Source organism: Salipiger bermudensis HTCC2601, assembly GCF_000153725.1.
Taxonomy (GTDB): Bacteria; Pseudomonadota; Alphaproteobacteria; order Rhodobacterales; family Rhodobacteraceae; genus Salipiger; species Salipiger bermudensis.
On the sequence record NZ_DS022277.1, the window covers coordinates 208,330 to 439,015 of the forward strand.

The 230,686-nt window shown below is 67.3% G+C and carries 179 protein-coding genes and 3 pseudogenes (2 of these 182 running past the window's edge); 75 read left to right on the forward strand and 107 right to left on the reverse strand.

Annotated features, from left to right (window positions below; translation table 11 throughout):
- Positions 1-1,863, reverse strand: partial view of an acetate--CoA ligase family protein gene (locus R2601_RS20205; RefSeq protein WP_007801781.1) — the 5' portion only. The gene continues 243 nt to the left of window position 1, outside the view; 1,863 of the gene's 2,106 nt are visible here — the first part of the coding sequence; the start codon lies at positions 1,861-1,863; the stop codon falls past the left edge of the window.
- 526 nt (positions 1,864-2,389) lie between these two features.
- Between R2601_RS20205 and R2601_RS20210 the strand changes: the two genes are divergently transcribed.
- The 3 genes from R2601_RS20210 to R2601_RS20220 all read left to right on the forward strand — a co-directional run bounded on the left by R2601_RS20210 (position 2,390) and on the right by R2601_RS20220 (position 5,186).
- The gene (locus R2601_RS20210; protein WP_007801783.1) at positions 2,390-3,235 is read left to right on the forward strand and encodes an ABC transporter ATP-binding protein; all 846 of its coding nucleotides are present in this window, start codon (positions 2,390-2,392) and stop codon (positions 3,233-3,235) included.
- Positions 3,232-4,080, forward strand: a complete 849-nt coding sequence (locus tag R2601_RS20215) for an ABC transporter permease (protein ID WP_007801785.1) — start codon at positions 3,232-3,234, stop codon at positions 4,078-4,080. Before R2601_RS20210 ends, R2601_RS20215 begins: the two co-directional genes overlap by 4 nt.
- A gap of 68 nt (positions 4,081-4,148) precedes the next feature.
- Positions 4,149-5,186, forward strand: coding sequence for an ABC transporter substrate-binding protein (locus R2601_RS20220; protein WP_007801787.1), 1,038 nt, complete (start codon positions 4,149-4,151; stop codon positions 5,184-5,186).
- Positions 5,187-5,267: 81 nt separating this feature from the next.
- Here R2601_RS20220 and R2601_RS20225 read toward each other — a convergent pair whose 3' ends face one another.
- On the reverse strand, positions 5,268-5,870 hold the full coding sequence (locus R2601_RS20225) for a flavin reductase family protein (RefSeq protein WP_007801789.1): 603 nt from the start codon (positions 5,868-5,870) through the stop codon (positions 5,268-5,270).
- 359 nt (positions 5,871-6,229) lie between these two features.
- Here R2601_RS20225 and R2601_RS20230 point away from each other — a divergent pair, with 359 nt between their 5' ends.
- Positions 6,230-7,012 (forward strand): GntR family transcriptional regulator, encoded by a 783-nt coding sequence (locus R2601_RS20230; protein ID WP_007801792.1) that lies wholly within the window; start codon positions 6,230-6,232, stop codon positions 7,010-7,012.
- 236 nt (positions 7,013-7,248) lie between these two features.
- On the opposite strand, the gene pdxA is transcribed toward R2601_RS20230, so the two are convergent.
- From pdxA to R2601_RS20260, 6 genes are all read right to left on the reverse strand, one after another.
- Complete coding sequence (gene pdxA, locus R2601_RS20235; RefSeq protein WP_007801794.1) at positions 7,249-8,238, reverse strand: 4-hydroxythreonine-4-phosphate dehydrogenase PdxA; 990 nt, start codon at positions 8,236-8,238, stop codon at positions 7,249-7,251.
- A gap of 31 nt (positions 8,239-8,269) precedes the next feature.
- On the reverse strand, positions 8,270-9,250 hold the full coding sequence (locus tag R2601_RS20240; protein ID WP_007801795.1) for a phosphoglycerate dehydrogenase: 981 nt from the start codon (positions 9,248-9,250) through the stop codon (positions 8,270-8,272).
- Positions 9,250-10,137, reverse strand: coding sequence for a dihydrodipicolinate synthase family protein (locus R2601_RS20245; RefSeq protein ID WP_007801797.1), 888 nt, complete (start codon positions 10,135-10,137; stop codon positions 9,250-9,252). Before R2601_RS20245 ends, R2601_RS20240 begins: the two co-directional genes overlap by 1 nt.
- Before the next feature lie 15 nt (positions 10,138-10,152).
- On the reverse strand, positions 10,153-11,637 hold the full coding sequence (locus R2601_RS20250) for a tripartite tricarboxylate transporter permease (RefSeq protein WP_007801799.1): 1,485 nt from the start codon (positions 11,635-11,637) through the stop codon (positions 10,153-10,155).
- Between the two features lie 109 nt (positions 11,638-11,746).
- Entirely contained in the window at positions 11,747-12,706 is a 960-nt protein-coding gene (locus tag R2601_RS20255; RefSeq protein WP_007801800.1) for a Bug family tripartite tricarboxylate transporter substrate binding protein, read from the reverse strand.
- Between the two features lie 38 nt (positions 12,707-12,744).
- Entirely contained in the window at positions 12,745-13,200 is a 456-nt protein-coding gene (locus R2601_RS20260; RefSeq protein WP_007801802.1) for a tripartite tricarboxylate transporter TctB family protein, read from the reverse strand.
- 387 nt (positions 13,201-13,587) lie between these two features.
- Between R2601_RS20260 and R2601_RS20265 the strand changes: the two genes are divergently transcribed.
- From R2601_RS20265 to R2601_RS20275, 3 genes are read left to right on the forward strand one after another with little or no spacing between them, the layout of a single operon-like run.
- Positions 13,588-14,706, forward strand: coding sequence for an iron-containing alcohol dehydrogenase (locus R2601_RS20265; RefSeq protein WP_007801804.1), 1,119 nt, complete (start codon positions 13,588-13,590; stop codon positions 14,704-14,706).
- 5 nt (positions 14,707-14,711) lie between these two features.
- On the forward strand, positions 14,712-15,734 hold the full coding sequence (locus tag R2601_RS20270) for a four-carbon acid sugar kinase family protein (protein ID WP_007801806.1): 1,023 nt from the start codon (positions 14,712-14,714) through the stop codon (positions 15,732-15,734).
- 58 nt (positions 15,735-15,792) lie between these two features.
- The gene (locus R2601_RS20275; RefSeq protein ID WP_007801808.1) at positions 15,793-16,503 is read left to right on the forward strand and encodes a FadR/GntR family transcriptional regulator; all 711 of its coding nucleotides are present in this window, start codon (positions 15,793-15,795) and stop codon (positions 16,501-16,503) included.
- Positions 16,504-16,668: 165 nt separating this feature from the next.
- Here the strand turns inward: R2601_RS20275 and R2601_RS20280 are convergent, their stop codons facing one another.
- Both R2601_RS20280 and R2601_RS20285 read right to left on the reverse strand, forming a co-directional pair.
- On the reverse strand, positions 16,669-17,286 hold the full coding sequence (locus R2601_RS20280) for a ferric reductase-like transmembrane domain-containing protein (protein ID WP_040545593.1): 618 nt from the start codon (positions 17,284-17,286) through the stop codon (positions 16,669-16,671).
- A gap of 13 nt (positions 17,287-17,299) precedes the next feature.
- A complete protein-coding gene (locus R2601_RS20285) occupies positions 17,300-17,785 on the reverse strand; it encodes a peptidase associated/transthyretin-like domain-containing protein (protein ID WP_007801812.1) in 486 nt (161 codons plus the stop codon).
- 470 nt (positions 17,786-18,255) lie between these two features.
- On the opposite strand from R2601_RS20285, the gene yghX reads away from it, so the two are divergent.
- Positions 18,256-19,149: a YghX family hydrolase gene (yghX, locus tag R2601_RS20290; RefSeq protein WP_007801813.1), complete on the forward strand. Its 894-nt coding sequence runs from the start codon at positions 18,256-18,258 to the stop codon at positions 19,147-19,149.
- Positions 19,150-19,421: 272 nt separating this feature from the next.
- Here the strand turns inward: yghX and R2601_RS20295 are convergent, their stop codons facing one another.
- The 14 genes from R2601_RS20295 to R2601_RS20360 form a co-directional block, all read right to left on the reverse strand.
- Positions 19,422-20,429 (reverse strand): zinc-dependent alcohol dehydrogenase family protein, encoded by a 1,008-nt coding sequence (locus tag R2601_RS20295; protein ID WP_007801814.1) that lies wholly within the window; start codon positions 20,427-20,429, stop codon positions 19,422-19,424.
- 121 nt (positions 20,430-20,550) lie between these two features.
- Positions 20,551-21,285, reverse strand: coding sequence for a class II aldolase/adducin family protein (locus R2601_RS20300; protein WP_007801815.1), 735 nt, complete (start codon positions 21,283-21,285; stop codon positions 20,551-20,553).
- Positions 21,286-21,300: 15 nt separating this feature from the next.
- Positions 21,301-22,722 carry a carnitine 3-dehydrogenase gene (locus R2601_RS20305; protein ID WP_007801816.1) on the reverse strand — a complete coding sequence of 474 codons (1,422 nt, stop codon included), beginning with the start codon at positions 22,720-22,722 and terminating at the stop codon, positions 21,301-21,303.
- Positions 22,719-23,639, reverse strand: coding sequence for a 3-dehydrocarnitine:acetyl-CoA trimethylamine transferase BcoG (gene bcoG / locus R2601_RS20310; protein ID WP_007801818.1), 921 nt, complete (start codon positions 23,637-23,639; stop codon positions 22,719-22,721). The genes R2601_RS20305 and bcoG overlap by 4 nt, the downstream gene beginning before the upstream one ends.
- A gap of 9 nt (positions 23,640-23,648) precedes the next feature.
- Positions 23,649-24,431, reverse strand: coding sequence for a carnitinyl-CoA dehydratase (locus tag R2601_RS20315; protein WP_007801823.1), 783 nt, complete (start codon positions 24,429-24,431; stop codon positions 23,649-23,651).
- Positions 24,428-26,473 carry an acetate--CoA ligase family protein gene (locus tag R2601_RS20320; RefSeq protein ID WP_007801824.1) on the reverse strand — a complete coding sequence of 682 codons (2,046 nt, stop codon included), beginning with the start codon at positions 26,471-26,473 and terminating at the stop codon, positions 24,428-24,430. The genes R2601_RS20315 and R2601_RS20320 overlap by 4 nt, the downstream gene beginning before the upstream one ends.
- A 3-nt stretch (positions 26,474-26,476) precedes the next feature.
- Positions 26,477-27,637, reverse strand: coding sequence for an acyl-CoA dehydrogenase family protein (locus tag R2601_RS20325; protein ID WP_007801827.1), 1,161 nt, complete (start codon positions 27,635-27,637; stop codon positions 26,477-26,479).
- Positions 27,638-27,714: 77 nt separating this feature from the next.
- On the reverse strand, positions 27,715-28,533 hold the full coding sequence (locus R2601_RS20330) for an ABC transporter permease (RefSeq protein WP_007801829.1): 819 nt from the start codon (positions 28,531-28,533) through the stop codon (positions 27,715-27,717).
- Positions 28,530-29,339, reverse strand: coding sequence for an ABC transporter permease (locus tag R2601_RS20335; RefSeq protein ID WP_007801831.1), 810 nt, complete (start codon positions 29,337-29,339; stop codon positions 28,530-28,532). Before R2601_RS20335 ends, R2601_RS20330 begins: the two co-directional genes overlap by 4 nt.
- Positions 29,340-29,395: 56 nt before the next feature.
- The gene (locus tag R2601_RS20340) at positions 29,396-30,508 is read right to left on the reverse strand and encodes an ABC transporter substrate-binding protein (RefSeq protein WP_007801833.1); all 1,113 of its coding nucleotides are present in this window, start codon (positions 30,506-30,508) and stop codon (positions 29,396-29,398) included.
- A 91-nt stretch (positions 30,509-30,599) separates the two neighbouring features.
- Positions 30,600-31,634, reverse strand: coding sequence for an ABC transporter ATP-binding protein (locus R2601_RS20345; RefSeq protein WP_254656088.1), 1,035 nt, complete (start codon positions 31,632-31,634; stop codon positions 30,600-30,602).
- Positions 31,635-31,736: 102 nt separating this feature from the next.
- The gene (locus R2601_RS20350) at positions 31,737-32,780 is read right to left on the reverse strand and encodes a LysR substrate-binding domain-containing protein (protein ID WP_254656089.1); all 1,044 of its coding nucleotides are present in this window, start codon (positions 32,778-32,780) and stop codon (positions 31,737-31,739) included.
- Positions 32,707-33,438: a class II aldolase/adducin family protein gene (locus R2601_RS20355; protein WP_007801840.1), complete on the reverse strand. Its 732-nt coding sequence runs from the start codon at positions 33,436-33,438 to the stop codon at positions 32,707-32,709. Before R2601_RS20355 ends, R2601_RS20350 begins: the two co-directional genes overlap by 74 nt.
- Positions 33,435-34,553, reverse strand: a complete 1,119-nt coding sequence (locus R2601_RS20360; protein ID WP_254656090.1) for a TauD/TfdA family dioxygenase — start codon at positions 34,551-34,553, stop codon at positions 33,435-33,437. The genes R2601_RS20355 and R2601_RS20360 overlap by 4 nt, the downstream gene beginning before the upstream one ends.
- Before the next feature lie 139 nt (positions 34,554-34,692).
- Between R2601_RS20360 and R2601_RS20365 the strand changes: the two genes are divergently transcribed.
- On the forward strand, positions 34,693-35,586 hold the full coding sequence (locus R2601_RS20365) for a LysR substrate-binding domain-containing protein (RefSeq protein WP_007801843.1): 894 nt from the start codon (positions 34,693-34,695) through the stop codon (positions 35,584-35,586).
- Positions 35,587-35,644: 58 nt separating this feature from the next.
- A pseudogene (locus tag R2601_RS26175) lies at positions 35,645-35,794 on the forward strand (SDR family oxidoreductase); the annotation flags it as partial.
- Between the two features lie 31 nt (positions 35,795-35,825).
- On the opposite strand, the gene R2601_RS20370 reads toward R2601_RS26175, so the two are convergent.
- A complete protein-coding gene (locus R2601_RS20370; protein WP_007801847.1) occupies positions 35,826-36,164 on the reverse strand; it encodes an ArsR/SmtB family transcription factor in 339 nt (112 codons plus the stop codon).
- Between the two features lie 113 nt (positions 36,165-36,277).
- Between R2601_RS20370 and arsB the strand changes: the two genes are divergently transcribed.
- Entirely contained in the window at positions 36,278-37,324 is a 1,047-nt protein-coding gene (gene arsB, locus R2601_RS20375; protein WP_007801849.1) for an ACR3 family arsenite efflux transporter, read from the forward strand.
- Positions 37,325-37,361: 37 nt separating this feature from the next.
- The gene (gene arsH, locus R2601_RS20380) at positions 37,362-38,075 is read left to right on the forward strand and encodes an arsenical resistance protein ArsH (protein WP_007801851.1); all 714 of its coding nucleotides are present in this window, start codon (positions 37,362-37,364) and stop codon (positions 38,073-38,075) included.
- Positions 38,076-38,133: 58 nt separating this feature from the next.
- Here the strand turns inward: arsH and R2601_RS20385 are convergent, their stop codons facing one another.
- The 8 genes from R2601_RS20385 to R2601_RS20420 form a co-directional block, all read right to left on the reverse strand.
- A complete protein-coding gene (locus tag R2601_RS20385) occupies positions 38,134-39,312 on the reverse strand; it encodes a class II aldolase/adducin family protein (protein WP_007801853.1) in 1,179 nt (392 codons plus the stop codon).
- A complete protein-coding gene (lsrF, locus tag R2601_RS20390; RefSeq protein ID WP_007801854.1) occupies positions 39,309-40,199 on the reverse strand; it encodes a 3-hydroxy-5-phosphonooxypentane-2,4-dione thiolase in 891 nt (296 codons plus the stop codon). The genes R2601_RS20385 and lsrF overlap by 4 nt, the downstream gene beginning before the upstream one ends.
- The gene (locus tag R2601_RS20395) at positions 40,192-41,730 is read right to left on the reverse strand and encodes an FGGY-family carbohydrate kinase (RefSeq protein ID WP_007801855.1); all 1,539 of its coding nucleotides are present in this window, start codon (positions 41,728-41,730) and stop codon (positions 40,192-40,194) included. The genes lsrF and R2601_RS20395 overlap by 8 nt, the downstream gene beginning before the upstream one ends.
- A complete protein-coding gene (locus R2601_RS20400) occupies positions 41,727-43,445 on the reverse strand; it encodes a glycerol-3-phosphate dehydrogenase/oxidase (protein WP_217626396.1) in 1,719 nt (572 codons plus the stop codon). The genes R2601_RS20395 and R2601_RS20400 overlap by 4 nt, the downstream gene beginning before the upstream one ends.
- A complete protein-coding gene (locus tag R2601_RS20405) occupies positions 43,442-44,413 on the reverse strand; it encodes a sugar-binding transcriptional regulator (protein WP_007801857.1) in 972 nt (323 codons plus the stop codon). Before R2601_RS20405 ends, R2601_RS20400 begins: the two co-directional genes overlap by 4 nt.
- 2 nt (positions 44,414-44,415) lie before the next feature.
- Positions 44,416-45,417 carry an ABC transporter permease gene (locus R2601_RS20410; RefSeq protein ID WP_007801858.1) on the reverse strand — a complete coding sequence of 334 codons (1,002 nt, stop codon included), beginning with the start codon at positions 45,415-45,417 and terminating at the stop codon, positions 44,416-44,418.
- Complete coding sequence (locus R2601_RS20415; RefSeq protein WP_007801860.1) at positions 45,414-46,910, reverse strand: sugar ABC transporter ATP-binding protein; 1,497 nt, start codon at positions 46,908-46,910, stop codon at positions 45,414-45,416. Before R2601_RS20415 ends, R2601_RS20410 begins: the two co-directional genes overlap by 4 nt.
- A gap of 103 nt (positions 46,911-47,013) precedes the next feature.
- Positions 47,014-48,057, reverse strand: coding sequence for a substrate-binding domain-containing protein (locus tag R2601_RS20420; RefSeq protein WP_007801862.1), 1,044 nt, complete (start codon positions 48,055-48,057; stop codon positions 47,014-47,016).
- A 500-nt stretch (positions 48,058-48,557) separates the two neighbouring features.
- Between R2601_RS20420 and R2601_RS20425 the strand changes: the two genes are divergently transcribed.
- The 4 genes from R2601_RS20425 (at position 48,558) to R2601_RS20440 (ending at position 55,334) form a co-directional block, all read left to right on the forward strand.
- Positions 48,558-49,688 (forward strand): efflux RND transporter periplasmic adaptor subunit, encoded by a 1,131-nt coding sequence (locus R2601_RS20425; protein ID WP_007801863.1) that lies wholly within the window; start codon positions 48,558-48,560, stop codon positions 49,686-49,688.
- Positions 49,689-49,692: 4 nt separating this feature from the next.
- Entirely contained in the window at positions 49,693-52,854 is a 3,162-nt protein-coding gene (locus tag R2601_RS20430) for an efflux RND transporter permease subunit (RefSeq protein ID WP_007801864.1), read from the forward strand.
- Positions 52,855-52,994: 140 nt separating this feature from the next.
- Positions 52,995-53,963, forward strand: coding sequence for an MYG1 family protein (locus R2601_RS20435; RefSeq protein ID WP_007801865.1), 969 nt, complete (start codon positions 52,995-52,997; stop codon positions 53,961-53,963).
- Between the two features lie 210 nt (positions 53,964-54,173).
- The gene (locus R2601_RS20440) at positions 54,174-55,334 is read left to right on the forward strand and encodes a YbfB/YjiJ family MFS transporter (RefSeq protein ID WP_007801866.1); all 1,161 of its coding nucleotides are present in this window, start codon (positions 54,174-54,176) and stop codon (positions 55,332-55,334) included.
- Between the two features lie 42 nt (positions 55,335-55,376).
- Here R2601_RS20440 and R2601_RS20445 read toward each other — a convergent pair whose 3' ends face one another.
- Positions 55,377-56,189: an efflux RND transporter periplasmic adaptor subunit gene (locus R2601_RS20445; RefSeq protein WP_110740106.1), complete on the reverse strand. Its 813-nt coding sequence runs from the start codon at positions 56,187-56,189 to the stop codon at positions 55,377-55,379.
- Positions 56,190-56,269: 80 nt separating this feature from the next.
- Between R2601_RS20445 and R2601_RS25645 the strand changes: the two genes are divergently transcribed.
- The 16 genes and pseudogenes from R2601_RS25645 to R2601_RS20520 all read left to right on the forward strand — a co-directional run bounded on the left by R2601_RS25645 (position 56,270) and on the right by R2601_RS20520 (position 101,322).
- The gene (locus R2601_RS25645) at positions 56,270-57,265 is read left to right on the forward strand and encodes a methyltransferase (RefSeq protein WP_195903875.1); all 996 of its coding nucleotides are present in this window, start codon (positions 56,270-56,272) and stop codon (positions 57,263-57,265) included.
- A pseudogene (locus R2601_RS27730) lies at positions 57,262-57,354 on the forward strand (AAA family ATPase); the annotation flags it as partial. The gene R2601_RS25645 and the pseudogene R2601_RS27730, both read left to right, overlap by 4 nt.
- A 50-nt stretch (positions 57,355-57,404) precedes the next feature.
- The gene (locus R2601_RS27455; protein WP_007801870.1) at positions 57,405-57,833 is read left to right on the forward strand and encodes a nucleoside/nucleotide kinase family protein; all 429 of its coding nucleotides are present in this window, start codon (positions 57,405-57,407) and stop codon (positions 57,831-57,833) included.
- A 168-nt stretch (positions 57,834-58,001) separates the two neighbouring features.
- The gene (locus tag R2601_RS20460) at positions 58,002-88,124 is read left to right on the forward strand and encodes a hypothetical protein (RefSeq protein WP_144266937.1); all 30,123 of its coding nucleotides are present in this window, start codon (positions 58,002-58,004) and stop codon (positions 88,122-88,124) included.
- 79 nt (positions 88,125-88,203) lie between these two features.
- Positions 88,204-88,521, forward strand: a complete 318-nt coding sequence (locus R2601_RS26400; protein WP_254656091.1) for a DUF3467 domain-containing protein — start codon at positions 88,204-88,206, stop codon at positions 88,519-88,521.
- Positions 88,521-90,407: a GAF domain-containing protein gene (locus R2601_RS20470; RefSeq protein WP_040545599.1), complete on the forward strand. Its 1,887-nt coding sequence runs from the start codon at positions 88,521-88,523 to the stop codon at positions 90,405-90,407. Before R2601_RS26400 ends, R2601_RS20470 begins: the two co-directional genes overlap by 1 nt.
- A gap of 6 nt (positions 90,408-90,413) precedes the next feature.
- On the forward strand, positions 90,414-92,555 hold the full coding sequence (locus R2601_RS20475) for a PqqD family peptide modification chaperone (RefSeq protein ID WP_040545601.1): 2,142 nt from the start codon (positions 90,414-90,416) through the stop codon (positions 92,553-92,555).
- A complete protein-coding gene (locus R2601_RS20480; RefSeq protein ID WP_007801891.1) occupies positions 92,548-94,563 on the forward strand; it encodes a preprotein translocase subunit SecA in 2,016 nt (671 codons plus the stop codon). Before R2601_RS20475 ends, R2601_RS20480 begins: the two co-directional genes overlap by 8 nt.
- Positions 94,560-95,306 (forward strand): hypothetical protein, encoded by a 747-nt coding sequence (locus R2601_RS20485; RefSeq protein WP_040545603.1) that lies wholly within the window; start codon positions 94,560-94,562, stop codon positions 95,304-95,306. Before R2601_RS20480 ends, R2601_RS20485 begins: the two co-directional genes overlap by 4 nt.
- Positions 95,306-96,181 (forward strand): hypothetical protein, encoded by an 876-nt coding sequence (locus R2601_RS20490; protein ID WP_050768467.1) that lies wholly within the window; start codon positions 95,306-95,308, stop codon positions 96,179-96,181. The genes R2601_RS20485 and R2601_RS20490 overlap by 1 nt, the downstream gene beginning before the upstream one ends.
- Entirely contained in the window at positions 96,168-97,187 is a 1,020-nt protein-coding gene (locus R2601_RS20495; RefSeq protein WP_083793984.1) for a radical SAM protein, read from the forward strand. Before R2601_RS20490 ends, R2601_RS20495 begins: the two co-directional genes overlap by 14 nt.
- A gap of 89 nt (positions 97,188-97,276) precedes the next feature.
- Positions 97,277-98,047: a SapC family protein gene (locus R2601_RS20500; RefSeq protein WP_040545605.1), complete on the forward strand. Its 771-nt coding sequence runs from the start codon at positions 97,277-97,279 to the stop codon at positions 98,045-98,047.
- Positions 98,047-99,525 (forward strand): tryptophan halogenase family protein, encoded by a 1,479-nt coding sequence (locus R2601_RS20505; protein WP_040545607.1) that lies wholly within the window; start codon positions 98,047-98,049, stop codon positions 99,523-99,525. Before R2601_RS20500 ends, R2601_RS20505 begins: the two co-directional genes overlap by 1 nt.
- 93 nt (positions 99,526-99,618) lie before the next feature.
- Complete coding sequence (locus R2601_RS20510) at positions 99,619-99,924, forward strand: hypothetical protein (protein ID WP_040545777.1); 306 nt, start codon at positions 99,619-99,621, stop codon at positions 99,922-99,924.
- Positions 99,925-100,009: 85 nt separating this feature from the next.
- The gene (locus R2601_RS20515) at positions 100,010-100,456 is read left to right on the forward strand and encodes a DoxX family protein (protein ID WP_040545609.1); all 447 of its coding nucleotides are present in this window, start codon (positions 100,010-100,012) and stop codon (positions 100,454-100,456) included.
- The gene (locus R2601_RS20520) at positions 100,456-101,322 is read left to right on the forward strand and encodes a VOC family protein (protein WP_040545611.1); all 867 of its coding nucleotides are present in this window, start codon (positions 100,456-100,458) and stop codon (positions 101,320-101,322) included. Before R2601_RS20515 ends, R2601_RS20520 begins: the two co-directional genes overlap by 1 nt.
- A gap of 71 nt (positions 101,323-101,393) precedes the next feature.
- Here the strand turns inward: R2601_RS20520 and phnE are convergent, their stop codons facing one another.
- Genes phnE through R2601_RS20535 form a run of 3 tightly spaced genes read right to left on the reverse strand, consistent with a single transcriptional unit; the run spans position 101,394 to position 103,901 of the window.
- Positions 101,394-102,197, reverse strand: coding sequence for a phosphonate ABC transporter, permease protein PhnE (gene phnE, locus R2601_RS20525; protein WP_040545613.1), 804 nt, complete (start codon positions 102,195-102,197; stop codon positions 101,394-101,396).
- Positions 102,190-102,984 (reverse strand): phosphonate ABC transporter ATP-binding protein, encoded by a 795-nt coding sequence (locus R2601_RS20530; protein WP_040545614.1) that lies wholly within the window; start codon positions 102,982-102,984, stop codon positions 102,190-102,192. The genes phnE and R2601_RS20530 overlap by 8 nt, the downstream gene beginning before the upstream one ends.
- Positions 102,985-103,040: 56 nt before the next feature.
- Positions 103,041-103,901 (reverse strand): PhnD/SsuA/transferrin family substrate-binding protein, encoded by an 861-nt coding sequence (locus tag R2601_RS20535; protein ID WP_040545616.1) that lies wholly within the window; start codon positions 103,899-103,901, stop codon positions 103,041-103,043.
- A 106-nt stretch (positions 103,902-104,007) separates the two neighbouring features.
- Between R2601_RS20535 and R2601_RS20540 the strand changes: the two genes are divergently transcribed.
- Together R2601_RS20540 and phnF are read left to right on the forward strand one after the other, a co-directional pair.
- Entirely contained in the window at positions 104,008-105,132 is a 1,125-nt protein-coding gene (locus R2601_RS20540; protein ID WP_040545618.1) for an alpha-D-ribose 1-methylphosphonate 5-triphosphate diphosphatase, read from the forward strand.
- Positions 105,125-105,919, forward strand: coding sequence for a phosphonate metabolism transcriptional regulator PhnF (gene phnF / locus R2601_RS20545; protein WP_040545620.1), 795 nt, complete (start codon positions 105,125-105,127; stop codon positions 105,917-105,919). Before R2601_RS20540 ends, phnF begins: the two co-directional genes overlap by 8 nt.
- Before the next feature lie 77 nt (positions 105,920-105,996).
- Here phnF and R2601_RS20550 read toward each other — a convergent pair whose 3' ends face one another.
- From R2601_RS20550 to R2601_RS20565, 4 genes are all read right to left on the reverse strand, one after another.
- Positions 105,997-106,773 (reverse strand): MetQ/NlpA family ABC transporter substrate-binding protein, encoded by a 777-nt coding sequence (locus tag R2601_RS20550; protein WP_007801950.1) that lies wholly within the window; start codon positions 106,771-106,773, stop codon positions 105,997-105,999.
- A 46-nt stretch (positions 106,774-106,819) separates the two neighbouring features.
- Positions 106,820-107,494 (reverse strand): methionine ABC transporter permease, encoded by a 675-nt coding sequence (locus tag R2601_RS20555; RefSeq protein WP_007801955.1) that lies wholly within the window; start codon positions 107,492-107,494, stop codon positions 106,820-106,822.
- A complete protein-coding gene (locus tag R2601_RS20560) occupies positions 107,484-108,545 on the reverse strand; it encodes a methionine ABC transporter ATP-binding protein (RefSeq protein ID WP_007801957.1) in 1,062 nt (353 codons plus the stop codon). Before R2601_RS20560 ends, R2601_RS20555 begins: the two co-directional genes overlap by 11 nt.
- Positions 108,546-108,703: 158 nt before the next feature.
- Entirely contained in the window at positions 108,704-109,432 is a 729-nt protein-coding gene (locus R2601_RS20565) for a FadR/GntR family transcriptional regulator (protein WP_050768469.1), read from the reverse strand.
- Between the two features lie 226 nt (positions 109,433-109,658).
- Between R2601_RS20565 and R2601_RS20570 the strand changes: the two genes are divergently transcribed.
- Complete coding sequence (locus R2601_RS20570; RefSeq protein WP_007801965.1) at positions 109,659-110,807, forward strand: mandelate racemase family protein; 1,149 nt, start codon at positions 109,659-109,661, stop codon at positions 110,805-110,807.
- A gap of 42 nt (positions 110,808-110,849) precedes the next feature.
- Positions 110,850-112,442 (forward strand): ABC transporter substrate-binding protein, encoded by a 1,593-nt coding sequence (locus tag R2601_RS20575; protein ID WP_040545626.1) that lies wholly within the window; start codon positions 110,850-110,852, stop codon positions 112,440-112,442.
- A 92-nt stretch (positions 112,443-112,534) separates the two neighbouring features.
- On the opposite strand, the gene R2601_RS25650 is transcribed toward R2601_RS20575, so the two are convergent.
- From R2601_RS25650 to R2601_RS20600, 5 genes are read right to left on the reverse strand one after another with little or no spacing between them, the layout of a single operon-like run.
- Positions 112,535-113,542, reverse strand: coding sequence for a dienelactone hydrolase family protein (locus R2601_RS25650; protein WP_050768470.1), 1,008 nt, complete (start codon positions 113,540-113,542; stop codon positions 112,535-112,537).
- On the reverse strand, positions 113,526-114,272 hold the full coding sequence (locus R2601_RS20585; protein WP_040545628.1) for an ABC transporter ATP-binding protein: 747 nt from the start codon (positions 114,270-114,272) through the stop codon (positions 113,526-113,528). The genes R2601_RS25650 and R2601_RS20585 overlap by 17 nt, the downstream gene beginning before the upstream one ends.
- Positions 114,269-115,111 carry an ABC transporter ATP-binding protein gene (locus R2601_RS20590; RefSeq protein ID WP_040545629.1) on the reverse strand — a complete coding sequence of 281 codons (843 nt, stop codon included), beginning with the start codon at positions 115,109-115,111 and terminating at the stop codon, positions 114,269-114,271. The genes R2601_RS20585 and R2601_RS20590 overlap by 4 nt, the downstream gene beginning before the upstream one ends.
- 3 nt (positions 115,112-115,114) lie before the next feature.
- Positions 115,115-116,017, reverse strand: a complete 903-nt coding sequence (locus R2601_RS20595) for an ABC transporter permease (protein WP_007801981.1) — start codon at positions 116,015-116,017, stop codon at positions 115,115-115,117.
- Positions 116,014-117,036: an ABC transporter permease gene (locus tag R2601_RS20600; protein WP_040545630.1), complete on the reverse strand. Its 1,023-nt coding sequence runs from the start codon at positions 117,034-117,036 to the stop codon at positions 116,014-116,016. Before R2601_RS20600 ends, R2601_RS20595 begins: the two co-directional genes overlap by 4 nt.
- A gap of 220 nt (positions 117,037-117,256) precedes the next feature.
- On the opposite strand from R2601_RS20600, the gene R2601_RS20605 reads away from it, so the two are divergent.
- Positions 117,257-118,009 carry a FadR/GntR family transcriptional regulator gene (locus R2601_RS20605; RefSeq protein ID WP_254656092.1) on the forward strand — a complete coding sequence of 251 codons (753 nt, stop codon included), beginning with the start codon at positions 117,257-117,259 and terminating at the stop codon, positions 118,007-118,009.
- A 72-nt stretch (positions 118,010-118,081) separates the two neighbouring features.
- Positions 118,082-118,402: a cupin domain-containing protein gene (locus tag R2601_RS20610; RefSeq protein ID WP_040545632.1), complete on the forward strand. Its 321-nt coding sequence runs from the start codon at positions 118,082-118,084 to the stop codon at positions 118,400-118,402.
- On the opposite strand, the gene R2601_RS20615 is transcribed toward R2601_RS20610, so the two are convergent.
- A complete protein-coding gene (locus tag R2601_RS20615; protein WP_040545782.1) occupies positions 118,374-119,294 on the reverse strand; it encodes a helix-turn-helix transcriptional regulator in 921 nt (306 codons plus the stop codon). The genes R2601_RS20610 and R2601_RS20615 overlap by 29 nt on opposite strands.
- Positions 119,295-119,497: 203 nt before the next feature.
- Between R2601_RS20615 and R2601_RS20620 the strand changes: the two genes are divergently transcribed.
- From R2601_RS20620 to R2601_RS20645, 6 genes are all read left to right on the forward strand, one after another.
- Positions 119,498-120,379 (forward strand): carbohydrate ABC transporter permease, encoded by an 882-nt coding sequence (locus tag R2601_RS20620; protein WP_007802000.1) that lies wholly within the window; start codon positions 119,498-119,500, stop codon positions 120,377-120,379.
- Positions 120,380-120,383: 4 nt separating this feature from the next.
- Positions 120,384-121,307, forward strand: a complete 924-nt coding sequence (locus R2601_RS20625; protein WP_007802005.1) for a carbohydrate ABC transporter permease — start codon at positions 120,384-120,386, stop codon at positions 121,305-121,307.
- Positions 121,307-122,419 carry an ABC transporter ATP-binding protein gene (locus tag R2601_RS20630; RefSeq protein ID WP_007802013.1) on the forward strand — a complete coding sequence of 371 codons (1,113 nt, stop codon included), beginning with the start codon at positions 121,307-121,309 and terminating at the stop codon, positions 122,417-122,419. Before R2601_RS20625 ends, R2601_RS20630 begins: the two co-directional genes overlap by 1 nt.
- A 21-nt stretch (positions 122,420-122,440) precedes the next feature.
- Positions 122,441-123,697: an ABC transporter substrate-binding protein gene (locus tag R2601_RS20635; RefSeq protein WP_040545634.1), complete on the forward strand. Its 1,257-nt coding sequence runs from the start codon at positions 122,441-122,443 to the stop codon at positions 123,695-123,697.
- A gap of 62 nt (positions 123,698-123,759) precedes the next feature.
- Entirely contained in the window at positions 123,760-125,328 is a 1,569-nt protein-coding gene (gene pglA / locus R2601_RS20640; protein WP_083793986.1) for a polygalacturonase PglA, read from the forward strand.
- Positions 125,325-126,404: a glycoside hydrolase family 88/105 protein gene (locus R2601_RS20645; protein ID WP_040545636.1), complete on the forward strand. Its 1,080-nt coding sequence runs from the start codon at positions 125,325-125,327 to the stop codon at positions 126,402-126,404. The genes pglA and R2601_RS20645 overlap by 4 nt, the downstream gene beginning before the upstream one ends.
- A gap of 21 nt (positions 126,405-126,425) precedes the next feature.
- On the opposite strand, the gene R2601_RS20650 is transcribed toward R2601_RS20645, so the two are convergent.
- From R2601_RS20650 to kduI, 10 genes are all read right to left on the reverse strand, one after another.
- A complete protein-coding gene (locus R2601_RS20650; protein ID WP_040545638.1) occupies positions 126,426-127,286 on the reverse strand; it encodes an amidohydrolase family protein in 861 nt (286 codons plus the stop codon).
- Complete coding sequence (locus tag R2601_RS20655; RefSeq protein ID WP_007802040.1) at positions 127,283-128,419, reverse strand: mandelate racemase/muconate lactonizing enzyme family protein; 1,137 nt, start codon at positions 128,417-128,419, stop codon at positions 127,283-127,285. The genes R2601_RS20650 and R2601_RS20655 overlap by 4 nt, the downstream gene beginning before the upstream one ends.
- Entirely contained in the window at positions 128,416-129,318 is a 903-nt protein-coding gene (gene kdgD, locus R2601_RS20660) for a 5-dehydro-4-deoxyglucarate dehydratase (RefSeq protein ID WP_040545640.1), read from the reverse strand. The genes R2601_RS20655 and kdgD overlap by 4 nt, the downstream gene beginning before the upstream one ends.
- A 139-nt stretch (positions 129,319-129,457) precedes the next feature.
- Entirely contained in the window at positions 129,458-130,981 is a 1,524-nt protein-coding gene (locus R2601_RS20665; RefSeq protein WP_040545642.1) for an aldehyde dehydrogenase (NADP(+)), read from the reverse strand.
- Position 130,982: 1 nt separating this feature from the next.
- Positions 130,983-131,792 carry an NAD-dependent epimerase/dehydratase family protein gene (locus tag R2601_RS20670; protein WP_217626397.1) on the reverse strand — a complete coding sequence of 270 codons (810 nt, stop codon included), beginning with the start codon at positions 131,790-131,792 and terminating at the stop codon, positions 130,983-130,985.
- A gap of 5 nt (positions 131,793-131,797) precedes the next feature.
- Positions 131,798-133,075 carry a TRAP transporter large permease gene (locus R2601_RS20675; protein ID WP_007802055.1) on the reverse strand — a complete coding sequence of 426 codons (1,278 nt, stop codon included), beginning with the start codon at positions 133,073-133,075 and terminating at the stop codon, positions 131,798-131,800.
- 18 nt (positions 133,076-133,093) lie between these two features.
- Positions 133,094-133,600 carry a TRAP transporter small permease gene (locus R2601_RS20680; RefSeq protein ID WP_040545644.1) on the reverse strand — a complete coding sequence of 169 codons (507 nt, stop codon included), beginning with the start codon at positions 133,598-133,600 and terminating at the stop codon, positions 133,094-133,096.
- An 88-nt stretch (positions 133,601-133,688) separates the two neighbouring features.
- On the reverse strand, positions 133,689-134,657 hold the full coding sequence (locus R2601_RS20685) for a TRAP transporter substrate-binding protein (protein WP_007802060.1): 969 nt from the start codon (positions 134,655-134,657) through the stop codon (positions 133,689-133,691).
- Between the two features lie 244 nt (positions 134,658-134,901).
- Positions 134,902-135,645, reverse strand: coding sequence for a 2-dehydro-3-deoxy-D-gluconate 5-dehydrogenase KduD (gene kduD, locus R2601_RS20690; RefSeq protein ID WP_007802068.1), 744 nt, complete (start codon positions 135,643-135,645; stop codon positions 134,902-134,904).
- Positions 135,645-136,469 (reverse strand): 5-dehydro-4-deoxy-D-glucuronate isomerase, encoded by an 825-nt coding sequence (gene kduI / locus R2601_RS20695; RefSeq protein ID WP_040545646.1) that lies wholly within the window; start codon positions 136,467-136,469, stop codon positions 135,645-135,647. The genes kduD and kduI overlap by 1 nt, the downstream gene beginning before the upstream one ends.
- A gap of 522 nt (positions 136,470-136,991) precedes the next feature.
- Here kduI and R2601_RS20700 point away from each other — a divergent pair.
- Positions 136,992-138,578 carry a GAF domain-containing sensor histidine kinase gene (locus tag R2601_RS20700; protein WP_040545648.1) on the forward strand — a complete coding sequence of 529 codons (1,587 nt, stop codon included), beginning with the start codon at positions 136,992-136,994 and terminating at the stop codon, positions 138,576-138,578.
- 87 nt (positions 138,579-138,665) lie between these two features.
- Here R2601_RS20700 and R2601_RS20705 read toward each other — a convergent pair whose 3' ends face one another.
- The gene (locus tag R2601_RS20705) at positions 138,666-139,682 is read right to left on the reverse strand and encodes an amidohydrolase family protein (protein WP_007802079.1); all 1,017 of its coding nucleotides are present in this window, start codon (positions 139,680-139,682) and stop codon (positions 138,666-138,668) included.
- A 25-nt stretch (positions 139,683-139,707) separates the two neighbouring features.
- Positions 139,708-140,106, reverse strand: a complete 399-nt coding sequence (locus tag R2601_RS20710; RefSeq protein WP_040545651.1) for a (R)-mandelonitrile lyase — start codon at positions 140,104-140,106, stop codon at positions 139,708-139,710.
- A gap of 314 nt (positions 140,107-140,420) precedes the next feature.
- On the opposite strand from R2601_RS20710, the gene R2601_RS20715 reads away from it, so the two are divergent.
- Positions 140,421-141,008: a nuclear transport factor 2 family protein gene (locus R2601_RS20715; RefSeq protein ID WP_083793987.1), complete on the forward strand. Its 588-nt coding sequence runs from the start codon at positions 140,421-140,423 to the stop codon at positions 141,006-141,008.
- An 87-nt stretch (positions 141,009-141,095) separates the two neighbouring features.
- Here R2601_RS20715 and R2601_RS20720 read toward each other — a convergent pair whose 3' ends face one another.
- The 3 genes from R2601_RS20720 to R2601_RS20730 form a co-directional block, all read right to left on the reverse strand.
- Positions 141,096-142,382 carry a TRAP transporter large permease gene (locus tag R2601_RS20720; RefSeq protein ID WP_040545653.1) on the reverse strand — a complete coding sequence of 429 codons (1,287 nt, stop codon included), beginning with the start codon at positions 142,380-142,382 and terminating at the stop codon, positions 141,096-141,098.
- Positions 142,379-142,894 (reverse strand): TRAP transporter small permease, encoded by a 516-nt coding sequence (locus R2601_RS20725; RefSeq protein ID WP_040545655.1) that lies wholly within the window; start codon positions 142,892-142,894, stop codon positions 142,379-142,381. The genes R2601_RS20720 and R2601_RS20725 overlap by 4 nt, the downstream gene beginning before the upstream one ends.
- A 131-nt stretch (positions 142,895-143,025) precedes the next feature.
- Complete coding sequence (locus R2601_RS20730; RefSeq protein ID WP_040545657.1) at positions 143,026-144,054, reverse strand: TRAP transporter substrate-binding protein; 1,029 nt, start codon at positions 144,052-144,054, stop codon at positions 143,026-143,028.
- 530 nt (positions 144,055-144,584) lie between these two features.
- Between R2601_RS20730 and R2601_RS20735 the strand changes: the two genes are divergently transcribed.
- The 4 genes from R2601_RS20735 to R2601_RS20750 all read left to right on the forward strand — a co-directional run bounded on the left by R2601_RS20735 (position 144,585) and on the right by R2601_RS20750 (position 148,790).
- Positions 144,585-145,622, forward strand: a complete 1,038-nt coding sequence (locus R2601_RS20735) for a LysR family transcriptional regulator (RefSeq protein WP_007802107.1) — start codon at positions 144,585-144,587, stop codon at positions 145,620-145,622.
- Positions 145,623-145,853: 231 nt separating this feature from the next.
- A complete protein-coding gene (locus R2601_RS20740) occupies positions 145,854-146,612 on the forward strand; it encodes an SDR family oxidoreductase (protein ID WP_040545659.1) in 759 nt (252 codons plus the stop codon).
- A complete protein-coding gene (locus R2601_RS20745; RefSeq protein WP_040545660.1) occupies positions 146,609-147,364 on the forward strand; it encodes an SDR family NAD(P)-dependent oxidoreductase in 756 nt (251 codons plus the stop codon). The genes R2601_RS20740 and R2601_RS20745 overlap by 4 nt, the downstream gene beginning before the upstream one ends.
- Before the next feature lie 22 nt (positions 147,365-147,386).
- Positions 147,387-148,790: a hypothetical protein gene (locus R2601_RS20750; protein WP_040545661.1), complete on the forward strand. Its 1,404-nt coding sequence runs from the start codon at positions 147,387-147,389 to the stop codon at positions 148,788-148,790.
- Positions 148,791-148,868: 78 nt separating this feature from the next.
- On the opposite strand, the gene R2601_RS20755 is transcribed toward R2601_RS20750, so the two are convergent.
- The 5 genes from R2601_RS20755 to R2601_RS20775 form a co-directional block, all read right to left on the reverse strand.
- Positions 148,869-149,816, reverse strand: a complete 948-nt coding sequence (locus R2601_RS20755; protein WP_050768471.1) for an NADP-dependent oxidoreductase — start codon at positions 149,814-149,816, stop codon at positions 148,869-148,871.
- A 126-nt stretch (positions 149,817-149,942) separates the two neighbouring features.
- Complete coding sequence (locus tag R2601_RS20760; RefSeq protein ID WP_007802132.1) at positions 149,943-150,671, reverse strand: SDR family NAD(P)-dependent oxidoreductase; 729 nt, start codon at positions 150,669-150,671, stop codon at positions 149,943-149,945.
- Between the two features lie 40 nt (positions 150,672-150,711).
- Positions 150,712-151,509, reverse strand: a complete 798-nt coding sequence (locus R2601_RS20765) for an SDR family NAD(P)-dependent oxidoreductase (RefSeq protein WP_040545662.1) — start codon at positions 151,507-151,509, stop codon at positions 150,712-150,714.
- Between the two features lie 38 nt (positions 151,510-151,547).
- Positions 151,548-152,714, reverse strand: a complete 1,167-nt coding sequence (locus R2601_RS20770) for an NADH:flavin oxidoreductase/NADH oxidase (RefSeq protein ID WP_050768472.1) — start codon at positions 152,712-152,714, stop codon at positions 151,548-151,550.
- Positions 152,715-152,785: 71 nt separating this feature from the next.
- Complete coding sequence (locus R2601_RS20775; protein WP_040545663.1) at positions 152,786-154,204, reverse strand: MmgE/PrpD family protein; 1,419 nt, start codon at positions 154,202-154,204, stop codon at positions 152,786-152,788.
- Positions 154,205-154,662: 458 nt separating this feature from the next.
- Between R2601_RS20775 and R2601_RS20780 the strand changes: the two genes are divergently transcribed.
- On the forward strand, positions 154,663-155,799 hold the full coding sequence (locus R2601_RS20780) for a C4-dicarboxylate TRAP transporter substrate-binding protein (RefSeq protein WP_040545664.1): 1,137 nt from the start codon (positions 154,663-154,665) through the stop codon (positions 155,797-155,799).
- A 97-nt stretch (positions 155,800-155,896) separates the two neighbouring features.
- Positions 155,897-156,664, forward strand: a complete 768-nt coding sequence (locus R2601_RS20785) for an SDR family NAD(P)-dependent oxidoreductase (protein WP_007802156.1) — start codon at positions 155,897-155,899, stop codon at positions 156,662-156,664.
- A 74-nt stretch (positions 156,665-156,738) separates the two neighbouring features.
- On the opposite strand, the gene R2601_RS20790 is transcribed toward R2601_RS20785, so the two are convergent.
- The 14 genes from R2601_RS20790 to R2601_RS20855 all read right to left on the reverse strand — a co-directional run bounded on the left by R2601_RS20790 (position 156,739) and on the right by R2601_RS20855 (position 170,267).
- Positions 156,739-157,548 (reverse strand): shikimate dehydrogenase family protein, encoded by an 810-nt coding sequence (locus R2601_RS20790; protein WP_040545665.1) that lies wholly within the window; start codon positions 157,546-157,548, stop codon positions 156,739-156,741.
- Between the two features lie 93 nt (positions 157,549-157,641).
- The gene (locus tag R2601_RS25655; RefSeq protein ID WP_050768473.1) at positions 157,642-158,463 is read right to left on the reverse strand and encodes a thioesterase family protein; all 822 of its coding nucleotides are present in this window, start codon (positions 158,461-158,463) and stop codon (positions 157,642-157,644) included.
- A gap of 68 nt (positions 158,464-158,531) precedes the next feature.
- On the reverse strand, positions 158,532-159,182 hold the full coding sequence (locus tag R2601_RS20800) for a TetR/AcrR family transcriptional regulator (protein WP_040545666.1): 651 nt from the start codon (positions 159,180-159,182) through the stop codon (positions 158,532-158,534).
- Positions 159,183-159,282: 100 nt separating this feature from the next.
- Complete coding sequence (locus R2601_RS20805; protein WP_040545667.1) at positions 159,283-160,308, reverse strand: phosphotransferase family protein; 1,026 nt, start codon at positions 160,306-160,308, stop codon at positions 159,283-159,285.
- Positions 160,305-161,513 carry an acyl-CoA dehydrogenase family protein gene (locus R2601_RS20810; protein ID WP_040545669.1) on the reverse strand — a complete coding sequence of 403 codons (1,209 nt, stop codon included), beginning with the start codon at positions 161,511-161,513 and terminating at the stop codon, positions 160,305-160,307. Before R2601_RS20810 ends, R2601_RS20805 begins: the two co-directional genes overlap by 4 nt.
- Before the next feature lie 11 nt (positions 161,514-161,524).
- Positions 161,525-162,259, reverse strand: coding sequence for an SDR family NAD(P)-dependent oxidoreductase (locus R2601_RS20815; RefSeq protein ID WP_007802178.1), 735 nt, complete (start codon positions 162,257-162,259; stop codon positions 161,525-161,527).
- A gap of 23 nt (positions 162,260-162,282) precedes the next feature.
- Positions 162,283-163,470 carry an acyl-CoA dehydrogenase family protein gene (locus R2601_RS20820; RefSeq protein WP_007802182.1) on the reverse strand — a complete coding sequence of 396 codons (1,188 nt, stop codon included), beginning with the start codon at positions 163,468-163,470 and terminating at the stop codon, positions 162,283-162,285.
- Between the two features lie 48 nt (positions 163,471-163,518).
- Positions 163,519-164,460: a hydroxymethylglutaryl-CoA lyase gene (locus R2601_RS20825; RefSeq protein ID WP_040545671.1), complete on the reverse strand. Its 942-nt coding sequence runs from the start codon at positions 164,458-164,460 to the stop codon at positions 163,519-163,521.
- A 10-nt stretch (positions 164,461-164,470) separates the two neighbouring features.
- Positions 164,471-165,253 (reverse strand): enoyl-CoA hydratase/isomerase family protein, encoded by a 783-nt coding sequence (locus tag R2601_RS20830; RefSeq protein ID WP_040545672.1) that lies wholly within the window; start codon positions 165,251-165,253, stop codon positions 164,471-164,473.
- Complete coding sequence (gene kce, locus R2601_RS20835; RefSeq protein WP_040545673.1) at positions 165,240-166,187, reverse strand: 3,5-dioxohexanoate:acetyl-CoA acetone transferase; 948 nt, start codon at positions 166,185-166,187, stop codon at positions 165,240-165,242. The genes R2601_RS20830 and kce overlap by 14 nt, the downstream gene beginning before the upstream one ends.
- 34 nt (positions 166,188-166,221) lie before the next feature.
- Positions 166,222-167,475: an acetyl-CoA hydrolase/transferase family protein gene (locus tag R2601_RS26180; RefSeq protein ID WP_083793990.1), complete on the reverse strand. Its 1,254-nt coding sequence runs from the start codon at positions 167,473-167,475 to the stop codon at positions 166,222-166,224.
- Positions 167,476-167,497: 22 nt separating this feature from the next.
- Positions 167,498-168,688 carry a CaiB/BaiF CoA transferase family protein gene (locus R2601_RS20845; RefSeq protein WP_007802193.1) on the reverse strand — a complete coding sequence of 397 codons (1,191 nt, stop codon included), beginning with the start codon at positions 168,686-168,688 and terminating at the stop codon, positions 167,498-167,500.
- The gene (locus R2601_RS20850) at positions 168,685-169,098 is read right to left on the reverse strand and encodes a Zn-ribbon domain-containing OB-fold protein (protein WP_007802197.1); all 414 of its coding nucleotides are present in this window, start codon (positions 169,096-169,098) and stop codon (positions 168,685-168,687) included. The genes R2601_RS20845 and R2601_RS20850 overlap by 4 nt, the downstream gene beginning before the upstream one ends.
- Entirely contained in the window at positions 169,095-170,267 is a 1,173-nt protein-coding gene (locus tag R2601_RS20855; RefSeq protein WP_040545674.1) for a thiolase C-terminal domain-containing protein, read from the reverse strand. Before R2601_RS20855 ends, R2601_RS20850 begins: the two co-directional genes overlap by 4 nt.
- A 250-nt stretch (positions 170,268-170,517) precedes the next feature.
- On the opposite strand from R2601_RS20855, the gene R2601_RS20860 reads away from it, so the two are divergent.
- Together R2601_RS20860 and R2601_RS20865 are read left to right on the forward strand one after the other, a co-directional pair.
- On the forward strand, positions 170,518-171,591 hold the full coding sequence (locus R2601_RS20860; protein ID WP_040545676.1) for a zinc-dependent alcohol dehydrogenase family protein: 1,074 nt from the start codon (positions 170,518-170,520) through the stop codon (positions 171,589-171,591).
- Positions 171,592-171,915: 324 nt separating this feature from the next.
- Complete coding sequence (locus R2601_RS20865; protein WP_040545678.1) at positions 171,916-174,207, forward strand: xanthine dehydrogenase family protein molybdopterin-binding subunit; 2,292 nt, start codon at positions 171,916-171,918, stop codon at positions 174,205-174,207.
- 115 nt (positions 174,208-174,322) lie between these two features.
- Here R2601_RS20865 and R2601_RS20870 read toward each other — a convergent pair whose 3' ends face one another.
- The 5 genes from R2601_RS20870 to R2601_RS20890 all read right to left on the reverse strand — a co-directional run bounded on the left by R2601_RS20870 (position 174,323) and on the right by R2601_RS20890 (position 178,537).
- Positions 174,323-175,141 carry an N-acyl homoserine lactonase family protein gene (locus R2601_RS20870; protein ID WP_217626398.1) on the reverse strand — a complete coding sequence of 273 codons (819 nt, stop codon included), beginning with the start codon at positions 175,139-175,141 and terminating at the stop codon, positions 174,323-174,325.
- Between the two features lie 8 nt (positions 175,142-175,149).
- Positions 175,150-175,629: a (2Fe-2S)-binding protein gene (locus R2601_RS20875; protein WP_007802241.1), complete on the reverse strand. Its 480-nt coding sequence runs from the start codon at positions 175,627-175,629 to the stop codon at positions 175,150-175,152.
- A 16-nt stretch (positions 175,630-175,645) separates the two neighbouring features.
- Entirely contained in the window at positions 175,646-176,503 is an 858-nt protein-coding gene (locus R2601_RS20880) for an FAD binding domain-containing protein (protein ID WP_040545680.1), read from the reverse strand.
- A 211-nt stretch (positions 176,504-176,714) separates the two neighbouring features.
- Entirely contained in the window at positions 176,715-177,989 is a 1,275-nt protein-coding gene (locus R2601_RS20885; RefSeq protein ID WP_040545682.1) for a TRAP transporter large permease, read from the reverse strand.
- The gene (locus R2601_RS20890; protein WP_040545683.1) at positions 177,986-178,537 is read right to left on the reverse strand and encodes a TRAP transporter small permease; all 552 of its coding nucleotides are present in this window, start codon (positions 178,535-178,537) and stop codon (positions 177,986-177,988) included. The genes R2601_RS20885 and R2601_RS20890 overlap by 4 nt, the downstream gene beginning before the upstream one ends.
- A gap of 428 nt (positions 178,538-178,965) precedes the next feature.
- Here R2601_RS20890 and R2601_RS20895 point away from each other — a divergent pair, with 428 nt between their 5' ends.
- Both R2601_RS20895 and R2601_RS20900 read left to right on the forward strand, forming a co-directional pair.
- Positions 178,966-179,973 carry a TRAP transporter substrate-binding protein gene (locus R2601_RS20895; protein ID WP_007802259.1) on the forward strand — a complete coding sequence of 336 codons (1,008 nt, stop codon included), beginning with the start codon at positions 178,966-178,968 and terminating at the stop codon, positions 179,971-179,973.
- Between the two features lie 226 nt (positions 179,974-180,199).
- Positions 180,200-180,694, forward strand: coding sequence for a MaoC family dehydratase (locus tag R2601_RS20900; RefSeq protein ID WP_040545685.1), 495 nt, complete (start codon positions 180,200-180,202; stop codon positions 180,692-180,694).
- A 45-nt stretch (positions 180,695-180,739) separates the two neighbouring features.
- Here the strand turns inward: R2601_RS20900 and R2601_RS20905 are convergent, their stop codons facing one another.
- Complete coding sequence (locus tag R2601_RS20905) at positions 180,740-181,369, reverse strand: nuclear transport factor 2 family protein (protein WP_040545686.1); 630 nt, start codon at positions 181,367-181,369, stop codon at positions 180,740-180,742.
- A 249-nt stretch (positions 181,370-181,618) separates the two neighbouring features.
- Here R2601_RS20905 and R2601_RS20910 point away from each other — a divergent pair, with 249 nt between their 5' ends.
- A complete protein-coding gene (locus R2601_RS20910) occupies positions 181,619-182,278 on the forward strand; it encodes an NADPH-dependent F420 reductase (protein ID WP_007802275.1) in 660 nt (219 codons plus the stop codon).
- Positions 182,279-182,303: 25 nt separating this feature from the next.
- Here the strand turns inward: R2601_RS20910 and R2601_RS25660 are convergent, their stop codons facing one another.
- The 3 genes from R2601_RS25660 to R2601_RS20925 all read right to left on the reverse strand — a co-directional run bounded on the left by R2601_RS25660 (position 182,304) and on the right by R2601_RS20925 (position 184,713).
- Positions 182,304-182,768 (reverse strand): nuclear transport factor 2 family protein, encoded by a 465-nt coding sequence (locus R2601_RS25660; RefSeq protein WP_050768474.1) that lies wholly within the window; start codon positions 182,766-182,768, stop codon positions 182,304-182,306.
- Positions 182,769-182,866: 98 nt separating this feature from the next.
- Entirely contained in the window at positions 182,867-184,174 is a 1,308-nt protein-coding gene (locus R2601_RS20920; protein WP_040545687.1) for a TRAP transporter large permease, read from the reverse strand.
- 2 nt (positions 184,175-184,176) lie between these two features.
- Entirely contained in the window at positions 184,177-184,713 is a 537-nt protein-coding gene (locus tag R2601_RS20925; protein ID WP_050768475.1) for a TRAP transporter small permease subunit, read from the reverse strand.
- 286 nt (positions 184,714-184,999) lie between these two features.
- Between R2601_RS20925 and R2601_RS20930 the strand changes: the two genes are divergently transcribed.
- The gene (locus R2601_RS20930) at positions 185,000-186,136 is read left to right on the forward strand and encodes a C4-dicarboxylate TRAP transporter substrate-binding protein (RefSeq protein ID WP_040545689.1); all 1,137 of its coding nucleotides are present in this window, start codon (positions 185,000-185,002) and stop codon (positions 186,134-186,136) included.
- Between the two features lie 147 nt (positions 186,137-186,283).
- Positions 186,284-187,102, forward strand: a complete 819-nt coding sequence (locus tag R2601_RS20935) for a hypothetical protein (RefSeq protein ID WP_007802308.1) — start codon at positions 186,284-186,286, stop codon at positions 187,100-187,102.
- Positions 187,103-187,111: 9 nt separating this feature from the next.
- Here R2601_RS20935 and R2601_RS20940 read toward each other — a convergent pair whose 3' ends face one another.
- Positions 187,112-188,065: a DMT family transporter gene (locus R2601_RS20940; RefSeq protein ID WP_040545690.1), complete on the reverse strand. Its 954-nt coding sequence runs from the start codon at positions 188,063-188,065 to the stop codon at positions 187,112-187,114.
- 277 nt (positions 188,066-188,342) lie between these two features.
- Between R2601_RS20940 and R2601_RS20945 the strand changes: the two genes are divergently transcribed.
- The gene (locus tag R2601_RS20945) at positions 188,343-189,530 is read left to right on the forward strand and encodes a CaiB/BaiF CoA transferase family protein (RefSeq protein ID WP_040545691.1); all 1,188 of its coding nucleotides are present in this window, start codon (positions 188,343-188,345) and stop codon (positions 189,528-189,530) included.
- 77 nt (positions 189,531-189,607) lie between these two features.
- Here R2601_RS20945 and R2601_RS20950 read toward each other — a convergent pair whose 3' ends face one another.
- The 5 genes from R2601_RS20950 to R2601_RS20970 all read right to left on the reverse strand — a co-directional run bounded on the left by R2601_RS20950 (position 189,608) and on the right by R2601_RS20970 (position 195,742).
- Positions 189,608-190,411, reverse strand: coding sequence for an enoyl-CoA hydratase/isomerase family protein (locus tag R2601_RS20950; protein WP_007802333.1), 804 nt, complete (start codon positions 190,409-190,411; stop codon positions 189,608-189,610).
- 11 nt (positions 190,412-190,422) lie between these two features.
- Positions 190,423-191,634 (reverse strand): acetyl-CoA C-acetyltransferase, encoded by a 1,212-nt coding sequence (locus R2601_RS20955; RefSeq protein WP_040545693.1) that lies wholly within the window; start codon positions 191,632-191,634, stop codon positions 190,423-190,425.
- Between the two features lie 64 nt (positions 191,635-191,698).
- Positions 191,699-192,859, reverse strand: coding sequence for an acyl-CoA dehydrogenase family protein (locus R2601_RS20960; RefSeq protein ID WP_007802343.1), 1,161 nt, complete (start codon positions 192,857-192,859; stop codon positions 191,699-191,701).
- Between the two features lie 14 nt (positions 192,860-192,873).
- Positions 192,874-194,844, reverse strand: coding sequence for an AMP-binding protein (locus R2601_RS20965; protein ID WP_007802344.1), 1,971 nt, complete (start codon positions 194,842-194,844; stop codon positions 192,874-192,876).
- 4 nt (positions 194,845-194,848) lie between these two features.
- The gene (locus R2601_RS20970; protein WP_007802346.1) at positions 194,849-195,742 is read right to left on the reverse strand and encodes an HpcH/HpaI aldolase/citrate lyase family protein; all 894 of its coding nucleotides are present in this window, start codon (positions 195,740-195,742) and stop codon (positions 194,849-194,851) included.
- A 265-nt stretch (positions 195,743-196,007) separates the two neighbouring features.
- Between R2601_RS20970 and R2601_RS20975 the strand changes: the two genes are divergently transcribed.
- Together R2601_RS20975 and R2601_RS20980 are read left to right on the forward strand one after the other, a co-directional pair.
- A complete protein-coding gene (locus R2601_RS20975; RefSeq protein WP_007802348.1) occupies positions 196,008-196,808 on the forward strand; it encodes an SDR family NAD(P)-dependent oxidoreductase in 801 nt (266 codons plus the stop codon).
- Between the two features lie 10 nt (positions 196,809-196,818).
- Positions 196,819-198,060 carry an MFS transporter gene (locus tag R2601_RS20980; RefSeq protein ID WP_007802350.1) on the forward strand — a complete coding sequence of 414 codons (1,242 nt, stop codon included), beginning with the start codon at positions 196,819-196,821 and terminating at the stop codon, positions 198,058-198,060.
- Positions 198,061-198,113: 53 nt separating this feature from the next.
- Here the strand turns inward: R2601_RS20980 and R2601_RS20985 are convergent, their stop codons facing one another.
- Positions 198,114-199,583, reverse strand: a complete 1,470-nt coding sequence (locus R2601_RS20985) for an aldehyde dehydrogenase (RefSeq protein ID WP_007802358.1) — start codon at positions 199,581-199,583, stop codon at positions 198,114-198,116.
- Between the two features lie 273 nt (positions 199,584-199,856).
- Here R2601_RS20985 and R2601_RS20990 point away from each other — a divergent pair, with 273 nt between their 5' ends.
- Together R2601_RS20990 and R2601_RS20995 are read left to right on the forward strand one after the other, a co-directional pair.
- Entirely contained in the window at positions 199,857-200,762 is a 906-nt protein-coding gene (locus R2601_RS20990; protein ID WP_040545694.1) for an SDR family NAD(P)-dependent oxidoreductase, read from the forward strand.
- Between the two features lie 31 nt (positions 200,763-200,793).
- Positions 200,794-201,300 (forward strand): nuclear transport factor 2 family protein, encoded by a 507-nt coding sequence (locus R2601_RS20995; RefSeq protein WP_007802364.1) that lies wholly within the window; start codon positions 200,794-200,796, stop codon positions 201,298-201,300.
- Between the two features lie 21 nt (positions 201,301-201,321).
- On the opposite strand, the gene R2601_RS21000 is transcribed toward R2601_RS20995, so the two are convergent.
- From R2601_RS21000 to R2601_RS21015, 4 genes are all read right to left on the reverse strand, one after another.
- Positions 201,322-202,023: a GntR family transcriptional regulator gene (locus tag R2601_RS21000; RefSeq protein WP_040545695.1), complete on the reverse strand. Its 702-nt coding sequence runs from the start codon at positions 202,021-202,023 to the stop codon at positions 201,322-201,324.
- Between the two features lie 115 nt (positions 202,024-202,138).
- A complete protein-coding gene (locus R2601_RS21005) occupies positions 202,139-202,927 on the reverse strand; it encodes an SDR family oxidoreductase (RefSeq protein WP_007802369.1) in 789 nt (262 codons plus the stop codon).
- Positions 202,928-202,964: 37 nt separating this feature from the next.
- Positions 202,965-204,179: a CaiB/BaiF CoA transferase family protein gene (locus R2601_RS21010; protein WP_040545696.1), complete on the reverse strand. Its 1,215-nt coding sequence runs from the start codon at positions 204,177-204,179 to the stop codon at positions 202,965-202,967.
- Positions 204,180-204,474: 295 nt separating this feature from the next.
- Positions 204,475-205,623 (reverse strand): CaiB/BaiF CoA transferase family protein, encoded by a 1,149-nt coding sequence (locus R2601_RS21015; RefSeq protein ID WP_040545697.1) that lies wholly within the window; start codon positions 205,621-205,623, stop codon positions 204,475-204,477.
- A gap of 211 nt (positions 205,624-205,834) precedes the next feature.
- On the opposite strand from R2601_RS21015, the gene R2601_RS21020 reads away from it, so the two are divergent.
- Positions 205,835-206,590 (forward strand): electron transfer flavoprotein subunit beta/FixA family protein, encoded by a 756-nt coding sequence (locus R2601_RS21020; protein WP_040545698.1) that lies wholly within the window; start codon positions 205,835-205,837, stop codon positions 206,588-206,590.
- Positions 206,590-207,511, forward strand: a pseudogene (locus R2601_RS21025) (electron transfer flavoprotein subunit alpha/FixB family protein). The gene R2601_RS21020 and the pseudogene R2601_RS21025 overlap by 1 nt, the downstream one beginning before the upstream one ends.
- A 134-nt stretch (positions 207,512-207,645) precedes the next feature.
- Here the strand turns inward: R2601_RS21025 and R2601_RS21030 are convergent.
- Positions 207,646-208,905: a cytochrome P450 gene (locus R2601_RS21030; protein ID WP_040545700.1), complete on the reverse strand. Its 1,260-nt coding sequence runs from the start codon at positions 208,903-208,905 to the stop codon at positions 207,646-207,648.
- 257 nt (positions 208,906-209,162) lie between these two features.
- Here R2601_RS21030 and R2601_RS21035 point away from each other — a divergent pair, with 257 nt between their 5' ends.
- Both R2601_RS21035 and R2601_RS27605 read left to right on the forward strand, forming a co-directional pair.
- Complete coding sequence (locus tag R2601_RS21035) at positions 209,163-209,477, forward strand: carboxymuconolactone decarboxylase family protein (protein WP_007802399.1); 315 nt, start codon at positions 209,163-209,165, stop codon at positions 209,475-209,477.
- A gap of 122 nt (positions 209,478-209,599) precedes the next feature.
- On the forward strand, positions 209,600-209,722 hold the full coding sequence (locus R2601_RS27605) for a hypothetical protein (RefSeq protein ID WP_302621479.1): 123 nt from the start codon (positions 209,600-209,602) through the stop codon (positions 209,720-209,722).
- 138 nt (positions 209,723-209,860) lie between these two features.
- Here R2601_RS27605 and R2601_RS21040 read toward each other — a convergent pair whose 3' ends face one another.
- Both R2601_RS21040 and R2601_RS21045 read right to left on the reverse strand, forming a co-directional pair.
- Positions 209,861-211,252 (reverse strand): MmgE/PrpD family protein, encoded by a 1,392-nt coding sequence (locus tag R2601_RS21040; RefSeq protein ID WP_040545701.1) that lies wholly within the window; start codon positions 211,250-211,252, stop codon positions 209,861-209,863.
- A 174-nt stretch (positions 211,253-211,426) separates the two neighbouring features.
- Positions 211,427-212,518 carry a 3-hydroxyacyl-CoA dehydrogenase family protein gene (locus R2601_RS21045; RefSeq protein WP_050768476.1) on the reverse strand — a complete coding sequence of 364 codons (1,092 nt, stop codon included), beginning with the start codon at positions 212,516-212,518 and terminating at the stop codon, positions 211,427-211,429.
- A 293-nt stretch (positions 212,519-212,811) separates the two neighbouring features.
- On the opposite strand from R2601_RS21045, the gene R2601_RS21050 reads away from it, so the two are divergent.
- Both R2601_RS21050 and bktB read left to right on the forward strand, forming a co-directional pair.
- A complete protein-coding gene (locus tag R2601_RS21050) occupies positions 212,812-213,555 on the forward strand; it encodes a GntR family transcriptional regulator (protein WP_007802432.1) in 744 nt (247 codons plus the stop codon).
- A gap of 227 nt (positions 213,556-213,782) precedes the next feature.
- On the forward strand, positions 213,783-214,967 hold the full coding sequence (gene bktB / locus R2601_RS21055) for a beta-ketothiolase BktB (RefSeq protein WP_040545702.1): 1,185 nt from the start codon (positions 213,783-213,785) through the stop codon (positions 214,965-214,967).
- A gap of 85 nt (positions 214,968-215,052) precedes the next feature.
- Here the strand turns inward: bktB and R2601_RS25665 are convergent, their stop codons facing one another.
- On the reverse strand, positions 215,053-215,799 hold the full coding sequence (locus tag R2601_RS25665; RefSeq protein ID WP_050768477.1) for a helix-turn-helix transcriptional regulator: 747 nt from the start codon (positions 215,797-215,799) through the stop codon (positions 215,053-215,055).
- A 422-nt stretch (positions 215,800-216,221) separates the two neighbouring features.
- On the opposite strand from R2601_RS25665, the gene R2601_RS27095 reads away from it, so the two are divergent.
- The gene (locus R2601_RS27095) at positions 216,222-216,482 is read left to right on the forward strand and encodes a hypothetical protein (protein WP_007802450.1); all 261 of its coding nucleotides are present in this window, start codon (positions 216,222-216,224) and stop codon (positions 216,480-216,482) included.
- Positions 216,483-216,613: 131 nt separating this feature from the next.
- Here the strand turns inward: R2601_RS27095 and R2601_RS21070 are convergent, their stop codons facing one another.
- On the reverse strand, positions 216,614-217,801 hold the full coding sequence (locus R2601_RS21070; RefSeq protein ID WP_007802452.1) for an aromatic amino acid transaminase: 1,188 nt from the start codon (positions 217,799-217,801) through the stop codon (positions 216,614-216,616).
- Positions 217,802-217,915: 114 nt separating this feature from the next.
- Positions 217,916-218,953 carry a zinc-dependent alcohol dehydrogenase family protein gene (locus R2601_RS21075; RefSeq protein ID WP_007802454.1) on the reverse strand — a complete coding sequence of 346 codons (1,038 nt, stop codon included), beginning with the start codon at positions 218,951-218,953 and terminating at the stop codon, positions 217,916-217,918.
- 140 nt (positions 218,954-219,093) lie between these two features.
- Here R2601_RS21075 and R2601_RS21080 point away from each other — a divergent pair, with 140 nt between their 5' ends.
- The 4 genes from R2601_RS21080 to R2601_RS26405 form a co-directional block, all read left to right on the forward strand.
- Positions 219,094-219,567 carry an Lrp/AsnC family transcriptional regulator gene (locus R2601_RS21080; RefSeq protein ID WP_040545705.1) on the forward strand — a complete coding sequence of 158 codons (474 nt, stop codon included), beginning with the start codon at positions 219,094-219,096 and terminating at the stop codon, positions 219,565-219,567.
- 100 nt (positions 219,568-219,667) lie between these two features.
- Positions 219,668-220,150, forward strand: coding sequence for a PaaI family thioesterase (locus R2601_RS21085; RefSeq protein WP_040545706.1), 483 nt, complete (start codon positions 219,668-219,670; stop codon positions 220,148-220,150).
- A 356-nt stretch (positions 220,151-220,506) separates the two neighbouring features.
- On the forward strand, positions 220,507-222,471 hold the full coding sequence (locus tag R2601_RS25670) for an acyltransferase family protein (protein WP_083793991.1): 1,965 nt from the start codon (positions 220,507-220,509) through the stop codon (positions 222,469-222,471).
- Positions 222,472-222,863: 392 nt separating this feature from the next.
- Positions 222,864-230,686, forward strand: the 5' portion of a protein-coding gene (locus tag R2601_RS26405) for an Ig-like domain-containing protein (protein ID WP_007802483.1). It continues 2,407 nt past the right edge of the window; only the first 7,823 of its 10,230 coding nucleotides appear in the window; its start codon is at positions 222,864-222,866; its stop codon lies beyond the right edge, outside the window.

Below are 230,686 nucleotides of genomic sequence, written 5' to 3' on the forward strand. Positions count from 1 at the left end.
GAGCAGGCGATGCGCCACATCCTCCAGCAGCTCGGCCATGATCCCGCCCAAGCCGACGGTCAGCACCATGCCGAAGACCGGGTCACGTGACAGGCCGAGGATCATCTCGACCCCGGGGGCCGCCATTTCCTCGATCAGGAAGCCCCGCAGCTCGAGGTCCGGAGCCACCTCGCGGATCCGCGCGCCCATCTCTTCGGCGGCGGCGCTGGCCGTGGCGCCGTTCAGGTTCAGCTGCACACCGCCGAGTTCGGTCTTGTGACCGATCTCGGCCGACAGGATCTTGACCACGACCGCCCCGCCGAGACGGTCGGCCAGCGGTCCAGCGTCGGCTGCGGTTTCGGCCACCATCCCGCGCGGCACGTCGAAGCCGTTGGCGGCGAGGAAGGCCTTCGCGTCCGCCTCGTCCGGCTGGCCGGGCAACGTGTCCAGCCCCTGAACCGGCGGCACCGGGGCGACCACCGGCCGGGCCGCCTGTGCGAGCTCCGCGTAGCGCGCGGCGGCATCGATGACCTGCATGGCGGGGGCAATGTCGCGGAAGACCGGCAGGCCCATGCGGACCAGCTCGGCATGGGTCAAGGTGTCGTCGTCGGTGCAGTTGCCGCTCCAGATCACCGCGCAGGGCTTGGGGCTTGCCAGAAGCGCCTGCGCCGTACCCCGGATAAGCTCGGCAGAATGCAGGGTCAGGACCGGTAGGATCACGTCCACGGCCGGGTCCTGTGCGATTGTCTCCAGCACCCCGGCAAAGATCTCGGGCGAGCCGATCGCTGCCGAGGTGACGTCGGCGGGGTTCGAGGCCTGCCCGTAATTCGGGATCAGCTCGGCCATCCGGGTCTTGGTCGCGCTGCCGAAGTCGGGAAAGGCAAGGCCATGCATCGGACCCTGGTCGGCAAGGTGCACGAGGTTCCCCCCCGAGATCGACACCGCCGCCAGTCCGCGCCCACCCAGTCTCCGGCCTGTGCGCAGCATCATCGCCACGTCGATCATCTCGTGACAATCGTCGACGCGCAGGATGCCGAGCTGGCGCAGGACGTCATCGGCCACGCTGTCGCTGCTGGCCAGCGCCCCGGTATGCGACACCGCCGCCTGCATGCCCTCTTCCGAGCGCCCGAGCTTCATCATCACGATGGGCTTGTCCGCGGCGCGCGCCCGGTCGGAGAGCGCGCGCAGCTTGCCGCCGTCACGGATGGTTTCGGCCAGCATCAGGATGACACGGGTCTCGGGGTCGTCGACCATGAAGGCCGCGTAGTCGAGGATGTCGAGATCCGCGTCGTTGCCGCAGGACACCTGGTAGCTGATCCCCAGCCCGGCCTGCTGGGCGCGGTACATCACATTGACCTGGGCCAGCCCGCCGGAATGACCGAGGACCGCGACATCGCCTTTGGGCGCGCGCGGACCGTTGATTGTCGCGGTAGAGGTCAGGGCAAAACCGTCGACATAGTTGATCAGGCCGTTGCAATTGGGCCCCATCAGGCGAATGCCGTGTTCCCGTGCCAGGGCGACGATCTCTGCCTGGAAGGCGGCGCCGTCGGCGCTGCCGCCCTCGGAGAAGCCGGAGCTGAAGATCGTGACATGGCGCACGCCACGATCTCCGCACTGTTTCAGGACGCCGGGTATGGCCTTGCCAGGCACGACGATGCCGACGTGGTCGGGCGCCTCCGGAAGGCTGGCGATGTCAGGGTAGCAGGGCATGCCCAGGATGGTGTCGGCCTTTGGATTGACCGGGTAGATCCGCCCCTCATAGCCGAAATCGACAAGCTGCTTCAGACAGCGGCCGCCGAATTTCCTCAGGTCCGCGCTGGCGCCGACGAGGGCCGCCGATTTGGGCGAAAAGAACGGTTTCAGGTCGGGAAAGCTGGCCGGCATGGTGTCTCACTGTGCTGGAAAGGGGCACTCCAAACCTCACAATTGCATTATACAAAGATCAAATGATTGTTGTCAGCCTTGCCCAATTTTCTCGTTTTTGGGGTCGATTTCCGTTGTTCGGCCAAAAGTTTAGTCGCCGGGACGTTGCTCGGCTGCACAGCCGGATGGTCAAGGCATGCCGATGCCGAGAGCCAGTGTCCTTCGCTATACCGCGTTGAAGGCAGCCAATCTCCCATCGGATTCATGGTCCCGCGGCCACACGACCTTCAGATGCAAAGAAAGGCAGCACTTTGCCAGCGCATCGACCCGGCATGAGGCGCACTCCCCCAAAATGTGCGTTTTTTGTTGTTATTTAATTATGCCTTTATAACAAATGGAATCGACGAGAGGCGCCCACGACCGGACATGCCTCTTTCGTACGTGAATTCTGACTGACTGAAGCCGGGCGCCCCGCGCATCGACCTCGACCCGCGGGAGAGGCCGGACGATGCGTTGCGCCCTGCGCCGATCAAGGAGCCACATCATCATGAGCATTGCAGCGGATCCGACCGCCGCCGACCGGTCCGCGCCTTCGGGCCAGCCGGCCCCGGCGCGTGAAGGCGCCATCGAAATAGATGGCATCACCAAGGTCTATGACACCAAGGGTCAGCGCACGCTGGCCGTCGAAGACGTGAGCCTAGAAATCGAGCCGGGAGAGTTCGTCGTGCTGATCGGCCGGTCCGGCTGCGGCAAGAGCACCCTGCTCCGCACGCTGGCGGGCCTGCAGGCGCCGACCGACGGTGCGATCCGCATCAGCGGCCAATCGCTCTATTCCCCGGAGGGCAAGGCCGTGCCCGAAGTCATCGGCGACCTCGGGTTCGTGTTCCAGGATGCCAACCTACTGCCGTGGCGCTCGGTATGGAAGAACATCGCCTTGCCGCTGGAGGTGCAGCGCATGTCCCGTCCCGACCGGCGCCGCCGCGCCGAGGAGCTGGGAGAGCTTTCGGGGCTCAGCGAATTCCTCGATCACCTGCCCCGGCAGTTGTCGGGCGGGATGCGCCAGCGGGTCGCGATCATGCGGGCGCTGGCGCCCGAGCCGTCGATCCTGTTGATGGATGAACCGTTCAGCGCGCTGGATGCGATCACGCGGGACGAGTTGAACATGGCCCTGCAGCTGATCTGGCTCGAGTTTCGCAAGACCGTGGTGCTGGTCACGCACTCGATCACCGAGGCGGCCTTCCTTGCCGACAAGATCGTCCTGCTGTCGCCGCATCCGGGACGGCTGCAGAAGGTCATCAAGGTCGACTTCCCGCGTCCCCGCCCGCTGGAACTGACCAAGGACGACGCCTTCCAGTCGCTCGTCGCCGAACTTCGGACGGAGCTGGGGGAATGACGATGACCAACCGCGACGACGCAAGCCCCGTCCGCAGCATGGCTCCCGCAGAGGGTGGGCGGTCCCTTCGAGAGCTGCTCGACACTTACCTGACCTGGATAACCACGCCACTGCTGCTGCTGGCCTTCATCGCGCTGTGGAAGCTTTATGTCGTGGTGCTCGACATCAGCCCCTTCATGCTGCCCCCGCCAGAGGCGGTGGCGCTGGCGCTGGTCGAGCTGCTCCAGGAGCCGTTCTTCTGGAATTTCTTCCGCATCACCGTGACCGAGATCCTGGTGGGGTTCGGCCTCGCCGTCGTGGTGGGGGCGGGGCTGGGCATCCTGCTCGGACGCTCGAAGTTGTTCGAGCGCATCGCCTCGCCCTTCATCGTCGCTTCGCAGGTGACACCCAAGGTGGCGCTGATGCCGCTGTTCCTTCTGTGGATGGGCTTCGGCATGCAATCCAAGATCGCCATGGTGGTGCTGCTGTCCTTCTTCCCGGTGATGAAGGCCACGATCCTCGGCGTCCGGTCGATCGGAAGCGAACAGCGCGACCTGTTCACGGTGATCCGCGCACCGGTCTGGAAGCGTTTGCTGTCGCTCGATGTACCAGCGGTGCTTCCCTACCTGCTGACCGGCATCGAGACGGCCAGCGTGCTTGCCGTGACCGGCGCCATCGTCGGCGAGTACCTCGGCGGCAACGAGGGCCTTGGCGCGATGGTGGTCATGACGCTGAACGCCATGCGCGTCGACCAGATGTTCGCCACGATCGTCGCCCTCGCGATCTTCGGCTTCCTTTTCTACGCGGTGATCGCCTCGATCCGGAAGATCGCCGTGCCCTGGCACGATTCAGCACAGAACGACTGAACCGGGCCCGCCCCCGGGATCCGATCCCCGGACACCCGTGCAAATCCACAACAGGAGAGCTTGACGACATGACCATCGACAGAAGAACCTTCCTTACCGGCGCCTCGGGCGCGACCGTTACCGCCACGCTGGGCGCTGCCAGCGTGACCTTCGGCCTGGGATCACCCGCCGCCGCGCAGGGTATGGCGCAGACCTACATGGCCCCCTCGCGCCTGACGCTGTTCCAGGGCTTCATCCTTGCCGCCGAAGCGCGCGGGTATTTCACCGACGAGGGGCTGGATATCACCGTGCAACCCGGCACCGGCACCGCCATCGCCGTGCAACAGGTGACCGCTGGTGCCACCGCCTTCGGCCTCGCCGGCCCCTCGACCACCTGCCCGCCAATCGCCAACCAGGGCGCGCCGCTGGTGTCGATCGGCCAGATCGGCTATCGGAACTTCTGGGAAATTGCCTCGCTCCCCGACAAGCCGCTGACCCATCCCTCCGAATTCCAGGGCAAGACGATCGGCATCGCCTCCGTTGGCGGCGCCATCGACAAGCACCTCGACCTGATGTCGATGGCCGAAGGGCTCGATCCGAGCAACGTCAACAAGGTCGTCACCGGGCTCGGCCCCAGCGGCTATGCCTTTCTCGAGCGGGGCGAGGTCGACGGCTTCTTCGTGTTCTACGAATCCAAGACCGCATTGCTGGAGCAGGGGGTCGAGCTGCACTACATCGCCGCCGACGATTTCGCCCCCCTGCCCTCTGACGCGCTGATCACTTCGACCGACTTTGCCGAGGACCCCGCGAATGAAGAGGTCATCGTCAAGTTCCTGCGCGCCTGCCGGCGAGGTGTCGAAGCGATGCAGGATCCGGCGAACTACGAGGACATCATCGGATACCTCGCAACCTATAATCCAATCGAGGGCGCTGAGGTCGAGAAGGGCAAGAAGATCCTCGATGCGCTGAAATTCTACATGACACCGCCCGAGGGCGTGGCGCAGATGGCCTTCAGCGAGGCGGACTGGGCCAGGGCGATCGAGTTGCTCGAGGTGTCCGGCGCCATCGAGACACCCGGCACCCCGCCGGAGCGGTTCTATACCAACCGCTTCATCTCGCAGGTCTGACCCCTGCGCGCTATAAAGCAACGACGCCTGCCGCCCCGCCCGGGCGGCGGGCCCCTGCTTAGGTCCGTGCGTGCGGAGCGATCAGCCGGGCTGTTTCATCTGGAACGTGTCGGTCAGGCGCGCGTAATGCCCCTGACCGGAGATGCGCCCGATGGCGCCCAGCCGGTCACCGTCGCAGCACAGATCCGGTCCGAGCAGCCCGTCATGGGCATGCACCTGAAGGACCTCGGCGACCACCGCGACGTGGGGGCGCGTGCCGATATCGAGGAATTGCGCCACCCGGCATTCCAGTTGCACCGGGAATTCGGCCAGCCGCGGCGGCGCCACCGCAACCGAGGGCTTCAGGGCGAAGCCCTGTTCGGCCACTTCGCTCTGCTCGCGGGGCAGCGACGCGGCGCAGGCGTTCATCCGGGCCGCCAGCGCCTCGGGGACGATATGCACCACGCATTCGGGCAGATCACGCAGGTTGCAGATGGTATCCTTCTCGCCACCGTCGCGCGGCCCGGCCGAGAAGATCAGCGTTGGCGGTGCGACGCCGAGCATGGTGAAGAAGCTGAAGGGCGCGGCATTCCAGCCCGCCGGGCCTTGCGTGACCACGAGGGCAATCGGCCGCGGCACGACGATACTGGACAGCAGTCGGTATTGCTCGGCGGCGGACAGGGATGTCGGATCTAGGTCGGTCATAGTCTCTTGCACTGCAGCGAGCGCCGCGGAGATCTGGGAGGGGAGGCCGGAAAGGGCATGGATTCAATGGGAAAAGTAGAGGCGGAAAAATGTATTGTATACCCGACACGAAGCGATCGAAGCGGCTTTCGGGCGGCCCTGCATTCTCTTTATGCAGGAATGGCATGGCAAATGGCCGGAATTGTTGCCCTGCTGGTCAAGTTCGGCACGGGAATGGCCAATCGGGCAGGCCGAGTATTTACGCGATAATGGACGCCTAGCGTTTTTCGCCCTAATACGAATAGGCAGCCTTTTTTCGGGCTGCGACTCCCGGCCTCGCCGGGCCATGTTTCACCAGAATTTTCCTGCCAGGAGATCCCGTGCGCAACCGCATCATGCTGGACCAAGAAGAGGTGACGCCGAAACACCATCAGGCCTATCTGCTCCTGCGCCAGCGGATCGAGGATGGTGTTTACCCGGTCGACAAGCCCATGCCGTCAGAGCCCGAACTGACCGCGATGTTCGGTGTTTCGCGCATCACCATTCGCCGCGCGCTGGAACGGCTACAGTCCGAGGGGCTGATTTCGCGGGCGCGGGGGCGAGGGACATTCCCGCTGGAACTGCCGCGCAAGACGACGAGCGTCGGGGCCGAGATCAGCGGAAACTTCGACAACCTCGTCGCCATGGGGCTGAAATCCCGTGCCCGGCTGATCGAGTTCGCCTATGTCACGCCACCCGAGGACATCCGCACCGCCCTCGACCTGACGCCGGACGCCAAGGTGCAGCGCGCCGTTCGGGTGCGGTCGGCGGACGACAAGCCGTTTTCGCACCTGACAACCTACGTGCCCCGCGAAATCGGGCAGAACTTCTCTTCGGCCGACCTCGAAGCGCGGCCGTTGCTACTGCTGCTCGAAGCCCAGGGCCACCGGATCCACTCCGCGACGCAGGCGCTCTCGGCGCGGCTGGCCGACCATCAGGTCGCACAGGTGCTCGAAGTCAGTCCCGGCTCGGCACTGCTGTGCATCCGCCGCCTGGTACGCGACGCGACGGGCAAGCCGGTCGAATACCTCGAGGGGCTGTATCGTCCCGACATGTATGAGTATTCCCAAAACCTCCTACGCGACGAAAACCTCGACGGTGTCGCCTGGACACCCCGCGACTGACCAAGGCACCCGGCCCATCCTCGCCCGGAAAAACGCCGATATCGCCCCGACCCCCGCGCCTGGCTCTCTCGGGGTCGGGATGCCGCAGAGGGTCGAGATCACGCGCGCGGTCGGCGGGGACGGTCGCATTCTCGTACTCGACGAGCCTGCTTCTGTAACTGCCTCCCTGAAAAGACGAGGCCTCCGCGCCCGGGAGGACGGCGAGGAGGCCAGTTCGCCAATCGCGGTGCCTCTGTTCAGGCTGCGGCGGCCCGCTTTGCGGTCGCCAGCTTGCCGGCATAGTCCAGCGCCGCCAGCATGTTGACGTGGTTCGCCTTGCCGGTGCCGGCGATGTCGAAGGCGGTGCCGTGATCGACCGAGCAGCGGTCGATTGGCAGGCCCAGCGACACATTCACCGCGGTGTCGAAGGCGATGAGCTTGATCGGAATATGGCCCTGATCGTGATACTGCGCGATCACAAGGTCGAAGGCGCCGGTGTTGGCTCTGTGGTAGACGGTGTCGGCCGAGATCGGCCCGGTCACGTCAATGCCCTCGGCCTTGGCCATCTCGACCCCGGGGGAGATCTGCCGATCGTCCTCGCGACCGAACAGCCCACCCTCGCCGCAATGCGGATTGATCCCGGCCACGGCGATGCGCGGACGCTCGAGGCCCATGCGCCGAAGATGATTTTGGCCGGTGCGGATGGTCTCGAGCACGCGCTCGGGGGTGGCGCGGTCGATGGCGTCCTTGAGCGAGACATGGGTCGAGACATGCAGCACGTTGAGGGTCGGAGAGGCCAGCAGCATCCAAGACGACTTGCAGCCGGTCAGATGCGCCAGCATCCCGGTGTGGCCGTCATAGTGATGCCCCGCGGCGTTCAGCGCCGCCTTGTTGATCGGCGCGGTGACGATGCACGAGGCCGCGCCGGCGCTGGTCAGGTCGACGGCCTTCTTGATGTAGCGGAAGCAGGCCTCGCCACAGGCATCTGACAACACGCCGAATTCTCCCGGGAGGCCCTCGGTCGGCACGTCGATGACTTGCAGCGCGGCGGCGTCGCCGGCGCCCTGTTCGCGCAGCGCGAGGTCGAGGTCGCAAGCCTTCACGGCGCGCGCCATGGTGTCGGCATCACCGATCACCGCGTAGCGGGCGCGCTCTTCGGGCGACAGCGAGGCCATCGCCTTGACGGTGACTTCGGCGCCTACGCCGGACGGGTCGCCCATGGTGATGACGATGGGTTGCTCTGACATCTTGGTCTCTCCAGATTTGCGTGCCGCGCCCTCAGCGGGCGGCGAGCGCGTCTGCGTTCAACATGCGCGGCGGGGTCTCTCCCGCCAGCACAGCGTCGAGGCTTTCGATCACCATCAGCCCGACATTCTCGAGCGCTTCGCGGGTGTCGGCCCCGGAATGCGGCGTGAAGACCGCGTTCGGGTGGCTAAACACCGGGTGCGAGGTGTCGGGCGGCTCGGAGACATAGGCGTCGATGGCCACGCCGCCGAGCTGGCCGCTTTCCAGCGCCTTGGCCACCGCGTCGAGATCGACAACCTCGCCCCGCGCCAGGTTGATGAGCTTCGCACCGGGCTTGATCTGAGCGAGGGTCGCCTCGTTGATCAGCGCGGCATTATCCGCCCCGCCGAAGACGTGCAGCGAAATGTAGTCGGACTGCGCCAGCAACTCCTCGAGTGGCAGGAAGCTTATGCCGTGCTCGGCGGCGAAGGCTTCATCGGGATATTTGTCGGTGGCCACCACCTGCATCCCCAGCCCCCGCGCCAGCTTTGCCAGCCGCTTGCCGATATTCCCGAGCCCCACGATGCCCAGCGTCTTGCCGCCAAGCTGGGTGCCGATGCGGCGGTCCCAGCCGCCGGCGGTCACCGATGCGTGGCCCTGCGGGATCCAGCGCGCCATCGAGAACATCAGCCCGACGGCCAGCTCGGCGACCGCGTCGGCATTGGCCGCGGGTGTGTTGCAGACCGGCAGCCCGGCCTCGGTGCAGGCGGGGATGTCGATATTGTCGACGCCGACACCGTGCTTGATCACGGCACGCAGCTTGCCGCCCTGCGTGAGCGTCTCGGGTGTCACCGGAACGAGGCCGACGACCAGCGCATCGGCGCGGCCGATATGCTCGGACACCCCGCCGTCCGGTTTCGACGTATCTGTACAGGAGATGAACTCCCAGCCACGTTCGCGGATCAGCTCCGGGACGCGGCCATGCTTGCCGAACCCCGGAGAGGTGGTGACGATCACCGGTTTACGATCGGGCATCAGATCAGCTCGTATGTCTTGAGGATGGCCTCGATCTGCTTGTCCTGCTCGGGATCAGGCAGCAGCGCGGGCTGCCGCGACGCGCCGACCGAATTGTCCATGACCCAGAGCGCGCGCTTCACCAGCGCAGGCGGATATCCCAGCTTGTAGAGATCGGTGCGGAACGCGCCGTAGGTTTCCTGCGCCTTGGCCGCGCCCTCTTCGTCGCCGGCGTTGAAGCACGAGACGATCTTGGCCAGCACCTCGGGCATCACGTTGCCGAGGCCCGAGATCGCGCCCTTGGCCCCGTTCTGGAAGGCCCAGTGCACGAGGTGGTCGGGACCGGAATAGACGTCGAAGCCGTCTTCGTCGCGGCCCACGGCCATGTATTGCTCGAGCGTCTCCTGCGCGCCGCCGGAATCCTTGATGCCGGCGATGTTGGGGTGCTTTGCCAGCGCCCGCGCGGTCTCGGGCTCGATGTGGTTCTGGGTGCGGGCCGGGATGTCATAAAGATAGACGGGCGTCTTCACAGCGTCGGCCACGGTGGTGAAGTGGCGCACCAGCCCGTCCTGGGTGCAGGCGATGAAGAACGGCGTGATCACCGCGATCCCGTCGACGCCGATGCGGTCGAATTCCTTCGCCAGCGCCACGGTCTCGAAGGTGGCGGGCATGCCGGCGTTGACGATGACCTTGGCCTGTCCGTCCACCTCGGCCACGACCTCCTCGGTCAGCCTTACCTTTTCATCAAAGGTCAGCGCCGAGAAATCGCCGTTGGTGCCGGCGCACATGATGTTGTTGCCGGCGGCGACCTGTCGGCGCACCTGCGCGCGGGTGGCCTCGTAGTTGATCGTCTCATCGTCGTTGAAACAGGTGACGAGGGCGACAAAGGCCTCTTTCTGCGAGCTCATGCGAGGACTCCTTGGTCAGATGTTTTGCGCGGCGCGGCGGCGCTGGATCGCGCGGGAGAGGAAGGGCCAGCCGGCAGAGAGCACGGTCAGCGCGAGGAACAGCAGCGTGATCGGCGTCGAGATGAAGGCGAGCACGTTGTCATCGTTCTGCAGCAGACCGCGGCGAAGGTTGGATTCGAGCAGCGGGCCGAGGATCAGCGCGATGCAGAGCGCCGCCTGGCTGAAGCCGAACTTCTGCATCCCCCAGCCCAGCACGCCGAAGCCCACCATGGTGTAGAGATCGACCGGGTTCAGGTTGATCGAGAACGAGCCGATGAAGCAGAAGACGACGATCGACATGGCCAGAAGGCGGCGCGGGATCATCAGGATGCGGCTGAACAGCGGGATCAGAGCCATGCCGAAGATGAACATGAAGATCGTCGCGATGAAGGTGCCGCCGAACATGCCCACGACCACGTCGGGGTTGGTCTGGAACAGCATCGGTCCCGGCGCGAGGCCCTGGATCAGCAGACCGCCCATCAGCACCGCGGTCACCACGTCACCGGGGATGCCGAGCGCCAGCAGCGGGATCAGGGCCGAGGCGCAGACCGCATTGTTGGCGGATTCTGTGGCGGCGATGCCGGGCGCGTAGCCGGTGCCGAATTTCTCCGGGGTCTTCGAGGCACGGCGGGTCTCGTTGTATGAGATCCACGACGCGGTGCCCGAGCCGGTGCCGGGCACGATGCCGATCAGCGTGCCGATGATGGAGCCGCGCACCAGTGCGCCGCGGCTGGCCTTGAGCTCTCCGCGCGAGGGCCAGCGGCCCGAGACGCTCTTGATCGGCTCTTCCTTGGCGGCGATGCGCTCCATCTGGGTAAAGACCTCGGACAGCGCGAAGAGGCCGATGAGGGCGGGCGTGAAGGAGAAGCCCGAGGCAAAGCCCTGAATGCCGAAGGTGTAGCGCATCACGCCCGAGATCGGGTCGGCCCCGACGGTCGAGATCAGAATGCCCAGAAGGCCCGAGATCGCGCCCTTGAGCAGGTCGCCCGAGAGCGAGGCGATGATGGTGAGACCAAAGAGGGCCAGCGCGAAATACTCCGGTGCGCCGAACTCCAGCGCGATGCCGGCCAGCTGCGGCGCGAGCGTCGCCAGCACGATGGCGGCGATCAGGCCGCCCACGGTCGAGGCGATGGTCGCCATGCCAAGCGCCTTGCCGGCCTCGCCTTTCTGCGCCATCGGGTAGCCGTCGAGCACCGTCGCGGCGGAGGCCGGGGTGCCCGGCGTGCGCAGCAGGATCGACGAGACGCAGCCGCCGTAGATGCCGCCGATATAGATGCCGATCAACATGTTGAGCCCCATCACCGGGGTCATGCCGAAGGTCAGCGGGATCAGCAGCGCCACGCCCATGGTCGCGGTCAACCCGGGCAGTGCGCCGATGACGAGCCCGCCCAGCGTGCCGGCGGCGATGGTCAGCAGCACCTGCAGATCGAGAAGCGGTGTAAGAAAGGCGATCGAGTCCATGACGGTCCTGAAGCTCTGTCCTGCGGCCCCTGCGCGGGCCGGTGCGGGGAAGAGGCAGGACGCGGATGCGCCCTGCCCCGGTGTCATGCGCCCGAAGGCGCACGTCAGATCAGTTGTTCATGCCGAGCATGCCGAGGTTCTCGAGCACGGTGCGCGAGGTCTCCATGTCGCGGCGGGCGCGCGCCTCGAAGGCTTCGCCGTCCTCGAAGGTGACGAATTCGCCCATGTCGGTCAGCGTTTCGCGGAACTGCTCGTCCGTGGCAATCTGCTCGACCGCATCGCGCAGCCAGGTCAGCGTTGCCTCGTCCATGCCCTTGGGACCGATCAGGCCCTTCCAGGACGACCAGGTGAAATCAACGCCCTTCTCGACCGCCGTGGGCGTGTCGGGGAACAGGTCGATGCGCTCGTCTTCCATCACGAAGAGCGGCGTCATCTGGCCGGCATCCGATGCCGACTTGGCCTCGGCAGGCGAGGCCACCATGGCGTCGATATGACCCCCGATGCAGGCGGTGCGGGCCTCGGACGAGCCGTTGAACGGCACCGACTCGATGGAGATGTCGGCGGCAGCGGCGAAAGCCTCGGCCGAGATCTGGTTGGCACCGCCGGCGCCCGAGTTGCCAACCTGCGGCGCGTTCTCGCCGGCATAGTCGATGAAGCTGTCATAGTCCGAGAACGGCGCGTCGGCACAGGCCACCATGACCTGCAGCGAACGGGCGTAGAGGCCAATGAACTCGACATCGTCGAGCTGGTAGTCGTTGCCGCCGATCAGCGGCTTGATGACCAGCGGGCCCTGGGCGCCGGCGCCCAGCGTGTAGCCGTCGGCACGGGCATTGACCGCTGCCGAGGAGCCGATCGCCCCGCCGCCGCCGGGCTGGTTGCGCACCACCATGGTGCTGTCGTCGAAGATGCGCTCGAACGCGTCGGCGACAACCCGCATCGACAGGTCGGTCGAGCCGCCCGCGGAGTAGGGCACCACCACCTGCACGGGGCGCTGCGGGAAATCCTGCGCCAGGGCGCCGGTTGCCGCGATGGCCGCCACGGCGGCACCGATGAATGTCGTCTTGAACATGAAGTTCCTCCCTTCAGATTGAATGAGTGCAATAACGCTCAGGGCAGCCAGACCGAGAGAAGCTCGGTAAAGCCGAAGTAGATCGCGAGGGTCATGCCGACCGGGAACAGGATCACCACCAGCCAGTTGCGCTCGCCCAGGAGCAGCAGGCCGAGGATGAAGGCCACCATCGTCGAAGGCAGGCAACCCACCGGCATGAAGGCCGCGGCGTAGCCGATCATCACCAGCGTGAAGGCGGCCATCGACAGCAGCACCGACTTGCCCGGCAGCGAGACGTCGGATGCAGGATCGTGCTCGGCCCGCAGCGCACGGATGATCAGCAGGACGGCCAGCAGGGCGATCAGGACGGTGACAAGCCACGGCACGAAGCTCGGCCCGGCAACACCCGGATTGAAACCCTGGTTGATGTAGGTTGCACGCCAGCCGGCAAAGCCGCAGAGCGCCAGCAATCCGCCGCCGATCCAGAGATCTGCCCTAGCCTCACGAACGATCATCAAAGGTCCTCCTCGCGTCGGGGAAGGCAGACGCGCCGCCTCCCGAGTCTTGCCGGTCAACATGACGACAAGCTGACAACCTGTCAATTGGTGAAACTATATTTCTTGAAATTCTGACGATCCGCCCGTGGAAACGCCCAGCTGAAAGACGGACGCCACATCAAAATACCGCATTCAAATAACTATTTTCATTCGCATTTTATCGCCACCTTCGCCCCACTATAGCACCACATGCGCGCGAGGGCCCCTCGCCCAGGTTGAGAGTTACCATTTGACAAGTTGTAAAACTTGCGCCAGTCCTGAGGCCATATTTCCGGCACTCACCCCCATGGGCGCCGACTCAGACCAGCGGCGAGACGCCGATTTCGTCCCCGAGGAGGATTCGCGATGCACAACCTGACGACCCCCATCGAATTGCGCCGTCCGGCTCTTGTTCACTACGGCAGCGGCACGCTCGCAAAGCTCGCCGAGTGGGTCGCGGCCGAGGGCTACAGCACACCCTTCGTGGTCGCCGACCCGATCAACGCAGCCCGCCTCGAGGCGCTCGGCCTCGGCGCGGTCGCCTGCTTTGGCGAGGTTGTGCCCGAGCCCGGCACCGACAACCTGAACCAGGCGGTCGCGGCGGCAGGCAATGCCGATCTGGTGATCGGTTTCGGCGGCGGCTCGGCGATGGATCTCGCCAAACTCGTCGCGGTGATGATGGGACAGGACAAGCCGCTCTCCGAGATCAGCGGCCCGAACCGCGCCCCCGCCCGCAAGGTCGGCCTCGTGCAGATCCCGACCACAGCGGGCACCGGCTCCGAGGTTGGCACCCGTGCGCTGGTGACCGATCCGGAAACCAACAGCAAGATCGCCACGGAGAGCCCCCACATGCTCGCCGATCTGGCGATCATCGACCCCGATCTCACCATGACCGTGCCGCCGCATGTCACCGCCGCCACCGGCGTCGATGCCATGGCCCATTGCGCCGAGGCCTTCACCTCCAAGCGCGCCCACCCGCTGATCGACGGCTACGCGCTGCAGGGGATCGAGCTCGTCGGGCAGTATCTCAAACGCGCCGTCGACAACGGCGATGATGCCGAGGCGCGCGCCGGGCTCGCGCTCGCGGCCTTCTATGGCGGCGTCTGCCTCGGGCCGGTGAACACCACCGCCGGCCACGCCCTGAGCTACCCGCTCGGCACCCGCTACAAGCTCCCGCACGGCATCGCCAACGCGCTGATCTTCCCGCATGTTCTGGCCGCCAACGCCGAGGCGCGCCCCGAGAAGACGGCGCAGATCGCCGCCGCGCTCGGCTTCGACGGCGGCAGCGAGGACACGGTCCGTGCCGGTGCAACCGCGTTCTGCGAAGCGCTCGGCCTGGACATGCGGCTGCGCGCCCACGGCGTGACCGAAGACAGCCTGCGCGCCATGGCCGAGGAGGCCCACGGCATCCGCCGGCTGCTTGACTGGAACCCGCGCGATCTCTCGGTGGACGAGATCGAGGCAATCTACCGCCGCGCGTTCTGAGCGCCATGCCGCCGCGCGTCCATATCGTTGCCGACGACCTGACCGGCGCGCTCGACAGCGCGGCGACATTCGCAGCGCGGGGTGCCCGGGTGCGGGTGGCCTGCACGCCTGCGGATTTCGCCACTGCACTGACCTCCGGGGCCGACGTGGTCGCGGTGGCGACAGGCACGCGCGACGGCAGCGAGGCAGACGCGATCTCTAAGGCGCGCATCGTGGCACGAGCACTCGACGGGCGGGACGGGCTGCTCTTCAAGAAAATCGACAGCCGGCTCAAGGGGCATATCGGAGCTGAGCTCGACGCTCTGGTTCCCGCGGGCGCCTCGCTTCTCGTCAATCCGTCCATCCCGGCGCTAGGACGCTATTGCAGCGATGGCGCGATCACCGGCGCCGGCGTCGAGACGCCCATTGCCGTGGCCGACCGGATCGGCCGCGCGGTGGCCGTTCCGGACACGCCCGACCAGGCCTCTCTGGATGCGCAGCTGCCTGATAGACTTGAAGAAACGGTCTTTGTCGGCGCGGCGGGCCTGGCCGAGGCGCTCGCCCGCCGACTCTGGCCCGCGCCGCAGCCGCGCGCCCTGCCCCGGCCCGGCCTGCCGGCGTTGCTCGCCATCGGTTCACGCGATCCGGTGACCTCGGCGCAGCTCGCCGCGCTTGGCGATGTTCCGCTGGCCGAGGCCCCGAACGGCGCATGCCCGGCCCTGCCCGACGTGCCACTGCTGCTCTTGCGCATGACCCAAGGATCCGAGGCCATTGACGGCGCGCAGGCCGGCGCGGCCTTTGCCGAGACGATCGCCACGGCCCATGACCGCCTGCACCCCGCGACGCTCTTTGCCTGCGGCGGAGAAAGCGCAGCGGCGCTGCTGGCCCGGCTGAAGATCGGCCAGCTCGACGTGTTGGGCGAAGCGCTGCCCGGGGTGCCGGTCGCGCGATGTGCAGACGGGCCGCCATTGCTGCTGATCACCAAGTCCGGCGGCTTCGGGCCGCCCGACACGCTTGTCAAACTTGTAAAATTCCTCGTGAATGGCTAAGCCCAGAGGGTGACACGGAGCCGAACCCCACATGCCGAACGGGAAACCCAGATCCAGGATGCCACTGGCGGACAAGGTCTATCACTCGCTGCACGCCCGCATCGTGAATGGCGACTACCCCGCCAATGACAAACTGCCCGCGGAGATCCAGCTCGCCGAGGAGTTCGGCGTCTCGCGTCCCGTTCTGAGGACCGCGCTGGAGCGCCTGCGCGAGGAAGGCCTCGTGGTGTCGCGTCAGGGGGCCGGGAGCTTCGTGCGTGCGACGCAGCCCAACGTGCCGCTGGGCTTTGCCAAGGTCGAGACGCTGGCCGACATCCAGCGCTGCTACGAGTTCCGCATCAACCTCGAAACCGAGGCGGCGGCGCTCGCCGCCGTGCGCCGCAACACCGCCGCTCTCACCGAGATCGAGCAAGCGCTCGACCTTCTGCGCGCCGCCACGGGCACGCTGCAGCACCGCGAGGATGCGGATTTCATGTTCCACAGCGCCGTGGCACAGGCTTCGAACAACCAGTATTTCGAGGCCACCTTCCGGGCCCTGCGCGACCATGTGAACGTGGGCATGAAGCTGCACGGCGAGTCGCTGATGAATGATGGCCGCAAGGGCCTCGAAGAGGTTCTGGCCGAGCACACGGCAATCTTCGCGGCGATACGCGCGCGCGCACCGGAAGAGGCCCGCCGCGAGATGCTCAACCACCTGCGGCACTCGCGCGACCGTCTGTTCGGCGGCGGCGTGCTCGACCTCATGATGCCCGAAGATCAGGACTCCTAGACGCTCGGCGACAATTGCCGTGACCGCGATCGCCTGTAAGCGAAGGCTTGGACGGGAAGGCTTGGACCGGGGGGGGCACCGAGAGCCCAGGTGCTTCCAGTCGTGGAGCCGGCCGAACACCCCGACCGGTCCAGCGCGACCTTTGGGCGAGGTCCGCGGCGGTGGTCAGCTCCTGCGTGGACGCAAACGCGGCGCGCGGATGCGATGTCGCAGAACCGCCAGCCCACAGGCCAGCACGACGAGACCACAAAGCAGCGCCTTCGACGCCGTGCCCATGGTGCCCTCGATCAGAAGCGCATGCACCACGCTGCCGACGACCACCACGACCGCCAGCACGCGGTGCACCAGATGCCAGCGCCGCGTCTTGTTCCCCGCCACCGCCATGCCCTGCATTGCAAAAAGCGCCCACATGGCGATCACCCCCCATGCCGAGAACGGCGTCGGCGACCTGAACAGCAGGGCGTCGACGACATCCGGAGGGCTTGTGATCCACAGGCCCGCCACATGCACCAAGATACACAGGACAAGAACAGTCCCGGCGTGTCGGTGCATGCGCCTTCCACGCGCTCCGTGCAGCCCCGGCAGACGGCTCGTGGCCAGCAGCGGCTGCAGCAGCAGCATGCCCATCGCGGCGATGCCAGCAAAGCCCGCGACGATGTAGACAGGCCGCCGCCACGCCAAGAGCGGACTGCCCGCCGCGACGAGCAACGGAACAGCGATTGCGAGCGCGAGCGCGCCCCAGACGAACGCCGCCCGAAGCCCTTGTGCTTGACGATGGTTCAAGCCCGAACCCCGATCAGACCGGGCGCAGCACGAAATGCGCCTCGAGACTGCTGTCTCGCGCGCTGCTCATCAAGGGCCGGAGGAAGACGGTTTCGAACTCGCCGCTGTCATAGGCCAGATGGCCGTGCGGTTGTCCGAAGGCCGGCACGATCTGCGGCATCTCGAGCCGGAAGACCCCGTTGGCGTCCGTGAGCGTCGCGCCGTGGCTCTGCGGGTCACGCTCGTGACCTTCGGTGGTGTGGGCCCAGATCTGGATCCGCTGGCCGGCCAGAGGCGCCCCGTCCCCGGCGCGCCGGACGGTTCCGGTCATCCAGAACCCGCCATTTCCGATGCGCTCGACGATGGGCGCGCCGGGGCGGTAGTTGTTGCGTCCCCCGCGCATCGACGGGGTCGGGGCAAGCCCCTGCGCGCGGGCGGGGGTGGGCCGGGCGGCGATGGCGCCGGCGATGGCCGCCCCGCTGGAGGCGATCAGATGGCGGCGTGTGATGAGGGTGGTCATCCGGGCATCTCCCTGTCAGTCCCTGCTAGGGTCCGGCGGCCATGCAGCCGCTCGGGTCAAAGAATTGTAGCGCGTCGAAGCCTCGGCACCAAAGTTCAAGCCGGTTGATCGAGATGACTTGAGGTAAAAATCCGTTGATCGGAGTCGGGTCCGAGCCTGCATCCCCCTTCGCCCGGTCTCGCGTCACGCAGGTCTCTTGCATCTCCGCGCCTCGATCTTCTCGGGGCTCGCCGCGCCATGCACGATCTCCACACCAGGACGCCCCCGCCCACGAACGCGCTCGCCGGTGCGAGCGCCCGCCTCGCGGCACGGAGGCAGCGCCCCCGAACTGCGCGTCCCACGCCTTCGTGCTCACGCTCCTCGTCTCGCCCGTGCTCTACTCGCTCTTGGAGGGCATCCGATTCCGCCAACCACGCCACGGCCCCCACGGAGGGCTCGCCGCACAGAGGTCAACTGAGGAGGACGACCGCATGACACAGCAACCCCGCATGACCGCGAAGGATTTCGCCCCGGAGCTGCTCGAGCTCTATGACTTCTACGCCCACGGCATGATCACCAAGCGCGAGTTTCTCGACCGCGCCGGCAAGTTTGCCGTCGGCGGGCTGACCGCAGCCGCGATCCTCGGGATGATGTCACCGGACTATGCCATGGCCGAGCAGGTCAGTTTCAATGACCCCGACATCAAAGCGGAGTGGATCACCTACCCCTCGCCCAACGGCCATGGCGAGATGCGCGCCTATTACGTCCGACCCACCGGGCTCAAGACCGCGCCGGGCGTGGTCGTGGTGCACGAGAACCGCGGTCTCAACCCCTATATCCGTGACGTGGCGCGGCGGCTGGCCAAGGCCGGTTTCATCGCCATGGCGCCGGACGGTCTGACCCCGATGGGCGGCTATCCCGGCAATGACGAGGAGGGCCGCGAACTGCAGCGCCAGGTCGATGGGGAGAAGCTGATGAACGACTTCTTTGCCGCGATCGAATACCTGATGGCGCAGGAGGAGGTGACCGGAAAGGTCGGCATCACCGGCTTCTGCTATGGCGGCGGCGTCTCGAATGCCGCCGCGGTCGCTTATCCCGAGCTCGGCGCGGCGGTGCCTTTCTATGGCCGCCAGCCCGCCGCAGAGGACGTGCCGAAGATCGAGGCTCCGATCCTGCTGCACTACGGTGCGCTCGACGAGCGGGTGAATGCCGGCTGGCCAGCCTACAAGGAGGCGCTCGACGCCAATGGCAAAACCTACGAGGCGTATATCTACGAGGGCGCCAATCACGGCTTCCACAACGATTCCACGCCGCGCTACGACGAGGATGCCGCCGAACTGGCATGGACGCGCACGCTCGACTGGTTTCGCAAATATCTAGGCTGACCCTTTGACCGGCGCGGTCGTTCACCGGGACCGCCGCGCCACCTTGCAACGCATCGGCCCGCCGCAGCGCGGCCCGAGGCGCTTCGAAAGACGGCGATGGCCTCGAGACGGTCACGCGTCTCGCATGTCAGACGCGATCACCAGCGTCGCGCCGACACCGTCGAGTTTTTCGGTGCAACGCCAAATGGTTATGCGCACGCGCTTGACGGCCCACCGAAGAGTGGGCCGCCGAGCATGTCAGGTCTCGCCAGGGTTTGCCTTGGGTCGATCCGTCAGATGGTGACGCAGATCTTGCCGAAATGCGCGCCGCTCTCCTGGTAGCGGAAGGCCTCGGCCAGCTCCGCCAGCGGGAAGCTGCGGTCGATCACCGGCCGCAGCTTCAGCGCGTCGAGCGCCTTCACGAAGTCCTCTTGATGTTCGCGCGAGCCCACGATCAGCCCTTGCAGCCGCTGCTGCCGCGCCATGAGCAGCGCGGTGGGGATCTCGCCCGAACGGCCCGTCAAGACGCCGATGAGGGCGAGATGCGCCCCCGGACGGCCGGCGACAATCGACTGCGACAGCGTCGCCGGTCCGCCGACCTCGACCACGATGTCGACGCCGCGACCGCCGGTCAGGCGGCGCATTTCCTCGCCCCATTCGGGCGTGCTGCGGTAGTTGATGACATGATCCGCGCCGAGCTCGCGCAGGCGCTCGAGCTTGGCATCCGAGGACGAGGTCGCGATCACCGTCGCCCCCATCGCCTTGGCCAGTTGCAGCGCGTAGATCGAGACGCCGCCGGTGCCGAGAACCGCGACAACGTCGCCGGCCTTGATGCCGGCATCCACCACCAGCGCCCGCCACGCGGTCAGGCCCGCCGTGGTGATCGTCGCGGCTTCCTCGTGCGACCAGCCTTCGGGCGCGTGGGTGAACCAGGTCGCCGGCAGCGTGACGCGCTCGCGGGCATAACCGTCGCGACCGTCGCCCGGCGTGGTGGAGAAATCGCAGGGGCGCTCGTCCCCGGTCTGCCAGTCGGGGAAGAAGCCCGACACGACGCTGTCGCCCACCGCGAACGCGTCAACATTTGCACCGATCGCCTCGACCACGCCAGCGCCGTCGGCCATCGGGATGCGCCCGTCGGGAAGTGCACCCTCGACCGCACAGACGCGGTAGTCGTGGTAGTTGAGCGAGCTGGCATGGAGCCGCACGGTGATCTCGCCGGGGCCTGGGGCCGCCGGATCTGCAACGTCGCTCATCACCAGATTGTCGAGCCCGCCGGGCGCCTTGATCGCCACCTGTTTCATGAGACTGCCTTTCGTCCTGTATCGTGTCGGCCCGCCGGAACGCGGGCGTTGGCGCTTACCTAGCCTGCAAAAAGGGCGCGGCCATCCCGGCGCGCGCCCTGCTTGATGCCGGCCCGAGAGGTCAGGCGCGGTAGTCGCTGCCAAGCCCGTCGATGGAGCGCAGATGCGCCTCCCATTCGAGCTGCAGGTCACCGTCTTCCTCGTTCATCTGCGCGTATTGCGCATGGACATGGCTGGCGATCTCGTCATCCACAAGCCGCAGCGTCTGCCCCGACGACGTCGCCGCGACCTGGATCTCGCAGGCGCGCTCGAGGTAGAACATGTTGTTGAACATCTCCGCCGCGCTGCCGCCCGTCGCGATAAGCCCGTGGTTGCGCAGCACCAGCACCGGGTGATCGCCGAAATCGGCCACGATGCGCTCGCGCTCCTCGAGATCGAGCGCGATGCCCTCGAAGTCGTGATAGGCGATGCGGTTGTGGAACTGCAGCGAGATCTGGTTGAGCGGCAGAAGGCCCTCCTCCATGCACGACACCGCAACGCCCGCGCGGGTGTGGGTGTGCATGATCCACGCCGCATCGTGACGGTGCATGTGCACGGCGGAGTGGATGGTGAAGCCCGCCGGGTTCACCCGGTGCGGGCTGCCGTCGACCTTGTTGCCGTCGATGTCGATCTTGACCAGCGACGAAGCGGTGATCTCTTCCCAGCGCCAGCCGTAGGGGTTGATCAGGAAATGCCCGTCCTCGCCCGGCACCCGGGCGGTGATGTGGGTGTAGATCAGGTCGGTGAACTTGTGCAGCGCCGCCAGCCGGTAGCAGGCGGCAAGCTCTTCGCGGGTCTGTTTCTCTTCAGGGGACATGGCGATCTCCGTTGGTCAGTTGCGTTGGCCGACCGCACCACCTGCGCCCTCGGCGGGGCGTCCGGCGTGACGGGCGGCAAGGTCTTCGAGCGCCTGCGCCACTTGCGGCTCCGGCGGGCAGGCCCGGCGGGTGGTCAGGTCGGTGTGCAGCATCAGCGTCTCGATGGTGGCGGCAAGGCTGCCGTCCTCGGTCAGCACGCGATGGAAGAGCTTCATCTTCTTGCCGGTGCCCTCGAGCACCTGCGTGGTCACCGTGAGCAGCGCGCCCCGGTGCACCTCGTCGAGATAGCGGATGCGGGTGTCGACAGTGAAGAAACTCTTGCCACTCGCGACATAAGTTTCGTCGGCGCCCACAAGCTTCATCAGGCCATCCGTGGCCCAGGTGCCAAGCTCTAGATAGGCGGCCTCGTTCATGTGGCCGTTGTAGTCGGTCCAGGTGACCGGCACGGCGCGGCACGAGGTGATCGGCAGGCCGTCGATCTCGCCACCCGCGGCAAGCTGCGCCTCATGCGCGACGATGACACCCCCTGCCCCGCTCTCGGTGCGGCGCAGCCCGCGCAGGATGGCCACGAGATTGTCGTCCCGGAGCTGCTCGAGCTCCGCGATGCTCAGGTGGCCCGACTGGGCGTCGGACTGGTCGCTGATCGCCTCGACCAGCGCGGTATCGAGCTCGGGCACGTCGGTCAGCTTTGACCATGGCCAGTGCAGCGACGGGCCGAACTGCTCCATGTAGCTAGCCATGCCGGCCTCGCCGCCGGCCAGCCGGTAGGTCTCGAAAAGGCCCATCTGCGCCAGCCGCAGTCCAAAGCCCATGCGCATGGCATCGTCGATCTGTGCCGTGGTGGCGATGCCGTCTCGGATCATCCACAGCGCCTCGCGCCAGATCGCCTCCTGAAAGCGGTTGCCGATGAAGGCGTCGATCTCGGTCTGCATCTCGAGCGGGTACATCCCGAGCGACTGCACCACTGGCAGGGCCTTTGCGCGCAGTTCGGGCGCCCCGGTGACCTCGACCAGCGGCAGCAGGTAGACCGGGTTGAACGGATGCACCACCACCACCGGTGCACCGGTCGCGGCAAGGTCGGAGGCCTTGAAGCCCGAGGTCGAGGAGGCGATGAAGCCGCCCTCGGGCAGGAGCGCGGCGATCTGGTCATAAACCTTGTGCTTCAGCTCCCGCCGCTCCGAGACGCTTTCCTGCACCCAGTCGGCGCCTTGCACGGCGTCTTCGAGCGTGTCGCAGACGCGCAGCGCGCCTTCGGGCGGCAGAGGCCGGTCGTAGAGCGCCGGCAGCGAGGCGCGGGCGCGGTCGAGCACCGCCCCGACCTTGCGCGCGGCCTCGGGATCCGGGTCGAACAGCGCCACGTCCCAGCCGTTGAGCAGAAAGCGTGCCGCCCAGCCACCGCCGATGACGCCGCCGCCGATGATGGCTGCCCGGCTCATGCGGGCACCGGCATGGCGCGCTTGACGAGGCCGAGCTGGTCGCGGACCTCCTGAGGCCCCATCAGCGAGGCGCCCATGTTGGACAGGATGCTGGCGGCCTTCTCGACGAGCTGCGCGTTGGTCGCCATCACGCCGCGCTCGAGATAGAGGTTGTCCTCAAGCCCCACGCGCACGTTGCCACCCGCAAGCGCCGCGGCGGCAACATAGGGCATCTCGTCTCGGCCAAGGCTGAAGGCCGACCAGGTCCAGCTTTCGGGGACGTTGTTCACCATCGCCATGAAGGTGTTCATGTCGCCCGGCGCGCCCCACGGGATGCCCATGCAGAGCTGCACCAGCGCCGGATCGTCGAGCACGCCTTCCTTCACCAGCTGCTTGGCGAACCACAGGTGGCCGGTGTCGAAAGCCTCGATCTCGGGCTTCACGCCAAGCTCGGTCATCATCCGGCCCATGGCGCGCAGCATCTCGGTGGTGTTGGTCATCACGTAGGTGCCGTCACCGAAGTTCATCGAGCCGCAGTCGAGGGTGCAGATCTCGGGCAGACAGTCGCGGATATGCGCCATGCGCTCGGTTGCGCCCGCCATGTCGGTATTGGGACCGTCGAGCTCCATCGGGGTCTCGACATCACCGAAGGTCAGGTCACCGCCGGTGCCGGCGGTCAGGTTCAGCACCACATCCACCTCGGACGAGCGGATGCGGTCGGTCACCTCGCGAAACAGCGCCCGGTCGCGGCAGGGCGCGCCGGTCTCGGGATCGCGGACGTGGCAATGCACCACCGCCGCACCGGCCTTGGCGGCATCGATAGCGGCCTCGGCGATCTCGGCCGGAGAGCGCGGCACGAGCCGGCTCTTGTCCTGCGTGGCGCCCGCGCCGGTGATGGCGGCGGTGATGAAGGGCTTGCGGTTCATCTGGAGGGTCATAGGATCTCCTTACCGGCCTTTCCAGACCGGGTCACGTTTCTCGGCGAAGGCGCGGGCGCCTTCCTTCTGGTCCTCGGAGCGGTAGAGCCGCTCGACGGTCTCGAACTGGCTGCCATTGATGCGGTTGAGCACGTCCTGGAACTTCATGTCCTCGGCCTCGCGGGCGATCTCCTTGATCGCGGCAAAGACCAGCGGCGGGCCGGAGGCGAGTTCGTCCGCCATCTTGCGCGCCTCGGCCATCAGGTCCGCGGCGGGCAGGATACGGTTGATCAGGCCCCAGCGATGCGCCTCCTCGGCGTCGAACCAGCGCCCGGTAAAAAGCAGCTCCATCGCGATGTGGTAGGGGATGCGCTTGGGCAGCTTGATCGTCGCGGCATCGGCCACGGTGCCGGACTTGATCTCCGGCAGGGCAAAGCTGGCATGATCGGCGGCGAGGATGATGTCGGCGCCGAGCGCCAGCTCGAGCCCGCCGCCGCAGGCGATGCCGTTGACGGCGGCGATCACCGGCTTGTTCAGGCCGCGCAGTTCCTGCAGCCCGCCGAAGCCGCCGACGCCGTAATCGGCATCCGCCGCCTCGCCCTCGGCCGCGGCCTTCAGATCCCAGCCCGGGCAGAAGAACTTCTCGCCCTGCGCGGTGAGGATTGCCACGCGCAGCGCGGGATCGTCGCGGAATTCGGTGAAGATCTCGCCCAGCTCGCGGCTCGTCGCCATGTCGATGGCGTTGGCCTTGGGCCGGTTCAAGGTGACTTCAAGCACCGCACCGCGGCGCGTCGTCAAGACGTTCTGGGTCATTCTTCCATCCTGATCAGGGCATCCGCCGCCACCGCGTCCGTGGCGCGGCAGATCAGCGGGTTGATTTCGATTTCGTGCAGGGCGCTCGCGTTGTCCTGCACAAGCGTTTGCAGGGCCATGGCGGTGTCGATGATCGCGTCCATGTCGGCCCCGGGGCGACCGCGGTAACCGGTCAGCAGCGGCGCGGTGCGCAAGGATTGCAACGCCGCCGCGATGTCGTCGCGGCTGGCGGGGATCAGCACCGAGGCGGTATCGCGGATGAGCTCGGTGAGAATGCCCCCGAGGCCCAGCGTCAGCACGAAGCCATGCGCCGGATCGCGCGTCACGCCGAGGATCAGCTCGGCGACGGTGCCGGTGATCATCTCCTCGACGAGGAAGCTCTCGGCCGGCATCCCTGCTGCCGCATCGCTGACCTCCTGCGCGGAGGCAAGGTTCAGCACCACCGCCCCGGCCTCGGTCTTGTGAGCGATGCCCTCGCCCTTGAGCACCACTGGAAAGCCGATCCGGGCCGCGGTCTCGGCCGCCGTGGCTGCATCCGCCGCGCGGCCCGAGCCGGGCACCCGAACACCGACGCCGCTGAGCAGCGCCTTGGCCTCGGCCTCGGAGAACACCCGCGCCGCGCCGCTGCCGTTCAACGGCAGGGTCACCGGATCGGGGCGCGCATTCCCCCCCGGCGGGACGGCGACAGCGGCGCGGATCGCCTTCAGTGCATCGCCCATGCCGCAGAGCGGCACGACGCCCATCTCAAGCGCCCGTCGCGCCACCGGCTCGGGCAGCCCTTCCGCCAGCAGCGAGACCATTGCCATCGGAGTGCCCGTCGCATCGCGGGTCTTGGCCACGGCGCGCAGCACCTGATCGTAATCGGGCGCGTCGAACCGGTCATCACGCGGGTAATCCACCACCACGCAGCCCAGGCCAAGCGCCGCCCCGGCATCGCAGAGCGCCGTGAAGGTCGCCGTCAAAGCGTCTTCGTCGCCCCAGATATAGGTGTTGTAATCCAAGGGATTGGCCAGCGCGACCTTAGGGCCGAGCGCGGCGCGCAGGCCGGTCTTCTGGGTGTCGGTGAGCGCGGGGTACGCGACCCCGGCGATCTCGCCCATGTCGGCCATCAGCGAGGCTTCACCGCCCGAGCACGACGCAGAGGCGATGCGCGCAGAGCGCAAGCCCCCGGTGACATGCAGGATCTTCAGCGTCTCGACCAGCTCGGTCGGGGTCTCGACCTGCGCGATGCCGAGGCGGCGCAAAAGCGCCCGTGCCCCCGCGTCCGAACCGGTGAGCGAGGCGGTGTGCGACACCGCCGCCGCCTGCGCCTGCTCGGACGAGCCGACGCGCAGCGCGACAATGGGCTTGCCCAGTTCGGCGGCGCGGGCGGCCAGCGCCTCGAAGGCCGGCAGATCGCTGATCCCCTCGATATGCAGGCCAAGCGCGGTGATGCGCGGATTTTCCAGCAGCGCGATGCCGAGGTCCGACATCGAGGTCTGTGCCTGATTGCCCGCCGCGACAACGGCGGCGAGCGGCAGGCCACGGCGCTGCATGGTCAGGTTGATGAGCACGTTCGACGACTGGCCGATCACGGCCACGCCGCTCTCGACCGGGCTCATGCCGTGCCGGTCGGGCCAGAGCGCGACACCGTCGAGCGCGTTGACAATGCCGTAGCAGTTGGGGCCAAGCACGCGCATCTCGCCCGCGGCCTCCACCAGCTCTGCCTGAAGGTCATCGCCGTCGGCAAGCTCCGAAACCGCTTCGGAGAAGCCGGCGGCGAAGCACACCGCGCCGCCGCAGCCCATCCTGGATAGGTCGCCCGCCATCTTGACGGTCAGTTCGCGGTTGACGCCGATGAAGGCGGCATCCGGCACGCCGGGCAGCGACGCGAGATCGGGATAGGCCGGCTCGCCGCCGACCTCCGACTTCTTGGGATGCACCGGCCAGATCGGACCGGTGAAGCCGGTGGCGCGGCACTGGCGCACCACCGCCTCGCACCATGCGCCGCCACCGATCACGGTGATGGCCTTCGGCGAGAAGAAACGGCTCAGCGGCGACATGGCTTAGGCTCCCAGCGGCCGGAAGATCTCCCGGCTGATGATGTGGCGCTGGATCTCCGAAGTCCCGTCCCAGATCCGCTCGACGCGCGCGTCGCGCCAGAAGCGCTCGATGGGCAGCTCGTCCATCAGGCCCATGCCGCCGTGGATCTGCAGCGCGGCATCGGTCACACGCGCGAGCATCTCCGAGGCATAGACCTTGGCCGAGGCGATCTCGCGGTTCGCCGGAAGGCCCTGGTCAAGGCGCCATGCCGAGGAGAGGGTCAGCCAGTCGGCGGCATCAATCTCGGTGATCATGTCGGCAATCTGGAAGCTCACACCCTGGAACTTGCCGATCGGCTGGCCGAACTGCTTGCGCTCGGCGGCATAGGCGACCGCGTGGTCATAGACCCGGCGGGCGCGGCCGACCGAGTTGGTCGCCACGGTGATGCGCGTGGCATAGAGCCACTCGTTCATCACGTCGAAGCCGCCGTCGACCTCGCCGAGCACCTGCGCATCCGACAGGCGGCAGTTGTCGAAATAGAGGATCGAATTCTGGTAGCCGCGATGCGAGACCGAGTTGTACCCGCGCGCGATCTCGAAGCCGGGTGTGCCGCGATCCACGAGGAAGCAGGTGATGCGCTTCTTGGGGCCGCGCGGGGTCTCGTCGACGCCGCTGGCGACGAAGACGATGACGAAATCCGCGTGCTCGGCGCCCGAGATGAAGTGCTTCGAGCCGTTCACCACCCAGTCGCCGCCGTCACGCACGGCCTGGCATTTCATGCTGCGAACGTCCGAGCCCGCGTCGGGCTCGGTCATCGCCAGCGCGTCCATCTTCTCGCCACGCACGGCAGGCATGAGGTACTTCTCGACCTGCTCGCCCTCGCAGGCCATCAGGATGTTCTGCGGGCGCCCGAAGAAATGGGTCAGCGCCATCGAGCCGCGGCCGAGCTCGCGCTCGACCAGCGCGAAATCCACGTGGCTGAGGCCCGGCCCGCCGACGCTCTCGGGGAAGTTCGAGGCATAGAAGCCCAGGTCGAGGCACTTCTGCTTGATCTCCTGCGCGATCTCGGCAGGCACCTCGCCGGTGCGCTCGACAAGCGCCTCGTGCGGGTAGATCTCGTTCTCGACGAAGCTCCGCACGGTGGAGACGATCATCTCCTGTTCTTCGGTCAGTCCAAAATGCATGGGTCACCCTTTTCTTTGGGTCGGGAGTGTGTGGGTTGCAGGGGGAGAGCCGCGCCGCTCCGGCGGCGCAGGTCGGGTCAGGCGCCGCGGGCCCGTCGTTCCTTGCGCATGAGCATGGCGGCACGGATCACAACCAGTACCGTGACCACGAGGATCAGCAGCACCGACAGCGCGGCGATGGCCGGATCGACATTGTCGCGCAGGCCCATCCACATGCGGCGCGGCAGGGTGATGGTCTCGACCGAGGTGACGAAGAGCGTCACGCCGATCTCGTCCCAGCTCAGCAGGAAGCAGAGAAAGAACGCGCCCAGCAGGCCGAAGCGGATGTTGGGCAGGATCACTCCGAAGACGCGGGTCGGCACGCTGGCGCCCATCGACTGGGCGGCAAGATCCATGCGCCGGTCGAGCTGGCTGAGCGAAACCATGATGACCACCACCGCATAGGGTACGATCATCACCATGTGGGCCAGCACCACGCCGCCGAGCTTGTCGTAGGCGACAAGCGAGTTCCACCGCGCCAGCTGGTTGAGAAAGAAGTAAAGCGTCAGCGACGACACCACCGGCGGCGCCACCATCGGCAGCAGCACGAAGCCGGTCATCAGCCCCGCGCCGCGCGGGCGCAGCATCCAGATGCCGATGCAGAAGGCCGCGGCGAGCGCCACCGCCAACAAGCTCGCCAGCACGCCGACCTGCACCGAGGTCAGCAGGCTGCTGCCCCAGTCGGGATCCCCGAACAGCGCGGTGTAGTGGCGCCAGGACCAGTCGCCATTGGGCAGCGACAGGTAGCGGCGCGAGGTGAAGCTCACCGGCACCACCGCGATCAGTGGCATCAGCAGGAACAGCGCGACGAGCGAGGAGAGAAGCGTGGCGAGCACGCCGGGACGAAGCCGGTTCATTTTGCCATCTCCCCGTAACGACGCATGAGGATGAAGAGGATGCCGCCGACCCCGAGCATCAGCACGACGCTCATCGCGGCGGCCATGCCCCATTGCGGGATCTGGAAGAGCCAGAGGTAGATCAGCTCGGCCACCAGCACCGATTGTCCGCCGCCCAGAAGCGCGGGCGTGACGTAGAAGCCGATGGAGAAGACGAAGACCAGCAGCGTGGCGCCCATGATGCCGCTGGCGGTCATCGGCAGGAACACCTGCCAGAAGATCCGCAGCCGCGAGGCCCCCATGCCGTCGGCGGCCGTGAGCACGCGCTCGTCCACATTGCGCATGGCGGTGGCGAGCGGGAAGACCGCGAAGGGAATGAGGTAGTGGGACATGCCGACGACGACGGCAAACTCGTTGCGGGTCATCTGGATGGCGCTGTCAATCAGGCCGAGATCCTGCAGCCAGGTGTTGAGCAGGCCACGGTTCGAGAGCATCGACAGCCAGCCGAAGGCACGGCTGAGCACCGAGATCCAGAACGGAATCATGATGCAGAGCTCGGTGATCGAGCGCACCAGCGGGCTGCCCCGCACCCAGAGCAGGGTGATGACATAGGCGCAACTCACCGACACGGCGGTGACGATGACGCAGAGCCGCAGGGTCCGCCAGATCACACCGGTCGGCAGATCCTCGGTCAGCACGCGGCCATATTGCGCGAGCCCCGGGTCGGGGTCGGTAAAGCTGAGCTGCACGATCCCGAGGAACGGCAGCAGGTAGCTCGCTCCGAGAAACAGCAGCACGGGACAGATGAGAAAGAGAACGGGGCGCATGGAGGCTCCTTGACGCCGCCCCCGACCACTGGGACGGGGGCGGCGGTTTCGGGGGATCAGGCGGAGATGATCTGGAGATACGCGTCGAGCGCGGCGCTGTAGTTCTCCTCGTACCACGCCATGTCGAGCGCCACCTGCTTGGGCAGGTTCGCCGGGTCCATCGGGTTGAAGCGGCGCTCCTCCTCGGGGATCAGCGCATCCGCCGCCGGGTTGGAGGGGCCGTTGCCCAGCATCTGGAACAGCACCACCTGGCGCTCGGGCTCCTGGGTCGCCGCGATGTAGTTCATCGCCGCTTCCTTGCCGCCCGGGTTGTCCTTGAGCACGCCGATGCCGCCCGGGCCGATGATGCCGTCATCCCACGTGAAGGTGATCTCGCCCTCGGTGTCCTTGTGCAGCAGGCTCGCGCGGGTGTTCCAGATCAGCGCCATGGAGACATCGCCGTTGAGCAGCAGCGACTGGCTTTCGGCACCGCCGCCCCAGAACGCACCGACATGCTCCTTGAAGGCCTCGATCTTGGCGTGCGCCCGGTCGAGATCGAGCGGGTAGAGATCCTCGGGCGCCACGCCGTCGGCCAGCAGCGCCGCTTCCCACATGCCGGCGCCCCACTTGTACATCGAGCGCTTGCCGGGGAATTTCTCGGTGTCGAAGAAATCGGCCAGCGAGGTCGGCGGGGTGTCGTACTTGGTCGCGTCGTAGGCAATGACGTAGCTGTAGAAATAGCACGACGACGAGTACTCCCAGTGGAAGCCCTCGCGCTGCTTGGCCGGGTCGACCACGTCATAGTCGATCGGCTCCATCATGCCTTGGCGACCCAGCGCCTGCGACGAGAACGGCTCGGCATCGACGAGGTCCCAGGTCGGACGGCCGCCCTGCACCTGCGCAGTGATTGCGCCCTCGGTCGGGCCGGAACCGTCATAAAGCACGTTGATGCCGGTTTCCTCGGCGAAGGGCTGGCCGAAGGCCGCGTCCATGGCGTCGAGCGCGTCGCCGCCCCAGTTCACGAACACCAGCCGGCCCTCCTGAGCCTGCGCGCTGCCGGCGCCGAGGCCGAGCGCGGTGGTGCCCATCAGGGCGCCCAGCCCCTGCAGCATCTGGCGGCGCGAGATCTGTCCCTTCGCGGTGCGTTCCTTGAGGATTTCCACGAGGTCGTTCTGGAAGTGATTGGTCATTGTCTCACCTGTTGCTTGGTTATCGGGTAGACCTTTCCCGCCCCGGGCGCTGAGGCGCCCCGGTTTCGCGGGATCGGCTGTCGGGAATTGGTCAGATGGCGAAGCTGTCGCGGGTGTCCCACACGACGTTCAGCTCGGCCCCCCGGTCCGGCGGCGGCAGGCCGGGGCCGTTGTCGAAGTAGAGCATCAGTTCCTCGCCGGCGCGGGTCTCGAGCAGCAGCCGCGACTTGGAGCCAAGATAGACCCGGTCGCGCACCCGTGCCGGAAGCTGGTTGCCGTCCCCTGCCGCGGCGAGGCGCATGTGCTCGGGGCGGATGGCGACATGCTCGTAAGCGGTTGCGCTCGCCGGCAGCTCGAGCGGCGTACCGGCGATGCCGCCGGCCTCGGCGTCGAGCGACAGGATGTTGATGTCGCCAAGGAACTCCGCGGTAAACCGGTTCGCCGGACGCTCGTAGACCTCGTCCGGGGTGCCGATCTGCTGCAACTCGCCGTGGTTGAAGATCGCGATGCGCGAGGACAGCGCCAGCGCCTCTTCCTGGTCGTGGGTCACGAAGACGAAGGTGGTGCCCAGATCGCGGTGCAGGCGCCGCAGCTCTTCCTGCATCTGGCCGCGCAGGTTCTTGTCGAGGGCCGAGAACGGCTCGTCGAGAAGCAGCACCTTGGGTTCGTAGGCCAGCGCCCGCGCCAGCGCCACGCGCTGCTGCTGGCCACCGGAGAGCGCCTTGGGTTTCTTGTGCTCGTGGCCCGAGAGCCCGACCATCTCGACCATCTGCGCGACCCGGTCGGTGACCTGCGCCTTGGAGCGCTTCTGCACCTTCAGCGGGAAGGCGATGTTTTCGGCCACCGTCAGGTGCGGAAACAGGGCGTAGCCCTGAAAGACCATGCCGAAGCCGCGCTGGTTGGCCGACCACGAGGTCATGTCCTGCCCTTCCAGCATCAGCCTGCCCCGCGTCACCGGCTCATAGCCGCCAAGCAGCGTGAGAAAGGTGGTCTTGCCCGAGCCGGAGGGGCCCAGAAGCGAGAGGAACTCGCCTTCAGAGATTTGCAGGGAAACATCACGCAGCGCGTGGAACTTCCCGAATGTCTTTCCGACCGAACGTGCTTCGATCTGCGTTGTGTTCGACACAATCGCCTCGCTTTTCATTCCTGTCCGTGTTGGCCCAAGGGTGAGGCGGCAAGAGGTGAACTGCAAATGAAACTTATTCAGACGCTCGACAAACTTCTTTTGTCACGACTTCCGGATGGGTGTGAGTCTGGAGAATTCAATCTTAGATTTCAGCCACTTGTGGAATTCATCGACGATGGGATTCTCGACGTTCTCCTCTGGCGTGCAAATGAAATAACCCGTGCTCTCGTGCAATGATGCCGCGAAAGGCCGCATCAGACGCCCCTCGCGAAGATCCTTCCCCCACAGAACGGTGTCTCCGATGGCAATTCCCTCGCCCGCGAGAACCGCGGTGTGCACGATGTTCATGTCGGAATAGCAGATGCCGCGCCGGGCATCCTCGGAGGGCAGCCCCGAGAGGGTCATCCAGTCTTCCCAGTCGGTGAAGTCGCTCATGTGCAGAAGCGTTGCCTGCTGCAGGATGCGCAGGTCGTTGAAGCTCTTGAACCGGCTGAGATAGGCCGGGCTGCAAAGCGGCGTGAACTCGACCGAGAACAGCGGCACGCTCCTGAGATTGGCGCGCGGCTCGTGCCCGAAGGTGATGAAGGTGTCGATCTCGGGATTGGTGGTGTCGGCCATCTTGTGCGAGCTGAGCACCGTCACCACCACGTCGGGATGCTCGGCGATGAAATCGCCAAGGTGCAGGCACAGCCAGCCATCGGCAAAACCGGGCGTGGCGCTGATCGTCAGCGAGCCGGTGAGCCCCTCCTGCGCCACCCGCGCGGTGGAACTGGCGATCATGCTCAGCGCGCGGCGCACGTCCTCGGCATAGGCACGGGCGCGGGGGGTGATCTCGGACTTGTTGCCGCTGCGCTCGACGATCTTGAAACCGAGATCGGCCTCGAGCAACCGCAGCTGGTGGCTGATCGCGCTGCGGGTGACGTTGAGCTCGGCCGCGGCACGCCAGAGCGCACCGTTGCGGGCGACGCTCTCGATGGCGCGCAGCGCCTGGATGGAAGGATAGCGTTTGATGACGGGCCTCGCGCGTGGATGCCCCCGCTGGATACACCGGCGGGGGCTGTCATGCGAGGGCTCAGAGCGCCGGAAGCTGCGCCTTGAGGAAGGCAAAGTGCCGGTCGGCCATGCCCGCATAGGCACGCCAGCCATCGGCGGTGTTCTGCGCCACCGCGTCCGAAAGCACCGCCAGCGGCGCGCCTGTCGAGCGCGCGAGGATCAGGGTCTGCGCCGCCTTCTCGAAGAAATAGAGATCCTCGAAGGCCGCGGCGACCGTGTCGCCAACGATGGTGACGCCGTGGTTGCCCATCACCAGCACCGACTTGTCGCCAAGCCGCTCGGCCAGCCGCTCGCCCTCTTCCTCGGCATCGGCGATGCCGCCGAAGTCGAGATCATAGGCGGTGCGCCCATAGAACCGCGCCGTGTTGTTGTCGATCGGCACGACGGTGGGATCCTTCAGGCAGGCCAGCGCCGTGGCATAGGGCGAATGCGCGTGCAGGACCACCCGCGCCTCCGGCTTCTTGCGGTGCAGCGTGCCATGCACGCACCAGGCCGAGGCATCCGGCGCCCCCTGCCCCTCCAGCACCCGCCCGTCGCGGGCATCGATGCGCAGCAGGTCCTCGGGGCGGATGGTGGCAAAGTGCTGCCAGCACGGGTTCAGCAGGAACGCGGCGCCATCTTCGGACACCGCCGCGCTGAAGTGGTTTCCGACGGATTCGCTCCATCCCATCTGGTGGCAGATCCGGAACGCCGCCGAGAGATCCTGCCGCAGGGCGGCAGTCTCTTCGTCGGGAAGGCTGTGCGCGTTCATGCCTTGAACCGCCCTTCGCTGACCAGCGCGCGATAGGTCGAGCGCATCTCGGCCCGGTCGGTGTAGCAGCCGCGCAGGTAACGGTCGCCGCTTTCGGCAGTATAGGCGGCGCGGCCATGCACGATGCGGTGATTGTCGAACACCATGCATTCGCCCGCCTTCATCAGGAAGGTCATCATGTATTTCTCTTCCTGCAGCATCTTTCCGAAGCGGCAGAAGGCCGGGTACCAGCTGTCGAGCATGTGCTGGTCGAGATCGGAGAGGTCAAGCATGTGCTGGCTGATCGTCAGGCCCGACACTTCGCCATGCTGGTCGAGCTCGATGATCGTCTGGCGCGAGCGCATGTCGTAATGGTCATGCTCGCAGAAGAACGGCACCGGCACCTCCGAGAGAAGCTTGAACCCCTCGGGGTCGCGGGTGCGGAAGTCGTTGGCCACCGCCACGCCATCGGCGTAGAGGCTGTTGCCGCCATCCACGGTGTTGGCACGGCAATGCAGGAACTGCACGCCCGGCGCGTGCTCTTCGGCGGGGGTGTCGGTGTGCAGCTCCAGCGCCGAGGCCGTGTAGGCGGTGTTGGTCGGGTTGATGTGGGTCTTCACGTCGAAATAGTCACCGAAAAAGGTCGGACGCACCTGACCGATCATCTCGGCCGTCTCGGTGAGGCCCGCGTTGCTGTCGGGCATGTCGGTGAGGATTGTGAAGCCCTCGACCAGCATCGCCTCGATCCACTTGGCGCGCAGCGCCTCGTCTGCCAGCAGCTCGGGCTGGCTGAAGCGCGGCACGTCCGGGTAGTGATCGCCATACCACGCCTTGCGCGGCAGGTCCGCCGGATCGGGGCGGCGCTGCGGCACCTTGTAGGCCTCGAGCCATGCGATGGGGAAGCGGGTGACGTGGTCTTCGGCTTCCCAGGTCAGTTCGAGCGCGTCGCCGGCCACTTCGGCGGTCTTCGCCCGCGGCGCCGCGTCGAGGTGGAAGATGTCGAAGCTGCGCTCACGGGTGGCCGCGCTGAACGAGCTCGGGCAGTTGTCGCGCAGCCAATGGAAGTTGAAGTAATGGCTTTCACCGTCGGAGAGGATAATCTCGAGCCCCTTGTCCTTGAGGACCGGGGCAGCCACGGGGGAGGTCATGACATTCATGCGTGTTCTCGATGTGTTGGCGTGGATTGGGGAGGTTTCTGCAAAGAAGCATTCCACGTCTTCCTTTTGGCCAACAGGCGGATTAGCGTGAAGCTAACTTAATCCAGGGGTTAATCTAATGGAGCGATTTCCGCCGCTGCGCCTGCTCACCACCTTCGAAGCCGTCGCGCGTCATGGCTCGATGCGGCTGGCGGCGGCGCGGCTCAACGTCACCCAGCCGGCGGTCAGCCAGGCCCTGAAGGCGCTGGAGGAGCATGTCGGCACGACGCTGTTCGACCGCGCCACCCGGCCCGCGCAACTGACCGAGGCGGGCGAGCTCCTGTCCCGGGCGGTACGCGACGGGCTTGGGCAGATCTCGGCGGCGCTCGAGGACATCCGAGCGCTCAGCGGCCAGGACGGCGCGCAGGTCATGGTGTCCTGCACGCTCGGCATGGCGACCTACTGGCTGATGCCGCGGCTGCCGCAGTTCTATGCAAGCCACCCCGAGATCACGGTGAACGTGCAGGCTCCGGCGACGGACCTGCCGCACCTTTCGCCGGGCATCGACATCGCCATCCGCTACGGCACCGGAGGCTGGCGCGAGGGCACGACGCAGAAGCTCTTCGACGAGCGCGTCTGTCCGGTCGCCGCGCCCGCCCTGCTGGACCGCCTCGAGGCCGAGGGCATCGGGCTCGACGGGGCGCCGCTGATCCACGTGCGCAGCCCGCACAACCAGCACTGGGCCGGCTGGGAGGACTACCTGCGCGCCCGCGGCATCGCGCGCAGCCGGCTCTCGGGGCAGACCTTCAACAACTACGTGCAGGCGGCGCAGGCGGTACTGGACGGGCGCGGCGTGATGCTTGGCTGGCGCTCGATTGCCAGCGGCGCAGTGCGCGACGGCGCGCTGCGCATGTGGCCCGGGGGCGAGCTCGATCTCGGGACATCCTACTTCGTGACCGGCGCGCGCCGACCGTCGCACCCCGCGAAAACGTTTCTCGACTGGATCAGCGCCACGGAGCACGCCGAGGGCTGAGCCTTCGGAGCGCTGGCGCCGGTCGTGAACGCCAGTTTCCCCGACACCTACCAGGCCTCGGTGGGCGTGGATCGAGGACAAGATCAAGCTCGGCCGCGTCGGCGAGATCGAGGACATCATGGGCGCCGTGGTCTACCTCGGCTCCGACGCCTCGGCCCTCGTGACAGGCACGTCGCTGATGGTGGATGGCGGCTGGACAGCTGACTGACCGCGGAGGGACGTGGCCCAAAGGCCTTGCCCTATGCCGTCTTGCAGCCCTGCCCCGTCAGACCGATCCCCGAGCAGGCGCCTTCGTCGCCGCCACAGCAATCCTCGAGCAGGAACCGCACCAACCCGTTCACCGCGTCCAGGCGCGGCGCGTACTGGATTTCGCGGTGCTGGCGTTCGCTGCTGACCAGCCCGGCGCGCTTCAGCGCGGCCAGATGGCCCGACAGGGTCGAGGGCTTGATGTCCAGCAGCCGCCCGATCTCCATCGCCGGCGTGCCCCCGGGGCCGCGCTGGACAAGGAGCCGGAAAATCCTGAGCCGGGTGTCATGGGCAAGCGCGCTGAAGGCGTCGATGGCGGCGGTCTGTTCCATAATTCGTCATTACGCGAAATGAGGAATGTTGACAAGCGAGCCACGTCTGACCTATCCGTCAATCAATTCGTGAATGCGCGAAATGACGAATTCATCAAAGCTCCGGAGGCTCCATGTCCGACACGTCCGCCCCCGCCCCGATGGGCCGCTTCGAACGCCTTCTGACGGTCTGGGTTGCGATAGCGATGGCCGCGGGCCTCGCCATCGGCACGGCGGCGCCGGGGCTGGTCAACGCCATCGCGGCGGCCGAGGTCGCCTCGATCAACCTCGTCGTGGCGGTGCTGATCTGGGCGATGGTCTATCCGATGATGGTCAGCGTCGATTTCGGCGCCGTGGCCGGGGTCGCGCGACAGCCCAAGGGGCTCATGGTCACGCTGGTCGTCAACTGGCTGATCAAGCCCTTCACCATGGCCTTTCTCGCGGTGCTGTTCTTCGATCACCTCTTCGCGCCGTGGATCGCCCCCGAAGATGCCGCGCAATACATCGCCGGGCTGATCCTCCTCGGCGCCGCACCCTGCACCGCGATGGTCTTCGTCTGGAGCCAGCTGACCCGCGGCGATGCCACCTACACGCTGGTGCAGGTCTCGGTGAACGACCTGATCATGGTGGTGGCCTTCGCGCCGATCGTGGCGCTGCTCCTCGGGGTGACCGAGATCGCGGTGCCGTGGGACACGCTGGTGCTGGCCACGGTGCTCTACGTGGTGTTGCCTCTGGTGGCGGGGCTGCTGACGCGCCGCGCGCTCGGGTCCGACGCCGCCATCGCGGCCTTCACCGCCCGCATCAAGCCGCTGTCGATGATCGGCCTGATCGCCACCGTCGCCATCCTCTTCGGCCTGCAGGGCGACACCATCCTCTCACGCCCCGGGATCATCGCCCTGATCGCGGTGCCGATCCTGATCCAGAGCTACTGCATCTTCGCGCTGGCCTATGGCGCGGCCTTCCTGCTGAAGGTGCCACACCGGATCGCCGCGCCCTGCGCCATGATCGGCACGTCGAACTTTTTCGAACTGGCCGTCGCGGTTGCCATCAGCCTCTTCGGCCTGAACTCCGGCGCGGCGCTGGCCACGGTGGTCGGTGTGCTGGTCGAGGTGCCGGTGATGCTGTCGCTCGTGGCCTTCGCCAATCGCACGCGTGCCCGTTTTCCCGGGGCTGCGGCCTGAGCCGCGCTGCCACGCGCCTCGTCCCAAGGAGTCCGACATGACCGACACGCCGCAGATCACCGATGCCACCTTCGCACCCATCGATCCCGACGCGCTGTTTCCGTCCGAGCGCAGCAGCCATCCCCCGCGCATCCTGGTGCTCTACGGATCGCTGCGCGAGCGCAGCTTCTCGCGCTTTGCCGCCGAAGAGGCCGCCCGCGTCCTGACCCGCTTCGGCGCCGAGGTGCAACTCTTCGATCCGCGCGACCTGCCCGCGCCGGACAGCGCCCCGACCGATCACCCCAAGGTGGCCGAACTGCGCGACCTGGTAAGCTGGTGCGAGGGCATGGTCTGGTCCTCGCCTGAACGCCACGGCGCGATGACGGGCATCATGAAAAGCCAGATCGACTGGATCCCGCTGTCACTGGGCTCGGTGCGTCCGACGCAGGGCAAGACGCTGGCGGTGATGCAGGTCTGCGGCGGCTCGCAATCGTTCAACACGGTCAACCAGCTGCGCATCCTCGGGCGCTGGATGCGGCTGCTGACCATTCCCAACCAGTCCTCCGTGCCCAAGGCCTGGGACGAGTTCGACGAGGACGGACGGATGAAGCCCTCGCCTTATTACAACCGCATCGTCGACGTGATGGAGGAACTGGTCAGGTTCACCCTCCTGACCCGCGACATCCGCGACCACCTCGTGGACCGCTACTCGGAGCGGGTCGAGGATCACGCGGCGCTGTCGGCGCGGGTCAACCAGTCCAAGGCGGTGTGACCACCCGGCTCCGGGCGGTCATCGACCGGGCCTTCGCGACCGTCGGCCCGGTCTGCCTCTACTTTCGCAGCTTGGCCTGCTCCAACTCCCAGTATTCGATGCGGAACTGCTCGTGCCGAGGCAGCGGCTGGTAGCCGCCAAGCGCCTCGGCAGACGCCGCAACGCGCAGGTTCTGCTCGGCCAGATCCGCGTTGATCCGCGCCTCGGTCTTGTTGCGCCCGAGGCCGATTACCCCGGCACCGGGAACAAAGACCACGCGCGGAGACCGGTCGAGCATCGTCAGGCTGCCGTCCGTGTGCGCCTCGAAATAGCGGGTATAGGACGCGGCGAAGGCCTCGGCGGCCTTCGCGACGGTGCCCGCATCCGCGTCCGCCGGGATCACCATCGGCCAGGGCTTGATGCGGATGACATGATCCGGCGTCACGGTGCCGCGGCTGACGGCCTCGGCCATGCCGTCCTGCCCCGAGAGACGGGCCAGCGGTTCGGCCCCGCGCAGCTCGTGCTCGGCAAAGCCCGGCAACGCGCTGCGCAGATGCGGCCGCAGCGCCTCGAGCACCGCGTTGCCCTCGCGCGCGGTTGGCGGCATCAGCGCGGCGCCGCGCGCGGCAAGATGCGCCTCGCAGACGGCCACGGCATCGCGGAACCGGCCAAGGCTCTCGTCCGCCGTGTCGCCCCATGTGAAAAGCCCGTGCTGTGCCAGCCACATGACGGTGGACTGCGGCTGCGCCGCCGCGGCCCGCGCGCCCTCGATGGACAGGTCGAACCCCGGAAAGACGTAGGGCAGAAAGACCATGCTGTCGCCGAATAGCGCCTCAACCATCTCGCGCTGCTCGGCCTCGGGGCGGCTCGCCAGGGCCAGCACCGCCGAGGCGTGCCCGTGATCGACGAAGCGCGCGGGCAGGTAGCCGTGCAGCAGCGTCTCGACCGACGGGTTCGGCGCGGCGGGGTCGAGCAGGTTGGCACGCAGCAGGCCCACCATCTCGGTATCGCTGAGCCGCGGCCCGTCCTTGACCTCGAAGAGCGGGTCGAGCCAGAGGCCGGGCATGCCCTGCGGCTCCATCGTCGCCAGATCCCAGCCCGAGCCCTTGACGTGCAACACCCGCTGGCCCTCGCGCATCACCTTGACCGAGGTGTTGCCACCGCCATGCATCGACAGCTCGGGGTTCCCCCCGAGCTGTCTGGAGCTCTCGACGCGCTGCGCCAGCAGCGCGTCTGCCTCGTCGAGCGTCAGCGTCATGCCGCCGCCTTGCGCGTGGCGAGATCGTTGTACATCTCGAACGCCTGCGCCGCCGGGAGCAGATCGTGCACCACCGCCGAGACCGCCTGGATCATCGCCACCGGATCACCGGCGCGGAAGATGTTGCGCCCCATGTCGACACCCGCAGCGCCCTGATCAATGGCCTTGAACGCCACTTCCAGAGCCTCGGCCTCGGGGATCTTCTTGCCCCCGGCGATGACGATCGGCACCGGGCAGCCGGCGCAGACCTTTTCGAAGCCCTCGTCGACGTAGTAGCTCTTCACATACTGCGAACCGATCTCGGCGGCGATGCGAGTGGCAAGGCCGAAGTAGCGCGCATCGCGCGCCATGTCCTTGCCGACGCCGGTGACCGCGAGGGTCGGCATCCCGACGCGATTGCCCCGGTCGATCAGGTTGATGATGTTGGTGATGCTCTTATGCTCGAACTCCGAGCCAATATAGACCTGCGCCGCCATGGCCGCCACGTTCATCCGCAGCGCGTCTTCCATGTCGACGGCGATGGTCTCGTTCGACAGTTCGGACATGATCGAGTTGCCGCCCGAGGCGCGCATCACGATGGGCTTGCGGGTCGAAGCGGGCACCGAGGTGCGCAACATGCCCCGGGTGCACATCAGCACATCGGCATGCTCGAACAGCGGCGCGATGTTGATGTCGACCCGCTCGAGCCCGGTGGTCGGGCCCTGGAAATAGCCGTGGTCGAAGGCCAGCATCACCGTGCGCCCGGTGTCGGGGCGGAAGATGCGCGCCAGCCGGTTCTGCATACCCCAGTCATAGGCGCCCGCACCCTTGAGGAAGAACGGATCGTTCTTTGCAGGGGTCGTCAGCCCGAAATCCTTGCCGTCGATGATGTCGTCGAGATCAGCCATGTGATGTCCTTTCCTGTGTCTCTCTTGGTTCGAAGGCGAGCACCTGCGGCGGCGCCCAGGCCGCCCCGAGCGCATCGCGGTAGGCGCACCAGCGCCGGTATCTCGCGTCCAGCTGCGCCTGCGCCGCCGGATCGGGGGTGATTTCCTCTGTGTGCCGGGCCATGGCCCCGGTCGCCGCGTCGAAGCCGTCGAACAGCCTCGCGCCGATGGCCGCGGCAATGGCCGCGCCCCGCGCGCCGGTTTCGAGGCAATCCGACAGGCGCAGGGTCATGCCGAGCGTGTCGGCAAAGATCTGCGCCCAGAGCTGCGATTTGGCGGCCCCGCCCGACAATGTCGCGGTGCGGAAGGCGCGGTCCGGGTCGAGGATCTCGAAATGTGCGCGGTGCCCGAAGGCAACCCCCTCGTAGAGCGCGCGCACCATGTCGCCGCGCGAATGCCACGCGCCCATGGCGCTGAAGCCACCGCGGGCCCCAGGTACCGGCCCGGCATAGAGGAACGGGTGGAACACCGGCAGGTCGCTTTCCGGATCGGAGCCGGCTGCCAGCCGGTTGCACAGCGCGAACGGGTCCTCGCCGGTGGCCTTGGCCTCGTCCGCAAGGAAGGTCTGCACGAACCATTCGAGGTTCGCCGCCGAGGTCGGCGAGCATTCACAGCTGACCCAGGTGTCCCGCCCCAGCACGCTGGCCAGCAGCGCGCGGGGTTTCTCGGGCAGCGCGCGGGCGAAGACCTGGTTGATCGACCAGCTTCCCGCCACGATCGACGCCTCGCCGGCCTGCGAAGTTCCCGCCCCCAGAGTCGAGGCCAGCACGTCAAAGAGCCCGCCCACCACTGGCGTGCCTTTGGCGAGGCCGGTGGCGTCGGCTGCGGCGGCGGTGACATGGCCCACGACGGCATCGCTCTGCGCCGGCTCGGGCAGGACATGCCGCAGCCCCTCGATGCCGTAGAGCCGCAGCAGCGCATCATCGTATTGCAGCGCGGGAAGCGCCAGCAGCCCGGCGCCTGCAAGGTCCGAGACCTCGGAGCCCGTGCGACCGGTCAGCCCGTGCACGATCACGTCCTTGCACAGCAGCGCGACATGCGCCCGCGCCATGATCTCGGGCCGGTTCTCGGCCATCCAGCGCAGCAGAACAGGGGTCATCGCGGGCCAGGGGCGCGATTGCGCCCGTGTCAGGATCTCGTCGCCATGTGCGGCGGCGATCTCGGAAGCCAGCGTCTCGGCCCGGTTGTCCATCGACTGGATGCCGACCAGGCCCTGCCCCTCCCGGTCCAGCAGGTAAAGGCCGTTGCCGTGGCCCGCAGCCCCGACCGCCAGCACCTGCGCGCCGCTCACCCCGGCCTGCTCCAGACAATCGCGGATCGCGCCCGAGGCGGCCTGCCACAAGCCCTCCGGGGAGCGTTCGACAAAGCCCGGTGCCGGTTGCAGCGTCTCGGAGCCGCGCGCGGCGACGGCGAGCGTCTGGCCGGAGGCGTCGAACAGCGCCGCCTTCACCATGGTGTTTCCGGCGTCCACGCCGATGAGATACCCTGTCATTGCGCCGCAACCTCCCCTTTGCGATGCAGGCCGATCCTTTCGGGATCGGCCCCGTGATCCGTTGCCAGCTTCACGCGGAAGCCGTGCAACTCCTCCTCCCGGCGGGTCGGGCTCCAGCCCTTCGCCGCCGCCAGCCGGTCGGCCAGCGTCTCGAGCGCCGCCGCGTCGAGCCCGCCTGCCAGCGCCACAACCGTGCGGCGCAGCGCCAGATCGGCCAGTGTTTCGACCTGCTCGTGAGCGATCAGGTAGTCGATCTCGGCCTCGGAATAGCCCGGCAGACCGGGCAGCATCCGCTCCCCCGCGAAGGCCGGCGCAAGCGCCTTCGCCAGCGTACCATAGCGCTCGAGCAACGTCGCGACGCGCGCCTGAGCCAGCCCCGAAACCGCCGCGACCTCGGCGCACCACGCGGTGCGGTCCTCCGGGAAATCGGCACCGCCGCCTATGGCGAGCTCCTGCGTGCCGCTCGTGCGCGCCATTCCGAGCCGCGTCATCACGTCATCCGCCGCCAGTTCACCGAAGGCGCGGAAGGTGGTCCACTTGCCGCCGATCATGCTCAGCACCGGCACCGCGCCCTCGGTCCAGCGGTTGAAATGCCCGCGCGGGATCTGCCCGGTGGTGCCGGCCCCGCTCACCGGCAGAGGCCGCACCCCGGCAAAGACGTGCAGCACCTGCTCGGGCCGCACCGTCACGCCGGGCAGTACCCAGGACATGCCTTCGAGGATATAGGCCCGCTCGTCCGCCTCGCAGCGCACCTTGTCGGGGTCCGGCACCTTGATGTCGGTCGAGCCGATCAGCACCTTCCCGTGCAGGCCGAACATGATGCAGATGCGCCCGTCGACATTCTCGTAATAGACCATGTCGTCGCCAAGCATGTCGCGCAGTTCGGGATGGTCGAGCACTAGGTGCGCGCCCTTGGTTCCTTGCACCATCTCACCGGTGGTGCCGGCGCGCGCATTGGTGCGGTCGATCCAGGCTCCGGTGGCGTTGACAACGATCTCGGGGCGCAGGGTGATCTCGCGCCCGCCGACGCGGTCGGTCAGCGCGACCTCTGTCCCCACACGCGTGACCTCGAGATGGTTGAGCGCCACCGCATCGGCGCCACTGCGTGCCACGTCTTCGAAGATCTCGGTCACCACGCGCTCGGGGTGGCTGACCTGACCGTCGTAATAGGTGGCAGCGCAGCGCACGTCGGGTCGGAAGGGAAACCGCGCCTTGGCCTTGTCCGAGGACCAGAATGCGTGGCGCGGCAGGCCGCCCTTGCCACGGGTGTAGAGGTCGTAGAAGGACAGCCCCAGCTTCACCGGGAGGGCGCCGCGCCGCGAGGGCGCCTTCGACAGGCCGACGAATTTCAGCGGCGCGTTCAGCGCGCCCGACACCCAGCTGTCGATCGGCACAATGGTGCGCAGCGGGCTCACGAGATGCGGCGCGTTCTTCAGCAGGCGGTTGCGCTCGTCCAGCGCCTCGCGCACCAGATCGAACTCGCCGTTCTCGAGATAGCGCAGCCCGCCATGAACCATGCGGCTCAGCGCCGAGGAGGCCCCCGCGCAGAAATCCGACTTCTCGGCCAGCATCACCGGCACGCCGTTCAGCGCCAGCTCGCGGTAAACCGAGGCGCCGTTGATGCCGCCGCCGATCACCAGCACCTTCGGCGCGGCACCGTCCATCGCATCGAGCCGCGCGGCACGGGTCATGGGGGGAACGACTTGCAGGGTCATGCGGCCTCCTTCAGGCGCGCCAGCACGAGCCTGGCGGTGGCCTCGTCGGTGACGAGCGTGTTGATGTAGCCGCCGCGCACGACGGCGCAGATGGCCTCGGCCTTCTCCTGCCCGGCGGCGACGCCGATGCTGATCGGCACCTTGGCCAGATCATCCGGTGAGATCGCCACGACCAGCCGGTTGCGCACGTAGCCGGTCACCGTGCCCTGGGCATCGAGCACATGCGCCATCAGCTCCGCCACGGCGCCCGAAGCGTAGAGCGCCTCTTCCTCGGCCGGCACGTCGCGGTGCAGATCGAAATACGAGGTCGCCTTCTCGCGCAGCCCGCCGATGCCGACGAGCGCCACGTCGGCGGCCCGCGCCGCCTCCATCACCCGGCTCACCGTCTTCATGCCGGTGATCATCGCGTGCTGTTCCTCGGTCTCGGCGAACATCGGCGAGAGCATCTGCACCGCCTCGCCGCCAAAGGCCCGCGCCAGCGTGGCGGCGGCGTGGTTGACGTCGGTGTAGTGCTTGCCCTGCACGAGGCCCGTCGCGGGCACCGCGGTCATGCCGCGCAGCGGCATCACCTGGCGCAGGCCGGCAACGCAGGCGCTGACACCCTTGCCGCCCGTCAGGCAGACCGTCATGCCGGGCTTGAGCTTGCTCGCCAGCAACTCGGCGGCGGTGATGCCGACCCGGGTCAGCACCGCCTCGGGGTTGTCGGACGCAGTGGTCTCGATCACCACCTCGCGTAGGCCCGAGACCTCGGCCAGCTCGCGCTCCAGCGCGAGATGATCCTGAAACGGCGAGCGGATGGTGATCTCGACCATGCCCATGTCGTGGCCCGCCTTGATCATCCGGTTCACGGTGGAATGGCTCTGCCCCATCCGCTCTGCCACCTGGGCCTGGGTCAGACCGTCGACGTAGTGCAGCGTCAGCGCGGTGTAGATCCGGCGCACCTGCGCGATGTCCTGAAGCTGGTCCATGATCAGCCCCGCTTTCCGCGCTTGTTCATCAGGTGATCGAAGCTGACCGCCGCGAGCAAGATGAAGCCCTTGATCATGTCCTGCATGTAGACGCTCACGTCGAGCAGGATCAGCGAGGACGTGACCAGCGACAGCAGCGCCACCCCCAGAACCGCGCCGAAGATCGAGCCCTGCCCGCCCTTGAGCGAGGCGCCCCCGATCACCGCCGCGGCGATGACGTTGAGCTCCATGCCGACGCCGAACTGCGGCGTGGCCGAGCCGAAGCGCGCCATGAAGATCACGCCCGCCAGCCCCGTGAGCGTCGAGCACAGCACGGTCACCCAGAAGATCACGCGCTTGGTGCGGATGCCGGAATACTCGGCCGCCTTCTCGTTCGAGCCGGTGTAAAAGATCGTCCGGAACTTCGCCGACCGGCGCAGCAGGAAGTCGAAGACCACCGCCAGCACCACGAAGATCAGCACCACCACCGGCAGCCCGCCAAGACTGCCCTGTCCCACGAACTTGAACTCGGGCGGCAGGGAGAACAGCGACAGCGGCGTGCCCTTGGTGATGAGCAGGCACAGGCCGCGCACGATCACCATGGCCGCCAGCGACGCGATGAAATGCGACAGGCCCACCCGGACCACGAAGAGTCCCATCGCAGCACCCACCGCCGCCGCCGCGCCGACCCCGGCGGCCGAGGCCAGCCACGGGTCGACGCCCAGCAGGAACAGCTTGCCCGCGACCACCATCGCAAGGCAGACCACCGAGCCCACCGACAGGTCGAGCCCGCCGACGATCAGCAGCACCGTCATCCCGATCACAACGATCCCCTCGATCGAGAAGCTTAGGAAGATGGTGCGGAAATTCGACCATGTGAGAAAATACGGGCTGGCAAAGCTCATCACGACGCAAAGCGCGAGGATGATGCACAGCAGCCCCATCTCGCGCATGCCGGCAAGCTTGCGCAGGGCGCCGGGGGCGCGGGTCTCGGTCATGCCGCCGGGAAGGCTGGTCTCGCTCATGCTGCGTCTCCTTGAATGTGCAGGCCCGAGGCAAGGTGGATGATCGCCTCTTCGGTCATCTCGTCAGGGCCCAGCTCGCCGGTGATCTCGCCCTCGTGCAGGACGACGATGCGGTCGCTGAGCCCGATCAGCTCGGGCAGTTCGGACGAGATCACCACGACGCCGACTCCCTGTTCGCAAAGCTCGCGCAGGATGGCGTGGATCTCGGATTTGGCGCCGACATCGACGCCGCGTGTCGGCTCGTCGAGGAACACCACCTTCGGGTTCACCGACAGCATCCGCGCCAGCGCAACCTTCTGCTGGTTGCCGCCCGACAGGGTGCTTGGAGGGTCCTCGGGCTTGCCCGCCTTCAGCCGCAGCCGGCGGCCCAGCGTCTCGGCCTGCGCGGTTTCCGCCGCGCGGTCCACCAGCCCGCCCTTTGTCACCTGGCTCAGGCGCAGCGACGAGACGTTCTGCGAGATCGGCATGTCGAGGAACAGTCCCTCGCCCTTGCGGTCCTCGGAGACGTAGACCATACCGCGCTCGAGCGCGGCGGAGAAATCGGGAATATCGACCGGCTCTCCCATCAGGCGCACGGTCTTGCTGCTGCGCCGCAGCCCGCAAATCGCCTTGGCGAGCTCGGACCGGCCCGCTCCGATGAGACCGCCGAGCCCCAGGATCTCGCCCTCGCGCAGGGTCAGCGACACATCGCTGAGCACGTCACAGGACACACCCTCGACCTCGAGCAGCGGCTTGCCCGGCGCCTGCGTGGCCTTGGCCGGGTAAAGATGTGAGATCTCGCGCCCGACCATGTTGTTCACCACCTCCTGCGGGGTGGTCTCGGGGATGTCGAGGCAAGTGACATATTCGCCATCGCGGAACACCGTGACGCGGTCGCAATGTTCGAAGATCTCGGCCATGCGGTGCGAGATGTGGATGATGCCAAGCCCCCGCTCGCGCAGTCGGTGCACGATGCGGAACAGTTTTTCCGTCTCGGTCTCGGTCAGAGCCGAGGTCGGCTCGTCGAGAATGAGGATGCGCGCATCCAGCGTCAGCGCCTTGGCGATCTCGACAAGCTGCTGGTTCGAGATGCTCAGGCTCCCGACCGTTGCGGCGGGATCGACGTCGCAGAGTTCCGCCAGCACCGCCTTTGCCTTGCGCTCCAGCGCGGCGAAGTTCATCAGGCCGCGCTGCGTGGCGGTGGCGCTCATGAAGATGTTCTCGGCCACGCTCACGTCGGGGCAGAGCGCGATTTCCTGATGCACGAAGCCGATCCCGAGCGCCTGCGCCTCCAGCGGAGAGCGGATGCGGCGACGTTGACCGTCGACGCGGATCTCTCCGGCGTCCGGTTGCAGGATGCCATCGACGATCTTCATCGTGGTCGACTTGCCTGCGCCGTTCTCGCCCGCGAGGGCGTGGATCTCTCCGGCGCGCAGCTCGAAGGACACGTCGCGCAGCGCCTTCACCGGGCCGAAGCTCTTCGCGATCCTGTTGAGTTGCAAAAGGGGCGGCATGGTGGCCTCCGGATATGCGGGGAGTGGGCGGCGGATCGCGCGAAGGCGATCCGCCGGGAGGAGGCCCGCCCTCGAACCGGGCGGGCGCGGGATCGGATGAGGATCAGCCCTCGATGCCGCGCGTGCCGCGCTTCTTGAGGTACTTGTCCCAGTAGAAGCTCTCGGCGTTCTCCTGCGTCACCACCGAGTAACCGTTGTCGAGCACCGGAATGCCCATCGGGTTGAAGCCCGCCTCGGCGTGGTCGTTCATCGGGTCGATCAGCTCGGGGTGCTTGGCGAGCCACAGCAGCAGGAAGCCGTAATATCCCTGCGTGCCCTGGTTGGGGTTGATCGCGCCGAACATTTCTCCCGCCTGGATCATGTCCAGAACGCTGGCGTTCACGTCCACCGACATGACGCGGATGTCGCCGCCGGCTTCCTTGGCGGCCTGTGCGGCGCCCATCGCGGACGAGGCCTCGGGCATGAAGACCGCGCCCAGTTCCGGGTTGGCCTGAGCCAGCGAGAGCACCGCCTGATAGGCCTTGTTCGGGTCCTGACCGGTCGAGGCGCGACCCACCAGCTCCATGTCGGGGTAGTTGTCCTCCATCTCCTCGATGAAGGCGGCGACGCGGCGGTCGTGGTTGTCCTGACCGGGGTTCTCGAGCACCGCGTACTGGCCGCTGCCGCCCATGTCCTCGGCGACCTGCTGCGCGGCCACGCGGCCCTCGCGGGCGTTGTCGGAGGTGACGTAGGACACGCGCTTCGAGTTGGGGCTGTCGGCGGCGAAGGTGACGACGGCGGTGCCCGCCTCGGTCGCACGGTTGATCGGCTCGACGAAGGGATCGGGGTTCATCGGGTGCAGCAGGATGCCGGCGGGCTGCTTGGCCAGCGCCTGTTCGAAGGTGGCGATCTGCTTGTTGACGTCATATTCCGGCGTGCCGGTGTAATCCGCCTCGCAACCGAACTGGTGCGCCGCCTGCTTGAACATCTCGTAGACCGGGAACCAGTATTCCACGCCCGACACCATCACGTTCATCACGTAGGTCTCGCCCGGCTCGCAGCGGAACGGGCTCTGTTCCCAGGGCGCGTCAGCGTCCTGTGCGCTGGCGACCGAAGCACCGGCCACGACAAAAGAGGCGGCTGCCGCCGCAAGGAAATTGGTCTTCATCGGATGTCCTCCCTGATCCGGGCTCGCTCTCTCCTATGGCGGGGCCGGTGTCTGATGGGCTCAGGATGCGGACGGGCACCGCTGCTGTCAATAAATCCTGAGGCCTGAAATTTATTTCACGATGCCGCATCGCGGCAGCGAATGCCGCCTCTCGGGCCAGGATGTGACCGCCGCATCGCCCCCGGGACGGGGGGGGTGTCGGCGTGCCGCCGGCGCTGTGCTTAACGGCGCGCACCGCGTTGCACGACGCATCGTCACTTACGGCAGACGCTGGCATTTCAGGCACGGCAGAGACCGGAAAAACTCGCGTCCAGAGAAGACCTAAGGCGCCCTGATAGCGGCAACCTGCGACCATTCGCCTGCCAGTGCGTCGATTGACAGGTGCAGAACGCGAAAAAGTGCTGTTAACCTAAGACATATTGTCTCTTCGTGAGTCCAAGATAGAGATTGAACAGCATATGCCTCGTTTCGGACGCAGTATTTTCCATTTCGGTCTCGCCATGTTTGCGGCGATCGCGCTTTCCGCCTGCAACGAGGATGACGCCGAGGGTGGCGCGCAATCCGGGGCGCTGCCTTCCGTGGTCGTGACCGAGGTCACCTCGCGCGACGTCGTCGAGACGGAACGCTTCATCGGCCGGGCAGAGGCAGTCGACACCACCGACCTGCGCGCCCGTGTCGAAGGGTTCCTCGAAGAGCGCCGGGTCCGCGAGGGCGAGCGCGTTAGCGAGGGCGACACGCTCTTCAAGATCGAACCTGCGCCCTACGAGGCCGCGCTGGCACAGGCCGAGGCCTCGGTCGCCGAGGCCGAGGCGGCGCTGGAGCTTGCCGCGGTCGATTTGGCGCGCAACACCCAGCTGCTCGAGCGGGACACCATCTCTCAGGCCGACTACGACGCCTCCGTGGCCCAACGCGCCACCGCCGAGGCCCGGCTTCAGGCGGCAGAGGCGCGCCGGCAGGAGGCCGAGATCCGTCTTGGCTATACCGAGATGAAGGCGCCCTTCGATGGCCGCATCGGACGCATCGAGTTCAGCCAGGGCGAGGTCGTCGGCCCGGCCAGCGGGACGCTCACCAACATCACCCGGATGTCTCCGATCTATGTCAATTTCGGGCTGTCGGAACGCGATCTCGTCGCACTGATCGACTGGGCCGGCGGCGGCAACCCCCGCGACGCCGGCACCGGCGAGGCGGTGCTGGTGCGCGTACAACTGCCCAACGAGCGGATGCTGGACGAAGACGGTCGGCTGGTCTTCGTCGACAACCGCGTCGATCCGGCCACTGGCACGATCGACCTGCGGGCAGAGTTCGCCAACGTCTCCGAGACGCTGGTGCCCGGCATGTTCGTCAATGTCGAGATCGGCCGGCGCGACCCCGAGATCCGCAACATCCTGCCACAGGCAGCGCTGCAACAGGACCAGCAGGGCAGCTACGTGCTTGTGGTTGGCGAGGACGATCTTGTCGAGCAGCGCTACGTGCAGCTGGGCGACAATCTCGGCGCCGACGTGGTGGTGCTGTCTGGGGCCGAGGCAGGCGAGCAGGTGATCGTCGAGGGCCTGCAGCGGGTGCGCATCGGCCAGCCGGTCGAACCGGTCCCGGCAGCCGCGCCGGCCGGAGCCGCAGCGACGGAGGAGTAGGCCCGTGTTCTCGTCGTTCTTCATCGACCGCCCGAAATTCGCCCTCGTCATCTCGCTGGTGATCTCGCTCTTCGGCCTGATCTCCTACCTGACCCTGCCGGTCGAGAAGTTCCCCGACATCACGCCCCCCGAGGTCAACGTCTCCACCGCCTTCCTGGGCGCCAGTGCGACCACCGTGGAAGAGTCGGTCGCGGCGCCGCTGGAGGAGCAGATCAACGGCGTCGACGACATGATGTACATGTCCTCGAGCAGTGCAGATTCCGGCCTCTACACCATGACCGTGACATTCGCGGTCGGCACCGATCCCGACATCGCCACCGTCAACGTGCAGAACCGGGTCTCGCAGGCCAACAGCAAGCTGCCGGCCGACGTGGTGCGCAACGGTGTCTCGACCAGCAAGTCGAGCAGCAACATGCTGCTGATGGTGGCGCTCTATTCCGAGGACGGCAGCTATGACGAGCTGTTCCTGTCCAACTATGCCAACATCAACCTCCGCGATCCGCTGGCCCGGGTGCCCGGCGTCGGCCGGGCCGACGTCCTGACCGACCTGAAATACGCGATGCGGATCTGGATGGATCCCGAGCGCCTTGCCGCGCTTGGCATGACGCCGAGCGATTTCGTCGCCGCGATCCAGGATCAGAACGCCATTGTCCCCGCGGGGACAGTTGGCGGACCTCCGGGCGGAGACGATCCGCAGCTGACCTATACCGTCACCGCGCAGGGCCTTCTCGACGCACCGGAAGAGTTCGAGCAGATCGTGCTGCGCACGGGCCGCGACGGCGCGCAGGTGACCGTGGGCGATGTCGCCCGGGTCGAGCTGGGCTCGCAGTTCTACACCTATTCCGGCTCCTTCAATGGCGTCCCGTCATCGGTCATCGGGGTCTACCAGGCGCCGGGCGCCAACGCCGTGGCGGTTTCGGAAGGGGTCATCTCGACCATCGACCGCCTCGCCGCCAACCTGCCCGAGGGCATGGATTACGCGGTGACCTACAACAACACCGACTTCATCGAGAGTTCGATCGACGACGTGATCCAGACGCTGCTGCTCGCGCTCGTGCTGGTGCTCGCGGTGGTCTACATCTTCCTCGGCAGCTGGCGCGCGACGCTGATACCGGCGGTCGCCATCCCGGTCTCGCTGATCGGCGCCTTCGCGGTGATGCAAGCGGCGGGAATGAGCCTCAACACCATCTCGCTCTTCGCCCTCGTGCTGGCGATCGGCATCGTGGTCGACGACGCCATCGTCGTGGTCGAGAACACCGAGCGCCTGATCGCCGAAGGGCTTGCCCCGAAAGAGGCGACCCGGCGGGCCATGCGCGAGGTCACCGCGCCGGTGATCGCCACCACGCTGGTGCTGCTGGCAGTCTTCGTGCCGGTGACCTTCATGCCCGGCATCACCGGGCGGCTCTACAGCGAATTCGCGATCACCATCTCCGGTGCGGTGCTGATCTCCTCGCTCAACGCACTGACCCTGTCGCCGGCGCTCTGCAGCCTGATCCTGAAGCCCCGCAAGGGCGAGCCGCGTGGCCTGTTGCTCGTCTTCGAGGGCGCGATCTCGGTCACCCGCAACGGCTATGTCGGGATCGTGTCGCGGCTCGCGCGGGTGTCGATCATCGGGATCGTCCTTGTCGGCGTGGTGCTGTTCGGGCTCGGCGGGCTGTCGCGGATCGCACCGACCGGATTCATCCCGAACGAGGATCAGGGCACCTTCGCCATCGACATCCAGCTGCCAGACGCGGCAACACTGGCGCGCACCGAGGCGGTCGCGCGCGAGGTCGGCGAGATCATCGCCGATACGCCGGGCGTCAAGGAATACGTCACCGTGAACGGCTTCTCGATCCTCTCCGGCGGGGCCGCCGCCAACGGCGCCTTCCTCGCCGTGGTGCTCGACCCGTGGGACGAACGCAGCGATCCCGAGCTGCACGCCGAGGCGATCCGCGGCCGGGTCGAGCGGCGCCTGCAGCAGATCCCCAGCGCCTCGATCATCACCTTCAGCCCGCCGCCGATCCCTGGCCTCGGCAGCGGCGACGGCGTCACGATGCAGATCCAACAGACCGGCGCCGGCACCCCGCAGGAGCTTGACGCGGTGGTCAAGTCGATGATCTTCGCCGCCAACCAGCGCGACGAGATCGCCCGCAGCTACACCACCTTCCGGGCCAACGTGCCGCAGCTCTTCGTCGATCTCGACCGCGAGCGCGCCAAGGCGCTCGGGGTCAACGTCTCCGAGGTCTTCACCGCGCTTCAGGCCTATCTCGGGTCGATCTATGTCAACGATTTCAACCTATTCGGGCGAGTTTATCAGGTAAAGATCCAAGCCGAGGGCGAATTCCGCGACACGGCCGACGACATCGCCAATCTCTACGTGCGCTCGCAGGCCGGAGAGATGGTGCCGCTGCGCACGCTGGTCACGGTGGAGAACACCGTCGGACCGATGAACCTGCCGCGCTACAACCTCTACCGCTCTGCCGCGCTGACCGCGAACACCAGCCCGGGCACCTCGACCGGGGAAGCGATCGCCCTGCTCGAGCAGGTCGCGGCCGAGACCCTGCCACCGGGCTACAGCTTCGAGTGGACCGGCTCGGCCCTGCAAGAGCAGGAGTCGGGCGGCATCGTGGTGGTCATCCTCGGGCTGGCGGTGATCTTCGCCTATCTTTTCCTGGTCGCCCAGTACGAGAGCTGGACGATGCCGCTGGCGATCCTGCTCACCGTGCCGCTCGCCCTGCTGGGCGCCTATGTCGCCGTGCTGATCGCCGGGCGCGACGTCAACCTCTACACCCAGATCGGGATGATCATGCTGATCGGGCTCGGCGCCAAGAACGCCATCCTGATTGTCGAGTACGCCATGCATCTGCGGGCCTCGGGCAGGTCGATCTTCGACGCCGGCACCGAGGCGGCACGGCTGCGCTTCCGCGCCGTCATGATGACGGCGCTGTCCTTCCTGCTGGGCGTGGTGCCGCTGGTGATCGCCTCGGGCGCCGGTGCCGGCAGCCAGCAGGCCATCGGCATCGCGGTGTTCGGCGGCATGGCGTTCGCCAGCACGTTTGGCGTCATCCTCACGCCGATCCTCTACGTCGCGCTGCAGTCGGGACGCGAGAAGCTTTCCGGGCGCCATGGCGGCGCGGGGCACACCGCCCCCGACAGGGCCGAGGCCGCTGAAGGCGACACCTGAGACCGGATCTCCTGCCGGAGCCGGAGCAAGCTCGCCCCCTGCCAGAGCGGTTGCGCGGGCGGGCCTTGACCGGGTCGCATCTTGCGGCCCCGCAAGCGATGCCATAGGGGGCGGGCATTCGCAGCAGCAGGACGACCCAGATGGCCATCAGCACCCTCGTTACCCATTCCGGCGGCTTCCATGCGGATGAAGTGCTGTCGACCGTCATCCTCACCCGCGTCTACCCCGAGGCCGAGGTCGTCCGCAGCCGGTCCTCCGAGTGGATCACGCCCGCAGACGGCAGGCTGATCTACGATGTCGGCGGGGCCTACGACCCCGATGCCGGGATCTTCGATCACCACCAGCGCGAAAGCCCGCTGCGTGAGGACGACACCCCCTACAGCTCCTTCGGGCTCGTCTGGAAGCACTTCGGAATCGACTTCCTGAAGAGCTTCGAGATTCCCGAAGCGCATCTCGAGACGGTGCACGCCTCCTTCGACCGCAGCTTCGTGCTGCCGGTCGATCAGGTCGACAACGGCACGGTGAGCCTGTCCGAGGCAGGTCCGCTGTCGTCGATGACCCTGCCCGGCCTGATCGAAACGCTGAAGCCCGTCTTCGACGACACCGACCCCGAGAGCGAGACCCGCGCCTTCCATGCCGCGGTCGGGATCGCGCGGCAGTTCGTCGAGGCCCGCATCGGCCGCAGCGCCGCCAAGCTGCGTGCCGAGGTGCTGGCCGCCGAGGCCATTCGGGCCGCCGGCGACAGCCCGATCCTCGAGCTGCCGACGGGGATGCCCTTCCGGCCCGCAGTGATCGAGGCGGGCGCCGACCACCTGCTCTTCGTGGTGACCCCGCGCAGCGCCGGCGAGTGGACCCTTGGCGGCATCCGCAAGCACGAGCAGGGGTTCGAGCAGCGGGCCGATCTGCCTGCGGCCTGGGCCGGCCTTTCCGGCGCCGAGCTCGAGCAGGTCTCGGGCGTGCCCGGCGCCAAGTTCTGTCACAAGGCGCGCTTCATCGCCGCTGCCTCGAGCCGGGAGGCCATCATCAAGATGGCCGAGTTGGCCGTGGATGAGGCCCGCCGCCTCGAGCCCACGGGCGACGCGCAAGAGGGCGCCGACGCAAGGTCCTGAGACCTCATGCGGGCGTCGCAGGCAGACCGCGCCTTCGCGAGCGACGCAGGGCCTGCTTGTTGCCGGAGACCGCATCAGATGCGCCACCGCATCGTGAAAGGCGCGGTTCCGACCTCGCCAATTGCGTCCGGGGGTGTCATGCATCGGCGTGATGGCAACAGCGGGGGCCCCGGACCGGGATCGCCGCCTCGCTGAACCGAAGGTGGTGGCATGGAACAGGCAATGACGGGCAGCGGGCGCCGACGCACCGTGGCGATGGTTTTCGCGGGCGGCATCGCCGCGCAATTGCTGACCATCGGCATCGCACGGTTTTCCTTCACCCCGCTGCTGCCGGTGATGCTCGAGCAGACGGCACTGTCGCCTGTGACCGGCGGGCTGCTCGGCGGTGCGATCTATGCCGGTTACCTCGCCGCAACGCTGCTGCTGAGCCTCGTCCGGGCGCCCGCGACCCGCTGGGCGCTGTATCGGGCCGGGATCGTGCTGGCGGTGCTGACCTGCTTCACCATGGCGATCGCCGAGAACAGCTTCCTCTGGGCCATCTCGCGCTTTCTCGCCGGGGCCAGCGGCGCCGCCGGGATGCTGCTTGCCAGCGAGTTCCTCCTTGGCTGGCTGACCGCGCGCGGCGGCTCGCGCGATCTGGCGCCCCATTTCGCCGGGCTGGGCCTCGGGATCTCCCTGAGCGGCGTGGTGGCGCTGATGATCCCCGAACTGCGCTGGGACGGCCAGTGGCTCGCCTTCGGCGCACTGGCGCTGGTGCTGGCGCCGGCCTGTTGGCTGCTCGTCCCCGCCCCGGCGCCGCGCCCCGCGCCCACCCGAGCCGACGGCACCGGGCAGCCGAAACGCCCTGCCTCTTCGGCCGCGTGGTTCTGGCTCTTCGGCCTCGCCTACCTGACTGCGGGATGGGGCTACGCGGTCGGCGCGACGTTCTATGTCTCGATCCTCGGCAGCAACATGTTCTGGATCCTGCTCGGTCTGGCCTGTAGCGCCGGCGCCATAGCGGGCTCCGCCTTCGCCCGGCGCTTCGGCGCGCATCTCACCCTGACCGGCTGCTACGTGGTGCAGATCGTCGCACTCGCGATGCTCGCGGTCCCGATGGCAGAGTCCCTGGCGCTCCTCTCTGCCGCGCTGTTCGGAGGCACCTTCATCGCCATCGTCTCGCTATCGCTCGCCGAGGCCGGCATCCGCGCAGCCGAGCCGGGCCGGGCCATGGCGCGCATGACGCTGATGTATGGCATCGGGCAGGTCGGCGGTCCGCTAGTCACGGGCGCGCTGCGCAGCGTCACGGGCAGTTACACCTTGCCCCTGCTGCTCGCCGCGCTGCTGATGGCGCTCGGCATCGTGGTCCTGTTCCTCAGCCGCCGCCTGTCCTGACGCGCCGGCCCCGACCGCGGCTGCTTCGGCCAGGCGCTGACGTCAGTGCGAGGCCTGATCGAAGTCGACGGTGCAGCGTATCCCGGCTGGGATCTCGGTGCCGGGATTGGCCATTTCGAGCTGGACCCCGAACGTGCCCGAGGCGGCGTCGAACACGCGATCCACGGTCCGCACGGTGGCTTCGAACCGGCCGTCGAGCGGCGCCACCTGCGAGACCTCGTAGCTATCGCCCACCGCGATGCGGTCAAAATAATCGAGCGGCACGAAGACCTCGACCAGCAGCGGGTCCATCACCGCCAGCACCATCATCTCCTCGGTGTCCGAGGCGTATTCGCCCGCCGCCGCCTCGACCGAGAGCACGATGCCGTCCGCCGGGCTCGAGATCGTGCGCCGGTCGAGCAGCGCGCTCGCCATCCGGCGCTCGATCTGCGCCAGTTCCCGCGCCACCTGGGCCTCCTCCAGCGCCATCTCGCTCAAGGTCAGCTCAATGCGCTTGTCCTCGACCGAGGCCTCGGTGACCGTTTGCTTGGCGAAGAGCCGTTCGGCCCGCGCCAGCGCCTCTCGGCGGAAATCGACCCGTGCCGCAGCGGCCCGCAGCTCGACATCCGTGCCCGCCTTGGCGCTGGCCATCTCGAGCTGCAGGCGCTGGATCGACTCCTCGAGCCGGATCAGTGGCTGGCCCGCGCTTACGCGACCCCCCCGGCGCACCAGAACCTCGTCGATACGCCCCTGCTCGGTCGAGGTGAGCGAGATCACCGCCTGCGGCTCGATCAGGCAATCATGCGGCAGCGCGCTGACGGGCGCAGCAAGGGTCAAGCCGAGCAGGAGCGCCGGCAATCGGGTGCGAGCGGACATCTCTCATCCTCCGGTAAGGCGTGCGGGCATGTTGCATGGCGCCTGCCGCTGGCGCAAGCTTGCCGAAACCGGAGTACTGGATGAACACCCCACAATTGCATGAAGAGGCCCGAAATCTTCAAGACGCTTTGCTCGACGAGGTGCCGGCCCTCTCGGCCTTGCGGGCGGCGTTGCACCATCGCCTCTTCGACCGTCTGCCCGCCCCCGGCCCGCGCCCCGAGGAGGCATGGACGGTACAGATCCTCTCCGAACGCGGCGCGCTCCGGGCCACCGATGCCGGATGGCGCCCAAGCCCCCCGATGGCCGAGTTGCTGCGCGCGCGCGAAGATCTGGCCGCGCTTGTCGAGTTCACCGCGCTGGCCGCCTGCGACATGCTGCGCCACGGCCCGGCGCTGTCGTCCGGGGTGCAGGCCTTTCAGTCGCGGGCCGAGACCTTCGGCTTCTTCCGCTATGAGCGCGCCCGTGGCACCGGCGCGGCACAGATCGAGGACACCGCCCCTTGGGTCGCCTACGTCACCGCGCTGTCGCGCCGCGAGGCCCCGGTGCTGGCGCCGTTGATGCCGCTCGAGGGCTGCACGCGCCTGCTGGAGATCGGCGGCAATACCGGCGTGATGGCGGAGGCGCTGCTGGCGCGGCACCGCTCGCTGCACGCCACGGTGCTTGACCTGCCGGCAGTCTGCCAGCTTGGCCGCGCCCGGATGAAAACCGCGCCGGAGCCGCGCCTGTCCTTCCTGCCGGGCGACGCCCGCGACACCGCCTGGCCCGAAGCGGACGCGGTGCTGTTCAAGTCGGTGCTGCATGACTGGGCGCCGGAAGAGGCCCGCGGCTTTCTGGAAAAGGCGGCCATGCACCTGCCTCCCGGCGGGCGGCTCATCGTCTGCGAGCGCGGTGCGCTGGCGGATGAGCCGATACCATCGGGCCTCGCAGCGGCGGCAAATCTGGTGTTTGGGCCGTTCTACCGGCCACCGACGGTCTATCGCGGCTGGATGGAGGCCGCCGGGCTGCGCCCCCTGCCGCCGCTTTCAGCACGGCTCGACATGACCTTCCACGTCACCGCAGCGGAGAAGCCTGCGTGACCCTGCCCCGGCTCATCACGATCTCGGGCCCGCCGGGCAGTGGCAAGACGACGCTCGCGACGGCGCTCGCCGAAAGGACCGGGCGACGCTGCTACGCTACGACGACTTCCAGACCTTCACCCGCAACGGCCCCGCCGCGATGCGGGACTGGATCGCGCGCGGGGCGCCCTATGAGGAAATGGAGGCTCCAGGCCTTGCCAATGCCATCGAGCGTGCACTGGCATCGCGGGCGACGGTGCTCCTCGACACCCCGCTCGGCCCTCTCGATCCGGCGCTTGGCGAACGTCGCGCCTTTGCCGTTTGGATCGAGCTTCCGTTGGACGTCGCCCTTGCCCGAAAGTTGACACAATTGAACGATTCGGTTCCGAACGGGCAGGAACCACGGTTTCTCCGGTGGCTCGGCGGCTATCTTACGGCGTATCAGGATTTCGTTCACCACGCTTGTCAGATCCAGCGCCAGCGGCTGCGGTCGCGCAGTGATTGCGAGATTGACGGGACAATCCCGGCGGAATCCGCACTTACGGATCTCATACCTAGAATGTCAGCCGCCACAAATCACGAAAACTGAGATTTCCGCCAACATCACCTCACCAAACAAGAAACATAAACCGTTGCCCCACAACCAATGGATGCGCATAGTAGCTATGCCCGAGCCACATATGTCGCAAGACATGCGCCGCCTGGGGACAAGGTGGCGAGATTTGGGCAGATTGGAACTCAGTTCTGGAATTTTGACATGTCATTTCCGTTCGCCCAGCAACGCCCCGGCCAGCTACCGCGGATTCCCTTCACCCGTCGCGTGAAGAGCCGACTGAAACGGAAAGACAAACGGCGCTTCGCAGCGCTCGAACGGGCGGCGCGGCAGCTCATGCTCGACCCGCTCGAGCAGCGCGTGCTGCTGAACGGCGACGTCCTGGCGCTCGATCTCAGCGCGTATTATCAGGACAATCGCGACACCGACCTGCTGGTGCAACTGCACGAAGAGATCGAAGGCGAGGGCGAAACCGCCACCGAGGTGCAGCGGGTCCAGATCATTGACCGAAGCGGCGGCACGGTGCTGAGTTTCGGCGACCTCGCGGAGATCTCGGGCATCTCGATCACCGGCGGCGCGGGCAGCGACGTGATCACGCTGGACGGCCTGAGCTTCGGCGACCAGACGCCGCTCAGCTTCAGCTTCGACGGCGGCGAGGGGCTCGATGGCCTCGCCTTCGAGACGGCGAATGACGTAGAGTGGACCATCGGCGCGCCCGACGCGGGCGTGGCCACCGATGGCTTTGTCAGCCTCAGCTTCGACAATGTCGAGACCCTGACCGGCGCCGCCAACAACAACGACACCTTCACTCTGGATGCGAGCGGCGCCCTCTCCGGTGGGATCGACGGCGGCGACGGCGGCTTCGACACGCTGGTGATCGACGGCCAGCGCGAGAGCGTCACCTACCTGCCCGAGGATCCCAACAGCGGCAGCTTCCTGATCGACGGCACCGAACTGCGCTTCTCCGGGCTCGAGCCGGTCTACCTGACCAACACCGCGAGCACGATCACCATCGACATGCAGACGCTGCTGCCCGGCACGCAGAGCGCCTCGCTCGATCTCGATCCGGGCGGGTTCGACTTCATCATCGACGGGCCTGGGCTGGAAAGCCTCTCCTTCGACGCACCAACCGACAGCCTCTCCATCGTGAGCGAGTTCGGCCTGCTGAACCCCGACGTCGCGCTCAGCATCGACGGCTGGGACAGCACCGCGACCGAGGGCATGAACTTCAGCGTCCAGACTGAGTCCATCACCCTCGCCAGCGGCGTTTCGCTCGGGACCGCGCTGAATCCGCTGGGCGACGTGACGCTGGAGGCGTCGAACGCCGCGTCGGGGGTCGGGCTGACCCTGCTGCAACTCACCGGCATCGGCTCGGTCTCGGCCTCGCTCGACGTGCAGGGCGACATCCATTCCTCGGGCACCGTCGCGCTTTCGGCCCATGCCGAGCGCGTGCTCGACGCCACCGGGGATTTCTCGGATTTCAACTTCAGCGAGGGCAACCCGCTGCAGATGCCCACGGTCAGCGCCACAGCCAACGTGGCCGGCACGTCCGAGATCACCGCAGACGCCTTCCGCCTCGAAGCATCGACCCTGCTCGATGTCGAGATCGACGGCAGCCAGTCGGTGCTCGGATCCTTCGCCAACGCGGTGATCGCCGACGTAAGCACCCATGCCACCATCCAGTCGGGCGCCGAGATCAATGTCGGCAGCACGACCCTGCAGGGGGAGTCCGTCTCGGGTCTCGTGCGGGCGAGCGACAGCTCGTCGCTGATCCTCGACGTGACGCCGGACGAGGACGGCACCGAAGGCGCCGACGCCACCGGTATCATCAATTCCATGCTTGACGATTTCGAGGTCTCCATCGGCATCATGACGGTGACCCGCGACACGCAGGCGATCGTCGACGGCACCATCACCTCGGGCAACGCCTTCGCGATCGAGGCGATGAATGACGGCAGCTTCGAGAACAAGGTGCAGGCCTCGCTGATCGGCGCCACCTATCTCTATGCCTCGGATACCGTTCTGGCGCAGCTCACCGGCGACTTCACCGGGACGAGTCTGTCCGTCAGCGCAGGCAACAGCTCGAGCTATGACGTCACCGCCAAGATCTCGGTCAATACGATCAGCGGCAGCACCCGCGCGCTGGTCGAGGGGGGTACGATCTCGCTGGCCGGCGCGCTGAACGTGTCGGCGCTGGACACCAGCAGCCTCACCTCCATGTCGAACGATTTCGACGCCTATCTCGACGAGCTGACCGCCATCGACCTCAGCGAACAGTCGAACGCCGACATCAAGGTCGCCGCGGCGATCTCGGAGATGGACAAGACCGTCGAGGCGGCCATCGACGGCGCCTCGGTCAGCGCCACCGGCAACGTCACCGTCGAGGCCGAGAACGCCCAGACGCTGGTCTCTCGTGCCGAAGCGCTGAGCGTGCGCGACACCCGCAACACGCCCAGCAAGGCCAGCCTCGTGGCGAGCAGCAAGACCGTCGCCTTCGGCGGCACGCTGGCCTTCAACGAGATGCGCGGCGAGACCATCGCGGCGATCCGCAACGGGGCCGACGTGTCCGGCGACACCATCGCCGTGGGCGCCACAAACGCCGCCATCCTCGACACCTTCTCGGAGGCCTCGACCAAGGTCACCAGCGGCAACAACTCGGCAGTCGGGGTCAGCATCTCTTTCAACCTGATCGGCTTCGACATCGACGTGCTCGACGCCTTCGCGCTCGGCATCGACACATTGATCGGCATCAACCAGTATCTCGGCAACGAGGACCCGTCGAACGCGCATGCCTATGTCTCGGCCTCCGACGTGGCCGCCGCGGGCGCGCTCAGCGTCAGCGCCCGGAACGAGAGCCTGATCGACGCCACGGTGACCAATTCGGCCACCTCGCAGGCCTCGGACAGCGCCACCGCGAACCCGCTCTACGATGCGCAGGGCATGGGTTTTGCCCTGATCCTCGCCAACAACAAGATTGCCTCCGACGCGGTGGCCGAGATCGTCGATGCGCCGGCCGATGGCGCGATCACCGCCGGCGGCGCGCTCGACGTTACCGCCGAAGACACCACCACCCTCGCCTCGAACGCCAAGGTCACCTCTTCGTCGGTCACCACCAATGACGGCGGCCTTTCGGGTGTCGACGCCGCGCTCGGCACGTTGCTGCCCGCGACCTACAGCACCAACGGCGCCGAAGTGGTGGACTCCTCCGGCGCTCAGGTGGCGGGCCCGACATGGGCGGTCTCCTTCGGCGACCGCGTCGGGCTAGACTATGACTGGCTCGCCTTCAACGACGCCAACGGCCAGGCCGGCACGGTCTATGAATACATGGGCGACGGCACCGACCAGATCGATCTGCTGGACACCGATTTCGAGGACACCGATTTCTGGATGCGGGTGCCCGAGACCGAGCTGATCCCCACCGGGACCAACCTGTCGGACAGCGACAGCGTCGGCGTCGGCGGCATGGCGGTGCGCAACACCTTCGATGCGCAGGCGGTGGCCCGGATCTCGAACGCCGACGTGGAATCCGTCGGCGACATGACCGTGAAGGCCGTCGAGATGGCCAGCCTGACCTCGACCGGCGATGTCGGCGTGTCGAGCTCGGGCGGCGGTTCGGTGCAGGGCGACAAGGGCGACTCCGTCGCCGTGGGCGCGCTGATCGTGGTCAACACCGCCAATGCCAGTGCGCTGGCCACCGTCGAGCAATCCGCCGACGTGACCGCCACCGGAGGCCGCGTCACCGTGCAGGCAGACAACATCGCCTCGCTGGACGCACAGCTGGACGCGGCGATCAGCTCGGCCGGTGACAGTGTCGGTGTGCTCATCGCCTTCAACACGCTGGGCTACGAGGCCGAGAACATCCTGTTCCAAACCGTCGATGCGCTGATCGGCACCGATATCGGGGACAAGAGCTTCTCGGACGCCGAGGCGTGGATCATCGACAGCGACGTGGCCGGCCAGGCCGGCGTCACCGTCACCGCCACCAACTCGGCCGAACTGACCGCCCGCATCGGCACCGATGTCAGCTCGGACCCCTCTGCCTTCCAGGGCGCCGAAGCGATGGCGGCACAGGGCGTGCTGGCCTCGAACATGCTCGCCGGGGCGGCCAACGCCTTCATCGACGACACCGATGCCACGCCCTCGGGCGAGAGCGTCACCTCCGCCGCCGGCATGGTGCGCGTCGCCGCCAGCGACGAGGTCGTGCTCGAGAGCCAGACTCTGATCGACACCGGGGCCTCGCGGACCAATGACCTCGGTCTCGGGCTGTTGAACAACCTCGCGCAGGAACTGCTCGACACCTACCAGTACACCACCGAGTCCGGCTCTCCGGCGCTGGTCTTCGGCGACCGGGTCTTCATCGGCACCAACCATGCGAACAGCGACCTGCACGGTAAGCGGTTCCAGTACATGGGCTCCGGCGCTTCGGTGCCGCTGGCCACCGCCGATTACACCGATATCGACCTGTGGAAAGAGCTCGACGAGACCAACGTCATCCCCCCTGCCCTGATCGGCGTGGCGGCGAAGGGCGCAGGCATCAAGACCGGCTCGGCCAAGGCCTATTACGTCATGGTCAGCCGCAACGAGGCCGAGGGCGGCGCCAACGCCTATATCGACGATTACGATGTCACCGGCGCCTCGGTCTCGGTCGAGGCCCGCGAGCGCGCCACGATGAAGGCCGTCGATGGCTCCACCATCAACGCCACCGAGACCTATGGCGGCCTGATGGTCACCAACGAGCTGAACTCCCGCGCCTCGGCGCGGATCACCGAGAGCAACGTGACCGCCACCGCCGGCGACGTCTCCGTCGAGGCGCTGAACCTCGCGGTGCTCGATGCCACAACGCTCAGCTCGATGACCGGCGCCAGCGACGCGATCAACGTGGTCGTGGCATTCAATTCCGTGGGCTTCGACGGCAGCAACGTGCTGTTCCAGACCATCGACGCGATCCTCGGCTCGGACTACCTGATCGAGGCCGAGCCGGTGGGCGCGCAGGCCTATATCGAGGATGCCGTGGTCTCGGCCACGGGCGACGTCTCGGTCACGGCCGAAACCAGCGCCGAGCTGACCGACATCGCCTTCACCGACACCACCGCACAGCTGCTCGACGACATGGCCGACGAAAAGCTGCTCGACGACGAGGACGAAGCCGGCGATGCCGCCGCGCTCGAGAACCTGCAGGCCGAGTTCGAGGCCGCCGACATCGCCTTCGAGGGCAGCCTCTCGGTGGAGACCGTCGAGACCCAGTTCCGCTGGTATGTCTCGGACGACGTCGGCCGCACCTGGATCATCGAGAACCGCGAAGGCACGCTGGTGCTGCTCGAGGCCAACCTGCTCGACGCCCGCGTCGGCAACGAGACCTCGGCCATCGCCAAGAACAACCGCGCCCTGTTCGACGCCTATGTCGAAGGCTCCAAGGAGGACAACAAGGGCAAGGGCATCAAGGATCTGAAGTACGGCGCCAACGGCACGGCCGGCGGCGGTCTGCTGGCCACCAACCGCATCGCCTCGGACACCGCGGCGTGGATCAGCAACAGCACGACGACCAGCCATGACGATGCCGACACGCCCGAGACCCTCAGCACCGGCGAGACCGTCAGCGTGGGCGCAGAGGTCTACGAATATGTCGGCGAAACTCAGAGCGCCGACCAGAGCTTCCTCTATTCGTCGCGCAGCGACGTGCAGCTGCTCGAGGCCGGCGACCGCATCCGCATCCACGAGGATCACGGGGCGTGGTCCGAGGGCGATATCGTGGTCTATTCCGGCCCCACCCTCGCCTCGACCGAGACCGACCCGCGCGAGCCGGGTTACGACCGCATCGTGCTCTTTGACGTGATCGACGGCCAGCCCGGCGATTTCACCCTCGGCAACGCGCCCCTCAGCATCGACCTGACCGATCTGGCGCAGGATTACGCCAACAATGCCGACTGGCAGCAGAAGGACGACACCCTGCCCGAAGGCAGTGTCGCCGCCGGAGGCGAGATCACCGTGTCGGCCTCCGACAATGCCCATATCCGCGCCGACAGCAACATCGAGGTTTCGGCGGTGGTGTCCAACAACATGGACGCCTTCACCGCGCTCGCCAATCAGGCGCTGCAGAACGAGTACGTCTATACCTCGTTCTCCGGCACCCAGACCCTGATCGAAGGCAACGTCATCTATATCGGCTCCAATGGCGGCGCCGAGGCGGGCAAGTACTACCAGTATTCCGGCCCGATCCAGAGCTATGACCTTGCGGACATCCCGGCGCTGGATCTCGGCAACGAGGACAACTGGACGGTGCTCAACGGCAATGTCGAGCCGCAGGACATCTTCCCCAATGTCGGCAACCTCGCCGAGAGCAACTCGCGCGCGGTGGGCGGCATCGTGGTCACCAACGACGTGCGCTCCGAGGCCCGCGCCATGGTCGACAGCATCGATCTGACCGCCACCTCCGGCGGCATCACCGTCTCCTCAGAGGCCGACGCCACCATGCTGGCGCGGCTGACCTCCAACGTCACGTCCTCGGGCGGCAGCGCCTGGGGCACCGGCGAGTCGCTTGCGGTCAACGCCACCATCGCCACCAACATGGTGCGCGCCTCGGCCACCACACTGGTGCGCGACAGCGTGCTCGACGCGGGCGGCGCCATCGACATCCTCGCCGACAACCGCGCAGTGCTCGACGCCACCACCCAGACCGAGACCAACACCGGCGACACCGGCGTCGGCGTGACGCTGGCTTTCAACACGCTGGGCTGGGAGGCGTCGAACCTTCTGTTCAACGCGGTGGACGCGCTGGTCGGCGATCCGCTGATCTCCGAGGCGCTCGACGGCGAAGACCCCTCGATGGCCCGCGCGCTGGTGATCGACAGCGACCTCACCGCCGGCACCGACCTGACCGTCGAGGCGCTCTCGACCGAGAAGCTCAACGCCACCGTGTCGAACTCCACCGTCTCCGAGGCCTCGGCCCAGACCGATGCCAGCGGCAAGAGCGTCGGCGTGGTGCTGGCCTCGAACAAGGTGAGCGGCCGGGCCTACGCGGCGATCGACAACGAAGATGCCCCCGCCCTGACCGAGATCAGCGCGGGCGGCACCGTCACCGTGCGGGCTCAGGACGATATCGGCCTGTGGTCGAACTCGAAGCTGGTGAGCAGCTCGACCACCACCAACGATGGTGGACAGGCGGTCGCGGCCGAGACCCTCAACGATCTGCAACAGGCCGACTGGCTGGCGCTGAGCGGTGCCGGCCTCCAGGAGGTCACGGTCAAGTTCGGCGAGATGGTGCGCCTTGACGACGGCTATAGCGGCGGCGGCGTCGCGGGCGGTGTCTACGAGTATCTCGGCACCGAAAGCATCATTGATATCAACAGCGTCAACTACGAGGACAAGAACCTCTGGAAGCCCACGCAGACGACGCAGGGCATCCCGAGCTTCGGCAATGTCTCCGAGAGCGACTCCGTCGGCGTCGGCACACTGGTCGTGCTCAACGATCTGCGGTCGGATGTCGAGGCAGTGATCCGTGGCGCAACGGTCGGCTCTGATGACGGCGACATCGTCGTCGAGGCGATCGAGAACGCCACGATGGAGGCCAATGTCGATGCCTCCACATCCTCCTCTGGCGGCAGCAATCTCGGCGAGGGCACCTCCATCGCCTTCAACGGCGTGATCGCCACCAACGTCCTGCAGGGCGGCGCCGACGCGGCGGTGCTCGACAGCGCGCTGACCGCCGGCGACACCGGCAGCGGACTTGGCAACGTGCGGGTCGAGGCGATGAACACCGCCAACCTGACCGCCGAGAACCTCGCCATGGTCGGCAGCGGCGACACCGGCGTCGGTGTGCTTCTGGCCTTCAACTCGGTCGGCTGGGAGCCGTCGAACGTGCTGTTCAACACGCTCGACGGGATCCTCGGCGATCCGCTGATCTCCTCGGCCTTCAACGGCGAGGCACCGGTCGATGCCGAGGCCTACATCCTGAACTCCTCGGTCAGTGCCGCGGGCAAAGTCGAGGTGCTGGGCAGCAACGATGCCAAGATCATCGCCACCACCAGCAACGAGGCCACATCCGCCGCCGCGGCGCTGGAGAACGCCAGCGGCACCGCCGTGGGCGCCATCGTGGCGACCAACAAGGTGTCGGGCGCGGCCAAGGCCTATATCGACGTGGCCAACCTGCGCGCCGCCGACGGCGCCCAGAGGGTCGAGACCGGCGACCGTGTGATCGCGCTCGACGGTACGGTCTACGAATACAGCGGCCCCGAGGCGGTGATCGACCTCGCCTCCGAGAGCTTCGGCGCCACGCTCTGGACCGATGTCGGCGACGACACGGGCTATGCCAACGACATCGACGCCGGCAGCGGCGTGCGGGTCGAGGCCACCGACTACAACCTGATCGACGTCACCAACACGCTCGAGGTGACCACAACGGTCACCAACGACGCGGGTCTCGGCATCATCTTCACGTCGCTCGAGAACGTGGTCAACGAGTACCAGTACACCACCCGCTCGGGCGTGCAGCGCGGCGTGACCTTCGGCGACATGGTCTACATCGCCGACGATTACGACGCCAACAAAGCCGAGCCCGAGGCGCTCTACATCTATTTCGGCGCCGACCAGACCGGCACCGACGTGGATCTTTCCACGCTCGACTACGATGCCGATGCCGACTGGGTGAAGATCGACCCGCTCGATATCGAGAGCCTGCTGCCGCCTGGCATCAACCTCAACTTCTCGGAATCCGATGCTACTGCAGGTGGCGGCATGGCCGCCATGAATGACGTGCGCGGCGGCGTCATTGCCCGCGTCGACGAGGCCACTGTCGACACAGCAACCGGCGACATCGCCATCACCGCCACCGAGAATGCCGGCATCGAGGCACACAATATCGGCGATGTCTCCGCCGATGGCGGCAGCGCCTTCGGCGAGGGCGGCACCACGCTCGCGGTCAACGCGCTGATCGCCACCAACGTGGTGCTCTCGACCGCCGAGGCTTCGCTCGAGGACAGCGATGTCGACAGCGCGCTCGGAGCGGTCACGGTCGAGGCGGCGAACACCGCCGTCATCGACAGTGACATCGACATGACCACCGTGGCCGAGGGCGGCGGCGAGAGCTACGGCATCGGCGTCACACTGGCCTTCAACTCGGTCGGGGTGAACAGCCAGAACCTGCTGTTCAACACCATTGACGCCCTGTTCGGCCTGCTGCCCGCCGACGAGATCCCGGCGATGGCCTCGGCCAGCATCGAACGCAGCGAGGTCACCGCCGAGACCGGGGTCTCGGTCGACGCCACCAGCGACATGGACCTGACCGCGGATATCCTGAACGCGGCGCTCGCCACCTCCATCGCGCTCGAGGACAACACCTCGATCACCGTGGCGCCCATCGTGGCGCTGAACCGGGGCAGCTCGGCCGCCGAAGCGCAGATCCTCAACGCGCCCACGGTCGAGACCGCCACCGGCAACGTCTCGGTCTCGGCGATCGACACCAGCTTCATCCACGCCGAGAACATCGCAGCCTCCGCCTCCATCGCGGTCGGCACCGGCAAGTCGCTCTCGGTGGCCGTGGCCACCTCGATCGCCCGCAACACCCTGCGCAACACCGTGGACGCGGGCATCGCGTCGAGCGGCGTCGAGGCGACAACCGGCGAGATCGCCCTCATCGCCAGCCGCGACGGGGTGATCGAATCCACCGCCGCCGCGGTCGCGGCCAGCGTCTCGGGCGCGGCGGACGGCAACGCGGTTGGCGTGTCGGTCGGCGGCGCGGTCGCGGTCAACCGCCTGTTCGGCGGCGCCGAGGCCAGCATCGTGGACAGCGATCTCGTGGCGAACTCCGTTTCGATCCAGGCGGAATCCGTCTCGCGCATCGACGCCACCGTGGTCGCCGTCGCCGCTTCGGTCTCGGTCTCCGCCTCGGGCGACAGCACAGCGGTGGCCATCGGCGCCTCGGTCTCCGACAACATGATCGGCTGGCAGGACACTGCCGTCGCCGCAGACCACCAGAGCGACGACAGCACAGCGCTGGCCGAAGGCGACGTGGTCGAGGTCACCGAAGGGGCGCATCGCGGGCGCTTCTACGAATATATCGGCGCGGGTCAGGCCAGCGCCGTCGATCTCTCGGTCGAGGATTACGGCGACACCCAGAAGTGGAAGCAGGTCGGCCTCTCGCGCGAGGGCGCGCTGACTTCGGCGCATCTCGACGACAGCAGCATCACCACCGGGCTCGGCGCCGACGCGGCGCTCGAGATCGAAGCCCTGACCCAGCAGAGCATCAGCTCGCTGGTGCTGGCGGGCGCCGTGGCGGTGGCGGTTGGCAAGTCGGGCACCGCCGTGGGCGGCAGCGGCAGCTTCTCGCGCAACCGCATCGCATCGGATGCCGCGGCCTATATCAGCGGCGACGGCGGCAGCACGCTGGAACTCGCCACCGGAAGGGTGCAGGCCTTCGACCGCTCGACCATCGACAGCATCACCGGTGCGGCCTCGGTGGCCGTGGGCGTCGGCACCTCGGCCAACGCGGTCTCGGTGGCCTTCGGTGTGGCGATCTCGATGAACGAGATCTCCAACCAGGCAGAAGCCTATGTCGCCGACGCCGATGTCGCGGTCAGCGGCACCGGCGCGGTCGAGCCGCTCGACACCACCTCGCTGATCGTCTCGGCCGAAACCTCGGCGGGCGAAAGCTTCAGTGTCGGCTCGCCCGGCTTCGATGGCGACGACCTCGACAACGCCGCCGAAGCGGCGATGGTCAACGACGACAACGGCACGCCCGAGGACGAGGAAGACGACACCGTTTCGCGCGATGCCGCCGATCTCGCCGCCGACACCGCGATCCTCGACGATCTGCGCGATGCGCTGAACGGCGCGCTCGGACCGCAGGACCAGGTCTCGGACACCGACACGCTGCGCGTCTCGAGCGCCGGCTTCGGCAAGTGGCTCGCCGTGGTCGAGGACAGCAACGGCGATGGCGAGGGCGCGGGCCGCAGCTTCGTGCTGAGCTTCGACAACGGCGATCTGGTGGTCGAGCGCACCACCATCAACGCCATCGCCGCGGCCGCCTCGGTCTCGGTTTCGGTCAGCTCGTCCAACTCGATCTCCGTCAGCGGCGCCGGTGCCTATGCCGAGAACGTCGTGACCTCGGCCGCGCTGGCCCATATCGACAATGCCACGGTCGGCACCGCTGGCGACGTGGTGGTCGACGCACAGGGCGACAGCACCATCAATGCCACGGTGATCGCCGCATCCGCCGCCGTGGCCGTCTCGGGTTCGACCGGTGTCGGCGCCTCGATCGGCGTCGCCATCGCGCGCAACTTCCTCGGGCAGGACCGCTTGGGCAACGAGGACGCGCTCGAGGTGAAGGCCTATCTCTCCGACAGCAGCGTCAACGCCGGCGGCGATCTCATCCTCACCGCAGACGCGGCGCAGAGCATCAACGCGCTGACCTTCGCGGGCTCGGTCGCGGTGTCGGTCGGCTCCACCGGTGTTGCGGTCTCGGGTTCGGGCGTGTGGAACGAGAACGCCATCAATGTCGACGTGCTCGCCGCCATCGACGGCGACGCGGGCGCTCTGGCGGATGATACGCAAGGCGACGCGATCACCGTCTCGGCCACGAACACTTCCGAGATCAATGCCTTTGCGGGAGCGGCCTCGGTCGCGGTCGCGGTGGGCAGCACCGGCGTCGGGGTCTCCATCGGGCTCGGCCTCGGACAGAACGACATCGGCGGCACCGTCATCGCTCGCATCCAGAACGCCGATGACGGCGTGACCGCGCGCAGCGGCGACGTGACCGTGGCGGCGGACAATGCCGCCGACATCTCGGCCTTCGCAGGTGCCGCCTCCATCGCCGCAAGCTTCGGGCAGACCGCCGTCGCAGTCTCGGGCGCCGGCGCCGAGGCCACCAACCGCATCGGCAGCGAGACCCGCGCGCTGATCTCGGGCAGTGACGTGACCGCCACGCTGGGCGGCGTCTCGGTGACCTCCGAGGCTTCGGGCGACATCGACGCAATCGTCATCGCCGCGTCTGCCGCCGTTGCGGTGGGCCAGACCGGAGTCGGCGCTTCGATCGGCGTCGCGGTGTCGCGCAACCTGATCGGCTACCAGCAGGGCACCGTGGCCTATGGCAACACCACCGGCGACAGTGTCACCCAGCTGACCCAGAATTCGACCACCGTCCTGATCGTGCAGGGCGCCCGCAAGGGCGACGTCTACCGCTATATCGGCGACACGGTGACCGAGGCCGACAACGTCATCGACGAAGATGACAATACCGCGCCCTACGCTCTGAATTCGCAGGATTACGGCAACACCGACCTGTGGGAGCTGGTGAATCTCGACGAGGCCGCGGCCATCGTCGACGCCGCCATCGTCAGCAGCGACGTGACCGCGGATGGCGGGGTCACCGTCGATGCGCTGAGCACTCAGGCGATCAGGGCGGCGAGCCTCGCCGGCGCGGTTGCCGTGGCTGGCGGACAGGTCGGCGTGGCGGTCTCGGGCAGCGGCTCGGCGGTCGAGAACCGCATCAACTCGGACGTCTCGGCCCGCATCGCGGGCGCCGCGACCGACATGCAGGCCGACCACGTGGTGGTCAATGCCGACGACATCTCCTCCATCGACGCGGTCTCGGCGGCGATGGCGATCTCGGCGGCCTTCGGCCAGACCGGCGTTGCGGTGTCCATCGGGATCTCGGTCGCGATCAACAACATCGCCAACGATGTCACCGCCACCATTGCCGATGGTGCGGTCAGCACCAGCGGCGCGCAGGGCATCATCATCAGTGCCTCGACGCCCGAGTTGCCGATCGACGCGCCCGTCGCCGACGTGGTGATCCCGGTGAGCGTCAGCGATCTCGATGACCTCGCGGTGGCCGAAATGGACGGCGAGGAGACCCGCGACGAAGTCGATTTCGCCGCCGACGCAATCCTCGCGGAGGACATTGCCGACGCGCTTCGCGGACAGGGCTTCGAAATCGTCGGCACGGTCAAGGTCGCGGCCCTCGAAGAGGGCGAGCGCTGGACCGCGATCGACGAGGAAGGCAGATCGGTCGCGCTCAGCCTCGTGAACGGACAGATCCTCGCCAGCAAGGCCGGCATCAACGCAGTCTCCGGCGCGGCGGCGCTCTCGGTCGCGGCAGGCCAGATCGGGGTCGGCATCGCCGGGGCCGGTGCGGTGGCGCTCAACGCCATCCAGACCAACGTCGCGGCCTCCACCTCGGGCGCCGATCTCACCACGACCGGCAGCGGCGACGTGGTGATCGACGCGCGCTCGGATGTCGAGATCAACGCCGCCGTGCTGGCGGTCTCCGCCGCCGTGGCCGCGGGCCAGGTGGGCGTCGGCGTGGGCATCGGCGTCTCGGTGGCGCGCAACTTCATCGGTCGCGACCTCACCGGCAACACCGTCGCCGATACCGGCGCGGTCTCGGCCTTTGCCTCGGACACGACGATGGATCTGAGCGGCGATCTGACGATCCACGCTGAGAGCGCCCAGTCTATCCGCGCTCTGACCTTCGCCGGCGCCGCAGCGGTCGCCGCCGGTCAGGTCGGCGTCGGGGTCGCAGGTTCCGGCGCCTATGCCGAGAACGTCATCGACGCCACCACCGAGGCCTATATCGACGGCGACGGCACTGGCATCAGCGCCTCGGCGGTCAGCGTTTCGGCCGAGGATGCCTCGACCATCGACGCCTATGGCGGCTCGGTGGCCGTGGCAGCGGGCTTCGGCATGGTGGGCGTGGCGGTCTCTGCCGGCATCGGCATCGGCTTCAACGCCATCGGCAGCGACGTGCTGGCCGAGATCCGCAACACCGATGACGGGGTCGAGAGCACCGCAGGCGCCGTCACCATCGAGGCGATGAACACCGCCGCGATCACCGCCGGAACCGCCGCCGCCGCCCTTGCGGTGTCGGGCGGGCTCGTCGGGGTGAGCTTCGCAGGCGCCGGCGCCTACGCCGAGAACGAGATTACCGGCGCCACCGCCGCGCGGATCACGGATGCCACCGTGGATGCACAGACCGACGTGCTGGTGAGCGCCGAGAGCGATGCCACCATCGACGCCATCGTGCTGTCCGCCGCCGCGGCCATCGGCGTCGGCGCGGGGGGCTTCGGCGCCTCGATCGGCGTCAGCCTCGCCGAGAACCGCATCGGCAACGGCGACGGATCGGGCGTGTTCGCCGCCATCGACGGCAGCACGGTCACCGCCGGCGGCGATGTCGACGTGCTGGCCAAGATGGACGACGCGACCATCGATGCCACCGTTGTGGCGCTTTCGGTCGCCATTGCAGGCGGCGCCGTGGCCGGCGCCGCCGCGGGCAGCGGCTCGGACGCGCTGAACGCGATCGACTACGCCGTCATCGCCGAGATCGACGACAGCGGCGTCACCGCCTCGGGCAACACCGTCACCGTCGATGCGCAGGACAATTCGGTCATCGACAGCTTCGTCGGCGCTGCCAGCGTCGCGGGTTCCGCCGGTCTCGTGGGAGGCTCGGTCTCCATCGCCGTGGGCCTGTCGGAGAACAGCGTCGACAACACGATCCGCGCGCAGGTCGACAATTCCGATGTCACCGCCGCCGATCTCGCGGTCAATGCCGAGGATGACAGCGACACCTACGCCGCCGCGGCCGCCGCCGCCGTCTCGGCCTCGATCTCGCTGGGCTTCAGCGTTGCCGGCGCCGGCACCGAGGTGCGCGGGCGCAACAGCTCGACCACCGAGGCGCTGGTCTCGGGCAGCGGCACCGACGACGTCATCACGCTCTCGGGTGACATGTCCGTCACTGCCGAGGCCCGTCCGCGGGTCGAGGCCGAAACCGTCACCGCCTCGCTGTCTCTGGGCTTTGCCGCCTTCGGCGCGGCAGGCAGCTTTGTCGATCTTGACGTGACACCGGAGGTCACCGCAAGCGTCACCGGCGTGCAGGTCGATGCCACCGACGTCGCCATCGGCGCCACCTCGCGCGCCATGGCCGACGGCTTCGCCGTGGGCGTGTCTCTGGCCTCGGGCTTTGCCGCATCGGCCAATTTCGTCGATGTCCTCGTCGCCAGCGACGTCACCGCCACCGGCGGCGGCACGATGACGGTGGACACTCTCAGTGTCGAAGCGCGCACCGACGAATTCAACAACAATACCAATGCGATAGCCGAGGCGCATGCCGCCGCGGGCGGCCTCATCGGCGCAACCTCCACGCTGGCGGAAACCCGGGTCGAGGACAACGTCACCGCGCAGATCGGTGCCAATGCCGATATCACCGCGCTGATCGTGGTCGACGTGGCAGCCATCGCGGACAGCTCGCAATACGCCGACGCCAACTCCGCCGCCTTCGGCCTGGTGGGGATCGGCGCCTCGATCGCCAATGCCGACGCCGATGTCAGCTCGACCGCGCGGGTCGGCAACAATGCCGATATTTCCGCCGCGCTGGTCAACGTCAGCGCCGACGGCGAGGCCGAGGCCACCGCCGACACCCGCGCGGGGTCCGGTGGCGCGGTTGCCGGCGCTGGCGCGGCGCCCACCGCCACCATCGATGCGGACGTTCTTGCCCAGATTAACGACGGCGCAGAAATCGATGTCGCGACCAACAACGCCTCGATCCTCGCCTATTACGCCGACCAGATCGACGAGGTGCCCGGCGGGCTCAATGTCACCGCCGCCTTCACCTCGCGCCCCAACGCGCTGGTCAAGACCGACAGCTACGGCCTGATCGCCGGCAGCGGCGCCGAGGCCAACACCGACGTGACCGCCGACGTGGTGGTCCGTTTCGGCACCGCCGACGACGACTCCACCGGTGCCAACGTCACCGCCGAAAGCATCTTCGCCGCCGCCACCAACACCGTCGTCAAGGACGGCGTGAGCGGCAACCATCTCGATGGCGATGCCGGCGGTCTTGCCAGCGGCGCGCTGTCCTCGTCGCAGATCGACATTGCCCTCACCACGCAGGTCGTCGTCGACGATCACAGCCAGATCACCACCACGGATGCATACGGCAGCTTCACCGCCAAGGCCTTCAACGCGCTCGACATCGAGGATGACGTGGCGCTGTTCACCGCCGGCGCGCTTTCGGGCGCAGGCGCCTATATCGACCTGCATGCCGACACGCTGCTGGCCGAGATCGTGGTCGGCGACGACGCGGTGATTGACGCGGCGGGCCAGTTGATCCTCGAGGCCAACGGCCTTCACGACATCGACCTGCATTCGAAGTCCGAGACCTATGGCCTCGGCACCGTGGCGCTGGGTCATGCCAAGATCGACCTCGCCCCCGACAACCTCATCACCATCGGCGGCACCGTCACCGCCGGGCGCGATGCATACCTGACCACCGGCACCGATATGGACCGCCGGATCTATGACCACAGCCTCAAGGCTCGGGTCGACAATTTCGCCGGCTCGCTGATCCCGATCGACGATCTCGAGACCCGCGCGGTGGTCATCACCGACAACACCATCACCGTCGAAAGCGGCGCGCTGCTCGAGGGGTATGCCAATATCAACCTGTTCTCCGACGAGCTTGGCATCGCCAATCTCGACGTGAAGGCCAAGGGTGTGAACTGGGCATCGGCGGTGGGCGATGCCATCGATTCCGCGCTTGGCGGCAACAACGCCAATCTCGGGCCGGGCTTCGGCGCCGCTGTGGCGCGTGGCAGCGTGGTCAATGACGGCACGATCCGCACCGGCGCACAGCGCAACAAGGATCTCACGATCACCTTCGACGCCAACACCAACAGCTTCATCGGCACCTCCACCACCAGCGCCGGCGTACAAACCTGGACCTTCGATCCCGGCTCGATCACCGGGCCCGACAGCACCGGCAGCTTCGACCTCACCACCAACGGGCAAGAGTCGGACATTCCCTTCACGGTGAAGCTCGAGCAGGTCGAGACGACACGCTCGGCCCAGCTCGACATCGCGCGCGAGAACCTCGCGCTCTACAACGTCACCGACGCGGATGGAGAACTGGTCAACGAGGACCTCGTGCAGTTCTACCAGGACCAGATCGAGCGCATCCTCGAGGAAATGCTGGCCTTCGGCGAGGCCAACTGGTTCGACAACAATGGCAATGGTGTGATCGACATCGATCAGGACGAGCTGGTGGCGCTGCAACCGACGGTGCAGGTCATCGAGGTCGACCCGGTCTTCGCGCAGGCGGGCCTTGTCGAGATCATCACCGACCAGCTCTACGGCTCGGGCACCTTCGACACGCCGCGCGACGCCTCGATCAACATCACCAACCAGACCGCCGCCTATCTCGTGATCAACGGGGCCGAAATCCCCGAGGTCAATGGCGGGGTCTATTTCAACAGCGTCGACGTCTCGATGCTTGGCGATCCCGGCGCGGCGATCCTTGCCGAGAATGCCGAGGTGCTCGAGGATGACGGCGGCTACTGGACCACGATCGCACCCAATTTCGGCTTTACCGCCGCCTCGACCACGCCTTCGGGCGGCGTGCCCGAGATCAACATCACCATCGATTACGACGCGCTCGGCGCGGTGCTCAACGATGGCGATCCCAACACCAACACCGCCGTGTGGCCCGACCTATTCATCGAAGGCCCGGTGCTCAACCTGCGTGGCGACATCACGCTCGACAACAACTCGGGCTACGGATCGTCCACCGGCTCGGTGATCATCAATGCCGAGGTAAACGGCCTCGAGGTGCGCACCCTGTCGAACGGCACCACGATCCTCGACACCGGCGCGACGCAAGACCACCTTGCCGGCGAGCCCTACGCGAAGTGGAAGACTTCGGACCTGACCGGCGACGACTATGTCAACCGCACCGCCGGGATGGAGAACGCCGAGGAGGTCGATCAGACCGCCATCGACGACTTCCTCGCGGTGACGCCCACCGAGGCGTCGATCACCGGTGACCGGATCTATATCGAGAGCCAGTATCTCAACATCAACGGCATCATCCAGTCGGGTGAGGAGGACTTCCACGTCACCCTCGACGACACCACCCGCGCCAAGATCGACGAGCATCGTCAGAGCGGCTCGTCGACCACCATCCTGCTGCCGACCACCAACCCCGATTTCCAGATCTATTTCGACCCGACCGCGAATGCCGGGCTTGGCGCGGTACTCGTCACGCCGCTGCGTCCCGGCGGCGGCTATGTCGACATCACCGCACGGGTGATGAACACCCGCAACGGTGAGATCATCGTCTATGGCGGCTATCCCGAGATCGAGATCACCAACAGCATGGTGTTCGCGGGCGGCTACACCCCCGAGATCATCGTGCAGGAGCTTGACGCCACCACCCGCGGCACCGGCGAGCTGATCATCAAGGACCTGGCCAAGCCGGATACCAACGGCGTGCCTTACACCACGATCTACCAGGTCAACGACGACGGCGTGGTCGAGATCAGCGACAATGGCGGCGGCTTCGTCGGCCAGGGCTCGGACAAGGAGTTCACCTACACCCCGGAAGCCGGCTACCGCTACGGCTGGATGCTGGCGCAGGGCACCCGCGAGGTGCTGGTCGAGGAGTGGACCGAGGGCGACTGGCTCGGCATCGACGCCTTCGCCCCCGACAGCCGCGCGCCCGACCGCACCGACAGCACCAAGACCGAGGGCGAGCTTGTCCCGGATTCCAACTACTTCTATCTCGACACCGCCAAGGATGGCGACGCCTACACCTATGACAGCGTGGAGGTGGTTGGCAACGTGAACGGGCCGAACCGCACCGGCTATGACCACTGGTCGACCTGGTACGGCACCAACTACAGCTGGTTCCAGTACACGACCGTCACCGACAGCGTCGAATACGTGACCCACACCATCGAGGCCGACCGCCCGGTGGGGATCACCTTCATCGGCCACGATGCCGGCTCGATCGTCGTCAATGCCGGGGCCTCGGACATCACCGTCGACGGGCCGCTGCGCAACGCATACGGCCACACCCAGCTCAACACCACCGGGGTGATCACCACCAACACCGGCGGTGCGATCTCGGGCGAGATCGGCGGCCGCACCATCGGCCTCAGCGCCCGCGCCATCGGCAGCGCCTTCGAGGACGTGCACGTCAACCTCTCGGATATCGAGGGTGTCACCGGACAGCGCATCGATGCCACCGCGAGCGACGGCATCGTCAGCCTCTACGAGACCGTCGGCGACTTGACGCTGGGCATGATCTCGGCAGCGAATGGCGGCTATGACGCGGTGATCACTTCGGCGGGCTCGATCCTTGCCGCGTCCAGCAACCACGGGATCGTCGGCGATGCCATCGACCTGATCGCCGAGGATGGCGACATCGGCGCCTCGGCGCGCGCCATCCAGATCGACACCGGCACCCGCGACCAGTCGCTGCTGACCGCGACGGCGCTGCAGGGCGCGGTCTACGTGGTCGAGACCGATGGCGACCTGCGGCTCTTCAAGATCCAGGCCCAGGGCGATGTCTATCTCGGCGTGCTCTCCGGCGACCTGCTTGACGGCAACCAGATCGAGGAGACCGATGAACGCGCCGTCTCGGAGCTGCGCGACGGTGTCTGGGGGGCGCTCAAGCTCACCGATTACGAGACCGACGAGAACGGCGTCGAGGTCTATACCGGTAACGCCACCGACAAGCTCAACGAGGTCAAGGACACGCTCGCCAACGCCAAGACCTCGGAGTACCAACAGTATTGGCAGACCCGCCTCGCGCAGGTCGAGGAATACCGTCTCGATCTGGCCGAGGCCAATCCCGGCTGGGACGACGCCACGCTCGACGCCGCGGCGGCGGACTTCTATCTTACCTTCCGGCCCGGTTCCTCGGAATACGATGCGGCTCAGATGCTGCTGCTGACCGAGGACGAGGAAGCCTATTACGAGGAGTTCTACACCGCGCAGGCGATCTCGGAGGGGGCCGGAGACGTGGCCGCCTATGTTGCCAACGCGATCCTGACACTGCGCACCAGCCGCACCGAGCAGTATCGCAACCTCGACGCCGTCTGGGGCAGCTATACCGGCGGGATCTCGAACCCGCTTGATCCGGATGTCTATGACGAGACGTGGGAATACGAGCTCACCACCGAAGAGAACGAGCTGATCGAGAGCTCGATCAAGATCTGGACCGAGGACGAGCTGATCAACGCCATCGGCGCGGGCCTTCTGGTGCCGGTGACCGACACCGACACGGTGATCGAGGATCCCAACATCGTCGGCGCCAATGTCGAGCTCGACGTCTCGGGCCAGATCGGCGCCACCGAGGGCTTCGAGTCCATCGCCATCGACCCCGACACCGAACTCACGCCCGATGAGCGCGTGCTGCTCTCGGCGGCCGAGCGTGACGACCTGTTCTTCCTGACCACCGACCGCTTCGGCGCGACCGTCGATTTTGACGCCTCGGCCAACACCATCACCCGCAGCGCGGGCACCTGGGACAGCGACCTCGTCGGTCAGGTCATCCAAGTGGAGGGCAACAGCGCCAACGCCACCGAGGAAGGCCCGTTCTACACCGTGGAAGCGATCACCAACGGCGGCACGACGCTTCAACTCGACACCTCGCGCGTGCTGCTGACGTCGTCGGAGACCAACGTCGCGGTGCATGTCTCGGGCCTCGCGCTCGATCCGCGCGGCGTCGACCTTCAGGACATGACCGTCGACATCTCGGGCAACACGATCACGCTGCTCAGCGGCAACGGAGACTTCTCGGACTACCGCGCCGGGATGAAGCTGATCCTCGCCGGCGACACCGAGAACGCCAACGATTACGAGACGCTCTACGAGATAACCGCTGCCACGGCCACCACGATCACCGTGGACGGCCCCGCGCTCACCACCGAGACCGACGTCACGCTCGACGTGAACGAGTATGTCGAGCTGTCGATGGTGCAGGTGCAGCTGCGCGAGGATCTCGACATCGTGGTGACCGGCCAGCTGGATGTCACCGCAGGCGGCGAGAGCTATGTGGGCTCGGAATCCGCCATCGAGCTTGGCTCGCTGAATGTCGACGGCAACCTCCGGGTGCGGGCGCAGGGCGAGCTGAGCAACGGCGGCAACAGCACCTCGACCAACATCACCTCCGACAACCTCGTGCTCGAGTCCGGCGATGGCGGCATCGGCAGCGACGGCATGGTCTATGTCGACCAGACCGTCGGCGCGACCCTGACCGCGCGCGGCACCGGCGACATCAACATCACCGAGCGCGCCGGCGACATGAACATCAACACGGTCTACTCGGCAGGCGGCGACGTCACGCTGGTGGCCGACGGCTCGATCCTCGATCACAACAACACCGAGTTCGTCAACATCGAGGCCGACAGCATCACGCTCACGGCACAGACCGGCTCCATCGGCGTGGTCGGCAACGCGCTGGAGGTCGAGGCGCGCGGCGATCTGGGCGACGATCTCGGTCTGCTGACGCTCACCGCCGAGGGCGACGTGATCGTCTATGAGCAGGAAGGCGACATGAACATCCGCAACGTGCTGTCGCGCAGCGGAGACGTGGAGCTTTACGCCCAGCTTTCGATCTTCGACGCGGTCGATCTGGTCGATCCGACCAGCCCCGAGACCAGCGCCGATGGCAACGACACCGGATCGCGCCTCGCCGCGGACGTGCTGGCGGCGGGCAACATCACCCTGACCGCGGATCTGGGCTATATCGGCGCCTTCGGCAACGAGCTCGACATCGACAGCCGTCGCTCCGGCAGCGATGGCGTGGTGACCGTGACCAGCCGCGAGAACACCTTCCTGATCGAGCAGGCGGGCGACATGTGGCTCAACACCGTCGAGGTGACCCAGAGCAATCCGCTTCTCGCCACCGCCTATCTCACCGCAGTGGTGGGCAGCATCTACAACGGCGTGCAGCCGCCCAACACCAGCAACGTGCTCGGCGGGCGCGCCTACCTGATTGCCCAGGGAGATATCGGCACCTCCGACAACTGGATCTACACCGAGATCGGGGCGCTGCAGTCGCTCTCGACCACCGGCTCCACCTATGTCGACAACCAGGGCGCGCTGACGCTGCTGACCATCGACGGCGGCGCCGGCTACGGCCAGCAGTCGGGCGGCGACATCTACACCGTCGCGTCGAGCCCGATCACCATCGAGAACGACATTCTCGCCGCCGGCGACATCATCGAGACGGCGACGGAATCGGCGCCCGACAATTACGACAACTTCACCGTCAACGCCGGGGTCGAGGTGCGCTCGACCGGCGGCGACATCGTCTTCACCGCCGGCGACGACATGCACGTGCAGGCCGGCGCCAGCCTGATCGCCGAGACCGGCAGCATCACCCTCAACGCGGACCTTGCAGGCTGGGAAGCCGTCGGGGCCGATATCCTGATCGACGGCGCGCTGGACGGCCTCGGAACCGTGGCTCTGAACACCGGCGCCTGGGACGACGCGGTCAGCGTCAGCGCGACCGGCTCGGTCCTTGCGGGCGATCTCTCGGTCTCCACCGGCTTCGGTGAGGATGCGGTGACGATCGACGGAACCACCGGCGCGAGCGGCAACAGCGCCATCTCCACCGGGGCCGGCGATGACAGCGTAACCGTCACCGGCACGATGACCACGGCGCTGGCCACCACCATCGACACCGGCGCCGGGATCGACCTGCTCGACATCTCCGGCGCGGTGCTCTCCGGTAGCACGCTCACCGTCACCACCGCCGAGGGCGAGGACCGGCTCGATATCTCCGGCCTGCTTTCGGCCGGAACGACGCTCACCGTCGATACCGGCGAGACCCGCGACTTCCTAGACATCTCGGGCGATTTCGTCTCGGGCGGCAACATCGCCATCGCGCTCGGCGGCGGCGACGACCAGATGGTGCTGAACGGCGGCTTCACGGCGGCGACCGAGATCCTCGTCGAGGGCGGTGCGGGGGCGGATTCCATCCGCTTCCTCGACGCCACCACCATGACCGGCCACGCCACCGTGCTCGCCGGGGCCGGTGACGATCTTGTCGAGATCGTCCGCCTGATCAGCCAGAACCGCGCCACCGACAGCTTCTGGATCGACGGCGGCGACGGCTCCGACGATATCCTGCTGCAGACCCACGGCTCGGTCGACGGGGAGCCGGTCGATTACATCATCGACGTGTTCGACACCGGCAGCCCCCTCGACGCCGACAGCATGGTCGTGATCGGTACCGAGAAGGACGACGTGTTCCTCAGCCGCTCGACCTTCTTCGCGGTGCTGCATGGCGATATCGACCAGATGCGCGGCGACGACCCGACCCGGCCCGATACCGTCGAGCGGATCAACTACGACCGCGCGATCAACGGCCGGGTGACGCTGCTCGGCGAGGCGGGCGATGATACCTTCATCGCCGACGACAACGCCGCGATCATGACCCTCGATGGCGGCCTCGGCGACGACAGCTTCCAGTTCGGCCAGCTTTTCGGCAACGATCCCAACAGCCCGAGCACCGAGAACGGCATCGCCCCGGGCGATGAGATCAACGCCGTGCTCACCACCCGCGGCTGGCTGTCGGACGGCATCAGCTTCGCCACAGTCGCCTTCGGCGGCGAAGGGCAGGACAGCTTCACCGTCTACGCCAACCGCGCCCAGCTCAAGCTCGAGGGCGAGAGCGGCAATGACGAATTCACCGTGCGTGCCTTCCTGCTCGACAGCGACGGCAGTTCGTCGCTGCAGGACGACACCGAGCTCAATGCCGGCAGCGGAGACGACCTGATCCGCTACAACATCAACGCGCCGCTCGACATCGACGGCGGGGCCGGCTTCGACAAGGTCGTGGTGCTCGGCACCGAGGCCGACGACGCCTTCGTGATCACCGAGGACGGCGTGTTCGGCGCCGGGCTCAACGTGTCGCTGTCGAACACGGAAGAACTGCTCGAGGTCGACGGCCTCGAGGGCGATGACAGCTTCTTCATCCTGTCGACCTCGGCCAGCTCCGTGACCCGCGTCATTGGCGGGCTCGGCTCCGACACGTTCGACGTGACCGGCGACGTCACCGAGCAGATCGTCTCGGCGGATCTCGCCGGGCGCTCGGGCCTGATCAACCACCAGGCCAGCAGTGCCGACGACGATTACGACCAGACCTTCATCGAAGGGCTCGGCACCACGGTCGCCGACGGCAACCAGGGCGCGATCGTCATCAGCCAGGAGGTGGCAGGCGACGCAACCGCGGGCGAGACGCTGGTGAGCGAGGCCGAAGGCAGCCGCACCGATGTCTACTCGATCCGCCTGACCGACGTGCCGACCGGCGTGGTCTATGTCACCGTCTCGGCCACCCGCGCCTCGAGCGCCGACCGCAATCTCGCGGTTCCGGCCGTGGCCGACGGCACCGCGCTCAGCTTCGCGCAGGGCGGCAGCACGCTCACCCGCGACAGCGGCAGCTTCCTCGACGACGGCTTCGACATCTACCAGTCGATCCGCCTGTCGGGCACCACCGACGGCGATGCCGACGGCGTCTACAAGATCGTCTCGGTCACCGCGACCGAGATCGTCGTCGAAGAGACCTTCGCCATCGCCGCAAATGGCGACACCGGCATCACCCTCACAGGACAGGAGGCGGACTCCGTCCTGATCAGCGCCGACGGCGCCAGCTTCAGCGATGCCATCGTGCTGGCCTTCGACGCCGGCAACTGGGATCAGGCGCAGACCGTCACAATCGAGGCGCAGGACGACGCCGCCGCCGAGGGCAGCCGCAAAGTGGTGATCAGCCACTCGGTGCAGTCGGTCGATCCGGCGTTCGACGCCGCACAGGTGCAGAACCTCGTGGTCGAGGTTCGCGACAACGATCTCGCCGAGCTGCAAATCACCGAGACCGGATCGGAAACGCTGGTGCTGGAAGGCGCGCAGGGCATCACCGACAGCTACGCGCTGAAACTGTCGCGCGCCCCGGCGGCGGGCGAGACCGTCACGATCACTCTGAGCGACAACTCGAACTCGGGCGACCTGAGCTTCAGCCAGACGGTGTTCAGCTTCGATGCCTCGAACTGGGACATCGCGCAAAGCGTCACCGTCACCGCCAATGCGAATGACGGCGTTGAAAATGCAGAGCGCATCATCGTCACCCATACCGTCAGCAGCGACGGCCCGACCTATGCCTCGGCCGGCGCGCAGGATCTCACCCTCACCGCCATCGACGGCGACGATGCCGGCGTCCTGATCCAGGAGACGCAGGGCGACACGGTGGTGATCGACAGCGCCGACGATGCCTATGACGAGACCGACAGCTATACCGTGCGCCTGACCAAGGCGCCCACCGCGGATGTCACCATCTCGATCTTCGACGACGGCCAGACCCGGATCGTGCCCGGCGGACGGGTGTCGCTCGCCACCCTGGCGGACGAGACGCTTGCGGTCAGCTTCGTGGAGGTCGCGGACGGCGCCGATTACATCGAGCGCAGCGACGGTCAAAGCTGGGCCGATAGCGGCTTCGGCTCGGGCCAGACGCTCGACATCTCGGGCAGCGGCGCCAATGACGGCGCGGTGCTGATCGGCGCGGTCTCGGCGGATGGCACGCGGCTCTACGTTTCGGGCGGCAAGAGCCCCACCGACGAGAGCGGCAGCGCCAGCTTCACCGTCACCGCGGCGCAGATCACCTTCACCACCGCGAACTGGTTCGATGAGGTCGCGGTGACGCTCGAGGCGGATCCCGACTACGTACCCTCCGAGACCGACTACATCACCAAGGTGTTCCCGGCTGAGGAGCACACCGCCTCCAAGGTCTACGGCCCGCTGATCATCGAGGGCGCGCCGACCGAGGACCGCACCCTGCTGGCACCGGTGATGCTGCCGACCGAAAGCGATCCGGGTCCGATCGAGCTCGAGATCGTCACCGACGAGACCGAGCAGAACGACCGCGTGAACATCTTCAACGACACCGACGTGACCGGCGCGGCGGGCTACATGACCACAACCACCCTGCCCGACGGCACCGAGCGGCTGCTGGTCAACGGGCTCGGCATGGGCACCGGCAGCGTCGATTTCGACGAGAGCATTGCACAGGACGGCTCCGAGATCGTCAGCTACGCGCAGGGCATCACCATGAACAACGTCGAGATCGTCGACGTTCTGCTCGGCGCCGCGGATGACGACTTCACCGTGCTCGCCACCAACACCTTCTCGGACAACACCGTCGATCTGCCGATCACCGCAATCCATGGCGGCGGCGGCTCGGACGAGATCACCGTGCTTGGCGGCGGCGGCCCCGAGAGCCTGCTGGTGATCTACGGCGACACCGACACCTACGGCGCGCGTTACGACTACCTCGGCGGTGCGCCCACGGGCGGCGGGCTGGTGTTCGACGGCTGGGAATTCCCGGAAAACCACGGCGACCTGATCGACGCATCGGCCATCGGCACAGCGGGCCAGCTCGGCCTGATCATCTATGGTGGCATCGGCAAAGACACCATCATCGGCTCGCTCGGCGACGACCACATCGCCGGCGGTGGCGGAGATGACGACATCACCGCGCTCTCGGGGGCCGATCACGTCTATGGCGACACCGGCTTCACCGTCGACCTGCTGCTGCGTGAGCTTGTGGTCAGCGACGACATCGTCACCACCCCGGCGCTCGACAGTGCCGACACCCGCGTGCCTGGCGACGACAGCATCGACGCCGGCGCGGGAGACGACATCGTGATCGCCGATCTCGGCGTGATCGAGCAGGTGGCCGGCACCCAGCGTATCGTCACCACCGGCGCGGTGATCCGCGTCACCACCACCCGCGACGGGTTCGGCGGCGATGACGAGATCCTCGCGGGTCTCGGCAACGACATCGTCATGGGCGGCGCGGGCGGAGACAGCGTCACCGACACCGGCGGCGCCAACATTGTGCTCGGCGACAACGGCACCGTCGACATGGTGGTGCTCGACGGCGACGAGAGCGATGTCGACCACATCTTCACCGAAAGCCCCGAGGTGGCCGGGAACGACACCATCACCGCCGCCGCCGGCACCGACGTGATCCTTGCCGGCACCGGCGATGACGAGGTCGATGCGGGCGACGGCGAGAACATCGTCTTCGGTGATCTCGGCGAGGTCGTCGCCGCCGCGGCGCTCGACGCGCCGCAGCTTGCGGGCCTCGCGATGACCATCGCAGCGATCCGCAGCCAGACCACGCTTTCGGGCGGCAGCGACACGCTGATCACCGGCGCAGGTGGCGACGTGGTGCTGGGCGGGCTCGGCAATGACGGCATTGACGCCGGACAGGGGGCGAACCTTGTCTTCGGCGACAACGGCGAACTGCTCACCGGCACTGGCGCGGCCAATCTCGGCGCGCTGCCACTGGAGCTGCTGAGCGCGGTCACCCTGACCGAGGCCAATGGCGGCGACGACACCGTCACCACCGGGCTCGGCGAGGACATCGTCCTGGGCGGTGCAGGCGGCGACACCATCACCACCGACATGACCGACGGCACCGGTGGCACCGATGGCGCCGATATCGTGCTGGGCGATGTGGGCCGGGTGACCTGGGTCAACGCGGAGGACGGCTCCACCGATCTCGCGCAGGAGATCGAGACCACCGACTGGCGCCATGGCGGCGATGACGTGATCTCCTCCGGTGCCTCGAACGATCTGGTGATCGGCGGCACCGGCCGGGACCGCATCCTCGCTGGGGCCGGCAACGACCTGGTGATGGGCGATCACGCCCGCATCGCCGGTGACATTGACGAGACCGCCCTGCCCCTGACCCTCGGGGTCATGCCCTTCGACGTCCGGGCCACCTTCACCGGCGGAGACCGGATGGGCGGCAACGACACCGTCTTCGCGGGCGCCGGGCAGGATCTCGTGATGGGCCAGCAGGGCGACGACTGGCTGTTCGGCGAGGCCGGCGATGACGACCTGATCGGCGGCCACAACGTCGATACCGACAACGAGGGCGCGCTGGCCCATGATGGCGACGATGCCATCGACGGCGGCGCAGACGATGACGTGATCCTCGGTGACAACGGCCTCATCTACCGCACCGGCGAAGATATCGAGGCCCGGATGCGGGCGCTCGACGGCACGCTGCTCTACGGCATCGGGGGCGGCGATGACGCGCAGGCGATGGTCACCGGCACGCATATGGCCAATCCCGACGGCACGCAGCAGCGCGCCATCGAGCTGTTCGACCATTCCGACGTCGAGGATCCGGTCGAATACGGCGACGACTACATCGCCGGCGGCGCCGAGAATGACGTGATCTTCGGCCAGCTCGGCAATGACGTGATCCAGGGCGACGGTGCCATCGACCTCGACAGCGACGGCCTCGCCGATCCGGGCGCCGTCGGCGCCTCGCGCGACACGCTGCTCACCACCCTGCCCTCGGTCGACGATTTCGCAGGCGAGGGCCGCGATGGCGACGACTATATCGAGGGCAACGGCGGCGAGGACGTGATCTTCGGCAACCTCGGACAGGACGACATCATCGGCGGCAGCTCGACGCTCTTAGCCGGTCTCGCCGGTGACGAGAGCCTGCGCCCGGATGGCGCCGACCTGCTGTTCGGCGGCTCTGGCACCGCAGCGGGGCGCAACGATCTCGGGAACGAGGGCATCGACGGCCATGCCCGCGACGCCGATGTGATCCTCGGCGACAACGGCAACATCTACCGTGTCGTGGGCACCAACGGCAGCGACAGCGGCGCCTATCTCGGCTTCACCTACGACAATTACGGTGGCGAGAAGATCGTCGTCCGTGCCGTCGAACTGATCGACTATACCGAGGGCGGCCCGGATTACGACGCCGCGGCGCTCACCGACAACGGCGCAGGCGACGAGATTCACGGCGAGGCCGGGGACGACAGCATCTACGGCCAGATGGGCAGCGATGCCCTGTTCGGTGACGGTCAGAACGACGACCTCATCGGCGGCTGGGGCAGCGACTGGATCTCGGGCGGCACCGGCAACGACGGCGTGATCGGCGATGACGGCCGGATCATGACCAGCCGCAACTCGACCAGCTACGGTGAGGATCTCTACGGCATCGCGGCACTCGCCAGCACCGACGACCTGATCACCGGCCCCAACAGCTTCAACTTCCGCTACACCATCAACGTGGATCAGCAGCTGAAGAAGTCGGTCAACCTGACGCCCTTCAACCTCGATCCCGCGGCGACGCAGGACAAGGAGTTCACCCCCGCCCGCGCCGATGACGTCATCTTCGGCGGCTGGGGAGACGACTCGCTGCATGGCGGCGCCGGCGACGACGCCATCTCGGGCGCCGAGGCGCTGCCCCTGTCCGAGACTCCGCAGGCGATGGACGGCACGATCGTCTCCTGGGACACCCCGGTGAACCCGGGCGGTCTGCTGGCCTACGACCCGGCGGTGGAGGAGTTCGCCCATTACGACGAGAACAATCCGCGCGCCAAGATCACCCCGAACGGCGGCACCTTCTTCCTCAACCACGATGCCTCGGAGGGGCCGGTCGATCCGCGCTCGTCGAGCGGGGTGACGACGGATGGCGACGACGTGATCTTCGGCGATCTCGGCAATGACGCGATCACCGGAGGCACCGGGCGTGACCGGATGTATGGCGGCTATGGCGACGACTGGCTCAATGCCGACGACGTGCTCGAGACCGCCGGCGGCAGCAATGACGGCACCGACACCGACGAGAGCTACGAGGACTACGCCCTCGGCGGGGCGGGTCGCGACGTGCTGATCGCCAACACGGGCGGCGACCGGTTGCATGACTGGACCGGCGAATACAACAGCTTCATCGTGCCGTTCCGTCCGTTCGGCGCGCCCACGGTGAACCGCCTGATGGCCCCCGCCGCGATCGAGTTCTGGTATCTCCTTGGCGAGAGCGACGGCGCCGATCCGACCCGCGCGCTCGACACCGGCAGCGATCCCGCCCGCTTCGGCGAGCCTGAGGGCGAAATGGGCATCGTCACGCAGCAGGATGCCGACTGGAGCGACACCCACGGGGCGCCCGCAGACCCGCAGCCCGGCAACGGCCCGGCGCAGCGCGACGTGCGCGTCACCGCCGCCAATGGTGCTGGCAACGACGCCCGTTCCGAGACCGCCGATTACGGCGGCAACGGCACCCCGGCCGCGGCATCGGCGGCGGCAAGCGAAACCGGCAGCTCGTCGGGCGGCGCCTCCGTGCCTCAGGAGCCGACCGAGCCCGGCAACGCTGCGCCTCAGGACCCGGCACCGGAAGGCGAGGGCCCCGCGGCCCGCGCCAGCCTCTCGCAGATTCAGGCGGCCATCGCCTCTTCGGAGATCCAGCTCAAGTTCCACCCCAAGAAGGCGGACAAGAACGTCGGCAAGGGCTCGTATTCCTACGACCCGGAGCTTGGCGAGTTCGTCAAGGATGTCGGGCAGAAGGCCGATGTCGGGGCGCCCACGGACTCGGCTTACACCCTGCTCGACGAGGATGGAGCGTTGTTCGCTTACATCGACAGCAAGGGCGGTCTGTGGGTGATCGACGATCTCCTTGAGAACGAGGACGGGCTCGCCGATGATGACGAGGACGACTGGGTCTTCGTCAGCGATTACAACAGCGCCTACTGACGAAGGCACGGATCCACACGGCGTGCGTGGCGGCCCCCGGCAAGGGGGCCGCCTTGCCTACCGAAAGAGGGAGGACCCCTTGGCGAAAGACGAGAATGAAACCGCGGCCCCGCTGAGCGAAGGTGGCGAGAGCCGCAGCTCGAGCGTGGTCTGGAACGACATCGAGATGCAGACCAGCTTTGCCAACGTGGTCAACGTGCAAGGCACCCGCGAGCAGGTCGAGGTGTTCTTCGGCACCAACCGGAGCTGGAACCCCGCCGATGACGGCCCGCTGCGGGTCGACCTGAGCAACCGGGTGATCATGACCCCCTACGCGGCCAAGCGCCTCCACCAGATCCTCACCGGGGTGCTGCGCGAATACGAGGCCCGGCACGGAACCCTGAAGGTCGAGGACTGATGGAGGACGGGCTGGGCATTCCCGGCTCGGCACGCGCGCAGGCCGAGGGCCGCGCGGTCCAGGATGCCGGCCCGTGGCGCCGGCTGAGCCGGGCCGAGGCGCTCGACGAGGCTGCCCGGGCCTGGGTGCCGCTGATGCTGGCGCAGGTCGAGGGCGCCGAGGGCACGGCGGTGTTCCTCGCCGACCCCGATGGCGGCCGCCCGCGCGCGGTGGCCAATGCCCCGGAGGCCCGGATGCCCTCGGCGATCCTGCTCGCCGCCGCCGAGGCCGCGCTCGACAGCGACCGCGGCGTGGTGCGCGGCGCGGTGGGCGACGATGGCCGCCCATCGGGCGGACTGGTCGCTATGGCCACGCCGCTCACCGTCGAGGGCCGCACGCAGGGCGCCGTCGGGCTCGAGATCCTGCCCGAAGACATGGCCGAGCTGCGCGCCGCGATGCGACGCCTGCAATGGGGCGCGGCATGGATGCGAGACCTCGTGCGGCGCGAGGCGATGCAGGCCGACCGGCAGCGCTATGACCACGCCATTGAGGCGCTGAACGTGGTGATCGCCGTGGCCGAGCGCGAGGACATCGCCACCGCTGCCCGCGCCGCCGCCACCGATCTTGCCACCCGCTTCGGCTGCGACCGGGTCTCGATCGGCTTCCGAGGGATGTTCTCGACCAAGGTGGCCGCGATCTCGCACTCGGCCCAGTTCGGCAAGCAGATGAACCTCGTGCGGCTGCTCGGCGCGGCAATGGACGAGGCCATCGACCAGCGCGGCCCGGTGCTCTGGCCGGCAGAGGACAGCGCCGATCCGGTCGCCGCGCATCGCCACGAAAAGCTCGCCCGGGCGCAAGATGCGGGCCACGTGCTCACCGTGCCGCTCTACGCCATGGGCCAGTTCATTGGCGCCGTGACCTACGAGCGCCCCCTCGAGACCCCCTTCACCCAGCAAGACCTCGAGATCCTCGAGGCAGTCAGCACGGTGATCGCGCCGGTGCTCGACGAAAAGCGCCGCAACGACCGCTGGCTGATCACCAAGGCGGGCATCGCGCTCGGCCAGCAGTTCACCCGACTTTTCGGCCCCGGACATATCGGGCGCAAGCTGGCGCTGCTGGCGCTGATCGGCCTTGGACTGTTCGGGTATTTCGCCACCGGGCCGGACCGGATTTCGGCCGAGGCGCAGGTCTCTGGCCGGATCCAGCGCACCGTTGCCGCACCCTTCGACGGTTTCATCGCCGAGGCCTACGCCCGCGCCGGGGATGCCGTCGCGGCAGGCGCGGTCTTGGTGCAGCTCGACGACCGCGACCTCGCGCTCGAGCGCCTGCGCCTCGTCACCGAGCGCCAGCGGCAGATGATCGAGTACGACCGCGCGCTTGCCGCCCGCAACCGCGCCGAGACGCAGGTGCGCCGGGCCGAGATCGACCAGTCCGAAGCCGAGATCGCGCTGATCGACAAGCAGCTTGAACGCACCCGCCTCACCGCGCCCTTCGACGGTCTGGTGATCTCGGGCGATCTCAGCCAGAGCATCGGTGCGGCGGTGGCACGCGGCGACGCGCTGCTCTCGATCGCGCCTGCCGGGGATTACCGGCTGACCCTCGATGTCGATGAACGCCGCATCGCCGACGTGCGCCCCGGCCAGACCGGCGCGCTGGTGCCGACCGCCCTGCCCGAGCAGAGCTTTGCCTTCGAGATCACCAAGATCACGCCGGTCGCAGAATATGCCGACGGCGCCACCACCTTCCGCGTCGAGGCGGCACTGACCGATGCTGCCGCCGCGCTGCAGCCCGGCATGGAGGGCGTCGCCAAGATCGACACCGGCGAGACCCGGCTGGTCGAGATCTGGGCGCGCCCGCTGGTCGACTGGGCGCGACTGTGGTCGTGGAAATGGCTGCGGATCGAGTAGGCGGCGATGGTGCAGAGCTTTCTTTCGCAGGACTGGTATCGCGTCGCGCCACTACGGCCGCGGCTGCGCAGCCATGTCGATATCCACCGGCAGCGCTTTCGCGGCCAGACCTGGTTCGTGGTGCAGGACAGCCACTCGGGGCGCTATCACCGGCTGAGCCCGGCGGCGAACCTGATGCTGTCGCTGATGGACGGGCGACGCACCGTGCAGACGCTCTGGGAGGCGGCCTGCGCCCGGTTCGAGGACGACCCGCCGACCCAGTCCGAGGTGATCCGCCTGCTGGCCCAGCTGCACGGCGCCGACCTGATCGCCGGCGACGTGCCCCCGGACATCGCCGAGATGGGCCGCCGTCACCACGATCAGGCGCGACAGTCCCTGATCGCCCGGCTGCGCAACCCGCTGGCGATGCGTTTGCCGCTCTTCGACCCCGACGCCTTCCTCGACCGCACCGTGGCGCTGGTGCGTCCGGTTTTCACCGTCTGGGGCTTCGTCGTGTGGCTGGCGCTGGTGCTGACCGGGGTGGCGCTGGCGGTCCTGCATGCCGAAGAGCTGCTCGGCGGGGTGATCGACCGGGTGCTCTCGGCCGAGAACCTCCTGCTGGTGGCGCTGGCCTTCCCGCTGGTCAAGGCGGTGCACGAGCTGGGCCACGCCTATGCCACCAAGGCCTGGGGCGGCGAGGTGCACGAGATCGGGGTGATGTTCCTCGTCTTCATCCCGGTGCCCTATGTCGACGCCTCGGCCTCCGCCGCCTTTCCCGAGAAATGGCGCCGCGCGGTGGTTGGCGGTGCCGGTATCATGGTCGAGCTGGCGCTGGCGGCGCTGGCGATGATCGTCTGGATCAATGTCGAGCCGGGGCTGGTACGCGCCTTCGCCTTCAACGTGATGCTGATCGGCGGCGTCTCGACGCTGTTCTTCAACGGCAACCCGCTGCTGCGCTTCGACGGCTACTTCGTGCTGAGCGACGTGGTCGAGATCCCCAATCTGGGGCAGCGGTCCAACAAGTATTTCTGGTACCTCGTGCAGCGCTACCTGCTTGGCCTGCGCAGCGCGCAGAGCCCGGTCACTGCCAAGGGCGAGCGGGCGTGGTTCCTGTTCTACTCGATCGCGGCCTTCGTCTACCGCATCGGCATTTCCATCACCATCGCGCTGGTGGTGGCCTCGAAGTTCTTCTTCATCGGCGTGCTTCTGGCGATCTGGGCGCTTTCCAACGTCTTCCTGTTCCCGGTCTGGAAGGGGCTGAAATTCCTCTTCACCGCGGGCTCCCTACGGGGCCGCCGCCTGCGCGCGCTGGCCGTCTCGGGCGGACTCGCCGCCGCCGTGCTCGCGGCGATCTTCGCCCTGCCCGTGCCGCACCGGACGCTGGCCTCCGGGGTGGTCTGGCTTGAGGATGACCAGATCCTGCGCGCCGCCACCGACGGGTTCGTCGCCGAGACCCCGGTCGAGCAGGCCAGCGTCGCCGCCGGCACCGCGCTGTTGCGCATGGAGGACCCCATCCTCGACGCCGCGCGCACGCTTGCCGCCGCGCGGCTGGCGGAGATGCGGCTCAAGCTTGCCGCCGTCGCCACCTCGGACCAGGTGCAGGCCAAGCTGCTGCGCGAGCAGGTGGCGCATCTCGAGGGCCGGCTTGAGCTCTACGACGAACGCGCCACCGCCCTCACACTTACGGCCCCGCGCGATGGCATGGCCCTGATCCCGCAGGCCGACGACCTGACGGGGCGCCTGATGCACAAGGGCGCCGTGCTGGGCTACCTGCTGCCCGACGGCACCACCCGCTACCGGGTGGCGGTGCCGCAGCAGACCGCCGAGCTGGTGCGCGCCAGCGATGCGGTCAGCCTGCGGCTCGAGCGCCAGCCCGGCATCGAGATCCCGGCCCAGATCGTCGGCCTGTCTCCTGAGGGCACCAACCGGCTGCCCTCGCCCGCGCTCTCGACACAGGCGGGCGGGCCCTTCGCGCTCGATCCCGACGACCCCGACCGCAGCCGGACTGTCCAGAGCCTGTTCCTCTTCGACGTCGCCACCACCGCGACGGGCGCCGCGCCGTTCATCGGCGAGCGCGCCATCGTGCGCTTTGATCACGGCGATGCGCCGGTCGGCCTCCGGATCGGCCGGGCGCTGCGCCAGCTCTTCCTGAAGCGCTTCAATGTCTGAGCTCGCCGCCCCGCGCCCCGGCCCGCGCCTGACCCTGCCGCGCATCGCCGGCTATGCCGAGCGCCCCGAGAGCGAGGAGGGCAAGCTCGACCGGCTGGGCCGGAAATTGATCGGTCTCGGCGTGGCCCGCACCGCGGGCCTGCGCCGCCATGGGCTGAGCGCGATCCTCACCGAGACCGCGCAGCACGAGGCCGCTCTGCGGCCGCTCACCGACGCAGAGCTGCGCGCCGCCGCCGAGGCGCTGCGCGCCCCGCTCCGGCTGGCGATCGCACAGGGACTGCCCGACGCGAAGATGCTTGGTCCGGCCTTCGCGCTGCTGCGCGAGGCCGCCGAGCGCACGCTCGGGATGCGCCACTACGACGTGCAGTTGCTTGGCGCCTTCGCCATGCTGCGCGGCGCCGTGGCCGAGATGCGCACTGGCGAGGGCAAGACGCTCTGCGCGACGCTGGCAAGTTGCACCATGGCGCTTGCCGGGGTGCCGGTGCACGTGATTACCGTCAACGACTACCTCGCCCTGCGCGACCGCGACCTGATGCGCCCGCTCTATGATTTCCTCGGTCTCTCGACCGGCGTGGTGCAGGCAGGCCAACAGGAGCCGGAGCGGGCCGCGATCTACCGCGCCGACATCGTCTTCGGCGCCAACAAGGAGATTGCTTTCGACTATCTCCGCGACCGCATGGTGCTGCGGCGCAACCCCGGCAACCTGCGCCGCAAGGTCGAGCGCCTCTCGGCCGAGGGTCCGGGCGCGGTGCTGCGCATGCGCGGATTGCATTTCGCGCTGATCGACGAGGCGGACTCGGTGCTGATCGATGAGGCCCGCACACCGCTGGTGATCTCTGGCAGCACCGATGTGGCGCGCAATCAGGATCCGGGCTTCCTGCGCCGCGCGCTGCGCGCCGCGCGCCAGCTCGACGAAGGCAAGGATTACCGCATTCACCCCAACGAGCACCGGATCGAGATCACCCCCAAGGGCGCCGAGCGGCTCGAGATCATGGGCGAGTATGGCAGCGGACCGTTCCGGGTCGGAGTGATCCGCGATCACGCAGTGGTGCAGGCGCTCTCGGCGCTGCACCTGTTCCACCGCGACAACGATTACGTCGTGCGCGACGGCAAGGTCCAGATCGTCGACGAGAACACTGGCCGCATTCAGGAGGACCGGAGCTGGTCCGAGGGGCTGCACCAGATGATCGAGCTGAAGGAGGACGTCGAACTGACCGAGCCCCGCGCCACCCTGTCGCGGATCAGCTACCAGCGGGTATTCCGGCGCTACCAGCGCCTCGCGGGCATGACCGGCACCGCCAGCGATGCGGCGTGGGAGCTCTACTCGGTCTACGGGCTCGGGGTGATCCGCATCCCGCCTCACAAGGGCGACCGGCGCCGCTTTGCCCGCGACCGGATCTTTGCCAGCGAGGCCGCGAAGTGCCGCGCCATCGCCGCGCGCACCGCCGAGCTGCATGACACCGGCACCCCGGTGCTGATCGGCACCCGCTCGGTCGGGGCCTCGGAACGGATCAGCGCCGAACTGGCGCTCGCCGGTATTGCGCACCAGCTTCTGAACGCGGTGCAGGATGCGGACGAGGCCGCGGTGGTGGCGCTGGCCGGCCAGCGCGGTGCGGTGACGGTGGCCACGAACATGGCTGGGCGCGGCACCGACATCAAGCTCGCGCCGGGCGTGGCCGAGCTTGGCGGGCTGCACGTGCTGCTGACCGTGCGCCACGACAGCCGCCGGGTGGACCGTCAGCTCGAGGGCCGCTGCGGACGGCAGGGCGATCCGGGCCGGGTCGAGCGCATGCTGTCGCTCGAGGACGAGCTGCTCGGCAGCAAGGGCGCGCGCTGGAACCGCCGCGCGGCACGGCTGCTCCGGCCTCTCGGCCCCGGCGTGGCGGCGCTGGCGTTTCGCGCCCGGCAACGCCGGGTCGAACGCATGCATGGCCGGATGCGCCACGACCTGCTCGCCGCCGACCGGGGGCTCGGCAGCCTCTTGGCGCTCTCGGGAGAGGCAGAATGAGCCCGGCGGAGCGGATCGCAGCAGTGCTTGCCCCCGTCGAACGTCCGCTGCTGCGCGAATACTCGGTCAAGGCGATCGGCGACGCGTTGCGCGAGGGGCGCTTTCTGGTGAGCTTCCCGCGCGGTGCGCTTGGCCCGGGCCCGTCGCGGGTGCTGCGCGGAATGCTCGATGAGCTCGGCGCACCGGCCGAGGGTGTGGCACGGCTCGAGCCGCTGCAGTCGCGCGCCGCGAGCCTGCATTTCGGGCTCGAGCCGGAAGGCGCGCACTGGGTGCTGAAATGCTATCTCGAGTTCGCCGACCGCGACCGGCCCGAACCAGGCCTTGCCTTCCTCGCGCTGAAATGGCGCGACGATGGTGCATTTGCGCTCAGCGACTACCGCGATGCCGGGCCACTCCCCGCGCCGGAGCTCGCCAAAAGGATCACCGCCGGGCTGCCCGAGGGAGCGGTGCGCGATGCGCTGCTGAGCCTCGCCGCCCTGCCCACTCCGCAGCCGCTGACGCTGCTCGACGTGACGGAACCCGGCAACCCGCGTCGCTCGCTCGACCTCAACCTCACGCCGCTCGGGGCGACGCTCGGCGACCACGCCGAGAGCCTTACCCGTCTTCTCGGACCGGCCTCCGCCCCGCTGCTCGCGCGAGAGGCCGCGCGCCCGCTCGGTCATGTCGCCGCCGGAACCGCCCGCGACGGGCGGCCCTTCGCGACGCTCTATTACGGCGCGCATCGGGTGCGGGGGGCGTTGTGATGGACGGACAGACCTCCGAAGGCATCCACCGTGCACGCCGCGCCGACCCGAGCCTCGACTTCTGTCTCTGGCCCTATGACCCGCCCGCGCTGCCCAACCGCGAGAGCTGGCAGAGCGCGGCGCTGCTATATCACTCCTTCGCCATCGCCGGGCTGGCGCCGAAGATGCTGGAGATCTGCGACGCGCTCGTCGGCGCCAACGGTCCGTTCCGCACCGTCTGGGGGCTCAAGCACGCCGATGGCCGGCTGAGCTGGGAATTCTATTTCTACGATTACGCCCGGTTGGGCCGGCGCTTCGACACCCGTGCCCTGCACCGCGCCATCGGCCCGCTTGTGCCGATCACCGCACCGCTCAGCGGCGACAGCCGGCCCTATTTCATGTTCTCGGTCGAGTTGACCGTTGATCACCTGCAGGGTGGCGCCATCGACCAGATCGACCTTTATATCGGGAACCCCGGGAGCAGCGTCTCGTCGGGCATCTGCTATGGGCTGACGAAATCCGGCTTCGAGATGCGCAACTTCTACTTCTTCTTCAACGCGCTCTGCGAGGCCGACGCTATACGCGCCAAACTCGCCGAGACCGCGCAGGCGGCGGCTCCGGTCTCGCCAGATCATTGGCTCTGGCCCGGGATCACCGCGCAGACCATCGTGGTCGCCAACAAGCGCCACGCCGACGGGGTGTATTTCTCGCGCATCCCCGCCGACCAGACGCTGCTCTGCCTCGACCGACTGGGCTATCCCGAGCCGATCTGCGACTTCTTCCGCACCAACCTGCACCGCTTCGGGCATCTGCTCTTCGATATCGGCTACGATTGGGAGGCCACGCCCGAGGGCGGGGTCCGATACACCAAGGGAAGCGTCTATGGGATCCTCTGACCGCCTCCGCCCCGACGCCGCGCTGAAGGCGCGCAAGGCGCTCGATCTACCCGGCGTGCGCGCCGGCGTGACCACGCCCAGGGCCATCGCGCCGGGCGAGCGGCTGTCGCTGCGCGATCACGACGACTACGTCAGCGTGACGATGGAATTTCGCTGCAACCTCAGATGCGTGCACTGCATGATCGAGGGCACGATGGACCGGCTGCAGCCGACCCCCGCGCCGCTTTTCGACAAGGTGCTTGAGGAGCAGCGCGCACATCGCCGCTGGCGCGGTCTCATCCTGACCGGCTCCGAGATCACCCTGCGTGCCGACCTGCCCGATCTCGCCCGCGCCGCCCGCGCTGCCGGTTTCGAGCGGGTCCGCATCCAGACCCACGGTGTGCACCTGTCGCGGCCCGGGTATGCCGACCGGCTGCTCGAGGCCGGGGTGAACGAGTTCTTCGTCTCGGTCGCCGGGGCCGGAGCAGCCAGCCATGACGCCATCACGCAGGTCCCCGGCGCGTGGGACAAGATGCTCGCGGGGATGGAGTATCTCGACCGTCACGAGGATGTGCGGCTGCTGACCAACACGGTGATCACGTCGCTCTGCTATCGCGATCTGCCCGAAATCGTCGCCGCGCTTGGCCATCTCGAGCGGCTCGTGCAGATGGAGTTCTGGAACTTCTTCCCGATGGCCGAACGCGACGACAAGCGCCTTGCCGTCGCCTTCCCCGAGCTGATGCCCTACCTGCGCGATGCGATCCTCGCCGCGCGCGCGGCGGGCCGGTTCGTCGAGGTCAAGAACGTGCCCGAATGCCTGATGGGCGAGCTCTCGGACGCGCTGGTCAATGCCCAGCCGCTGCTGATGATCGACCCGGCCTTCTGGCAGGAATTCGACCGCAACCAGTTCCACCGCTGCCCGCACCGCGCCGCGTGCGCCTCGACCGAGTGCCTTGGCCTGACACCGGCCTATATCGCCCGCTTCGGCGACGAGGCCGAACAGCTACATCCGCTTATTTCGGATTGAAATTTTCTTTTCTCGCTCGCCCTATCCGGATAGCCTTCGAAAACGGAAACCGGTGTGGGTGGCGAACTGACCCAGAGGGAGGGATCAACGTGACGAAACAACTGATGATCTACGAGCGGGCTGTGCCGATCTCGTCCGAACGGCACCGCGACTGGTCGCTCGAGGCCGGCCGCAACTATGCGTTTGCGAAAGAGGTCAACTCGGTGCCGCTGCTTGCCGCCGAGTTCATCGCCGCCGCCACCGATTACGCCATCGTCTTCGCCGGTGACGACAAGAATATCTTCCCGTCGGTCATTCTCGGAATGCGCGCCAACGAGAACAACGCCGTCGATGCCGAGGGCAACTGGACCGGCGGCTACGTGCCCGCCTTCCTGCGCCGCTATCCTTTCGTCTTCGCCCGCTCCGACGACGGCAAGACCTTCACGCTCTGCATCGACGAGGAGCACGAGGGCTTTAACAAGGACGGCAAGGGCGAGCGCCTGTTCGACGCCGAGGGCAAGCGCACCCGCTACCTCGAGTCGATGCTGACCTTCACCCGCGAGTACCAGGGCCTCTTCGACCGTACGCAGCTGTTCTGCAAGCGGCTGATGGAGCACGACCTTCTGAAGCCCGCGCAGGCGCAGTTCAGCCTCCCCGGTGGCCAGTCGGCGCAGCTTGGCGGCTTCTTCACGCTCGACCGCGACAAGCTCAAGGCGCTGCCCGCCGAGGTGCTGGCCGAGATGGCCAAGACCGATGAGCTCGAGCTCTGCTACGTGCACCTGCAGTCGCTCAACAACCTGACGCCGATGGCGCGCCGCATCGCCGCGTCGCAGGCGGCGGCCCCGGAAGCTGACGAGGCAGCGGTCTCCGAAGACGCCTGATGCGGGTCACCATCGTCGGGGGTGGCTCGGCTGGCTGGATCGCGGCCGCCACGCTTCAGGCGCAACTCAACGGGACCGGCCCCGGGCCGGTCTCGATCACCGTGGTCGAAAGCCCGAAGGCCCCGCGCATCGGGGTCGGCGAGGCCACGATCCCCACCATGCGCGACATGCTGCGCCGCTTCGGCCTGTCCGAGCGCGGCGTGCTTGCGGCCTGCGATGCCAGCTTCAAGCACGGCATACGCTTTGATGACTGGTCCGGACCGGGCAGCCGCTGCCTGCACCCGTTCCATCGCCACGCCCTGCCCCGCGACATCGCCGCCCGCTGGCTGGCCTCTTCCGGAGAGCCGCCCTTCGCTGCCATCGCCTCGGCACAGGCGGCACTGATCGCGCATGAGCGCGCGCCCCGCCCCGCGGGTGCGCCCGAGTTCACCGGACCGGTGCCCTACGCGTATCACCTCGATGCCGAGAAATTCGCCGAATACCTCGCGGGCGAGCTGACCTCCAGGGGCGTGACCCGGCAGAGCGCCCATGTCACCGGGGTGCTGCGCGAGGGAGAGACCGTCACCGCGCTTCGCACCGAGGACGGCGCGCCGCTCAGCGCCGATCTCTGGGTCGACTGCACCGGCTTTGCCGGGTTGCTGCTGCCCGAGGAGGGGCGCGACTGGGTGTCCTACGCCGATCGCCTGCTCTGCGACCGGGCGGTGACCATGCGGGTGCCCGAGGACGACCCGGCCTACACCCCGGCGCCCTTCACCCGGGCCCGCGCGCTCGAGGCGGGCTGGTGCTGGGATATCGGCCTGCGCCACCGGCGCGGGCGCGGCTACGTCTATTCCTCCGCTCATCTCAGCGATGACGAGGCCGAGGCAGCGCTGCGCGCCGAGGAGGGCCAGCACAGCGCCGAGCTGCCCGCCCGGGTAATCCATTTCACCCCCGGACGGCGCGCCGCGCCGTGGCAGGGCAACGTGGTGGCGCTTGGCCTTGCGGCGGGGTTCCTCGAGCCGCTGGAGAGCACCGGACTCTTCCTCGCGGATTTTGCCGCCCGCGCGCTGGTCGAGATGTTTCCCGCCGCGCCCGGCCTTCCGATGCAACCGCTGGCGCGGCGCTACAACGCGCTGCTGGCCGAGATGCACGACGATCTCGCCGATTTCCTCGCACTGCACTATGCGGTGGCGCAGCGCCGTGACACGACCTTCTGGCGCGATGCTGCAAAAGCCGCGCTGCGCTCGGAGCGGCTGCGCGAACTGCTCGAACTCTGGCAGCTGCGGCCGCCCTCATTCGCGGATTTCTCCTATCGCTACAGCCCTTTCTCGCACACCGCGTGGGAGTTCATTCTGCTGGGTATGGGGTGGCGTCCGGCCACCGCACCAGCGGGCACGACGCCCTGCGCTGCCCCGGCCGAGGCGCTGACGCGCCAGATGCTCGACGCGCTGCCCGATCACGGAACCCTGCTGCGCCATCTTGCACAGGCATGCCGCTAAACCTCACTTCTGTGTGAGCCGGTGCGGACCAAGCTTGCCGCGTCGAGCAGCGGACGCCAGAACGGCCTCACCATCAACCGATCGGACCTGCAGATGCTGCGTATCTTGGCGCTCTGTGCGACCCTCACTGCCCTGCTTGTCACGACCCTCCTGCCAATGGGGGCCGAGGCCTCGTCGCGTTGCCCCAGCACTCTGACCTTCGAAGACGTCTGCGTCGCACCGGGCGTCGCGCTTCCGACCCGTGCTCCGGTCAAGAAGCCCTGCTTCACCTGCACGGTCCCCGCGGCCCGCGACCTTTCCGTGCAGCCCCGGGTGACCCGGCTTGCGCGGATCGCGCCCGATGACGCCCCTGCCCCGAGCCGACCGGTACGCCCCGACCTCCACCCGCCGCGGGCCTGATCTCCATTCCCTCTCATTGGCACCAAGAGGTGCCGGCTTTTCTGCGACGCCCCCGGGCGGTCGCATTCAATGGAGATACGACACGATGACAACCAACACCCATCTCCCGGCGCTGCTGCTGCCGGTCCTCGCCCCGCTCTACCGCGCCGCGGCCCCTCTTACCGAGCTCTGGCTCCGCGTGATCAGCGGCGTGGCGCTCATGGTCCACGGCTGGCCAAAGATCCAGAATCCCACCGGTGCCGCGGGCATGGTGGAAGGGCTCGGCTTCGCACCCGGCTGGCTCTGGTCGATCCTGCTTGCTGTGACCGAGTTCGGCGGCGGCCTGCTGCTGGTGCTCGGCCTGTTCACCCGCCTCGCCGCCGGCGGCACCACCGTCGTGCTGCTGGTGACGGTCTACTTCCACTGGATCGCACGGGACGAGGGCTACAGCGGCGCCGAGTTGTCATTGATCTGGTCGGCGGTGACCCTCACCTTCCTCGCCAAGGGCGGCGGCCGCTATTCTCTCGACCGACTGCTCGGGAAAGAACTGTGATGGACAGGCGAACCCTGTTGACAGGAGCGGGCGCCGCGGCGCTCGCCTCCACCCTGCCCGGGCTTGCCGCGGCGGCCAACAGCCTGCCGCTCTCGGCGCCGGTCCGCGCTGGCCGCGTGACCCTGCGCTGCCGCGACGCCGAAGCGCTTGCGGCGTGGTACCAGAGCGCCGTCGGCCTGCAGGAGATCACCCGCGAGGGCGCCACGATCTGGCTCGGCGCGGGTGGCGAGCGACTGCTCGGCCTGACCGAGCGCAGTGGGCTCGACCTGCCGGGCCAGCAAGAGGCGGGCCTCTTTCACACCGCCATCCTGCTTCCCTCGCGCCGCGATCTCGCCAACTGGATCGCGATGGCGGTCGAGCGGCGCATCCCGGTCGACGGCACCGCCGATCACCGGGTCAGCGAGGCGATCTACCTCACCGATCCCGAGGGCAACGGGGTCGAGATCTACGCCGACACCCCGCAGGCGGGCTGGCGCTGGGTCGATGGCGAGGTGCAGATGGGCTCCTACCGGCTCGACCTCGAGGGCATCATGGCCACGCTCGGGGCCCTGCCGCCGCTCTGGACCGGGGCACCGGCGGGCACGAGCATCGGCCACGTGCACATGAAGGTGGGCGATGCACCCCGTGCGGGACGCTGGTGGCAGGAGACGCTCGGCTTCGACGCGGTCAGCAGCCGCGACGATGCGGTGTTCCTCTCGACCGGGGGCTATCACCACCACATCGCCGTCAACCAGTGGCTCAGCGCCGGTGCGGGACGGCGGTCGGAGCGCACCACGGGGCTCGAGCTGGTGGAGCTGCTGCGGCGCGATACCGGGCCCATGGAGCAGTTCGAAGACGACTGGGGCACCGCGATCCGGCTGGCCTGAGACAGGCGCCGCCTTCGCCAGCAGGGCGGCGCACCGCATCCCGGCCTCCGCCAAGGTCGCCGGGATGCGCCTTACCTTACGCGCGCGCGCAGCTTGTCGGTGCAGAGCTCCATGAGCAGCACGATGGCAAAGATCACAAGGATGATCATCGAGGCGTTGCGGTACTGGAAGAGATCGAAGGCCACCTTCAGCTCCTGCCCGATGCCGCCGGCACCGACGAGCCCGAGCACCACCGACGAGCGCACCGCCTTTTCCAGCGCAAAGAGCGAGGAGTTGATCAGCGACGGCATGATGTCTGGCAGCACGCCGCCAACCAGAACCGAGGCACGGTTGGCGCCGATGGCCCGCAGCGCCTCCTGCGGCTCGCGCTCGGCATCCTCCATCGCCTCGGCGAAGAACCGGCCGCAGAAGCCGATGGTGTCGACCATGATGGTCATCGTGCCCGCGACCGCGCCAAGGCCCACCGTCGCCACGAAGAGCAGTGCCCAGACGAGGTCCGGGATGGTACGCAGCAGCGAGACGAAGGCCTTCACGAGGAACGCGCCGCGCCCGAGCGGCGACAGCCCCCGCGCCGAGAGCCACGCGATCGGCAGGCTGAGCACGATGCCGATGGCCGCCCCGGCAAGCGCGATCTGGAAGGTCTCGAGGATGCGCAGCGCGATCCGCGCGAGGAAATCCGCCTCGGTATTGGGCGGCAGCATCCGGCCCACGAGACGCAGCATCCCCGGCACACCATCAGCCAGTTGCCCCAGCGAGGGCGCGACGTTGTTCATCGACACCAGAACCAGCGCGCCGACGGTTACCAGCGCGGCGAAAGAGGCGGGCGACAGCCCGCCCATGCGGTCCGGGGTCGGCAGGGGGCGGGGATCAGCCATGGAAGGTCTCGTTCAGATCGGATTGCGAGACCCGGCCGCTCGGCTTGTCGAACAGCACGCGTCCCTGTTTCAGCGCAACCACGCGGGTGGCGTAGTCCAGCGCGTGTTTCATGTCGTGCGAGGTGAACAGCAGCGTGATCCCCTGCCCACCGCAGAGGCTCTGGAACAGGTCCATCACGTTGCGCCCCGACACCGGGTCGAGGCTCGCCGCGGGCTCGTCGGCGATCAGCAGCCGGGGTCGGCGCACGAGCGCGCGGGCGATGGCGACACGCTGCTGCTGCCCGCCAGAGAGCGCGTCGGCACGCATCATCGCCTTGTCGGCCAGGTTCACCGCGTCCAGCGCCTCGAGCGCGCGCTGGCGCCACGGCTCGGGCGCGATGCTGTGCGAGAAGGCGCGCCAGCTGCCCGGAGCGCCGAACAGCCCGTGGATGACGTTCGACAGGACCGTGCGGCGCCGCACGAGGCAGTGTTTCTGGAACACGAAACCGGTCTGCTGGCGCAGGTGCTGGCGCTCGGCACGGCTGCCGCCGCCCTGCATCTGCGCCCCAAGGCAATCGAGCTCACCGCCGCTGATCGGGTGCAGGCCGATCAGGCATTTCAGAAGCGTGGACTTGCCGCAGCCGTTGGAGCCGATCAGCGCGATGCGTTCGCCCGGCTGGATCTGCAGATCGACGCCGCGCAGGATCATGCTGCGACGGTCATAGGATTTGGTCAGGCCGCGCGCGGTGATCACCGGCGCCACCGCGAGCTGCGCCGTCTCGGGCGGGGCAGTCTGGAGATCGAGCATGAGGGCCTCCGAAAGGATGCCGGGCCGCAGCGGCCCGGCACCGTCCGATCCGGGGATCAGTTGCCGACGAAGGACGAGGTGTCGACGCCGATGGTCTGGTACATCGAGCGCACGTAGTCGTAATCGCCGTCCTTGACTTCGCTGAGGAAGAAGCCGCCCTTGTACTTCTGGTTGTCGTCGCCCTGCAGGACCGCCTGCATCAGCGTCTCGCCGTTCTCGACGAACGCCGCCTTCACCGCGGCGACGGCCTCGGCATCCGCATCGGCGCGCGCCACGAGGATGTCGTTCGGCAGGTCGCGGCCACGGGCAATCACGGTGAAGGACTGCTCGGGGAAGGCCTCGCGGATGCTCGCAAGGTGGCCCTCGTTCATGCCGACGGCGGCGACATCACCGCGGATCAGCGCCTCGACGGCGACATTGCGCGAAATGATCTGCGGCATGTAGTCGGTGTTGTAGGCGAGGCCGAAATCCGACAGCACCTGCGCCGGTCCGAGGTGTTGGGAGGTCGAGCCGACCGACCCGAAGGTCACGGTCTTGCCCTTCAGGTCCTGCACCGTCTTTACGGGGCCCTCGCTCAGCGCGACGATCTGCGCATAGTAGTTCGGGCGCTGCCAGGCGGTGACGATCTGCGCGTCGGTCAGCTCCTTGATCACCGCGTACTCGGCGGGGCCGGTCAGCACCAGGTCGACCTGGCCCTGGTTCAGCGCCTCGACGGCGGCCGTACGCGAACTTACCGCGAAGAGCTCGATCTCTTCGCCGGAGATCTCTTCGAGCGCGGTTTCGAACGCGGCGAATTCCTGTTGCAGGGCTTCCAGCCCTTCGATGTCGGTCACCGCGAATTTCAGCGGATCGGCAAGGACGGGAGCGGCGACGGTGAGCGCGAGGGCAGCGGTCGCGGCGAGGAGAGAACGGATCATGCTGTGGTCTCCGAAGAAATGGGTTGCTGTGTACACAGGAGTGTCACAGTTAGGGGTCATAGGGGGTTCCGTTGACAGTTTCGTGACGACCGGAGCAAAGCGAAGAATGACCGAGAATTGGACGATCACCGGCGGAGAGGTGCTGGCAGGCGGAGGACTGACCCAAGGGGCTCTGCACCTTGCCGGAGGTCAGATTACCGAGGCAGCGGCGCCTGAGGCACGCCGCTTCGATGCCACCGGCGCATGGGTGCTGCCGGGGATCGTCGACCTGCATGGCGACGGGTTCGAGGCGATCGTGCAGCCGCGCGCCGGCGTGCACTTTCCCTATCCGCTCGCCTTTGCCGAAGCCGACCGGCAGATGCTCTCGAACGGCATCACCACCGCGTTTCACGCGCTGACCGTGTCGTGGGAACCGGGGCTGCGCAGCATCGAGGTCGCGCGCGAGCTGGTCGCAGCCCTCGAGGCGGCCACGCCGGGGCTGCGCTGTGACACCCACCTCAACATCCGCTGGGAGACCTTCGCAGTCGATCATGTCGAGGAGGTGCTGGGCTGGCTCGCGCGCCGACCGGGCGACATCCTGTCGATCAACGACCACACCACCGCGAACCGGAGCCTCGAGGCGGGCTCGAGCAAGGTCAAGCGCATGGCCGCGCGCATGGGGATAAGCCCGGAAGAGACCAAGCGCATGATCGACGACGTCTGGGCGCGACGCGACGAGGTGCCGGGCGCCACGGCGCAGATCTGCGCCGGCGCCACCGCGTGCGGCGCTCCGATCCTGTCGCACGACCAGTGCAGCGCCGGGGACTGGGCCGAGGGCAACCGGCTCGGGATCACGGTGTCGGAATTCCCCATGACCGAAGACGCAGCCGCCGCCGCGCGCGCCGCCAGCGAGCCGGTGATCCTCGGGGCGCCCAACGCGCTGCGCGGGCTGAGCCACAACGGCGCGCTCTGCGCCACCGCCGCGATCGGCGCCGGACTCTGCGACGTGCTGGCCTCGGATTACTACTACCCGGCGCCGCTGCACGCCGCGTTGCGGCTCTGGCAGACCGGCGTGCTGCCGCTGGCCGACGCGTGGGCGCTGGTCTCGACAAACCCGGCGCGGGCAGCCAAGCTGCATGACCGGGGCAAGATCGCGCCCGGGAAGCGCGCCGATCTGCTGGTACTCGACCCCGAGAGCCGCGAGGTCCGCGCCGTGTTCGTGAATGGGAGAAAAGTGCTCGACCGTGTCTGACATCTCGCCCGAGAACCCGATCCCCGGCGCGCATCCGGAGCTCGCGGCGCTGGCGACGCGGCCCTACGCGCCGAAATCCCTTCGCGCGATCTGGTTGCAGATCTATGACCGGCTGGCGGACGCCATCGAGCGCGGCCTCGTGGCGCCCGGCGCGAAGCTGCCCGGGGAGGTGCATCTCGCCGACCTCTTCGGAGTGAGCCGGATCACCGTGCGCCGCGCCCTCGCCCTGCACCAGAGCGAGGGCAAGCTGCAGGCTCGCAAGGGGGTCGGGATCTTCGTTCGGCAGAAGCCGCGCTACTTCGAGATCCGCAACGACATGACCTTCGCCGACTCCCTCGTCGCCGATGGCGGCGAGATCTCCACCCGCACCTTGCTGCTCGAGCGCGGCCCGGCCAGCGCCGAGGCGGCACGGCTTTTCGGTCTGTCTCCCGGCGATCCGGTGCTGAAGCTGCATCGCCTTCGGATGCTCGACGGCGCGCCGATCTATGTCTCGCGCAAGGAGTTCCCGCTGGCGCGGTTTCCCCGCTTCGAGGCGGATTACGCGGAAAGCGCATCGGTCGTCGCGGTCTATCGTGCCACGGGGATCGCGCATTACCGCCGCGCCGAGACCCGGGTGCGCGGCGGGCTCGCCAGCCGAGAAGAGGCCGAGATCCTCGGCCTCACCCCGAAGACACCGGTACAGCACGTCACGTCGATCAACCGCGATCCCGACGGCGCCGCAATCGAACTCAACCGCGGCTGCTGGCCGATGAGCAGCGTCGAGCTGGTCTTTACCAGCGACGGCTGAGGGCGTCCTGTCGGATCCTGCGCATGAAAAAGGGCGGCCCGCCGGGCCGCCCTTCCGCTGTCACGAGAGCGTCGCGCTTACCAGGAGGTCAGCACGGTGCCGTGGTACTTCTCGTCGATGAACGCCTTGATCTCGGGGCTGTGATAAGCGTCGATCAGCGGCTGGACCCAGGGCTGCTCCTCGTCCCCTTCGCGCACCACGATGATGTTCACGTAAGGATTGTCGGCGCTTTCCATCGCGATCGAGTCTTCCTTCGGGTTCAGACCAGAAGCGATGGCGTAGTTGGTGTTGATCAGCGCCGCGTCGAGATCGGCCAGCGACCGCGGCAGTTGCGCCGCGTCGAGTTCACGGAAGCGGATGTCCTTGGGGTTCTCGACGATGTCGAGCACGGTCGGCACGAGGCCGGTGCCCTCGGCGAGCGTGATCAGTCCGAGGCTTTGCAGCACCAGCAGCGCGCGGCCACCGTTGGTCGGATCGTTCGGGATGCCCATGGAGCCGCCCTCGGGGAAGGCCTCCATGTCGGTGATGCTGTCGGAATACACGCCCATCGGGGTGGTGATGGTGGTCGCCACCGGCACCAGCGCGAAGCCGCGGTCGTTGACCTGATTGTCGAGATAGGGCTCGTGCTGGAACGAGTTGGCCTCGATGTCGCCATCGGCCAGCGCCTGGTTCGGCACCACGTAATCCGAGAACTCGACCACGTCGATGTTCAGGCCCATGGGCTCGGCGATCTTGGCCACCTCTTCCATGATCTCGGCATGCTCGCCAGGCGAGACGCCGACCTTGATGTCCTCGGCAGAGGCGGTGCCGGCAATGAGCGCCAGCGCGGAGACGACGGGGATCAGTCGCTTCATGGGAATTTCCTTCCTTGGTGCATTCTTCTGATGCTTGATTTCGGGATCAGCGGCCGCGATTGCGCGGCGCGCGCTTGTCGACCAGTCTGGCCAGCCCCTCGCCGAGGGACTGCACTTGCTGGACCAGCACGATGAGGATGACGACCACCGCCAGCATGACCTCGGGCATAAAGCGCTGGTAACCGTAGCGGATGCCGAGATCGCCGAGCCCTTCGCCGCCCACGGCGCCGACCATGGCGGAATAGCCGATCAGGCTGACCACGGCGAGGGTCAGGCCCAGAGTGATGCCGGGCAGCGCCTCGGGGATCAGGACCTTGCGGATGATCTGCAGCGGGGTGGCGCCCATGGCGCGGGCGGCCTCGATCAGGCCGCTGTCGACCTCGCGGATGGCGTTTTCCACCAGACGCGCAATGAAGGGCACGGCGGCGATGGTCAGCGGCACGATGGCGGCGGTGGTGCCGATGGAGGTGCCGGCAATCAGTCGCGTGAACGGGATGATCGCCACCACGAGGATGATGAACGGCACCGAGCGGGTGGCGTTGACCACCAGCCCCAGCACCTTGTTCACCGCCGGCGACGACAGCAGCTCGCCACGCTGCGACACGGCGAGGTAGACGCCGATGGGCAGGCCGAAAATCGTGCCGAGCGCGCCGGAGATCGCCACCATGTAGAGCGTCTGCAGCGTTGCTTCGAGCAGCATGTTGATCAGGTTAGCCGACATAGCCCAGCACCTCCGTGAGCAGCTCGTGACGTTCCAGATAGGCGCGCGCCTCGGCGCCGCGCCCGGCCTCGACCGAGACCAGCAGGTTGCCGAACGGGTGCGGGCCGATCTCCTCGATGGCGCCGGCGAGGATGTTGACGGCGATGCCGAGCTCCGAGGTGAGCATGGCCAGCATCGGGTCGGTGGCGTGGCGCCCGGCAAAGGTGATGCGGATCACCTCCTGAGCGGCGCCTTGCGGGCGCTCGGGCTGCAGCCGGTCGGCGATGAAGCTCGGCAGGGTGACGCCGGTGATGCCCGACAGGAACGAGCGCGTCGTGGAATGCTTGGGGTCGGCGAAGACGTCGTAGGTGGTGCCCTGCTCGACGATGCGGCCGCCGTCGATCACCGCCACGTGGCTGGCGATGTCGCGCACGACGGCCATTTCGTGGGTGATCAGCAGGATGGTGAGGCCGAGATCGCGGTTGATGTCGGCCAGCAGCTTGAGCACCGTCTGCGTGGTCTCGGGATCGAGCGCCGAGGTGGCCTCGTCCGACAGCAGCACCTTGGGCCGCGTCGCGAGCGCCCGGGCGATGCCCACGCGCTGCTTCTGACCGCCCGAAAGCTCTGCCGGGTAGCGCCGGCTCAACTCCTCGAGGCCCACACGCGCGATCAGGTCATCGACCCGCGGCTTGATCTCGGCGCTCGGCACGCCGGCAATCTCGAGCGGCAGCGCGACGTTGCCATAGACCGTGCGCGAGCTCAGCAGGTTGAAGTGCTGGAAGATCATCCCGACATCGCGGCGGATGTGGCGCAGCTTGGCCGCGCTGGCGCGCCCGACATCGTGCCCGGCAACCGTCACGCTGCCTGTGGTCGGCTGTTCCAGCCCGTTGACCATGCGCAAGAGCGTTGACTTGCCGGCGCCCGAGCGCCCGATGATTCCAGTGATCGTCCCGGCCGGCACGTCGAGGCTCACGTCCTCGAGCGCCATGACCTGGCCCGAGCCCTTCTTTTCAAAGGACTTTCCAAGGGCCGCGAAGCTGATCGCGGCGCCCGTTGTCTGTTTCTCGGCCATCCGAGCCTCTCGCTAGCGTCCGGCCTCCTCCCGCGGCGCGATAGACCGGATTAGCCGGACGGACGCAAGGGTCTGTCTGCGCAAAACCGTTGTCCGCGGGGCAGCAGTCTCGACCGACAGGCGACGCCCGTCAGGGGACGAGTCGGGCGGCGCGGCGGCTACCGGGCGTTGTTGCGGAGCAGGTCGCGATAGCGCTCGAGGCTGCCCTCGAGATGCGCCTTCATCGCCTGTTCCGCCGCGTCGGCATCGCCGAGAATGATGGCATCGATGATGCGGTCATGCTCGCTGACAAGCTGCGGGTTCGGCACGTAGGCGCGCGGCGGCCCGCGCCGCGGCTCGAGCTCGACCCGGGGCACCAGCCCCGGCCGGATCAGCGAGAGGAACTCGGGAAAGCGCTTGTTCTGCGAGGCCTCGGCGATGGCGTAGTGAAAGGCGAAATCCGCCTCCCGGGTCGAGGTGCCGGTCTCGAAGCACTTGGCCACCTCGCCCTGCGCCTTGACGATTTTGTCGATCTGCGCGCCCGAGCGCCGGGTCGCGGCCAGCGCGGCGGAGCGGATCTCGAAGGCGGACCGCAATTCGAAAAGCTCGATCACGCCCGACAGCCGCTCGGTGTCGAGATCGGAGAACGGACGCTGTTTCGCCTTCGACGGGTCGAGCACGTAGACCCCCGAGCCCTTGCGCGCCTCGATCAGCCCCTCCGAGCGCAGCTGCGCGAATACCTCGCGCACCACGGTGCGGCTGACGGAATGCCGGCGCGTGAGCTCCGATTCGCTGGGCAGACGGTCGCCCGGCGCGAAATCGCCCTTGCCGATGGAATCCCGCAGCTCGTCGGCGATCACCGCGACACGGGTGCGGGCGGGAAGCGGCTCTGCGATCGGGGCCGCCATGTCGGCTGAACCTGTCTTGGACACGCGGCACGGCCCTTCTTTCTGTTACACAGATCTGAAAACTACCGGAAAGCGCGGCCCGCCGTCCAGCCCCATGCCCGGTGGAATTCGCCCTATGCATGCGAAATCCCGTATTGACCGCGCCAAATAATCTGTAATACAACTTGTCATACAGAATTGAAGACCCGCAACCGCCCCGGCGCTTGCGGCACGGGAGGACCAACACGTGATCATCACCGACGTCACCGCGCGGGTGTTCCGGCACAAGACGCGACGCCATTCCGACAGCGCCGGCCATGCCCATCCGGGCCCCGAGCACGAGGTGCATCAGGGCATCCTGACGATCCGCACCGAGGACGGCCACGAGGGCCACAGCTTTGCCCCGCCGGAGGTGATGCGCCCGCATGTGCTCGACAAATACGTCCGCAAGGTGCTCATCGGTCAGGATCACCGCGACCGCGAGCGGCTGTGGCAGGATCTGGCCCACTGGCAACGCGGCTCGGCGGCGCAGCTGACCGACCGCACGCTGGCGGTGGTCGATTGCGCGCTCTGGGATCTGGCCGGTCGCACGCTGGACCAGCCGGTCTACAAGCTGATCGGCGGCTATCGCGACAAGGTGCTGGCCTACGGTTCGACCATGTGTGGCGACGAGATCGAGGGCGGGCTGGCCACGCCGGAGGATTACGGCCGCTTTGCCGAAAAGCTCGTGGCGCGAGGCTACAAGGGCATCAAGCTGCACACCTGGATGCCGCCGGTGAGCTGGTCGCCAGATGTGAAGATGGACCTCAAAGCCTGCGCCGCGGTGCGCGAGGCGGTGGGGCCGGATATCCGCCTGATGATCGACGCCTTCCACTGGTATTCGCGCACCGACGCACTCGAGTTGGGCCGCGGGCTGGAAAAGCTCGGCTTCGACTGGATCGAAGAGCCGATGGACGAGCAATCGATGTCGTCCTACAAGTGGCTCGCCGACCAGCTCGACATTCCGGTGCTCGGGCCCGAAAGCGCCGCCGGCAAGCACTGGCAGCGCGCCGAATGGGTCAAGGCCGGGGCCTGCGACATCCTGCGCACCGGCGTCAACGACGTGGGTGGCATCACCCCCGCGCTCAAGACCCTGCACATGGCCGAAGCCTTTGGCATGAATTGCGAGGTCCACGGCAACACCGCCATGAACCTTCACGTGGTCGCCGCGGTGCGCAATTGCCGCTGGTACGAGCGCGGCCTGCTGCACCCGTTCCTCGAATACGACGAGGGGTTCGACTACCTGAAATCGCTGTCCGATCCGATGGATGCGGACGGCTATGTCCACCTGCCCGACCGTCCCGGTCTGGGCGAGGACATCGATTTCGACCACATCGAGAACAACCGCGTTGCCTGAGGCCGCGCGCACCGGGATGTCACGAAACCTGAGGGAGGAGACATGAGACATCTGCTTGCAAGCGCCGCGGTGGCGGTGCTGATGGCCGGGGCCAGCCCCGTGCTGGCCGAAACGCCCGAGGATCAGCTGATCGTGGCGTTCAACATGAACAACGTCCTGACCATGGACCCGGCGGCCATCACGGGAGGCGAGGCCGTCCAGATACTGAACAACGTCTACGACGCGCTGGTCCAGCTCAACCCCGAGACCCGCGTGCTCGAGCCGCGGCTGGCGGAGAGCTGGGAGATCTCCGACGACAACATGACCGTGACCTTCACCCTGCGCGACGACGCCGTCTTCGCCTCGGGCAATCCTGTCACCGCGCACGACGTGGAATACAGCCTCAAGCGGCTGCTGGCGCTGAACCTCGCGCAGGCCTCGGCGCTGAAATCGCGCGGCTTCATCACCGAGGACATCGACACCTACTTCGTCGCCGAGGACGACAAGACCTTCGTCCTCACCCTGCCGCAGCAGGACGACCCCAAGCTGATCATGATGAATCTCGCCGAGGCCGGGCGCGGCTCGATCCTCGACAGCGAGGTGGTCAAGCAGCACGAGCAGAACGGCGACTGGGGCCAAGCCTGGCTTACCAACAACGCCGCGGGCTCCGGCGCCTTCGAGCTGACCCGCTGGCAGGCCAACGAATACGTCATCCTGACCCGCAACGAGCAGTTCTGGGAAGACGCCCCAGCGATGACGCGCGTATTGATGCGCCACCTCCCCGAAAGCCAGTCGCAACGGCTGGGGCTCGAGCAGGGCGACATCGACGTGGGCTTCTCGCTCGCCGCGCCGGACCTGAAGGCGCTTGAGGCCAACGAGGACATCACTGTCGAGACCGTGCCCTCGGCCGGGTTCTACTACCTCGCCGCGTCGATGAAGGACGAGAAATACGCCGACCCCAAGGTGCGCGAGGCGCTGCGGCACCTGATCGACTATGATGGCATCAACGGCGCGATCATGCCCTTCTTCGGCGTCAAGAAGCAGCGCCCGATCAACTCCGGTGCCTTTGGCCTGCTGCCCGACCCGGGCTATGCGCTTGATGTCGAGAAGGCCAAGGCATTGCTCGCCGAGGCGGGTTATCCCGACGGGTTCGACACCTCGATCCGGGTGATCTCGACCCAGCAGTTCCTCGACAGCGCCACCGCGATCCAGGGCACGCTGGCGCAGGCCGGGATCAACGCCGAGATCATCACCGGCGATGGCGGGCAGATCTACGGTGCGATGCGCGAACGCAATTTCGAGCTGCTCGTCGGGCGCGGCGGTGGCGGCCAGCAGCCGCATCCGGACAGCAACCTGCGGGCGCTGATCTACAACCCCGACAACTCGGACGAGGCGGGGCTGACCAACTACCAGGGCTGGCGCACCTCGTTCTACGACGAGGGCCTGAACCAGCAGATCGAGGCGGCGCTTGTCGAGGGCGATGGCGACCGGCAGATCGAGCTCTACGAGGAGATCCAGCAGACCATCGACAAGGTCGTGCCGTCGATCCAGCCGTTCTCCGAGCGCGTGGTCACCGCCGCCTATCAGGACGGTATCGAGGGCATCGTGGTCGACCCGTGGGTGACCCGCTTCGAGGACGTGACAAAGACCCCCTGACGTCGGCACCTCGCTGACGCTGAAAGGCGCGGGCCAGTCCCGCGCCTTTCGTTTTGCCATGTTCGGGTTGCGGCTTCCGGTCTGCCCGAAGCTCAAAGCTGGCGGGACAGGAACGCCACCGCCTCGTCAAGCGTCTCTGACGGGCAGGTATGCGCATGATCGTGAAAACCGGTATCTGGCGGCGGACCGCCCGCGGCGGCAACAATGGCTGAAAGCGTGTCCCACGCCCGCGCCACGCTGTCCTCCGGCATGTGCCGATCGCCCCGCCCGGAGCGATAGAACTGCGGCTTGGCCCCGCAAAGCCCTGCGAGGTCGGGGAAATCCGCGTGATGAGCCAGGCCGGGATGCAGCATCCAGAAGGCCGACTGCCCGCGCAGGAGCGGCGCGCCGGGCCGCATGAGGTCGGCCCTGCAGGCCATCCACGACAGGCTCGCATGCGCCTTGACCGCGCCGCAGAGCGCCGCCACCTGCCAGGCCCGGAAGCCACCCCACGAGAACCCGAAGGCGCCGATCCGGGCGGCATCGATGCCGGGCTGCCGTGCCAGCCAGAGCGCCGCCTGAACGTCCTCGGCCGCGACAAGGCCCGCGAGCGACCAGCCGAGACCCATGGCATTGGCCGCCAGCGCCTGCTGTGCCTCGGCCCCGCCCTGCCAGCGCCGGCCCCAGCCCGGCGCGTCGAGGCAGAGCACCGCGAAGCCGGCCTCGAGAAACGCCTGCGCCGGGGCGCGCCCCTCGTAAAGGCGCGCACGGGTGTCCTGCGAGGCAGGCAGGTCGAGCATCTTTTCCCAGCCGCAATCGAAGCTGCCGCCATGCTCGTGCAGCAGCAGGACGGCTGGATGCGGACCCGGCTCCGAGGGGCGCAGGAACACCCCCTCGGCCTGCGCCCCGGTGGCGTAGTCGAGCGTCACGCCTTCCCCGTCGCACCGCCCCTCGACGGGCGCGTCGCACTCAGGCAGTTCGGCGCGCCACAGCGTGCCCAGCCGTTCGGCCCAGACGCGAAACGGCCCTCTCGCGGCGGCGAAGGCCAGGGACATCGGCAGATCCAGCCGCCGGCGCTCGAGGAACGCCGGCAGCGAGGGTGGCTCAGATCGCGCGTTCATATTCGAGGCTCGCGTCGATGAGCTGCTTGGCATAGGGCTGCGTCGCCCCGCCACCGGTAATCGCGTCGCGGTCGAGCACCTCGACGATGCGCCCGTGCTGCATGATCGCGAAGCGGTCGCACATGTGATCGACCACCGCGAGGTCGTGGCTCACCATGAGGTAGGTGAAGCCCTTCTCCTGTTGCAGCCGCACCAGCAGGTTCAGCACCTCCGCCTGCACCGAGACATCGAGCGCCGAGGTCGGCTCGTCGAGGAACAGCACGTCCGGTTCAAGGATCAGCGCGCGGGCGATAGCTACGCGCTGGCGCTGGCCGCCCGAAAGCTGGTGCGGGTAGCGGTCGAGGAACTCGACCGGCAGGCCCACGTCGCGCATCGCCTGCGCCAGACGCGCCTCGCGGTCGTCGAAGCCGTTGATCCGCAGGCCCTCGTCCAGCGCGGTGCGGATCGAGTGGCGCGGGTGCAGCGAGCCGTAGGGATCCTGGAACACCATCTGCACCGTGCGGCAGCGCTCGGCCACCGGCATCTTGCGCACGTCGTGCTCTCCGATACGCACCGTGCCGTCCCAGATATCGGTCAGCATCGAGGCGCATCGCAGGATGGTCGATTTGCCGGAGCCGGATTCCCCCACGAGGCCGAAGCACTCGCCTGCGGTCACGTCGAAGCTGACATCGTGCAGCACCCGGATCGGACCAAAGCTGATGGAGAGCCTGTCGATGATGATCGGTTTCATGCCTGCGCCTCCAGAGGTTCGAGCCAACTGTCCTGCCGCGCCAGCACCGGCAGCGGCTCGCGGGTGCCGCCGATGCGCGGCTGCGCCGCGAGCAGGCCGCGCGAATAAGGGTGCTGCGCGTTGTCGAGATCGCGCGCGTCGAGCGCCTCGACCACGCGGCCCGCATACATGATCAGCACCCGGTCGCAGAACGCCCGCACGAGATTGAGGTCGTGGCTGATCATGATCAGCCCGATGCCCTTGTCGCGCACCAGCCCGTCGAGGATGCGCAGCACCTGCAAGCGCACCGTCACGTCGAGCGCCGAGGTCGGCTCGTCGGCGATCACGAGGTCGGGGTCGGTCAGCAGCATCATCGCGATCATCACCCGCTGCCCCATGCCGCCCGAGACCTCGTGCGGATAAAGGTCATAGACCCGCTCGGGGTCGCGGATATGCACCTGCTCGAGCATCGCGATGGCCCGTGCGCGGGCCTCGGATTTCGAGCATCTGACATGGGTGCGGTAGGCCTCGGCGATCTGGTGACCGCAGCGCTGGATCGGGTTCAGCGAGAACTTGGGGTCCTGCAGGATCATCGACATGCGCTTGCCGCGCACGTCGAGCATCTTCCTTTCGGGCGCGTTGAGAAGGTCGACCTCCTCGAACTGCATCCGGTCGGCGGTGATCTCGGCGGTGTCGAGCAGGCGCATGATCGCCCGCCCCACGGTAGATTTTCCCGAGCCGCTTTCGCCGACGATGCCGAGCCGCTCGCGCCCGAGGGTGAAGCTCACATCCCTCACCGCGGGCGCGGGCGCCCCGGCATAGCGGATCGAGAGCCGTTGAATGTCGAGAACCGGGTCCATGAATTACCTCTTGTTCATCTGCTTGGGATCGAGCGCGTCGCGCAGGCCATCACCCAGAAGGTTGAAGGCGAGGCTAACGCAGAGGATCGCGATGCCCGGGAAGGTCACCAGCCACCAGCTATCGATCATGTAGCGCCGCCCGGTGGCGATCATCGCGCCCCATTCCGGCAGCGGCGGTTGCGCGCCGAGGCCGAGAAAGCCGAGCCCTGCTGCGGTGAGGATCACCGTCGCCATGTTGAGCGTCAGGCGGATGGTCACCGAGGGCAGGCACATCGGCACAATGCTCTTCCAGATGATCCGCGCCGAAGACGCCCCCTGTAGCCGCGCCGCCGCGATGTAATCCGCCTGCCGGAAGGTCAGGGTCTCGGCCCGCGCAAGGCGTGCGATCGGCGGCCAGGCGGTCAGCGCAATTGCGATGATCGCGTTGTTGAGGCTCGGCCCGAGCGCCGCCACGAAGGCCAGCGACAGGATCAGCGACGGGAACGACAGGAAGATGTCGGTGATCCGCATCAGCACGGTGTCGACCTTGCCGCCAAAGTAGCCCGCAACGGTGCCGAAGAAGAGGCCCAGCGGCCCCACCACGACGGTCACCAGCGAGATGATGGTCAGTGTGATGCGAGAGCCGTGCACGAGCCGTGAGAAGATGTCCCGGCCAAGCTCGTCGGTGCCGAAGAAATGCGTGCCCGAAGGCGGCTGCAGGGTGGCCTGCAGGTTCTGCGCATACGGGTCGTGCGTGGCGATCAACGGCGCGAAGAGCGCCACGAGGATCAGCAGCGCCAGCACCACGAGTCCGAAGAGCGACGTGGGAGAGCGGGTCAGGAAGGCCACGATGTTGCGGGCCGCGATAAGGCTTTGCGGCATCCGGCGGCGCGGCACGGGGGCGGGTATGTCGCGGGTCATGCTCATCTCGTCCTCGGGTCGAATACGCGGTAAAGAATGTCGGAGAGGATGTTCAGACCGATGAAGATGACGCCCACGATCAGCACGCAGGTCATCACGGCATTCATGTCTCCGATCAGCAGGTTGGAGGTCAGGTACTGGCCGAAGCCCGGCCAGGCGAAGACCGTCTCGATCAGCACCGCCCCCTCGAGCAGCGCGCCATAGGCCAGCGCCACGATGGTCACGAGCTGCACGCGGATGTTGCCGAAGGCGTGGCGCCACACGGTCTGTCGGCGGCTCAGCCCCTTGACCCGCGCGGTGGTCACGTATTCCTGCCCGAGCTGGTCGAGCATGAAGCTGCGGGTCATGCGTGTGATGTAGGCCGAAGAGGAATAGCCCAGCAGCGCCGCCGGCAGGATGATGTGGTTGATGGCGCTGCGGAACACCTCCCATTCCCCGGCCAGCGCGCTGTCGATCAACAGGAAGTTCGTCCGCTCCGGCACCAGCCCGATATAGAACTGGCTCATCCGGCCGGACCCGCCGACCCAGCCGAGATTGGCGTAGAACACCAGCAGCGCGATCATCCCGGTCCAGAAGATCGGCATCGAGTGCCCCATCAGGCTGATCACGCGGATCAACTGGTCGGGCCAGCGGTCCTTGTTGACCGCCGCGATCACCCCGAGCGGCGTGCCGAGGCCGGCGCCGATGAGGATGGCGAAGGTGGCGAGCTCGATGGTGGCCGGCAGCACCCGGGCGATATCCTGCAGCACCGGCTGGCCGGTGCGGATTGAAGTGCCGAAATCCAGCGTCACCACGTCGCGCATGTAAAGCAGGAACTGCTGCCACATGGGCTTGTCGAGCCCGAGCTGACGGTAGACGTTTTCATAGACCTCGCGGGTCGCATCCTCGCCGACGATGGCGCGGACCGGATCGACCGGCATGATGCGCCCGATCACGAAGGTCAGTATCAAGAGGCCGAAGAGGGTCACGAAGATCGAGACTCCCTGTTCGGCAATGCCATTCAGGCGGCGTCTGTCGAGCCGCATGTTCCCCTCCCTCGCCGTCGAATCTGACGGCCTCTTTCAGTCATACACATCTACATAGTTGTTATACAGGTTTGCTTCTGTCAAGGTTTCTTAACATTCGCCGACCCATGATGCGGGAGCGAGACCCTTCGCCACACATCACGGAAGTCGCATGGACAAGGATTTCAACAGATGTCATACTTCAGATCCCTATCCTGTATGAGAAGTGAGCAAGCGAGCCATGGATATGCCAGCCAAGATGCGCCGTTCTGACCGCTCCGAAACCGGCCGCACGCTTGTCGAGACCGTGCGCGAAGCGCTGCGCGACCAGATCAGCGCGGGCCGCTATCCGCCGGGCACGCGCCTCCCGAGCGAAGCGCAGATGACGCAGGAATTCAGCGTCAGCCGCACGGTGATCCGCGAGGCCATCGCCTCACTGCGCGCCGACGGGCTGGTCGAGCCGCGACAGGGCGCAGGGGTCTTCGTGCTCGCGCCCCCTGCCCCGGTGGACTTGCCGTTTCAGAACATCGACTTCGTGCGCATCTCCTCGATGATCGAACTGCTCGAGCTGCGCACCGCGGTCGAGGCCGAGGCGGCAGCGCTGGCGGCACAGCGCCGTTCGCCGGCGCAGGAAGAGAGGATCATCGGGTGCCTGCGCGAAGTCGACCGCGCCGCCGATGCCGGTGAGCTGACCGTCGAGGCCGATTTCGCCCTGCATCTCGCCATCGCCGAGGCCACCAACAACCCACGGTTCGGCGACTTCCTGTCGATGATCGGATCGAACCTGATCCCGCGCAAGGTGCTGACCGAAAGCGATTCCGAGCCGGTTCCGCGCGAGTATCTCGACGTAATCTCGGCGGAACACCACGAGATCGTCAACGCCATCCTCGACGGAGACGAAGACGCCGCCCGCGCCGCCATGCGCCAGCATCTCAAGGGCAGCCAGGCGCGCTATCGGGCCCTGCTGCGGGCAGGCAGTTTCGGCAAGACTTGACGCTCCGCCAGCTGTCATACATATCTGTCATACATGTTGGTAACGGCGATCACGCCGAAGAAAGGATGGATCATGACAGAGCCCCTGAAGACCTTCCCGGTGGTTTCGCCAGACAAGGGCGTGCAGCGCCAGGTTCTGGCGGACGCGCCCGAGCTGATGGTCGTGTCTTTCCGCTTCGAAGAGGGCGCCGAGGGCGCGCTGCACGATCACCCGCATGTGCAGTCGACCTATGTCGAAAGCGGGCGCTTCCGCTTCCACCTCGCAGGCAAAGAGTTCGAGGTCGGCCCGGGCGACAGCTTCGTCATCCCCTCGGGTGCGCGGCACGGCTGCGTCTGCCTCGAAGCCGGCCAGCTCGTCGATTGCTTCACCCCTCGCCGGGACGATTTCCTGTAAGCGCGGCCTCTTGGTCGGGTTCGTCCATCCCCATCAGCTGCCCGTCGCGCGACAGCGCCACCCGGCGCAGATGCCCGCGCGGGCTCAGCCCCATGATGCGCTTGAAGCAGCGTGAAAAATAATACGGATCGGAATAGCCGACCTCGGCCCCCGCCGCCCCGACGGTGAGGCCGGATTCCAGCAGATGCGCCGCCCGCTCGATGCGGCAGAATTCCTGGTACTGCTTCGGCGTGCGCCCGATCCGGTCGCGAAAGGCGCGGTGGAAATAGTCGGGGTTGTAGGGCGCGTCCTCGACCACCTGCGCGGCGATCGCCGCCTCGAGCGGTGTGGCGGCAATCCTTGACGCGGCCTTCATCACCGCAAGATCGATGCCCGCGCCGGGATCGACCGGCACCGCTTCCTGCCGCCAGCCGAGAAACGCATCGTCGACGAACGAGAGCAGCATCACCATGAACAGGTGATGCTGCGGAAGCGTGACCGAAGCCGGGGGCGCGCTTTGCCGGTAGTGCCGGATCATCGGGCCGAGCACCTCCCAGCGGGACAGGCGCACCTTCGGGCGCAAGCGCATCTGTCCGATGAGATCCTGCGCCCCGTGCGCCGAGAGGGTGAAATGCTGCGCGACGCCCAGATAGGTCTCGGGTCCCTCGTTCCAGCCCTCAAAGGGCGTGTCGCGCGGCAACAGCATCGCCTCGCCCGCCGACAGCGCCTGCAGGCGCCCTCCGATCCGGTAGTGCCCCCGCCCCTCGAGCGCGATGACAAGATCCTCGACCGGATTTTCCTTTTCGATCCGCCAGGTCGTGGCGTGCTGCATCCGGATCGCCGCACGCGTGAGCGTCAGCGTCAGGGCGCCCGGAGGAAACCGAGCCAGAGCGCCGCCTTCGATTTCATCCATCTTTTCCCCCATGATCGTCAATTTATCTCTCGCTCCCGATCTGTCACTAATTCATCATACAACTGAAGATGGCGCAACGCCGCGGACCGGAGGAGGCCCGTCGCGCCATCGGACGGAGCGCCGCACGCCCGGTGCCATCCGCAGTTCAGGGAGGGAAAATTGACGTTTATCTCAGGAAATCCAGCCTTGTCGCGAGGTGCACCATGACCCGCACACGATCACTCGGGCTGATCTATCTCAGCCCTTACATCCTCGGGCTGATGGCGTTCACCGCGATTCCATTCCTCGCGTCATTCTATCTGAGCTTTACCGGTTACAACCTGATGCAGCCCCCGAAATGGACGGGGCTGGAGAACTATATCGAGCTCTTCACCTCTGACCGAACCTTCCGCCGGTCGCTCTCGGTGACGCTGCTCTACGTGTTCCTGACGGTGCCGCTGAAACTCGCTTTCGCGCTCTTCATCGCCTACATCCTCAACTACAAGCTGCGCTGCATCAACCTCTTTCGCACCGCCTTCTACGTGCCCTCGATCCTCGGCGGCTCGATCGCCATCGCGGTGCTGTGGCGCTACATCTTCGCCACCGAGGGGCTGGTGAACATGGTGCTGGCATGGTTCGGGATCGAGCCGGTCAACTGGTTCGGCGATCCCACCAACGCGCTCTTCACCATCACCCTTCTGCGCTGCTGGCAGTTCGGTTCGGCCATGGTGATCTTCCTCGCCGCGCTTCAGAGCATCGACAAGTCGCTCTACGAGGCCGCCGCCATCGACGGGGCGAGCAAGCTGCGCAGCTTCGTCTTCATCACCATTCCGCTGATCACGCCGGTGATCTTCTTCAACCTGATCATGCAGATGGTCCAGGCCTTCCAGGAGTTCAACGGCCCCTACATCATCACCCAGGGCGGGCCGCTCAAATCCACCTACCTGCTGCCGCTCTACATCTACGACGAGGCCTTCAAGCGCTTCGACATGGGCTATGCCTCGGCCATCGCGTGGGTGCTTTTCCTCATCATCATGGCGCTGACCCTCGTGGCCTTCTGGTCCTCGAAGAAGTGGGTCTTCTATGCCGGCGACAAGCGGAGCTGAGCCGATGTCCGATATCTCACACGCCTCCGATGTCTTCACCGCCGGCGCCGATGCGCTCGCCGAGGCCCGCCGCCACCAGCGCATCCAGCAGCGCCGCGCCCGGATCTCCGCGATCCTGCGCTACGCCGTCCTCCTGGGCGTCGGGCTGGTCATGCTCTACCCGCTGATCTGGCTGGTCGGCGCCTCGTTCAAGACCAATGCCGAGATCTTCGCCAACCCCGGCTTCATCCCGCGCGAGCCCACCACCGAGGGCTACGTGCAGGGCTGGGAGACCTCGACGCCCTACACCTTCGGGCGGTTCTTCTGGAACTCGTTCCTGATCATCCTGCCCAAGACCATCGGCACGGCGATCTCCTGCACCATGGTGGCCTATGGCTTCGCGCGGTTCGACTTCCCGCTCAAGAAGCTGCTGTTCACCAGCGTCATCGCGATCCTGCTGCTGCCCAACGTGGTCACCCGGATCCCGCAATACATCCTCTTCCGCGAGCTCGGCTGGCTCGACAGCTTCCTGCCGCTCTGGGTGCCCTCGGCAATGGCGGGCGACGCGTTCTTCGTCTTCATGCTGGTGCAGTTCCTGCGCGCCATTCCCGACGACATGGAACAGGCCGCCCGCGTCGATGGCTGCAACTCGTGGCAGACGCTGCTCTTCGTGGTCGTCCCGATGCTGGCCCCGGCGCTGATCTCGGTCTGCCTGTTCCAGTTCATGTGGACGATGAACGATTTCCTCGGCCCGCTGATCTATATCAGCTCGGTCGACAAGTACCCGGTGAGCCTCGCTCTGAAGCTCTCCATCGACACCACCGAGGCCTTCGAATGGAACCGCATTCTGGCCATGTCGGTGCTCACCATCACGCCCGCGCTGGCCGTGTTCTTCATGGCACAGAAGTACTTCATCGAGGGCATTTCCGCAGGGGGGATCAAGGGATAATGGCACGGCTTCAACTGAGAAATCTCGAAAAGGTCTATGGCGGTGCCTTCAAGGCGGTGCACGGGATCAACCTCGATGTCGAGGAAGGCGAGTTCATGGTGCTGGTGGGGCCCTCGGGCTGCGCCAAGTCCACCACGCTGCGGATGATCGCCGGGCTCGAGGAGGTAACCGCCGGCGAGATCCGCATCGGTGAGCGCATCGTCAACACGCTCGAGCCGGGCAAGCGCGGCATCGCGATGGTGTTCCAGAACTACGCGCTCTATCCGCATATGAAGGTGCGCACCAACCTCGCCTTCGGGCTGCGCATCGGCGGCGCCTCCAAGGCCGAGGCGGCGAAGGCGGTCGAGGAGGTCGCCAAGATCCTCGAGATAGAGCCGCTGCTGGACCGGCTGCCCAAGCAGCTCTCGGGCGGTCAGGCTCAGCGCGTGGCCCTGGGCCGGGCGCTGATCAAGAAGCCGGACGTGTTCCTCTTCGACGAGCCACTGTCGAACCTCGACGCCAAGCTGCGGGCCTCGATGCGGGTGCGGATCACCGACCTGCACAAGCGCCTCAAGCGCGAGGGCATGGCCAGCACGGTGGTCTACGTCACCCACGACCAGACCGAGGCGATGACCATGGGCGACCGCATCTGCGTGATGAAGGACGGCCATATCATGCAGGTCGCCACCCCCAAGGAGCTCTACGAGCAGCCCGCCAACCTCTTTGTCGCGGGCTTCATCGGCAGCCCCGAGATGAACGTGATCGAGGGTCACGTGGATGGCGGCGCTTTCCGCACCGGCGGGCAGTTGATCCAGCTTGGCGAGGCGCTGACCAGCCGCCTCTCGGCCCGCCCCGAGCGCGCCGCGCTGGGGATCCGCCCGCAGCACCTTACGCTGGCGACCGGCATCAACGGCGCGCTCTCGGCGCAGCTGCGTGGCGTCGAGTTCATGGGGCACGAGGTCTATCTCCACGCCCTGCTCGACGGGCGCGAGGTGACCACCGTGGCCAGCGCCGCCGAGTTCGAGCGCATGGACCGCTCGCTCGATACCATCCGGCTTCTGCCCGAGGCCGCCAACATGCACATCTTCGACCGTGACAGCGGTCGCAATGTCTCCCTGCGCGCGCAGGGCTGACCCTTTGGGAGGAGGACCCCGATGAAACTGCATCTGACAACCGCTCTGGCGCTCACGCTGGCCACGCAGGCCACCGCGGCCGATCTGCGCATGTCGTGGTGGGGCGGCGAGAGCCGCCACGTTGCCACGCAGGAGGCGCTCGAGGTCTGCGGCGAGAAACATGGCCACACAGTCGCGCCGGAATTCACCGGCTTCGACGGCTATCTCGAGAAGCTGACCACCCAGATGGCCGGCAGCACCGAAGCCGATATCGTGCAGGTCAACTGGCCGTGGCTGCCGCTGTTCTCGCAGGATGGCGAGGGCTTCTACGATCTGACCGAGCTGTCGGAGACCATCGACCTGTCGCAATGGTCCGATGATCAGCTCGCCACCGTCACCGTGCAGGGCAAGCTCAACGGCCTGCCGCTGTCGACCACGGGCCGGGTGTTCTTCTTCAACAACACCACGCTCGAAGCGGCTGGCATTCCGGTGCCCTCGACCTGGGAGGAGTTCTTTTCCGCCGCTGCCGCGCTTCGTGAAAGCCAGGGCGAAGGGTACAACCTCTTCAACGCGGTGAAGGAGACCGCGCAGCTTCTGGTGACGCTGGCCGTGGTGCAGAAGACCGGCAAGGATCTGGTCGATCCCGAGACCAACCGCGTCGCCTGGAGCCCCGAGGAGCTTGCCGCAGGCATCGCCTTCTATGGCCGCCTGATCGAGACCGGCGCGGTGCGCAGCCAGCAGCAGGAAGCCGGCGAGGGCAACGTCAATCTCTACGAAAAGCAGGACTGGGCGCAGGGCCGCATCGCCGGCTCCTACGAGTGGGACACGACCTATTTCAAATATGCCGACCCGCTCGACGAGGGCCAGACCATCGACAGCGTCGCCCCGATCCGTTTCGAGGATGCGGTGACCGATGGCGCCTATCGCAAGCCCTCGATGCTGTTCGCGATCTCGCGCAATTCCGACAACCCGGAGGCGGCGGCAGAGATCGTCAACTGCATGCTCACCGAACCCGAGGGCATCGATGCGCTCAAGGACACGCGCGGTCTGCCCGCCTCGAAGGTGGCGGCGGACCGGCTGATCGAGGCCGGCATGATCAAGCCCGAGATCGTCAAGGCGCATGAGATCGCGATGGAGGCCAGCGGACCGGCGATCTCGCCCTTCAATGAGCATCCCGAGCTTCGCGGCGCCTTCATCGACGCGCTCGAGGAGTATTCCTACGGCATGATCGACGAGGTCGAGGCTGCCGAGGTGATCATCGACGCGGCCAACGACGTGCTGAGCGACTTCGACTCCTGAGCCCCCGGCCGCCCCGGCCAGACGCCGGTGCGGCCCCTCTTTCCAGACCAGAGGTCCAACCCATGCCCAGCATCCGACTTGCCGCGCGCTCCGCGCGGTCGGTGGCCCTATGCCTGCCGCAGCCCGGTGCGCGCTACACGCTCTCCCCTGCCATTCCCTGGCAGCTGACGCGCGCCGGCGAGACCGTCGCCCGGGGCGTGGCGGCCCAAGTGGGTCTGGCGTTGCACGACCTCGCGCCCGCCACGCTCTACCATCTCGAGGCGGAGGGCTTCGCGCCCTTCGCTTTCGAGACCGCCGCTTGCGCCGGAATGGTGGACATCCGCGATCACGGCGCCATCGCAGACACGGCAGACACGCCCGAGGCGGCGGCCGAGACGGCCCGCGCCATCGCCGCGGCCATCGCCGCTGTGCCCGAGGGCGGCACGGTGCTGGTGCCGCCGGGGCGCTATGTCGCCGGGCCGGTGGAACTGCGCAGCCGCATGACCCTGCACCTTGCCGAGGGCGCCGTGCTTGCCGCGCCAAGCGCGCGCGAGGGCTGGCCGATCCTGCCTGCCTGGCGGGACGGCAAGATGCTCGGCAGCTGGGAGGGCCTGCCGGAGCCCTGCTTCGCCGCGCCGCTCCACGCCATCGGCGCAAGCGACCTCACGATCTCTGGCCCCGGCACGCTCGACGGTGGCGGTGACCGCGGCGATTGGTGGACCTGGGCCAAGGAGACACGGCAGGGCGCGCGCCGCCCGCGCGGCCTGCATCTCATCGACTGCACCGACACCACGCTGCTGGGCTTCACCATCCGCAACGCGCCATCCTGGACGATCCATCCGCAGGGCTGCCAAAGGCTTACCGCTGCCGCGCTGCGCATCGAGGCGCCGCATGACAGCCCCAACACCGACGGCTTCAATCCCGAGATGTGCGAGGCTGTCGAGATCACCGGCACGCATTTCTCGGTCGGCGACGACTGCATCGCCATCAAGGCCGGCAAGCGCGGCCCCAATGGCGAAAGCGCCCACCTGCGCCCGACCACCGGCATCAGGGTGCAGCATTGCCTGATGGAGCGTGGCCATGGCGGCGTGGTGATCGGCTCGGAGATGTCAGGCGGCGTGCGCGACGTGACGGTGGCGCATTGCGAAATGCGCGGCACGGATCGGGGCCTGCGGATCAAGACCCGCCGCGGCCGTGGCGGCGCGGTCGAGGAGATCCGCTTTCACGACGTCACGATGGAGGGCGTGCAGACCGCCTTCGCCGCCAACGGGCATTATTTCTGCGACCCCGACGGCCACGCGCCCTGGGTCCAGGACCGCGCCCCCGCGCCTGTCGGCACGGGCACGCCGCATGTCGGCAGCATCGCGATCTCCGACGTGCAGATCAGCGGCCTGGCCCACGCGCTTGGCGCCTTTCTTGGCCTGGCAGAAGCCCCCTTCGGGCCGATCACGCTCGAGCGGGTGCGCGTGGTCTCGCATGACCCGGCAGCCCGGCCCGCACCACCGCTGATGGCCGCCGGCATCACCCCGCTCAGGCATGCAGGCCTGCTTGCCGAACAGGCCGAGGTCATCGCCCTCGGCCTCCAGATCCAGCCCGGCGGCCTGACAGCCGCCGACGCCCTCGAAACCGCCAGAGCCCCGGAGCGCCAATGACCCCTTTCTCCTATTTCGACGCCTTCGCCAGCCGCTACGAGCATTACAAGGACGGTCGCTGGTGCTACGAGGATGGCTGCATCTATCGCGGGCTCGTGCTGCTGCACAAAGCGACCGGCGAGGCGCGCTGGCGCGACCACCTGTTGCGGCTGACCGGGCCGCAGATCGCCGCCGACGGCACGTTGCAGGGCTTCGATCCGGACGAGTTCAACATCGACAACATCCTCGCCGGGCGCTGCCTCTTTCACCTCGCCGACGAAACCGGCGACCCGCGGTACATGGCCGCCGCCGACCGGCTGGCCGATCAGCTCGCCGCTCACCCCCGCACCCAAGCCGGCAATTACTGGCACAAGAAGCGCTACCCCGAGCAAGTCTGGCTCGACGGCATCTACATGGGCCTGCCGTTTCAGGTCGAATACGCGCTGCGTCGCGACCGGCCCGAACTGATCGACGACGCCATGGCCCAGCTCGAGCGCGCGCTTGACCTCACCGCGGGGCCGGCGGGGCTTTATATGCATGGCTACGATGCGGTTCGGGCGCAGGGCTGGGCGGACCCGGAGACCGGGCGTTCCGCTGCGGTCTGGGCGCGTGCGGTGGGCTGGCTCGCCATGGCGCTGGTCGATCTGGCCGAGCTCGTCCCCGAGCGCGCTCCTCTCGCCCGCACCAAGGCGCTGCTCGACGCGGTTGTGGCGCAGCAGGCGCCCTCGGGCCTCTGGCCGCAGGTGCTCGACGCCCCCGCGCTGGACGGCAATTACGAGGAAAGCTCGGCCTCTGCGATGTTCGCTTATGCCCTGCTCGGCGCCGCCCGTCTGGGGCTAACGCCCGAGGCTGTGGCGGGACGGCGGGCGTGGGAGGCGCTGGTTTCGACGCGGCTCGAAGAGGCCAAGGGCGTCACCCGGCTGACCCGGATCTGCCACGTGGCGGGGCTTGGAGGGTTCGAGGGCGTCTATCGCGACGGCTCGCCGGGCTATTACACGCGCGAGAAGATCGTCGCCGATGACGCCAAGGGCGTCGGGCCGCTGATGATGGCGGGAGCGGAAGTCGTGCGGGCGGGGCTGGCGGCCGAAACCGCCTGACCCCCGCCGAGCGCCGGCCGATCAGGCCGGCGCGAAACCATAGAGCGCGCGCGGCGTGTCGACCAGTGTCATGCGCCGCGCCTCGTCATCGGGCAGCCACGACATGGCAAGATCGAGCAGATGCGCGTCGTCGGGATAGTCCTTGGTCTTTTGCGCAGCGTTGTGCGGCCAGTTGGTGCCCCAGACGATCCGGTCCGGCGCGTGGCCCCCGATCTCGCGCGCAACCTCGGCGATGTCGGGGAAATCCGGCCCGCCGCTGCGCGAGCTCTCGTAGCAGCCGGCAAACTTGAACCAGCAGCGCCCGCCATCGAGCAGCCGCTTGATGACATCCACATGCGCGGACGTCGCGCCGACGAAGATCTTGGCGTGATGATCCAACACCCAGCGAGACTTCAACGCCGCGAGACGCGGCTCGAGCTCCGGCAGGGCGGAGCCGTCGAACTGCACCGCCAGCATCCAGCCCGCGTCGGCGGCGATGGCATCCACCGCCTCGAGCGCGTCGAGCCCGACCGCGCCGCCGGGCAGGTCCATGATCCGCGCCCCCACGATGCCGCCCTCCGAGAGCCGCGCGATCTCGGCCTCGGTGGTCTCCGGCGTGATCACTGCCACGCCCCGGGCGCAGTCGCCCATCTGGGCCAGGCAGGCCAGCAGGCTGGCATTGTCTGTGCCATGCGCGTTGCCTTGGGTGACCACCACCGCGTCGAGCCCAAGCCAGCGCATGGTCTCGCGATACATCTCCGGCGTCGGTAACGGATCGGCCGGCCGACCCGTGCCGTCTTCGCGCATGGCAAAACCCGGCAGGTACATGTGCATCTGCGTGTCCACCGCGCCTTTCGGCATCGGCGTCCGGGGCTTCGCTCCCGAGAGCTTTCGGTCGATCATGCCGCCTCCGGTGCAAAGCGCGCCAGCGCGGCGCGGTCGATCTCGATGCCGAGGCCGGGCGCGTCGGGGATGCGGACCACACCCTGCTCGTGCTCGATGGGGGTCGTCACCACCGCCTGCCGGAACGGGTTGTGGGTGCGGTCGAACTCCATGATCGGCTCGACCGGGTTGACCCGCACCGGGTTCGGCACCATCGCCGCCATGAACTGCAGCGCCGCCGCGATCTGCACCGCGGTGCCCCAGACATGCGGCACCAGCCGCACCCCGTGCAGGGTGCAGAGATCGGCCACCCGTCGCGCCTCGGTGAAGCCGCCGACACCGCAGAGATCGGGCTGGGCGATGTCGACGCAGCCCGAGGCCAGCGTCTCGGCAAAGCCCCAGCGGGTGTGCCAGGTCTCGCCGCCCGCAACCGGGATCGGCTGGCTTTCGCGGAGCTTGCGATAGGCGGCGAGCTGCTCGGGCACCACCGGCTCCTCGAACCAGTCGATGCCGTATTTCGCAGCACTTTGACCAAGGCGGATCGCCTCGATCGTGTCGTAGCCGTGATTGGCGTCGATCATCAGCCGGGTCTCGGGGCCGATGGCCTCGCGCACCGCCTCGATCACGCGCAGATCCTCGTCGACGCCGAAGCCGATCTTGATCTTCACCGCGTGGAAGCCGGCCTTGACGTGGCCGGCGCATTCCTCGGCATTGTCGGACACCCGGTCGACCCCGTCGCGCTTGAACGAGCCGGTGGCATAGGCGCGCACGCTGTCGCGCCAGCGCCCGCCGAGCAGCACCGAAACCGGCTGGCCAAGCGCCTTGCCCTTGATGTCCCAGAGCGCGATGTCGATGGCCGAAAGCGCCGTCACCGTCACCCCGCGCTGTCCCTGATCGCGCAGCGCGTTGTAAAGCGTTGCCCAGACCTTCTCGGTCTCGAGCGCGTTCATGCCCTTGAGCCAGCCGGCATAGACGGCGATGGCGGCGGCATTGGGCCCGGCCGGGCCGAGCGCCTCGCCCCAGCCGGTGGTGCCGTCCTCGCAGATCACCTCGACCAGCAGGTGCACCCGCTTGTCGAAGCGCATCGAGGCGCTCTCGAAGGCGGTGTCGAGCTTGTGCTCGAGCAGATGCGTGCGGATCTCGGCAATCTTCATGCGTGCGCCTCGATCAGGTCCTTCAGGATCTCCTCCTCCTCGCCGGTGAGATCCGACAGCGGCGAGCGCACCGGCCCGGCATCGAAGCCCACGAGACGGACACCGGCCTTGATGGCCGCGACCGCATAACCCTTGCGGCGGGCGCGCAGCTCCATGAATGGATAGAAGAAGCTCTTGAGGATGTCCTCGCATGTGGCGCGATCGCCGGCCCGCAGCGCGGCATAGAACTTGTTGGCCAGCGCCGGAACGAAGTTGAACACGGCGGAGCTGTAGGTGGTGAAGCCGGCACCAAGATAGGCCTCGGCGAAGAGTTCGGCGGTGGGCATGCCACCGAGATAGGTCAGCCGGTCGCCCATCTTGGCGGTGACCTGACGCACCAGGCCGATATCGCCGGTGCCGTCCTTGAAGCCCACGAGGTTGGGGCAGGCATCGCAGAGCCGCGCCAGCGTGTCGGCTTGCAGCACCGCGTTGTCGCGGTTGTAGACCATGACCCCCATCCCCGTCGCATCGCAGACCGCCTTGACGTGAGCGTAGAGCCCTTCCTGCGGCGCGTCGATCAGGTAATGCGGCAGCAGCAGGATGCCGTCGCCGCCGGCCTTCTCGACCGATTTCGCGATGCCCACCGCGATCTCGGTGCCGTAGCCGCAGCCCGAGACGATGGCGGTGTCGCCGGCGGCCTCCTTGGCGGCGGAGACGATGGCCGGGATCTCCTCCGGGGTCAGAGAGAAAAACTCGCCGGTGCCGCCGGCGGCGAAGAGCACCGGGGCGTCATAGCCCGAGAGCCATTCCACATGCGCCTTGTAGGGCTCGGGGGCGAAGCGGTTCTCGGCGTCGAACGGCGTGACCGGGAAGGAGAGAAGGCCCGATCCGAGGGCGGTCTTGATCTGTTGCGGGTCCATTGGGCAGTCCTCTATTGGCGGGGTGCAGGGGCGCTGCCCCTCTTGGCCTGCGGCCAATTCACCCCGGGATATTTTCGGCCAGAAGAAGAGCGGGCCGGGTGAGAGGGGGCGCCGTCATGCGGGGCGCCCCACGGCTGGGTCAGGTCAGGTCGTCGGGCAGCACGCCTTCGGGGATGTTCTGGTAGCAGACCGGCCGCAGGAAGCGGCGGATCGACAGCGTGCCCACGGAGGTGGCGCCGAAGTTCGTGCTGGCCGGGTAGGGCCCGCCATGGACCATGGTGTCCGCGACCTCGACGCCGGTGGGGAAGCCGTTGACCAGAACCCGGCCGGCCTTGCGCTCGAGGATCGGCAGCAGCGCGCGGGCGTCGGCGGTGTCGCCCTCGTCCATGTGGATGGTGGCGGTGAGCTGGCCCTCGAAACCACGGGCGAGCTGGGCCATCTCGGTCTCGGAGGAGACGCGGATCACCAGCCCGAGCGGGCCGAAGACCTCTTCCCCGAGTGCGTGGTCCTGCAGGTAGCTGGCGGCATCGGTCTGGTAGAGGTTGGGCCTGGCGTTGCGGCCCTCCTGCTCGGTGGTGAGCACCGGCTTGACGGTGTTGCGCCCGTCGAACCGGGCCTTGCCGTCGCGATAGGCCTGCGCGATGCCCTCGGTCAGCATGACCTGCGCCGGCGCATCGGTGAGCGCCTTGGCGGCCGCCTCGACGAAGGCGTCGCCCTCGGCGCCGGTGCCGATCACCGCGATGCCGGGATTGGTGCAGAACTGGCCGGCGCCCATGGTGAGCGAGCCGGCCCAGCCGCTGCCGATCTCGGCGCCGCGGGCGCGGGCGGCCTCGGGCAGGACGAACATCGGGTTGACCGAGCCCAGCTCGCCGAAGAACGGGATCGGCTCGGGACGCTGGGCGCAGAGATCAAAGAGCGCGCGGCCGCCGCCCAGCGAGCCGGTGAAGCCCACCGCCTTGATCAGCGGGTGCTGGACCAGCGCCTGGCCGACATCGCGCTTGCCGCCCTGGATCAGCGAGAACACGCCCTCGGGCATGCCGCACGACGCGATGGCGGCGTGGATCGCCTCGGCGACGATCTCGCCGGTGCCGGGATGGGCCGAGTGGCCCTTGACCACCACCGGGCAGCCGGCGGCCAGCGCCGCGGCGGTGTCGCCGCCGGCGGTGGAGAAGGCCAGCGGAAAGTTCGAGGCACCGAACACGGCCACCGGACCGATCGGGCGCTGCATCATCCGCAGGTCGGGGCGCGGCAGCGGCGCGCGGTCGGGCAGCGCCGCGTCATGGCGGCGGTCGAGATAGTCGCCCTTGCGGATGTGCTCGGCGAAAAGGCGGAGCTGTCCGGTGGTGCGGCCGCGCTCGCCCTGAAGCCGGGCCTCGGGCAGGCCGGTCTCCTGGGTGCCGATCGCGGTGATGGCCTCGGCGCGGGCCTCCATCTCGTCGGCGATGGCGTCGAGGAAGGCGGCGCGCGCTTCGCGGGTGGTGTAGCCGTAGCTCCAGAACGCCTCCTCGGCGGCCTCGCAGGCGCGGGTCACCAGCTCGGGCGTGCCGATGCTGAACGCGTGCGCGGGCCCGTGGGCGGGCTCGGAGGTGAAGGTCGCCTCAGAGGCGACCCAGTCTCCGGCGATCAGGTGCTTGCCGTGGGGGGTGAAAGTCTCGTCCAGCATGTCAGTCCTCCTTGCGGGATGGATGAATGGGTTCATCGGTGAAGACGCCGCCCTGATAGCGGGCGACCGCTTCGTTCGGGTCAGGGCGCGGCACGGTGCGGGCGATCTCTTCGGCGAAGGCGGCGGCGTTGTCCTTTGGCCGCCAGCCGAGGAAGGCCGCGTGGGCATTGTCCCACCAGCCGTGATCGTTGGCCGAGGCCCCCCAGACCATGGTGCAGCCGAGGCGGGGCGCGGCGAAGACCGCGTCGATCAGCGAGACGAAATCGTCTTCGCTGAACCAGGTCGCCAGCATGCGCCAGTTCTCGGGCTTGGGCGTGCAGGAGCCGATGCGCACCAGCGCGCTCTCCTGCCCGAACTTGTCGTGGTAGAGGCTCGCCACCGCCTCGCCGAAGATCTTCGACACGCCGTAGAGGCCGTCTGGCCGGTAAGGCGCCGTGTGATCGAGCCGCGTGGTCTGGTCGTGGTAGCCGATCGTATGGTTCGAGGAGGCGAAGACGATGCGCGGCATGCCATGCGCCCGCGCCGCCTCGTAGAGGTTGTAGACGCCGCGCAGGTTGGCGGCCTCGATCAGGTCGAAGCTGCGCTCGACGCTGATCCCGCCCAGATGCACGATGCCGTCGCAGCCCTCGACGAGGCGCATCACCGCGTCGCCGTCGCTGAGGTCGCAGGGCACAACCTCTTCGCCATCACCCGCGGGGGGCATCTCCGCCACGTCCGACAGGCGCAGGATCTTGGCGTGGCCGCGCAACTTGTCGCGCAGCATGGTGCCCAAGGTGCCGGCGGCGCCGGTGATCAGGATCCGGTTCATCATCAAAGTCACTCCATCAGCCCGGGCAGGGTCATCGAGAAGGCGGGCACGTAGGTGACCAGCATGAGCGCGCCGAAGATGGCAAGGTAGAAGGGCCAGATCGTCCGCACCGCCTGATCGATCCGCACACCGCCGACGACGCAGCCGACGAAGAGGCAGGCGCCCACGGGCGGGGTACAGAGCCCGAGCCCGAGGTTCATCATCAGGATGACACCGAACTGGATCGGGTCCATCCCGAGGCCCACGACCACCGGCAGGAAGATCGGCGTGGTGATCAGGATCAGCGCCGCCATGTCCATGATCATCCCCAGCCCGAGCAGAACGAGGTTGAGCAGCAGAAGGATGACGATCGGGTTGTCGGAAATCCCGGTCACCGCGGTCGCCAGAAGATCCGGCACGCGGTAGAGCGTCAGCAGGTAGGAGAAGGCCGAGGCCGTCGCCACCAGCAGCATCACCAGCGCGGTGGTGCGCACCGAGGTCACCACGGCGGCGCGGAACTTCTCCCAGGTCAGCTCGCGGTAGACGAAGACCGTCACGAGGATGGCCCAGATCGCACCGAAGGCGCCGCTTTCGGTCACCGTCATCACGCCCGACAGCACGCCGCCCACGATGATCACCGCGGTCATCAGGCCCGGCAGCGCCACGATGGTGGAGATCGCCAGCGACTTGAAGCCCGGGAAGGTCTCGGCCGGGTAGCCGCGCTTGACCGCGACCACATAGGCCACCAGCCCGAGGCAGAGGCACATCAGCACGCCGGGCACGATGCCCGCGATGAACAGCTTCGAGACCGAGACGCCGCCCGCCGCCACCGCGAAGAGGATCATGTTGTGCGAGGGCGGGATCACCACGCCGGCGACCGAGGAGGTCACGGTGACGTTGACGGCATAGTCGGGATCGTAGCCTTTCTCCTTCATCACTGGCATCAGGATCGAGCCGAGCGCCGAGGTGTCGGCCACCGCCGAGCCCGAGATGCCGCCGAACAGCATCGACGATGCGACGTTGACGATGCCGAGCCCGCCGCGCATCCAGCCGACCGCATAGCTCGCGAGGCGGACGAGCCGCCCGGCGATGCCGCCCTGCATCATCAGCTCGCCGGCGAAGATGAAGAACGGGATCGCCAGCAACGAGAAGACCGAGATCCCCGACAGCACGCGCTGGAAGCCGATGAAGAGCGGCAGGCCCTCGTAGAGGAACCCTCCCACCGTGGCGAGCCCGAGGGCAAAGGCCACCGGCATGCCGGTCAGCAGGCCGAAGAAGAACAGCCCGAAGAGAAGTGCCAGACCCATGGGTTCAGTCCTTGCCAGTCAAGTCTTGGCGGTGGCCAGCGCCACCGCTTGGTAAAGTGTGAAAACCGCCGTCAGCGCGCCGCAGATCGCCATAGGAACCGCCCGCAGCCCCTCGGTGACGCCCAGCATCGGAACGCGGCGGGGCCAGAGGCTCTGGGCCAGCGTCCAGCCCTGCCAGAACAACACGATGCCGAAGACCAGCATCCCCGCCAGCGCCATCCAGTGCAGTGGCACGCGCAGGACCGACGGCAGCATCTCGCGGATGAACTCGATGGAGAGGTGACTCTGCGTCCAGACCCCGGCGGCGCCGCCGAGGAAGGTGATCCAGACCACCAGCAGAAGCGCCACCTGCTCGACCCATGTAGGGGTGTCGTTCATCACGTAGCGCCCCCAGACCAGCCAGCCGAAGATCGCCACCAGCACGACCAGCCCGGTCCCGGCCACGCCGACGCAGCCCTTGGCGAGCAGATCCAGCGCCCGCTCCACGGGCCCCATATCGGCGACTGCCTTGTCCTGAGGTAACATCGCCCCCTCCCTGAATGCGGCCCCGAGTGCGGCCCCTGAGTCCTGAGTGCGTCAGACCCCGGCCCGAAGGCCGGGGCGTGCGACGATCTTACTCGACCGCCTGGATGTCACGGATCAGCTGCTCGAGATCCGGGTTCGCCTCGATGAACTTGGCATAGACCGGTTCCATCGCGGTCTGGAACGCCATCGGATCCTCGACCTCGTTGATCTCGACGCCGGCCTCCGAGACCTGGGCACGGGAGGCGTCGGAGCGCTCGGCCCAGAGCTGACGCTGCTCCTCGGCGGCGGCAATCGCCGCTTCGCGCACCAGTTCCTGATCCTCGGGCGAGGTGTCATCCCACACCGACTTGGCGACGCAGATGCACTCGGGGATGATCAGGTGGTTGGTGATCGAGTAGTACTTCGCCACCTCGTAGTGGTTGGACGACTCGAAGCTGGGGTAGTTGTTCTCGGCGCCGTCGATCACACCGGTCTTGAGCGACTGGTAGACCTCGCCATAGGCCATCGGCGTGGCGTTGCCGCCAAGGCTGTCGACCATCTGCACGTAGAGGTCGTTGCTCATCACACGGAACTTCAGCCCGTCCATGTCGGCGGGCGTCATGATCGGCTTCTTGGTGTTGTAGAAGCTGCGCGAGCCGCTATCCATCCACGACAGCGCCACGATGCCCGCCTCGGACAGAGCATCCGAGAAGCGCTGGCCGATTTCGCCATCCATCGCCGCGTGCATGTGATCGACATCGCGGAAGATGAACGGCAGCGACAGCACGTTGGTGGCGGGCACGATCTCGCCCATCGGGCCCATGTTGAAGTTGCCGACGGCAATGGCACCGGCGCGCAGCTGCTCGATGGCGTCGGGCTGGGCGCCCAGCACACCACCCGGATAAACCTGCGGCTCGATGCGGCCCTCGGTGGCGGTGGCGACATCCTCGGCAAAGCTCTCGAGCGCGGTCACGTTCGGGTAGCCCTCGGGGTGGATCGCCCAAGTGCGCCAGGTCTCGGCCATGGCGGGGGTGGCAAGCAGCGCGAGCGCAAGCGCGGAAGTGGTCATACGAAACATGGTGTTGTCCTCCCTGACAGTCGGCAGAGTCGAGTCTGCCTGAGCGATATATGACCAACTTGTATGATAACTGTCAAGCGTTGCGAGAATGTCGATGATATTACTTTTATATCAAACACTTAACCGCGATCTCTTCGCAGCCGCAGAAAGAGTGTCATCAATATTGATATGACAGATTCTGCGACCCAAAGGAAAAGGGCCCCGCCACATGCGACGGGGCCCTGATTGCAATCAGGTGGAAGGGTCAGCGCGCCAGCCAGCCGCCGTCGACGTTGAGCACGGCCCCGGTGATGTAGGTCGCCGCGGGCGAGGCGAGGAAGGCCGCGGTGCCGCCGATGTCCGAGGCATCGCCCCAGCGCCCGGCAGGAATGCGGTCGAGGATCGCCGCAGAGCGCTCGGGATCGTCGCGCAGGGCCTGGGTGTTGTTGGTCGCGATATAGCCCGGCGCGATGGCGTTGACGGTGATCCCGTGCGGCGCCCATTCATTGGCGAGGATCTTGGTGACCCCGGCCACGCCATGCTTGGCCGCCGTGTAGGCGGGCACCCGGATGCCGCCCTGGAACGACAGCAACGAGGCGATGTTGATCACCGCGCCCGGCATGTCCTGCGCCAGCAGCGCCTTGCCGAAGGCCTGGCAGGTGAAGAACAGCGCCTTGAGGTTCACGTCCATCACGTCGTCCCAGTCGGCTTCGGAATAATCGACCGAGTCGGCCCGGCGGATGATCCCGGCATTGTTGACGAGGATCGAGATGCCCGCCCCGTCGAATATGTCTCGAGCGGCCATCGGGTCGGCGAAATCGAGCAGCAGGCTCTCACCCGAGCCGCCCGCCGCGGTGATCTCGGCGACGGTTTCATCGCAGGCCCGGCGCCCGGCGCAGATCACATGCGCGCCCTGCCCCGCCAGCGACACCGCGATGGCCTGCCCGATACCGGTATTGGCCCCGGTCACCAGCGCTTTACGCCCCTCCAGAGAGAATGGCCCGGCCATCAGCGCAGCTCCTTGGGCTGGATGAACTCCATGTCGGTGTAATCGACATTGTCGCCCGCCATGGCCCAGATAAACGTGTACTCGCCGATCCCGGCACCAGAGTGGATCGACCAGGTCGGCGAAAGCACGGCCTGCTCGTTGGCAACGAAGAGATGCCGCGTCTCAGTCGGCTCGCCCATCAGGTGCAGAACCCGCGCATCCTCATCCATGCCCCAGTAGAGATAGGCCTCCATGCGGCGGTCGTGAATGTGGCTGGGGATGGTGTTCCAGACCGAGCCGTCCTCGAGCGAGGTGTAGCCGAGGATCAGCTGGCAGCTCTCCATCACCTGCGGGTGGATGAACTGCTTGATGGTGCGCTTGTTCGAGGTCTCGGACGCGCCGAGCTTGACCTCGACACAATCGGCAACGGTCACCAGCCGCGAGGGCAGCGTCCGGTGCGCCGGGGCCGAGGTGATGTAGAACCGCCCCTGCCCGCCGAAGGTGACCGCGCCGCTGCCCATGCCGAGATAGAGGACGTCGCCGCGGTTCATCTCGTAGGTCTCTCCACCGGCCTCGACGGTGCCGGGCTCGCCGATGTTGACGATGCCCATCTCGCGGCGGTCGAGGAAGCTGTCGGTCTTGGTCTCCTCGACCTTGTCCAGCGTCAGCGTGCCACCCGCGGGGACCGCGCCGCCCAGGGTGAAGCGGTCGTAATGGGTGTAGACGAGACGGATCTCGCCATCGGCAAACATCCCCTCGCCAAGGAAATGCGACCGCAGCGCGGTGGTGTCCATCCCCTTGGCATGGTCGGGGTGAATGGCGTGGCGGGTTTCGACGGTAAGCATGATCGATCCTCTTCCTGTGTGTCCTCCGGCCGGGCGCGGCCCCGTCTGACAGCAGGTTTTGTCAGACAGTCTTCCCCTGCCGCTCATTTCTGACATATGACTTGCATTATTTGTATGACAGATCAAGAGGCGATCGATTTGACCCGCCACTTCCCTGCGGGGTGCCAGTGATAACGCAGAGCAACGTGCCGACGAGCAGCCCGAGGTCGGGCGCGTCCGACCACCACGGATGAAGCGCGCGCCTCTCCACTCATCGTGCAGCCACCAGCCGAGCCGCGTCGGGCGGCACCGCGCCCGCCACACCGCCCTCCGTGGTCAGCGTGACCGGTACCGGTCGGGACCGCCAAAGCGGGCGCGAACGCCCAGCCGGAGCCTGTGGCAGACCAGCGTCTTTCGAGAAGGCTTTTGAACGCAACAGTTTACATCGGCAACTAAGCCGTGCATTTGCTTGACGATGTAACCAGAGAATTTGTTAGCGCGCCCTGAACCTTTCCTGAGCTCGACAAGAAGTGACGCCAGAAGATGACCGCTGACCCTACCGCCTTTCGGGGCTTCGACGAGGCCCTGCGCCGGCTTTACCTTCTGGCGGTCGAACCGGACCTGTCTTTCGAGGACAAGGTCGGTCGCCTGCTCGAACTTGGCAGTGCAGCCCTCGGGCTCGAGCTTGGCATCGTCAGCGCGATCGACGAACAGGTCTACACCTGCAGCTTCGTTCATGGCCCGGACTGGGCGCCGGAGCCGGGCACCCGCTTCGACGTCGACGGCACCTATTGCCTTCACACGCTTCAGGCCAATGACGTCACCGCCTTCTATCACGCCGGCCTGGAGCACATCTCGGACCACCCCTGCTACCTGAATTTCGGCCTCGAGAGCTATATTGGCGCGCCGGTGTTTCGCGGACCGATCCGCCACGGCACGCTGAACTTCTCGAGCCCGGACCCGCGCCAGCAGCCGTTCTCCGCTCAGGAGCGGGAGTTCGTCGGGTTTCTTGCGCGCTGGCTCGGCAACGAGTTGCACCTGCGCGAAGAGCGGCGGCAGCTGCGCGCGCAGAGAAGCCTCTTTGCCGCCGTGATCGACGCGGTGCCTGAGGCCGTCATCGTGGCCGATCCCGACCGCCGCGTCTCGGTGGTCAACCCCGCCGTCCGGGAGCTTTTCGGCTACAGCCCCGACCAGCTTGTCGGGCGGCAGACAGCGGTGCTTTACGAGGCGCTCGACGACTACGAGGCCATGGGCAAGAAGAACTTCAACCCCGGCTCGCATTATCAGCGCGACCGCTTCGCCATGTCCTGTCGCCGGGCGGATGGGTCAGTCTTCGAAGGCGCGGTCTCCTCGGCGGATGTGCGCACCGAGGCCGGCGAGCATCTGGGCTATCTCGGGGTGATCCGCGACGTGACCGAGGAAAGGCGCTTCGAGCGCGCCAAGGACGCGTTGATCGCGACCGTCAGCCACGAGCTGAAGAATCCGATTGCGGCGCTTCACGGGGCGCTCCGCCTTCTTGCCGCACGCGAGACGGATCTGCCCGAGGAGAGCCGCAAGCTCCTCGAGATCGCGGAGCGCAACGCCGCTGCCATCGAGCGCATGACCGGCGACATCCTCGATCTCGAGAAGCTGCGCGAAGACGGCGATCGCGCGGATTTCCATGCGACGCCGCTGCTCCCGCTGCTCGATGACGCGCTTGAATCGATCCAGCCCTACGCGACCGAGCGCCTTGTCCGTATGGAGCTGAAACCCGCAGCCCCCTCGCCCGCCCTGCCTCTGCACGCGGAGCGCATCCGGCGGCTGGCGTCCAACCTGATCTCGAACGCGATCAAGGCGTCGCCCGAGAACGGGCTCGTCACCGTCGGCCTGACCACGGACGGGCACGGTTTCTGGGTGCAGGACCGCGGCCCGGGCATCCCTGTCGCGCTTCAACCGAAGATCTTCGAGCGGTTCTCGCGGGCCCCGAGCTACCGGGTCGACGAAGGCAGCGGGCTGGGACTGAGCATCGTGAAGGCGATCAGCGACCAGCATCTCGGCACCATCGACATAGAGACCGCGGAAGGCGAAGGCACCACCTTCACGGTGCGGTTCCCGGCGTCCGAGAGCGCGTCGCTCGACGCAACCGGCTAGCGCCGGCGAGAACGCGTCGGGCGGTCGCGACACCTGCCTGCGCGTACCCGGACAAGCCGATGACGACCGCAGCCGGGCAGCAGCGGCTCAGAGGCCGTCGAGATCAAGCCGGTAAACCCGCGCGGCGTTGCGCCCGAAGACGTCGCGCTTCTCATCCTCCGAAAGCCCCGAGAGGATGTGCTTGTAGGCGTTCAGCGTCGGGATGAACCCGGCAGAGCGGCTGTCGGGCGGGAAGTTGGATTCGATCATGCAGCGCCTGGGTCCGAAGGCTTCGATCGCGAGCTCCACATGCGGGCGCCATGCCTCGGCAAGCTCGGCATAGCCGACCACGTCCTCGCGCTTTTCGAAGCCGAAGCCCGGCACCGGCATCCCGAGCCCGCCGACCTTGCAGAACACGTTCGGACGCTCGGCGAAGACCTTGAGATCGGTGGACAGGCGCGCGAAGGCCTCCGAACGCTCATGAGGGCTCATGTCGACGCCGACGAAATTGCCGATATGGTTGAGCACCACCGTCAGGTCGGGAAACTGGTCGACCAGCTCGGTCAGGCGTGGCAGTGCCGTGTCGTAGGCCGCCGCGTCATAGCTCAGCCCGCGCGCCTGCAGCTCTGCCAGCCCGAGCGGAAAACCCGCCGTTTCGAGCAACCCCGGCGGCGGGCGGTTGGTCATGATGAACTGGAACGGCCGTTCGTCGGGATAGTCCAGGGTGACCTGCCGGATGCCGCGATAGCGGTCGGGCGCAGCCTGCATGCAGCGATCGAGCAGCTCGCCGACCTTCGAGCCGAGGCTGAGGTCGGCATGGCCGATGATCCCGGCGGCAACCTTGCAGGGGCCGTAGCGCCCGGTCGCCGCCATCGCAGCCATTCCGTTGGCAAACTCGACCTCACCCAGCGGGCGCAGGTGTTCGGGGCCGTCGGTGCGGGCAAAGCTCTTGGTCTCGCAGTAGATCGAGGCGACGACGTTATGCCCGCCCTGCGCATCCTCGAGATACTCCTCGAGCATGTAGCGGTTGCCCGGCAGGTCGAAGAGATGGAAATGGCTGTCGACGATGGGCAGATCCGGGTCGAGGATGGGCTCGTCGCGGCCCTCGTTGCGCTTGGTCTTCATCGGTTTCCGTCCTGTCCTTCGGTCATCAAGCCGTGTCGAAATCCGCGTCCGAGACCGGCTCCAGCCAGTCCACCGCGGAGCCGCCCACCGCCTCGGTGATCGCGATGTGGGTCATCGCGGTGCTGGCCCCGGCGCCGTGCCAGTGTTTCTCGCCCGCCTCGAACCAGACCGTATCACCGGCCCTGACCTCGCGCACCTCGCCACCCCACGTGCCGACACGTCCGGCACCGTTGGTGATCACCAGCAACTGGCCGACCGGGTGGGTGTGCCACACCGTGCGCGCACCGGGATCGAACGTCACCGCGCCGACCGCGAGGCGCGACGGATCGTCTGCCACGTGGATCGGGTCGCGGCGGGCATGGCCGGTGAAGTTGCTCTCAGGGCCAAGGCTCGAGGGCTGGCTGCCGTTTTCCTTGATCAGCATCGGGTCTCCTCCTCCGCGCTTTGCCGCCACACTAGGCGTTGCGGCAGGGCGTGGAAATGACGCCGGAGGGGGCCAACCCGAGGTCCGGGTGCAGCCATAGGGGTTCTCTATGCCACCTCTCGGGCGCCGCAATGGCCCCGCAGACCGTTGCCCCGAAATGTACGAGAAGGCGCTGCCGCCGTCCCGGCCCCAGCTCCGATCCTTTCCAGAGGGCGCGCCTTTGGCGCCCGCCCCCTGATGCGCTTGGGGATGCCGCCCCGCCCGCGATCCTCTAGGCTCGCGCCAACCATGCAGTTTGAAAGGGAGGGCCCGAGATGACAGATTTGGCCGATCAGGTGGCCGCGCTGGCGGCGGAGGTGACGCGGCTGCGCGATCACGAGGCGATCCGGCAGGCGGTCTATGCCTATGCGCGCGGCGTCGACCGGGGCGATGCAACGTTGCTCGACCCCGCCTTTCACGACGATGCCGAGGACGATCACGGCAATTTTCGCGGCAGCAAGGCGGATGCGATGGCAGCGCTTGCGAAGAGCGCGGCCAATCCCGCCGTCACCGCCTCGGTGCACCATATCGGCAACATCCTGATCGACCTGCGCGGCGACGTGGCAGACGTGGAGACCTACTTCATGGCGTCGCAGCGCCGCGAAGAGGACGGGCGGCTCTGGACCCGGATGCGGGTCGGTCGATATCTCGATCATTTCGTCAAGCGCGACGGGGCTTGGCGGGTGCTCAGCCGCAAGGTCATCGACGACTGGAGCCGGCTGGACGAGGTGGTGCAGACCGCCCGCGAGGTGGGCGCGGAAAACAACCATTGCAGCCGCGGCCCGGACGATCCCTCCCACGCGGTGGCGGGCTTCGCCGATCTGCACCGCCACCCGCACGCGCGCCGGTCTTCGGAGGACTGACCTCCGGAGAACAAAAGCCCGGGCCTGAAACGACACCGCCCCGCCATCGATGATGGCGGGGCGGTTTTCTTTCGCGCGGAGCGAGGCTCAGTTCATCTGGTGCGGCAGCCAGAGCGACAGCGCCGGGAACAGCAGCAGGATCGCGATGGCGATGATATGCGCCACGAAATGCGGCCAGATCCCGCGGAACACCTCGCCCACCGGCGTGTCGGAATAGCGCGCCACCACGAAGGCGTTGAGCCCCAAGGGTGGCGTCACCATGCCAAGCTCGGCGGTCACGATGACGATCACGCCCCACCAGATCGGGTCATAGCCGAGGCTCAGCACCATCGGCACCACGATCGGCACGGTCAGCACGAGGATCGCCATCTGGTCGAGGAAGGTGCCCAGCAGGATGTAGATCAGCACCAGCACGATGATGATGCCCCAGCCCGGCAGCGGCAGCTCTCCGACCCAGCGCACCAGGCTCTGAGTGGTCTGCGTCATCGCAAAGAAGGTCGAGAACACATGCGCCGACATCACGATGAGCGCGATCATGCAGGAGGTGCGCGCGGCCTTGGAGAAGACCTCGTAGACCTCGGCCGGGGTGCGGCGGGCGCGGGCGAAATACAGGATCGCCGCCCCGAAGGCGCCGAGCGCCGAGGCTTCGCTGGGCGTGGCCACGCCACCATAGATGGCGCCGGTCACCGCCAGCATCAGCAGCAGCATCGGCCCGATCAGCCGCAGCAGGTAGATCTTTTCGCGCAGCGGCACCTTTTCGCTGATCGGCGCGCGCTCGGGCTTCTGCCAGGCGAGGAAATACACCGTGAGCGCGATGGTCGAGGTCACGATGATGCCCGGAACGACGCCCGCCACCAGCATCTGCGCGATGCTCACATCGGCCAGCAGGCCGTAGACGATCATCGCCACGCTCGGCGGGATCAGCATCGACAGCGTACCCGAGATCGCCACCACGCCGGCGGCCATCGGGCGCTCGTAATCGTATTTCAGCATCGCCGGAAGCGAGGTCGAGGACAGGGTCGCGGCGGCGGCGGTCGAAGAGCCGCAGATCGCCCCGAACCCGGCACCGGCCAGCGCCGTGGCGATCCCCAGACCGCCGCGCACCCGGCCGAACCACGCCGCGGCAGTGCGGAACAGGTCGTCGGCGATGCCGGATTTGAGCACCAGTTCGGCCATCAGCAGGAACATTGGTACGGTGATGAACTCGCGGGTGATCGCGGTCTCACGCGGGAAGGAGGACAGGATTGCCATCATCGGCAACTCGCCCCCGATCATGTAGAGCCCGACGGCACCTGAAATCAGCATGGCGAAGCTGATCGGCGCGCCCACCAGCAGAAGGGCGAAGAGGATGAGAACTCCGATGAGCGGGATCATTCCATGGGCTCCCCATGATCGTTGACGTCGTCGTCGTGGCCCTGCGTGGCAAGGATCACGACGTGATAGAGAAGCCGGACGACGAGCAGCGCCGCGCCCAGCGGAATCCACAGATGTGAGAGCCAACTGGGCCAGGAGATGTAGCCCGGGATGAACTCGTTATGGGTCCATGCGTCGGCGGTGTTGCGCCAGGTGCCGAGGGTCAGCAGCGCGAAGACCACTGCGGCGACCAGGCACCAGACGATGTCGAGCCAGGCCAGAAGCCGCTTGGGCAGCATGTCGCGCACGAGGGTGATGTTGACGTGATCGCCCGAGGTGAAGGTGCCCGAGAGGGCAAAGTAGATCCCCACCACCATCAGGTAGTAGCCGACCAGCTCGTAAGACCACTGCAGCGGCGAATTGAACAGGTAGCGCAGGATGGCGTCGAAGCTGACGATCAGCATGATCAGCGTGATGGCTGCCACGGCAATCAGCATCGACGCCTGTTCCAGGCGCTTGAGGAATTGGCCCATTCCTCGCCTCCTTCCGTTAGGTTGCGTTCGAGGGGCCATCCCGGCGCGAGGCCGGATCGGCGGCCGGCCGGGAGGGCGAAGACCAGGCCACGAAGCGCACTGCCCCGCGGCCCCGGTCGGGGAGGGTCAGATCACTCGATCTCTTCCGCGACGGCGCGGTAGGCCTCGAGAATGTCGGTCCCCGGGCGGCCACTGCGGTCCATTTCCTCGGCCCATTGCTCGGCCACCGGGATCAGCATCTCGTTCCAGCGCGCCGCTTCCTCCTCGGAGAGCGGGTGCACCTCGAGCTTGCCTTCCGCGACCAGTTCCTTCTCGCCGTTCTCGTCGGCTGCCTGAAGATACTCGCACATGTGCATGGTCATCTCCTCACCGGCGGTGGTGAGGATCTCCTGCAGCTCGGGGTCGAGGCTCTGGTAAGCGCGCTCGCTGATCGCGAAGAAGGTGCTGCCCGCGCCCATGCGGGTGCCGGTCACGGTGTGGTTGAGCACGTTCTCGAGGCCCACGAGCTTGGTCGACCCTGAGATCCACATGCCACCATCGACGGTGCCGCGCGCCAGCGCGTCGTAGAATTCGTTCGAGGTCACCTGCACCGGCGTGCCGCCCACCGCCGCGACGGTCTTGGCCATCGCACCGTTGGCACGCAGCTTCAGACCCTTCATGTCCTCGACGCTCTCGACCACGGCCTCGTTGGTCTGCACCTCGTAGGGGCGCAGCGTCATGACGTAGAGCGGGCGGATGCCGAGCGGCTTGTACTCTGCCTCGTAGATTGCGCCGCCGGGCTTGGCGAGCTCCCAGAACTGGCGGGTGCCCTCGCAGGAGGTGTCGTAATAGCCGGGAAGCTCGACCACCGAGGTCAGCGGCAGCTTCTCGACCTCGTAGCCCGGCACCAGCAGGCCGAACTCCGCCAGACCCGAGGTCACGACGGTGGTGCTTTCCTTGCCGAGCTGGCCGGCGTGGTAGATCTCGAAATCGATGGCGCCGTCGGTGGCCTCCTTCACCTTGTCGGTGAAGTTCTGGATGCCTTCGGTCATGTGCCAGTGGGTGCTCGGAAACACCTGGGTGACGCGGAACGTGCGCTCGTCGATTGCCGCTGCCGGCGCGGACAGCGCCATGGTCGACACAGCGCCGAGCGCCAGCGTTCTGATGGTCGTCTTGATCATTTTCGGACTCCTCCCGTGACTGCTTCCGGAGCGTGCAGGCTCCCGGATCCTCTCAATCCCGGTCGATGCTAGTGACGTCACGGCTGAACGGTCAATCGAGCCACGGGCGCTCCGGCTCTGGGCCTAACGAGCGCATAGGCAAAACCGCTGACTGAACTGCCGGTCACAATTTCCGGCTTGAAACAAAGGGGCTTGCAGCGCTTGATACAGTGGGAGGGACCTTGAATGTCGCCTGCCGAGCCGTGCGACGGGCGGAGGCCTCTCGCCCGCTGCTATTTCCGTGCGCTACGCGGCCTCCGGCCGCCGCAGCACGCGGAGAAGCCATAGGCAAAATTGAAGATTGATACCCTGCACTGCCGCACAAAATGCCCAAGGCAAGCGATCCTGTCGGGATAGCGCAAAAATATTTGCATTTGTTTCAGGGAATTGCACCCGCCAACCTTTTGCTGGACAGCGCGCGCCTCACGGCATAGACAAATCCTATTGCCGGAAACGGCACCAGCGCTCCGTCGACTTTGGGAGGAATTGACATGAGCCGCCACGAAAAGCCCGGGAGCAATCTCAACTTCAAGAGGCTTTCCTATTTTCTCGCGCTTGCCGAACACGGGTCGATCTCGGCCGCGGCCAACGCGCTCAACATGGCACAGCCATCGCTGTCCGAGAACATCGCCAAGCTCGAGGACGAGCTCGGCACCAAGCTCGCCATCCGCGGCGCCCGCGGCGTGCAGATGACCGAGGCCGGCGTTGCGCTGGCCGAACGCGGCCGCGAGATCCTCAAGAGCGTCGGCGACATGATCGAGGAGATCCGCCAGATCGGCGGCGAGCCGCGCGGCACGCTCTCGATCGGCCTGCCGCCCTCACTGAGCATCCTGCTCAGCGTGCCACTGCTCGAGACCATCCACTACGAGTTTCCGCAGATCAAGCTGCACATTGCCGAAGCGATGTCGGGCGACATCATCGAGTGGCTCAACACCGACCGGCTCGATCTCGGCTGCGTCTACGAGGCGCCCGACAACATCTCCTACGCGTTGCAGCCGCTGCTGACCGAAGAGATGTTCCTCGTCACCGCCACCGACAACTGGCAGGGCGAGCTCGGCCCCGACGGCGTGGCGCTCGAGCCGATCACCGCGGCGCAGCTCGCCGAGCTGCCGCTGGTGCTGACCAGCCAGACCCACGGCGCGCGCAAGCTCCAGGAGAAGTTTGCCCGCACCATTGGCGTCGATCTCAACGTCGTGGCCGAGATCGACTCGCTGCCGCATATCGTCGAGATGGTGAGCCGCGCCAGCGCCTACACGCTGCTGTCGCACGGCGCGGTGGTCAAGCAGGTGGCCGACGGCACCCTTGCGATGGTGCCGATCAAGGAACCGACGATCCGCCGCACCGCCTATCTCGCCCGCTCGCGCATGCGCCCGGTGACGCGGGCCCGCACCGAGGTCGAATCCTTCATCCTCGAGATCATCGCCGAGATGGTCGAGCGCTACCAGCTGCGCGCCATCGTGTCCGAGGAGGTCGAGAAGATGAAGGACCAAGCCAAACCCGCCGAAGAGCCCGTCCCCGAAGAGACGTGATATCCCGTCTAGGTGGTGCCTATGGCACCGCCGGACAGGTTCCTCCCGACCGCCCGTTGCGCCTATCCTGCGGTTCAGCAACACGGGGGCATTCCTGACGCCAACGGCCTGTTTCGCAACGAGTCTCCGACCCGCTGCGCGGCGCCGGTGCGGGGGCTCCCAAGGACGGAACCGCACCCGTCGGGCAGCTGCCGAGCCAGCGCCCGGGGCCGCTGAGGGAGGGCAAACGGAATGGATCTCGGAATCGCGGGAAAACGCGCACTGATCATCGGAGGAACTTCGGGTCTCGGGCTCGCCAGTGCCGAGGCGCTGGCGGCGGAAGGCGTCGACCTGGCGTTGTCGGCCCGCAATCCCGACACGCTGGCCGAGGTCACCGCACGGCTCGCCGGGGCGCACGGCATCCGGGCCGAGGGCTTTGCCGGCGACGTGACCTCGCAGGAGGACGTGCGCCGCCTCCGCGAAGAGGTCGAGGCGTCGGGCGGCATCGACATCCTCGTGCTCAACACCCCGCGCCCGCCGAGCCCGATGCGCGACTTCCTCGCCGAGACCGAGGATGCGCGCTGGGAAATGGCCTATCACAACCAGCTCGAGAGCGCGCTCTTCGTGCTGCGCCACCTGACGCCGCTGCTGCTCGACAAGGGCTGGGGGCGCATCGTGGCGATCACCTCGGCCAGCGTGAAGCAACCGATGCCGCGCCATGCGGTGTCGTCGATCTTCCGCGCCGGAGTGCACGCGGCGCTCAAGCACCTTGTGGACGAGGTCGGCCCGCACGGGGTGACGGTGAACGCGGTCGCGCCGGCCACCGTGATCACTCCGACCTTCGCCAATTACCACAACCTCGACGCCCGCGTCGCGGCGATCCCACTCAAGCGCCCCGGCAAGGGCGAGGAGCTGGGCGCGACGGTGGCCTTTCTCGCCTCGGACCATGCCGGCTTCATCACCGGAGAGACCATCCAGTTCGACGGCGGCATGACGCGGGCACTGCTGTGAGCGGCGGCGCGTTTTCAGGGCGCACCGCCCTCGTTACCGGCGGTGCCAGCGGCATCGGGGCCGCGTCGGCCGCGCTGCTCGCGTCGAAGGGTGCGCGCGTGATCCTTGCCGATCTCGACGGCGATGCGGCACGGGCGGTGGCGGCACAACTCGGCGGCCGCGGCGAGGCGCTCGACGTGACCGACGCCGCGGCGGTCGACGCCCTGCTCTCAGTGCTGGAGGCCGAGGCCTGGGGCCCCGATGTGCTGGTGAATTCCGCCGGAATGCGCGAGTTCGCCGACCCGCTGGAGATCACAGAGGCCGACTGGGCGCGGGTGCTGACGGTCAATCTCAGCGGCACCTTCCACGTCGCGCAGGGCGTGGCGCGGCGGCTCAAGACCGCAGGCAAGACTGGCGCCATCGTCAACGTCGCCTCGACCTCCGGTCTCGTCGCCTCCGAAAACCGCGCCGCCTATGTCTCGGCCAAGCACGGGGTCGTGGGGCTGACCAAACAGCTGGCGCTTGATCTCGGACCGGTGGGCATTCGCGTCAACGCAGTGGCGCCGGGCGTGATCCGCACCCCGATGACCGAGCTCTATTTCTCCGATCCCGACATGATCGACCGCCTCAGGCGCGCCTACCCGCTGGGCCGCGCCGGAGCCCCGGAGGAGGTGGCCGAGGTCATCGCCTTCCTCGCCTCCGAGCGCGCCCGCTACGTCACCGGCACGGTGGTGCCGGTCGATGGCGGCTACACTGCGGGGCGGCGCAAGTGAGCCGTCCCGGTCAGGGCCTGCCATGCCCGTCATGATCCGGCCCCACCCCCACCTGCAGGTCGCCTTCAGCGCGCTCGTCGTGCTGCTGATCGCGTTGCAGGCACTGCTGGAATGGGGGGGCACGGCGGCGCTGCAAGGGCCGGTGGCGGTGATCAGCTTCCTGATCGTGCCCTTTCTCGCGCTCGAGGCGGGGCTCGTCGGCTGGCTCTTCCTGTCGGTGGCGGGCGCGGTCACGTTGGCGTTGATCCTGCAGGGGGCCGACTGGCTGCCGGTGGTGCGCCGGGCGCTGCTGACATCCGGATTCTACGCGGCGTTCTTTTGCGCGCTGTCGCTGCTGCGCAACGTCTCGCAATCCTCGCCAGCGATGGAGAAGGCCGGCACCTTCCTTGCCCGCCAGCCGCCCGGGCGGCGCTACATGGCGCTGACCGTCGGGGCGCATATCTTCGCGCTGGTGCTGAATTACGGCGCCATCCAGCTGCTCGGCGCGCTGTCGCTGACCAGCGCCCGCACCGAGCCCGACGAGGAGATCCGCCGCATCCGCATCCGTCGCATGATGCTGGCGATCCAACGCGGTTTCATATCCTCCCTGCCGTGGTCGCCCCTGTCCTTCTCGGTGGCAATCGCGGTCTCGGTGATCCCGGGCACAAGCTGGGGCCAGCTGCTGCTGCCGGGGCTGGTGACGGGGGTGATCTATTTCGGCACCGGCTGGGCGATGGACACGATCTTCAAGCCCAAGGTCTCGGGCGGCCGCCGCGCGGTGCAGCTCGATCCCGGGCGCTGGACGGCGCTGCTGCCGTTGGCGCTGCTGCTGGCGATCATGCTGACCTGCATCCTCGTGGTCGAGCTGGCCCTGCACATCCGGGTGATCGGCATCGTCCTGGTGGTGATCCCGGCGATCTCTCTGGTGTGGCTGTGGCTGCAGAGCGAGGCACCCGGCGCCTTCGCAGGGCGGCTGCGCGACTACGCTTTGGTCGAGCTCAATGGCTACAAGCACGAGATCCTGCTGCTGATGTCGGCGGGCTATATCGGCATCACCGCCTCGGCGCTGCTGGGGCCGTGGATGGCCGCCGCCGAGATCGACCTCGCGGCGCTGCCGACCCCGGTGATCCTGCTGTCGCTTCTCTGGATCCTGCCGATCATGGGGCAGATCGGGGCCAACCCGATCCTGACGCTGTCGCTGATCGGCCCGCTGCTGCCGACCCCCGAGGCGCTCGGCATCTCGCCCACGGCGCTCGCGGTGGCGCTGATCTGCGGCTGGATCCTCACCGGTATCACGTCGCCCTTCACCGCCACGACGCTGCTGATCGCGCGCTTCGGCGGCATCACGCCCTACCAGGTCGGCTGGGTCTGGAACCGCGGCTTCTTCTGCGCGGTGATGGTGCTGCTCTCGCTCTGGGTGCTGCTTTTCGCCTACGTGCTGGGCTAGGTCGGCGAGTTACTGACGTGAAAAGGCCCTCCGCAATCGCTTGCGGAGGGCCGTGACCGGACACGAGAAGCGCCGGCGTCAGTCGGCGAAGCGCAGCACCACCCGGCCGCGCGCTGTGTTCTTCTCGGCCGTGGTGAACGCCGCCTGCGCCTCGCTGAAGGGCACCACCCCGTCGGGCGCGACACGGCCCGCCAGCGAGCCCTTGGCGATATGCTCTCCCACCGCCGCAACCATCTCGGGCCGGGCCATCGCGTCGAGCACCGAGACATAAGTGCATTTCAGCCGCGAGTCGGTGACCGGGTTCGACTTGCGCAGCGCAACCGCCACGCCGCCGGGCTTGACCAGATGCGAGACGTGATCGCCGATCAGCGCGCCGTCGATCAGCCCGTCCGCCTCCCCCCCGTAGGCCGCCTTGAAGGCCTCCGAGAGCCCCTCGCTGCGCGGCAGAACGGTCTCGGCACCGAGCGAGCGCACCAGCTCCGCGTCGGTCTCGGAGGCGTTGGTGGCGGCGCGGATGCCGGCCTGCTTTGCCAGTTGCAGCACCGACCCGCCCAGCATCCCGGCCCCGCCGGTGACGAGCAGCAGCTCGCCGGCCTTCAGCCCGGTCAGCTCCAGCGACAGCATCGCGGTGAGCGCGTTCATCGGCACCGTGGCGGCGGCGACCAGGTCTGTTCCCTCGGGAACAGAGGCGACCTGCCCGGCCGGTACGCAGACATATTGGGTGTGCGCCCCGCCCGCCTGCCGGCGCGGGTTCACCACTCCGATCACCGGCTGGCCCGGTTTCAGCGTCACCCCCTCGCCCACCGCGTGGACATGGCCCGAGAACTCCATCCCGGCGATATAGGGCGGCGTGAGCTCGGTCATCATCGCCGCCTGTTTGCCGTCGCGCATCATCAGGTCGGTGGGGTTCACCGGGGCGGCGACCACCTCGACCACCACCTCACCGGCGGCGGGGCTGGGGATGTCACGCTCGATCACCTGCAGGACCGACGAGTCGCCGTATTCGTGGAAGGCTACGCTTTTCATTCGGATCTCCTTTGCCGCAACGGCTTGTTTCAAAAAGGTCTATGCGCCCCATGCGCCGCCATCAACGGTGCCGCCCGGACCGGTGCGCAGCGCAAGGCAGAGCCTATGGGCGCTGCCGGACCCCGCTCAGTGGAACGAGCGCCCGCCATCCACCGCCAGCGCCGCGCCGGTCACGTAGCTGGCCTCGGGCCCGGTGAGCCACAGGATCGAGCGCGCGACCTCGGCCGGATCGGCGGGGCGCCCGAGCGCGTAATTCCCGGTATTGCCGAGATAGGGCGCCCCCATCGGCGTATCGACGAGCCCGGGACAGACGCTGTTGACCCGGATCCCCGGGGCGAGCTCGGCGGCGAGCGAGCGCGACAGCGCCACAACCGCCCCCTTGGAGGCGGCATAGCTCGACAGGCCCGGCGCGTTCGGCAGAAGCCCCTGCGCCGAGGCGATGTTGACCACCGTGGCCCCGGTCTCGCGCTGCAGGAAGGGCAGGCAGGCACGGATCACCAGGTAGGTGCCGTTGAGATTGACATCGATCTGCTTGCGCCACGCCTCGGCAGGCATCTCGAGCAGCTTTCCGGTCAGCATGATGCCGGCGGCGTTGACCACGCCGTCGATGCCGCCAAGGGCCTCGGCGGCGCGGTCGATGGACTGCTCCACCGCCTCGGCATCGGTGATGTCGAGCCCGATGCCGAGCCCCTCCCCCTCGCCCAGCGTTGCCTCTGCGCCGGCCCCGTCGAGGTCGAGCAGCGCCAGCGCCGCGCCCTCCTGCCGGAACAACTCGGCCACCGCCTTGCCGATGCCCGAGGCCGCTCCCGTCACCACGATCCTGCGCCCCGCGAGGCGCCGCGTGTTCTCTGTCATCCGTTCTCTCCTCCCTGTGTCACCGGCCCGGTCCGCCCGGTCAGCCGGTGCTCATCTGCTTTTTCATCTGCTGGCGCATGAAGGTGGTCGACCCGGCGCTGTAGCCGCCGTCGATGGCGATCTCCGCCCCGGTGATGAAGCTCGCGCTGTCGCAGGCGAGGAACAGCACCAGCTCGGCGCATTCCGAGGGCGTGCCCGCACGCTCCATCGGGATGCTGGCACGCAGGGACTGCGCCAGCGCTGGCGAGGCGTTGGCAAACAGCGCGGTCCCCTCGATCTGGCCGGGATGGATGGAGTTCACCCGGATGCCCCACGGCGCGTATTCCACCGAGGCCGTCTTCGACAACCCGCGCAGCCCCCATTTGCTCGCGGTGTAGGCGGCGTCGTAATGGGCCGTCAGCCCGGCCGCCGACGAGACGTTGACGATCGAGCCGCCGCCGCTGTCGCGGATCACCGGTGCAGCGAGCTTCATGCCGAGCATCGGCCCGGTGAGGTTGATGTCGAGCGCCCGCTGCCACGCACCGAGCGCGGTCTCGTCGATGGTGCTTCGCGGCACGATACCGGCATTGTTGACCAGCACGTTGAGCCCGCCGAAGCGCTCCTGCGCCAGCGCGATGGCGGCGGTCCAGTCCGGCTCGGAGCCGACATCGTGATGCAGGTAGGCGGCACGGCCTCCCGCCTGCTCGATCCCAGCCACCACCTCGGCGCCGTTGGCGTCGTCGATATCGGTCACCACCACCGCCGCGCCCTCGGCTGCGAAGAGCCTGGCCTCGGCGGCCCCCTGCCCGTTCGCCGCGCCGGTGATCAGTGCCACCTTGCCCTCGAGCCTGCCGCTCATGCCTGTCTCCCTTTCGTCTTGCCTCCGCCGCGCGCTACTCATGCCTGTGCCCGCTCGGCGGCGGCGCGCTCTTCCTCGTACTCGCGGATGATCGCCTCACGCTTCTCGAGCCACCAGCCGACATTGGGCTGCCAGTGGCCGTAGCTGCGCGTGGGATCGAGCTCGGTCAGCGCCATGTCCGGCCAGTTGGGATTGTTGAGGCACTCGCGCCCGATGGCGACGATATCCGCCTGGCCCGCGCTCAGCGCCTCCTCGGCCTGCCGAGGCTTGAAGATCAGTCCGACGCCCACCGTCGGCAGCTCCGAGCCCTCGCGCACCGCCTGGCTCAGCGGCAGCTGGAAGCCGGGGTAGCGCGCCAGCCGGTTCATCGTCGCGGCGCCGCCGATGCCCCCGGAGGAGCAGTCGATCACATCGACGCCGATCTCGCGCAGGCGCTGGCCGTAGATCACCGACTCCTCCAGCGTCCAGCCTTCCTCGACCCCGTCGACGGCGCTGATGCGCACGAAGAGCAGCTTGTCCTCGGGCACCACGTCGCGCACCGCCGCGATCACCTCGAGCGGGAAGCGCATCCGGTTTTCGAGCTCGCCGCCGTAGTCATCGTTGCGCCGGTTGGCGATGGGCGAGAGGAACTGGTTCAAGAGGTAGCCGTGGGCGGAGTGAACCTCGATCACGTCGAAGCCCGCCTCGACCGATCGCCGCGCCGCATCGACCCACATCTGCTTCACCCGTGGCAGATCCTCGGAGGCGATCTCGGCCGGCACCGGCTTGCCCTCGCCCACCGGGATCGGGCTCGGACCGATGGCCTGCCACGGCGCCTCGCCGCGCAGCTCAAGATCCTCCTCGGTCAGCGGCGAGCCGCCATGCCAGGGCCGCCGCGCGCTCGACTTGCGCCCGGCATGCTGGAGCTGGATCGCCGCCACCGAGCCCTGCGCCCGGATGAAGCGTGCGATGCGCGCCAGCGGCGCAACCTGCGCGTCGGTCCAGATCCCAAGATCGGCATAGCTGTGGCGGCCCACCGGGTCGATCGAGGTCGCCTCGAGCATCACCAGCCCGGCACCGCCCATCGCCAGCCGGCCGTAATGGGCAAAGTGCCAGTCCGTCGCGATACCGTCACCGGAGGTCGAATAGGTGCACATCGGCGAGACCATGATCCGGTTGGGCAACGTGACGCCACGCAGGGCGAGCGGTTGGGACAGCAGCGACATGAATCGGATTCCTCGAATTGGGTCACGGGGCGGGCGGTGGCCTCACCGCCCGGCGAAGACGGAAGGAGCGCTCAGGCGGCTCCCCGGTTGGCGGTGGTCTGCGTCAGCACGCGCAGGATCTCGGTGGCATCGTCGAGCCCGTCGAGCCCCTGCGCCATTGCGCAAACCCGGGCGACGGTGTCGGGAGCGGGCGGGTGCAGGGCGGCAGCGCAGCACTCGCGGAACTTGGCATCGACGTCGTCCCAGCTCATCGGCGCGTCGGCATTGCCCGGCACCTGGGTGCCGGTGGCGGTGAAGCGGCGCCCGTCGGCCAACACGATCTCGACCCGCCCGGGCGGCATCTCCATCGTCCAGTCGAGAGAGGGATCGGGCACCGGCACCACCTTGGCGGCCGTGGCCAGCACCTCGGGGTCGCGCAGGCGCTCGGGCGAGAAATCCGCCACGCTCATGCCCCGGCGCACGATCGCCACGGCAACGAGGAAAGGCATGGCGAACTTGGCGTCGACCAGCGTCTCGGGCGCGCGGCGCTTCTCGAGCGGGGTGCAGCCCAGCATGTGGAAATCTCCGACCGCGAGGCGGATCTCTGCAATCTCATCCGGCGCAATGCCCTCCGCGGTGACCATGTCGATCGCCGCCTTCATGTGGCTGTGCGAGGTGCCGACGGCGGGCCAGCGCTTGTAGAGCGTCGCCCCGCCCTGGAATTCAGCGCCCAGCCCCGCACGCATCCCGGCGCTGTCATGACTGGCGAAATAGGTCGGAAGAACGCCGTTCGGCCCCTCGAACAGCGAGTCGAGCCCGCTGGCCCCCTGCTCGGCCAGAAGCGCTGCCAGCACCGCCCCCTTGGCGGAGAACCCGGCATAGACCGCGCGCAGGTCGCTGCCGGTGCCGGAGACCAGTTCCATCACCCCGGCGGACGACTGGCTGGCGGCGCTGAAGGCGGCGATCATCCGGCGCTGGTCGAACCCCATGACGCGGCCGCAGGCGGCGGTGGCGCCGTAGATCGCCAGCACGGTGGAGAGGTTCCAGTCCTTTTTCCACGCCACGTTGCGGCGCATCCGGGCGAACAGATCCTGCCCCACTGCGATGGCGGTGATCAGCGTGCGCCCCGAGACGCCGCCCTGACGCTCGGCCACCGCCAGAGCCGCCGGCACGATCGAGCTCGAGCAGTGCTGGCCCCACGGGGTCTGATCGTCGTAATCGAGGCAATGCGCCAGCGCGCCGTTGTTCATCGCGGCCATCATCGCCGGAGCCCGCCCGCCAAAGCCCAGAAGCGTGCAGTCGGGCGCGCCGCCATGTTCGCGCACGATGGCGTTCATGCCGCGCGCCGCCGGCTCCAGCCCCGAGGCCGCCAGGCAGACGCCCAGCGTGTCGAGCAGGCTCTTGCGTGCCTTGTCGCGGGCCTCGTCCGGCACGCGGTCGTACTCCGCCCCCACGGCAAAGGCGGCAAAATCCTGCACCAGATCCGGCGTCAGGCCCTGCGGCTTGGTCATCTGTCCTCCTCCCGGCCCGCCTCCTGCGCAGGCCCGTCGGGCAGCGGCAGCGCGCGGCGCGGCTGTCCCGACCCGGCGAGCCTAGCCGACCGCCCGGGTCACGCAACGCGCCGGCTTCCTAGAGGCGCCATAGGAAAGCGATGCGGCGCCCGGATGGCGCGGGAGGGATGAACAGGAGAAGGCTATGGCCGCCAGAGTCTGCGGCAATGAAGCCCCGGCGCGCCGTGCGACAGGCTTCCGCGAACGGCGCTCCCGGCCCTACGATATGGGCGGCGAGAGACAGGGGCGCGTCCCCCGCAGCGCCGGAGACAGCAACGCCTGGGGTCGGAGGAGGGCCCGCGGCGAGATCGCATCCGGCACGGCAGGACACCGCAGGAGACCAGGAGACTCCCGCATCGCCGCCCCGGACCTCGTGCGCCTCGCCATTCGGAGAGGCGGTTTTCTAGGGAGGAAGACCAATGAACAAACTCAAGGGACTGCTCTGTGCCGGCGTGGTCGGGCTCGGGCTTCCGGCCGGAGCATCGGCGGAAATGTACCGCGCCTCGTCCTGGCTGCCGGACAACGAGTCCACGGTGATCGTGATGCGCTGGTTCAACGACCAGATCACCGAAGCGACCGATGGCGACATCTCGTTCGAGGTGTTTTCGTCCGGTGCGCTGATGCCGCCGAAATCGCATCTCTCGGGCATTGGCGACGGCGTTGTACAGCTTGGCTTCCACACCTCGGGCTACACGCCCTCCGAGGTGCCGATCGCCAACGCGCTGGCGGGGTTCGGCTTCATAGAGCCCGATCCCGTCACCATCGGCGCGGCCTGGACCGATTTCGTCATGCATGACGCCGCCCAGAACGAGGAGTTCCTCGAGCATGGCGTGGTGCCGGTTGGCGGGTTTTCGACCCCGACTTACCCGATCATCTGCAACACCAACGAGCCGATCACAGAGCTCGAACAGATGAAGGGCCTCAAGGTGCGCTCTCTGGGGCTGATCGGCAAGCTGGTTCAGGACCTCGGCGGCGTCGCGGTGAACATCCCCGCGCCCGAGATCTACCAGGCGCTTCAAACCGGCCAGATCGACTGCGCCGGCATCTTCCCGTCCTACCTGACGGTGGACAACAGCCTTGCCGAGGTGTCGAAGCACAGCACCCTGATGGAATGGACCGGCAGCTACAACTCGCCGCTCTTCCTGTTCAACCAGGACTTCTGGGAGAGCGCCACGCCCGAGCAACGTCGCCAGATGTTCGAATTCTCGGCGCGCGCGCAGGCCCGTCTTCAGAACACCTACGAAGACCAGCAGCAGGCCTCGATGGACGAGGCCGTGGCCGAGCATGGGCACACGCTGGTGCAGCCGGGCGAGAGCATTCAGGCCGCGGTGGCCGAATGGGTCGAGAACGGCGTCGGCGACATGGCCGGCGTGGCCCGCGACACCTATGGCATCGAGGATCCCGAGGCGCTGTTTTCGCGGTTCGAGCCCTATGTCACCAAGTGGCAGGAGCTGATCGGCGGCATGGAGGACAAGTTCGACGAGGACGCCCTCACCGAGCTGCTGATCGCCAATATCTACGACTCGCTCGACCCCGAGAGCTACGGGGTCGACTGACCCGGGGGGCGCGGCAGGGCCGCGCAGCCCCACCGCTCGCAGAGCGGCCCCGGAGCGCCCGCGCTCCGGGGTTTCCCAGACCAAGCAGGAGACCAAAGTGAGCAAGCTTGAAGGACGCACCTACATCGTCACCGGCGCCGGCAGCGGCATCGGCGCCGCGACCGTCGCGCGGCTGATCGAGGATGGCGCCAATGTCGTCGCCGTCGATCTCGATCAGGCCGCCGCACAAAAGACGCTGGACGGGCTCGGCCTCGACGCGAGCCGAGCCGTCGCGGTGGGTGTCGATGTCTCGGACGAGGACAAGGTCGACGCCATGACCGCCGAAGGCATCGCCAAGTTCGGCGGGCTCGACGGCGTCGTGAACTGCGCCGGGGTGCGCGGCGTGGGCAACATCCTCGACACCGATCACGGCGTCTGGGACCTCAACATGAACGTCAATATCGAGGGCTCGTTCAACACAAGCCAGGCCTTCTGCCGCTACGCGCGCGAACACAACCGCCCCGGCTCCATCGTCAACATCTCGTCGCAGGCCGGTGTCGAGGCGGTGCCGAACCGGCTGTCCTACGTGACCTCCAAGCACGGCGTCGTGGGCCTGACCCGTGGCGTGGCCATCGAGATGGCGCCGCACGGCATCAGATGCAACGGCATCGCGCCCGGCATGATCGCCACCGCGATGACCGCCGGGATGCGCGCCGATCCGGAAAACCTCGAGAAGATCCGCAAGGCGCATCCGATCGGCCGCGAAGGTCAGCCGGAAGAGATTGCCGCGGTGATCTCGTTCCTGCTCAGCGACGATGCCAGCTACGTCACCGGCATCATGATGCCGGTCGATGGCGGCATCACCGCCGGTGCCGCCTCGTTCTGAGCCTGCACCCCGTCAAACAGACCAACGGCGACACCCCCCGGTGTCGCCGTCTTGCGTCTTGAGGGTGGACCACCTCAGCCCTGGGCGACCCAGGCGTCCTGAAGGAAGTCGCACATCACGTCGAGCACGGCGACCACCATCGCGTCGCCGTCAGCGGTCTTGCAGCCGGCCTCCTTCGCGGCCTTGATCCACGCCGTCTCGCCATGGCCGGCCACCACGTCGCCGACGAACATCTCGGCGCTCAGACGCGTGGTGTCGAGCGGCAGCGGATCGCCGTCTTCCATGCCCATCGGCGTGGCGTTGCTGACCACGTCGAACCCGGTCGGATCGGCCTCGCCCACGCGCACCTTGTCGCCCCACTTCTCCTTCAGGAGGCTCACGATCTTCTCCGAGCGCGCGGCATCGACATCGTGCACCGCGACCTCGGCGGCGCCGTGCTCGAGCATTGAAATCACGATGGCGCTGCCAGCGCCGCCCGCCCCCAGCACCAGCACCTTCGCGCCCTCGATGGTGGCGCCATTGTCGATCTGCGCCTTCACGAAAGCATCGCCGTCGGTGGTGTGACCGTGCCAGGAACCGTCCTTGTTGCGCCGGATCGCCGCGACGACACCAAGCATCCGTGAGGTCTCGGTCACCGTGGCGCAATACTGGAAACCGGTCACCTTGTGCGGCATGGTCAGGCTCAGCCCGTCGACATTGCCAGTGGCGGCGAGCCCGGCCAGTACCGTCTCGAGCTGGCCCTCGGGCACCTGCATCGGCAACGAGATCATGTTCATGCCGCGCTCGGCCATGCGGTGGCTCAGCCAGTCCGGAGACCGCGCATAGATGATCGGATCGCCGAGCAGCGGGTAGAGCCGCGTGCGGCCGTTTAGGTTGATGGTCATTGTGGTCCTCCTTGCGTGGTCCGGGCCCGGCCGGACATGGCGGGCCTGCGGTTTCGATCTCGCCGCCCGGCGCTGGCCTCGGCGCGCGGCCTCTCAGGCAACAACCGCGTCGCGCAGGAACGCCGGCAGCGCCGTGGCGCGGCGCGCGGTCATGTCGACCGCCAGCGTGCAGAGCTCGTAGAGCGCCACCGGCGCACCGGCATGGTCATAAAGGAGATGCGCGCTGCGATAAGATTTTCCCGACGCGGCGGTGAGCCGCGAGGCGCCACGCAGGAAGCCGCCCCGGGCGAGGCTTCCGAGCCGGGTGTAACGCATCTCGACCAGCATCCGGCCGATGCCGCTTTGCTTCGTGAAATCATGAGTATAGCCGAGCGCCACCGCATGGTGATGCGACGCCACCGCCAGCCGCGCGATACCCGGCTCGAAGCGCAGCGTGCCGTCGTCGCGGCGCTCATCGGCACCGACCGGGCCGAGCTCGACAACGACGTCGCGGGCCGGGTCGGGCGTCCATGCTGCTGCCGGCGCACCGGTGAGCCCGCGCGGCAGCGCGAGCCCGGCCTCGGCGCGGCCCAGCGGGGCCAGCGCGCGGTTCGGCGCGGCCTCCTCGTCGAGCGCGGTGGCGGCAGGCTTGCCGTGGCAGAGCATGTAGTGCGCCGTCGCAGGCGCCTCGCCGGCGTCGCACAGGGCGAAGGAGCGGATCTCGATCGGGTCGGCGCTGTGCAGTTCGCTGTGAAAGCGGATCAGCCGGCGGTGGACGACCACGTCCTCCGCGCGCTGGTCGAGCGCCGCCGCGACCTCTGCTGCGGTCTGGAAGGCGCGGCAGTAGAAGCGCGTGTTCCAGTGGCCGTTGAAATCGCATTCCCATGCCTCGGCGCGGCCATGGAGCGTGGGCGTTCCGGCAAGCGGTTCCGTCATGCGTTGTCCTCCTCTGGCGCCGCCCGCGCCCTGCCTGCGGTGATCACCGGCTTGCCGGGCACCGCGGGTCAGCCGGTCTCGGGCGCGCGCCCCAGAATGCGGAACACGTAGTCGATCTGGGTCTGGCTATAGCCGTCGATATCGGTATGCGCCTTGAGCCTGCGGCGCTTGAGCGCCCAGGTATGACCCAGCGAGACGATGTTCGAGGCCAGCAGGAAGGCATCGGTCGGCGCGCAGGCCCCGGCCGCGATCACCGCCGCGACGCGGCGCTCGAACAGTGCCGTCACCGCCGCCTCGACCTGACCGAAGAGCGCCCGGTCATCGCGTTCCAGATGGAAGATCTGGTGATAGATCACCGTGGTCTTCTCGTGATGGCGGTCGAGAATGGCATAGTAGGTGCGGATCGCCCGGATCAGCATCTCCACCGGGTCGAGATCCTCGTCCTCGATGACGAAGAGGTCGCTCTTGTAATCCTCGACGGCGCTGTAGAGGATCAAAATGAGGATATCGTCCTTCTTCTCGACATACTGGTAGATGTTGCCCTGGCTGACGCCGAGCGCGGCGGCGATGTCGCCGATCGCGGTGCGCTGGTAGCCTTCGGCGCGAAACAACCGCGTCGCGGTCTCGATGATCCGGGTGCGGTTGCCGCTGACCAGATCGTTGCGACCCTTCGAGATCGACGTTCGGATGCGTGCCACGCGCCGTTCGAGTTCTTCCATGCTGCTTGCCCTCCCTGAGCGCGCCCCTCCTCGTGGCGCCTCTGCCATTCTGCGAAGCGGTGCCCCGCCGGATCCGCCCGCGACGTCTCGAGACAATGGATCAGCCGCCATGACCGCCGTCGATCACCTCGAGCCCGCGGATGGCGAAGCGCTTTGCGAGCTGCGCCGGATCGGTGCCGGCGTGGCCTGCGGCTGTGCCCTGACGGACCCGGTCGGCGATGCCGACCCAGATCACCGCGAAGCGGAACAGCGCGAAGGCCTCGTGAAACGGCAGCAGCGGCGCGCTGTCGGGCATCTGCTGCATGTAACGTGCCACGAAGGCGTCCTCCTGCGGCAGGCCCTCGGCGTCAAGATCGAGCCCGAGAAGCCCGCCATATTCGTCCGGCGCGGTGTGCCAAGCCATGCAGCAATAGCCGAGATCGGCGAGCGGGTGCCCCAGAGTCGACAGCTCCCAGTCGAGGATCGCAACAACCCGCGGCTCGGTGGGATGAAACAGCACGTTGCCCATGCGGTAATCCCCATGCGCGAGGCTGACCGCGCCGTCATCCTCCGGCAGGTTGGCCTTGAGCCAGTCGAGCAGGCGGTCGAGCTCGGGGATGCCCTCGGTCTCGCTGGCCTCCCACTGCCGGCCCCAGCGTCCGATCTGTCGCTCGAAATAATTGCCCGGCTTGCCGAAATCCCCAAGGCCGACCGCCTCGGGACGGACCTTGTGCATCTCGGCCATGGCATCGGCGAGCCCCATCCACAGCGCGTGGCGCTCGGCGGGATCGGCCTCGCTCAGGGCGCCATCGGCAAACACCCGGCCCTCGACCCGAGCCATCAGGTAGAACGGCGTGCCCAGCAGCCCGGGGTCATCGTGATAAAGCACCGGCTCGGGCACCGGCACGCCGGTGGGGTGCAGCGCGGCGAGCACGCGGTACTCGCGGTCGACCGCGTGGGCGCCGCGCAGGATCGGCCCGTTGGGCTGCTTGCGCAGCACCATGTCGCGGCTGCCGTGGGTGACGAAGTAGGTCGGGTTCGACTGCCCGCCCGAGATCCTGTCGAGCGTGAACACCTCCGCCGCACCGAACCGGTCGTCGAGGAAGCCCTGCAGCGCCTCGGGGGCGAAATCCACCTCGCCGCTCATGCGCCCACGTCCCATTTCCAGAAGTCGCGGCCTTCCTTCTCGACATTGCGGTGCAGCACCATCTTGTGCACCTCGTCGGCGCCGTCGACCAGCCGCGCCTGCCGGGCGTAGCGATAGATCCATTCGAGCGGCGTGTCCTTGGAATAGCCGCGCGCGCCGTTGATCTGGATCGCGGTGTCGGCGGCCTTGTGCAGCACGTTGGCCACGTGGACCTTGGCCATCGACACCTCCTTGCGGGCAAAGCTGCCCTGGTCCAGCGCCCAGGCGGCCTTCATCACCAGCATCCGGCCGATCTCGATCTGCATCGCCAGGTCGCCCAGCATCATCTGCACGCTCTCGCGCTTGGACAGCCGTTCGCCGAAGGCGAAACGGTTGTGAGCGTACTCGCTTGCGATCTCGACGCAGCGCTTGGAGAGGCCGAGCCAGCGCATGCAATGGGTAAGACGCGCCGGCCCGAGGCGGATCTGCGTGAGCTTGAGCCCGTCGCCCTCGTTCATCAGCAGGTTCTCGGCGGGGATCTCCATGTCCTCGTAGACCACCTCGCAATGGCCGCCATGCTCTTCCGGCCCCATGATCGGGATGCGGCGCTCGATGCGGAAACCGGGCGTGTCGCGCTTGTGCAGGAAAGCCGAGAGCCCCTTGCGCGGATCGTCCGAGGTCCGCGCGATCAGGATGAAATGCTCGCTCTCCTCGGCCCCGGTGATGAACCACTTGCGGCCGCGCACCACGTAGCTGTCGCCCTTACGGGTCGCGGAGGTCAGCATCATGCCGCCCGGGTCCGAGCCCGAGCCCGGCGCCGGTTCGGTCATCACGAAGGCCGACTGCACGTCACCGCGCACGATGGGCTGGAGCCACGCGGCCTTCTGCGCCTCGGTGCCGACCTTCTCGAGCACCTGCATGTTGCCGTCATCGGGCGCAGCGGCGTTGAACACGACCGGTCCGAAGATCGAGCGGTTCATCTCCTCGTAGCACACCGCCATGCCCTGAATGCCGAGCTCCTGCCCGCCGGTCTCCTGCTTCAGCTGAAGGCACCAGAGGCCCTCGGCCTTGGCCTTGGCGCGTAGATCCCGGAGCACATCCTTGCGGATGTTCTCGTGCGGGTCGTAATTCGCCCGGTCCTCCTCGAGCGGCAGGATCTCCTGCTCGACGAAGCGGGCGATGCGGGCGCGGTAATCCTCGATCTTCGGGGAAATGGTGAAATCCATGGGTGGTATCCTTAGAGAGAGGAAACGAGGTGGCCGCCATCGACGGCGATCTCGGAGCCGGTCATGAAGCTGCCCGCCTCGGAGGCCAGCAGCAGCAGCGGGCCGTCAAGCTCGGACATCTGTCCGAGCCGGCGCTGCGGCACACGCTTGATCAGCGACTTGCCGGCGTCGGAGGCAAAGAAGTCGCGGTTGAGATCGGTCTCGATATAACCCGGGCAGAGCGCGTTGACGCGGATGCCGTGGCGCGCCCATTCCAGCGCGAGGCTCTTGGTCATCTGCACCACGCCGGCCTTGGCGGTGGCATAGGCGGCAAGGTTGCCGGCCACTCTCAGGCCGAGGATCGAGGCGATGTTGACGATGCTGCCGCCGGTCCCCGCCGCGGTCATGCCGCGCGCCGCCGCCTGCGCGATGCGGAACACGCCGGTCAGGTCGGTGTCGATCACCCGGCCCCAATCCTCTTCCGAGGTCTTGAGCGCCGGGCCATCCACAGTGACGCCGGCGTTGTTGATCACGATGTCATAGGCCGGGCCCGAGAACGCCGCCGCGACGCTTTCCGGATCGGTCACGTCGAGCGAGACGGCGCTGGCGCCGCGTCCGATCCCGGCCACCGCCGCCTCGAGCTTCTCGCGCCGGCGCGCGGCCAGCGTCACTTCGGCGCCGTGCGTGGCCAGGATCTGCGCGAAATGCAGCCCCAGCCCCCCGGAGGCGCCGGTCACGATGGCGCGCTTGCCTGTCAGGTCCGTCATGGTCTCCTCCCCTCTTGCCTGCCTCAGTAGGATTTCGGCAGCTCGAGCACGCGCTCGGCGATGAACGACATGATCATCTCGCGCGTCACCGGCGCGATGCGCGGCAGCACGATCTCGCGGAAATAGCGCTCGACATGATATTCCTTGGCGTAGCCGAAGCCGCCATGGGTGCGCACCGCCCGGTCGCAGGCCTCGAAGGCGGCGTCGGCGGCGAGAAACTTGGCGGCGTTGGCCTCGGCGCCGCAGGGCTCGCCGGCATCATAGAGCCGGGCCGCCTGCCAGACCATCAGGTCGGCCGCCTCGAGCGCCATCCAGCTTTGCGCCAGCGGGTGCTGGATCGACTGGTTCTTGCCGATGGGGCGGCCGAAGACGACGCGCTCATTGGCGTATTCCGCTGCCTTCTGAAGCGCCCGGCGACCGACGCCGATGGCCTCGGCGGCGACGAGGATGCGCTCGGGGTTGAGGCTGTCGAGCAGCAGCTTGAAGCCCTTGCCCTCCTCGCCGATGCGATCCTCTTCCGGGATCACCAGCCCGTCAATGAAGATGGCGTTCGAGTTCACCGCGTTGCGGCCCATCTTGTCGATCGGGGTGATGGCGATCTTGTCGCGATCCACGTCGGTGTAGAACAGCGTCATGCCGTCGGTGGGCTTGTTGCAGTCCTCGATCGGCGTGGTCCGTGTCAGCAGCAGGATCTTGTCGGCATTCTGCGCCGTGGAGGTCCAGACCTTCTGGCCGTGCACGATGTAGTTGGCCCCCTGCTTCACCGCACGGGTCGAAATGTGGGTCGTGTCGAGCCCGGCATCGGGCTCGGTGACGCCGAAACAGGCCTTGGAGGTGCCGTCGACCAGCGGCGGGATCATCCTGTCCTTCTGCTCCTTGGTGCCATGCTTGACCATGGCATGGGGGCCGAAGAGGTTGATGTGAATGGTCGAACAGGCCGAGATCGCGCCCGCGGAATTGCCGATGGTCTGCATCAGCAGCGCCGCGTCGGTTACGCCGAGATTGGCGCCGCCATATTCCTCGGGCATCGTGATGCCCAGCCAGCCGGCCTCGGCCATCGCGGCGTGGAACTCGTGCGGGAACTCGTGCTTGTTCTCCTTCTCGAGCCAGAACTCGTCGTCGAAGCGGTCGCAGATGCGCTTGACATTGTCGACGATCTGGCGCCGCTCGTCGGTCACCTCGATGCCGATGGGCAGATCACGGGTCTTCATGGCTTACTCCTCCCAAGTGTCCCGGGTCGCGGCGCGGGCGCGCGGACCTCAGGGGTTCCTGTTGAACACGCCGGCCCGGAACAGCTTGCCGGGCAGCGGATGGTTGACGATCTCTTCGGCGATTTGAGCCACCCCGAGCAGCGCCGGAATGTCGATCCCGGTCTCGATGCCCATGCGGTCGCAGAGCAGCGCGAGCTCTTCGGTGGCGATGTTGCCGGCGGCGGACCTGTTGCCGGCGAAGGGGCACCCGCCCAGCCCACCGACCGAAGCGTCGAACCGCGCCACCCCGAGCTCGAGCCCGGCCATGGCGTTGGCGATCCCGAGGCCGCGGGTGTCGTGCAGGTGCAGCGCCACCGGGTAGTCGGGCCAGCGCGTGCGCACCGCCTCGACCAGCGCCCGGACCTGCAGCGGATCGGCGGCGCCGATGGTGTCGCAGAGATAGATGCAGCTCGGCGGTTGTCCGGCCTCCTCGCAGACACCGACAAGATCGGCGGCGCGCTCCAGCGCCTTGGCGACCGGGATGTCGCCCTCGTAATTGCAGCCGAAGGCGGTGAAGAGATAGACCGGCCCGCGCCCCAGACCGTGCTCGGTATAGAGCGCGCGCAGCTTGCGCTGGCCCTCGAGCTGCTTCTCGGGGGTCGCGTTGTTGTTGCGCGCCAGGAAGGTGTCCGACGCGCTGCCAGAGGTCAGCGCGGGCAGGCTGAGACCGCTCTCGGCGGCCTGCAGGAAGCCCTTGGCGTTGAGCCACATGCAGCCATAGGTGACGCCTTCGCGCTTGCGGATGCCCTCGGCGATCTGCGCCACGTCGGCCATCTGCGGCACCACCTTCGGGTTCACGAAGGAGGCGCAGTCGATCTCGGGCACGCCGGTCTCGGCCAGCGCCTCGATCAGGCGGATCTTCTCCGAGGTCGGGATGCCCGCGGGCTCCGACTGGAACCCCTCGCGGGCGCCCTCCTCGACGATGTGCACCTTGCTCGGAAGCTCGCTCATGCCGCCCTCCTCAGCGCCCGGTCCAGACCGGCGGGCGCTTCTCTGCGAAGGCGGCCATGCCTTCCTTGGCATCCTCGGTCAGCGGCAGCAGACCCACCTGCGCCTCCATGAAGGCGATGGCCTGATCGGTGGTCATACCGGCCATGGAATTCAGCGCGTGCTTGCCGCGCCGGATCGCGGTGGGCGACTTGTCGGCCACCCGTCCCACAAGCCACGCCACCTTGGCATCGAGCTCTTCGGGATCGCAGACGTAGTTGACCAGCCCCCACTCCATCGCCTCGGAGGCGGAAATGAACTCGCCGGTGTAGCACATCTCGGCGAAACGGCGCGGCGGCACGGTGGCCTGCAGCAGCGCCGCCACCTGCATCGGGAAGACCCCGACCTTGACCTCGGGAAGACCGAACTTCGCCGGCCGCGCCGCCACCGACATGTCGCAGAGCGCCAGCAGCCCCATGCCCCCGGCAAGGCAGTGGCCATTGATCCTGCCCACCACCGGCACCGTGGTGCGGCGCGCCGCGCGCAGCAGGTTGGCGTAGGCCGTCATCGGGTTGGCATAGTCGAAGCCGAAGGTGCCCGCCTTGGGGTTGAGATCGGCGCCCGAGCAGAATGCCTTGTCGCCGGTGCCGGTCAGCACGATGACCCGCACCGCCGGATCCTGCGAGGCCGCCTCGAGCGCAGCGGTCAGCGACAGGATCAGCTCCTCGTTCAGCGCGTTGCGCCGCTCGGGACGGTTCAGCGACAGCGTCAGGATGCCGTCCTGCAGGTCGCTCAGAAGGATCTCAGAAGTTGACATCATGGCCCCCTTTCAGCGCCAGCATCTCGCGGGCTTCGTCCGGGGTGGCGACCGCCATCCCGAGGTCCTCGACCATCTTCTTGGCAAAGGCGACCTGGTCGGCATTGCTTTGTGCGAGGGTGCCGCGGCCGAGCCAGAGCGAATCCTCGAGCCCCACCCGAAGGTTGCCGCCGAGCATCACCGACTGCGCCGCGATCTGCATCTGCTTGGCGCCCGCGCCCAGCACCGACCACTGGTAGTCGTCGCCGAACAGCCGGTCGGCGGTGCGTTTCATGTGCAGGATGTCCTCGGGATGCTGGCCGATGCCGCCGAGGATGCCGAAGACGCTCTGGATGAAGAATGGCGGCTTGAGCAGTCCGCGATCGACGAAATGCGCACAGGTGTAGAGATGACCGATGTCGTAGCACTCGACCTCGAACCGGGTGCCGTTGTCGGCGCAGCGGCTAAGGATCATCTCGATATCCTCGAAGGTGTTCTTGAAGATCCGGTGCTTGGATCCCTCGAGATAGGGCTCCTCCCAGTCGTGCTTGAACGCCTTGAAGCGGTTCAGCATCGGGTAAAGCCCGAAATTCATCGACCCCATGTTGAGCGAGGCGACCTCGGGCGCGTAGTGCAGCGCCGGCGCAAGCCGCTCCTCGGTGGTCATCGTGGTCGAGCCGCCGGTGGTGATGTTGAGCACCGCACCGGTCTGCTGCTTGATGACCGGCAGGATGTTGGCATAGGCCTCCACGGACTGGTCGGGCACGCCCGTCTCGGGGTCGCGGGCATGCAGGTGGATGATCGAGGCACCGGCCTCGGCTGCTTCGACCGCGGCGGTGCTGATCTCCTGCGGAGTCACCGGCAGGTGCGGCGACATCGACGGCGTGTGGATCGAGCCGGTGATGGCGCAGGTGATGATCACCTTGCGGGGCTGTTTGGTCTTGGTCTCGCTCATGTCTGTCTCCTCCCTCTTCACCTTGCCGCGCGTCTCAGCGCAGCGTCTCCGCCTCGGCGAGGAGGGCCTCGCGGTCGTCGGGATGGGCGATGCCCGCGAGCGCCAAGGCGCGCTCGTAGACCGTCTTGTTGCGCAGGCTGGCGGTGCCATGTTCGGTGACCACGGTCTCGACGAAGGTGCGCGACAGCGACACCACGTTGGCGTCGAGCCGGGTCACGATGCGGGGCTTGCCTTTGTTGGTGCGCGACCGCAGCCCGAGCAGGAACGCCCCGCCCTCGACCTGTCCGCCGACCGCGAAGTCGATCAGCCCGCCCATCGAACCGGCCTGCTTGCCGCCGATGGTTTCGGCGTTGACCTGCCCCAGCAGGTCGATCTCGAGCGCCGAGTTGACCGAGAAGACGGTCTTGCGGGCGACGAAATCCTCGGGCCGGTGGGTGGTCATGGCGCTGGCCATGGCGATGTCGGGGTTGTTGTCGACCCAGCGGTAGAGCTCGGCGGAGCCGAAGATGTCGCCGGCATGGGCCTTGGGGCTCTCGGCCGTGGCGCAGCCGGCCTTGATCAGCTCCATCGTGGGATCGGTGAAGGTGTTGATGACGCGTAGATCCCGCGCGCCACGCGCCATCAGCGCGTTGGCTGCGGCCAGCGGAATGCCCCCGACCCCGAGGCTGATCGAGGCGCCGTCGGGGATCATCCCCGCGATGGCGGTGCCGATGGTCTCGTCGATGTCATCGAGCGGACGGTTGGGATACTCGGCCAGGGGCTCTTCCTGCTCGACCAGCACGTCGATCTCGGAGGCGTGGACCCGGCTGTCTCCGAGGGTGCGCGGCACGTTGGGATTGACCTGCGCGATCAGCACCTTGGCGCTGTGCACGATGCCCTTCACCACGGTGCAGTTCAGCCCCATGCTGTGATAACCCTCTTCATCGGGCGGCGAGACCTGGATCAGGCCCACGTCGAACGGTGTCTCGAGCAGGTAGCGCGCGGTTTGCGACCAGGTCAGCGGCAGGTAGTCGGCCTTCACGTCGGCGGCGGTCTTGCGCAACAGCGTGCCCGGCAAGAACCACGTCTTGAAATGGATGTTCTCGGCGCAGGGCATCTGCAGGAACTTGTAGCCCGACAGCAGCATGCCGCTGGTGACGGTCAGGTCGCGCAGATGTGCCGCGCGCTCCCAGAGCGCCGAGGTCAGCGCGCCGGGCTCGGCGCTGAGATGCGGAAACACCACCGACATGCCGCTCTCGATGCGGGTGACGGCCTCGGCGGCGCTGGTGGTGACGGGGGTCTTGGTCATCGTCTCTGTCCTGCTGCTGGCATCACGCGGCGGGGGCCTGGGCGATCACCCCGGCCTCGATCAGCGCCTCGACCTCGGCCTCGGGCAGCACCTCGAGTGCGACCTCGCGCGAGTTCTGCCCGACCTCGGGCGCACCGACATGGTTCGCGGGGCGCGCGCCGTCGAAGCGCATGGGCGCCCGCAACAGGCGCAGCCCGTCGTCGCGGGGCGGCTCGTACATGTCGAGCCACTGCATCTGCTCGTGCTCGGTAAGCTCGTCGGGTGTCACCACCGGCGCATAGGGCACGTCGTTGGCGATCAGCCGCCGCTCCCATTCGTCGCGGTCGTGTTTCAGGAAGGCCGCCTCAACGACGGGTCGCAGCTCGAAGTAATGCGCGCGGCGATCATCATAGGTCGCAAAGCGCGGATCCTCGAGCAGGTCAGTGCGCTCGATGGCGCTCAGCATGCCCTTGAAGAATTTCGGCGAGGACGACATGTGCAGGGTGATCGCCTGCCCGTCGGAGGTCTTGAGCGCAAAGCTCTGCGCCGCCGGGTGGCGCGACTCGCGATGCGGGGTCTCGGCGGTCTCGAAATACTGCGTCATGGCGTCGACGGTGATGGTGGTCATTGCCTCGAGCAGCGAGGTCTTGACCTCGGAGCCCCCCTGCCCCGTGCCCTTGAAGCGCCCGACCAGCCCGGTCACGATGCCGATCACCGAGACCAGCGCCGTCGTCAGGTCGCCGATGCAGGTGCCGGCAAGGCGGGTGTTGTCCTTGTCGCTCATGATCGACAGGAAACCGCTCATGCTGAGTCCGATGGTGTCATAGGCGGCGCGGTCGCGCCACGGACCGCCATCTCCGAAGCCCGAGACCGAGGAATAGACCAGGTCGGGATTGATCGCGCGGGCCACGTCGGGGCCCAGCCCCAGCGCCGCCATCTTGCCCGGGCGGGTGTTCTCGATCAGCACATCGAAGCCCGGCAGCAGCGCCTTGATCAGCGCGATGCCCTCGGGGCGCTTGAGATCGACGGCGAGGCTCTTCTTGCCGGCGTTCATCTGGTTGAAATAGGCGTTCTTCGCCCCCTCGCCGCGGCGGAACGGATCTCCGCCGCGCGGCGATTCAACCTTGACCACGTCGGCGCCGAGCGCCGCGAGGATGGTGCCGCAATAGGGGCCGGCGACGAAGGCGCCGAAATCGAGCACGCGGATACCGTCGAGCGGTCGTGTCTGGCTCATGCTCCGCCCTCCCCGACCGGAAGGAAGTAGGGCAGTGCGAAGGCCTCGTCGAAGCGGATCACCTTACATTCGAGCGGCATCCCGACCTTGAGATCGAAGCGCATTCCCTCGGGGATGCCCGAGACCAGCCGTACGCCCTCCTCGAGATCGACCAGCGTGATCACGTAAGGCACCTTGGGGCCGAGCATCGGATGCACCGCGTGGCGCGCCTCGGCGAAGGAGTTGAGCGTGGCGCGGCCCGAGGCGGGCTTCCAGCCAGTGTTGAACGAGCGGCATTTCGGGCAGATCGGCGAGGGCGGATGATGCGCCGCGCCGCAATCGTTGCAGCAGTTGAGATGCAGCGTGCCCTCGGCCAGATGCCGGTAGTACGGCTGTTCGAGATACTCGTCGGAAGGTCTGATGACAGTCATGCGCGCCCCAACACCATTGAGCTTGCCCCGCGAAGGGTGACGAAGGCGGTTTCGGCGCCCTCGACCTGATTGTGAGAGTCGCCCCGAAGCTGCCGAACGCCTTCGGCAATCGTGTTGAGGCCGTGGAAGTAGCCCTCGGAGAGAAGGCCACCATGGGTATTCACCGGCAGCGGCCCGCCGGGTCCGTTGCCGCCCGAACTCAGGAAGTCCGCCGCCTCTCCGCGGCCGATGAAACCGAAATCCTCAAGCGCGATGGGCACCATCATCGAGGTGGCATCGTAGATCATCGCCACGTCGATATCGCTGGCCGAGAGCCCCGCGCGCCCGAAGAGCTGCTGCGCCGCGCCCTCGGGGGCGAGGCTGTAGGTCTTTTCGGCATAGAGATACATCGGCACCGAGCCCGGGAAGATGTACTGCCCGGCCGCCAGCACATCGACGGCCTTGCCCGAGAGCTCGCGCGCTTTCTCCTGGCTGACGATGACCATCGCCATCGCGCCGTCCGTCTCGAGGCAGTAATCGTAGATCCGCAGCGGATGGGTGATGACCCGGCCGGCGCGGTAGTCGTCGAGGCTCAGGCTTTTGTCCTTCAGCAGCGCCCGCGGATTGCGGTTGGCATAGCCCCGCTGGGTCACCGCCACGCCGCCAAGCATGTCGGTGAAGCGCTCTTCGTCGAGCCCATAATGACCCATGTAGCTTTGCGCGTAGAGTGCGTGGTGCTGGCCCGGCACGAGCAGCCCGAAGGGCGCGGAATAGATGTCACCGGGCGGTTCGGGCTGGCGCGAAACCAGCCAGTCGCCCTCTTCCGCCAGCACCCGCTCGCCGCGCCCGAAGCGCACGCCGGACCGGGCGTTGAGCGCGCGGTAGAACACCACGCAGTTCGCCAGCCCGGCCTCGATCGCCGCGGAGGCCTGCGCGACCGCACCGCAGCAGTTGACGCCACCGAACTCGGTTTCACCGTAATAACTCAGCGAGGGCAGGCCGAGCGCGTTCACGATCGCCGCCTCGGACGTGTTGTCCCAAGTGTAGCGCACCAGACCGTCGATATCGTTGACCTCGAGCCCCGCATCCTCGAGCGCGCCGAGGATGGCCTCGAGCGCCAGCTTGAGTTCGCTGCGGCCGGAATTCTTCGAGAACTCGGTCTGACCGAGTCCGACAATGCTTGTCTTCATGTCCTGCTTTCCTCGGCACGCCAAGCGGCGATGCCTGTCCTCCTCGTCGCTCCCCGCGACACCCCTGACGCTACTGACTGACTATTCAGTGGTCAAACGCGGCAGCCGGGTTTTCCCGGGCGTCCCGCCTTGGCCTATGCCTCCCATAGGAAGCCCGCAGCCTTTGTCCCCGCCAGATTGACGGGGGCGTCAGTCAGGCCTCTGCTGGCATCGATTTCACACGACATGTCAGTTGAGGGAGGAACCGAACATGCGAGGCGTCGTCTTCACGGGGAACAGCACGCTCGAGGTGATGAACTTCGAGGATCCGAAAGCCGGGCCGGGACAGGCTGTGGTCCGGATGAAGGCCTCTGGCATGTGCGGCAGCGATCTTCACTACTATCGAGCCGAGAGCATGGCCAAGCTGATGGTACAGCTCGGGCTCAAGAGCTTTGCCGACCGCGGCCTGCCCGACGATACCCCGATCATCGCCGGCCACGAGCCTTGCGGGGTGATTGAGGAGGTCGGGCCCGACATCGACCCCAAAGTGCTCAAGCCCGGCGACCGGGTGATCGTGTTCCACTACGAGGGCTGCAATTTCTGCGAGCATTGCCGTGGCGGCTGGACCCAGATGTGCGAGAACGGCGTCGAGCCGCACGGTGTCGCCAAGCATGGCGGCCATGCCGAGTTCCAGCTGGTGCCGGCCTCGACGCTGGTCAAGATGCCCGACGAGCTGAGCTTCGTCGGTGGCGCGGCGGTGGCCTGCGGCACAGGCACCGCCTATTATGCGCTGGTCCGCATGGACGTGAGCGCGCGCGACCAGCTTGTGGTCTTCGGCCTCGGGCCGGTGGGCCTGTCGGCGGTGCAGCTCGCGGCGGCGATGGGTGTCGAGGTGATCGGCGTCGACATCGACCCGGGACGGGTCGAGGCAGCAAAGGCCTATGGCGCGGCGCACGTCATCAACGCCAAGACCCACGACCCTGTCGAAGAGGTCAAGAAGCTGACCCGCGGCAAGGGCGCCTCCTGCGCCATGGACTGCGCCGGCGGCGACATCGCCAAGCAGCAGGCGGTGCGCTGCACCGCACCCTGGGGTCGCATTGCGCTGGTCGCGGTGGGCGGCAATCTCAACGTGGTGGGCTGGAACGACATGATCGTCGGCCAGCGCACAGTGATCGGATCGTGGACCTTCTCGATCAACGGCATGAAGGACTGCGCCGAGTTCATCGCCGACCACGGCGTCGAGGTCGACAAGGTGTTCTCGGACCGCTGGGACATCGAGGAGGCCGAAAAGGCCTACCAGATGTTCGACAAGCAGACCGGTGGCAAGGGCGTCTTCGTATTCTGAGACCGAGGGCGGCGCGACCTCCACGCCCCGCCCTTTCTGCGCGCCCCGGTTCTCCCGCGGGGCGCGCCTTTTTTGTTTCGACCAAAAGGCGCTGCGCCCGTCTGGCAAACCCGGCCGGCGCTGAATATCGCGGCAGCTCCGGGCCATGCGCCACGCCTTTGCCTGCCAAAGGAATCCGTGCTGGCCCGCATTTTTCCTGCCTCGCCGCTCGGGCCGGGATGATACCCTGAACCCAACTCTGCGTGGCCACGGCCTGCGGCAACCGGGACGCCACCGGCGCTGGCCGGCCACCACGTCACGCGACCTTCAGGAGGAGTGGAGCTCATGAACGAGATCAAGTCGGACATCTCGCCCGCACGCGACGGCTATGTGGGCACCCGCCCGGTGCGCCCCGACGGCGTGCCCAAGGTCACCGGCGCGGCGCGCTATGGCAGCGATTACGCCCCGGCGGGGATGATCCACGGCAAGGTGCTGCGCTCGCCGCATGCCCATGCCCGTATCCGCGCCATCGATACCTCGAAGGCCGAGGCCCTGCCGGGCGTGCACGCGGTGGTGACCGGGGCCGACTTCCCGGATTTTCCCGATGCCTATGCCGGGCCCGAGCGCATCGAGAAGAACATGTTCCACGAATCCTCGAACGTCATGGCGCGGGGCAAGGTATTCTACCACGGCCACGCGCTCGCCGCCGTTGCCGCCCGTGACGAGGCGACCGCCAAGGCCGCGCTGAAGCTGATCGAGGTCGACTACGAGGTGCTGCCGCATGTCATCAGCATCGACGAGGCCATCGCCCCCGGCGCGCCGCAGGTGCATGACGGCATGACCACCCGCAACGTCACGCCGGCCCCCACGACGCCCTCGAACATCACCCGGCGCTGGGAGGACAGCCTCGGCGATGTCGCCGCGGGCTTTGCCGAGGCCGACGAGGTCGTCGAGCTGAGCTTCGACAGCGTCCCGGTGCACCAGGGCTATATCGAGCCGCATGCCTGCGTGGCCGAGTACGAGACCGACGGCAGCTCGCAGCTCTGGGTCTCGAGCCAGGGCCATTTCACCATGCGTGACCTGACCGCCAAGATGACCGGCATGTCACCGGGCGACATCCGCGCCAGCGCCGCCGAGATCGGCGGCGGCTTCGGCGGCAAGACCAAGGTCTATCTCGAACCGGTGGCGATGATGCTGTCGAAGAAGGCCGGGCTTCCGGTCAAGATGACCATGTCGCGCGACGAGGTGTTCCGCGCCACCGGCCCGGCCTCGGACAGCAAGATCCGCGTCAAGATCGGCGCAAAGCGCGACGGCACCATCACCGCCGGCGAGATCGAGCTCTACTACAATTCCGGCGCCTTCCCCGGCGCGCCCTTCATAAATGGCTGCCTCTGCGCCTTCGGGCAGTACGACATCGCCAACCAGCACGCGGTCGGCCATGACGTGCTCTCGAACCGCGCCATGACCGCGGCCTACCGGGCACCCGGCTCGACCCAGTCCTGCTTTGCCGTCGAGGGCGTGCTCGACGTGATCGCCAAGAAGATCGGTATGGATCCGATCGACCTGCGGCTGAAGAACGCCATCACCGAGGGCACCCGTCAGCTTGGCGACCGCACGGTGACCCACAACGGCTTCGTCGAGATCCTCGAGGCGCTCAAGGCGCATCCCGACTACGCCAAGCCGCTCGGCCCCAATCAGGGCCGCGGCGTGGCGGCGGGCTACTGGCACAACATGTCGGGCCATTCTGGTGCCACCTGCCTGATCAACAGCGACGGCGTCGTCACCATCGCGAATTCGAGCCCCGATATCGGCGGCAGCCGCGCCTCGATGGCGATGATGGCGGCCGACACGCTCGGCGTGCCCTACGAGGACGTGCGCTCCGAGATCCACGACACCGCGTCGGTGCCCTATGGCGATCTTACGGGAGGCAGCCGGGTGACCTTTGCCACCGGAAAGGCCATCGTCGGCGCCTGCGAGGAGGTCATCGACCAGCTCAAGCAACGCGCCGCCGAGATCTGGGGCGTCGAGGTCGAGGCCGTGGAATGGGCCGGCGGCGCGGCGCACCCGTCCTCGACCAATGTCGGCAAGTTCGAGCCGCTGACGCTCAAGGAACTTGCGGCGGATGCCAGCGCCACCGGCGGGCATTTCGGAGCCTCCTACGGCAAGACCATGTCGGGTCACGCACCGGGACTGAGCGCGATGTTCTGCGATGTCGAGGTCGATCCCGACACCGGCGCCACCAAGATCCTCAACTTCGTCAGCTGCCAGGACGCCGGGCGCGCCATCCACCCCGCCTATGTCGAAGGGCAGATGCAGGGCGCCTGCGTGCAGGGCATCGGCTGGGCGCTGAACGAGGGCTATGTCTACGGCAAGGACGGTGTGTTGCAGAATTCCGGCTGGCTCGACTACCGGATGCCGGTGGCCTCGGACCTGCCGATGCTGCAGGCGATCATCGTCGAGGTGCCCAACCCCTTCCACCCGTTCGGGGTGAAGGGCGTGGCAGAGGCGAGCATGGTCTCGGCGCTCGGCTGCGTCGCCAACGCGGTCTCCGCCGCCACCAAACGCCGGATGACCTCGCTGCCGATGAACCCGCAGACCGTGCTCAAGGCGCTCGACGAGCGCGGCGAAGAGCTCTGATCAACTGCCCCTGCGCCGCGACCCGGCGGCGCAGGGGTGCAGGGGGCCGAGCACAGGATCAAACGGCCTCGCACGGAGCGCATCCGTTCGATCTTGCAATCGGGACAAGAGCGGCTCAGGCCGGCCGGCGCGGCGGAAGATCGAGCCGTGCGACGATGCCCTCGAGCGCCGGATCGGGTGCCGGGTAGAGATCCATCACCAGCGGATCATGACCGGGGATCACGTGATCCCAGGAGCCCCCCACAAGCTCGAGGATGATGCGGAAACCCTCGGCCATCGCATCGGCATGCAGGATCGACGGGAACGGCACACGCTGCTTCGCATTGGCAAAGAAATGCGCCGCATCCGAGGCCACCACCACCCAGCCGCGCGCGGTCCAGACCCGCACCACCTGAAGCCCGTCCGTGTGGCCGCCGATGCGGTGCACGCTGAGCCCCGGTACAATCTCGGCGCTGTGGTCGTGGAACACCACGCGGTCGCAATGCACGCAGCGCACCAAGTGCACCACATCCTCGATCTCGTAGCCGCGCCGCAGGACCGGCGCGCACATGCAGCGCCCGGTGGCGTAGGACATCTCCGTGTCCTGCAAGTGAAACCGCGCCTGCGGAAAGCGGTGCAGGTTGCCAGCGTGGTCGTAATGCATGTGGGTGAGGATCACGTCCTCGATCCGGGCCGGATCGAGCCCGAGAAGCCCGATGGCATCCGCCGGGGACCGCAAGTAGCCGTCGCCCCGGCGCTCCGCCGAGGCATCGCTCGAGCCGGTGTCGATCAGAAACACCCGGTCCGAGCGCTGCGCCACCCAGACATAGAAGTCCAGGTCTGCATCCGCCTCGTGCATGTCGCCGCCCTGCAGGTTCTGCCCGAGCGTGCGTGGCCCGTTCACCGCGTATTTGATCGCGTAGAGCGCGAAGGGCTCCATGACGTGCGCGCGCACCGCCGCCCTCAGGCGGGGGCGCGCATCTCCTCGGCGGCGGCCTGCACCGCGCGGATGATCTTGTCATAGCCGGTACAGCGGCAGAGGTTGCCCGCCAGCCAGAAGCGGATCTCTTCCTCGGTCGGGTCCGGATTGCGCTCGAGCAGGTTCTTCGCGGCGACGATAATGCCCGGGGTGCAAAAGCCGCATTGCAGCGCGGCCTCCTGCAGGAAGTGACGTTGCACCGGGTGCAGCTCGCCGTGATCGGCGACGCCCTCGATGGTGGTGATGGTCTTGCCGCCGGCCTCGGCGGCGAGCATCAGGCACGAACACGTCACCCGCCCGTTCACCTCGATCGAGCAGGCACCGCAATCGCCCGACCCGCAGCCCTCCTTGGAGCCGGTCAGGTTGAGCTCGTCGCGCAGCGCCGAGAGCAGGGTCTGGTCGGGACGGGCGAGGAATTCGACCTCGTCGCCGTTGATCGTCGTGGTCACATGGAGTTTGGCCATCTGCTGTCCTCCTCGGTCAGGTCTGGGCGCGGGCGAGCGCGGCGGCGACGGTGCGCTTGAAGATCACCCCCGCGATGCGGATGCGGTACTCGGCGGTGCCGCGCTTGTCGTCGATCGGCCGGCAGACCCCGCGCACCGCCTCGGCGGCGCGCTCGAGTGCCGCATCGTCGAGCGTGGTGCCCACCAGCGCCTCCGAAGCCGCGGGCACCAGCAGCGCCGTCGGCGCCACCGCGCCGATCGCCACCCGGGCGAAGCTGCAGGTGCCGTCCGCATCGAGCACGAGATTGACCCCGACGCCCACCACCGCGATGTCCATCTCGGTGCGCGGGATGAAGCGCAGGTAGGCGTCGCCCGCACGTTCGGGGCGTGGCGGAAGGTTGATCGCGACAATCACCTCGCCTTTTTCCAGGCTGGTCTTGCCCGGCCCGGTTGGGATCTCTTCGACCGGGACCTCGCGGCGGCCCTTCGGGCCGACCACGCTGGCGCTCGCACCGGCAGCGATCATCGCCGGGACGCTGTCGGCGGCTGGCGAGGCGTTGCAGAGGTTGCCGGCGGGGGTCGCGCGCGACTGCACCTGCATCGAGCCGATCAGGTCGATCGCCTCGAGCACACCGGGCCAGGCCTTGCGCAGCCCCGCATGTTCGTTGATCTGGGCGCCGCAGACCGCCGCGCCGATGTGGAAGCCCTCGGCGTCCTCGGTGATCGAGACCACCTCGGGGATTGCCTTGATGTCGACCACAAGCTCGGGCGCGCGCAGCCCCGCGCTCATCTGCACGACGAGATCGGTGCCGCCGGCCAGCACATGCGCGGCGCCTTGCTCGGCTGCCAGAAGGCCGACCGCCTGCTCGATGGACGTTGCGGATACATACTGCATCTGTGTGGGTTCTCCTCCCTTGGACCGGGCGAGCGCCTGTGCGCCCCGGTCCGCACCTTGTCTCAGTGTCGCCCCTGCCCCCGTTTGCGGCAAGGCACTTGCCCCGGCGGATGGCGTCGCAGAGGCGTTGCCAATGCCCGGAACAGGCTTCCCGGATAGGTGGGCGGGGCAGGACCGACCGGCACGCGATGCGCTCCGGTCGGCCGCGGGCTCAGGTGAGCCAGAGCGTGATCGCCGGGAACGCCAGCAGCAGGCCGAGCGTCACGAACTCGGCGATGATGAAGGGCGTGACACCGGCGAAGCTCGATCTGAGATCTGTGTTGGTCGATGAGCCGGTGACGAAGACCACCATGCCCAGCGGTGGCGTTACCAGCCCGATCTCGGTGGTCTTGATCATGATCACCCCCCACCAGACCGGGTCGAAGCCGAGCCCCGCCATCAGCGGGGTCGAGATCGGGGCGGTGAGGATCAGCACCGCCGCCTGGTCCATGAACATGCCCAGGATCAGGTAGATGAACACCACGATCAGCATCGCCTGCACCGGCGTCATGCCGCTCTGGGCGATCCATTCGAGCAGCGTGTCGGTGATCTTGGTGAAGGAGATGAAGTAGCCCACCACGTGCGCGCTGATGATGATCATCATGATCATCGAGGTGATCCGCATGGTGCCACCGAGCGCATGGTTGAAGCCGCGCTGGGTCATCCGCCCCGAGAAGACCGAGATGATCAGCGCCCCGAAGGCTCCGATGGCCGCAACCTCGGTGGGGGTGGCGATGCCGCTGTAGAGCCCGCCCAGCACCACCACGATCAGCACGAACATCGGCCAGACGCGCCCGCCGCGCTCTTCGGCCATGGCGCGTTCCTGATCCGCGTTGCTCGGGCCCCATTCGGGCTTGACCCTCAGGGTGATCGAGATCGTCAGGATGTAGCCCAGCATGGTCAGGATCCCGGGGATGATCCCGGCAAGGAACAGCCTCCCGATCGAGGTCTCGGTCACCACACCGTAGATCACGAAGGCCACCGAGGGCGGGATCATGATCGCCAGCGTACCGGCGATCGAGATCGTGCCCACCGCCAGCGACGGCGCGTAGCCCGCCTTCATCATCGCCGGGAACGAGGCCCTCGCGAGGCTTGCCGCCGAGGCGGTGCTGCTGCCGGTGGCGGCAGCATGGATGGCACCCGCGAAGATGCAGGCCATGGCGAGACCGCCGCGCACCTTGCGCAGCAGCCGGTTGCAGGCCAGCAGCAGGTCGGTGGCGACGCCGCCGCAGGCGAGAAACTCGGCCATCAGGATGAACATCGGTATGGTCAGCATGATCGAGTTGGCGACGGTGCCGTGCACCACCTTGCCGAGCAGGGTCTCGATCATGCTCATCGGGACCAGCATGTTGAGACTGATCACCCCCGCAATCCCGAGCGCGTAGCCGATGGGCACCGCGAGCACCATCAGGCCGAGAAGGATGGCAACGCCGATTGCGAAGGTCATACGGCTTCCTCCTCGATCTCGTGGGACACGTCGAGCCCGGCTGCGGGGCCGATGGTGGTCAGCAGCAGGCGCAAGGAGAGCAGCCCCATGCCGATCGGGATCCAGATCCAAGACCAGTGCCACGGCCAGTCCACCACGCCCATGTCGACGGAATTGGTGCTGTAGGCATCCCACCAGTTGTAGCCCGAGAGCCAGGCCAGCTGGGCGCAGTAGATCCCGCTGGCGAGGAGGCCCACGCGCAGCAGGATGTCACCGACCTTTCGCGGCAGCGCGTGCAGCAGGAAGGTGATGCGGATGTAGCCCCCTGTCCGGAACGCCCAGGCCATCGGCATGCAGATCAGCCCGACCATCAGGTAGTTCTCGGTCACGAAGAGGTTGAAGTTCAGCGGGCTGTTGATCGCGTAGCGCAGCAGAGCGTCGGCGGTGTTGAGCACCATCGCGATCAGCATCATCAGCGCGGCGATCACTGCCGCGGCGACCTCGACCGGCGCCAGCACCCGGTTCAGCGCGCGGTAGATCGGTGATCCCGGCGCGGGATTGTCTGTCATCTGTCCTCCTCCCGGCAGGCGCCAACGGCATGTGCCCGATGTCCTGCCCTGTTTCGGCGCAACGCGCCGCCCGTATCTCCTGAGCCGGGCCGCGCCGGTCGCGGCGCACCGGCAATCTCGCGTTACGCGAAGTTTGCCCACACATGGTCTTACCTTCTAAGGCCGTGGCGGATCAATTCGACCACCCCCCTATGTCGGCCATAGGCACAGGCGGTCGGTGGCCGTACTCATGCCGGGACCCGCTATGCGCATCTTGCCCGAGGCCCTACAGTCATGGCGCATCGTGAACACGCCTTCAGGGTCAACCGGAGCCTCAAGCGGCGAACCTCCCCCACCTAGCTGGGCCGAGCGTAGCCGCATTGATCTGGTAACTGAACCCTCAGTCAGGCAAAAAGGATGCATCTTAGATCTAGTAGGGAGGAGATCTTGTGAAACAGACTGGATTGATCGCGGCGCTGACGCTTGGCACCGCCCTGACATCGACCGCGGCCACCGCGGAAACGCTGATCGTCGCCACCGACCTGCCTCCGACGCATTTCGTGTCGGTGCAGGGGGTCGAGCGGCTGATGACCTGCATCACCGAAGGCGCCGGGGACGCCATCGATTTCAACTATTTCCCCTCCGGCCAGCTGGTCAAGCGCGACGAGGGGGTCTCGGCGCTTCAGAAGGGGCTCGCGCAGATGACCTTCTCGACCATCGCGGCCGAGACCGCGACGGTGCCGCTGCAAAGCGTGACGCTTCTGCCCGGCATGTCGGAGTCGGCCGTGGCCGCAGTCGAGGCGTGGCGCGAGGCGATCAGCCGGGACGGTGTGCTCAAGGCCGAGCTCGACGAGGTCGGCGTCAAGCCGCTTCAGCTGAGCCTGCTGGCCCCCTACCAGATCATGGGCACCAAGACCTATGCCGAGGTGTCGGACTGGTCGGGCCAGAAGATCCGCACCACCGGCTCGGCGCTGAACTTCCTGGTCGAATCCATCGGCGCGGTTCCGGTCGAGATGTCGGCCAACGATCTCTACACCGCAATGCAGCGTGGCACCGTCGACGGCACCATCCTGTCCTTCGCCAGCGCCACGCCCTACTCGGTCAACGAGGTCGCCACCCACATGAGCGCCAATGCCAGCTTCGGCACCTCGGCCTCGTGGATTGGCATGAGCCAGGAGGTGTTCGACGGGCTGCCCGCCGAGGTGCAGACCGTGGTCGACGAGTGCGGCAAGAAGACCGAACTCGAGCTCGCGGCCTGGGTCGACGAGAACGAGGGCAGGCTGCGCGACGAATACGCCTCGCAGGGCATCGAGATCTACGAGCTGACGCCCGAGCAGGTCGAGGCCTTCTCGACCGCGATGGAGCCGGTTGAGAGCAATTTCGTGGCACGGCTCAACGATCGCGGTCTGCCAGGCCAGGACGCGCTCGACGAGTTCAAGGCCGCGCTCTCCGACTGACGCGCGCCATATCGCGGGATGACAGGGGAGCGGGCCTGATGCGCCCGCTCCCCTTTTTGTTTGTCGCCGTCGCTTTGAGCCGAACGTTCGGACCATAGGCCAGCGCGAAGGCCGCAAGAGGCGGCAGGGGCGCGATATTTCCGGGCCAGATCGTGCATGATACACGATACTACATGAAGAGAGCGGCTCGATCCCGGGCCAGACCAATTCGAACAGGGAGGTGCGGATGCCCGCAAACTACAAGCAACTGGCCAGCGGCATGTTCTACGAAGAGCTCGAGCCGGGCACGACTTACAAGCATTCGATCACCCGCACCGTCACCGAGGCCGACAACCTGCTGTTCTCCACGCTGACCTACAACATGGCCTGGCTGCACGTGGATGACGAGTATTGCCGCAACGAGTCGATCTTCGGCAAACGTCTGGTGAACAGCAATTTCACGCTGTCGCTGGTGGCCGGCGTGCAGGTGCACGACATGACCCTCGGCACCACGCTGGCCAACATGGGCTATTCCGACGTGAAATTCCCCAACCCGGTCTTCATCGGTGACACGATCTACACCGAGACCGAAGTGATCTCGAAGCGCGAGTCGAAATCGCGCCCCAATGCCGGGCTCGTCGAGTTCGAGACCCGCGGCCTCAACCAGCGCGACGAGGTCGTGGTGATCCTGCGCCGCACCGGCATGATGATCAAGAAATCCTCGCTCGAAGAGGACAGCTGACCGCGGCCCTGCCCCGCGCCCTGAGGCCGCGGGGCGGGCCCCTTCTCAGGCCTTCTCGGTCTTTGCCATCATCTCGAGATAGCCGTCGCGGCGGCTGGGGTCGACGGTCAGCGGTCGGTCGTAGGACGGATCACTGGGGTCGCGCGCAGGGCCGCGCCCGGCATTCATGAAGGCCTTCACCGGCTCCGGCAGGATCGCCCGCGTCGAGGTGAAGGAGGTCAGATCGTCCATGTCAGGGATCTCGTCCATCATCGACCAGTCGCGCAGCGTCACCCGCGCCGCGATGCGCCACTCCCCGTCCCGCTTCTCGAGCCGGTCGACATAGCGCCCGCCGCCCAGAGTCAGCGGCTTGCCCTTGCGGTTCATGCACACGAACATGAAGTAGGTCTCGGAATGGGCCGTGTCGCCCTCGATCTCCACGGTCTGGTTCAGCAGGCAATGCTGGTGCGACAGGTGCGCCGCGCCATGCTGGCCAAGTGCCCACTCGACGAACTCCTCGGGCGTGCCGACGAATTTGCCATGCTCATCGAGACAATCCGGATGAAAGGCCGACAGGATCAATGCGCGGTCGAAGCGGTCGACGCCCCGGCAATACCGGACGAGACATTGCCGGATCTGTTCGCGATCCCAGAGCTCTGCGACCTTTTGCTCGAGTGATGGTTCTGCGCTTGCCATGGTCTCCCCCCAATGGTTGTGGCCGCGCTCGGGCGGCGGATCTCGTCTCGGGAGACAGTATGCAGGTTGCGCCCGCTCCGGCGAGAGGCGGCACCTGCGCACATAGTCGCCGCCTATGCCGGGCGGAGGAAACGCATGGCACCGCGCCCTGATATCCGGAAACGGGCCGAACCGGCGGCCCGCCTGCCCTACACTCAACGACGACGCCGCCCCACCGGGCGGCTTGTGACAGAGATGGGAGGATCTGCCATGAAGATCGGTATCGTCGGCGCCGGGCGCATCGCCAGCGCCCTCGTCACCAGGCTCGCCCCGCAGGGGCACGAGCTGATGATCAGCAATTCGCGCGGTGCCGAGGCGGTTCGCGAGACCGCCGAGGCGCTCGGCTGTCATGGGGGCTCGGCCGAGGAGGCGGCGCAATTCGGCGATGTCACGGTGGTCACCGTACCGCTCAATGCCTTCGACACCCTTCCGGCCGAAGCCATAGGCCAGCGCATCGTGATCGACACCTGCAACTACTATCCCGGTCGCGACGGCGTGCTTCCCGAGTTCGAGGGCGGCGGCGAGACCACCAGCGGCCAGTTGCAGCGCAAGCTGCCCAAGGCCCGCGTCGTCAAGGCGTTCAACTCGATCATGTCGCCGCATCTCGAGCAGGGTGGCAAGACGCCCCCGTCCGGCGGCACCCCCGCCCTGCCCATCGCCAGCGACGACGAACAGGCCGCCACCGTGGTCTCGCAGATCGTGAGGGATGCCGGGTTCGAGCCGGTCCATGCCGGCCCGCTGGCCGAGAGCTGGCGCTTTGAGCGCGCCCGGCCGGTCTATTGCCGTCCGCTCGACGCGCGGGCGCTCCAAGCGGGGCTCGCAGCCACCCGTCCGGAGGATTTCGTGCCCGAGAATTCCTGGAAGGACTAAGACGCCTCCATGATCCGGCTTGCGATCAGCCTGCCGCCTCTCCCGGGCGGCGGGCTTCCTCACGTTGCAGGAAGTCGAAGCGATAGACCCGCCGGGCGATCTTCCAGCCCTCGGCGGTGCGGCGGTAGCTGTCGGAATACTCGACGAGGCTGCGCGGCGTCACCCGGTCCGAGATCACCCCCTCGCGCGGGGCCGGCTCGCGGAAGACGATGGCGTAGGACGAGCCGGTGGCGCTGTCCTCGTCGATGACCTCGACGATCTGGTTGGTCGCCACGTGCCGCCCCAGCCGATCCTTCGGATAGCGCCCGATCCAGTCGCGGATCGCGGCGCGTCCCTCGATCGGTACCGGCTCGACCGCAGGCTTGTAGACCGCGTCCTCGGTATAGATCGCTGCGAAGGCATCGGGGTCGAGGTGATCGAGGTGGCGGCAGTAGAGCACCGTCAGCTTGGCGCACTCGTGTTCGATCAACATCCGTTGCACGGGGTCCATCGGATCTCCTCCCTCGTGAGTTTGCGTTCAAAGTGAACGAGCCGCGGCAACGTCTTGACGCTGCCGCGGCCCGAGGACGGGTGCTCTCGCGGCGCGGCTCAGTCCAGCAGGTTCGGCAGCCAGAGGGCGATGGCCGGGAAGCTGATCAGCAGGGTGAGCGTGATCATGTCGGTGGCGATGAACCACAGCGCGCCCCGGAATACCGTCGAGATCGGCACCGTGCCTCTCAGGGCGGACCCTATGACATAGCAGTTCAGGCCCACGGGCGGGGTGATCATGCCGATCTCCAGCAGCTTGATGACGATGATGCCGAACCAGATCATGTCGACATTGGCCGCCTGCAGCAGCGGGAAGAAGATCGGCAATGTCAGCAGCATGATGCCGATCGACTCGATGAACATGCCGAGCACGATATAGACCACCGCGATCATCAGGATCAGAACCACCGGGCTGTCGCCGACCGAGAGCATCGCGTTGGCGATGGCACGCGGCACGCCGGTCAGCCCCATGAAGCTGGTGAACATGGTGGCGCCCACCGCGATGATGAACACCGTCGAGGTGCCGATGGCCGCGTCACGCACGGCGGTGCGCACCACGGTCCAGGTCAGGCGACGACGCAGCGCCGCGAGCACCATGGCGAGCGAGGCGCCGACGGCACCGGCTTCGGTCGGGGTCATCACCCCGGCGAAGATGCCGCCCAGCACACCGAGGATCAGCGCCGGCAGCGGCCAGACCTGCTTGAGTGCGGCGATGGTGTCGGCCCGGGTCGCGGTAATCTCGGCGCGCGGCGCCAGAGACGGGTTGGCCTTCACCCGCAGCATGATCATCGTCATGTACATCGCCGCCGAGAGCGCGCCCGGCAGGAAGCCCGCGAGGAACAGCTTGCCGACCGAGACATTGGCGAAGATCGCGTAGACGATCATCAGGATCGACGGCGGGATCAGCGAGCCCAGCGTGCCCGCCGAGGCGATTGTGCCGGTGGCGAGCGCCTTGTCATAGCCCTGCTTGAGCATCTCGGGCACTGCGATGCGCGACATCGCAGCCGAGGTCGCCACCGACGAGCCCGAGGCCGCCGAGAACAGCGCGCAGGCGCCGACCCCGGCGCAGCCGAGCCCGCCCGGCACCCGCCTGAGGATGATCTTGAGCGCGGCGAAGAGCCCGTCCGTCAGCCCCCCGTTCGAGGCCACGTACCCCATCAGCAGGAACATCGGCACGGCGCTGAAGCTCCAGTTCGCGATGAAGTCGAACGGGATGGCGCGGGCGATGCCCCAGGCGACCTGGAAGCCGAGCGCGGCCCAGACGCCCCCGAAGGAGACGAGAAGAAGCACGATCCCGATCGGCGCGCGGAGCGCGATCAGGAACAGCACGATGCCGGTGCTGGCGAATCCGATTTCCAACATCGACATGGTCAGTCAGCTCCGTGGTCGTTTTCTGCGGTGTGAACCGAGACCAGCTCGGCCCGCGCGCGCGGCTTGAAGAGAAGGCGGAAGAACAGGAGCAGGCAGACCAGAGAGGTCAGCACCATGGCGCAGGGCAGCAGGAAGCGCGCGGGCCAGATGTAGACGCGCACCGCGCCCATCACGATCTCCTTGCGCTCGAAGGCCTTGATGGCATCCGGCCACGAGATGTAGGCAAGCCCGCCATACCCGATCGCGCTGATCAGCAGGACGAAGCCCACCACCGCAACCTGCATCTTGTAGGGCATCATCTGGTAGAACAGTTCGACCGAGATTGACTGACGCGTCAGTTCGACAAATGCCATGGGCAGAACCACGATCGCCACCATGTAGTAATAGGCGGTTACTTCCAGCGTGCCCTGGATCGGGGTGTTGATGGTGTATTTCAGGACAACGTCCAGCGTGACATGCCCCATCATCGCCAGGACCGGGATGGTGGTGATGGTCACGAGTGCCTCCGACACCCACTCAAGCGGATTGCGGATCATGCTCCTCCCTCCTTCTTTTTCGGGCAGCGCGGTCCTGGGACAGTCCTCCTCGTCCAGGCTCGGCGCAGATCGCCCGATTGTCCTTGTCTACCGGCTGGGCCGTTTCTCCGGCAAGCGCGCCATGCCGCGGCAAACCTTTGGGTGGCGACAGCCTCCGCCTATGGGAGGAAAAATACCGTTCCGCGGCGGCAGGGCGTCTGACTATAGTCCTAAATTGCATCATTGTTGCATGCCGCCGCCGCGCTGACGGCCAGCGGCCTGCAACGCAAGGGAGGAGAGGGATCACATGACTTCTATCAAAGCACTGCTGCTTGCCGGCGGCGTCGGCCTGATGGCGGCCACCAGCGTCGCGGCCGAAAGCTATCGCATGGCGCATTTCCAGCCCGAGGGCGAAACCACCGTGCGCACCGCGAAATGGTTTGCCGAGGCGCTGAACGAGGCCACCAACGGCGAGATCGCCTTCGAGCTGTTCTCCGGCGGCGTGCTGCTGCCGGCCAAGTCCTCGCTGCAGGGCATCGGCGACGGCGTGGCGCAGGAAGGCTTCCACACCTCGGGCTACACCCCGTCGGAACTGCCGCTGTCGAACGCGCTGTCGGGCTCGGGCTACATAGTCTCCGACCCCACGGCGCTTGGTGCCGCCTATGCCGACTGGGTCGCCAACGATCCCGAGGGCCAGGCAGAGTTCGCCGAGCACAACGTGGTGCCCTTCGGCGGCTTCTCGACCCCGGGCTACCCGGCGATCTGCAACACCTCCGAGCCGATCACCGAGCTCGATCAGCTTCAGGGCCTGAAGATCCGCTTTCCCGGCGGCCTGACCTCGAAACTGGCGCAGGATCTGGGCGTCATCCCGGTCAACATCCCCGCAACCGAGATCTACCAAGCGCTTCAGACCGGCCAGATCGACTGCGCCGGCATCCTTGCCGCGTGGCTCAACATCGACAACTCGCTCGACGAGGTGTCGAACTCGGTCACGCTGCTGAACTGGGAAGGCAGCTTCAACTCGCCGGTCCAGCTCTACAACAAGGACTTCTGGCAGAGCCTGACCGACGAGCAGCGCGGCACCATCATGGAGCTGGTCGCGCAGGCCCATGCGCGCCTGCAGATCGACTTCCTCTCCTCCGACGAGAAGGCACTCGCCACCTCCGAGGAGAAGGGCCACGCCATTGTCGAGCCCGGAGAGAGCATCCAGAACGCTGTTCAGGAATGGGTCGACAACGGTCTTGGCGGCCGCAACGAGCTGGTCAAGGATGTCTACGGCGTCGAGGATCCGGAAGCGCTCTTCTCCTCGTTCCAGCCCTATCTCGACAAGTGGGCCGGCCTGATCGAAGGCATGGAAGACCCGGGCAACGAGGAAGAACTGACCAAGGTTCTCTATGACAACCTTTACGGTCAGCTCGACCCGGCGACCTACGGCATGGACTGACGCAGCCGCGACTGCACAGGATCGAGGCGGGCATGGCGACATGCCCGCCTTTTCCTTTACCCCCCTTCGCCCGGTGCGGTCTTGCACCTTGACCGCAAGCGGTCTTCAACAGACGGATCATCGCAACGCGAAACGGGGACCAAGCACATGACCGAGATCGGCAGACCGACCTATTACAGCCGGGTCGAGCGCTGGGAGTGCGACTACAACAACCACTGGAATGCCCGGTTCTACGGCCGCAGCTTCCAGATGGCGGCCGAGGCGCTCGCCACCGCGCCGGGTGCCCCCGGCCCCGGCGGTGCGATCACGCCGCTTCGGCACCTGCGTTTCCATCGCGAACTCTTCGTGTCCGCCCCCGTCGAAGTGCGCAGCGCGCGGCTCGCGGGCGGGCCACAGGACGGCGCCGTGGTTCACCTGCTGATGAGCGGCGGCGAGATCTCTGCCACCGCGCTCGACCTGACGACCCAGCGCGCCGCGGATCTGCCCGAGGTGACGCCCGAGGAGGTGCCGCTCGCCCTGCCCCGCGGACTCGGCACCACCCCGATGCGGGACTGGCCGGACGCCGGGGCGCATGACGTGACGGTGCCGCTCGGCCCGGTGCGGCCAAGCGATCTCGACCACACCGGCGCGCTGCTCTTCGAGCAGATCATCCGCCACAGCTCGGTCTCGTCCCACGCGCAGCTCAACCATCTCGGCTTCACGCCCGAGTTCTCGAACCGCACCGGGATCAACCGGATGGGGGTGGAGTTCCTGGTCTCGCGCGGGGCCGCACCGGTGGCAGGGCGGCCGCTCTTCGCGACGTCGCGGCTGCAGGCGATCAAGGGCAAGAGCTTCTGGGCGGTGCATCGCGTCTTCGACGACATGGGCGAGGCGGTGGCCACCATCGAGCAATGTCTACTGACCGTGGACCTCAACACCCGCAAAGCGGTGGCAGTGCCGGACTTCCTCTACGCGGCGCTCGACTGAGCGCCCGCCTTACGGGGCGGGCGGCAGCTTGCGCCTGGGCGTGCTCGACACCCCGGCGCGGCTCTCGCGCCAGAGGATGAACAGCCCCGCCGCGATCACCATCGCACCGCCGAACAGCGTGTTGATGCCGGGAATGTCACCAAAGATGAAATAGCCCAGCCCGATGGCGAAGAGCAGCGATGTGTACTCGAACGACGCGGTGACCGAGGCCGGCGCCGCTTGCAGGCTCAGCGCCATGCAGAGCTGGCCAAAACCTCCGAGGATCCCGCAGGCGATCAGCAGCGCAGTCTGCTCGAGCGTCAGTGGCTCCCAGCCGCCAAAGGCCGAGAGCGCAAGGAGCGACGAAGAGATCAGCCAGAAATAGGCGGTGATCGTGGTCGGCTTCTCGGTCTTCACCAGACCGCGCACCAGCAAGAACACCACCGCGACCCCCGCCGCCGCGATCAGCGCCGCCGCGATGCCGATCAGCTCGCGCGTGGTCAGCTCGGCCGAGCCGCTGGTCAGCATCGACAGGTTCGGCCAGGTGATGACAAGGACGCCGGCAAAGCCGAAGGCCACCGCACCCCAGCGGTTCACCCCCACCGCCTCGCGCAGGAACAGCGCCGAGAAGGCCACGACGAAGAGCGGCTGGGTGTATTGCAGGGTGACCGTCTCGGGCAGCGGCAGGGCCTGCACCGACACGAAGGTCAGGCCCATCATCGTCAGCCCCAGACAGGTGCGGGTCACGTGCCCGACGAAGCGCCTTGTGCGGAACGCCGCGGTCAGCTCACCGCGCAGGATCAGCAGCCCCGCGATCGGAAGGATCGAAAAGAAGCAGCGGAAGAACATCACCTCTCCCAGCGGCACGTCGTCGATCAGTTTCACCAGCGTCAGCATCAGCACGATGCAGATCACGTAGAGGATCTTGAAGGCGATCCCGCGCAGGTGCGAGTCGGGCTGCGCGACAGCGGCGGCCTCACTCATGGCATTCCTCCCTCGGATGTCCCAGGGCACCGCCAGCCCGGCCGGAGGCCGGGGCGGCGCACTGGCCTTGGAGGCATACTGCCCTCGGGTGACGGGAACGGACAGGGTGCGGCCACAGGCATAGGTATTGCGTTGCCCCGCGCAAGGCGCAGGCTCTCGGGCGGTGCGAAAGGCGCCGGCCACGTTTCTAAGCCGTTGGGATGCTCATATTCTGCAGGCGCCCGGAGGCGCACGCGCCCTCGGGCCCGAACGGACAGGAAAAGGGAGCGAGCCAGTCATGACGGGTATTCTTGAGGGCATCCGCGTGCTCGATTTCGGCCGGTGGATCGCCGGCCCCTATTGCGCGCATCTGCTCGCCAGTTTCGGCGCCGACGTGATCCGCATCGAGCGCCCGCGCGGCGAGGACGACCGCTTCCTGATGCCGGTCACCGATCACGGCGAGGGCGCTCAGTTCCTGCAATGCAACGGCGGCAAGCGCTGCCTGGCGCTGGCGATGACCTCGCCCGAGGGCCGCGAGGTGATGAAGAAGATGATCGCGCAGGCCGACGTGGTGGTGGCGAACTACTCGCCCAACGCGCTGAAGTATTTTGGCCTCGACTACGACACCCTGAAAGCCATCAAGCCCGACATCATCCTTGCCACCGCCAGCGCCTACGGCACTGAAGGGCCGATGGCCGAGCGCATCGGCTTTGACGGGGTGGGCCAGGCGGTGAGCGGCGCGGTCTGGCTGACCGGCGAGCCGGGCAAGCCGCATCGCGCGGCGACGGCGCCGATCGACTTCTCGACCTCACTGTCGCTGGCCTATGGCACGCTGGCGGCGATCATCCGCAAGATGCGCAGCGGCGAGGGCACCCATGTCGAGGCCTCGCTGGTGGGCACCTCGCTCAACCTCACCAACCAGATCCTGATGGAGGAAGGCACCGGCTTCCGCCACCGCGAGCCATCGGGCAACCGCAGCCCGATGTCGGGCCCGTCCGACATCTTCAAGGCGCGCGACGGCTGGTTCATCATGCAGGTGATCGGCCAGAAGGTGTTCCAGCGCTGGTGCAAGATCGTCGAGCGCGAGGACCTGCTCGACGACCCGCGCTTCGCCACGGACGACACCCGCGGCGAGAACGGCGAGGACCTGAGCGCGATCATGCAGAAATGGTGCGCGGACAAGCGCCGCGACGACTGCATCGAGATCCTCGGCAATGCCAGCATCGGCTGCGGCCCGGTGCTGTCTCCGGCCGAGGTGATGGGCGGCGCGCTCGACCTGCGCCAGACCTTCATGCGCGACGTGGCCTTCCCCGACTCCGCGCCCTTCCCGCTGGTGCCGCCGCCGGCGAAGCTCTCGGGCGGTAGCGTGGACTTCGCCCGCCCGCCGCTGCTTGGCGAGCACAGCGAGGCGGTGCTGGCGGATTATGGCTTCAGCACCGAGGAGATCGCCGCGATGTGCGAGGCAGGCACCGTCAAGGCCGGCTGACCCGCTGCATTAACGAGCGCCAACAAGAAACGCCCCCGCGGAGACCCGCGGGGGCGCTTGCTTTCAAGCCTGCCGCCTCAGCGCCTTCGCGAGAAATCCGGGCGCCGCTTTTCCTTGTGGCTGGCCACGCCCTCGCGCACGTCCGGGCCGCCGAAGCCGAGGAATTCCAGCGCCAGGCCGGCCTCGAAGGTGCCGGCGTTGTGCTTCCAGAACAGGTTTAGCGTCTGCTTGGTCCAGCGGATCGATTCCTGTGCGCCCCGGTTCAGCTTGCTGGCGGTCTTGCGCGCCGTCTCGAGCAGGTCTTCCTCCTCGACGGTGAGCGACACCAGACCGATGCGCTCGGCCTCCGCCCCCGAGATCTTGTCGCAGGTCAGCAGCAGGTACTTGGCCTTGGCCATGCCGCACATCAGCGGCCAGACCGCCGCCGCGTGGTCGCCCGCAGCCACCCCGAGCCGCGTGTGGCCGTCGACGATCACCGCGTCCTTGGCGGCGATCGAGATGTCGGCCATCAGCGCCACCACGAGCCCTGCGCCCACAGCCGGGCCGTGGATCGCCGAGATGATCGGCTTCGAGCAGTCGATCATGTTGTAATAAAGATCGCGGGACTCGCGCAGAACCTGCGTCAGCGTGCCGTAATCCTCGATCTGGGCGTCGATCAGGGCAAAATCTCCGCCCGCCGAGAACGCCTTGCCGGCGCCGCGCACGATGACCACGTTGACGTCCGGGTCCTCGTCGATGGTGTTCCAGACATAGGGGATGTCGGAATGCACCCGCGCGTCCACCGCGTTCAGGTTCGGGCCGTCGAAGATCAGCTCCAGCACGCCGGGCTCGTTCATTTCGAACTTGAAGGCGTAGTCCTTGTATTTGTCGAGAGCGCTCATTGTCCTGTCCCTTAGCTGACGCGTTCGAAGATCGCGGCGAGGCCCTGCCCGCCGCCGATGCACATGGTTTCCAGCCCGTATCGGTCCTTGCGGCGCTCCATCTCGCGCAGCATGGTGGCAAGGATGCGCACACCCGTGGCGCCGACCGGATGGCCGAGCGAGATGCCCGAGCCATTGACGTTGAGCCGGGCGTAGTCGTCGTCGCCGAAGCCCCAGCTCTTGGTGCAGGCCAGCACCTGCGCCGCGAAGGCCTCGTTCAGCTCGACGAGATCCATGTCCTTCATGGCAAGCCCGGCGCGGCCGAGCGCCTTCTCGACTGCGGGTACCGGGCCGATGCCCATGCGCTCGGGGCCGACCCCCGCCACGCCCCAGTTCACCAGCCGGCCCATCGGCTTGAGGCCGAGCGCCTCGGCCTTCTCGCGGGTGGTGACGATGCAGGCGGCGGCGGCGTCATTCTGGCCCGAGGCATTGCCCGCGGTGACCGTCGCCTCGGCATCCGAGCGCCCAAGGATCGGCCGCAGGCCCGAGAGGCTCTCGGCGGTGGCGTCGTGGCGAATGTGCTCGTCGGTGTCGAACACGGTCTCGCCCTTGCGCGACTTGATCGTGACCGGCACCGTCTCGTCGCGGAACTTGCCCGCGGCGGTCGCGGCAGACGCCTTGGCGTGCGAGTTGGCGGCGAAGGCATCCTGCTCCTCGCGCGAGATCGAGAAGTCGCGGCGCAGGTTCTCCGCGGTCTCGAGCATGCCGCCCGCCACCGGATAGAACTTGCCGCCCGAGGTGACGCGGCCGCGCCCGATGCGGCACATGAGCTCGGCGTCGCGGCCCTTGAGGCCCCAGCGCGCGCCCATTGTGTAGTACTCCGCCTGGCTCATGGACTCGGCGCCGCCGGCGATGATCAGGTCGGCCACGCCGGTTTGCACGCACATCGAGGCATTGATCACCGCCTGCAGCCCCGAGCCGCAGCGGCGGTCGATCTGGGTGCCCGGCACCGAGATGTCGAGCCCGGCATCGAGCGCCGCGATCCGACCGATCGCCGGGGCCTCGGAATTGGGGTAGACCTGCCCGAAGATCACGTCGTCGATCTCCTCGCTGGTGACACCCGAACGTTCGACCAGCGCCTTGACCACCGTGGCGGCAAGCTCGGCGACGGGCACATCCCGCAGGGAGCCGCCGTAGCCGCCGACCGGAGTGCGGATCGGTTCGCAGATGACTGCATCGCGCATCTATTCTGTCCTTCCTTTCGTCTTGTTCTGTCTGGCGCCGGCCTCCCGCCGGCGCCGGTCGTCCTCAGTAGGAGCGCGGCAGTCCGAGCACCTTGTCGGAGATGAAATTCATCACCATCTGCTGGCTGATCGGCGCGATCTTGAGGTGCCGTGCCTCCATCCAGAAGCGCGAGACGTGGTACTCGGTCGACATGCTGAAACCGCCATGGAACTGCATTGCCCGGTCCGCCGCCTCGAAGCCGGCATCGCTTGCGAGGTATTTGGCGGCATTGGCCTCGGGCCCGCAAGAGCGGCCCTCGTCGAACAGCCGCGCCGCCTTCTGGGTCACCAGATCCGCCGCCTCGAGCCGCATCCAGGCATCCGCGAGCGGGTGCGCCACGGCCTGGTTCTTGCCGATCGGACGGTCGAAGACGATGCGGTCCTTGGCGTATTGCACCGCCAGGTTCAGCGCTCCGCGCCCCAGCCCGATGCAGGTTTGCGCCACCGCGATACGCTCGGGATTCAGGCCGTCGATCAGGCAACGGAAGCCCTTGCCCTCCTCGCCGACGATCTCGTCCTCGAAGACCTCGAAATCCTCGAACACGATCTCGTTGCTGTCGACCGCGTTGCGCATGATCTTGTCGATGCGGTTGATCTGCACGCCCTTCTTGTCCTTCAGACGGCTGAGGAACAGCGTCATGCCATCGAACGGGCGTTCGGGGTTGCGCGGGCTGGTGCGGGTCAGCAGCAGGATGCGGTCGGCGTTGAGCGCGTTCGAAATCCACACCTTGCGCCCGTTCACGAGGTAACGGTTGCCGTCCTTCTTGGCGAAGGTCTTGAGCCGCGAGGTGTCGACGCCGTTGTCGGGTTCGGACACGCCGAAGCACATCATTTCCTCGCCGCTGGCGAGCTTGGGCAGGAACTCCTGCTTCATCTCGGGCGAGCCGTGGTGGATCACCGGACCCGGCGGAAAGACGTAGTACTGGAACACCGAGTTGGCGTTGAACCCGCATTTCTGGCCCAGTTCGTCGAGCACGATGCCGCATTCGGTCAGGCCAAGCCCCATGCCGCCGTATTCCTCGGGCATCAGGATGCCGAGCCAGCCGCCCTGGGCCAGCGCGTCCTTGAAATCCCAGGGGTACTCCTTGGTCTTGTCCATCTTGCGCCAGTATTCGAGATCGAACTCCTCGGCGATCTTGCTGACGGAGCCTCGGATCAGGTCGAGTTCGGATTGGTCGAGTGCCATTCTGGGGTCTCCTCTCAGGCGGTCTGTTCGGTGTCGGCCTGCACCGGGATCAGCTCGAGCGGGGTCGACGCATCGAGCGCCGACATGTCGCCCGCGGGCTGGCCGAGATAGCGCGCGCGGATGGCGCGGCGCATGATCTTGCCGTTCTTGGTCTTGGGCAGGCCCGGCACCGGCACGATCAGCGACGGGATCATCGCCTTGCCCACCAGCCGGGTGACGGCCTCTGCTGCCCTCACCATGTCGAGCGCCTCGACGCCGCTGCCCAGCGTCACGAAGGCCACGATGCGCGAGCCGCGATCCGGGTCGGGCACGCCGATCACGGCGGCCTCCGAGACCTCGGGGTTGGTCACCAAGGCGCTCTCGATCTCGGCCGGGCCGATGCGGCGGCCCGAGACCTTGATGGTGTCGTCCGAGCGGCCGTGGATGCGCCAGTAGCCATCGCCGGCCACCGAGGCGAGGTCGCCATGCACCCAGGTGTCGGGGAAGGTGCTCCAGTAGGTCTCGAAATAACGCTCGGGATCCTGCCAGAAGGCGTGGGTCATCCCCGGCCAGGTGTTGTGCACCGCAAGCTCGCCGATGCCGTCGGTGGGATTGCCCTCGGCATCGAGCACGTCGGCATCCTGCCCCGGCAGCGGGCCCGCGAAGGTGGCGCAGGAGATCGGCGCGCAGGTGTAGTTCGACAGGATGCCGCCGCCGGTCTCGGTGCCGCCGGTGTAGTTGATGATGGGAAGCGTCTTCCCGCCCACGTCGCGGAACAGCCACCACCAGGTCGGCTCGTCCCAGGCCTCGCCTGTGGAGGTGAAGGCGCGCAGGCTCGAGATGTCCTGCTCCGGAACGCCACCCGCCATCGCCGCCCGCAGACCGCGCGCGGCGGTGGGCGCCATGCCCAGCATGGTCACGCGGTGGCGCTCGACGATGTCCCACATGCGGTTGTGATCGGGGAAGTTCGGCAGCCCTTCGACAAAGACGATACCGGCGCCGAACTGCAGGCAACCGGTGATCATCAGCGGCCCCAGCATCCAGCCCATGTCGGCGATCCAGCCGACGAGGTCGTCGGACTGCACATCGAAGGCATAGCCGAAATCGACGCCGGACTTGATCAGGTAGCCGGCATGGCTGTGCACAATGCCCTTGGGCGCACCGGTGGTGCCAGAGGTATAGATGATCATGAACGGATCGTTGGGATCGCAGGCCACGGTCGGCACCGGATCGCACGCCTTGCCGATGTCGGCCCAGGCGTGGTCGCGCCCCTCGGTCATTGCGCAGCCGCTTCCGGTGTTCTCGATCACCAGCACATGGCGCACGCCGGGGGCCTGCTTCAACGCGCCGTCAGCGGTCTCTTTCATGGCGACAGGCTTGCCTTTGCGGGTGGTGCCGTCGACGGTGACCAGCGCCACAGCGTCCGCCGCGTTGAGCCGCGCCGCGAGCGGATCGGGCCCGTAGCCCGAGAAGGCCGGCACCGCCACGGCGCCGATCTTGGCGCAGGCCATCAGCGCCACCGCGGCCTCGGGGATCACCGGAAGGAACAGCCCTACCCGGTCGCCCTTGCCGATGCCGAGCGCCGCCAGCCCGGCGGCCACCCGCTCGACCTCGGCGCCAAGCGCGCCGAAGCTCAGCTCGCGGCACACACCGCTGTCGGCTTCACTGATCACGGCGGGCCGCTTTGCGGCCTCGGGGTCTTTAGCGTGGCGAGTGACGCAATGGGTCGCGACGTTCAGCGCCCCGCCGGAGAACCAGCGCGGAAAGGCAAAGCCGGCGCTGTCGTCGCGGAAGGTGGACCAGGGCGTCGTGAAGGTGACGCCGAGGTCGTCGAGCGCCCGCGGCCAGAAGCTCTCGGGGTCGTCGATCGACGCCCGATGCATGTCCTCGAGCCCCTCATAGCCCCAGCGGTGCATCGCCGCCGCCAGGCGGCTGCGGTCCATCTGGTCAGGGCCGGGCATCCAGTCTGCGGATGCCGCCTCGCCGAAACGCGCGCGTCCCTTCATCGCCTCACCCCCTGCCCTTGAGCTGCTCGTACATGCCGATCACCTCGCGTGCGGTCTTCACGTGGGCGAGATCGATATGCATGCCCTCGTAGGCCACCGCCGCATCGCCACGCGCCACACCGGCATCGAAAGCGTCGATCATGCCCTGATAGAAGGCGACCTCCTGCTCGGTCGGCATGAAGACCTCGTTGGCGATGGCGACATGGCTGGGGTGGATCGCCACCAGCCCGCGGAAGCCGAGGGTCTTGTTGTCACGGGCGAATTTCCACGCGCCGTCGATATCCTTGAGATCCTGCCACAGCCCGACGATGGGAAAATCCCGCCCCGCCGCGCGCACAGCCAGCACCGCGCGCGAGCGCATGTAGAGCGTCTCGAACCCGTCCGGGGTGAACTCGAACCCGATCGAGCGCGACACGTCGGCATCGCGCGCCGTGCCGGCGAACAGCGTGGCACAGCGCGGCGACGCCTTGATCATGTTCTCGCAGTCCGCGTAGGCCTGCGCTGTCTCGAGCGAGAGCACAAATTCCAGCGTGCCCGCGTCAACCCCGTTGCGACGCTCATAGTGATCGACCAGCGCCTCGGCCTGCACCACGTCGCGTGCGCCGTAGGTCTTGGGCGGCAGGAAGCCGTTGCAGCCCTTGATCGCCACCGCCTCGAGATCATCGCCCATCATGCCGGTCTCGAGCGCGTTGAGGCGCACATAGACCCCGACCTCGGGATCGGACTTTGCCAGCTCACCAATTGTTTCGGCGACCATGTGGCGGGTCTCGGCTTTCATGTCCTCGGGCACGGAATCCTCAAGGTCTAGGATCACCGCATCCGCGCCGGCGGCCACCGCCTTCTTGGCCCAGGATTGCTTGTGGCCGGGAACGAACAGCATCGAACGTGTGGGTTTCATACCGGAAATGCCTCCTCTTTCCCCTTTTGATGCATAATATATTATTTTGGGTCAATTGAGCCACGCCGCTCCGGAGGGCTCGAAAGGCAAAAGCTGGCAACCTCATAGGCGCCGCTCGGGCCGGGCTTGGAAACCCCTGCGAATGGGCGCAGGGGTGATCGCCTAGGGCGGCGACAGGCAGCGGCTTCGGCGACCGCAATTGACAATCCCCGCCCTGCCCCGAAGCTCGCAGCAGGCACCAAGACGGAATAGAGGAGACAGGCACGTGGAGCGTTTCAAGGGAAAGACCGCGCTGGTCATCGGCGCCGGCACCGCCGGCGGCGGCTGGGGCATCGGCAAGGCCTGCGCGGCACAGTTCGCCCGCGAGGGGGCCAGCGTTGTCTGCTTCGATCTCGACGCCCGTCTCGCCGAAGAGGCCGCCCGGACGATCCGCGACGAGGGCGGCACCGCGCTCGGCATCGGCGGCAACGCCACCTCCTCGGACGAGGTCAAGGCGGCGGTCGACGCCGCGGTGGCCGAGTTCGGCGGGCTCGACCTGCTGGTCAACAACGTGGGCATCGTGGTGCCCGGCGACGTGGTGGAGCTCTCGGAAGAGGATTTCGACAAGGTCTTCGCGGTCAATCTCAAGAGCTGCTTCCTGTCGATGAAGCACGCCATTCCCGAGATGCTGGCCCGCGGTGGCGGCGCGGTGGTCAACGTCTCGTCGATCTCGAGCATCCGCTATCTCGGGAAGAACTACGTCGCCTACTATTCCTCGAAGGCGGCAATGAACCAGATGACCCGGGTGACCGCGGCGGAATACGCCGCGCGGCAGGTCCGGGTGAACGCGGTGCTGCCGGGGCTGATGGACACGCCGATGGCACGCGCCTCGGCGCAGAGCAACTGGGGCGCCTCCCCCGAGCAGATGGACGAGGTCTGGAAGGCGCGGGCCGAGCGCGTGCCGATGAAATGGCTCGGCGACGCCTGGGACATCGCCCGCGCCTCGGCCTTCCTCGCCAGCGACGACGCCCGCTTCATCACCGGCCAGACCCTGACCGTCGATGGCGGCATGACGCTGGGCTGCTGAGGAGCGCATCATGGCCGCCGGGAAATCCGCGCTTTCGCTGCTTGTCGATCCGGCCTTTCGGCGGCTCCTGCCCTCCATCGAGGTCTGTTTCCTTGGCCTGTTCATCCATATCGTCGCCTGTTCGTGGGTGATGGCCGAACTCACCGACAGCGCCACGATGGTGGCGCTCGTCACCACCATCACGTCGCTGCCGCCGGTGCTGCTGTCGCTGCTGGCAGGCGGGCTCGCGGATGTGCTCGATCGGCGGCGGGTGATGATCCTCAGCCAGATCTTCATGTTCCTCGTGTCGCTGGTGCTGGTGGGCATGGCGGCGGCGCAACTGCTGACACCCGCCTGGGTGCTGGTGCTGGCGTTCCTTGTGACCTCGGGCAACGCGACCCTGGCCCCGGCCTGGATCGCCTCGCTGGGTGACATCGCCCCGCGCGACCAGCTTCCCGAGGCGGTGTCGCTTCACACCATCAGCGCCAACCTGATGAAGACGCTCGGCCCGGTGCTGGGCGGACTAGTGCTCGCCACCGCCGGCAGCACCGCGGCTTTCCTCGTCGGATCGCTGAGCTACGTCCCTGCGATCGTGGCCCTGGCGCTGTGGCGGGCACCCAAGCGTGAGGATGTTCCCGGCGCCTCGATCGGGCGGGCAATCTCAGAGGGGGTCCGGTTCATCGTCGAAGCGCGGCACGTGCATCCGATCGTGCAGCGGGTGTTCCTGTTCGGCTTCTGCTCCAACGGCATGATCGCGCTTCTGCCGCTGGTGGCCCGCGACCAGTTCACCGGCGAGGCCGACATCTACGGGCTGCTCTATGGCAGCATCGGCATCGGAGCGATCTCTGGCGGCCTGCTGCTGTCGCGGCTGCGCCGCGCCTTCGGCATCGAGCGCGTCGTCACCGGCATGACCGCGCTCTGCGCCGCCGCCATCCTGGTGCTGGCACTGACCCATGCCCCGATTGTCGGGCTCGCGGCGACATTCGTCTGCGGCGCCTGCTGGCTGGTCAACCTGACGCTGCTGAACTCGACACTGCAACTCTCGGCGCCGCGCCGGCTGGTGGGGCGGATGGTGTCGATGCACCTCACCTTCACCTATCTCGGGCTGGCGCTCGGGAGCTGGGGCTGGGGCATCGTGGCCGAGCATTTCGGCCTGCAGATCGCGCTCGTGGCGTCGGCTGTAGCGATGGCGGGCACCGCGCTGTTCGCGATCTGGCGCCCGCTGCCTGATGTCACCGGGCCGGAGCCGGATCCGCTCGCCGGCAAACCCTGACGCCCGGCAGGACGGCCGAAGATTCTTCGCACGAAAAATCTTCGGTCGCACGCTCAGGCGAGGCTGTCGGCATACTCCTTCGGCAGCCCGATGGTGCGGATCTCAACATAGGGATCAAATCCCTCGCGGCCGTGCTCGCGACCAATCCCCGACGCCTTCACCCCGCCGATCGGGCAATGGAAGCCACAGCCCGCACCGTTGACCTCGACCACCCCCGACTTGATGCGCTCGGCGATGGCCACGCCGCGCGCGGTGTCGGCGGTGAAGACCGAGCCGTTCAGCCCGTATTGCGAGTTGTTGGCGATGGCGATGGCCTCGTCCTCGGTGTCATAGGTGATGACCGAGAGCACCGGGCCGAAGATCTCTTCCTGCGCCACCGTCGCACCGGGTTCGACCCCGGCGAGGATCGTTGGCCGCACGAACCAGCCGCGGTTCAGCCCCTCGGGCCGCCCCGGTCCGCCGCAGATCAACCGCGCGCCATCCTTGAGCCCGGTGTCAATATAGCCGGCCACCCGGTCGCGCTGACGCTGGCTGACCATCGGGCCGATCTGGGTCGTCTCGTCGAGCGGATCGCCCACCGGCATCGACGCCACCAGCGCCTCGAGCCGCTCCAGCGCTTCCGCCTCCTGCCGCTTCGAGACCACGATGCGGGTCTTGAGGCTGCAGATCTGGCCAGAGTTGCGGAACGAGCCGACGCGGAGCGCCTCGATGGCGGCACCGACATCGGCATCCTCGAGCAGCACCGCCGCCGACTTGCCGCCAAGCTCCAGCGTGATCGGGCGCAGCAAGTCGCCGCAACCCCGCGCCAGCGTCTGCCCGGCGATGGTCGAGCCGGTGAAGGAAACCTTGTTCACCCCCGGGTGCAGCGCGAGATACTCGCTCTCGGCGCGGTCGGCGCAGAGCATGTTGAAGCTGCCAGGCGGAAAGCCCGCCTCGTCGATCATCTCAGCCAGCAGGTAGGCGCTGAGAGGCGATTCCGGCGCCGGCTTGAGGATCACCGTGCAGCCCGCCAGCAGTGCCGGGCCGATCTTGGCCAGCGTCACCATAAGCGGCGCGTTCCACGGCACGATGGCCACCACCACCCCCTTGGGCTTGCGCAGCACGAGGCCGTTGCCGGTCTTGGACTGGCGCAGTTCGCGCCAGGCCAGCTGCGGCGCAAGATCGAGCTGCGCCTCCATCATCATGATCGGGATCGGCACCTGCTGGGTGCGCGAGGCGGTGATCGGGCTGCCCATCTCGGCGGTGATGGTCTGCGCGATCTCTTCGGCGCGGCGCTCGAAGATGTCCTTCAACCGCGCGAGGCAGGCCATGCGCTCGGACAGTTCGAGATGCGGCCACGGCCCCTCGTCGAAGGCACGGCGCGCCGCCGCGACCGCCGCGTCGACATCGGCGCGCGACCCGGCCGGCACCGAGGCGATGGGCTCTTCGGTCACCGGCGAGATCACCTCGATCCGGTCCGAGGAGTCCGGCGTGACCCAGTCCCCGCCGATATAGATCCGATCCAGATTGCCACTTGCTGCCATTGGTCCTGCTCCTCCTGTCCCGTGGTCCGCCGCCGGGCCGGGCCCGGCCTGTCTCCGGGCGCGCCTCAGAGCACGCGAAGACAGACGGACCTTAGCTGACGCGCGGATCAGTGAAAGCGGCGGCGATGCGGCATAGGCCGCACCTATCCGGGCGACAGGGCGAATGACGCGCGCCGCGGCTGCACAGGCCGGAACTTGTTGCCTATCCTGGGCCGCAAGGTGCCACCGCCCGGGCGATGGCGCAGACAAAACGGACAAGGCAAGGAAACGGATATGCTCGAGGGTAAGGTCGCAGTCGTCACCGGCGCAGGCAACGGCATCGGACGGGCGCTGGCAGTGGCGCTGGCGCGCGCCGGCGCGTCGGTGGTGGTCAACGATATCGGCGTCTCGCTGTCCGGCGAGGGCGGCTCAAACTCGCCGGCCGAGGACACCCGCGACGAGATCCGGGGCTTCGGCGGTCAGGCCACGATCAGCACCGACTCGGTCTCGGACTGGGACGCGGCGCAGCGCATCGTCGGCACCGCCGTCGACAGCTTCGGCAAGCTCGACATCGTGGTCAACAATGCCGGCATCCTGCGGGACGCGATGTTCCACAAGATGGAGCCGGAGCAGTGGCTCTCGGTGCTGAACGTCCATCTCAACGGCACGTTCTTCGTCAGCCGCGCCGCGGCGCCGCTGTTCCGACAGCAGGAATCGGGGGCCTACATCAACATGACCAGCGCCTCGGGCCTGGTGGGCAATATCGGGCAGGCCAACTATTCCGCCGCCAAGCTCGGGATCGTGGCACTGACCAAGTCGATCGCGCTAGACATGGCGCGCTACAACGTCCGCGCCAACTGCATCTGCCCCTTCGCCTGGGGCCGGATGACGGGAAACATCCCCACCGACACCCCGGATCAGCAAGCGCGGGTCGACAAGCTCAAGCAGATGACCCCCGAGAAGAACACCCCGCTTGCGGTCTACCTCGCCTCGGAAGCGGCGAAGGACGTGTCGGGCCAGGTCTTTGCAGTGCGCAAGAACGAGATCCTGCTGATGAGCCAGAGCCGGCCCGTGCGCTCGGTACAGCGCGAGGAAGGCTGGACGCCCGAGCTGATCCGCGACCACGCCGGCCCGGCGCTGGCCCCGGCCTATTTCGGGCTCGACCGCAGCCAGGACGTGTTTTCCTGGGACCCCGTTTGACGACCCGAGTCTGAAGAGGAGGAGGCAGACCATGGACAAGCTCGACGAGCTCACCGCCAAGCAGGAGATACAGGAGAACCTGCTGCGCTATGCCCGGGGGGTCGACCGGCGGGACTGGCCGCTGGTCCGGGCCTGCTACCACGACGATGCCATCGACTGGCACGGCGAGTTTCACGGCGACGCCGATGCCTTCATCGCATGGGTCTCGGAGCGCCACGCGACGGTGCCGTTCTCGATGCACTTCATGGGCAATTGCCTGATCGAGGTCGTGAGCCCGACCGTGGCCACCGCAGAGACCTATTTCGTGGCCATGAGCCGGCGCGAGCCGGCCGACGGCGCGCCCACCGATATCGAGGTGTTCGGCCGCTATGTCGACCGGTTCGAAAAACGCGATGATGGAGTCTGGCGGGTGGCCGACCGCAAGGTGGTCTACGATTCCACCCGCACGCTCGACAGCACCAATCACCTGCGCCGCATCCAGGGTGTGCTGGGACAGCGCAACTCCGAGGATGCGGTGTATCTTTCGGCAGCGCTCTGAAGCCGCGCGGGGGCCTGTCCGTCAGGCTCCCGCGTCGCTCTCCCGATCCTCGGCCCAGAGGCCCTGATCCTCGAGATACTGCACCAGCGCGTCACCGCCGCTGACGATATGCTCGACCATCTGCGCCCGCGCCGCCTCGGCGTCGCGCCCGCGGATCGCCTCGAGGATGCGCGGGTGATACTCGAGCGAGCCTTCGATCTGTCCCTCGATCTTGCCGTAGAACTGGTTGGGAAGCTGCTTGGTCATGTTGCCGAGCAGGTTGGCCAGCCGGTTCGACCGCGCCGCGAGGTTTACCGCGCGGTGAAACTGGTGCCCGAGCCGCGTGTAGGACGGCTCATCCCCGGCGGCAACGGCCCTGGAATGCGCCTCGATCAGCGCCTCGAGCTCGGAGAGCTCGTCCTCGCTGGCGCGCATCGCGGCTCGCGCGGCGAGCTCGCCTGCCAGCACACCCTGCGCCCAGAAGATGTCGAGCACGTCCTGCGGCTCGACCCCGACGACGCGGAAGCCGTGTCGTGGCACAAGCTTCACGAAGCCCTCGAGCTGCAGCATCAGCAGCCCCTCGCGCACGGGCGTGGAGCTGATGCCCATGGCCTTGGCAATCGTGTCGATGCGCAGGTAATCGTCGCGGCGGGCGCGCCCCGAGATGATCAGCTCGCGGACATAGCTGGCCACGTCCTGAGACAACTGGCTGCGGCGCCCCTGTGCGTGTGGCGGAAGCTCCATCGGCCCCTTTTCCGGAAGAGATGACGACGCACCAAGAGCTAATGCGCCGGCCCCGCCGACGCAACCTCCGAGGCGAATGGCCCGCGCACCGACCCGGTGCGCGGCGCGGTCTGTTTCACAGCGTGGTGGCGGTGCCGCCATCGACAGGCAGCACCACGCCGGTGATGTAGGAGGCGGCGTGCGAGGCGAGGAACATCGCCGTGCCGGCCATGTCGTCCGCGCCGGTCAGGCGCTTCATCGGCACCTTCTCGACCACCTTCTCCTCGCCCACCCGGTCGAGCGTGCCCTGCATCATCTTGGACGGGAACATGCCCGGTGCGATGACGTTCACGGTGATGTTGCGCCCGGCGAGCTGGTCCGCGAGGTGAATCGAGAGCTGGTGCGACGCCGCCTTCGACGAGGAATAGGCATAGGTCTCGTGCTTGGGGATGTGGAAGCCGTCGATCGAGCCGATATTGATGATCCGCGCCGGCTCGGCCTTGCTGGCTGCAGCCTCAAGCAGCGGCACCAGGTCGCGGATCAGGAAGAACAGCCCCTTCACGTTGAGGTCGAACACCTTGTCCCAGCCGCTTTCGGGATACTCGGCCAGCGGTGCCGCCCAGAGCGCGCCGGCATTGTTGATCAGCACGTCGAGCTTGTCTTCGCGCTCGCCCATTGCCTCGACCACGGCGCGGCGGCCGGCCTCGGTCGAGATGTCCGCCGCCACCGGCAGCGCGATGCAGGTGCCGAAGGCCGACAGCCGCTCGGCGGTGGCGGCGCAGGTCTCGGCCTTCCGCGAGCAGATATAGACCTTTGCCCCGGCCTTCACGAAGCCCTCGGCGATCGACTCTCCGATGCCGCGGCCACCGCCGGTGACCAGCACGGTCTTGCCGGCGAGGCCGAAATACTGCTCAAGAATACCCATTTCGTCTCTTTCCGTTCCTGACATTCGTCTTGTCGTCTCAGGCCTGCGCGGCAACCGCTTCGGCACCGTCGGGGGACTGCACCAGCACACCCTCGGCGATCAGCCGGTCGACATCGGCGCTGCCCAGCACCCGGGCCGCGATCTCGCGCGTGTGCTCTCCGATATGCGGCGCCTCGAAGTCGCGCCCCGGCCGTTCGCCCGCAAAGCGCCACGGCGCCCGCACCAGCGCCAGCCCGTTGCGTTCGGGCTCCATCATGTCGAGCCATTCGGTCTGCGGATGGCTCACAAGCTCGGCGGCGGTCAGCACCGGGGCAAAGGGCACGTCGAACTCGATCAGACGCGCCTCCCACTCGGCCCGGTCGCGGCGCTTGAACTCGGCCTCGACGATCGGGCGCAGCTCGAAATAGTTCTTCAGCCGGTCGAAATAGGTGACGAAGCGCGCATCCTCGGCCAGCTCGGGCCGCTCGATGGCGCGGGTCAGCGCCTGCCAGAACTTCTGCGACGACGACAGGTGCAGCGTGATGCCGCCGCCATCCGAGGTCTGCAGGCAGAAATTCTGCGCCTGCGGATGGCGCGACTCGCGCGTGGGCGCCTTGCCGCCGTCCTCGTACATCTGCGTCACCGCATCGATGGTGATGGTCGACATTGCCTCGAGCAGCGAGGTGCGCACATCCGCCCCCGCCCCGCCCGGCGTCAGGCCGCGCCCGACGAGCCCCGCGAGAATGCCCATCGTGGCTGTGATCGCGGTGATCAGGTCGCCGATGCAGGTGCCCGAGAGCCGCGCATCCTCGGCATCGTTCATGATCGAGTAGAACGCGCCCATGCTCTGTCCGATCGAGTCGTAGGCCGCCCGGTCGCGCCACGGCCCCCCGTCGCCGAACCCCGAAACCGACGCGTAGACGATGGCCGGGTTGATCTTCTGCACGTCCTCGATGCCGAGCCCGAGCGCCGCCATCTTGCCGGGGCGGCTGTTCTCGATCACCACGTCGAACTCGGGCAGCAGCGACTTGACCAGCGCCAGCCCGTCCGGCGACTTGAGGTTGACCGCGAGGCTCTTCTTGCCGGCGTTGTACTGCACGAAATAGGGGCTCTTGGTGTCGACGCCGCGGCGGAACGGATCGCCGCCATGCGGCGGCTCGACCTTCACCACCTCGGCCCCGAGCGAGGCGAGGATCGCCGCCGCGTAGGGCCCCGAAATATAGGCGCCGAGTTCCAGAACCCGAATTCCGGTCAAAGGTCTCGTCTTGGCCATCTGTCTCTCCGTTTCCTGTGCGGTCCGCCGGTGCGCTCGATGTCCGCGCCATCGGCGTCCGCCCTGCGCCGCGGATCCCTGTCCGGCCCGCCGCGCCATTTCAAAAAATCTACAGGCTCGCCCGGCCCGGTTCCACTTGCGCGACCGCCTCGGACGGCAGCGATTGCTCCTGTCTCTGGACCCCATCGGAAATGACTCTCGCTGGTGTGAGCCTGCCGTGAGCCCCAACACGACGCGCCTTTGAAGAGGGCGTCCGGCGTGCCGTCGCGCCGTATTGCAGAAGGCTGTGCACCGTTCAGCCCTCCCCCAGATAGCCGGCCGCGAGCCCGTCGCGGATCTGCGTCGCGTCGATCCCCCAGTCGCTGAGCGCGACCTGCGTGTCGGCCCCGGCGCGGGCGGGCGCCTGCCGCACCGTTGCCGGCGTTTGCGAGAAGCGCGGCGCCGGGCGGGGATGCTCCGCCCCGTCGAGCCACGTGAACGCCGCGCGCGCGGTGCTTTGCGGGTGGCGCGAAGCCTCCGCGAGGCTCAGCACCGGGCTCACGCAGGCATCGCTGCCGGCAAAGACCAGTTCCCACTCCGCCCGGCTGCGCTTGCGGAAGCGCGCCGCGAAGAGCGACCGCAGCTCGCCCCAGTTGGCGCGATCCTCGCGGGATGGCAGCGCCGCCGGATCGAGCCCGAGCCCGGTCACGAAGGGGATGTAGAAGCGCTGCTCGAGCGCCCCGACCGCCATCCAGCCGCCATCGCGTGTCTCGTAGGTGCAATACCACGGCGCGCCGCCATCGAGCGCATTCTGCCCCCGGCCCTCGTGGAGCCGGTCGTTCTGGAGGAAGCCACGAAACACCGTGAGCAGGCTCGACACGCCGTCGATCATCGCCGCATCGACGACCTGTCCGCCGCCCCCCGAACGCGCGTGATGCAGGGCGCAGACCGTGCCGAAGGCGAGGTAGAGCGCCCCGCCTCCGTAATCGCCCACGAGGTTGAGCGGCGGCACCGGCGCCCCGCCAGCGGGGCCGATCATCGCCAGCGCACCGGTCAGGGCGATGTAGTTGATGTCATGGCCGGCGGCCTGTGCCAGAGGCCCGTCCTGCCCCCAGCCGGTGGCGCGGCCATAGACCAGCTTGGGATTTCGGGCCAGGCAGGTGTCGGGCCCGAGGCCCAGCCGTTCCATCACGCCGGGCCGATAGCCCTCGATCAGGATGTCGGCCTGCGCCACCAGTTCAAGCAGCGTCGCTCGGCCGGCGCTGGACTTGAGGTCGATGCCAGCGGAGCGCTTGTTCCGCCCGCGCAGGTCCTGCGCATCCTCGGCACCGACGCCGCGCTCCACCGGTGTGATACGGTCGACGCGAAGCACATCCGCGCCCATGTCGCCAAGCAGCATGCCGCAGAACGGCACCGGCCCCATGCCGGCCAGTTCGAGCACCCGAACCCCTTCCAGTGGCCCCATCTTTCCTCCCTCGCGCGGCCTTTCCCGCGCTCTCGTCCTGTCCGGACTGTGCCACGGAATGGGCGCCGGCGAACCCCGGGAGGCTCTGCGCATAGGGTCTGCCTATGGCGCGCCCAGAGGGCCGATCTCTCGTAGACCGGGGCGAAATATGCTCTAGCTCCGCCTCAGGCCCCGACAGGGGAAGACCGAAACGCGACAGGAGAGACCGCCGATGAAGGTGCTTGTGCCCGTGAAGCGCGTGATCGACTACAACGTGAAGGTTCGTGTGAAAGCGGACGGAAGCGGCGTCGATCTGGCCAACGTGAAGATGTCGATGAACCCGTTCGACGAAATCGCCGTCGAAGAGGCCATCCGCCTCAAGGAAGCCGGCAAGGCCGAGGAAGTGATCGTCGTCTCGATCGGCGTCAAGCAGGCGCAGGAGACCCTGCGCACCGGTCTCGCCATGGGCGCCGACCGCGCCATCCTGGTGACCGCCGCCGATGACGTGCACGAGGATATCGAGCCGCTGGCCGTGGCCAAGCTTCTGGCCGCCATCGTCAAGGAAGAAGAGCCGGGCCTGGTGATCTGCGGCAAGCAGGCCATCGACAACGACCTCAACGCCACCGGCCAGATGCTGGCGGCGCTGACCGGCTACGCCCAGGCGACCAACGCCAACTCGCTCGAGGTCGACGGCGACGCCGCCACCGTGGCGCGCGAGGTCGACGGCGGCCTGCAGACCATCAAGGTCAAGCTGCCCGCCATCGTCACCACCGACCTGCGCCTCAACGAGCCGCGCTACGCCTCGCTGCCCAACATCATGAAGGCGAAGAAGAAGCCGCTCGACGAGAAGACCCCCGCCGATTACGGCGTCGACGTCGCGCCGCGGCTCGAGATCGTCAAGACCGCCGAGCCGGCGGAACGCGCCGCGGGCATCATGGTGGGCTCGGTCGACGAGCTGGTCGAGAACTCAAGGAAAGGTGCGATCTGATGGCTGTTCTCCTTATTGCAGAAATCATGACGGCACGCTGGCGATGGACGCACGCCAAGCCGTGCAGCCGCCGCGCCGCTGGGCGACGTGACCGTGCTGGCCGTGGGCGCCACCGCCAAGGACGCCGCCGACGAGGCCGCGACCATCGAGGGCGTGTCCAAGGTGCTGGTCGCCGAGGATGCGCTTTACGGCCACCGTCTGGCGGAGCCCACCGCGGCGCTGATCGTGTCGCTCGCCGGCGATTACAGCCACATCGTGGCCCCGGCGACCACCGATGCGAAGAACATCCTGCCCCGCGTCGCGGCGCTGCTGGACGTGATGGTGCTGACCGATGTCACCTCCGTGGTTGATGCCGACACCTTCGAGCGCCCGGTCTATGCCGGCAACGCCATGCAGACGGTAAAGTCGAAGGATGAAAAGAAGGTTATCACCTTCCGCACCTCGACCTTCGACGCCGCCGCCACCGGCGGCTCGGCCGCGGTCGAGGACATCGCCGCCGCCGAGGACCCGGCGCTGTCGGAATGGGTCGAGGACAAGGTGGCCGAGAGCGACCGCCCCGAGCTGACCTCGGCCAAGATCGTCGTCTCCGGCGGTCGCGGCGTGGGCTCGGAAGAGGATTTCGTGATCATCGAGAAGCTCGCCGACAAGCTTGGCGCCGCCGTGGGCGCCTCGCGCGCCGCGGTCGACTCGGGCTTTGCCCCGAACGACTGGCAGGTCGGCCAGACCGGCAAGGTCGTGGCCCCGGATCTCTACGTCGCCTGCGGCATCTCGGGGGCGATCCAGCACCTTGCCGGCATGAAGGACAGCAAGATCATCGTCGCGATCAACAAGGACGAAGAGGCGCCGATCTTCCAGGTCGCCGATTTCGGCCTCGTGGCGGACCTCTTCGAAGCGGTGCCGGCGCTGACCGAAAAGGTCTGAGCCCCGCGCCGGAGACAGCGAAAGGCCCGTCGGAAACGGCGGGCCTCTTTCGTTGCAGGGGCGTGGCGAAAGGCTTTGCCACGCCCTCGAGGCAGACGCGCCGGCCCCTCAGGCCCCGGCGCGCAGCCCGAGGATCAGGCCTTGTGCAGGATCACCGGCACGCTCTCCCAGGTGTCGTGAAGGTTGTCATGCGGGCGCTGTGGCGGGTTGTCCGGGTCAAGCTCGGCCCCGAGCTCATACATCGCCTTGAGCAGCCGCACCGCGGTGCCGTGGGTGCCGTGCTTGGCGTCGCCCTTGTTCATGATCCCGGTCACCAGGTTCTGGCCGATGCAGGAATGCTTGCCGATGCCGAAGGTCATGCCCCAGGCCTTCTTGCCCTTGGGCACTTCGCGATGGATGTTGAAATAGCGACCGTCCTCGCCGAAGGCTTCGACGTTGGCCACCGGAGCATGGATCGCCACCATCTCGCCCGATGCGACCTTGCGGCCGGTGCTCAATTCCACATCACGGGTCGCCTTGCGGAAGCGCGCGGGCGTTGTCTGGTGCAGGCGGAAGGCCTCGGCGATGGCCCGGTGCAACCACTCCGGATCCGTGAGATTGGGACGGTCCTCGGGGTGTTCCTTGATCCACTCGTCGATGTGCACGAAGGCATGCGGGAGCATGTGGCTGGTGGTCTTGATCGAGCCGGTGAGGAACTGCGCGCAGTGCCGCCAGACATAGGGGACGCGCTTGTCATCGTCCGGGCGCGACAGGTCTTCGGCAAGGCAGAGCGACATCAGCACGTCCCGCGGCAGGTCGGCGGCCTCGATCTCGCCCGCCTTGTGCTGCTTGGCCAGCGCGATGCGTCGGTCGAGCGAGGCCTGCATCCACTCATCGGCCAGCGCCTGCAGCGCGTCCTTGCCCTTCTGGATGATGGCACCGGGATTGGTGGCCGAGGAATAGCTCGCCGTCGTGGCGGCGCTCACCGCCAGCACCATGTCGCGGAAGCGCTCGGTGGCTTGCTTGCTGTCAACGCCGTCGACGCCGGTCACACGGGCCGAAATCCGCGTCAGCGCGGCGTGGATCAGCGGCACCACGTCGGCGCGCACCTTGCCGTCCTCGCCGCGGGTCGAGGTCATCTCGGCAATCGAGTCCTGGATCGCCGGCTCGACCAGCTGAAGCTCGTAATAGGCCACCGCCTGGCGCGACATCAGCGGCGCGAACAGGCGGGTCAGCTCGGAATGCTGCTCGCCCTCGGCCATGATCAGCGTGTCCTCGAGGAAGATGAAGCGCTCATCCGCGCCGGCCATCACGAAGTCCTGCGACTTCATGATTTCCTCGATCTCGTCGTAGGTATCGATGCGTTGAAGCTTGTTCACGAAGTCCGGCACCGCCGGATCCATCACGGGCTGCATGGGCTTTCTCCTCCTTCGGGGACGCGGCGGGCCCTGCCGGGCGGCGCGCGATCGGCTGATGATGGCGGCAGCGCGGGCCCCTCTCCCGCTCTGCGAACAGCAAAACGCTATCCCACCCCCCGTAAGCTGGAAACGGGGCCCGCCACCGCCATAGGCCGAAGCTTGGGCGGCCATCCACTTCTGCCTCCCTGTCGCCCGGGGCCGCTTGGTGTGATCATCGTGGCGACCCGTTTCAAACGCCATCGGAAGGACAAGAGATGAGCAAAGCCACCGTTTACGATGCGGTTCCCGAGTTCGGGCGCCTGCGCGACACCGTTCTCTACGACGACGTCTGGAACCAGCCCGAGCTGAACAAGCGCGACCGCAGCCTCGTGACCTGCGCGGTGCTCGCGGCGCTTGGCAAGAATGCCGAACTCGAGCATCACATGAAGCTCGCCGTCGAGAACGGCGTGGCGGTGGACGAGTTGCGCGGGCTGGTGGTGCAGGTCGCCTTCTACGCCGGCTGGCCCTGCGCCGTGAACGCGGCGAAATCCGGCATGGCGCTGTTCGAGGCAAACCCGCCAAAGGCCTGACGCCACCGCGCGCAGCCATGACTCTCCCGCAATGCCGCGTTGCAGCATCAAGGGTGGTTCGGGCGGGGTGGGTCTCCTAAATTGTGATCAAGCAACATTATGCACGATTCAGGAGACCCGAGATGGACCACTCAAAGAACGCCAAAGTCATCGCCGAAGCCCAAGCCTACCGCAGCGCCGTGATCCGCGACTTCTTCGCGAAGCTGTTCGGCGGCCAGGCACACGGTCACGCCGTCCACCACTAAGCCCGACGCCGCGGGATCCTCTCCCGCCGCAAGCCGGCACGAAATCGCCCCACAGCCTGACCGGCTGCGGGGCGTTTCTCGTTTCGGGCCTGTGTTTTCGAGCGGCGCAAACCGGGCGCGGGCGCCCGGCGCGCCGGCTCAGGCGCCGGCCAGCAGCAGCGCCGTCACCTCCGAGGCCGGGCGATCGGGCTTCATCTCCTCGACCATCGCCCAGAGCCGGTCGGCCTGGGCCTTGCCGATGAAGGCCACCGTCAGGTCGTCGAGCTTGGTCATGTGCTCTTCGGGCGTGAACGGCTTCTTGGGCGAGCCTTTCGATTGCTCCTCGAAGATGTGCTGGCTGGTGCCGTCCTTGAAATGCACCGTCACGTCGGCAACGAAATACGGGTAGCTCGCGTCGAGCTCGGGGCTGATCTCGATCTTCACCTTCTCGAGCATGTCGCGCACTTCCGAGCCTGGACCAAGATCGATCTCGCCGTCGAGGATGGCCTTGTGCGCGGTGAACCCGTTGCCCTTGCCCAGCACCGACAGCGCCATCTGCGCCGGCAGTGAATACTGCACCTCCTCGATGTTTCGAGGGGTGTAGATGTTCACGTTGCGGGTGCCGACGATGCTGTTGACCATGGTCTGCACCTTGGCATCGATGCGCTCGATCTCCCCGGCACGGTCGCGCACATGCTCCATCGCCTCGATGTAGGAGAAGGTGCAGGCGCAGCAGCAATAGGCCTTGTAGGACAGGCCCGGCATGAAGTTCGGCGTCTCTGGCAGAAAATCGGCGATGGCCTCATCGCCCACGGTCTTGTCGCAGAACATCTTGTAGAGACCGCGGTTTCCAGTGAGGAAGTTGCGCGGCCCGGTGATGCCGGCGCGGGCCAGCTCGGCGGATTCGATGCCGCTGCGCACGCAGATCCCCGCATGCACCCGCTTGATCGAGCCACCGCTCGAGGCGTATTCCGTCGGCCCCGACGCGTGGCTGAGCGCGATGGCGAGCGCATGGAAGGTCTCTTCCTCGTCGAGACCGTACATCTTGGCCGCCAGTGCCGCGATGCCGAAGCCACCCCAGATCGCGTGCGGCTGCCAGCCCTCGTTGAGCACCGCCGGCGAGCCCCATTTACCGATCCGCACATAGGTCTCGTAGCCGACCACGAGCGCGGTGATCACCGTCTTCAGATCGGCCCCCATCTCTTCGCCCATGGCGAAGGCGGCGGGCACCACGGCGCAGCCCGGATGGGCGTTGCCGAAGAAATCGTCATACTCGAAGCCGTGGCCGTAGGTTGCGTTGAGATAGGCCGCATCGACCGCTGCCGCCTTGGTCTCGCCGTCGCCGACGATGGTGGCCTTGCCGGGGCGCGGATCGCGGAACGCCCGGGCCTTTTGCGACCAGGGCAGCTGCGAGGCCCCGATCTGGATCGCGAACTGGTCGCGCGTCAGCATCTTGAGCGCCGCAAGGGTCGCGTCGTCGATATCCTCATAGCTGAAATTCACCACAAATTTCGCCACCGCCCGTTCCAGCGTCAGTGTGTCGCCGTCCATGAACCCCTCCCGTTCCTGTCTCTGTTCCGTGCGCGCACCCGCGCCTTGCTGCGTGCAGACTGGCACCGGCGGCGGCAATGTTCCATCATGTCCGGGCCGGTTTACCGGCTCTCCCGGTTTGATCCGACGGCACCCATAGGCAATGACTGGTGGCTCAGTGGGACCGGACCCGCGTCAGCCGAAGACCCCTCGCATCCCCGCATCAGGAAAGGCCGTGTCGAAGCGCGCGCAGTAGCGTGACACGATCTCGCGCAGTTCCGTCTCGCCGGTCTCGCGCATCAGCGCCACCGGCGGCCTTCCAAAGCGCAGCGCCAGCCGCGCGCCGGTGTCGATGTCCTCGGGGCTGGCCACGTCCTCGGCCAGTTCCTCGAGCACCGGCAGGAACAGGGCCGCGCGCAAACGATCCGCGATCAGCCGCGCCAGCGCCGCATCGGGGGCCTCGGGCGCCTCGTCGATCTGCCAGGCGTCCCCCGCCTCCCCCACTGCGATGAGCCCCGCCGCCGGGGCATAGCTCGGCCCCAGCGCGCCGAGATTGCGCACGGCGTTGAGATTGATCCGGGGCTTGATGATGTTCATCACCGCGAAGGGCCCGATGGCAAGGTCGAACACCTCGCGGGCCACCATGTCGATCTGCCCGGGGCTGGCCAGCCCCTCGTCGGCGATGCGCACGGCCTCGTTGGTGTAGGGGCAGAAGAACCGGTTGACCGCGAAACCGTTGGCATCGCGGCAGGTCAGCGGCGTCTTGCCCATCGCGGTGACGTAGTCCAGCGCCAGCGCGAGACTGTCCTCAGACGTCGCCGCGCCGCGTACCACCTCGACCAGCGGGTTGATGTCGGCCGGGCTGAAGAAATGCAGCCCGAGGAACCGCCCGGGCTCAGGCAGGCAGCCGGCCAGATCGCTCACCCGCAGCGCGCTGGTGTTGGTCGCGACAACCGCCTCGTCGTCGAGATGCGGCGCAAGCCGGGTCAGAAGCCCGGTCTTCACCGCGAGATCCTCGAACACCGCTTCGATCACAAGCGCCGCCCCGGCCACCGCCTCCATGCGTGTCGAGAGGCTCAGCGCCGCCCGGCTGGCCTCGGCGCTCTCTGCGCTCATCCGGCCCTTCTCGACCATGCGCGCGAAAGCCTTGCCGATCCGCGCCTCGGCGGCGGCAAGCGCCGCTTCGGTGGTGTCGATCAGGGTCACCCGACAACCGCCCGCAAGCGCGCTGATGGCGATCCCACCCCCCATCGTACCGGCCCCGATGATGGCAACGGTCCTGCTCATGGCACATCCCTCCTTGTGACAGCGACAAACGCCCCTCGGCGAGGGCCGAAGGCTCAGAGCCTTCTTAGACACCTATGCCCGACTTTAGGACATCATGAGCCCCCGCCCCTCGACCCAGACTATGGTTCAGATAGGAAAACCCGGTGCGATGCGCAAAATATCCCGTGTTCATAGGCCGGTTCTGGCATCTTGACGTCACGCCTCACACTAGGTCGTCACTTGGATCTAGGAGACAATACATGAACGGTGTTAGAGGATAGGACCCTCACCCCTCAGAGAATCCGGGAGGCCCAATGCCATCGCACAACCTCAAGCAGGGCCCGGTCACGCTCTATGCGCAACTCGCGAATATCCTGCGCGACCGCATCCATACCGGCGTCTGGCGGCAGGACGACCCGGTCCCGACGCTCGACGAGCTGACCGAGGAGTTCAGCCTCGCCCGGGTGACAGTGCGGCAAGCGATCCAGTTGCTGGTGCAGGAAGGCCTGCTGTCGAGCCATCGCGGCAAGCGCACCTACGTCACGTGGAAAGCCCCCGAGATGTCGGACCAGCCGATCTTTTCCTCGATCGGCTCGATTGACGACACGCCGGAAACCTACACCGTCGACCGGCTCGAGTATGACGAGTTCGACCAGCTGCCGCCGCGCCTGCTCGAGGAGGGGCTCGACGCGGGCCCCTATGTGCGGATCCGCAAGCGCGATCTCTACAAGGGCATCCCCTATGCCTGTTCCGAGACCTATGTCCGCCTCGCCCTCTACCGGCAGTTTCCGCCGGGCGGCGAGACCGTGTCCAAGATCACCCGGCTGGTGCGCGACGCGACGCGGCCACGGCAGATCACCGGCTCCGAGCTGATCCGTGTCTCGATGCCGACCGAGGACGAAAGCCAGCAATTGCAATGTCTACAGACCGCGCCCGTGGCACGGATCAGCCGCGTTCTGCTGGATGCCGACAAGACTGTCGCGCTGTTCGGGAACTACACCTACCGCGAGCGGGAATTCTGCCTGACGCGCGACATCACCGGGCTCTTGCGGGAATGATCGCGGCAAGGCAGGTCTTGGTAATCCTCTAGTATCGTCTCGCATCCTTCTTCGGTCAACTGTCGCCCCTCAGACCCATCCGGCGCCTATGGCAGCCCAAGTCCCGCCGACCGCGCCGCGCCATTGTGCAAGGCGATCGAAGCGCGCCAATCTGCGGCAAACCCGACACCCACGCGCCGACCCGGCGATCCCGGAGGCGCGCCCCGTCCTGCCCGACCGGAGACCCCATGACCAAAGACATCGTGATCCTGAGCGCCGCCCGCACCGCCATCGGCACCTTCGGAGGCTCGCTTTCCGGCATCGCGCCCTGCGACCTTGCCACAACCATCGCGACCGAGGCGATTGCGCGCTCCGGCCTCGAGGGTGCCGCCATCGGCCAGACCGTTATGGGCAACGTGATCCACACCGAGCCGCGCGACATGTACCTGTCGCGGGTGGCGGCCATCGGTGCGGGCGTTCCCGAGACCAGCCCGGCCCTCACGCTCAACCGGCTCTGCGGCAGCGGGCTGCAGGCGGTGGTCTCGGCCAGCGAGGCGATCATGCTCGGCCATTGCGAGGCCGCCCTCGCCGGAGGCGCCGAGAGCATGAGCCGCGCCGGCCACCTGATGTCGGCCCGGTTCGGCGCACGGATGGGCGAGGTCACCGCGACCGACATGATGATCGGCGCGCTCACCGACCCGTTCGGCAACGGCCACATGGGCATCACCGCCGAAAACGTAGCCGAGCGCGACGGCGTCTCGCGCACCGAACAGGACGCCACCGCCGCCGAGTCGCACCGCCGCGCGGCGCAGGCCCAGTGCGAAGGCCGGTTCGACGACCAGATTCTGCCGCTCGAGGTGCGCAAGGGCCGCAAGACCGAGAGCTTCGCCCGCGACGAGATGGTCCGGACCGATGCCAGCGCCGAGGATCTCGCCCGTCTCCGCCCCGCCTTCCGCAAGGACGGCTCGGTGACAGCCGGCAACGCCAGCGGCATCAACGACGGCGCCGCCGCGCTGGTGCTGTCGAGCGCCGCGCTTGCCGCGAAGAAGGGCCTCGCGCCGATGGCCCGCATCGTGGCCTCGGGGCTTGGCGGCGTGGCCCCGTCGCTCATGGGGCTCGGACCAGTCCCCGCGACCGAGCAGGCTCTTGGCCGCGCCGGCCTTTCGGTCGCAGATCTCGACGTGATCGAGAGCAACGAGGCCTTCGCGGCGCAGGCCTGCGCGGTCAGCAAGACGCTTGGTCTCGATCCCGCCAAGGTCAATCCGAACGGCGGCGCCATCGCCCTCGGCCATCCCATCGGTGCCTCCGGCGCGATCATCCTCACCAAGCTTCTCTACGAGCTTGCGCGCACCGGCGGTCGCTACGGCCTTGCCACGATGTGCATCGGCGGCGGGCAGGGGATCGCGGTGATCGTCGAGAATCTGCGGCGCTGAGCCGCCTCACCCTCGCGCATGTCGGGCCGGAGCGCCCCGGCCGCATCGCGCAGGAGCGCCGCTATGAAGAGCGCGCTGCCCGGCGCTAGAGGCACAGACCGCCGCGCACCAGAACCAGAGACAGCGCCTGCTCGGGCCGTTGCGTGCCCAGCCTGCGGCACGCGCGATCCAGCAGCAAGGAGACCTCGGACTGCGGGCGTAGAAGGCGGTCGGCGATCTGCTCGCTGTTGAGGCCCTGCCCCAGATAGCAGAGAACGTCGCGCTCGGGATCGCTCAGGCGCGACCACGGCGCGTCGAAGGCGCGGTCCTCTGCATAGACGAGTCCGGGCGAGCGCATTGCCATGGAGAGGATCGCGGAGACCGCGGAGAACGCCCGCTCCGTGCCACGGCCGAACAGCTCGGCGGGATGTGCGTCGCAGGCCAGCGCGAAGGTCTGCTCGCTCGCCTCCTCGATCCAGGTGTGGTTGAGGTAGTGCCGAAACCCGTGCTCGAGCAGCATCGCATATAGGTCACGGGCGCGAGGATCGGTCTCGGTCCGAAGCGCCGCGGCAACGTCGATCCTGGGCGCCACCCGCCCGGCAATCGCGCCCGCCTGGATGGGGTCGACCTCGTAGAGCCTGGCGTCACTGAAGGCCTCGAGAAACGAGGCATCCATGGAACTTCGGACCCAGGCAACGTGGCGGCTGTCGCGCATCACCGCACCGCAGGTCAGGGCGCGGGCGCCGATCCTGTTGGCAACCCCGGCGGCAGCATCCCAAGTCTGATCCGGCCCCTCCGCCTCGGTGAGCCGTGAGACCGTATCCATCAGCAGATCTGCGTATCGCGTCGTCATCCTCCCCTCCGCGAAAGCGCTTCGTGTCGGATATCTATGAGCCGGAATGCGCGCGCATGCCAGCCACGTCGCAGCGTCCGGTTCAGCCATTTTCGGAGTGTGATCGACGCGGGTCACCGCGCCCGGGCAGGCCCTTGGCCCACGCCGGTCCCGCCGAACCGATCTGCAACCGCGCGCATGCGGCTATGGGTCTTCTCCTGCAACTCCAGCGCCCGCCGCGCCCCAGCCCGAAAGGTGATGCGCCCTCAGCATCTCGCGCAGCAAGGCCCCCCTCCCGGCGACGCAGCGTGTCGAGAATGCGGGCGTGTTCTTCGACCGCGCGGCAGGCACCATGACGGTCGACGGAGAGCTCGCCGACGTGCCCGAGGTCGCCGGCCTTGGACGGCTGGGCGACGGCAACTGCGTCGAGATCGGCGCGCTCGGTGCCCGACCTGTGCGAGATGACGCTGGCGGCCAACGCCTGCGCCGTGCTGCCAGACCGTCCCGACCTGCACTGCCCCATCGCCCGCATCGACGAGGTCGCGACGATCCTGTGCGAGACCTCCGAGGGCCGCATCCTGTCCCGCACCGGGCTGGTCGAGGCCGGGGCCAAGCTGGCAATGATGACTCGCGGCTTGTCGCCCAAGCGCCTGACGGGCGCGCAGGTCTCTGCGCTGATCACCAAGTTCGACCTGGACTGGTAGGGCTGGCGGACGGTGCTGCGGCGCCTGCACGACCCGCGGGCCGGGCCCGGCTCGCGTCCGGGCAGGTGGGAAGCCGCAGCCGCTTCCACCCGGGCATGGCTCCAGCCAGTGCCGGTGCCGCGCAAGCGCTGTCAGGCCACCGGCGCCATCACGTCGTGCACGGCCCGCACCAGCCACGGGATATCCTTCGGCCCAAGACGCGCCACGTTGACCCGACCACCCTTCACCACGTGAATGCCGTGTTCGCGCGTCAGCGCCGCCTCCTGAGTGTCGGTCAGCGGCAGCAGCGAGAACATCCCCGACTGCCGCCCGAGATAGGCGAGCTCGTCGCAGCCGAAGCCCTCCTGCTCGGTCCGCACCAGCGCAGCACGCACCTGCGCCACGCGCGCACGCATCTGGTCCAGCTCGCGGAGCCAGAGCGCCTTCAGCTCCGGGTCCTGCAGGATCGTGCGCACCACCGATGGCCCGTGATCCGGGGCATGGGAGGCACCCGAGCGGACGATGGCCGTCACCGCCCGGTGCACCCGTGCCCGGTCGCCGCTGCGGGTCTTCACGAAGAGCGCCCCGGCGCGGTCGCGGTAGATGCCGAAGGTCTTCGACAGCGTGATGCAGAAGATGCACTCGTCGAAGCGCTCGGCGATGCGGCGGGCCATGGCGCAATCGGCCTCGAAGCCGCCGGCAAAGCCGAGATAGGCCAGATCGAGCCACGGCACGAGGCCACGCGCCTCGAGCGTGTCGAGCAGCGCCTCGACCTGTTCGGGCGTCATGTCGGCACCGGTCGGGTTGTGGCACACGCCCTGCATCAGGAAAATATCCCCGGGCCGGGCCGCCTGAAGGCCGTCGAGCATCTGCTCGAAGGTGATCTCGCGCCGGAGCGGATCGTAGTAGGGCACGTCGGCGAAGCGCGCCCCGGCGGCGCTGAGGATCGGAACGTAGTTGCCGTAGGTCGGGCGCTGCATCCAGACCGTGGGCCTGGCCGGCATCTGTGCCAGCAGATCCGCCATCACCCGCAGCGCCACCGCACCGCCTGCGGTCTGCGCCGCGACCCAGCCCTCGTCAAACCGCGGCCCCATCAGCGCGTGGCCCAGCACGGCGCAGTACTCGGCATCGCCTGTCAGCGCGAGATAGGACTTGCTGGCCTGCGTCTCGACCAGCCGCCGCTCCGCCTGCTTGACCGCCTGCATCACCGGGGTCTGGCCGGCGGCGTCCTGATAGATCCCCACCGTCAGGTTGAGCTTGTCGCTGCGCGGATCCTGCGCAAAGTACTCGGCCCCGATCATGATGGGGTCGACGGGGTAGTCCCCGACCGTCTCGAACATCTCTCACTCTCCTCCCGACGGCCCCTGCGGGCCGCCCTTTTCCCTGCCGGGGCCGCATCCCCCGCACGCAGACATCGCATTTGACAGCTGCCCTGCAAAGGCAGGTGGCCTGCCTCAGAACCGGGTGATCACCGTGGCGCCGACCGAACGGAAGCTGTCCATCGCCATCAGCGCCGCCGGCGCCTCGGCGAGGCTGATACGCTCGCCAACCAGCCGTGCCGGATCGAGCTTGCCGCTGGCGACCATGTCGAGCATCGCACCGTAGCGATGCGCCTGCATCCCGTGCGAGCCCAGCAGCTCGATCTCCTGCCCGACGATCTTGGGCATCGGCACCTGCGGCGCCGCGTGCTCTCCCAGCATCAGCCCGACCTGAACGTGCTTGCCACGCGGCCGCAAGCACAGGATCGAGTTGGTCATGGTGACCGGATGACCGAGCGCATCGAGCGAGACATGCGCGCCGCCACGGGTGATCTCGCGGATCGCGCCAGGCACGTCTGCTTCGTGCCCATCGATTGCCGCGACTGCGCCGATCTCCTTCGCCAGCGCGAGCTTCACCGGATCGAGATCGACGCCGATCACGTTGGCACCGGCGGCGGCGGCGATCATCACCGCCGAAAGGCCGACGCCGCCGCAGCCATGCACGGCGACCCACTGCCCGGCCCGCACCTTGCCCTGATCGATCACCGCCCGGAACGAGGTGGCAAAGCGGCATCCGAGGCTCGCCGCCGTGTCGAAGCCCATGCCCTCGGGCAGCGCCACGAGGTTGAGATCGGCCTGATGGATCGGAACGTATTCCGCAAACGACCCCCAATGGGTAAAGCCGGGCTGCTCCTGATGCAGGCAGACCTGCTGCTGACCGGCATGGCACTCGGAACAGCTGCCGCAGCCGCAGATGAACGGCACCGTGACCTTGTCGCCGATCTTCCAGTTGCGGACATCCTTGCCCACCGCCGCGACCTCGCCGGCCAGCTCGTGCCCTGGCACGTGCGGCAGCTCGATGTCGCTGTCATGCCCCATCCAGCCATGCCAGTCGCTGCGGCAGACGCCAGTGGCCGCGACCTTCAGGACGACGCCGTGCGCATCCGGTACGGGATCCGGCACGGTGACCAGCTTGGGCGCTTCTTGGAATGTCTCGAACAGGACGGCTTTCATGGCTGGGTCTTTCCGTTTCGGCTTTGAGCGTAGGAGATCATAACCACGGGCATGGAAATAGCTCTGCCAATCTTCTTGATATCCGGCTATTCAGAGAAAGAGTCTTCCCCCGAAGCCCGCAATTCGAGAGCTTTCTGCCCATGCCCGAGATCGACGCCGCGAGCGCCCGCATCCTCACCCTGCTGCAGGAGGACGGGCGGATGACCAATGCCCGCCTCGCCGACACGCTCGGGATGAGCGAGACCCCGTGCTGGCGGCGGCTCAAGCGGCTCGAGGAAAGCGGCGTCATCGAGGGCTACCAAGCCAACCTGAATCGGCGGAAGCTGGGGCTCGGCGTCATGGCCTTCGTGCAGCTGCGCTGCTCCGAGCACGATCAGACGGCCACCGCCGAGTTTCAGCGCCTCGTCGAGACCACGCCGAACATCCTAGCCTGCCACAACACCACCGGCGCCGACGATTTCCTGCTGATCGTGGTCGCCCGAGATCTCGACGATTACAGCGGCTTCGTCGATGGCACGTTGCGGCGGCTGCCGGGGGTCACGAGCATCCGCTCGAACCTGTCGCTGAAGGAGATGAAGGCTTCGAGCAAGCTGCCGGTGTTGTCCCCCTCTTGAAAGCGCGGGCCGTAGCGTTCGCTTTGCATCCGCCGCCAAGCCCCGCCATAGCTGCGCCATCCCGCGGGCAAAGGCCCGACGCCTGCAAGGAGAAGCCCGGATGACCATCCGTCCCGACCGCCCTTTGGGGGTCATACCGCCGCAAACTCTCGCCAGCCACTCGGGGCTCGACCTGTTTGCCAAGATGATCGCCGGAGATCTGCCCTCCCCGCCGGTCTGTGCGGTGTCGAACCAGTGGATCACCGCCGTGGAGAAAGGCCGTGTCACCTGGACCTGCTCGCCGCCACCGAACTTCATCAACCCGATGGGTGGCGTGCATGGCGGCTGGGCGATGACAGTGCTCGACAGCACACTGGCCTGCGCAGTGCATTCCGGGCTGCCGGCGGGCCGCGGCTATACCACCGTCGAGGTCAAGACCAACCTCACCCGAGCGCCGAAGGTGGGCGAGACCTATACCTGTGTGGGCGAGCTCATCACCCTCGGCCGCAGCATCGGCACCTCCGAGGCCAAGCTGATCGACGCCGAGGGCCGCGTGGTCGCCTTCGGCACCACCACCTGCCTTATCATGGAGCTGCCGGGGTGACGCGCAGCCCCGCTCGCGCCTGGATCCTGCAACGCCCCGCCCCCCCCCGCCCTTCTTTTCTTGGCGCAGATCCCGGGAACAGGGCAGCAACCGGGCTGTCTTCGGCAGAGTCGTGCCAGCGAGAAAGACGATATCAGGTGGACCACAGATCGTGCAGGCTTGCCCCCAATCGTTGAAAATCCACCCAATTGTTGACAAACCTGCGGCGCATTGCGCCTCTGCCCCCGCCAAGCTTGTGCGGTTTTTCCGCCAGTATTATAGATTGATCCGACACCTCAAAAATTTCTCAAGGTGGCACTGGCGACTCGCTTGCTCCTTAATTTCGACAATTCTTGTTCGCGAAAGTAACCCATTTCATGTCCACGTCCTCGTCGAGCTATCGCCCTGAAATCGATGGAATGCGCGCGATCGCCGTAAGCGCGGTGATCCTTTACCACCTCAAGATCCAGACCTCCGAAGGCACGTTTCTTCCCGGTGGCTTCCTGGGTGTGGACCTGTTCTTCGTTCTCTCGGGCTTTCTGATCAGCGGCATCATGCTGGATGAGTTCAGCCGCACCGGCGGCATCAGCGTGAAGCAGTTCTACCTGCGCCGCGCACGGCGAATCCTGCCGGCCCTGCTGCTTGTCATGCTCGCCAGCCTGCCCGTCGCGTGGTTTCTTCTGCTACCCAGCGAGCTCGACCGGTTTTCGCTGTCGCTCGTCGCGGCACTCGGCTTCGTGAGCAATGGCTTCTGGTTCTTCGAACTCAGTGAGTATGGCGCGCAATCGGGACTGCTCCAGCCGTTCCTGCACACCTGGAGCCTCGCGATCGAGGAACAGTTCTACCTTCTGTTTCCGCCCTTCCTGATCCTGCTGCTGCCCCGCGTGAAGATGAGGCCCCTGCTCTGGATCCTCGTGGCGATGACCATCGCAGGGTTCGCGGTCGCCGCCATCACCACGGTGCTGCACCCGGCCTTTTCGTTCTACACGCCGACAAGCCGGGCATGGGAGATGCTCGCAGGGGCTGTCCTGGCGGTTCTGGTGCGCGAAATCGGCCCGGCCACCCGCTGGCGGATCTCGCGGGTCATTCCGGCAGTGTCGCTCGTGGTGCTGATCGGCGCCTTCGTCACCCAGGATCTGGTCAGCATGCAGCATCCCGGCCTCGGAACGGTGCCCGTCATTCTTGCGACCTGCGGCCTGATCTGGTGCGCCGAACGGAACGAGCCGGTGACGCGCCTGCTCTCGCTCTCCCCCTTGGTCTGGGTCGGCAAGCTGTCCTACTCGCTCTATCTCTGGCATTTCCCGATCTTCGCCTTCGGACGGATCATGTCGATCGACAAGCCGACGCCAACCGAGATGATCGCCTGGACCGCGCTGACCTTCGCGCTCTCGGCGATCGGGTACTACCTCGTCGAGCGGCCCTTCCGGTTCCAGGTGCCCTGGCGGCCCTTCGCGCTCAGCGCCGCCGCGGCGCTGGTGCCTGTCGCCGCGATCACGATCTTCAGCGTGACAACGGACGGCTCGCAATCGGGCCGCACGCAAGCGCTCGCAAAGCTCTATGGTCCGGCGGAGAGCGACAACGCCACCCTCGCTGCGGCGAGCTGGCAGCTGCTGAACAAGCGCTTCCCCGATGAAGAGATCGGGGCATGGAACGCGCTGAGGCCTTCTGAGTCGGGCAGCAAGGAGTTGTGGTTCGAGAGCGCAGGATCGGCGAACGTGCTGATCATCGGCGACAGTCTGTCGAAGGATGTCTACAACGCGCTGACGCTCAATGCCGAGCGTTTCCCGAATTATGAATTCGCCCGCTTCAATCTTCACCGAAGCAGTCTCGACGAAGATCTGAGCCTCCTGCGCGATACGCCGAACTTCGAGGCCGCCGACGTGATCATGGTCGCGCCGAACTACTATCGTGAGTTCCGCACCGCCCTACAGACCATCCTCGAGGCGGTGAACCACGATGGCAAAACGGTTCTGGTGCTCGGGAATACCGCCAAGTTCGACGCCGGCGGACCGCGCCCGCTGTTCGACTGGTTCCTGATGAAGACACAGGAGACCTCGGCGCTCACCGAGCTGAATGCCCTTGCCACGCAGTATGAAGACCGTCGCGCCCAGGATCAGAACAGCGCGATCCGCGAAATCGCCGAGGCCGCCGGGGCAACCTACCTGTCGCGCCGCCGACTGGTCTGCCCCGACGAGGCAAGCTGCACGCTGGTGACCAAGACGGGCCGAAAGACGATGTACGACGATCTTCACTGGACGCTGGAAGGCGCCGCCCTCTTCGGTCAACGCGCCGCCTCGGCTGGCTGGCTGCGCGAGATAGAGGCGCGCGCCATCAACGACTGAGCCCGGAGCATCGCGGGGCCGCACGCCCGGCCCCGTCGCATCGCATCGTCCGCTGCGCCGCATCCAAATAGAGCCCCCGGGCATCGGGTCGCAGCCGTCCAGCCTTCGAAATGTGACGACGTGTTGTCCGACGGTGTCCTGCTGCCCACCGGGGCCGGCCGCGGGTCATCAGCTTGCCGCAGCGATCCATCGGTCACAGCGCGAAGCGGGCGCCAGCACCAGGCCGGAAAACCACCACAGCGTGATACATGATGTCCCAGAGCAACCATAATGCGTCAACTGGCGCCACATTGTTGACAAGATTGACCTTGATCGAATCACGCTAATCACGAAAACTCTACCGAAATTTCTTCATTTTTTATCGCGCCATTTCGACTGCGAGGTTTATTTCGATGCCCATTTTCACCGGCACGTCCAACGACGACACCCTTCCCGGCTCCAACAGCGACGACACCATCAACGGTCTCGCCGGAAATGACATCATCAACGCTCTGGATGGCAACGACTCGGTCGAAGCAGGCGCCGGGAACGACTCCGTCGAGGGCGACGCCGGAAATGACACGCTGATCGGCGATTCCGGGGTCGACATCCTGCATGGCGGCGATGGCGACGACAGCATCGATGGCGGCACCGAGGGAGACACGCTCTACGGGGATGACGGCAACGACACCATCCTCGGCGGCGACGGCAACGATTACTCCTACGACAGCAACCGCGACAGCGGCGACGACAGCATCGACATGGGCGCGGGGGATGACACCGTCTACGACGCCGAGGGCAACAACACGGTCCTCGGCGGCGACGGCAACGACCGGCTCTGGTACGTCTCGGGCGAGAGCATCGACGGTGGCACGGGCGATGACTCCATCCGCTACTACAACTATCACAACGACGCCGTGAACGCCCGCAACGTCACCGTCGAGGGCGGCGATGGCAACGACACGATCCAGGACAGCGGCAGCTACGACTACAACAACGGCAACCTGAGCTATGACCTGCGCGGCGGGGCCGGCAACGACATCGTGCGCGGCTCAAGCTACGGCGACACCATCGACGGTGGCGCCGACGACGACTCGCTGGCCGGCAATAGTGGCAACGACAGCATGACCGGCGGCACCGGCGACGACACGCTGTCGGGCGGCAATGACGACGACACGCTCGAGGGCGAGGCCGGAGACGATATCCTTCAGGGCGACCGAGGCGATGATCTCCTCGACGGCGGCTCGGGCGGCGAGACCAACGGCGACGTCGCTCAGTTCACCGGGGTACGGGCGAACTACCTCATTCTCGACAATGGCGGCGGCACGTTGCGGGTGGTCGACCGCGCCGGCACCTATGGCGACGACACGGTCTCGAATGTCGAGACCCTGCGCTTCTCGGACGGCGATATCGCGGTCTCCGGACTGGCCCTGGGCGCCGCCAGCGCCGGCACCGCCGGCGGGGACAGCCTCGACGGCACCTCGGGCGACGATTCCATCGACGGTCTCGCAGGCGACGACACGATCAACGGGCTGGGCGGCAACGACTCCCTGAACGGCGACGCAGATGCTGACTCGATCTCCGGCGGCGATGGCTCGGATATCGTCAACGGCGGCGACGGCGACGACACGCTCGAAGGCGACGCGGGCACGGACTCCCTGTTCGGCGGCGCAGGCGATGACAGTGTCGTCGGCGGCACCGAGGACGACACACTCTATGGCGACGACGGCAACGACACGCTAGAAGGCGGCGACGGCAACGACTACTCCTACGACAGCACGCGTGATACAGGCGATGACAGCATCGACATGGGTGCCGGCGACGACACCGTCTACGACGCCGAGGGAAACAACACGATCCTCGGCGGCGACGGCAATGACCGCTTGTGGTACGTCTCGGGCGAGAGCATCGACGGTGGCACGGGCGATGACTCGATCCGCTACTACAACTATCACAACGATGCCGTGAACGCCCGCAACGTCACCATCGAGGGCGGCGATGGCAACGATACGATCCAGGACAGCGGCAGCTACGACTACAACAACGGCAACCTGAGCTACGACCTGCGTGGCGGGGCCGGCAACGACACCGTGCGCGGCTCAAGCTACGGCGACACCATCGACGGTGGCGCAGACGACGACTCTCTAGCCGGCAATAGTGGCAACGACAGCATGACCGGCGGCACCGGCAACGACTCGATGTCGGGCGGCAATGACGACGACACGCTCGAGGGCGGCGATGGTGACGACACGCTGCGCGGTGACAACGGCAACGACTCGCTGCTCGGTGGCGCCGGGCTCGACGCGCTCTATGGCGGCAACGGCGACGACACCATCGACGGCGGCACCCCCGGCGGCGGCGGCGACATCGCATACTTCAACTCCGCCCGCGCGGGCTTTACCATCACCACCGGTGCGCTCGGCGAGGCGACGGTGGTCGGGGAAGGCACCGACATCATCACCGGCGTCTCGATCCTGCGCTTCACCGATCAGGACGTTGTGATCGGCACGAATCCGGGCACCAACTTCACCGGCACCAGCGGCGCTGACACCTTCGAAGGCGGTGAGGGCGACGATACCGCCACGGGCCTTGGCGGCAACGACACGTTCAACGGCAACGGCGGCAATGACTCGCTGCTGGGCGGCGCGGATTCGGATGAGCTCGGCGGTGGCCTCGGGAACGACTTCCTCAGCGGCGGCACCGAGAATGACACGCTCTACGGCGACGATGGCGACGACACGCTCGAAGGCGGCGACGGCGACGATTACTCCTACAACAGCGGTCGCGACAGCGGCGATGACAGCATAGACATGGGCGCGGGCGACGACACCGTCTATGACGCCGACGGCAACAACACGGTCCTCGGCGGCGATGGCAACGACCGTCTCTGGTACGTCTCGGGCGAGAGCATCGACGGTGGCACGGGCGATGACTCGATCCGCTATTACAACTACCACAACGATGCCGTGAACGCCCGCAACGTCACCGTCGAGGGCGGCGATGGCAACGACACCATCCAGGATCACGGCAGCTACGACTACAACAACGGCAACCTGAGCTACGACCTGCGTGGTGGGGCCGGCAACGACACCGTGCGCGGCTCAAGCTACGGCGACACCATCGACGGCGGTGCCGATGACGACTCTCTGGCCGGGAACAATGGCAACGACAGCATGACCGGCGGCACCGGCAACGACTCGATGTCTGGCGGCACGGGCGACGATACGCTCGAAGGCGGGGATGGTGACGACACGCTCGTGGGCGATCAGGGCAATGACAGCCTCGACGGCGGCTCCGGCGGGGAAACCTCCGGTGACGTTGCACAGTTCTCCGGAGACCGGTCCAACTACCTCATCCTCGACAATGGCGGCGGCACCCTCAGGGTCGTCGACCGCACCGGAACCTACGGCGACGACACGGTCTCGAATGTCGAGACCCTGCGTTTCGGCGATGGCGATGTCGCCGTGTCGGGCCTGACGCTCGGAACCATCGTAACCGGCACACCCGGCGCCGACAGCCTCGACGGCACCGCCGGCGACGACTCCATCGATGCGCTGGCCGGCGATGACACCGTGAACGGTCTCGCGGGCAACGACTCGATCAATGGCGACGAGGATGCGGACTCGATCTCCGGCGGAGACGGAGCCGATATCGTCAACGGCGACGACGGCGACGACACGCTCGAAGGCGACGCGGGCACGGACTCACTTTTCGGCGGCGCGGGCGATGACAGTGTCGTCGGGGGCAGCGACGACGACACGCTCTATGGCGACGATGGCAACGACACGCTCGAGGGCGGCGACGGCAACGATTACTCCTACGACGGCAACCGCGACAGCGGCGACGACAGCATCGACATGGGCGCCGGTGACGACACCATCCTGGACCAGGAGGGCAACAACACCGTCCTCGGCGGCGACGGCAATGACCGCTTGTGGTACGTCTCGGGCGAGAGCATCGACGGTGGCACCGGCGATGACTCGATCCGCTATTACAACTACCACAACGATGCCGTGAACGCCCGCAACGTGACCGTCGAGGGCGGCGATGGCAACGACACCATCCAGGATCACGGCAGCTACGACTACAACAACGGCAACCTGAGCTACGACCTGCGTGGTGGGGCCGGCAACGACACCGTGCGCGGCTCAAGCTACGGCGACACCATCGACGGCGGTGCCGATGACGACTCTCTGGCCGGGAACAACGGGGACGATACGATCTTCGGCGGCACGGGCGACGACTCGCTCGAGGGCAACAACGGCAACGACTCCCTGCTCGGCGGTGATGGGGACGACATCTTCCACCAGAACGCCTATAGCGGCACCGGCGACGACACCATCGACGGCGGCGCCGACAACTCCGGCTCGGGCAGCGATGGCGACGTGGCAGTCTACCGAGGCAATCGCGGCGACTACTCCATCGTCGGCACCGCGACCGGCCTTCAGGTCATCAACCTGACGGGCAACGGCGACGGCACCGACGTGGTCTACAATGTCGAGCGCCTGCGCTTTGCCGATGGCGACGTCGTGGTGGCCAACGGGCTGACCGGATCGCTGGTCACCGGCTCGCCGGGCGATGACAGCCTCGTCGGCACGATCCTCAACGACACCATCGAAGGCTATGCCGGCAACGACACCATCGTGGCGCTGGCCGGCGAGGACGATATCGACGCCGGTGACGGCGACGATACGATCGAGGCCGGAGAGCAGAACGACACCGTCGACGCAGGCGCAGGCGACGACACCATCCGCGGCGGCGGCGGCGATGACAGCATCGACGGCGGCACCGGGACCGACACTGCGGTGTTCTCTGGCGATCTAGCGGATTATACGATCACCGGAGACGGCTCAGCCTCGACGGTGACGGGGCCTGACGGCACCGACGTGCTGACCAATGTCCGTGTGCTGCAGTTCGACGACCAGAGCTACGCCTTCAACAATGCGCCGCAGCCGGTCAGCGACAGCGTCGCCACCAATGAAGACTCCTTCATCGACATCCCGCTGGCCGATCTGCTGATCAACGACAGCGATCCCGACGGCGACCCTTTGTCGATCACCGGCGTGCAGAACGCGACCAATGGCACATTGCAGCTCTTCGCCAGTTTCGTGCGCTTCACCCCGGCGAGCAACTTCAACGGCACCGCCAATTTCGAGGTGATCGTCAGCGACGGGTTCGAGACCGCCACCTCGACGGTGACGGTCGCGGTGGCGGCGGTCAACGACCTCCCGACGGTCGCCAACGACAGCGCGACGACCAACGAGGACACGGCGGTCAACATCGACGTGCTGGCCAATGACAGCGATGTCGAGGACGGCACCGCCCTCACCGTGACCGCCGTCGGCACCACCGGCGCCGGCGTGGCGGTGATCGAGAGCGACAACACCGTCACCTTCACCCCCAACGCCGATTTCAATGGCGCCGCGAGCTTCAGCTACACCGTCGAGGACAGCGACGGCGGCTCGCGCAGTGGCACCGTATTCGTCACTGTCAGCCCGGTGAATGACGCTCCCGTCGCCACCGACGACAGCGGCTCGACCGCCGCCGCGACCCCGGTGAGCGTCGACGTGCTGGCCAATGACAGCGACGTCGACGGCGATCCGGTGCTGCTCGACAGCGTCGGAACGGCCTCGAACGGAACCGTGAGCATCGACGATATGGGCACGCCCGGAGATGCCAGCGACGACCGCGTCGTCTACACGCCCGATGGCGGCTTCTCGGGAAGCGACAGCTTCACCTACACGATCAGCGACGGCAATGGCGGGACAGACACCGCAACCGTGACCGTGTCTGTGTCCGGCCCGTCGAACAGCGCCCCGGTCGCCGGGGACGACAGCGTCAACCGCAACGAGGACAGCGGCACGCAGAACATCGACGTAACCGGCAATGACAGCGACCCCGACGGCGACAGCCTGACCTACTCGCTGGTCTCGGGCGTCAGCAACGGCACACTTACCCCGGTCTCGAACGGCGTCTGGGCCTATGCCCCGCAGACCAACTTCAACGGAACCGACAGCTTCACCTACGAGGTGTCCGACGGCAACGGCGGCACCGATCAGGCCACCGTCACCATCACGGTTGCCCCTGTGAACGACGATCCCGTCGCGATCGACGATGCGGTTGTCACCACCGAGGACAACGCGGTCAATGTCGCAGTGCTGACCAATGACAGCGATGTCGATGGCGACACGCTCAGCGTGGCCTCGGCCACCAATGGCAGCAACGGCACCACCACCGTCGAGGCCGACGGCACCATCACCTACACCCCCGACGCCGATTTCAACGGCACCGACAGCTTCACCTACACGGTGAGCGACGGCAATGGCGGCACCGACACGGCGGCTGTGGCGGTCACGGTCAGCCCGGTCAACGATGCCCCCGACGCCATAGACGACGTCGCCGCCACAAGCGTCGACACGGCGGTGAATATCGGCGTTCTGGGCAATGACGGCGACGTGGACGGCGACACGCTCAGCGTGGCCTCGGCAACGAATGGCAGCAACGGCTCCACCACCGTCGAGGCCGACGGCACCATCACCTACACCCCGAATGCCAGCTTCACTGGCTCCGACAGCTTCACCTACACGGTGAGCGACGGCAATGGCGGCACGGACACCGCGACGGTCGATGTCAGCGTCTCGGCGCCGGCGGATATCGTCTCGACCTTCGACACGGACCTGGAAGGCTGGACCGTCACCGGCGACGTCACCGGCCTGCAATGGGTCGCCTCGGGCGGCAACCCCGACGGCCATATCGAGGCCACGGACCTCGCGACCGGGCCCTACTGGTACTGGGTCGCCCCAGCCGCCTATCTTGGCGATCGGAGCGCCTATTCCGGCGGCACGCTGAGCTTCGACCTGCGCAGCACCGGCAGCGGAGGGGCCGCGAACGGCGCCGGCGACCTGGTCCTGAGCGGGGCCGGCCTGACGCTGGTGCTCGACATTGGCGCCGCTGACGGCAACTGGGGCAGCTTCAGCGCCTTCATGGACACCCGCTCCGACTGGCGGTTGAACTCCGAGAGCGGCAGCGTGGCGACACAGGCGCAGATCGACGCCGTCATGGCGGACTTGCAGAGCCTTCAGATCCGCGGCGAATACCTCAATGGCGTCGATGTCGGCAGCCTGGACAACGTTGTCCTGGCTCTGCCAGCGCCCAATTCCGCGCCCGTGGCAGGGAACGATCTCTACAGCGTCAGCGAGGATACCAACGGATCGGCCAATGCCGCCCTTGGCGTGCTGCAAAACGACAGCGACGCAGATGGCGATCCGCTCACCGTCTCGCTGGTCTCGGATGTCAGCAACGGAACACTGACGCTCAACTCCGACGGCAGCTTCAGCTATCGGGGCAATGCCGACTTCAACGGTACCGACAGCTTCACCTACGAGGTGTCGGACGGTCGTGGCGGCACCGATCAGGCGACGGCGCAGATCACTGTCTTTCCGGTGAACGACGATCCGGTCGCGGTGGACGATGCCGTGGTGACCGCAGAGGACAACGCGGTCAACGTCGCGGTGCTGTCCAATGACAGCGACGTGGATGGCGACACGCTCAGCGTGGCCTCGGCCACCAATGGCAGCAACGGCACCACAACCGTCGAGGCCGATGGCACCATCACCTACACCCCCGACGCCAATTTCAACGGAACCGACAGCTTCACCTATACGATCAGCGACGGCAATGGCGGCACCGACACCGCCGCGGTCGCTGTGACCGTGACCTCGGTAAACAACGCCCCGGTTGCGGTGGACGATGCCGTGGTGACCGCAGAGGACAACGCGGTCAACGTCGCGGTGCTGTCCAATGACAGCGACGTGGATGGCGACACGCTCAGCGTGGCCTCGGCCACCAATGGCAGCAACGGCACCACAACCGTCGAGGCCGATGGCACCATCACCTACACCCCCGACGCCAATTTCAACGGCACCGACAGCTTCACCTATACGATCAGCGACGGCAATGGCGGCACCGACACCGCCGCGGTCGCTGTGACCGTGACCTCGGTCGATGATGCGCCGGTGGCGGTCGATGACAGCTATTCCACCGGTTTCGAGACCGTGCTCAACGTTCCCGCGGCAGGTGTGCTCGACAACGACTTCGACATCGACGGCGATCCGCTGATCCTCGCGACCTTCGCGCAGGCGACGAACGGCTTCGCGTTGCTGTTCGCCGACGGCAGCTTCACCTACACGCCCGACGCCGGGTTCTCCGGCCTCGACAGTTTCGAGTATGATCTCGC

What these genes read in the sequence shown, in the direction of transcription:
- R2601_RS20210 (WP_007801783.1), top strand. Translation starts at nt 2,390, where the DNA reads ATGAGCATTGCAGCGGATCCGACCGCCGCCGACCGGTCCGCGCCTTCG.
- R2601_RS20215 (WP_007801785.1), top strand. Translation starts at nt 3,232, where the DNA reads ATGACGATGACCAACCGCGACGACGCAAGCCCCGTCCGCAGCATGGCT.
- R2601_RS20220 (WP_007801787.1), top strand. Translation starts at nt 4,149, where the DNA reads ATGACCATCGACAGAAGAACCTTCCTTACCGGCGCCTCGGGCGCGACC.
- R2601_RS20225 (WP_007801789.1), bottom strand. Translation starts at nt 5,870, where the DNA reads ATGACCGACCTAGATCCGACATCCCTGTCCGCCGCCGAGCAATACCGA.
- pdxA (WP_007801794.1), bottom strand. Translation starts at nt 8,238, where the DNA reads ATGTCAGAGCAACCCATCGTCATCACCATGGGCGACCCGTCCGGCGTA.
- R2601_RS20240 (WP_007801795.1), bottom strand. Translation starts at nt 9,250, where the DNA reads ATGCCCGATCGTAAACCGGTGATCGTCACCACCTCTCCGGGGTTCGGC.
- R2601_RS20245 (WP_007801797.1), bottom strand. Translation starts at nt 10,137, where the DNA reads ATGAGCTCGCAGAAAGAGGCCTTTGTCGCCCTCGTCACCTGTTTCAAC.
- R2601_RS20250 (WP_007801799.1), bottom strand. Translation starts at nt 11,637, where the DNA reads ATGGACTCGATCGCCTTTCTTACACCGCTTCTCGATCTGCAGGTGCTG.
- R2601_RS20255 (WP_007801800.1), bottom strand. Translation starts at nt 12,706, where the DNA reads ATGTTCAAGACGACATTCATCGGTGCCGCCGTGGCGGCCATCGCGGCA.
- R2601_RS20260 (WP_007801802.1), bottom strand. Translation starts at nt 13,200, where the DNA reads ATGATCGTTCGTGAGGCTAGGGCAGATCTCTGGATCGGCGGCGGATTG.
- R2601_RS20265 (WP_007801804.1), top strand. Translation starts at nt 13,588, where the DNA reads ATGCACAACCTGACGACCCCCATCGAATTGCGCCGTCCGGCTCTTGTT.
- R2601_RS20270 (WP_007801806.1), top strand. Translation starts at nt 14,712, where the DNA reads ATGCCGCCGCGCGTCCATATCGTTGCCGACGACCTGACCGGCGCGCTC.
- R2601_RS20275 (WP_007801808.1), top strand. Translation starts at nt 15,793, where the DNA reads ATGCCACTGGCGGACAAGGTCTATCACTCGCTGCACGCCCGCATCGTG.
- R2601_RS20285 (WP_007801812.1), bottom strand. Translation starts at nt 17,785, where the DNA reads ATGACCACCCTCATCACACGCCGCCATCTGATCGCCTCCAGCGGGGCG.
- yghX (WP_007801813.1), top strand. Translation starts at nt 18,256, where the DNA reads ATGACACAGCAACCCCGCATGACCGCGAAGGATTTCGCCCCGGAGCTG.
- R2601_RS20295 (WP_007801814.1), bottom strand. Translation starts at nt 20,429, where the DNA reads ATGAAACAGGTGGCGATCAAGGCGCCCGGCGGGCTCGACAATCTGGTG.
- R2601_RS20300 (WP_007801815.1), bottom strand. Translation starts at nt 21,285, where the DNA reads ATGTCCCCTGAAGAGAAACAGACCCGCGAAGAGCTTGCCGCCTGCTAC.
- R2601_RS20305 (WP_007801816.1), bottom strand. Translation starts at nt 22,722, where the DNA reads ATGAGCCGGGCAGCCATCATCGGCGGCGGCGTCATCGGCGGTGGCTGG.
- bcoG (WP_007801818.1), bottom strand. Translation starts at nt 23,639, where the DNA reads ATGACCCTCCAGATGAACCGCAAGCCCTTCATCACCGCCGCCATCACC.
- R2601_RS20315 (WP_007801823.1), bottom strand. Translation starts at nt 24,431, where the DNA reads ATGACCCAGAACGTCTTGACGACGCGCCGCGGTGCGGTGCTTGAAGTC.
- R2601_RS20320 (WP_007801824.1), bottom strand. Translation starts at nt 26,473, where the DNA reads ATGTCGCCGCTGAGCCGTTTCTTCTCGCCGAAGGCCATCACCGTGATC.
- R2601_RS20325 (WP_007801827.1), bottom strand. Translation starts at nt 27,637, where the DNA reads ATGCATTTTGGACTGACCGAAGAACAGGAGATGATCGTCTCCACCGTG.
- R2601_RS20330 (WP_007801829.1), bottom strand. Translation starts at nt 28,533, where the DNA reads ATGAACCGGCTTCGTCCCGGCGTGCTCGCCACGCTTCTCTCCTCGCTC.
- R2601_RS20335 (WP_007801831.1), bottom strand. Translation starts at nt 29,339, where the DNA reads ATGCGCCCCGTTCTCTTTCTCATCTGTCCCGTGCTGCTGTTTCTCGGA.
- R2601_RS20340 (WP_007801833.1), bottom strand. Translation starts at nt 30,508, where the DNA reads ATGACCAATCACTTCCAGAACGACCTCGTGGAAATCCTCAAGGAACGC.
- R2601_RS20350 (WP_254656089.1), bottom strand. Translation starts at nt 32,780, where the DNA reads ATGGCTGGCGTGCCTATGCGGGCATGGCCGACCGGCACTTTGCCTTCC.
- R2601_RS20355 (WP_007801840.1), bottom strand. Translation starts at nt 33,438, where the DNA reads ATGAACGCGCACAGCCTTCCCGACGAAGAGACTGCCGCCCTGCGGCAG.
- R2601_RS20365 (WP_007801843.1), top strand. Translation starts at nt 34,693, where the DNA reads ATGGAGCGATTTCCGCCGCTGCGCCTGCTCACCACCTTCGAAGCCGTC.
- R2601_RS20370 (WP_007801847.1), bottom strand. Translation starts at nt 36,164, where the DNA reads ATGGAACAGACCGCCGCCATCGACGCCTTCAGCGCGCTTGCCCATGAC.
- arsB (WP_007801849.1), top strand. Translation starts at nt 36,278, where the DNA reads ATGTCCGACACGTCCGCCCCCGCCCCGATGGGCCGCTTCGAACGCCTT.
- arsH (WP_007801851.1), top strand. Translation starts at nt 37,362, where the DNA reads ATGACCGACACGCCGCAGATCACCGATGCCACCTTCGCACCCATCGAT.
- R2601_RS20385 (WP_007801853.1), bottom strand. Translation starts at nt 39,312, where the DNA reads ATGACGCTGACGCTCGACGAGGCAGACGCGCTGCTGGCGCAGCGCGTC.
- lsrF (WP_007801854.1), bottom strand. Translation starts at nt 40,199, where the DNA reads ATGGCTGATCTCGACGACATCATCGACGGCAAGGATTTCGGGCTGACG.
- R2601_RS20395 (WP_007801855.1), bottom strand. Translation starts at nt 41,730, where the DNA reads ATGACAGGGTATCTCATCGGCGTGGACGCCGGAAACACCATGGTGAAG.
- R2601_RS20400 (WP_217626396.1), bottom strand. Translation starts at nt 43,445, where the DNA reads ATGACCCTGCAAGTCGTTCCCCCCATGACCCGTGCCGCGCGGCTCGAT.
- R2601_RS20405 (WP_007801857.1), bottom strand. Translation starts at nt 44,413, where the DNA reads ATGGACCAGCTTCAGGACATCGCGCAGGTGCGCCGGATCTACACCGCG.
- R2601_RS20410 (WP_007801858.1), bottom strand. Translation starts at nt 45,417, where the DNA reads ATGAGCGAGACCAGCCTTCCCGGCGGCATGACCGAGACCCGCGCCCCC.
- R2601_RS20415 (WP_007801860.1), bottom strand. Translation starts at nt 46,910, where the DNA reads ATGCCGCCCCTTTTGCAACTCAACAGGATCGCGAAGAGCTTCGGCCCG.
- R2601_RS20420 (WP_007801862.1), bottom strand. Translation starts at nt 48,057, where the DNA reads ATGAAGACCAATTTCCTTGCGGCGGCAGCCGCCTCTTTTGTCGTGGCC.
- R2601_RS20425 (WP_007801863.1), top strand. Translation starts at nt 48,558, where the DNA reads ATGTTTGCGGCGATCGCGCTTTCCGCCTGCAACGAGGATGACGCCGAG.
- R2601_RS20435 (WP_007801865.1), top strand. Translation starts at nt 52,995, where the DNA reads ATGGCCATCAGCACCCTCGTTACCCATTCCGGCGGCTTCCATGCGGAT.
- R2601_RS20440 (WP_007801866.1), top strand. Translation starts at nt 54,174, where the DNA reads ATGGAACAGGCAATGACGGGCAGCGGGCGCCGACGCACCGTGGCGATG.
- R2601_RS20445 (WP_110740106.1), bottom strand. Translation starts at nt 56,189, where the DNA reads ATGTCCGCTCGCACCCGATTGCCGGCGCTCCTGCTCGGCTTGACCCTT.
- R2601_RS25645 (WP_195903875.1), top strand. Translation starts at nt 56,270, where the DNA reads ATGAACACCCCACAATTGCATGAAGAGGCCCGAAATCTTCAAGACGCT.
- R2601_RS27455 (WP_007801870.1), top strand. Translation starts at nt 57,405, where the DNA reads ATGCGGGACTGGATCGCGCGCGGGGCGCCCTATGAGGAAATGGAGGCT.
- R2601_RS20460 (WP_144266937.1), top strand. Translation starts at nt 58,002, where the DNA reads ATGTCATTTCCGTTCGCCCAGCAACGCCCCGGCCAGCTACCGCGGATT.
- R2601_RS20470 (WP_040545599.1), top strand. Translation starts at nt 88,521, where the DNA reads ATGGAGGACGGGCTGGGCATTCCCGGCTCGGCACGCGCGCAGGCCGAG.
- R2601_RS20475 (WP_040545601.1), top strand. Translation starts at nt 90,414, where the DNA reads ATGGTGCAGAGCTTTCTTTCGCAGGACTGGTATCGCGTCGCGCCACTA.
- R2601_RS20480 (WP_007801891.1), top strand. Translation starts at nt 92,548, where the DNA reads ATGTCTGAGCTCGCCGCCCCGCGCCCCGGCCCGCGCCTGACCCTGCCG.
- R2601_RS20485 (WP_040545603.1), top strand. Translation starts at nt 94,560, where the DNA reads ATGAGCCCGGCGGAGCGGATCGCAGCAGTGCTTGCCCCCGTCGAACGT.
- R2601_RS20490 (WP_050768467.1), top strand. Translation starts at nt 95,306, where the DNA reads ATGGACGGACAGACCTCCGAAGGCATCCACCGTGCACGCCGCGCCGAC.
- R2601_RS20495 (WP_083793984.1), top strand. Translation starts at nt 96,168, where the DNA reads ATGGGATCCTCTGACCGCCTCCGCCCCGACGCCGCGCTGAAGGCGCGC.
- R2601_RS20505 (WP_040545607.1), top strand. Translation starts at nt 98,047, where the DNA reads ATGCGGGTCACCATCGTCGGGGGTGGCTCGGCTGGCTGGATCGCGGCC.
- R2601_RS20510 (WP_040545777.1), top strand. Translation starts at nt 99,619, where the DNA reads ATGCTGCGTATCTTGGCGCTCTGTGCGACCCTCACTGCCCTGCTTGTC.
- R2601_RS20515 (WP_040545609.1), top strand. Translation starts at nt 100,010, where the DNA reads ATGACAACCAACACCCATCTCCCGGCGCTGCTGCTGCCGGTCCTCGCC.
- R2601_RS20520 (WP_040545611.1), top strand. Translation starts at nt 100,456, where the DNA reads ATGGACAGGCGAACCCTGTTGACAGGAGCGGGCGCCGCGGCGCTCGCC.
- phnE (WP_040545613.1), bottom strand. Translation starts at nt 102,197, where the DNA reads ATGGCTGATCCCCGCCCCCTGCCGACCCCGGACCGCATGGGCGGGCTG.
- R2601_RS20530 (WP_040545614.1), bottom strand. Translation starts at nt 102,984, where the DNA reads ATGCTCGATCTCCAGACTGCCCCGCCCGAGACGGCGCAGCTCGCGGTG.
- R2601_RS20535 (WP_040545616.1), bottom strand. Translation starts at nt 103,901, where the DNA reads ATGATCCGTTCTCTCCTCGCCGCGACCGCTGCCCTCGCGCTCACCGTC.
- R2601_RS20540 (WP_040545618.1), top strand. Translation starts at nt 104,008, where the DNA reads ATGACCGAGAATTGGACGATCACCGGCGGAGAGGTGCTGGCAGGCGGA.
- R2601_RS20550 (WP_007801950.1), bottom strand. Translation starts at nt 106,773, where the DNA reads ATGAAGCGACTGATCCCCGTCGTCTCCGCGCTGGCGCTCATTGCCGGC.
- R2601_RS20555 (WP_007801955.1), bottom strand. Translation starts at nt 107,494, where the DNA reads ATGTCGGCTAACCTGATCAACATGCTGCTCGAAGCAACGCTGCAGACG.
- R2601_RS20560 (WP_007801957.1), bottom strand. Translation starts at nt 108,545, where the DNA reads ATGGCCGAGAAACAGACAACGGGCGCCGCGATCAGCTTCGCGGCCCTT.
- R2601_RS20565 (WP_050768469.1), bottom strand. Translation starts at nt 109,432, where the DNA reads ATGGCGGCCCCGATCGCAGAGCCGCTTCCCGCCCGCACCCGTGTCGCG.
- R2601_RS20575 (WP_040545626.1), top strand. Translation starts at nt 110,850, where the DNA reads ATGAGACATCTGCTTGCAAGCGCCGCGGTGGCGGTGCTGATGGCCGGG.
- R2601_RS25650 (WP_050768470.1), bottom strand. Translation starts at nt 113,542, where the DNA reads ATGAACGCGCGATCTGAGCCACCCTCGCTGCCGGCGTTCCTCGAGCGC.
- R2601_RS20585 (WP_040545628.1), bottom strand. Translation starts at nt 114,272, where the DNA reads ATGAAACCGATCATCATCGACAGGCTCTCCATCAGCTTTGGTCCGATC.
- R2601_RS20590 (WP_040545629.1), bottom strand. Translation starts at nt 115,111, where the DNA reads ATGGACCCGGTTCTCGACATTCAACGGCTCTCGATCCGCTATGCCGGG.
- R2601_RS20595 (WP_007801981.1), bottom strand. Translation starts at nt 116,017, where the DNA reads ATGAGCATGACCCGCGACATACCCGCCCCCGTGCCGCGCCGCCGGATG.
- R2601_RS20600 (WP_040545630.1), bottom strand. Translation starts at nt 117,036, where the DNA reads ATGCGGCTCGACAGACGCCGCCTGAATGGCATTGCCGAACAGGGAGTC.
- R2601_RS20605 (WP_254656092.1), top strand. Translation starts at nt 117,257, where the DNA reads ATGGATATGCCAGCCAAGATGCGCCGTTCTGACCGCTCCGAAACCGGC.
- R2601_RS20610 (WP_040545632.1), top strand. Translation starts at nt 118,082, where the DNA reads ATGACAGAGCCCCTGAAGACCTTCCCGGTGGTTTCGCCAGACAAGGGC.
- R2601_RS20615 (WP_040545782.1), bottom strand. Translation starts at nt 119,294, where the DNA reads ATGGATGAAATCGAAGGCGGCGCTCTGGCTCGGTTTCCTCCGGGCGCC.
- R2601_RS20620 (WP_007802000.1), top strand. Translation starts at nt 119,498, where the DNA reads ATGACCCGCACACGATCACTCGGGCTGATCTATCTCAGCCCTTACATC.
- R2601_RS20625 (WP_007802005.1), top strand. Translation starts at nt 120,384, where the DNA reads ATGTCCGATATCTCACACGCCTCCGATGTCTTCACCGCCGGCGCCGAT.
- R2601_RS20630 (WP_007802013.1), top strand. Translation starts at nt 121,307, where the DNA reads ATGGCACGGCTTCAACTGAGAAATCTCGAAAAGGTCTATGGCGGTGCC.
- R2601_RS20635 (WP_040545634.1), top strand. Translation starts at nt 122,441, where the DNA reads ATGAAACTGCATCTGACAACCGCTCTGGCGCTCACGCTGGCCACGCAG.
- pglA (WP_083793986.1), top strand. Translation starts at nt 123,760, where the DNA reads ATGCCCAGCATCCGACTTGCCGCGCGCTCCGCGCGGTCGGTGGCCCTA.
- R2601_RS20645 (WP_040545636.1), top strand. Translation starts at nt 125,325, where the DNA reads ATGACCCCTTTCTCCTATTTCGACGCCTTCGCCAGCCGCTACGAGCAT.
- R2601_RS20650 (WP_040545638.1), bottom strand. Translation starts at nt 127,286, where the DNA reads ATGATCGACCGAAAGCTCTCGGGAGCGAAGCCCCGGACGCCGATGCCG.
- R2601_RS20655 (WP_007802040.1), bottom strand. Translation starts at nt 128,419, where the DNA reads ATGAAGATTGCCGAGATCCGCACGCATCTGCTCGAGCACAAGCTCGAC.
- kdgD (WP_040545640.1), bottom strand. Translation starts at nt 129,318, where the DNA reads ATGGACCCGCAACAGATCAAGACCGCCCTCGGATCGGGCCTTCTCTCC.
- R2601_RS20665 (WP_040545642.1), bottom strand. Translation starts at nt 130,981, where the DNA reads ATGCTGGACGAGACTTTCACCCCCCACGGCAAGCACCTGATCGCCGGA.
- R2601_RS20670 (WP_217626397.1), bottom strand. Translation starts at nt 131,792, where the DNA reads ATGATGAACCGGATCCTGATCACCGGCGCCGCCGGCACCTTGGGCACC.
- R2601_RS20675 (WP_007802055.1), bottom strand. Translation starts at nt 133,075, where the DNA reads ATGGGTCTGGCACTTCTCTTCGGGCTGTTCTTCTTCGGCCTGCTGACC.
- R2601_RS20680 (WP_040545644.1), bottom strand. Translation starts at nt 133,600, where the DNA reads ATGTTACCTCAGGACAAGGCAGTCGCCGATATGGGGCCCGTGGAGCGG.
- R2601_RS20685 (WP_007802060.1), bottom strand. Translation starts at nt 134,657, where the DNA reads ATGTTTCGTATGACCACTTCCGCGCTTGCGCTCGCGCTGCTTGCCACC.
- kduD (WP_007802068.1), bottom strand. Translation starts at nt 135,645, where the DNA reads ATGGCCGGGCCATTCTCTCTGGAGGGGCGTAAAGCGCTGGTGACCGGG.
- kduI (WP_040545646.1), bottom strand. Translation starts at nt 136,469, where the DNA reads ATGCTTACCGTCGAAACCCGCCACGCCATTCACCCCGACCATGCCAAG.
- R2601_RS20700 (WP_040545648.1), top strand. Translation starts at nt 136,992, where the DNA reads ATGACCGCTGACCCTACCGCCTTTCGGGGCTTCGACGAGGCCCTGCGC.
- R2601_RS20705 (WP_007802079.1), bottom strand. Translation starts at nt 139,682, where the DNA reads ATGAAGACCAAGCGCAACGAGGGCCGCGACGAGCCCATCCTCGACCCG.
- R2601_RS20710 (WP_040545651.1), bottom strand. Translation starts at nt 140,106, where the DNA reads ATGCTGATCAAGGAAAACGGCAGCCAGCCCTCGAGCCTTGGCCCTGAG.
- R2601_RS20715 (WP_083793987.1), top strand. Translation starts at nt 140,421, where the DNA reads ATGACAGATTTGGCCGATCAGGTGGCCGCGCTGGCGGCGGAGGTGACG.
- R2601_RS20720 (WP_040545653.1), bottom strand. Translation starts at nt 142,382, where the DNA reads ATGATCCCGCTCATCGGAGTTCTCATCCTCTTCGCCCTTCTGCTGGTG.
- R2601_RS20725 (WP_040545655.1), bottom strand. Translation starts at nt 142,894, where the DNA reads ATGGGCCAATTCCTCAAGCGCCTGGAACAGGCGTCGATGCTGATTGCC.
- R2601_RS20730 (WP_040545657.1), bottom strand. Translation starts at nt 144,054, where the DNA reads ATGATCAAGACGACCATCAGAACGCTGGCGCTCGGCGCTGTGTCGACC.
- R2601_RS20735 (WP_007802107.1), top strand. Translation starts at nt 144,585, where the DNA reads ATGAGCCGCCACGAAAAGCCCGGGAGCAATCTCAACTTCAAGAGGCTT.
- R2601_RS20740 (WP_040545659.1), top strand. Translation starts at nt 145,854, where the DNA reads ATGGATCTCGGAATCGCGGGAAAACGCGCACTGATCATCGGAGGAACT.
- R2601_RS20750 (WP_040545661.1), top strand. Translation starts at nt 147,387, where the DNA reads ATGCCCGTCATGATCCGGCCCCACCCCCACCTGCAGGTCGCCTTCAGC.
- R2601_RS20755 (WP_050768471.1), bottom strand. Translation starts at nt 149,816, where the DNA reads ATGAAAAGCGTAGCCTTCCACGAATACGGCGACTCGTCGGTCCTGCAG.
- R2601_RS20760 (WP_007802132.1), bottom strand. Translation starts at nt 150,671, where the DNA reads ATGACAGAGAACACGCGGCGCCTCGCGGGGCGCAGGATCGTGGTGACG.
- R2601_RS20765 (WP_040545662.1), bottom strand. Translation starts at nt 151,509, where the DNA reads ATGAGCGGCAGGCTCGAGGGCAAGGTGGCACTGATCACCGGCGCGGCG.
- R2601_RS20770 (WP_050768472.1), bottom strand. Translation starts at nt 152,714, where the DNA reads ATGTCGCTGCTGTCCCAACCGCTCGCCCTGCGTGGCGTCACGTTGCCC.
- R2601_RS20775 (WP_040545663.1), bottom strand. Translation starts at nt 154,204, where the DNA reads ATGACCAAGCCGCAGGGCCTGACGCCGGATCTGGTGCAGGATTTTGCC.
- R2601_RS20780 (WP_040545664.1), top strand. Translation starts at nt 154,663, where the DNA reads ATGAACAAACTCAAGGGACTGCTCTGTGCCGGCGTGGTCGGGCTCGGG.
- R2601_RS20790 (WP_040545665.1), bottom strand. Translation starts at nt 157,548, where the DNA reads ATGACCATCAACCTAAACGGCCGCACGCGGCTCTACCCGCTGCTCGGC.
- R2601_RS25655 (WP_050768473.1), bottom strand. Translation starts at nt 158,463, where the DNA reads ATGACGGAACCGCTTGCCGGAACGCCCACGCTCCATGGCCGCGCCGAG.
- R2601_RS20800 (WP_040545666.1), bottom strand. Translation starts at nt 159,182, where the DNA reads ATGGAAGAACTCGAACGGCGCGTGGCACGCATCCGAACGTCGATCTCG.
- R2601_RS20805 (WP_040545667.1), bottom strand. Translation starts at nt 160,308, where the DNA reads ATGAGCGGCGAGGTGGATTTCGCCCCCGAGGCGCTGCAGGGCTTCCTC.
- R2601_RS20810 (WP_040545669.1), bottom strand. Translation starts at nt 161,513, where the DNA reads ATGGATTTCACCATTTCCCCGAAGATCGAGGATTACCGCGCCCGCATC.
- R2601_RS20815 (WP_007802178.1), bottom strand. Translation starts at nt 162,259, where the DNA reads ATGACGGACCTGACAGGCAAGCGCGCCATCGTGACCGGCGCCTCCGGG.
- R2601_RS20820 (WP_007802182.1), bottom strand. Translation starts at nt 163,470, where the DNA reads ATGAAGACCCGTGATCTGCCCATCGGCATCGAGGTGACCGACGAGCGG.
- R2601_RS20825 (WP_040545671.1), bottom strand. Translation starts at nt 164,460, where the DNA reads ATGAGCGAGCTTCCGAGCAAGGTGCACATCGTCGAGGAGGGCGCCCGC.
- R2601_RS20830 (WP_040545672.1), bottom strand. Translation starts at nt 165,253, where the DNA reads ATGTCAACTTCTGAGATCCTTCTGAGCGACCTGCAGGACGGCATCCTG.
- kce (WP_040545673.1), bottom strand. Translation starts at nt 166,187, where the DNA reads ATGAGCGAGACCAAGACCAAACAGCCCCGCAAGGTGATCATCACCTGC.
- R2601_RS26180 (WP_083793990.1), bottom strand. Translation starts at nt 167,475, where the DNA reads ATGACCAAGACCCCCGTCACCACCAGCGCCGCCGAGGCCGTCACCCGC.
- R2601_RS20845 (WP_007802193.1), bottom strand. Translation starts at nt 168,688, where the DNA reads ATGAGCCAGACACGACCGCTCGACGGTATCCGCGTGCTCGATTTCGGC.
- R2601_RS20850 (WP_007802197.1), bottom strand. Translation starts at nt 169,098, where the DNA reads ATGACTGTCATCAGACCTTCCGACGAGTATCTCGAACAGCCGTACTAC.
- R2601_RS20855 (WP_040545674.1), bottom strand. Translation starts at nt 170,267, where the DNA reads ATGAAGACAAGCATTGTCGGACTCGGTCAGACCGAGTTCTCGAAGAAT.
- R2601_RS20860 (WP_040545676.1), top strand. Translation starts at nt 170,518, where the DNA reads ATGCGAGGCGTCGTCTTCACGGGGAACAGCACGCTCGAGGTGATGAAC.
- R2601_RS20865 (WP_040545678.1), top strand. Translation starts at nt 171,916, where the DNA reads ATGAACGAGATCAAGTCGGACATCTCGCCCGCACGCGACGGCTATGTG.
- R2601_RS20875 (WP_007802241.1), bottom strand. Translation starts at nt 175,629, where the DNA reads ATGGCCAAACTCCATGTGACCACGACGATCAACGGCGACGAGGTCGAA.
- R2601_RS20880 (WP_040545680.1), bottom strand. Translation starts at nt 176,503, where the DNA reads ATGCAGTATGTATCCGCAACGTCCATCGAGCAGGCGGTCGGCCTTCTG.
- R2601_RS20885 (WP_040545682.1), bottom strand. Translation starts at nt 177,989, where the DNA reads ATGACCTTCGCAATCGGCGTTGCCATCCTTCTCGGCCTGATGGTGCTC.
- R2601_RS20890 (WP_040545683.1), bottom strand. Translation starts at nt 178,537, where the DNA reads ATGACAGACAATCCCGCGCCGGGATCACCGATCTACCGCGCGCTGAAC.
- R2601_RS20900 (WP_040545685.1), top strand. Translation starts at nt 180,200, where the DNA reads ATGCCCGCAAACTACAAGCAACTGGCCAGCGGCATGTTCTACGAAGAG.
- R2601_RS20905 (WP_040545686.1), bottom strand. Translation starts at nt 181,369, where the DNA reads ATGGCAAGCGCAGAACCATCACTCGAGCAAAAGGTCGCAGAGCTCTGG.
- R2601_RS20910 (WP_007802275.1), top strand. Translation starts at nt 181,619, where the DNA reads ATGAAGATCGGTATCGTCGGCGCCGGGCGCATCGCCAGCGCCCTCGTC.
- R2601_RS25660 (WP_050768474.1), bottom strand. Translation starts at nt 182,768, where the DNA reads ATGGACCCCGTGCAACGGATGTTGATCGAACACGAGTGCGCCAAGCTG.
- R2601_RS20920 (WP_040545687.1), bottom strand. Translation starts at nt 184,174, where the DNA reads ATGTCGATGTTGGAAATCGGATTCGCCAGCACCGGCATCGTGCTGTTC.
- R2601_RS20925 (WP_050768475.1), bottom strand. Translation starts at nt 184,713, where the DNA reads ATGATCCGCAATCCGCTTGAGTGGGTGTCGGAGGCACTCGTGACCATC.
- R2601_RS20930 (WP_040545689.1), top strand. Translation starts at nt 185,000, where the DNA reads ATGACTTCTATCAAAGCACTGCTGCTTGCCGGCGGCGTCGGCCTGATG.
- R2601_RS20935 (WP_007802308.1), top strand. Translation starts at nt 186,284, where the DNA reads ATGACCGAGATCGGCAGACCGACCTATTACAGCCGGGTCGAGCGCTGG.
- R2601_RS20940 (WP_040545690.1), bottom strand. Translation starts at nt 188,065, where the DNA reads ATGAGTGAGGCCGCCGCTGTCGCGCAGCCCGACTCGCACCTGCGCGGG.
- R2601_RS20945 (WP_040545691.1), top strand. Translation starts at nt 188,343, where the DNA reads ATGACGGGTATTCTTGAGGGCATCCGCGTGCTCGATTTCGGCCGGTGG.
- R2601_RS20950 (WP_007802333.1), bottom strand. Translation starts at nt 190,411, where the DNA reads ATGAGCGCTCTCGACAAATACAAGGACTACGCCTTCAAGTTCGAAATG.
- R2601_RS20955 (WP_040545693.1), bottom strand. Translation starts at nt 191,634, where the DNA reads ATGCGCGATGCAGTCATCTGCGAACCGATCCGCACTCCGGTCGGCGGC.
- R2601_RS20960 (WP_007802343.1), bottom strand. Translation starts at nt 192,859, where the DNA reads ATGGCACTCGACCAATCCGAACTCGACCTGATCCGAGGCTCCGTCAGC.
- R2601_RS20965 (WP_007802344.1), bottom strand. Translation starts at nt 194,844, where the DNA reads ATGAAGGGACGCGCGCGTTTCGGCGAGGCGGCATCCGCAGACTGGATG.
- R2601_RS20970 (WP_007802346.1), bottom strand. Translation starts at nt 195,742, where the DNA reads ATGAAACCCACACGTTCGATGCTGTTCGTTCCCGGCCACAAGCAATCC.
- R2601_RS20980 (WP_007802350.1), top strand. Translation starts at nt 196,819, where the DNA reads ATGGCCGCCGGGAAATCCGCGCTTTCGCTGCTTGTCGATCCGGCCTTT.
- R2601_RS20985 (WP_007802358.1), bottom strand. Translation starts at nt 199,583, where the DNA reads ATGGCAGCAAGTGGCAATCTGGATCGGATCTATATCGGCGGGGACTGG.
- R2601_RS20990 (WP_040545694.1), top strand. Translation starts at nt 199,857, where the DNA reads ATGCTCGAGGGTAAGGTCGCAGTCGTCACCGGCGCAGGCAACGGCATC.
- R2601_RS20995 (WP_007802364.1), top strand. Translation starts at nt 200,794, where the DNA reads ATGGACAAGCTCGACGAGCTCACCGCCAAGCAGGAGATACAGGAGAAC.
- R2601_RS21000 (WP_040545695.1), bottom strand. Translation starts at nt 202,023, where the DNA reads ATGGAGCTTCCGCCACACGCACAGGGGCGCCGCAGCCAGTTGTCTCAG.
- R2601_RS21005 (WP_007802369.1), bottom strand. Translation starts at nt 202,927, where the DNA reads ATGGGTATTCTTGAGCAGTATTTCGGCCTCGCCGGCAAGACCGTGCTG.
- R2601_RS21010 (WP_040545696.1), bottom strand. Translation starts at nt 204,179, where the DNA reads ATGGCCAAGACGAGACCTTTGACCGGAATTCGGGTTCTGGAACTCGGC.
- R2601_RS21015 (WP_040545697.1), bottom strand. Translation starts at nt 205,623, where the DNA reads ATGGGGCCACTGGAAGGGGTTCGGGTGCTCGAACTGGCCGGCATGGGG.
- R2601_RS21020 (WP_040545698.1), top strand. Translation starts at nt 205,835, where the DNA reads ATGAAGGTGCTTGTGCCCGTGAAGCGCGTGATCGACTACAACGTGAAG.
- R2601_RS21030 (WP_040545700.1), bottom strand. Translation starts at nt 208,905, where the DNA reads ATGCAGCCCGTGATGGATCCGGCGGTGCCGGACTTCGTGAACAAGCTT.
- R2601_RS21035 (WP_007802399.1), top strand. Translation starts at nt 209,163, where the DNA reads ATGAGCAAAGCCACCGTTTACGATGCGGTTCCCGAGTTCGGGCGCCTG.
- R2601_RS27605 (WP_302621479.1), top strand. Translation starts at nt 209,600, where the DNA reads ATGGACCACTCAAAGAACGCCAAAGTCATCGCCGAAGCCCAAGCCTAC.
- R2601_RS21040 (WP_040545701.1), bottom strand. Translation starts at nt 211,252, where the DNA reads ATGGACGGCGACACACTGACGCTGGAACGGGCGGTGGCGAAATTTGTG.
- R2601_RS21045 (WP_050768476.1), bottom strand. Translation starts at nt 212,518, where the DNA reads ATGAGCAGGACCGTTGCCATCATCGGGGCCGGTACGATGGGGGGTGGG.
- R2601_RS21050 (WP_007802432.1), top strand. Translation starts at nt 212,812, where the DNA reads ATGCCATCGCACAACCTCAAGCAGGGCCCGGTCACGCTCTATGCGCAA.
- bktB (WP_040545702.1), top strand. Translation starts at nt 213,783, where the DNA reads ATGACCAAAGACATCGTGATCCTGAGCGCCGCCCGCACCGCCATCGGC.
- R2601_RS25665 (WP_050768477.1), bottom strand. Translation starts at nt 215,799, where the DNA reads ATGACGACGCGATACGCAGATCTGCTGATGGATACGGTCTCACGGCTC.
- R2601_RS21070 (WP_007802452.1), bottom strand. Translation starts at nt 217,801, where the DNA reads ATGTTCGAGACGGTCGGGGACTACCCCGTCGACCCCATCATGATCGGG.
- R2601_RS21075 (WP_007802454.1), bottom strand. Translation starts at nt 218,953, where the DNA reads ATGAAAGCCGTCCTGTTCGAGACATTCCAAGAAGCGCCCAAGCTGGTC.
- R2601_RS21080 (WP_040545705.1), top strand. Translation starts at nt 219,094, where the DNA reads ATGCCCGAGATCGACGCCGCGAGCGCCCGCATCCTCACCCTGCTGCAG.
- R2601_RS21085 (WP_040545706.1), top strand. Translation starts at nt 219,668, where the DNA reads ATGACCATCCGTCCCGACCGCCCTTTGGGGGTCATACCGCCGCAAACT.
- R2601_RS25670 (WP_083793991.1), top strand. Translation starts at nt 220,507, where the DNA reads ATGTCCACGTCCTCGTCGAGCTATCGCCCTGAAATCGATGGAATGCGC.